The sequence below is a fragment of the Marinomonas rhizomae genome (genome assembly GCF_003315485.1).
GTDB lineage: Bacteria > Pseudomonadota > Gammaproteobacteria > Pseudomonadales > Marinomonadaceae > Marinomonas > Marinomonas rhizomae.
Genome location: NZ_QNSE01000004.1, coordinates 115344 through 346029, shown reverse-complemented (window position 1 = coordinate 346029; position 230686 = coordinate 115344). Strand labels below are relative to the sequence as shown.

Annotated in this window: 211 protein-coding genes, 3 tRNA genes and 1 other RNA gene; 65 read left to right on the top strand and 150 right to left on the bottom strand. The window is 42.5% G+C overall.

The annotated features are described in order from the left end of the window. Window positions 1-15 precede the first annotated feature (15 nt). The 9 genes from DFP80_RS06780 to thrS (DFP80_RS06740) form a co-directional block, all read right to left on the bottom strand. Window positions 16-91 (bottom strand) — tRNA-Thr (locus tag DFP80_RS06780). 13 nt (window positions 92-104) lie between these two features. Further along, window positions 105-181, bottom strand: a tRNA-Pro gene (locus DFP80_RS06775). A 288-nt stretch (window positions 182-469) separates the two neighbouring features. After that, window positions 470-766, bottom strand: coding sequence for an integration host factor subunit alpha (locus DFP80_RS06770; protein WP_113916040.1), 297 nt, complete (start codon window positions 764-766; stop codon window positions 470-472). A 4-nt stretch (window positions 767-770) separates the two neighbouring features. Beyond that, window positions 771-3155, bottom strand: a complete 2385-nt coding sequence (gene pheT / locus DFP80_RS06765) for a phenylalanine--tRNA ligase subunit beta (RefSeq protein WP_113916039.1) — start codon at window positions 3153-3155, stop codon at window positions 771-773. A gap of 22 nt (window positions 3156-3177) precedes the next feature. Then, window positions 3178-4173, bottom strand: coding sequence for a phenylalanine--tRNA ligase subunit alpha (gene pheS / locus DFP80_RS06760; RefSeq protein ID WP_113916038.1), 996 nt, complete (start codon window positions 4171-4173; stop codon window positions 3178-3180). Window positions 4174-4302: 129 nt separating this feature from the next. After that, window positions 4303-4659, bottom strand: coding sequence for a 50S ribosomal protein L20 (gene rplT / locus DFP80_RS06755; RefSeq protein ID WP_024023333.1), 357 nt, complete (start codon window positions 4657-4659; stop codon window positions 4303-4305). 47 nt (window positions 4660-4706) lie between these two features. Then, window positions 4707-4901, bottom strand: a complete 195-nt coding sequence (gene rpmI / locus DFP80_RS06750) for a 50S ribosomal protein L35 (RefSeq protein ID WP_067343164.1) — start codon at window positions 4899-4901, stop codon at window positions 4707-4709. Between the two features lie 93 nt (window positions 4902-4994). Next, window positions 4995-5528 carry a translation initiation factor IF-3 gene (gene infC / locus DFP80_RS06745; protein ID WP_113916037.1) on the bottom strand — a complete coding sequence of 178 codons (534 nt, stop codon included), beginning with the start codon at window positions 5526-5528 and terminating at the stop codon, window positions 4995-4997. Between the two features lie 8 nt (window positions 5529-5536). Beyond that, window positions 5537-7474 (bottom strand): threonine--tRNA ligase, encoded by a 1938-nt coding sequence (gene thrS, locus DFP80_RS06740; protein WP_113916036.1) that lies wholly within the window; start codon window positions 7472-7474, stop codon window positions 5537-5539. Between the two features lie 238 nt (window positions 7475-7712). Between thrS (DFP80_RS06740) and DFP80_RS06735 the strand changes: the two genes are divergently transcribed. Both DFP80_RS06735 and DFP80_RS06730 read left to right on the top strand, forming a co-directional pair. Continuing rightward, window positions 7713-8339: an O-methyltransferase gene (locus DFP80_RS06735; RefSeq protein WP_113916035.1), complete on the top strand. Its 627-nt coding sequence runs from the start codon at window positions 7713-7715 to the stop codon at window positions 8337-8339. 94 nt (window positions 8340-8433) lie between these two features. Then, window positions 8434-9132, top strand: coding sequence for a GIY-YIG nuclease family protein (locus tag DFP80_RS06730; protein ID WP_113916034.1), 699 nt, complete (start codon window positions 8434-8436; stop codon window positions 9130-9132). Between the two features lie 96 nt (window positions 9133-9228). On the opposite strand, the gene DFP80_RS06725 is transcribed toward DFP80_RS06730, so the two are convergent. From DFP80_RS06725 to DFP80_RS06710, 4 genes are read right to left on the bottom strand one after another with little or no spacing between them, the layout of a single operon-like run. Beyond that, a complete protein-coding gene (locus DFP80_RS06725) occupies window positions 9229-10575 on the bottom strand; it encodes a class II 3-deoxy-7-phosphoheptulonate synthase (RefSeq protein ID WP_113916033.1) in 1347 nt (448 codons plus the stop codon). 42 nt (window positions 10576-10617) lie between these two features. Further along, a complete protein-coding gene (locus tag DFP80_RS06720; RefSeq protein ID WP_113916032.1) occupies window positions 10618-11229 on the bottom strand; it encodes a helix-turn-helix domain-containing protein in 612 nt (203 codons plus the stop codon). Between the two features lie 42 nt (window positions 11230-11271). After that, window positions 11272-11700 carry a protein tyrosine phosphatase family protein gene (locus DFP80_RS06715; protein WP_113916031.1) on the bottom strand — a complete coding sequence of 143 codons (429 nt, stop codon included), beginning with the start codon at window positions 11698-11700 and terminating at the stop codon, window positions 11272-11274. A gap of 21 nt (window positions 11701-11721) precedes the next feature. Continuing rightward, complete coding sequence (locus DFP80_RS06710; protein ID WP_113916030.1) at window positions 11722-12000, bottom strand: peptidylprolyl isomerase; 279 nt, start codon at window positions 11998-12000, stop codon at window positions 11722-11724. A gap of 142 nt (window positions 12001-12142) precedes the next feature. Between DFP80_RS06710 and DFP80_RS06705 the strand changes: the two genes are divergently transcribed. Beyond that, window positions 12143-12940 (top strand): response regulator, encoded by a 798-nt coding sequence (locus DFP80_RS06705; RefSeq protein ID WP_113916029.1) that lies wholly within the window; start codon window positions 12143-12145, stop codon window positions 12938-12940. A 91-nt stretch (window positions 12941-13031) separates the two neighbouring features. On the opposite strand, the gene mutT is transcribed toward DFP80_RS06705, so the two are convergent. The 33 genes from mutT to tsaE form a co-directional block, all read right to left on the bottom strand. Then, window positions 13032-13418, bottom strand: coding sequence for an 8-oxo-dGTP diphosphatase MutT (gene mutT, locus DFP80_RS06700; protein WP_113916028.1), 387 nt, complete (start codon window positions 13416-13418; stop codon window positions 13032-13034). Then, window positions 13418-14638 carry a bifunctional glutamate N-acetyltransferase/amino-acid acetyltransferase ArgJ gene (gene argJ / locus DFP80_RS06695; protein WP_113916027.1) on the bottom strand — a complete coding sequence of 407 codons (1221 nt, stop codon included), beginning with the start codon at window positions 14636-14638 and terminating at the stop codon, window positions 13418-13420. Before argJ ends, mutT begins: the two co-directional genes overlap by 1 nt. 15 nt (window positions 14639-14653) lie before the next feature. Beyond that, window positions 14654-17356 carry a preprotein translocase subunit SecA gene (secA, locus tag DFP80_RS06690; RefSeq protein ID WP_113916026.1) on the bottom strand — a complete coding sequence of 901 codons (2703 nt, stop codon included), beginning with the start codon at window positions 17354-17356 and terminating at the stop codon, window positions 14654-14656. Window positions 17357-17498: 142 nt separating this feature from the next. Then, complete coding sequence (gene lpxC, locus DFP80_RS06685; RefSeq protein ID WP_113916025.1) at window positions 17499-18416, bottom strand: UDP-3-O-acyl-N-acetylglucosamine deacetylase; 918 nt, start codon at window positions 18414-18416, stop codon at window positions 17499-17501. Between the two features lie 106 nt (window positions 18417-18522). Beyond that, window positions 18523-19752, bottom strand: a complete 1230-nt coding sequence (gene ftsZ, locus DFP80_RS06680; RefSeq protein ID WP_113916024.1) for a cell division protein FtsZ — start codon at window positions 19750-19752, stop codon at window positions 18523-18525. Window positions 19753-19791: 39 nt separating this feature from the next. Beyond that, window positions 19792-21066, bottom strand: a complete 1275-nt coding sequence (ftsA, locus tag DFP80_RS06675) for a cell division protein FtsA (RefSeq protein ID WP_113916023.1) — start codon at window positions 21064-21066, stop codon at window positions 19792-19794. 78 nt (window positions 21067-21144) lie between these two features. Further along, complete coding sequence (locus tag DFP80_RS06670; RefSeq protein WP_241560203.1) at window positions 21145-21795, bottom strand: cell division protein FtsQ/DivIB; 651 nt, start codon at window positions 21793-21795, stop codon at window positions 21145-21147. 33 nt (window positions 21796-21828) lie between these two features. Beyond that, window positions 21829-22782 carry a D-alanine--D-alanine ligase gene (locus DFP80_RS06665; protein ID WP_113916021.1) on the bottom strand — a complete coding sequence of 318 codons (954 nt, stop codon included), beginning with the start codon at window positions 22780-22782 and terminating at the stop codon, window positions 21829-21831. A 1-nt stretch (window position 22783) separates the two neighbouring features. Beyond that, window positions 22784-24205, bottom strand: a complete 1422-nt coding sequence (gene murC / locus DFP80_RS06660; protein WP_113916020.1) for a UDP-N-acetylmuramate--L-alanine ligase — start codon at window positions 24203-24205, stop codon at window positions 22784-22786. Next, window positions 24202-25275 carry an undecaprenyldiphospho-muramoylpentapeptide beta-N-acetylglucosaminyltransferase gene (murG, locus tag DFP80_RS06655; protein WP_113916019.1) on the bottom strand — a complete coding sequence of 358 codons (1074 nt, stop codon included), beginning with the start codon at window positions 25273-25275 and terminating at the stop codon, window positions 24202-24204. The genes murC and murG overlap by 4 nt, the downstream gene beginning before the upstream one ends. After that, window positions 25272-26456: a putative lipid II flippase FtsW gene (gene ftsW, locus DFP80_RS06650; protein ID WP_113916018.1), complete on the bottom strand. Its 1185-nt coding sequence runs from the start codon at window positions 26454-26456 to the stop codon at window positions 25272-25274. Before ftsW ends, murG begins: the two co-directional genes overlap by 4 nt. Next, window positions 26453-27799, bottom strand: a complete 1347-nt coding sequence (gene murD / locus DFP80_RS06645) for a UDP-N-acetylmuramoyl-L-alanine--D-glutamate ligase (protein WP_113916017.1) — start codon at window positions 27797-27799, stop codon at window positions 26453-26455. The genes ftsW and murD overlap by 4 nt, the downstream gene beginning before the upstream one ends. A 9-nt stretch (window positions 27800-27808) precedes the next feature. After that, window positions 27809-28891, bottom strand: coding sequence for a phospho-N-acetylmuramoyl-pentapeptide-transferase (gene mraY / locus DFP80_RS06640; RefSeq protein ID WP_113916016.1), 1083 nt, complete (start codon window positions 28889-28891; stop codon window positions 27809-27811). Window positions 28892-28905: 14 nt separating this feature from the next. Next, window positions 28906-30252 carry a UDP-N-acetylmuramoyl-tripeptide--D-alanyl-D-alanine ligase gene (locus DFP80_RS06635; RefSeq protein WP_113916015.1) on the bottom strand — a complete coding sequence of 449 codons (1347 nt, stop codon included), beginning with the start codon at window positions 30250-30252 and terminating at the stop codon, window positions 28906-28908. Next, window positions 30242-31708, bottom strand: coding sequence for a UDP-N-acetylmuramoyl-L-alanyl-D-glutamate--2,6-diaminopimelate ligase (locus DFP80_RS06630; protein ID WP_113916014.1), 1467 nt, complete (start codon window positions 31706-31708; stop codon window positions 30242-30244). The genes DFP80_RS06635 and DFP80_RS06630 overlap by 11 nt, the downstream gene beginning before the upstream one ends. Then, window positions 31709-33472 (bottom strand): peptidoglycan D,D-transpeptidase FtsI family protein, encoded by a 1764-nt coding sequence (locus DFP80_RS06625; protein WP_113916013.1) that lies wholly within the window; start codon window positions 33470-33472, stop codon window positions 31709-31711. Next, entirely contained in the window at window positions 33469-33747 is a 279-nt protein-coding gene (gene ftsL, locus DFP80_RS06620; protein WP_113916012.1) for a cell division protein FtsL, read from the bottom strand. Before ftsL ends, DFP80_RS06625 begins: the two co-directional genes overlap by 4 nt. After that, entirely contained in the window at window positions 33740-34678 is a 939-nt protein-coding gene (gene rsmH / locus DFP80_RS06615; RefSeq protein ID WP_113916011.1) for a 16S rRNA (cytosine(1402)-N(4))-methyltransferase RsmH, read from the bottom strand. The genes ftsL and rsmH overlap by 8 nt, the downstream gene beginning before the upstream one ends. Beyond that, window positions 34675-35130 (bottom strand): division/cell wall cluster transcriptional repressor MraZ, encoded by a 456-nt coding sequence (gene mraZ / locus DFP80_RS06610; protein ID WP_031214612.1) that lies wholly within the window; start codon window positions 35128-35130, stop codon window positions 34675-34677. The genes rsmH and mraZ overlap by 4 nt, the downstream gene beginning before the upstream one ends. A 256-nt stretch (window positions 35131-35386) precedes the next feature. Beyond that, window positions 35387-35736, bottom strand: an RNA gene (gene rnpB / locus DFP80_RS06605) — RNase P RNA component class A. Window positions 35737-35830: 94 nt separating this feature from the next. Beyond that, window positions 35831-37138, bottom strand: coding sequence for a sensor histidine kinase (locus tag DFP80_RS06600; RefSeq protein WP_113916010.1), 1308 nt, complete (start codon window positions 37136-37138; stop codon window positions 35831-35833). Window positions 37139-37145: 7 nt separating this feature from the next. Further along, on the bottom strand, window positions 37146-37844 hold the full coding sequence (locus DFP80_RS06595) for a response regulator transcription factor (RefSeq protein ID WP_113916009.1): 699 nt from the start codon (window positions 37842-37844) through the stop codon (window positions 37146-37148). A gap of 208 nt (window positions 37845-38052) precedes the next feature. After that, entirely contained in the window at window positions 38053-39351 is a 1299-nt protein-coding gene (locus tag DFP80_RS06590) for an adenylosuccinate synthase (protein ID WP_113916056.1), read from the bottom strand. Window positions 39352-39389: 38 nt separating this feature from the next. Beyond that, on the bottom strand, window positions 39390-40568 hold the full coding sequence (locus DFP80_RS06585) for an ATP phosphoribosyltransferase regulatory subunit (protein ID WP_113916008.1): 1179 nt from the start codon (window positions 40566-40568) through the stop codon (window positions 39390-39392). Between the two features lie 12 nt (window positions 40569-40580). After that, the gene (locus DFP80_RS06580; protein WP_113916007.1) at window positions 40581-40778 is read right to left on the bottom strand and encodes a DUF2065 family protein; all 198 of its coding nucleotides are present in this window, start codon (window positions 40776-40778) and stop codon (window positions 40581-40583) included. Window positions 40779-40893: 115 nt separating this feature from the next. Then, window positions 40894-41775: a protease modulator HflC gene (hflC, locus tag DFP80_RS06575; RefSeq protein ID WP_113916006.1), complete on the bottom strand. Its 882-nt coding sequence runs from the start codon at window positions 41773-41775 to the stop codon at window positions 40894-40896. Next, complete coding sequence (gene hflK, locus DFP80_RS06570; protein WP_113916005.1) at window positions 41775-43019, bottom strand: FtsH protease activity modulator HflK; 1245 nt, start codon at window positions 43017-43019, stop codon at window positions 41775-41777. The genes hflC and hflK overlap by 1 nt, the downstream gene beginning before the upstream one ends. 40 nt (window positions 43020-43059) lie before the next feature. Then, window positions 43060-44349, bottom strand: coding sequence for a ribosome rescue GTPase HflX (gene hflX, locus DFP80_RS06565; protein ID WP_113916004.1), 1290 nt, complete (start codon window positions 44347-44349; stop codon window positions 43060-43062). Between the two features lie 35 nt (window positions 44350-44384). Then, window positions 44385-44630 (bottom strand): RNA chaperone Hfq, encoded by a 246-nt coding sequence (hfq, locus tag DFP80_RS06560; RefSeq protein WP_012070321.1) that lies wholly within the window; start codon window positions 44628-44630, stop codon window positions 44385-44387. 89 nt (window positions 44631-44719) lie between these two features. Next, window positions 44720-45652: a tRNA (adenosine(37)-N6)-dimethylallyltransferase MiaA gene (gene miaA, locus DFP80_RS06555; protein ID WP_113916003.1), complete on the bottom strand. Its 933-nt coding sequence runs from the start codon at window positions 45650-45652 to the stop codon at window positions 44720-44722. A 1-nt stretch (window position 45653) separates the two neighbouring features. Further along, window positions 45654-47579, bottom strand: coding sequence for a DNA mismatch repair endonuclease MutL (gene mutL / locus DFP80_RS06550; RefSeq protein WP_113916002.1), 1926 nt, complete (start codon window positions 47577-47579; stop codon window positions 45654-45656). Between the two features lie 60 nt (window positions 47580-47639). Continuing rightward, window positions 47640-48968: an N-acetylmuramoyl-L-alanine amidase gene (locus DFP80_RS06545; RefSeq protein WP_113916001.1), complete on the bottom strand. Its 1329-nt coding sequence runs from the start codon at window positions 48966-48968 to the stop codon at window positions 47640-47642. Window positions 48969-49062: 94 nt separating this feature from the next. Continuing rightward, window positions 49063-49524: a tRNA (adenosine(37)-N6)-threonylcarbamoyltransferase complex ATPase subunit type 1 TsaE gene (tsaE, locus tag DFP80_RS06540; RefSeq protein ID WP_113916000.1), complete on the bottom strand. Its 462-nt coding sequence runs from the start codon at window positions 49522-49524 to the stop codon at window positions 49063-49065. Between the two features lie 167 nt (window positions 49525-49691). On the opposite strand from tsaE, the gene DFP80_RS06535 reads away from it, so the two are divergent. Beyond that, window positions 49692-50441 carry a sulfite exporter TauE/SafE family protein gene (locus DFP80_RS06535; protein ID WP_113915999.1) on the top strand — a complete coding sequence of 250 codons (750 nt, stop codon included), beginning with the start codon at window positions 49692-49694 and terminating at the stop codon, window positions 50439-50441. An 84-nt stretch (window positions 50442-50525) separates the two neighbouring features. Here the strand turns inward: DFP80_RS06535 and orn are convergent, their stop codons facing one another. Then, window positions 50526-51083 (bottom strand): oligoribonuclease, encoded by a 558-nt coding sequence (orn, locus tag DFP80_RS06530; protein WP_113915998.1) that lies wholly within the window; start codon window positions 51081-51083, stop codon window positions 50526-50528. 74 nt (window positions 51084-51157) lie between these two features. On the opposite strand from orn, the gene rsgA reads away from it, so the two are divergent. Beyond that, entirely contained in the window at window positions 51158-52192 is a 1035-nt protein-coding gene (gene rsgA / locus DFP80_RS06525; RefSeq protein ID WP_113915997.1) for a small ribosomal subunit biogenesis GTPase RsgA, read from the top strand. On the opposite strand, the gene DFP80_RS06520 is transcribed toward rsgA, so the two are convergent. Together DFP80_RS06520 and motA are read right to left on the bottom strand one after the other, a co-directional pair. After that, a complete protein-coding gene (locus tag DFP80_RS06520; protein ID WP_113915996.1) occupies window positions 52189-53097 on the bottom strand; it encodes a flagellar motor protein MotB in 909 nt (302 codons plus the stop codon). The two genes, rsgA and DFP80_RS06520, sit on opposite strands and share 4 nt — an antisense overlap. A gap of 36 nt (window positions 53098-53133) precedes the next feature. Further along, window positions 53134-53988 (bottom strand): flagellar motor stator protein MotA, encoded by an 855-nt coding sequence (gene motA / locus DFP80_RS06515; protein WP_113915995.1) that lies wholly within the window; start codon window positions 53986-53988, stop codon window positions 53134-53136. A gap of 118 nt (window positions 53989-54106) precedes the next feature. Here motA and DFP80_RS06510 point away from each other — a divergent pair, with 118 nt between their 5' ends. Further along, window positions 54107-55585 carry an HDOD domain-containing protein gene (locus DFP80_RS06510; protein WP_113915994.1) on the top strand — a complete coding sequence of 493 codons (1479 nt, stop codon included), beginning with the start codon at window positions 54107-54109 and terminating at the stop codon, window positions 55583-55585. A 25-nt stretch (window positions 55586-55610) separates the two neighbouring features. Continuing rightward, window positions 55611-56471 (top strand): archaetidylserine decarboxylase, encoded by an 861-nt coding sequence (gene asd / locus DFP80_RS06505; RefSeq protein WP_113915993.1) that lies wholly within the window; start codon window positions 55611-55613, stop codon window positions 56469-56471. A 79-nt stretch (window positions 56472-56550) separates the two neighbouring features. Here the strand turns inward: asd and DFP80_RS06500 are convergent, their stop codons facing one another. From DFP80_RS06500 to queA, 6 genes are all read right to left on the bottom strand, one after another. After that, window positions 56551-57540, bottom strand: a complete 990-nt coding sequence (locus DFP80_RS06500; protein WP_113915992.1) for a serine hydrolase domain-containing protein — start codon at window positions 57538-57540, stop codon at window positions 56551-56553. Between the two features lie 148 nt (window positions 57541-57688). After that, a complete protein-coding gene (secF, locus tag DFP80_RS06495; protein WP_113915991.1) occupies window positions 57689-58603 on the bottom strand; it encodes a protein translocase subunit SecF in 915 nt (304 codons plus the stop codon). 9 nt (window positions 58604-58612) lie between these two features. Continuing rightward, complete coding sequence (gene secD / locus DFP80_RS06490; protein WP_113915990.1) at window positions 58613-60463, bottom strand: protein translocase subunit SecD; 1851 nt, start codon at window positions 60461-60463, stop codon at window positions 58613-58615. A gap of 78 nt (window positions 60464-60541) precedes the next feature. Then, window positions 60542-60868: a preprotein translocase subunit YajC gene (gene yajC, locus DFP80_RS06485; protein ID WP_012070335.1), complete on the bottom strand. Its 327-nt coding sequence runs from the start codon at window positions 60866-60868 to the stop codon at window positions 60542-60544. Between the two features lie 72 nt (window positions 60869-60940). Further along, entirely contained in the window at window positions 60941-62059 is a 1119-nt protein-coding gene (tgt, locus tag DFP80_RS06480; RefSeq protein WP_194073856.1) for a tRNA guanosine(34) transglycosylase Tgt, read from the bottom strand. Between the two features lie 32 nt (window positions 62060-62091). Next, on the bottom strand, window positions 62092-63153 hold the full coding sequence (gene queA / locus DFP80_RS06475) for a tRNA preQ1(34) S-adenosylmethionine ribosyltransferase-isomerase QueA (RefSeq protein WP_113915988.1): 1062 nt from the start codon (window positions 63151-63153) through the stop codon (window positions 62092-62094). Between the two features lie 158 nt (window positions 63154-63311). Here queA and DFP80_RS06470 point away from each other — a divergent pair. Continuing rightward, window positions 63312-63396: transfer RNA gene (locus DFP80_RS06470), tRNA-Leu, on the top strand. A gap of 266 nt (window positions 63397-63662) precedes the next feature. Beyond that, window positions 63663-64571, top strand: a complete 909-nt coding sequence (locus tag DFP80_RS06465) for a DMT family transporter (RefSeq protein ID WP_113915987.1) — start codon at window positions 63663-63665, stop codon at window positions 64569-64571. 49 nt (window positions 64572-64620) lie between these two features. Here DFP80_RS06465 and DFP80_RS06460 read toward each other — a convergent pair whose 3' ends face one another. Further along, window positions 64621-65493: a LysR substrate-binding domain-containing protein gene (locus DFP80_RS06460; RefSeq protein ID WP_206610567.1), complete on the bottom strand. Its 873-nt coding sequence runs from the start codon at window positions 65491-65493 to the stop codon at window positions 64621-64623. Window positions 65494-65715: 222 nt separating this feature from the next. Between DFP80_RS06460 and DFP80_RS06455 the strand changes: the two genes are divergently transcribed. Next, window positions 65716-65901 (top strand): DUF2986 domain-containing protein, encoded by a 186-nt coding sequence (locus DFP80_RS06455; RefSeq protein ID WP_113915985.1) that lies wholly within the window; start codon window positions 65716-65718, stop codon window positions 65899-65901. Here the strand turns inward: DFP80_RS06455 and DFP80_RS06450 are convergent. Beyond that, window positions 65898-66713, bottom strand: coding sequence for a helix-turn-helix domain-containing protein (locus tag DFP80_RS06450; protein ID WP_113915984.1), 816 nt, complete (start codon window positions 66711-66713; stop codon window positions 65898-65900). The genes DFP80_RS06455 and DFP80_RS06450 overlap by 4 nt on opposite strands. Window positions 66714-66936: 223 nt before the next feature. On the opposite strand from DFP80_RS06450, the gene DFP80_RS06445 reads away from it, so the two are divergent. The 3 genes from DFP80_RS06445 to DFP80_RS06435 are packed head-to-tail and all read left to right on the top strand — an operon-like array spanning window position 66937 to window position 70864. Continuing rightward, the gene (locus tag DFP80_RS06445; protein WP_113915983.1) at window positions 66937-68379 is read left to right on the top strand and encodes an alanine/glycine:cation symporter family protein; all 1443 of its coding nucleotides are present in this window, start codon (window positions 66937-66939) and stop codon (window positions 68377-68379) included. A gap of 53 nt (window positions 68380-68432) precedes the next feature. Next, a complete protein-coding gene (locus tag DFP80_RS06440; RefSeq protein ID WP_113915982.1) occupies window positions 68433-69836 on the top strand; it encodes an aspartate ammonia-lyase in 1404 nt (467 codons plus the stop codon). Beyond that, window positions 69833-70864, top strand: a complete 1032-nt coding sequence (locus DFP80_RS06435) for an asparaginase (RefSeq protein WP_113915981.1) — start codon at window positions 69833-69835, stop codon at window positions 70862-70864. The genes DFP80_RS06440 and DFP80_RS06435 overlap by 4 nt, the downstream gene beginning before the upstream one ends. An 82-nt stretch (window positions 70865-70946) precedes the next feature. Here DFP80_RS06435 and DFP80_RS06430 read toward each other — a convergent pair whose 3' ends face one another. The 4 genes from DFP80_RS06430 to DFP80_RS06415 all read right to left on the bottom strand — a co-directional run bounded on the left by DFP80_RS06430 (window position 70947) and on the right by DFP80_RS06415 (window position 73913). Further along, window positions 70947-71300 carry a VOC family protein gene (locus DFP80_RS06430; protein WP_113915980.1) on the bottom strand — a complete coding sequence of 118 codons (354 nt, stop codon included), beginning with the start codon at window positions 71298-71300 and terminating at the stop codon, window positions 70947-70949. A 7-nt stretch (window positions 71301-71307) separates the two neighbouring features. Then, window positions 71308-72195, bottom strand: coding sequence for an EamA family transporter (locus DFP80_RS06425; RefSeq protein ID WP_113915979.1), 888 nt, complete (start codon window positions 72193-72195; stop codon window positions 71308-71310). A 101-nt stretch (window positions 72196-72296) separates the two neighbouring features. Further along, on the bottom strand, window positions 72297-73355 hold the full coding sequence (locus DFP80_RS06420; RefSeq protein WP_113915978.1) for an NAD(P)H-dependent flavin oxidoreductase: 1059 nt from the start codon (window positions 73353-73355) through the stop codon (window positions 72297-72299). Window positions 73356-73397: 42 nt separating this feature from the next. Then, a complete protein-coding gene (locus DFP80_RS06415; protein ID WP_113915977.1) occupies window positions 73398-73913 on the bottom strand; it encodes an NADPH-dependent FMN reductase in 516 nt (171 codons plus the stop codon). 88 nt (window positions 73914-74001) lie between these two features. Here DFP80_RS06415 and DFP80_RS06410 point away from each other — a divergent pair, with 88 nt between their 5' ends. Further along, entirely contained in the window at window positions 74002-74436 is a 435-nt protein-coding gene (locus DFP80_RS06410; RefSeq protein WP_113915976.1) for a GtrA family protein, read from the top strand. Between the two features lie 28 nt (window positions 74437-74464). Here DFP80_RS06410 and DFP80_RS06405 read toward each other — a convergent pair whose 3' ends face one another. The 3 genes from DFP80_RS06405 to DFP80_RS06395 all read right to left on the bottom strand — a co-directional run bounded on the left by DFP80_RS06405 (window position 74465) and on the right by DFP80_RS06395 (window position 77554). After that, window positions 74465-75469 carry a pirin family protein gene (locus DFP80_RS06405; RefSeq protein ID WP_113915975.1) on the bottom strand — a complete coding sequence of 335 codons (1005 nt, stop codon included), beginning with the start codon at window positions 75467-75469 and terminating at the stop codon, window positions 74465-74467. Between the two features lie 145 nt (window positions 75470-75614). Continuing rightward, a complete protein-coding gene (locus DFP80_RS06400) occupies window positions 75615-76877 on the bottom strand; it encodes a histidine kinase dimerization/phospho-acceptor domain-containing protein (protein ID WP_113915974.1) in 1263 nt (420 codons plus the stop codon). After that, the gene (locus DFP80_RS06395) at window positions 76874-77554 is read right to left on the bottom strand and encodes a response regulator transcription factor (RefSeq protein WP_113915973.1); all 681 of its coding nucleotides are present in this window, start codon (window positions 77552-77554) and stop codon (window positions 76874-76876) included. Before DFP80_RS06395 ends, DFP80_RS06400 begins: the two co-directional genes overlap by 4 nt. Before the next feature lie 151 nt (window positions 77555-77705). Between DFP80_RS06395 and DFP80_RS06390 the strand changes: the two genes are divergently transcribed. Beyond that, window positions 77706-78746, top strand: a complete 1041-nt coding sequence (locus DFP80_RS06390) for a glycosyltransferase family 2 protein (protein ID WP_113915972.1) — start codon at window positions 77706-77708, stop codon at window positions 78744-78746. After that, complete coding sequence (locus DFP80_RS06385) at window positions 78746-80176, top strand: ArnT family glycosyltransferase (RefSeq protein WP_113915971.1); 1431 nt, start codon at window positions 78746-78748, stop codon at window positions 80174-80176. The genes DFP80_RS06390 and DFP80_RS06385 overlap by 1 nt, the downstream gene beginning before the upstream one ends. A 105-nt stretch (window positions 80177-80281) precedes the next feature. Here the strand turns inward: DFP80_RS06385 and gbdR are convergent, their stop codons facing one another. Then, window positions 80282-81388: a choline metabolism transcriptional regulator GbdR gene (gbdR, locus tag DFP80_RS06380; protein ID WP_113915970.1), complete on the bottom strand. Its 1107-nt coding sequence runs from the start codon at window positions 81386-81388 to the stop codon at window positions 80282-80284. 254 nt (window positions 81389-81642) lie between these two features. Further along, entirely contained in the window at window positions 81643-82773 is a 1131-nt protein-coding gene (gene gbcB, locus DFP80_RS06375) for a glycine betaine monooxygenase reductase subunit (protein ID WP_277749237.1), read from the bottom strand. A 280-nt stretch (window positions 82774-83053) separates the two neighbouring features. Between gbcB and gbca the strand changes: the two genes are divergently transcribed. Next, window positions 83054-84328, top strand: a complete 1275-nt coding sequence (gene gbca / locus DFP80_RS06370; RefSeq protein ID WP_113915969.1) for a glycine betaine monooxygenase oxygenase subunit — start codon at window positions 83054-83056, stop codon at window positions 84326-84328. Between the two features lie 81 nt (window positions 84329-84409). Here gbca and DFP80_RS06365 read toward each other — a convergent pair whose 3' ends face one another. After that, window positions 84410-85315, bottom strand: a complete 906-nt coding sequence (locus DFP80_RS06365) for a LysR family transcriptional regulator (RefSeq protein ID WP_113916054.1) — start codon at window positions 85313-85315, stop codon at window positions 84410-84412. Between the two features lie 130 nt (window positions 85316-85445). Here DFP80_RS06365 and DFP80_RS06360 point away from each other — a divergent pair, with 130 nt between their 5' ends. The 9 genes from DFP80_RS06360 (at window position 85446) to DFP80_RS06320 (ending at window position 94128) form a co-directional block, all read left to right on the top strand. Next, a complete protein-coding gene (locus DFP80_RS06360; protein ID WP_113915968.1) occupies window positions 85446-86432 on the top strand; it encodes a 2Fe-2S iron-sulfur cluster-binding protein in 987 nt (328 codons plus the stop codon). Window positions 86433-86525: 93 nt separating this feature from the next. Next, window positions 86526-87782 (top strand): aromatic ring-hydroxylating dioxygenase subunit alpha, encoded by a 1257-nt coding sequence (locus tag DFP80_RS06355; protein WP_113915967.1) that lies wholly within the window; start codon window positions 86526-86528, stop codon window positions 87780-87782. A 2-nt stretch (window positions 87783-87784) separates the two neighbouring features. Then, window positions 87785-88258: an aromatic-ring-hydroxylating dioxygenase subunit beta gene (locus DFP80_RS06350; protein ID WP_113916053.1), complete on the top strand. Its 474-nt coding sequence runs from the start codon at window positions 87785-87787 to the stop codon at window positions 88256-88258. A gap of 33 nt (window positions 88259-88291) precedes the next feature. Beyond that, on the top strand, window positions 88292-88606 hold the full coding sequence (locus DFP80_RS06345) for a non-heme iron oxygenase ferredoxin subunit (RefSeq protein WP_113915966.1): 315 nt from the start codon (window positions 88292-88294) through the stop codon (window positions 88604-88606). Between the two features lie 90 nt (window positions 88607-88696). Then, window positions 88697-89659, top strand: coding sequence for a TAXI family TRAP transporter solute-binding subunit (locus DFP80_RS06340; protein WP_113915965.1), 963 nt, complete (start codon window positions 88697-88699; stop codon window positions 89657-89659). 53 nt (window positions 89660-89712) lie between these two features. After that, window positions 89713-91656 (top strand): TRAP transporter permease, encoded by a 1944-nt coding sequence (locus DFP80_RS06335; RefSeq protein ID WP_113915964.1) that lies wholly within the window; start codon window positions 89713-89715, stop codon window positions 91654-91656. Between the two features lie 10 nt (window positions 91657-91666). Beyond that, on the top strand, window positions 91667-92308 hold the full coding sequence (gene maiA, locus DFP80_RS06330; RefSeq protein ID WP_113915963.1) for a maleylacetoacetate isomerase: 642 nt from the start codon (window positions 91667-91669) through the stop codon (window positions 92306-92308). A gap of 38 nt (window positions 92309-92346) precedes the next feature. Then, on the top strand, window positions 92347-93378 hold the full coding sequence (locus DFP80_RS06325; RefSeq protein ID WP_113915962.1) for a cupin domain-containing protein: 1032 nt from the start codon (window positions 92347-92349) through the stop codon (window positions 93376-93378). Window positions 93379-93423: 45 nt separating this feature from the next. Further along, on the top strand, window positions 93424-94128 hold the full coding sequence (locus DFP80_RS06320; RefSeq protein WP_113915961.1) for a fumarylacetoacetate hydrolase family protein: 705 nt from the start codon (window positions 93424-93426) through the stop codon (window positions 94126-94128). Between the two features lie 65 nt (window positions 94129-94193). On the opposite strand, the gene pssA is transcribed toward DFP80_RS06320, so the two are convergent. Together pssA and DFP80_RS06310 are read right to left on the bottom strand one after the other, a co-directional pair. Further along, window positions 94194-95531 (bottom strand): CDP-diacylglycerol--serine O-phosphatidyltransferase, encoded by a 1338-nt coding sequence (gene pssA, locus DFP80_RS06315; RefSeq protein WP_113915960.1) that lies wholly within the window; start codon window positions 95529-95531, stop codon window positions 94194-94196. 151 nt (window positions 95532-95682) lie between these two features. Then, window positions 95683-96636 carry a LysR substrate-binding domain-containing protein gene (locus DFP80_RS06310; RefSeq protein ID WP_113915959.1) on the bottom strand — a complete coding sequence of 318 codons (954 nt, stop codon included), beginning with the start codon at window positions 96634-96636 and terminating at the stop codon, window positions 95683-95685. A gap of 128 nt (window positions 96637-96764) precedes the next feature. Here DFP80_RS06310 and DFP80_RS06305 point away from each other — a divergent pair, with 128 nt between their 5' ends. Further along, entirely contained in the window at window positions 96765-97007 is a 243-nt protein-coding gene (locus tag DFP80_RS06305; protein ID WP_113915958.1) for a DUF1127 domain-containing protein, read from the top strand. Window positions 97008-97261: 254 nt separating this feature from the next. Here DFP80_RS06305 and DFP80_RS06300 read toward each other — a convergent pair whose 3' ends face one another. The 10 genes from DFP80_RS06300 to xdhA form a co-directional block, all read right to left on the bottom strand. Then, window positions 97262-99316 (bottom strand): AAA family ATPase, encoded by a 2055-nt coding sequence (locus tag DFP80_RS06300; protein WP_113915957.1) that lies wholly within the window; start codon window positions 99314-99316, stop codon window positions 97262-97264. Between the two features lie 4 nt (window positions 99317-99320). Then, window positions 99321-99758, bottom strand: a complete 438-nt coding sequence (locus DFP80_RS06295) for a hypothetical protein (RefSeq protein WP_113915956.1) — start codon at window positions 99756-99758, stop codon at window positions 99321-99323. Further along, window positions 99755-100870, bottom strand: coding sequence for a S1 family serine peptidase (locus tag DFP80_RS06290; protein ID WP_113915955.1), 1116 nt, complete (start codon window positions 100868-100870; stop codon window positions 99755-99757). The genes DFP80_RS06295 and DFP80_RS06290 overlap by 4 nt, the downstream gene beginning before the upstream one ends. After that, window positions 100867-101868 carry a ComEC/Rec2 family competence protein gene (locus tag DFP80_RS06285; RefSeq protein WP_113915954.1) on the bottom strand — a complete coding sequence of 334 codons (1002 nt, stop codon included), beginning with the start codon at window positions 101866-101868 and terminating at the stop codon, window positions 100867-100869. Before DFP80_RS06285 ends, DFP80_RS06290 begins: the two co-directional genes overlap by 4 nt. A 741-nt stretch (window positions 101869-102609) precedes the next feature. After that, window positions 102610-102873 carry a type II toxin-antitoxin system RelE family toxin gene (locus DFP80_RS06280; protein WP_113915953.1) on the bottom strand — a complete coding sequence of 88 codons (264 nt, stop codon included), beginning with the start codon at window positions 102871-102873 and terminating at the stop codon, window positions 102610-102612. Beyond that, window positions 102860-103093, bottom strand: a complete 234-nt coding sequence (locus DFP80_RS06275; RefSeq protein WP_110571844.1) for an RH3 domain-containing protein — start codon at window positions 103091-103093, stop codon at window positions 102860-102862. Before DFP80_RS06275 ends, DFP80_RS06280 begins: the two co-directional genes overlap by 14 nt. 274 nt (window positions 103094-103367) lie before the next feature. Beyond that, a complete protein-coding gene (locus tag DFP80_RS06270; protein WP_113915952.1) occupies window positions 103368-103601 on the bottom strand; it encodes a ribbon-helix-helix domain-containing protein in 234 nt (77 codons plus the stop codon). Between the two features lie 207 nt (window positions 103602-103808). Continuing rightward, a complete protein-coding gene (gene xdhC / locus DFP80_RS06265) occupies window positions 103809-104675 on the bottom strand; it encodes a xanthine dehydrogenase accessory protein XdhC (RefSeq protein WP_113915951.1) in 867 nt (288 codons plus the stop codon). Next, window positions 104672-107017 (bottom strand): xanthine dehydrogenase molybdopterin binding subunit, encoded by a 2346-nt coding sequence (xdhB, locus tag DFP80_RS06260; protein ID WP_113915950.1) that lies wholly within the window; start codon window positions 107015-107017, stop codon window positions 104672-104674. The genes xdhC and xdhB overlap by 4 nt, the downstream gene beginning before the upstream one ends. After that, on the bottom strand, window positions 107010-108533 hold the full coding sequence (gene xdhA, locus DFP80_RS06255; protein WP_113915949.1) for a xanthine dehydrogenase small subunit: 1524 nt from the start codon (window positions 108531-108533) through the stop codon (window positions 107010-107012). Before xdhA ends, xdhB begins: the two co-directional genes overlap by 8 nt. Window positions 108534-108762: 229 nt before the next feature. Between xdhA and DFP80_RS06250 the strand changes: the two genes are divergently transcribed. The 6 genes from DFP80_RS06250 (at window position 108763) to DFP80_RS06225 (ending at window position 113379) form a co-directional block, all read left to right on the top strand. After that, window positions 108763-109059: a type II toxin-antitoxin system RelE family toxin gene (locus DFP80_RS06250; protein ID WP_113915948.1), complete on the top strand. Its 297-nt coding sequence runs from the start codon at window positions 108763-108765 to the stop codon at window positions 109057-109059. A gap of 132 nt (window positions 109060-109191) precedes the next feature. Next, a complete protein-coding gene (locus tag DFP80_RS06245; RefSeq protein WP_113915947.1) occupies window positions 109192-110187 on the top strand; it encodes an ABC transporter substrate-binding protein in 996 nt (331 codons plus the stop codon). A gap of 4 nt (window positions 110188-110191) precedes the next feature. Continuing rightward, window positions 110192-110980, top strand: a complete 789-nt coding sequence (locus DFP80_RS06240; RefSeq protein ID WP_113915946.1) for an ABC transporter ATP-binding protein — start codon at window positions 110192-110194, stop codon at window positions 110978-110980. Beyond that, on the top strand, window positions 110958-111749 hold the full coding sequence (locus DFP80_RS06235) for an ABC transporter permease (RefSeq protein WP_113915945.1): 792 nt from the start codon (window positions 110958-110960) through the stop codon (window positions 111747-111749). Before DFP80_RS06240 ends, DFP80_RS06235 begins: the two co-directional genes overlap by 23 nt. Window positions 111750-111799: 50 nt before the next feature. Then, on the top strand, window positions 111800-112276 hold the full coding sequence (locus DFP80_RS06230; RefSeq protein WP_113915944.1) for a nucleoside deaminase: 477 nt from the start codon (window positions 111800-111802) through the stop codon (window positions 112274-112276). A gap of 116 nt (window positions 112277-112392) precedes the next feature. After that, on the top strand, window positions 112393-113379 hold the full coding sequence (locus DFP80_RS06225) for an isopenicillin N synthase family dioxygenase (protein WP_113915943.1): 987 nt from the start codon (window positions 112393-112395) through the stop codon (window positions 113377-113379). An 82-nt stretch (window positions 113380-113461) separates the two neighbouring features. On the opposite strand, the gene uraD is transcribed toward DFP80_RS06225, so the two are convergent. After that, on the bottom strand, window positions 113462-113983 hold the full coding sequence (gene uraD / locus DFP80_RS06220; RefSeq protein ID WP_113915942.1) for a 2-oxo-4-hydroxy-4-carboxy-5-ureidoimidazoline decarboxylase: 522 nt from the start codon (window positions 113981-113983) through the stop codon (window positions 113462-113464). 195 nt (window positions 113984-114178) lie between these two features. On the opposite strand from uraD, the gene uraH reads away from it, so the two are divergent. Beyond that, window positions 114179-114550, top strand: a complete 372-nt coding sequence (gene uraH / locus DFP80_RS06215) for a hydroxyisourate hydrolase (protein ID WP_113915941.1) — start codon at window positions 114179-114181, stop codon at window positions 114548-114550. A gap of 292 nt (window positions 114551-114842) precedes the next feature. After that, entirely contained in the window at window positions 114843-116021 is a 1179-nt protein-coding gene (hpxO, locus tag DFP80_RS06210; protein WP_113915940.1) for an FAD-dependent urate hydroxylase HpxO, read from the top strand. 162 nt (window positions 116022-116183) lie between these two features. Here hpxO and DFP80_RS06205 read toward each other — a convergent pair whose 3' ends face one another. From DFP80_RS06205 to DFP80_RS06135, 15 genes are all read right to left on the bottom strand, one after another. Beyond that, window positions 116184-117266 (bottom strand): ABC transporter substrate-binding protein, encoded by a 1083-nt coding sequence (locus tag DFP80_RS06205; RefSeq protein WP_113915939.1) that lies wholly within the window; start codon window positions 117264-117266, stop codon window positions 116184-116186. 147 nt (window positions 117267-117413) lie between these two features. Then, window positions 117414-119381, bottom strand: coding sequence for a methyl-accepting chemotaxis protein (locus tag DFP80_RS06200; RefSeq protein ID WP_113915938.1), 1968 nt, complete (start codon window positions 119379-119381; stop codon window positions 117414-117416). 319 nt (window positions 119382-119700) lie between these two features. After that, window positions 119701-120477 carry an IclR family transcriptional regulator domain-containing protein gene (locus DFP80_RS06195; RefSeq protein WP_158601345.1) on the bottom strand — a complete coding sequence of 259 codons (777 nt, stop codon included), beginning with the start codon at window positions 120475-120477 and terminating at the stop codon, window positions 119701-119703. A 272-nt stretch (window positions 120478-120749) separates the two neighbouring features. Next, the gene (locus DFP80_RS06190; protein ID WP_113915936.1) at window positions 120750-121751 is read right to left on the bottom strand and encodes a porin; all 1002 of its coding nucleotides are present in this window, start codon (window positions 121749-121751) and stop codon (window positions 120750-120752) included. Window positions 121752-122059: 308 nt separating this feature from the next. Next, complete coding sequence (locus DFP80_RS06185) at window positions 122060-122290, bottom strand: hypothetical protein (RefSeq protein ID WP_113915935.1); 231 nt, start codon at window positions 122288-122290, stop codon at window positions 122060-122062. A 74-nt stretch (window positions 122291-122364) separates the two neighbouring features. Next, a complete protein-coding gene (gene etfB / locus DFP80_RS06180; protein WP_113915934.1) occupies window positions 122365-123141 on the bottom strand; it encodes an electron transfer flavoprotein subunit beta in 777 nt (258 codons plus the stop codon). After that, window positions 123131-124441, bottom strand: coding sequence for an electron transfer flavoprotein subunit alpha (gene etfA / locus DFP80_RS06175; RefSeq protein WP_113915933.1), 1311 nt, complete (start codon window positions 124439-124441; stop codon window positions 123131-123133). Before etfA ends, etfB begins: the two co-directional genes overlap by 11 nt. Then, window positions 124441-126381 carry a (Fe-S)-binding protein gene (locus DFP80_RS06170; RefSeq protein ID WP_277749236.1) on the bottom strand — a complete coding sequence of 647 codons (1941 nt, stop codon included), beginning with the start codon at window positions 126379-126381 and terminating at the stop codon, window positions 124441-124443. Before DFP80_RS06170 ends, etfA begins: the two co-directional genes overlap by 1 nt. Before the next feature lie 12 nt (window positions 126382-126393). Continuing rightward, window positions 126394-128460, bottom strand: a complete 2067-nt coding sequence (gene dgcA, locus DFP80_RS06165) for a dimethylglycine demethylation protein DgcA (RefSeq protein WP_113915932.1) — start codon at window positions 128458-128460, stop codon at window positions 126394-126396. 80 nt (window positions 128461-128540) lie between these two features. Continuing rightward, window positions 128541-129086 carry a DUF5943 domain-containing protein gene (locus tag DFP80_RS06160; protein WP_113915931.1) on the bottom strand — a complete coding sequence of 182 codons (546 nt, stop codon included), beginning with the start codon at window positions 129084-129086 and terminating at the stop codon, window positions 128541-128543. 2 nt (window positions 129087-129088) lie between these two features. Continuing rightward, complete coding sequence (locus tag DFP80_RS06155) at window positions 129089-130066, bottom strand: dipeptidase (protein WP_113915930.1); 978 nt, start codon at window positions 130064-130066, stop codon at window positions 129089-129091. 265 nt (window positions 130067-130331) lie between these two features. Then, window positions 130332-131909, bottom strand: coding sequence for a transposase (locus DFP80_RS06150; RefSeq protein WP_113915929.1), 1578 nt, complete (start codon window positions 131907-131909; stop codon window positions 130332-130334). A gap of 1190 nt (window positions 131910-133099) precedes the next feature. Next, window positions 133100-133795 (bottom strand): VC0807 family protein, encoded by a 696-nt coding sequence (locus tag DFP80_RS06145; RefSeq protein ID WP_113915928.1) that lies wholly within the window; start codon window positions 133793-133795, stop codon window positions 133100-133102. A 357-nt stretch (window positions 133796-134152) separates the two neighbouring features. After that, window positions 134153-135340 (bottom strand): threonine--tRNA ligase, encoded by a 1188-nt coding sequence (gene thrS, locus DFP80_RS06140; RefSeq protein WP_113915927.1) that lies wholly within the window; start codon window positions 135338-135340, stop codon window positions 134153-134155. A gap of 235 nt (window positions 135341-135575) precedes the next feature. Further along, window positions 135576-137780, bottom strand: coding sequence for a GGDEF domain-containing protein (locus tag DFP80_RS06135; protein ID WP_147243841.1), 2205 nt, complete (start codon window positions 137778-137780; stop codon window positions 135576-135578). 372 nt (window positions 137781-138152) lie between these two features. Here DFP80_RS06135 and DFP80_RS06130 point away from each other — a divergent pair, with 372 nt between their 5' ends. Beyond that, on the top strand, window positions 138153-138959 hold the full coding sequence (locus DFP80_RS06130) for a M48 family metallopeptidase (RefSeq protein ID WP_113915925.1): 807 nt from the start codon (window positions 138153-138155) through the stop codon (window positions 138957-138959). 394 nt (window positions 138960-139353) lie between these two features. Beyond that, the gene (locus tag DFP80_RS06125; RefSeq protein WP_113915924.1) at window positions 139354-142242 is read left to right on the top strand and encodes a ligand-binding sensor domain-containing diguanylate cyclase; all 2889 of its coding nucleotides are present in this window, start codon (window positions 139354-139356) and stop codon (window positions 142240-142242) included. A gap of 144 nt (window positions 142243-142386) precedes the next feature. Here DFP80_RS06125 and fahA read toward each other — a convergent pair whose 3' ends face one another. The 3 genes from fahA to hmgA all read right to left on the bottom strand — a co-directional run bounded on the left by fahA (window position 142387) and on the right by hmgA (window position 146509). Further along, window positions 142387-143679 (bottom strand): fumarylacetoacetase, encoded by a 1293-nt coding sequence (gene fahA, locus DFP80_RS06120; protein ID WP_113915923.1) that lies wholly within the window; start codon window positions 143677-143679, stop codon window positions 142387-142389. Window positions 143680-143958: 279 nt separating this feature from the next. Continuing rightward, the gene (gene hppD, locus DFP80_RS06115) at window positions 143959-145035 is read right to left on the bottom strand and encodes a 4-hydroxyphenylpyruvate dioxygenase (RefSeq protein WP_113915922.1); all 1077 of its coding nucleotides are present in this window, start codon (window positions 145033-145035) and stop codon (window positions 143959-143961) included. A gap of 154 nt (window positions 145036-145189) precedes the next feature. Then, window positions 145190-146509: a homogentisate 1,2-dioxygenase gene (gene hmgA, locus DFP80_RS06110; protein WP_113916051.1), complete on the bottom strand. Its 1320-nt coding sequence runs from the start codon at window positions 146507-146509 to the stop codon at window positions 145190-145192. Window positions 146510-146713: 204 nt separating this feature from the next. On the opposite strand from hmgA, the gene DFP80_RS06105 reads away from it, so the two are divergent. The 3 genes from DFP80_RS06105 to DFP80_RS06095 all read left to right on the top strand — a co-directional run bounded on the left by DFP80_RS06105 (window position 146714) and on the right by DFP80_RS06095 (window position 150207). Continuing rightward, window positions 146714-147148 (top strand): MarR family winged helix-turn-helix transcriptional regulator, encoded by a 435-nt coding sequence (locus DFP80_RS06105; RefSeq protein WP_113915921.1) that lies wholly within the window; start codon window positions 146714-146716, stop codon window positions 147146-147148. 411 nt (window positions 147149-147559) lie between these two features. Further along, window positions 147560-148783 (top strand): metallochaperone AztD, encoded by a 1224-nt coding sequence (locus tag DFP80_RS06100; RefSeq protein WP_113915920.1) that lies wholly within the window; start codon window positions 147560-147562, stop codon window positions 148781-148783. A 548-nt stretch (window positions 148784-149331) separates the two neighbouring features. Continuing rightward, window positions 149332-150207, top strand: coding sequence for an MYG1 family protein (locus tag DFP80_RS06095; RefSeq protein ID WP_113915919.1), 876 nt, complete (start codon window positions 149332-149334; stop codon window positions 150205-150207). A 188-nt stretch (window positions 150208-150395) separates the two neighbouring features. Here DFP80_RS06095 and DFP80_RS06090 read toward each other — a convergent pair whose 3' ends face one another. From DFP80_RS06090 to DFP80_RS06065, 7 genes are all read right to left on the bottom strand, one after another. Beyond that, on the bottom strand, window positions 150396-150872 hold the full coding sequence (locus DFP80_RS06090) for a hypothetical protein (RefSeq protein WP_113915918.1): 477 nt from the start codon (window positions 150870-150872) through the stop codon (window positions 150396-150398). A gap of 285 nt (window positions 150873-151157) precedes the next feature. Then, window positions 151158-152486 carry a methyl-accepting chemotaxis protein gene (locus DFP80_RS06085; protein WP_113915917.1) on the bottom strand — a complete coding sequence of 443 codons (1329 nt, stop codon included), beginning with the start codon at window positions 152484-152486 and terminating at the stop codon, window positions 151158-151160. 171 nt (window positions 152487-152657) lie between these two features. After that, complete coding sequence (locus tag DFP80_RS06080; protein ID WP_113915916.1) at window positions 152658-153737, bottom strand: DUF418 domain-containing protein; 1080 nt, start codon at window positions 153735-153737, stop codon at window positions 152658-152660. 125 nt (window positions 153738-153862) lie between these two features. Beyond that, window positions 153863-154015 (bottom strand): hypothetical protein, encoded by a 153-nt coding sequence (locus tag DFP80_RS20625; protein ID WP_169458506.1) that lies wholly within the window; start codon window positions 154013-154015, stop codon window positions 153863-153865. An 81-nt stretch (window positions 154016-154096) separates the two neighbouring features. Further along, window positions 154097-154642, bottom strand: coding sequence for a nucleotidyltransferase family protein (locus tag DFP80_RS06075; protein WP_012070433.1), 546 nt, complete (start codon window positions 154640-154642; stop codon window positions 154097-154099). Beyond that, the gene (locus DFP80_RS06070; protein WP_113915915.1) at window positions 154639-155127 is read right to left on the bottom strand and encodes a 2-thiouracil desulfurase family protein; all 489 of its coding nucleotides are present in this window, start codon (window positions 155125-155127) and stop codon (window positions 154639-154641) included. Before DFP80_RS06070 ends, DFP80_RS06075 begins: the two co-directional genes overlap by 4 nt. A 160-nt stretch (window positions 155128-155287) precedes the next feature. Next, window positions 155288-156172 (bottom strand): LysR family transcriptional regulator, encoded by an 885-nt coding sequence (locus DFP80_RS06065; protein ID WP_113915914.1) that lies wholly within the window; start codon window positions 156170-156172, stop codon window positions 155288-155290. Between the two features lie 278 nt (window positions 156173-156450). Between DFP80_RS06065 and DFP80_RS06060 the strand changes: the two genes are divergently transcribed. The 4 genes from DFP80_RS06060 (at window position 156451) to DFP80_RS06045 (ending at window position 161480) form a co-directional block, all read left to right on the top strand. After that, window positions 156451-157872 (top strand): bifunctional 2-methylcitrate dehydratase/aconitate hydratase, encoded by a 1422-nt coding sequence (locus DFP80_RS06060; protein ID WP_113915913.1) that lies wholly within the window; start codon window positions 156451-156453, stop codon window positions 157870-157872. A 45-nt stretch (window positions 157873-157917) separates the two neighbouring features. Then, window positions 157918-159054, top strand: a complete 1137-nt coding sequence (locus DFP80_RS06055; protein ID WP_113915912.1) for a hypothetical protein — start codon at window positions 157918-157920, stop codon at window positions 159052-159054. A 1-nt stretch (window position 159055) separates the two neighbouring features. Beyond that, a complete protein-coding gene (locus DFP80_RS06050) occupies window positions 159056-160027 on the top strand; it encodes a hypothetical protein (protein ID WP_113915911.1) in 972 nt (323 codons plus the stop codon). 79 nt (window positions 160028-160106) lie between these two features. Next, the gene (locus tag DFP80_RS06045; protein ID WP_113915910.1) at window positions 160107-161480 is read left to right on the top strand and encodes an MFS transporter; all 1374 of its coding nucleotides are present in this window, start codon (window positions 160107-160109) and stop codon (window positions 161478-161480) included. Between the two features lie 120 nt (window positions 161481-161600). On the opposite strand, the gene DFP80_RS06040 is transcribed toward DFP80_RS06045, so the two are convergent. From DFP80_RS06040 to DFP80_RS06020, 5 genes are all read right to left on the bottom strand, one after another. Next, window positions 161601-162206 (bottom strand): pyridoxamine 5'-phosphate oxidase family protein, encoded by a 606-nt coding sequence (locus DFP80_RS06040; protein WP_113915909.1) that lies wholly within the window; start codon window positions 162204-162206, stop codon window positions 161601-161603. A gap of 241 nt (window positions 162207-162447) precedes the next feature. Next, on the bottom strand, window positions 162448-162720 hold the full coding sequence (gene brnA, locus DFP80_RS06035) for a type II toxin-antitoxin system BrnA family antitoxin (RefSeq protein WP_113915908.1): 273 nt from the start codon (window positions 162718-162720) through the stop codon (window positions 162448-162450). Then, window positions 162710-162865, bottom strand: a complete 156-nt coding sequence (locus DFP80_RS06030; protein ID WP_258546973.1) for a BrnT family toxin — start codon at window positions 162863-162865, stop codon at window positions 162710-162712. Before DFP80_RS06030 ends, brnA begins: the two co-directional genes overlap by 11 nt. A gap of 59 nt (window positions 162866-162924) precedes the next feature. Then, window positions 162925-164481, bottom strand: coding sequence for an SIR2 family protein (locus DFP80_RS06025; RefSeq protein WP_113915906.1), 1557 nt, complete (start codon window positions 164479-164481; stop codon window positions 162925-162927). A gap of 43 nt (window positions 164482-164524) precedes the next feature. Then, a complete protein-coding gene (locus tag DFP80_RS06020; protein WP_175020599.1) occupies window positions 164525-165232 on the bottom strand; it encodes a hypothetical protein in 708 nt (235 codons plus the stop codon). Between the two features lie 750 nt (window positions 165233-165982). Between DFP80_RS06020 and DFP80_RS06015 the strand changes: the two genes are divergently transcribed. After that, the gene (locus tag DFP80_RS06015; RefSeq protein ID WP_113915905.1) at window positions 165983-166939 is read left to right on the top strand and encodes a ribonuclease Z; all 957 of its coding nucleotides are present in this window, start codon (window positions 165983-165985) and stop codon (window positions 166937-166939) included. A gap of 312 nt (window positions 166940-167251) precedes the next feature. Here the strand turns inward: DFP80_RS06015 and DFP80_RS06010 are convergent, their stop codons facing one another. Continuing rightward, window positions 167252-168142, bottom strand: a complete 891-nt coding sequence (locus DFP80_RS06010; protein WP_113915904.1) for a LysR family transcriptional regulator — start codon at window positions 168140-168142, stop codon at window positions 167252-167254. A gap of 100 nt (window positions 168143-168242) precedes the next feature. Between DFP80_RS06010 and DFP80_RS06005 the strand changes: the two genes are divergently transcribed. Further along, window positions 168243-169070, top strand: a complete 828-nt coding sequence (locus DFP80_RS06005) for an SDR family oxidoreductase (RefSeq protein ID WP_113915903.1) — start codon at window positions 168243-168245, stop codon at window positions 169068-169070. Between the two features lie 139 nt (window positions 169071-169209). Here DFP80_RS06005 and DFP80_RS06000 read toward each other — a convergent pair whose 3' ends face one another. Further along, entirely contained in the window at window positions 169210-169434 is a 225-nt protein-coding gene (locus tag DFP80_RS06000; RefSeq protein WP_241560202.1) for a hypothetical protein, read from the bottom strand. On the opposite strand from DFP80_RS06000, the gene DFP80_RS20855 reads away from it, so the two are divergent. After that, a complete protein-coding gene (locus DFP80_RS20855; RefSeq protein WP_258546975.1) occupies window positions 169372-169506 on the top strand; it encodes a hypothetical protein in 135 nt (44 codons plus the stop codon). The genes DFP80_RS06000 and DFP80_RS20855 overlap by 63 nt on opposite strands. A 31-nt stretch (window positions 169507-169537) precedes the next feature. Further along, a complete protein-coding gene (locus DFP80_RS05995) occupies window positions 169538-171166 on the top strand; it encodes a recombinase family protein (protein ID WP_113915902.1) in 1629 nt (542 codons plus the stop codon). A gap of 219 nt (window positions 171167-171385) precedes the next feature. Here the strand turns inward: DFP80_RS05995 and DFP80_RS05990 are convergent, their stop codons facing one another. The 9 genes from DFP80_RS05990 to DFP80_RS05950 all read right to left on the bottom strand — a co-directional run bounded on the left by DFP80_RS05990 (window position 171386) and on the right by DFP80_RS05950 (window position 181280). After that, window positions 171386-171760 (bottom strand): hypothetical protein, encoded by a 375-nt coding sequence (locus tag DFP80_RS05990; protein WP_113915901.1) that lies wholly within the window; start codon window positions 171758-171760, stop codon window positions 171386-171388. Beyond that, window positions 171757-172647 carry a plasmid recombination protein gene (locus DFP80_RS05985; protein WP_113915900.1) on the bottom strand — a complete coding sequence of 297 codons (891 nt, stop codon included), beginning with the start codon at window positions 172645-172647 and terminating at the stop codon, window positions 171757-171759. Before DFP80_RS05985 ends, DFP80_RS05990 begins: the two co-directional genes overlap by 4 nt. Window positions 172648-174840: 2193 nt before the next feature. Continuing rightward, window positions 174841-175716, bottom strand: a complete 876-nt coding sequence (locus DFP80_RS05980) for a hypothetical protein (protein ID WP_113915899.1) — start codon at window positions 175714-175716, stop codon at window positions 174841-174843. 80 nt (window positions 175717-175796) lie between these two features. Continuing rightward, complete coding sequence (locus DFP80_RS05975) at window positions 175797-176432, bottom strand: hypothetical protein (RefSeq protein WP_148039905.1); 636 nt, start codon at window positions 176430-176432, stop codon at window positions 175797-175799. Window positions 176433-176589: 157 nt separating this feature from the next. Further along, window positions 176590-176820, bottom strand: a complete 231-nt coding sequence (locus DFP80_RS05970) for a hypothetical protein (RefSeq protein WP_113915897.1) — start codon at window positions 176818-176820, stop codon at window positions 176590-176592. A 104-nt stretch (window positions 176821-176924) separates the two neighbouring features. Continuing rightward, entirely contained in the window at window positions 176925-177353 is a 429-nt protein-coding gene (locus DFP80_RS05965; protein WP_113915896.1) for a hypothetical protein, read from the bottom strand. 486 nt (window positions 177354-177839) lie between these two features. Further along, complete coding sequence (locus tag DFP80_RS05960) at window positions 177840-178442, bottom strand: hypothetical protein (protein WP_113915895.1); 603 nt, start codon at window positions 178440-178442, stop codon at window positions 177840-177842. Between the two features lie 544 nt (window positions 178443-178986). After that, complete coding sequence (locus tag DFP80_RS05955) at window positions 178987-179448, bottom strand: hypothetical protein (protein WP_113915894.1); 462 nt, start codon at window positions 179446-179448, stop codon at window positions 178987-178989. Window positions 179449-179732: 284 nt separating this feature from the next. Beyond that, window positions 179733-181280 carry a carboxypeptidase M32 gene (locus DFP80_RS05950; RefSeq protein ID WP_113915893.1) on the bottom strand — a complete coding sequence of 516 codons (1548 nt, stop codon included), beginning with the start codon at window positions 181278-181280 and terminating at the stop codon, window positions 179733-179735. 141 nt (window positions 181281-181421) lie between these two features. On the opposite strand from DFP80_RS05950, the gene DFP80_RS05945 reads away from it, so the two are divergent. Beyond that, the gene (locus DFP80_RS05945) at window positions 181422-181622 is read left to right on the top strand and encodes an addiction module protein (protein ID WP_220150914.1); all 201 of its coding nucleotides are present in this window, start codon (window positions 181422-181424) and stop codon (window positions 181620-181622) included. A 390-nt stretch (window positions 181623-182012) separates the two neighbouring features. Here the strand turns inward: DFP80_RS05945 and dld are convergent, their stop codons facing one another. The 5 genes from dld to DFP80_RS05915 form a co-directional block, all read right to left on the bottom strand. Then, on the bottom strand, window positions 182013-183752 hold the full coding sequence (gene dld / locus DFP80_RS05935; protein WP_113916050.1) for a D-lactate dehydrogenase: 1740 nt from the start codon (window positions 183750-183752) through the stop codon (window positions 182013-182015). Window positions 183753-183926: 174 nt separating this feature from the next. After that, complete coding sequence (locus DFP80_RS05930; protein WP_113915890.1) at window positions 183927-184355, bottom strand: BLUF domain-containing protein; 429 nt, start codon at window positions 184353-184355, stop codon at window positions 183927-183929. 90 nt (window positions 184356-184445) lie between these two features. Beyond that, window positions 184446-185324, bottom strand: a complete 879-nt coding sequence (locus tag DFP80_RS05925) for an alpha/beta hydrolase (protein WP_241560201.1) — start codon at window positions 185322-185324, stop codon at window positions 184446-184448. A 217-nt stretch (window positions 185325-185541) separates the two neighbouring features. Beyond that, a complete protein-coding gene (locus DFP80_RS05920; RefSeq protein ID WP_113915889.1) occupies window positions 185542-186168 on the bottom strand; it encodes a LysE family translocator in 627 nt (208 codons plus the stop codon). Further along, window positions 186165-186938: a YqcI/YcgG family protein gene (locus DFP80_RS05915; protein ID WP_206610566.1), complete on the bottom strand. Its 774-nt coding sequence runs from the start codon at window positions 186936-186938 to the stop codon at window positions 186165-186167. The genes DFP80_RS05920 and DFP80_RS05915 overlap by 4 nt, the downstream gene beginning before the upstream one ends. Before the next feature lie 118 nt (window positions 186939-187056). On the opposite strand from DFP80_RS05915, the gene DFP80_RS05910 reads away from it, so the two are divergent. Next, complete coding sequence (locus DFP80_RS05910; RefSeq protein WP_113915887.1) at window positions 187057-187962, top strand: LysR family transcriptional regulator; 906 nt, start codon at window positions 187057-187059, stop codon at window positions 187960-187962. A gap of 120 nt (window positions 187963-188082) precedes the next feature. Here the strand turns inward: DFP80_RS05910 and purU are convergent, their stop codons facing one another. The 7 genes from purU to DFP80_RS05875 form a co-directional block, all read right to left on the bottom strand. Further along, window positions 188083-188949, bottom strand: coding sequence for a formyltetrahydrofolate deformylase (gene purU, locus DFP80_RS05905; protein ID WP_113915886.1), 867 nt, complete (start codon window positions 188947-188949; stop codon window positions 188083-188085). A 104-nt stretch (window positions 188950-189053) separates the two neighbouring features. Continuing rightward, entirely contained in the window at window positions 189054-189734 is a 681-nt protein-coding gene (locus tag DFP80_RS05900) for a sarcosine oxidase subunit gamma (RefSeq protein WP_113915885.1), read from the bottom strand. Beyond that, a complete protein-coding gene (locus DFP80_RS05895) occupies window positions 189727-192759 on the bottom strand; it encodes a sarcosine oxidase subunit alpha (RefSeq protein WP_113915884.1) in 3033 nt (1010 codons plus the stop codon). The genes DFP80_RS05900 and DFP80_RS05895 overlap by 8 nt, the downstream gene beginning before the upstream one ends. A gap of 12 nt (window positions 192760-192771) precedes the next feature. After that, window positions 192772-193065: a sarcosine oxidase subunit delta gene (locus DFP80_RS05890; RefSeq protein ID WP_113915883.1), complete on the bottom strand. Its 294-nt coding sequence runs from the start codon at window positions 193063-193065 to the stop codon at window positions 192772-192774. A 32-nt stretch (window positions 193066-193097) separates the two neighbouring features. Then, the gene (locus tag DFP80_RS05885) at window positions 193098-194351 is read right to left on the bottom strand and encodes a sarcosine oxidase subunit beta family protein (protein ID WP_113915882.1); all 1254 of its coding nucleotides are present in this window, start codon (window positions 194349-194351) and stop codon (window positions 193098-193100) included. Window positions 194352-194810: 459 nt separating this feature from the next. Beyond that, window positions 194811-195230, bottom strand: coding sequence for a gamma-glutamylcyclotransferase family protein (locus DFP80_RS05880; RefSeq protein ID WP_113915881.1), 420 nt, complete (start codon window positions 195228-195230; stop codon window positions 194811-194813). Between the two features lie 73 nt (window positions 195231-195303). Continuing rightward, window positions 195304-196197 (bottom strand): LysR substrate-binding domain-containing protein, encoded by an 894-nt coding sequence (locus DFP80_RS05875; RefSeq protein WP_113916048.1) that lies wholly within the window; start codon window positions 196195-196197, stop codon window positions 195304-195306. Between the two features lie 81 nt (window positions 196198-196278). Here DFP80_RS05875 and DFP80_RS05870 point away from each other — a divergent pair, with 81 nt between their 5' ends. The 11 genes from DFP80_RS05870 (at window position 196279) to DFP80_RS05830 (ending at window position 206571) form a co-directional block, all read left to right on the top strand. Continuing rightward, the gene (locus DFP80_RS05870; RefSeq protein ID WP_113915880.1) at window positions 196279-196944 is read left to right on the top strand and encodes a LysE family translocator; all 666 of its coding nucleotides are present in this window, start codon (window positions 196279-196281) and stop codon (window positions 196942-196944) included. Between the two features lie 115 nt (window positions 196945-197059). Further along, on the top strand, window positions 197060-198124 hold the full coding sequence (locus DFP80_RS05865) for an FAD:protein FMN transferase (RefSeq protein WP_113915879.1): 1065 nt from the start codon (window positions 197060-197062) through the stop codon (window positions 198122-198124). Window positions 198125-198523: 399 nt separating this feature from the next. Then, window positions 198524-199561 carry a PAS domain S-box protein gene (locus tag DFP80_RS05860; RefSeq protein ID WP_220150913.1) on the top strand — a complete coding sequence of 346 codons (1038 nt, stop codon included), beginning with the start codon at window positions 198524-198526 and terminating at the stop codon, window positions 199559-199561. Further along, a complete protein-coding gene (locus tag DFP80_RS20975; protein ID WP_220150912.1) occupies window positions 199530-199823 on the top strand; it encodes an ATP-binding protein in 294 nt (97 codons plus the stop codon). The genes DFP80_RS05860 and DFP80_RS20975 overlap by 32 nt, the downstream gene beginning before the upstream one ends. Further along, window positions 199814-200023, top strand: a complete 210-nt coding sequence (locus DFP80_RS20970; protein WP_206610568.1) for an ATP-binding protein — start codon at window positions 199814-199816, stop codon at window positions 200021-200023. The genes DFP80_RS20975 and DFP80_RS20970 overlap by 10 nt, the downstream gene beginning before the upstream one ends. A 14-nt stretch (window positions 200024-200037) precedes the next feature. Continuing rightward, window positions 200038-200463: a response regulator gene (locus DFP80_RS05855; RefSeq protein WP_113915878.1), complete on the top strand. Its 426-nt coding sequence runs from the start codon at window positions 200038-200040 to the stop codon at window positions 200461-200463. Between the two features lie 13 nt (window positions 200464-200476). Further along, entirely contained in the window at window positions 200477-202195 is a 1719-nt protein-coding gene (locus tag DFP80_RS05850; RefSeq protein ID WP_113916047.1) for an EAL domain-containing response regulator, read from the top strand. 260 nt (window positions 202196-202455) lie between these two features. Then, window positions 202456-203739 (top strand): 2-hydroxycarboxylate transporter family protein, encoded by a 1284-nt coding sequence (locus tag DFP80_RS05845; protein WP_113915877.1) that lies wholly within the window; start codon window positions 202456-202458, stop codon window positions 203737-203739. Between the two features lie 139 nt (window positions 203740-203878). Then, window positions 203879-205477, top strand: a complete 1599-nt coding sequence (locus DFP80_RS05840; protein ID WP_241560200.1) for an ATP-binding protein — start codon at window positions 203879-203881, stop codon at window positions 205475-205477. Then, window positions 205474-206157 (top strand): response regulator, encoded by a 684-nt coding sequence (locus tag DFP80_RS05835; RefSeq protein WP_113915876.1) that lies wholly within the window; start codon window positions 205474-205476, stop codon window positions 206155-206157. Before DFP80_RS05840 ends, DFP80_RS05835 begins: the two co-directional genes overlap by 4 nt. Before the next feature lie 6 nt (window positions 206158-206163). Next, entirely contained in the window at window positions 206164-206571 is a 408-nt protein-coding gene (locus DFP80_RS05830; RefSeq protein WP_113915875.1) for a nucleoside-diphosphate sugar epimerase/dehydratase, read from the top strand. A gap of 52 nt (window positions 206572-206623) precedes the next feature. On the opposite strand, the gene DFP80_RS20775 is transcribed toward DFP80_RS05830, so the two are convergent. From DFP80_RS20775 to sdhC, 12 genes are all read right to left on the bottom strand, one after another. Next, entirely contained in the window at window positions 206624-207094 is a 471-nt protein-coding gene (locus DFP80_RS20775) for a polyribonucleotide nucleotidyltransferase (RefSeq protein WP_206610564.1), read from the bottom strand. 96 nt (window positions 207095-207190) lie between these two features. Then, a complete protein-coding gene (gene lhgD / locus DFP80_RS05820; protein ID WP_113915874.1) occupies window positions 207191-208414 on the bottom strand; it encodes an L-2-hydroxyglutarate dehydrogenase in 1224 nt (407 codons plus the stop codon). Between the two features lie 81 nt (window positions 208415-208495). Beyond that, the gene (locus tag DFP80_RS21045; protein WP_113915873.1) at window positions 208496-208699 is read right to left on the bottom strand and encodes a cysteine-rich CWC family protein; all 204 of its coding nucleotides are present in this window, start codon (window positions 208697-208699) and stop codon (window positions 208496-208498) included. Window positions 208700-208788: 89 nt separating this feature from the next. After that, window positions 208789-209661: a succinate--CoA ligase subunit alpha gene (sucD, locus tag DFP80_RS05810; protein WP_113915872.1), complete on the bottom strand. Its 873-nt coding sequence runs from the start codon at window positions 209659-209661 to the stop codon at window positions 208789-208791. A 2-nt stretch (window positions 209662-209663) separates the two neighbouring features. Then, window positions 209664-210830: an ADP-forming succinate--CoA ligase subunit beta gene (gene sucC, locus DFP80_RS05805; RefSeq protein ID WP_113915871.1), complete on the bottom strand. Its 1167-nt coding sequence runs from the start codon at window positions 210828-210830 to the stop codon at window positions 209664-209666. A gap of 87 nt (window positions 210831-210917) precedes the next feature. After that, a complete protein-coding gene (gene lpdA, locus DFP80_RS05800; protein WP_113915870.1) occupies window positions 210918-212357 on the bottom strand; it encodes a dihydrolipoyl dehydrogenase in 1440 nt (479 codons plus the stop codon). An 84-nt stretch (window positions 212358-212441) separates the two neighbouring features. Continuing rightward, entirely contained in the window at window positions 212442-213980 is a 1539-nt protein-coding gene (gene odhB / locus DFP80_RS05795; protein WP_113915869.1) for a 2-oxoglutarate dehydrogenase complex dihydrolipoyllysine-residue succinyltransferase, read from the bottom strand. A gap of 33 nt (window positions 213981-214013) precedes the next feature. Next, the gene (locus DFP80_RS05790) at window positions 214014-216851 is read right to left on the bottom strand and encodes a 2-oxoglutarate dehydrogenase E1 component (RefSeq protein WP_113915868.1); all 2838 of its coding nucleotides are present in this window, start codon (window positions 216849-216851) and stop codon (window positions 214014-214016) included. 376 nt (window positions 216852-217227) lie between these two features. Then, the gene (locus tag DFP80_RS05785; protein WP_113915867.1) at window positions 217228-217932 is read right to left on the bottom strand and encodes a succinate dehydrogenase iron-sulfur subunit; all 705 of its coding nucleotides are present in this window, start codon (window positions 217930-217932) and stop codon (window positions 217228-217230) included. A 12-nt stretch (window positions 217933-217944) separates the two neighbouring features. Next, complete coding sequence (gene sdhA / locus DFP80_RS05780; RefSeq protein WP_113915866.1) at window positions 217945-219717, bottom strand: succinate dehydrogenase flavoprotein subunit; 1773 nt, start codon at window positions 219715-219717, stop codon at window positions 217945-217947. Between the two features lie 3 nt (window positions 219718-219720). Then, complete coding sequence (gene sdhD / locus DFP80_RS05775; RefSeq protein WP_072839974.1) at window positions 219721-220068, bottom strand: succinate dehydrogenase, hydrophobic membrane anchor protein; 348 nt, start codon at window positions 220066-220068, stop codon at window positions 219721-219723. Continuing rightward, the gene (gene sdhC, locus DFP80_RS05770) at window positions 220062-220439 is read right to left on the bottom strand and encodes a succinate dehydrogenase, cytochrome b556 subunit (RefSeq protein WP_113915865.1); all 378 of its coding nucleotides are present in this window, start codon (window positions 220437-220439) and stop codon (window positions 220062-220064) included. Before sdhC ends, sdhD begins: the two co-directional genes overlap by 7 nt. 570 nt (window positions 220440-221009) lie before the next feature. On the opposite strand from sdhC, the gene gltA reads away from it, so the two are divergent. Further along, window positions 221010-222293 (top strand): citrate synthase, encoded by a 1284-nt coding sequence (gltA, locus tag DFP80_RS05765; RefSeq protein WP_113915864.1) that lies wholly within the window; start codon window positions 221010-221012, stop codon window positions 222291-222293. An 80-nt stretch (window positions 222294-222373) separates the two neighbouring features. Here gltA and DFP80_RS05760 read toward each other — a convergent pair whose 3' ends face one another. Together DFP80_RS05760 and DFP80_RS05755 are read right to left on the bottom strand one after the other, a co-directional pair. Continuing rightward, window positions 222374-222604 carry a hypothetical protein gene (locus DFP80_RS05760; protein WP_113915863.1) on the bottom strand — a complete coding sequence of 77 codons (231 nt, stop codon included), beginning with the start codon at window positions 222602-222604 and terminating at the stop codon, window positions 222374-222376. Then, entirely contained in the window at window positions 222605-223690 is a 1086-nt protein-coding gene (locus tag DFP80_RS05755; protein WP_113915862.1) for a DUF2066 domain-containing protein, read from the bottom strand. Window positions 223691-223806: 116 nt separating this feature from the next. On the opposite strand from DFP80_RS05755, the gene purM reads away from it, so the two are divergent. The 3 genes from purM to DFP80_RS05740 are packed head-to-tail and all read left to right on the top strand — an operon-like array spanning window position 223807 to window position 226269. After that, on the top strand, window positions 223807-224865 hold the full coding sequence (gene purM, locus DFP80_RS05750) for a phosphoribosylformylglycinamidine cyclo-ligase (protein WP_113915861.1): 1059 nt from the start codon (window positions 223807-223809) through the stop codon (window positions 224863-224865). Further along, window positions 224862-225515, top strand: coding sequence for a phosphoribosylglycinamide formyltransferase (gene purN / locus DFP80_RS05745; protein ID WP_113915860.1), 654 nt, complete (start codon window positions 224862-224864; stop codon window positions 225513-225515). The genes purM and purN overlap by 4 nt, the downstream gene beginning before the upstream one ends. 13 nt (window positions 225516-225528) lie before the next feature. Then, complete coding sequence (locus DFP80_RS05740) at window positions 225529-226269, top strand: DUF3108 domain-containing protein (protein WP_113915859.1); 741 nt, start codon at window positions 225529-225531, stop codon at window positions 226267-226269. 27 nt (window positions 226270-226296) lie between these two features. Here DFP80_RS05740 and DFP80_RS05735 read toward each other — a convergent pair whose 3' ends face one another. Genes DFP80_RS05735 through DFP80_RS05725 form a run of 3 tightly spaced genes read right to left on the bottom strand, consistent with a single transcriptional unit; the run spans window position 226297 to window position 230617 of the window. Next, on the bottom strand, window positions 226297-226872 hold the full coding sequence (locus DFP80_RS05735) for a molybdenum cofactor guanylyltransferase (protein WP_113915858.1): 576 nt from the start codon (window positions 226870-226872) through the stop codon (window positions 226297-226299). A 14-nt stretch (window positions 226873-226886) separates the two neighbouring features. Continuing rightward, a complete protein-coding gene (locus tag DFP80_RS05730; RefSeq protein ID WP_113916045.1) occupies window positions 226887-227903 on the bottom strand; it encodes a glycosyl transferase family protein in 1017 nt (338 codons plus the stop codon). Window positions 227904-227917: 14 nt separating this feature from the next. Continuing rightward, window positions 227918-230617: a nitrate reductase gene (locus tag DFP80_RS05725; protein WP_113915857.1), complete on the bottom strand. Its 2700-nt coding sequence runs from the start codon at window positions 230615-230617 to the stop codon at window positions 227918-227920. Window positions 230618-230686 lie beyond the last annotated feature (69 nt).

Here is a 230686-nt window from a genome sequence, read left to right as displayed (position 1 = left end):
ACTTTGACCAAATTATGGTGCCGCCACCAAGAGTCGAACTCGGGACCCTCTGATTACAAGTCAGATGCTCTACCAACTGAGCTATAGCGGCATTTCTCAAATTTTGGTCGGGACGGCAGGATTTGAACCTGCGACCACTAGCACCCCATGCTAGTGCGCTACCAGGCTGCGCTACGCCCCGAAACTAACAGCAGAAGAGTTAAACTCTGTCCGTGTCAGCGGGTGCGTATATTACTATAACAAACTAAAAAGGGAAGACTTTTATAAACTTTTTTTCAATTTAATCATGTAACTAGAATTTTAAGAGTTGCTAGCTTAAACATTGATCTAAATAAAATTCTGCTTTTCACATTAGCCCCACATCGCAAAGGCCTACCTACATAAGGCTCAACACTTGATAAATAGGCATAGCAAACGGCCAGATACTAAAAAGCCACCCCAAAGGATGGCTTTTTAGAAACACGGAAAACTATTCTTGCATATAGTCTTCTACTTTCGACTTAAGCTTTTGCCCAGGCCGGAAAGTAACAACAGTTCGCGCAGTAATCGGGATTTCTTCTCCCGTTTTAGGGTTTCGACCAGGGCGCTGACTCTTCTCGCGCACTTCAAAGTTACCAAAGCCCGACAACTTAACTTGCTGCCTGTCTATTAGTGAGCTTCGCACTACATCAAAAAAACCCTCCACAAGATCTTTAGCGTCTTTTTTACTTAGGCCAACTGAATCCACTAAATTTTCAGCAAGGTCCGCTTTTGTCAACGATCCCATAAATCTACCCCCTTACAACGGCTCCCAACTGTTCAGACAAGGCCATAACAGTTCGCTCAACTGAGCTGTTCACTTCTTCATCACTAAGAGTGTGTGAAGGATGCTGCCACGTCAAGCCCAAAGCGACACTTTTTTTCGTATCATCAATACCTTGACCCTGATAAACATCAAAAACCAATACACTTTTGAATGCGTCACCCGCTACCTCAGAAATCACTCTCTCCAACTCACTAACAGGCACAGAACGATCAACGAGTAAGGCTAGATCACGACGGACTTCAGGAAAACGAGAAACAGCCTCATATTCAGGTAGTTTTGCATTCAATACTGCATTTAGAGCAACATCAAATATATAGATGGGCTGATTTGCACCCAAATCTTTAGATAATTGAGGGTGCAACTCTCCCATCAAACCAACAAACTCACCATCTAAAAAGATGTCAGCTGAGCGACCCGGGTGCAAAAATTCGCAATTAGAACGCTCATAAGTTGGCTTACCACCATCATTTAATGCAAACAACGCCTCTATATGCGCCTTCAGGTCGTAGAAATCAACCTTCTCACTGCCGTGATACCAAGCTTCAGCATGGCGAGCACCTGCAATTAGGCCCGCAACTTGCTGCTGCTGATCCAACTCAGCCAAAGCTTCAACAGAACCAATAAAACGACGACCCGTTTCAAACAAACGAACACGCGGTTGTTGACGATTCTGATTGTAAAGATACGCTTTAACCAACCCCGGCACCAAACTTGGACGCATTACACCCATATCTGCTGAAATAGGATTCGCCAATGGCACAGGCTCGATATTAGGTAGAAATTGCTTACTCAAAACAGGATCAATAAAGCTATAAGTTACTGCTTCTTGATAGCCCTGCGACACCAAGATAGAGCGCATCACCTGGATCTGAGTTTTTGTTTCAGATAATGGCGTAAAGTTCACTGCCGCCTGAGGCATTGAAGACGGAAGATTGTCATAACCGTAAATACGAGCAACCTCTTCGATCAAATCCGCTTCTATTGCGATATCAAAACGATGTGATGGCACTCTTGTCGTCCAAACCTCATCCGTCACTTCAATCATCTCTAGACCAAGACGAGTTAAAATATCCGTCACTAAGTCTTTATCGATAGACATCGCCAAATACTGATCAAGCTTTTTACGGCGCAAAGTCACTAATGCCACCTCAGGCAGAGAAGCTTCATTTACCACACTCGTAACTGGACCTACTTGGCCACCTGCTATTTCTACAACTAATGCCGTCGCTCGCTCAAGCGCTCGCTCCTGCAAAGTTGCATCTACACCACGCTCAAAACGATGAGAAGAATCGGTATGCAAACCATAAGAACGAGCTTTACCCGCCAAAGACAAAGGCGCAAAGAAGGCACTTTCAAGGAAAATATCTTTTGTCCCTTCATTAACACCAGACCCTTCGCCCCCCATTACACCAGCAATCGCCAGCGGCGTTTTTTCATCAGCGATGACCAAAGTATCATCACGAAGCGCCACTTCCTGCCCATCAAGCAAGACAATTTTTTCATCCTTATTGGCCATCCGCACAACAATCGAACCAGACAAGTTGGCCAAGTCAAATGCATGCATAGGCTGACCCAATTCAAGCATCACATAATTGGTGATATCTACAATTGGATCAATGGAACGAATGCCACTGCGACGTAACTTTTCAACCATCCATAGAGGAGTCTGAGCCTTTACATCAACACCACGAACAACACGCCCCAAATAACGAGGACAAGCATCCTCTGCATCAATTCGAACAGGGAAAGTGTCATTGCTAGCAACGTCAACCGGAGCAATAGCAACAGGCGTCACGTCAACTTTATTCAAAACTCCAACTTCGCGAGCCAAACCAGCAACACTTAAACAGTCACTTCGGTTAGGCGTTAGATCCACGTCAATGATCTGATCATCAAGATTTAAGAAAGCACGGAAGTCTTCACCCGCTTTGGCAGCGGCAGGCAACTCCATAATACCGTCATGATCATCACTTAAACCCAACTCAGAAGCAGAGCACAACATACCAAAAGACTCTACTTGACGAAGTTTGGCTTTTTTAATTTTAAAATCCGCACCTAGAACAGCGCCGATTTTGGCAAAAGGAATTTTAATACCTGGGCGCGCATTGGGCGCGCCACAAACCACCTGAAAGGTCTCTATACCATCAGACACCTGACACACTTGCAATTTATCTGCGTTTGGATGAGGCTCAGCTCCGATAATCTCACCCACTACCACACCTGAAAACTCAGAGGCAACCGGTAAAACTTCATCTACCTCAAGGCCAGCCAACGTAATCTGAGCAACCAAATCATCGCTACTGATGTCTGGATTGACCCACTCTCTTAGCCAATTCTCACTAATTTTCATAAAAACATCCTAGATCGACTGGTTACTTGAATTGTTTAAGGAAGCGCAAATCGTTTTCGAAAAACATACGAAGGTCATCTACTTTGTAGCGAAGCATAGCAAAACGCTCAACGCCCATACCAAAAGCAAACCCCGTGTATTTCTCAGAATCAATTCCTGACATCTCAAGCACTTTCGGGTGCACCATGCCGCAACCTAACACTTCCAGCCAAGACTCTTCGCCTTTGCTATTGGTTCGCATGATATCCACTTCTATTGAAGGCTCAGTAAATGGAAAGTAACTTGGACGGAAGCGAACTTTCAAATCATCTTCAAAAAAGACGTTCAAGAATTGCTGTAGAATACCTTTCAGATCGGCAAAAGAGATATTCTCGTCAATTAACAAACCCTCCACTTGATGAAACATAGGCGTATGAGTCTGATCAGAGTCGCAACGATAAACTCGACCAGGACAAATAATCCGAATCGGCGGTTGGGTCGTTTCCATTGTCCGTACCTGAACAGGAGATGTATGCGTTCTAAGTACGGTTGACGGATTAAAATAGAAGGTATCCTGCATTGCTCGTGCAGGATGATGCGCTGGAATATTTAGCGCTTCAAAATTATGGTAATCATCTTCAATTTCCGGGCCTGCAGCCACATCGAAGCCGATACCACGAAAAAAAGTTTCAATACGTTCCATAGTACGAGTCACTGGGTGAAGACCACCCACCTCTTGACCCTTACCTGACAAGGAAATATCAATCGTCTCAGTTGCAAGCTTGGCATCTAATGCTGCTTTAGCAAGTGACGCTTTACGTTCAGTAATTTTTTCCTGAACTTGACCTTTTGCCTCATTGACCAATTGACCAAACTTTGGTCTATCCTCTGCAGAAACATTACCAAGCTGTTTCAGCAAAGCAGTTAGAGCGCCCTTCTTACCCAAATAATGTACACGTACATCATCCAGTGCGGACTCACTCTCAGACGTAGCCACTGCGCTTAACGCATCAGCAAGAATCTGCTTTAGGTTCTCCATTTACACACTCCAAAAAATAAAATAGGGGAAGAACCAATGGCCCTTCCCCTATCAAAGACTGCATTGAGTAATTCGCTCTATTAAGATTATATCCATCAAGATCGAATCACCCTAAGGCTACGTCAGAAATTAAGCCAAGCTTGCTTTCGCTTTTTCAACGATAGCAGCAAAAACTTCTTTCTCGTACACAGCTAGGTCAGCCAAAACCTTACGGTCAATTTCAATGGCAGCTTTCTTCAAGCCTGCAATGAAACGGCTGTAAGATAGACCATTGATACGTGCAGCAGCGTTGATACGAGCAATCCACAATGCGCGGAATTGACGTTTACGCTGACGACGGTCACGGTACTGATACTGACCAGCTTTGATAACAGCTTGTTTTGCTACACGAAATACACGACTACGTGCACCGTAGTAACCTTTAGCTTGCTTTAAAATCTTTTTGTGACGGCGACGAGCCTGAACACCACGTTTTACGCGAGGCATAATATAAACCTTATACTAATAAATTAATGAACTAAAAAAATCTAGACTTAGATGTATGGCAACATGCGTACAATTAACGCTTTGTCGCTTTGCGCAATCTGGTTCATAGAACGAAGATGACGCTTACGCTTAGTCGATTTCTTAGTCAAAATGTGACTAGTATGAGACTGCTTATGCTTAAAACCATTCGCGGTACGTTTGAAGCGCTTAGATGCGCCACTGTGTGACTTAATTTTGGACATGATAAAACCACTCTCGCATTCGTTAATGTTAGTGTAATTTCTTAATAATTTAGCCTTTAAGAGCCGAAGCCCTTAAAGCCAACTTATTTAAAATCACTTCTTCTTTTTGGGGCCTAGCACCATCGTCAATTGACGACCTTCCATTTTCGCGGCTTGCTCTACTGCACCATATTCCTCTAAGTCTGCTGCGACTCGATTCATAAGTTGCATGCCAAGCTCCTGATGGGCCATTTCACGACCACGGTATCGCAGTGACACCTTGGCCTTATCCCCGCCTTCAAGGAAACGTATCAGGTTGCGGAGTTTTACCTGATAATCCCCTTCCTCCGTCCCTGGACGGAATTTCATTTCTTTTACTTGGATCTGCTTCGCATTTTTCTTTTGAGCAGCTTTCGCTTTTTTCGCTTCAAAAATATGCTTACCGTAGTCCATGATTTTGCAAACAATCGGATCTGAATCAGCAATTTGCACTAAGTCTAAAGTAGCTTCTTGAGCTGCTTTTAGTGCCTCTTCTAGAGAGACAACGCCAACTTGTTCACCATCAGCAGCGATTAAACGCACTTCGGTAGCTCGAATGTTTTCGTTGATTAGAGGACGCTGCTTACTAGCGGCACGCCCACGATTCATATTACCTTTTATAGTACTATCTCCATTTCTTGTTTACGGCTACGGCGAGCAACTTCTTTTTGAAGCAATACTTCAAAATCAGAAATACTCATCACTCCAAGGTCATCGCCGGTGCGAGTACGAACAGCAACTTGCTGTTGCTCAACTTCTTTATCACCAACGACGATCATGTACGGCACTCGTTGTAGAGTATGCTCGCGGATTTTAAACCCGATCTTCTCGTTTCTCAAGTCAAGTTTTGCTCTAAAGCCATTTGAATTCAATCTTTTTTCCAAATCAGAGCAATAGTCTGCTTGGCGATCTGTAATGTTCATGATAACAACTTGTTCAGGTGCAAGCCAGACCGGAAAGGCACCTTCTGTATCTTCAATCAAAATACCGATAAAACGCTCAAGCGATCCAACGATCGCACGATGCAACATAACCGGCGTTTGACGAGAGCCATCTTCCGATACGTACTGCGCCCCTAAACGTGTAGGCATCGAGAAATCAACCTGAATTGTACCACACTGCCACACTCGGCCAATGGCATCTTTCAGTGAAAACTCTATTTTAGGCCCATAAAAGGCACCCTCACCTGGTAACTCTTCCCAATCCAGCCCTGCAGAATCCAGCGCATCAGACAAGGCTTTTTCAGCTTTATCCCATACCTCATCTGAACCCACTCGCTGCTCAGGACGAGTCGACAAGCGATATACGATATTATCAAAACCGAAATCAGCATAAACCTCATGCAACAAATCAATAAACTCAGACACTTCCGACTGAATTTGCCCCTCTGTCACAAAGATATGTCCATCGTCTTGAACAAAGTTACGTACACGCATAATGCCATGCAATGCACCTGATGGCTCATTGCGGTGGCACGAACCAAACTCAGCCATACGAAACGGCAGATCACGATAACTTTTAAGACCTTGATTATAAACCTGAATATGACACGGGCAGTTCATCGGCTTAACAGCATAATCACGATTTTCAGAATGCGTAGTAAACATATTCTCGTGATATTTACCCCAATGCCCCGATTTCTCCCAAAGCACACGATCAACAATCTGAGGCGTTTTCACCTCTTGATAATTGTTATCTATCTGTTTCTGACGCATGTACTGCTCAACAGCCTGATACAATCTCCAACCTTTAGGATGCCAGAAAACCATACCTGGCGCTTCTTCTTGCACATGAAAAAGATCCAGTTTCTTACCTAACTTACGATGATCACGCTTTTCAGCCTCTTCGATACGAGTAAGGTAAGCTTTCAATTCTTTTTTATCATTCCAAGCCGTACCATAAATACGCTGCAGCATTTCATTATTCGAATCGCCACGCCAATATGCACCGGCCAACTTCATCAATTTAAAATGGCGTAACACACGAGTATTAGGCACATGAGGACCACGACACATATCCATATATTCTTCGTGATGGTACAAACCAACTTCTTTTGTTGACTCGTCCATCTCGTCAATCAAAGCAACCTTATAGGTTTCACCTCGATCGACAAATTGCTGACGAGCATCAGCTATCGGTGTCATTTTCTTAACAACATCGTAATCTGTCTTAACCAGTTCAGCGATGCGTTTCTCAATGGCCGTCAAATCTTCAGGCGTAAAAGGACGCTCGTAAGCAATATCGTAGTAAAAGCCTTCATCGATAACAGGACCGATTGCCATTTCAGCCGTCGGATACAACTGTTTAACCGCATGTCCAACAAGGTGAGCAAAAGAGTGTCGAATAATTTCCACACCTTCAGGGTCTTTACCCGTAATAATGCTCAATTTGGCGTCATCAGAAATAAGTTCGCACGCATCAACAAGTTGACCATCTATGCGACCCGCCACTGTTGCTTTTGCTAAACCAGGACCAATATCCTCGGCGACTTGCATAACAGTTACTGGGGTTGAGAAAGAACGTTGGCTGCCATCAGGCAAAGTAATTACAGGCATTTTATTCCCCTATCGGAGTCAGTGGTGCTCCATACCAAAGAGCACATGTAAATTTCAGCGCATAAATTATCATTTTTCGATTATTCATGCGAATCTAATTTAAACAACCCTTTTTCCTGCATGTAACGGCCATCGACAAAAATCAAGCCCTTTTTCTATCATTAAGCCATGGACATTCTCTGTATGCAGAGTAAAATTAGCATCCGTTTCACACAGACTTTACTTATTAAAAGGCAATATGGATCTCAATAATCTTGACGACTACTGCATTGAGACGACTCAAGCAGAACCAGACCTATTAATTGAGTTGGTTGAAAAAACCTACTCTGATATGGGCTACCCAAATAAGTTATCAGGAAAAACCATCGGCCGTACGCTAAAGCTTCTGGCAAAAATCGCACGACCAAAGCGTGCCTTAGAAATTGGTATGTTTACTGGGTATTCAGCCTTGTCTATCGCAGAAGGCATGCCTACAGATAGTGAGCTTATTTGCTGTGAAACCAACCCAAGAGCAATTGAATTTGCTCAGTCTTTTTTTGATCGTAGTGAGCATGGCAAGAAGATAAAAGCAATTTTTGGCCCCGCCCTTGATACGATCGACTCCCTTGAAGGGGAATTCGACTTTGTCTTTATTGATGCAGATAAACGCAACTACCTAAATTACTACGAAGCGGTAGTACCGCTGGTCAGATCAGGCGGCCTTATCATTATCGATAACTCCCTATGGCAAGGAAGAGTCTTAGACCCGAAAGAAAACAGCGATATTGCTGTCAACCAAGTCAACCGTCTTATCGCGCAAGACAAACGAGTTGAAAATGTTCATTTGAACGTTCGTGACGGTCTTAATATCGTCGTAAAACACTAACCCTATTTCTTATAACCCCCATTCACCTTTGGGTCACCTCAGGTGAATGGGGTTTATGTGCTATTAAAAAGATATTACGTAAGAGGCAGCGATTTTGGTCGTTTTTAAAATCACAAACAATATTTCCGGCAAACACTACATTGGAACATCTTTCAATAGTGGCTTTCAGCGCTTTGAACAATATGTAGAAGCAACCAGTGAAGGCTTGGACTTTCCGTTATACAACGACATTAGGGAGAATGGCGTTGATGCTTTCACAGTTGAAGAGCTATTCGAAACAAGCGACAAAGAAGAGCTTTATGAACTAGAAACGGACTACATCTCTATTTATAACGGCGAAAGCTTACGCGGCTATAAAATTGCCCAAACTGCCGAAAAAGCGACAAACCTAAACCTCGGCAAAAAAGCACTTTTTGATGCAAATGGCGTTTCTACAGCAGAACAACCCAAGAAAACAAGAAAAGTAGCTGCAAAAAAGACTGTTGAGTTACCCAAAAAAACAACTGAGCCAGCACCTACAGCCAAATCATTCTTTGGTGAATTAATTGGCGAAGATCGAGTAAGCGCCCCACTCACAACAACTGCAGAAAAGAAGAAAGCCCCTGCCCGCACCAAGAGCAAGGCAAGCATTCAAAAAATGCTAAGTGAAGCGGAAAAAGCCTCAAAAAAAGAACGTGAAGAAAAACTAAAGTCACAACAGCAAGCAGAAGCAGAAGAAATGGCCCTAATCATGGCTAAAATTGATGTTACATCAAAGTCTGCAACGTCTGCATTCCGCCGCCGTAAAAACTAACACTAAAATCAGACACAAAAAAAGCTCAGTTACTAACCCAACTGAGCTTTTTTATTAACTAAATACTATTCAATAAAGCAAAATCAAACCCAAAAACTAAGACCCTGCCTTCTTAAGCGTTTCTGAAATCATAAACGCCAACTCTAGAGACTGATCTGCATTTAAACGCGGATCACAATGCGTATGGTATCGATCAGCCAAATCCGCCTCGGTAACTTCAAAGGAACCACCAACACACTCAGTGACATTTTGACCCGTCATCTCAAAGTGAACACCACCTGCATAACTACCCTCTGCATTATGAACCTGAAAAAACTGCTGCACTTCTTTCAGAACATCATCAACACGTCGGGTTTTATAGCCTGTCGAAGCCTTGACAGTATTACCATGCATCGGATCACTACTCCAAACCACCTGCTTACCTTCACGCTGAATTGCTTGAATAAGCTTAGGCATACCCTCTTCAACTTTATCGGCTCCCATGCGCACAATGATATTCAAGCGACCCGCTTCATTATTCGGATTCAATACATCACACAATCTCAACAAGTCTTCAGGATCCATCGAAGGGCCGGCTTTTACACCAATAGGATTTTGCACACCACGTAAAAACTCAACGTGAGCACCATCTAATTGACGAGTCCGATCACCGATCCATAACATATGTGCAGAGCAATCATACCATTCACCAGTCAAACTATCTTTGCGAGTCAAAGCTTGCTCATAAGGTAGCAATAACGCCTCATGGGACGTATAAAAATCTGTCTCTTTTAACTGAGCCAAACCCGGACCAATGCCACACGCTTCCATAAACTGCAAAGCATCATCAATTTTATCAGCCACACCCTGGAATCGCCCACCTGCTGGGCTAGCGTTCAAAAAATCCAAATTCCACTGATGCACCTGATGCAAATCAGCAAAGCCACCTTGAGCAAAAGCCCGAAGTAAATTCATTGTTGAAGCACTTTGATTATAAACCTGAACCAAACGCTCAGGATCTGGAACCCTTGCCTGCTCAGTAAAATCAATACCATTAATAATATCACCACGATAACTGGGCAGCTCAACACCCTCAATTACCTCAATCCCTGCCGATCTCGGCTTAGCAAATTGACCTGCCATACGCCCTACTTTTACGACAGGACATTTGCCTGCGTAAGTCAGCACAACCGCCATCTGCAACATAACCTTGAAAGTATCGCGGATATTATTAGCATGGAACTCAGCAAAACTTTCAGCACAATCACCGCCTTGCAGCAAAAATGATTGCCGATTGGCAACTTGCGCCAATGCCTTTTTAAGCTGACGGGCCTCACCAGCAAAAACAAGAGGAGGCATTTTCTCCAATGTATTTTCAACTTGCGCCAAATGCCCTGCATCAGGGTAAACAGGCTGCTGCAGCGCCGTTTTCTCTCTCCAACTTGTTAAGTTCCACTGTGACATAATTTTCTACAACCTTTTCTCTTTCATTATTTTTTAACTAGATTAACGAGCAACAACCCAAAGTATTTCTGCATCTTTAACGGATAAGGAAACAACCGCATGCCCCATTGTTGCATCATAATACACACTATCACCTTCTTTTAATTCAATTGGCTCATAGAGCTCAGAGAAAAAATTAATTTTGCCCTGCAAGACTAACAAAAACTCCTCCCCGTCATGCCTCACCCACTCTTTAAACTCTGTGAAAGATCTGGCTCTCACCGTTGTTTTAAAAGGAACCATTTTTTTTCGGCTAATAGAGTAATTTAGCAACTCATGCTCATAAGTAGCAGTTGGATGTGGCTCCCCCTTTCCTTTACGAGTGATATCTCTACGACCAGCAATAGAGTGCTCACTAGCCTCAACAAAAAGCTGCGGCAGATCCATTTCCAAACCACTTATTAACTTTTGGACAATAGTAAAGCTCGGCGAAACTTGGTCATTTTCGATTTTCGATAATGTTGACCTAGCAATCCCCGTTCTTTTGCCAACCTCTTCAAGCGTCCAGCCTTTTGCCAAACGGATTTCTTTCACGCGCTTACCAAGCTCTAGCGGCTCGACAAACCGATCAGGCTCTGACGCGGTTGCAGTTTCTAATGATGGACGACTAACCATAATTTACCAATACTACTTTTTATATAAGAAACCAATTCATTTCTATACCTTTAGCAAAGGCGCCATTGCTGTAGCGCAACGAGAGAGATCAATCCCCTTCCCCGATACATAAGATATCAAGTCACTTGAATCACCAGCCGTGACATTTTTTAACAACACCCACAACACAGAAGATCGAGTGCCCGTGCGACAAAAAGCCAGTGTCTTCTTAGTTTCGAGCAAAGCGCTCTTTTGGAAATCCACTTGCTCTTGCGATAACTTAGACAAGTCAACCGGGTTACTAACATACTCCATGCCTAGCAACTCAACCGCCACACGAATACTTTCCCCAGATGGCTGACCATCAACCTCTGCATCAGGGCGATTATTGATAATCCGCTCAAAGCCTTGAGACTTAAATAAAACAAGATCCGCCTCAGTTAACTGAGGAGCCACAAAATAAGAGCCATCAAGCTGAATAATATTATCCATAAACCTTTCCCTCAAATAAACTCAAGAACGATATAACACTTTTATAAGGTGAAAACCAAATTGCGTTTTAATTGGCCCCTGTATTTTGTATAAAGGACCACCAAAAACAGCCTTATCAAAAGCTGGCACCATATCCCCCTTCCTAAACTCACCAAGATCTCCTCCTTTTTTCCCCGAGGGGCAGGTAGAGAATTGCTTTGCCAATTTATGAAAGTCAGCCCCTTTGTCCAACTTTAACTTTAAAGCCTCAGCCTCAGCTTTCGTCTTAACTAAAATATGACACGCACTCGCCGTCGACATTCACACCCCAACCGTACAAATAAACTAGATAAAACATGTTAACCTATTTAGTATAATGAAATTAACCATATGCAATCATTAACCTTAAAATATTCTCAGTAAAAAGCAGTATAAACATATAAAATACAGGCGGTTCTACGACATGAATACTTATGCAGCAATAGGCGATCTTTCTTTTTTACTGGTAGAGCCATCAGACATGCAAAAGAAAGTCATCACCAAAGCGCTTGAAGATGCCGGCATCAAACAAATTGAGTATGCCAACAATATCGAAGAAACCATACAGTCGCTTGCCGCCTTCCCACCTGATCTTGTCATTTCCTCAATGTACCTTCCTGACGGCTCAGCAAATGACCTTATTGATCGTATCAGAACGAATACCGACACCGAAAATCAATGCTTCATGTTAATTTCAAGCGAAAGAAACAGAGACCACCTAGAGCATTTAAGACAATCCGGTGTCTTAGCCATTCTCCCCAAACCCTTTAATCAAAAAGACCTGACTCGCGCCATTCACGCAACATTAGACCTCATCGTTGAAGAAGAAATCGATTTAGAAATGTTTGACCCAAAAACATTGCGCGTACTGGTTACAGATGACAGCCGCATGGCACGAAAACATGTCAGCAAGACACTCAACACGATGGGAATTGAAGATATACAATTTGCAGAGAACGGCAAAGAAGCAATTTCACTTCTTAACGAAATGGAATTTGACCTTATTGTCACTGATTACAACATGCCTGAAATGGACGGCAAAGAATTGACAGATGCTGTTCGAAAAGACCCAGCCATAGCACACATACCAATTCTCATGGTAAGTTCGAATTCAGAAGACAGCCAACTATCAAATATAGCTCAAGAAGGTGTTGATGCGATCTGCGGAAAACCCTTTGAACCAAGCGTAGTCAGACAACTTTTGGCAAAAATACTAAACTAGCGATTACCTTAACAAACCACAACATAAACACTTAAACAAAAAAGAGCTTCAACTACGAAGCTCTTTTCCAAAATAAAACAGATCATCTAAGCTAGGGCATAGCCATTAAATCCAAAACAATTTCCTGATTAGCCTCAGGGAATCGATAAGCCGATAAGCTAGAAATAGCAACCCAACTTACCTCCTGCCCTTCACTCCCTTCGGGCTCACCATCAAACTCCGTCACCTTATAGAAACAAAGCTCTACCTGCTTATCGCCATAATCATGAGCTATTGTTTTATAGAAAGAACACTTGGTAACCACAATACCGCATTCTTCTTTCAACTCCCTCATTAAAGCAGCTTCAGCAGACTCGAAAGGCTCACACTTACCACCAGGAAATTCCCATAAACCACCTTGATGCTGATTTGATTTCCGAAGAGCGATAAATACAGCACCATCACGAAGAATTACACCAACAGCAACCCTGACCAACATTAGGTACGATACTCTGCATTAATAGTAACATAATCATGAGAGAAATCAGTCGTCCAGACAGTGTCAGATTCAGACCCCATTCCTAAATCAACAACGATGTGAATTTCTTGAGGCGCCATAGCTTGCTTACCGTGTTCTTCCAGATAATCCGGAGAGCGACCACCATCACGGGCAACTTCAAAACCATTAATATGAAGCTGCACACGATCTACATCTAAACTCTCAACACCTGAGCGACCAACAACAGCCAAAATTCGCCCCCAATTCGGATCAGAAGCAAACAACGCCGTCTTAACTAAAGGCGAGTGCGCAATTTCAAAAGCAACCTTAGTCGCATCAGACTCAATAGCCGCACCAACCACTTCAACAGCAACAAACTTAGTTGCACCCTCACCATCACGCACAATTGCATGAGCAAGTTCTTGCATAACCTCAGTAAAGGCAGCGATAAAGGCTTGCGCCAATGGCTCACTTACAGAAGTAACTTTAGCATTTCCAGCCATACCCGTTGCAACTGCTATACAAGAGTCATTGGTAGAAGTGTCGCTATCAACAGTGATACGGTTAAAGCTTTTATTAACCACGTCCTTCAATATCGCGTGAAGAACATCAACCTCCATTGCAATATCACTGCAAACATAGCCCAACATTGTCGCCATGTTAGGGCGAATCATGCCTGCACCTTTGGAAATACCCGCAACGCTATAAGTAACACCATCAAATTCGAAGGTACGAACAGAACCTTTAGGCAAAGTATCAGTTGTCATAATACCTATACCTGCAGAGTGCCAATTATCACCAGATAAATTATCAAGCGCTTTAGGAATAGCCGCAACGATTTTTGCTACTGGCAACGGCTCACCAATAACACCTGTTGAAAAAGGCAAAATAGACTCAACACTAACCTCAGCCTGATGGGCTAAAACCTCACAAGTCTTAAGCGCAGCATCAAGCCCAGATTTTCCCGTTCCAGCATTGGCATTTCCCGTATTAATTAACAGATAACGACTACCCGCTAAGCCCAAATGCTTCTGACAAATACGAACAGGAGCCGCACAAAAAGCATTTTGAGTAAAAACACCAACAACAGAGGCACCTTCACACAACTCAAAAAGCACGACATCTTTTTTGTTGGGCTTTTTAATTCCAGCTTCCGCAACACCAATTCTTATTCCTTTTATCTCCGGAATAAGAGGAAAATCATGCAACCCTACAGCCATTTAAACTTTCTCCAGTTAAACAAGACTACCATGACACTGTTTATATTTTTTACCAGAACCACATGGACACGGTTCATTACGCCCTACTTTAGGATACTCCTGAGCATCGACAGAGCCCGGCGCCTCTTCAGCTAAAGAGTTTAGAGAATCATGAACCATATTAACGGTCGTCTTCTCTTCTTGCTTTTTACGAGCCTCTTCTATCTTCTCAGCCTCTTCAGCAGACTGAACTTTCACACGAGTAATAATTTGAATCACTTCATATTTAATTTGCTCCAACAACCCCTGGAACAACTCAAAAGATTCACGTTTATACTCTTGTTTAGGGTTTTTCTGAGCATAACCACGTAAGTGGATACCCTGTCTAAGCATATCCATAGTCTGAAGATGCTCTTTCCATAAAGTATCAAGAACCTGCAACAGAACTTGCTTTTCAAAAGATCTAAAAGGCTGCTCACCCGCAATCTGCTCTTTAGCCTGATAGTCATTAACAAATGCATCTAATATCTTCTGACGCAAAGGCTCTTCATATAGCTTTTTGTCTTCTTCAACCCATTTTGCCACTGGCAGCTCTAAACCGAATTCATTACGCGCTTTCTCTTCCAACCCTTCAAGATCCCACATGTCGAAGATACTTTGTGGCGGAATAAATTCGTCTATCAAACCTGTAACGACTTCTTCTCGCATTGCAGAAATAGCCTCAGAAAGATCTTCAGACACCATCATGTCAAAACGCTGACGATAAATAACTTGGCGCTGATCGTTTGCCACATCATCGTATTCAAGCAACTGCTTACGAATATCAAAGTTACGGCCTTCCACTTTACGCTGAGCCTTTTCAATCGCATTAGAAACCATCTTATGTTCAATGGCCTCACCTTTTTCCATCCCAAGCGCCATCATCATTTTCTTGATACGATCAGACATAAAGATGCGCATTAAATTGTCTTCTAGAGACAAGTAAAAACGTGAAGAACCCACATCACCTTGGCGACCTGCACGGCCACGCAACTGATTATCAATACGGCGTGACTCATGACGCTCAGTACCAATAATATGCAAACCACCCGCAGCCAATACAGACTCATTACGAGACTTCCAGTCCGCCTTCAGCGCATCAATACTTTCTTGGCTAGCATTTTCACCCAATTGATCCAGCTCAACTTGCAGGTTGCCACCCAATACGATATCTGTACCACGACCAGCCATGTTAGTGGCAATAGTTACAGCACCTGGACGACCCGCATCAGCAACAATCTCAGCTTCTCGCTCGTGCTGCTTAGCATTAAGAACATTATGCTTAACACTTTTCTTTAATAGATAGTTTGATAAAAGCTCAGAGTACTCAATAGATGCTGTACCAACCAGTACTGGACGCCCTTGCTTAACAATTTCTTCAATATCTAACACAATGGCTTCGAATTTGTCTTCAGTAGACATATAAATCAAATCATTGAAATCTATACGTTGAACCTGTCGGTTTGTAGGAATAACAATGACTGATAGGCCATAAATTTGCTGAAATTCAAATGCTTCAGTATCCGCTGTACCTGTCATACCAGACAGCTTGTCATACAACCGGAAATAATTTTGGAAGGTTGTTGAAGCCAAAGTCTGACTTTCGGCCTGAATTGTCACACCTTCTTTCGCTTCTACCGCCTGATGAATACCCTCAGACCAACGACGACCAGCCATAGTTCGACCAGTATGCTCATCGACAATAACAATTTGATCGCCCTGAACTACATAGTCAACATTCTTTTTGAAAATAACATGAGCTTTCAAACAAGCATGAACATGATGTAGTAAAGAGAGATTTCCTGCAGCATAAAGACTTTCACCTTCACCCAACAACTCTTGCTCAACTAGCCAGCTCTCAACAAAAGAATGACCCTCTTCCGTCAATTCAATACTACGTTGCGACTCATCAAAAACGTAGTGACCGTTTGCCTCTTCACCTTCAACTTCTTCTTGCCTCACCAATAAAGGAGCAAGTTTATTAATCTTGCGATACTGCTCCGAACTATCTTCAACTGCACCCGAAATAATAAGTGGTGTTCTAGCTTCATCTATTAAGATGGAATCCACCTCATCGACCACAGAGAAGTTTAAATCTCGCTGAACACGATCTTCCAAACGGAACACCATATTGTCACGAAGATAGTCAAAACCAAATTCGTTGTTGGTACCATAAGTAATGTCACATAAGTATGCCGCCTTCTTCTCGTCACGATCTTGACCAGAAAAAACCACACCAACACTCATGTCTAAAAACTCATATAGAGGTCTCATCCAGTTAGCGTCACGCTTAGCCAGATAATCATTCACCGTAACAACATGAACACCTTTAGAAGATAAGGCGTTTAAGTAAACCGCTAGCGTCGCTACAAGTGTTTTACCTTCACCTGTGCGCATTTCGGCAATCTTACCCTCATTTAGAACCATGCCACCGATAAGCTGCACATCAAAATGACGCATCCCCATTACACGGCTACTACCCTCTCGCACCACGGCAAAAGCCTCGGGCAAAATAGCTTCCAGCGACTCTCCTTTTGCAAGGCGATCACGAAACTCACCTGTTTTTCCTGACAAATCATCATCTGACAACTTGTGAAAAGATTCTTCAAATTGATTTATTTTCGCAACGATTTTTCTATATCGTTTGACTTCTCGGTCATTCTTTGTGCCGACAATTTTTTTAATTACAGTTCCTAACATCTTGAACTCATCGTAGCCAATTAGTAATAAAGACAGTCTATCATGGTAATGTGTGACAAAACATGAAATATCAAGGACCTAAATACAAAAAAACCAGACATATAGTCTGGTTTTTTAAATACGATCAAGAATTAATCAGTTACTAAGCACCAACAAAAGCAGGCTCTACATAAGAGATTGGTGTCGTTTGCGCTTCATCTTCGAAAACAACATATTCCCATGCATCTTGATGCTCAAGCAAAGCGAGCAAGAGCTTATTATTCAAAGCATGCCCAGATTTGTAAGCTTTATACTCACCTATCAAGCTATGACCAAGAAGGTACAGATCACCGATTGCATCCAATACTTTGTGGCGCACCAACTCATCTCGATAGCGCAAGCCCTCATCATTTAGCACACGGTAGTCATCAAGCACGATGGCGTTTTCCATGTTTGCACCACGAGCCAGGTTATTATTCTTAAAGTATTCAAGATCTTTCATAAAACCAAATGTTCTTGCACGACTAATTTCTTTAACGAAAGTAGTCGTTGAAAAATCAAATGATGTACTTTGAACATCTTCACCAATAGCTGGATGCTGAAAGTCAATAGTGAAAGACAAACGAAAACCTGAATGAGGCTCAAGAGAAGCAAATTTATCTCCCTCATCCACTCGGATTGGTTTTTTAACTCGAATAAATCTTTTTGGCGCACTCTGCGCCTCTAAACCAGCTGACTGCAGAAGAAAAACAAAAGGACTAGCACTTCCATCCATAAGAGGGATCTCACTAGCACTCACTTCTACATAGGCATTATCTACACCCAAGCCAGCCATTGCTGATAACAAATGTTCTACAGTACTTACCTTCACATCACCTTGACATAAAGCCGTAGCAAAATTTGTTGATCCGACTGCTCGAGCATTACCATGAATCTCTACAACCGGATCCAAGTCTGTACGAACAAATACAATACCTGTATTTACAGGCGCAGGCTTTAGTGTCAAATACACCTTCTCGCCAGAGTGCAAACCCACTCCAGTTGCTCGAATAATGTTCTTAAGTGTGTGTTGGCGTACCATTATATTCCTACAATTTTATGACTGGATACTACTCTTTACAAAATAGTATCAATAACACATTTTTTATACAATCCAGCACCGTAACATTGCACTGATTTTGCTTAAATCAATCAGCTTGACGACGCAAAAATGCTGGAATGTCCAAATACGATAATTTATCGCCACTTGAAATAGAGGCCGAATCAACAGACTCTTTCTTTTCATCCAAGCTTTTCTCTACCACTTCCGCCTTCACATGTTGTTCAGGCTTCGGCACAGGCTGAGCTACAGTTGTGTTAGCACTTTCGCTTTCAACAACTCGCTCAACCTTCGCCATAACTGGTTGAGAGACAACAGATTCACCAACAGCAGACTTAATCTCAACTGCAGAGTGACCCTCTAAACCAGTTGCAACCACCGTGACTCGCATTTCATCACCTACACTAGGATCAATTGCACAACCAATCACGACAGTAGCATCTTCCGATGCATATTCTTCAATAATGCCACCGACCTCAGTAAATTCAGACAAACCAACTTCTTCGTTTGCTGTAATATTGACAAGCACGCCACGCGCGCCCCTAAGGTTAATGTCTTCAAGCAATGGATTATGTATTGCAGCCTCAGCAGCTACTCTAGCTCTATCCTCGCCAGATGCGGACCCAGTTCCCATCATCGCCATCCCCATTTCAGACATAACCGTTCTTACATCTGCAAAATCGACGTTGATTAAGCCAGGTCGCATAATCAAATCTGTAATACCCTGAACTGCATTAAACAAAACATTATTTGCTTCGCCAAATGCCTTCAATAAAGAAATATTTTTACCCAATACAGGCAAAAGACGTTCATTTGGAACTGTTATCAAGGAGTCAACATTTTCACGTAACTCCCTAACACCCTCTTCAGCAACCTTTGCTCGGCGACGACCTTCAAAAGGAAAAGGTTTAGTAACAACAGCCACCGTTAAAATACCCAACTCACGCGCAACCTTGGCAATAACTGGCGCAGCGCCAGTACCTGTACCACCGCCCATACCAGCAGTAATGAATACCATATCCGCACCCGTTAACAACTGGGTGATTTTCTCTTGATCTTCTAAGGCTGAATCTCTACCCACTTCTGGATTTGCCCCAGCGCCCAACCCTTTAGTAATGGTTGAACCTAACTGCAAAGAAACTCCTGTTTCAAAACCTATCAGCGCTTTAGAGTCAGTGTTGGCACAAATAAACTCAACACCCTCCAATCGATTCTCCAGCATGTGGCGCACAGCATTGCCGCCACCACCACCAACACCGATCACTTTAATCACAGCATTATCTGATAAATTATCTTCGGCTAAATCAAAGACATTCATGGGCTTATCGCTCCTCAATAAATTCACAATCAATTCTGACTAAATATAACTTTGAAACCAGTGCTTTAATTTCTGCCACACCTTCGTTGCACTGAAGGATGGCCCGATTTCTTTTTTTGGAGCCAGAACTGATGTTTCTCGTTTAGTTTGCGTCTTAGACATCATCCGTTTCGAGATCTCGGTTACTTCAGCCTCTTTACTACCATAAGCCAATAATCCAACACTTGTTGAATATATAGGGTTATCGACAATGTCAGACATTCCTTTAGTACAATCTGGTAAAGATAATCGAATTGGCATCTGAAAAACCTTCTCAGCCAATTCCGCCGCACCTTCCATTAGCGACGTACCACCAGTAATTACAATACCTGCAGGGATACGCTCGGCATAACCACTGCGTCTTAATTCATCCAGAATTAAATTATAAATTTCTTCATATCTAGCCTCAACAACCTCCGTCAGAGCATGACGAGTGATTGATCTTGGCTGACGATCACCAACGCTTGGCACTTGAAGAACCTGCTCCGCAGATGCCATAGAAGACATGGCACACGCATACTTCACTTTGATTTCTTCCGCATGCTGAGTTGGCGTGCGTAAAGCCATCGAAATATCATTTGTAACCTGATCCCCAGCAACCGGAACCACCGCAGTATGATGTAATGCACCATCAATCCAAACTGCAATATCAGATGTTCCAGCACCAATATCAATCAGGCAAACACCTAATTCCTTTTCATCCTCACTAAGAGATGACTCACTAGAAGCAAGCTGAGACAGGATAACACCGTCCACACCTAGACCACATCGCTTAATGCATTTCTCTACATTCATCACAGCGTTGAGAGCGCCAGAAATCAAATGCACATTAGCCTCAAGTCGAACACCAGACATACCAAGAGGGTCTTTAATCCCCTCTTGAGAGTCAATGTGATACTCCTGAGGTAAAATATGAAGCACTCGTTGATCTGAAGAAATTGGTACGGCTTGAGCTGCATCAATCACTCGATCTATATCTTCTTTCTGTACCTCGCCATTTTTCACAGCGACAATACCATGAGAGTTCAAACTGCGGATGTGACTACCAGCAACACTTACGTAAACAGAATGAATATTACACCCTGCCATCAATTCAGCCTCTTCAACAGCACGCTGAATTGATTGAACCGTTGACTCAATGTTGATCACAACACCACGCTTCATACCTTTTGAACTATGAGAGCCAATCCCGACAATTTCCAAACTACCGTCAGCTAGAACTTCGCCAACCAAACAGATAACTTTCGATGTGCCTACATCCAAACCGACTATCATTTCACCTTCCCGGCATTACGTGCTGTTTTGACAAGACCTGAGTCACTATTGTTTAAAAAAGCAACAAACAGGCCAATATCATTTATTTTTTTTCCAACCTACAGCTACCCCGTGAGGGTAGCGAGCGTCGACTGACGTGATTTGATCTATTCTACCCGATAAATCACTTTTATACACCGCAATAAAGCGCTGCAATCGTTCTAAAATCTCATCTCTACCAAGCTTTACAGCTACCCCATTGGTAAAAATAATGCTCCATGCTCCTCTTGGCTCCAAAGTCAGTGTAGAAACACGGAGAGAAGTTGAAGCAAGCACCTGACTAACCAAACCAAATTGCTCGAGCACAACATCACTTGAGTCATCAGGGCCATACAATTTAGTAAGCGGCAAATCCGGCACCTTAGAAGGAGCAATGATTACCGCAGAGGTGGATATCAGTTGCCCATCACCCCAGTATGCTAGAGGCGTATGTTCATGAACAAGCACCTGCAATGTATTTGGCCAAACTTTACGAATCTCTGCACTTGCTACCCATTGAGATGATAAAACCGTAGCGAGAGCATCTGACAAAGAAACACTTAAAAGACTACGCCCCAACAAAGAAGAATAATCAGACTGCAACTCCTGCTCAGTGGCATACTTCAAGTCACCTCTAATTTCGATTTTTTGAATTGCAAACCAAGTATCAGGAGAATCATTCCCCTGAAAAACAGCCACCAATATCAACAAGATTGCCCCGATTAGCGCCGCCATCCTCATAAATCAATTACGCTCTACTCGATCCCAAGCATTTTGGGCAATTTTTTCCACAAGTGAGGCATAATCAATACCGACATACTTCGCCGCCATTGGCACCAAGCTATGAGAGGTCATACCTGGCGCCGTGTTTACTTCCAGCACCCAAAACACACCAGCCTGATCTCGCATTATGTCAACACGCCCCCAACCCGAGCACCCCAACGAACGATAAGCATCAAGCGCCAGCATTTGCAGCTCATTCTCATCATCTTCACTTAAGCCACAGGGCAACATATACTCAGTATCATCCGCTATATACTTTGCCTCGTAATCATAAAGCTTATGATCTGGAGCAGGTTTTAAGCCTATTGCAGGATAGGCCACATCATCAATTACTGTAATGGTATATTCAGGGCCATCGACAAACTCTTCAATTAAAATGTCCGAATCATATTCAAGCGCCTTCAAAAGGGCACTATCAAGCTCAACCCTGTTCATTGCCTTATTGATACCAATCGTAGAACCCTCTCTCGAAGGCTTTACTATCATTGGATAAGACATTTGATCCTCAATCACATCAGCATCAGCGTGCCCAACGAAAGATAAATATGCTGGTGTCGATATCCCAACTCCCTTCCAAAAACGCTTAGTTAAAACCTTATCCATCGCTAAACCACAAGCTAAAGGTGAGCTACCGGTATAAGGCTTATCAAGCATTTCAAGCAAAGCCTGAACTCGACCATCCTCACCTTCTCCACCATGCAGCGCGATAAACGCAAGATCAAACTCTATAGACTGTAATTGAACAATAGGATCCAATTCTGCATCTGGACCATAAAGATCAAGTTCGACCACCTGATTACCCTTTGCACGCAACCCCTCAGCAACTAGAGGCCCACTCTGCATAGAGACTTCACGCTCAGCGGAACGACCGCCATAGATTACGGCAATTACAGATTCTTTAAGTGTTGTCGACATATTAAATTCCGCTCACTGATAAATTCTTCGAAACCATACCGATGTCACCCGCACCTTGTGTAATTAACAAATCCCCCTCACGCAGGACATTGTTCAAAATTGAACGTAAATCCGCTTCACTCCCAACATGAATAGGGTCAACATTACCACGCTGACGAATACTGCCACACAAAGAACGACTGTCAGCACCGTTGACTGGCGCTTCACCAGCCGAGTAAACATCCAATAACAACAACACATCTACTTGAGACAGAACTCGAACAAAATCTTCATAAAGATCACGAGTACGAGTATAACGGTGCGGCTGATAAACCATCACCAAACGCTTCTCAGGCCAACCTGCCCGAATTGCTTTGATCGTAGCTAAGACTTCACTTGGATGGTGACCATAATCGTCTACAAACATCACATTAGAGCCTCCAGGAAGCGCCAATGGTTTCTGCTCTTGGAAACGGCGCCCCACCCCTTCGAACCCCATTAACCCTGCCTGAATCGCAGTCGCCTCGACACCCAAGTCACTAGCAACAGCAATTGTAGCAAGCGCATTCAGTACATTATGACGACCAGGCATCGGCAACCGGATTTTCAATGGCTCACCTTCGGGACGATGAGCCGAAAACTCACAGTAGCGCCCAGTCTGCACTATGTCGGTTGCGTAAAAATCCGCTTCTTCATCAATAGCGTAAGTTAAAACTGGCCGACTTAAAGATGGCAAAATTTCGCGGACATTTGCATCATCCACACACAAAACAGCCAAACCATAAAAAGGTAAGTTGTGAACAAACTCAATAAAGGTATGTTTCACCTTCTCAAAATCACCACCATAAGTATCCATATGATCTTCATCGATATTGGTTACTATCACAGTTTGCGGTTGCAAATGCAGGAACGACGCATCACTTTCATCCGCTTCAGCAACCAGGTAAGCGCTACTACCTAATTGGGCATTTGCTCCAGCACTAGTCAAACGACCACCAATCACAAATGTCGGCGCTTCACCAGTCGCCGCCAAAATTGATGCCATCAAGCTCGTCGTCGTTGTTTTCCCATGAGTACCAGCAACAGCAATACCATGACGATAACGCATCAACTCAGCCAACATTTCAGCCCTACGCACAATCGGAACTCTATGCTCTTTACCCCAAATAATTTCAGGGTTTTGCTCATTTACTGCAGTAGACACCACGATAACGTGAGCGTCATAGACATTCTCTTCTAAATGGCCAAGATATATTTTGATCCCAAGCTCTTCAAGACGTTCAGTAGTCGATGACACCTTAAGATCAGAACCAGATACCTTATAACCTTGATTATGCAACACCTCTGCGATGCCACACATACCAACACCACCAATCCCAATGAAATGGATATTTTGAATACGACGCATCGTAGGAATATCGTACTGAGCTTTCATATCAATCATGATTTTATTAACCTTAAACAATGTGCAACAACATCTTGCGTTGCATTTGGATGAGCAACCAATTTGGCCCGCTCCCCCATGTCCAACAATGCCTCTTCACTTTCTACAAACCCAGAAAGCAAAGAAATGATTTTTTCACAGCTTAATTGTGGCTGTGGCAATAAATAAGCCGCCCCAACTTTTTCTAAATAACGCGCATTTGCTACTTGATGATCATCTATAGCATATGGATAAGGCACTAAAATAGAAGGTAGACCCGCAACAGCCAGCTCACTTACCGTCATAGCACCAGCTCGACACAAAACAACATCAGCCCAGTAATATGCCTGATCCATATTATCTAAGTAGGGCTCAACACGGGCATCCACACCAGCCGCTTTATAAAGCCCCGACACTTCCTCAAAATTTCGAACACCCGTTTGATGCCAAACATCTAAACGTTGAGAAAAAGGCCATTTCGCCAGAACCTGCGGAAGAACATCATTAATTGCTTTTGCCCCTAAACTTCCACCAACAACAAGCAACTTCAATGGCCTTGCAACACCATTTCTTGATACTCGAACACGCTGCGCCAAAATATCACTTCGAATGGGGTTTCCCACACTAATCGCATGAGGAAGCGCGCCATCAAAAGCCTGTAGCTTTAAGTTCGCGACCTTAGACAGCAGTTTATTCGTCGTTCCTGCAATGGCATTTTGTTCATGAACAACCAATGGGATACCTAAAATTTTTGCCGCCACGCCACCAGGACCTGCAACAAATCCCCCCATACCCAAAACAACATCAGGCTTAATTTTTTGCAAAGCTGCCACTGCCTGACCAATCGCATGCAAAATTCTAAAAGGAGCCGCTAACAAACCTAGCGCACCCTTACCTCTCACCCCTTTAATAGATAAAGAATGCAATGCGATATCATGCTTAGTTACAAGAGACTCTTCCATTCCACCTTTCGAGCCAAGCCACTCAACATCAACACCTTTATCTTTAAAACTCTGAGCGCAAGCCAAGGCGGGATAAATATGTCCCCCCGTTCCCCCAGCCATAATAACAATCCTTTTCACCTCGCTCATTTCGCACTCTCTTTCACTATCACTGACTCACCACTACGCTCTGCTCGTCTATTCTCAACATCAACACGCGCCACAACAAACAAGCTCCCCAAGGTAATTATCAGGCTACTACCGCCATAACTAATTAATGGCAAAGTCAGCCCCTTGGTTGGTAAAAAACCGGTATTAACACCTATATTGATAATAACTTGAGCCAGAATTAGGATTGAAAAGCCAAAACACATATAAGCAGCAAATGGACGAGACAAAGCCATTGCTTGACGGCCAATTTTAAAAGCGCGAGCGACCATAAGTGCAAACAAACATATCAATAACAGGCCACCAAACATGCCAGTTTCTTCAACCCATATTGAAAACACAAAGTCAGTATGCGCCTCAGGCAAATAAGACAGTTTCTGAACACTGTTCCCCAACCCCAGACCAAACCACTCGCCACGACCGTAAGCGATTAAAGCCTGACTAAGCTGATAGCCTTCATTAAAAGGATCTGCCCACGGGTCTATAAAATTCATCAAACGCTTTAGACGATAACTTTCAGAAATAGCAACAACACCCAACATGGAAACAGCGCCAACCATTAGCAGCAAAAACTGATACAAGGGGGCGCCACCCAAAAACAACAACACCATAACCGTGCCCAACAACACAACAGAAGCACCAAAGTCAGGTTCAAAAAGCAAAAACAAAAGAAAAATACTGCAAAGGCAAAGTGGAAGTACGAACCCCACCCACCCCTCTCGCACTCGGTCAGCCCTTCGTACTAGATAGCCAGAGACATAAACAACCATGCAGACTTTCGCCACTTCTGAGGCCTGGAGATTAAACACTATCAAATTGATCCAACGACGACTGCCGTTAACACTTTTCCCAATGCCCGGCATTAACACAAGTATGAGCAAAATTAAGGACAACCCCATCATCAAAATACCCCATTTTTGAAGCTGATGAGTTGGCAGAGACAGTAAAACCCAACCAAATAGCAAACCGATAGCAAGATATACCCCCTGCCTTCCCATAAAAAAATAGGGGTGACCATGAATGGTCTCGGAAATAGAAATAGACGCACTAGAGACCATGACCATCCCTAGCGCCAAAATAGAAACAACGGCAGCAACAAAAACGTTATCAATCTGAGCAAATTCACGCAGAGAAACTCGATCAAATACTTTTAACCATTTCATAACTCTGCAACCAATTGAGCAAAGTGTGCGCCGCGTATTTCGTAGTTTTTATACATATCCAAACTTGCACAAGCTGGTGAAAATAAAACAATCTCTCCATTCTTACTTTCCTGCGCAATATCAGCCACGATTTGATCCAGAGTTTCAAAGCGCTTCACCTCTGCACCAGGTAAAACCTCAGCGACTCGATCGGCATCCTTCCCAAACACATAAACAGAACGTACAAAATCTCTAACAGGCTTTGCAAGAGCGCGAAAGTCAGCCCCCTTTCCTTCACCGCCAGCAATCAACAAAATATTCTTATTAGCCGCCGATCCAAGCCCCTGAAGTGCAGCCAACGTCGCGCCGACATTGGTACCTTTTGAATCATTAATATAAGTCACACCATTTAGCGTGCGAACCGTTTCGCAACGATGAGGCAACCCACCAAACTCTTTCAAGGTTTTTCTAACCGCCTCGGATACGACATCCACACCGAGCAACTCCAACATCGCCAAAGCCGCTAAAACGTTGGCGTGATTATGGGAACCCTTCAATGCTATTTCAGAGGTATGGTAAAGTCGCTCAACCCCCTTACATAGCCAAGCCCCATCACCATCCTTAAGCATGCCATATTCTTTTAAATCAGGGCTTTTCGTCGTGAAAGCTCGTACAGGAACACCTTCAGCCAATAATGGCGCCGTTAAGATGTCCTGCTTGTTACAAACAGCAGCCTTACAACCTCGGTAAACCTTTTGCTTAGCACGTTGATATTCATAAAGATCCTTGTAACGATCCATATGATCTTCGGAGACATTGAGAAGACAAGCCAAGTCGGCCTGTAGTGCATGTGTCGTTTCAAGCTGAAAGCTAGATAACTCAAGCACATAAAAATCGGTATTTGGAGCAAGAAGGTCCAATGCAGGCAAACCCAAATTACCACCCGCCTTGGCATTTTTTCCACTCGCTTGCAGTAATAAGGACACTAACGTCGTAACCGTACTTTTCGCATTGGAACCAGTAATTGCAACAAAGGGCGCATCGACATAATCACAAAACAGATCAATGTCGCCACGCATAGCAACTCCACGCTCGGCCAAACGAGCCAACACCGGTGTGCGCAGCGCAACACCAGGGCTCACAAACAACTCTGTTACCCCCAGAGTCTCAAGCACTTCAAGGCTGCCTGTAAAAATTCTCTCTTCAGAGCAAAACGCTTTCGCCTGCTCCAATCCTGGTGGATCCTCACGAGAGTCAACCACATAAAATTCAATGCCCTTGCTAGCTAAAAAGCGCACACAAGACAAGCCTGTCGCCCCCAAGCCGACAACGGCTCTTACCCGATCTGACCCGATCAACGACATGCAAAACTCCTAACGTACTTTTAAGGTGGCAAAACCTACTAAAACAAGACAAACAGTGATGATCCAAAAACGTACAATCACTTTAGGTTCAGCCCAACCTTTTAACTCGAAATGATGATGAATCGGCGCCATTCTAAATATTCTTCGCTTGGTTAACTTATAAGAAGCAACCTGCAAAATAACTGACACCGTCTCCATTACAAAAACACCACCCATAATAAACAACACTAATTCTTGGCGAACAATAACGGCAATGGTTCCCAATGCCGCACCCAATGCCAAAGAACCAACATCACCCATAAAAATTTGCGCAGGATAAGTATTAAACCACAGAAAGCCCAAGCCAGCCCCAGCAAGAGCCGCACAAAACACCAGCAACTCTCCTGAACCATGCACATAAGGAATAAGCAAATAATCCGCAAACCGTATATTCCCAGTTAGGTAAGCAAACACACCAAGCGCGCCCCCTACCAACACGGTTGGCAAAATCGCTAAGCCATCCAAACCATCCGTCAAGTTCACCGCATTACTCGTGCCGACAATAACGAAATACGTCAGTACAATAAAAAACATCCCCAGAGGGATAGCCACATCCTTAAAGAGGGGAACAATTAAGGCCGTTTCAGCAGGCGTACTAGCGGTATAGTACAAATAAAACGCAGCGGCCAAACCAAAAATACTTTGCCAAAAATACTTCCACCTACCCGGAAGGCCTCGTGGGTTTCTCTCTACTACTTTTCGATAGTCATCTACCCAACCAACAACACCAAACGCCAACATTACCAACAAAACAACCCAAACATATTGGTTACGTAAATCTCCCCACAAAAGGGTACTAACAGAAATTGAAAAAATAATAAGCGCACCACCCATCGTTGGCGTGCCAGCTTTTGCTAAATGCGTTTGAGGTCCATCGCTGCGAACTGCCTGCCCTATTTGCAGGCGTTGCAACAAGACAATTACCTTGTTGCCAATCAATAGAGAAATAGCCAGCGCAGTAAGCACGCCTAGGATTGCGCGCAGAGACAAGTAGTTAAATACCGTAAAAAAAGTATGGTATTTACTTAAATAAGCCGTGAGTAGAAGTAACATTGGTAAGGAATATCCTAATTAATTAACGCTTCAATAACATTTTCCATTTTAGCTGATCGAGAACCTTTCACTAAAATGGCGTGTTTTTTATCTAGCGAGCGAACTATCGTCGCCGCCTCCTCATGGGTATTACAAAAAATAGCGCTACCACCCTTGTCCTTAAAAGCGGCACCCGCGATACCCGCTACAGGGCCGACACAAATCAAACACGAAACCCCTTTGTTTTTAGCATATATCCCTAAATCGTGATGAATCTCATCTCGCTGATTACCCAACTCTCCCAATGCACCCAAAATCAACCAAGTTTTCTCAACTGACTGCATAACAAGCACATCAATAGCCACTTCAACTGATTTGGGGCTCGCATTGTAACAATCATTGATTAATAGCGCGCCATTTTTTGCGCTTAGCCGCTCTAACCGCCCTGAGACATTTACTGGCACAGCTAATTTACTAACCGCTTCTTTAAAATCAATCCCCATCACCAGCATAGCTAAAACAATCGCCATACCGTTTGCAATTTGATGCTGCCCAGCACCAGCAACAGTGACTGACTGAGCCGCCCCTTCATAATGAAATACTGCCGAACTAGACTCCGCCTCTAGTTTAATATCCGAGGCATATAATGAAGCCGACGCAGTAAAGCCAAAAGAATAAACCTTACGCTCCCCTATCAAACTACACCAATAGTCAAAATACATGTCATCAGCATTAAGTATGACACTAGCACCAGGTGAAGCTCCAGAAATCAAGGCCCCTTTTTCTTTGGCAATATCCTCAAGACCACCCAGTCCTTCAAAATGGCTTCCGCTAGCATTTGTTAATATCACCATGTCAGGAAAGACAATATTCGCCAGCAACGGGATTTCTCCCGTAAAACTGGTCCCAGCCTCTATCACCGCGACATCATGACCGCTATCTAATTCAAGCAGAGTTTGCGGCACACCGATTTGATTGTTCAAATTAGCGCGTGTTTTTAACACATTTTTCTCAGCGAGAGACTGCGTCAACCAATCCTTTACGGTTGTTTTACCATTACTGCCGGTAATACATACAACAGTCCCCTTAAAAGCATCTCTAATAAAGCGAGCTATAGCACCATAAGCCAATGTAGTATTAACCACTTTGATATAGCTCACCCCTTCAACAGCTCGATCAGAGACAACACCAACAGCACCGTCTTGTATGGCATGATTAATATAGTCATGACCATCAAAACGCTCACCTTTTAAGGCAACAAACACGCAACCTGAAATTATGTTTCTCGTATCAGTCACAACAGCGCTTAATCTGTAATCTTCACCTACAAGCTCTCCATCACACGCCTGAGCAATATCTGAAAGGGTTAGGTCAATTAACATAAACCTCTAACGCTCTTAGCGCCTCTTCTTTATCGTTAAAATGATGCTTAACACCCTGAATATCCTGATAAGTTTCATGCCCTTTTCCAGCAATCAGAACCACATCACTAGGACCTGCCGATAAAATCGCTTGGCGAATAGCCACGCGACGATCAGGTTCAAAGCTAAACGACGCACCTTCATCTGTGTGTGCCAAAACATCAGAAAATATTTGATCTATAGACTCTGTACGAGGGTTGTCAGATGTCAACCACACATAATCAGCGTTATTCATAGCTGCAGCCATCATCAACGGCCGCTTACCTCTGTCTCTATCACCGCCACAGCCAAACACACAAATCAAACGGCCATCCGTATGCTCTTTCACCGCCTGCAACGCCACTTCCAAAGCCTCCGAAGTATGTGCAAAATCAACAACAACAAGCGGAGTATTTGGTAATTGAACTTTATCCATCCGGCCTGGCGCACCACTTAACGTAGATATTCCGCGGATTAAAGCGACCTTATCATCCACCTCATACCAAAGGCTTGCTAACGCCGCCAAAGCATTTTGCACATTAAAGCGCCCTAAAAGCGGTAAAAAGACAGGCGACTCACCTTTAGGGTGACACAAAATAAATCGATAGCCAGTCGGCTCAAGCGTCAACTGTTTCACATAAAAATCAGCTTGCTCGTTTTGCTCACTGTAATAATGACAACATGATTCTGACGCAGCTTCTGCCATAAAATTCGCATAACGATCATCAAGACAAAATATAGAATGAGCCAAACCATCAAAGGCAAACAAACGCTGCTTTGCCGAAGCATAGGCATTCATATCGCCATGATAATCCAAGTGATCGCGAGAAAGATTTGAAAACACAGCCGTTTGAAAAGGAACACCTTCGATTCGCCCCTGATCCAAAGCATGAGACGACGCTTCAAAAGCGACAAAATCTAAACCAAGCTCAGCCATTTGCATCAAAGTAAGGTGCATCGAAAGAAGGTCTGGCGTGGTTTGCTTAGCTGCAGACAAGCGATCTAACGGGCCAACACCAAAAGTCCCGACTAAACCACTTGAAAAACCGATATATTCAGCAAGCTGAGCAATATAAAAACAAATAGAAGATTTACCATTGGTCCCCGTCACCGCCACCATATGCCGAGGCATACGACCAAAGAAACTATGCAGACACTCAACCAACATCTTCGCTGGATCAGCAACACAAACAAGCTCAATGTCGTCACGTTCCAAGCCCAGCCGAGAAGGAACAACAGCAACTTTACCACCTAATGCGACCACCTTATCCAAATAGTCCCAGCCATTGGAGGCCACACCCGGCAAAGCAAAGAACACACAATTTGAATCGACTTTCCGACTATCCGTTTCTAGACGAGTATATAAAGCAGAATGCGGATTACCCTCCAGAGAGTAACCCGCTAAATCAAGTAGTTGAGCATGCGTTAATTGCCCCATCTAACCACCCTGTACAACTTGATAAGGCGCTTTTTTAGGCTCTAAACGAACCTCCCTTAGCCCTTCAGGCAAATCCGGGTAAATATTCAAAGTCGTCAGCGCCCCTTCCATCACTCGAGAAAATACTGGTGCCGCAACCTCGCCACCATAATATTCCCTCCCTTTTGGATCATTAATCATCACCACCATTGCCAGCCTAGGATTTGAAGCGGGTGCAACACCTGCAAACAAAGCAATATACTGATCGTACTCATAACCTTTAGAACCAACTTTATGCACAGTACCCGTTTTACCAGCAACACGATAACCAGGAATTTTTGCGGCTTTACCAGAACCACGCTGTACAACAGACTCCATCATTTTCACAACATCATGAGCCACTTTTGTCGGAATAACCTGTTTACCATCGGCAGGCACATCTTGTTTAAAAATAGTAACAGGAACTCGATAGCCCCCATTCGCCAATGTCATATAAGCCTGAGCTAACTGCAAAGTCGACACAGACAAACCGTAACCATATGACAAAGTCGCAATTTCGGACGGGTGCCATTTAGGGTGCGAAGGCAGCACTCCCGAAGCCTCTCCTGGGAAACCTATTCCAACAGGTGAACCGATACCTAGCTCATAATCCATATTCCATACTGCATCCTGAGGAAGCGACAAGGCAATTTTTGACGCCCCTACATTACTAGACTTTATTAATAGTTTTTCAAAATCTATCACACCGTAATTGGCTGCATCACGAATAGTAAAACGACCAAAACGCAAATAACCTGGGGAAGTATCAATGGTTGTTTCCGTTGTATATTGGCCAGACATCAACGCAGCTGAAATAGTGAACGGTTTCATGGTTGATCCAGGCTCAAACAAATCGATCACCGCGCGATTTCGCAATTCTTCATATTCCAACTTAGAACGATCATTTGGATTATAGGATGGCTGATTTACCATTGCCAAAATCTCACCTGTCTTAACATCTAGAATTACCGCCGATGCAGAAGTCGCTCGATGCTCTGTTACTGCAGCCTTAAGCTCTCGGTAAGCTAAATACTGCAACCTAAGATCAATACTAAGTTCAATACTTTCTCCCGGATGTTCAGCCTCTTCAACACCAACACCACGAATTATATTGCCAGACAAATCCTTCACGTAACTGCGACGACCCGGTTGCCCTTCCAACGCCTGATCATAGGCCAGCTCAATACCTTCTTGGCCTTTATCATCGATATTAGTAAAACCGACAACATGAGAAGCCACTTCACCAGCAGGATAAAAACGTTTGTATTCTTTGGTTTTACTAACACCAACAACATGAGCCGCCATAATAGCATCAGCCTCATGGGGCGGAATTTGACGACGTAAATACATAAAAGAACGAGTTTTATTTGCCTCAAACCTCTCTTGCAACCAAGCTCGACCAACCCCCATCACCTCAGCAAGGCGCTTAATTTCTTGCTCTGGGCCAATATTCAAAGAAGGATCACGAGGAATTTTCCACAAAGCTTTTGGATTGGCGACAATCGTCCAAGTTGGCGTACTAACAGCCAAAGGCTCGCCTCGACGGTCTAAAATCATACCTCGTGTGGCAGGTATAGCCTCAGTCCGAACAGCTCGAATCTCTCCCTGATTTTGCAAAAAGTCTTTATCAACTACCGTCAAATAAAAGAGCCTACCGCCGGCAATAAGAAACAGCAGCAAGGCGACGCCATATACAAACCTAAAGCGCCATTTTCCTGAGATGTGAACACTGTCATCAATATTCATGGTTTCACTATTATCAATTCACCCTGAGAAGGTGCATGCATGTTTAAGTCTTTAATCGCCGCCTGCTCTAAACGACTAGGCTGAGTCAGCGCGCTTTGCTCTAGAAGCAACTGCCCCCATTTCACTTCATAATCCACTTCGTCCTGCTTCAAGGTCTGAAGATAAGAGAAGTCTTTCCTAAAATCGTAAACTTGAATAACAACAGCAATGGAAATAATTGCTAAAAACACAACACCAGCAGCAAATACTAACGGCGCTAAATGTGTCTTAATCACTGACCCGCTCCAAAACGCGCAAAACAGCACTACGAGAGCGGACATTTTCACTCACCTCAGATTGAGATGGCTTAATCGCCTTACCCACCGTTTTAAACTTAATATCTAAATGTGCGTTCTGAATTGGTAAGTGCCGAGGCAACTCAGGCCCTTTCGCTTTTAACTTCATAAAGCGCTTAACAATTCGATCTTCGAGGGAATGGAAACTAATAACAGCCAGTCGGCCACCCACTTTTAGTGCCTCTGCCGCGGCATCAAGGCCAACTTCAAGGTCACCTAATTCATTATTAATATGAATTCTGATCCCCTGAAATGCACGAGTAGCTGGATTTTTGCCTTTTTCCCAAGCAGGATTGGCTTCTGCAACGATTTTTGACAACTGAAGTGTGGTTAAAATGGGCGTATGAGAACGATATTCACAAATAGCTTTAGCTATACGACGCGAAAACCTTTCCTCTCCATACTGGTACATCACATCCGCCAAATCCTTTTCACCAACCGTCGCAATCCACTGCGCAGCACTCAAACCTTTATCTGGATTCATCCGCATATCCAACGGACCATCATTCATAAAACTAAAGCCGCGCTCGGCATCATCAATCTGAGGAGATGACACACCCAAATCCATCATCACACCATCAACCCTATCAACACCAAACACAGCATTTATGTGTTCAGCCATATTGGCAAAGCTATCTTGCACAATAGAAAAGCGTGAATCTTCCTGTTCTAGCGACTCACCATACCCAATCGCCACAGGATCTTTGTCGAAACCAAGTAGACGACCTTGATCCAATCGATCCAAAACCAAACGAGTATGCCCGCCACGGCCAAATGTCCCGTCGACATACAGGCCATTGGTGTCAGTCACTAGCATATCGACGGACTCATTTAGCATGACGCTTATATGTTCTGCCATCGTCTTTGTCATAAAGAAATATCCATCATGGTTTCAGTTTGTAAGTCCTCAAGAGCATCTTGAGACAAATAATCTTCGCGTTGCGCTTCCCACTCTTCTTGGCTCCAAATCTCTAACTTTTTACCTTGCCCAAGAATCGTCAATTTTTTATCTAACCGCGCAAATTCACGCAGCGGCGCGGGCAACAAAATTCGACCCGCCTTATCCACCTCTAAATCAGTTGCGTGCCCAACTAAAAGCCGCTGAAGACGTCTAGCTTGTGGCTGAAATGTGGGCAGTTTGTCTAATTTCTGCTGAATCAGCTCCCATTCAGATAAGGGGTATAGCAACAAACATCGAGAAACAGGATCAATGGTCACAACCACACCATCCTCATCATATTGAGCAAGATCATCACGCAAGCGTGCAGGAAGTGACATTCGCCCCTTCACATCGACACTTACTTGATGAATCCCACGAAACATTGCCATATCCCACTTATCGACACTTTATCCCACAATTTAACACTATTTATGAAAAAGAGTAAAAAAAAACTAACCAAATAGATAAAAATTGATGCAATGATTTTGTAAAGACGTAAATAAAGAAAGAAACAGAGGGAGAAAAATATAAGAAAAACAACAAACAACACTTTTTAGGCAATAAAAAGTCGCTCAAAGAAATGAGCATAAGTAAGAAAGAGGAATAAGATAAAAAAAGGAAATAAAACACGAAGGAATAATTGCAAGTTGGCCGATAAGCCGGGTTCTGTCGTGGACAGTCATTCATCTAATACGTACATCACTGCACGTCTTTAGCAACCTACCCGAACTCAGCGCGGGTCACGCCAAAGAGTTCCTATTTGGTCTTGCTTCAAGTGGGGTTTACCTTGCCACGAACTGTTGCCAGTCGCGCGGTGCGCTCTTACCGCACCATTTCAACCTTACCGGCAGTAAACTGCTTAGGCGGTGTATTTTCTGCTGCACTTTCCGTAGGCTCACGCCCCCCAGGCGTTACCTGGCACTTTACCCTGCGAAGCCCGGACTTTCCTCCCCCCAATAAAATTGAGCGGCGACTGCCTAGCCAACTTGCGAGGCGCATATTACTTATCTATCGAGACAATAACAAGTGCTTTCTCGAAAGCCAGAAGATTACTTTACAACAAGAGAAAAAAAAGGCCAAATATCAAACAATTGGCAACTGAAAACACACCTCCAAACCGCCCTCTTCACGATTCTTAGCCGTAATCTGCCCTTTGTGAGCACTAATTATACGCTGAGATATAGTAAGCCCTACACCAAAGCCACCACTATTAGCTTCCCTTGCTTCAGAAGAGCGATAAAAAGCGTGAAAAATTTTCTCTAGCTTATCATCAGAAACACCGGGGCCATTATCACGCACATAAATGAAAGCAAAACCCGCCTTTTCCTGGGTCTCAACTTCGATAACTCCATTACAGCCGGCATAGAAACACGCATTGCGAAGAACATTTTCAATAGCATGCCGCAACTGAAGGGGGTCACCCAATATTGTTTTCGGTGCTCGACCGATCTTGGCCACCGAAATCCCTTTCAACTGACTTTCAAAACTCACATCTGCAACAATTTCACCCAACCACTCCTGAAGATCCATCTCTTCTTTTATTAGCGAGGCGGCCTCCAGGCGACTTAAAGTCAGCACCTGACCTATTAACTCATCAAGCTCATGCAGCTCAGTACGAATACGATTCAAATAGCCTTTTTGCGCCTCTGCTGCATACTTATCTTCTGCAATAGTAAGCGCGACTTCAATTCTGGCCAATGGCGTCCTTAGTTCGTGGGAAACATCACGCATAAGCCGCTCTTTCGATGACAACAAAGTATCTATTCTGACTGCCATCTCATTAAATTCACGTGCCAACTTACCAACAGCATCACTTCTTCGAGCCAATTTATTTTCAACTCGGGCAGTCATATCTCCCTGACCAAAAGAGCGAGCAACACGCTGAAGCTTGAGCAAAGGCCCCAACAACCAATAAGCCAACACCCCACTTGAAACAAGCAAACCCAACAGAGAAAACCCTACCACAGCCTCAGGCGCCAAGGAGTCAATTTCAGGATTAGGTTTAAAGATCAGTAAATACTGTACATTGTTACCACCAATCACTTGAATGAACTGACTATGGAGGAAGTCCGCAGCAGGGCGGCTTGCCACACTTGGTGTATTCTGCTCCCTAAAATTACGAGGCAATGACTTTAGAAGTGGCCGCCCATTTTCCTGATAAAGATAAATCGTTCCTGATAACCGCTTTTCAGCCTTTTCAGTCTCCTCCTGCAAAGAAGTAATACCAAACTTTTCATACCCAGCCACCAACTGAACGCCAACATCACCTAGCAAATCCGCCGACACCTGGTTACGTTTCTGGACAAACTGCACCATCCCCAAACCAATACTTACCACAACTATATTGGACAGTAACACCACCAGAAACACACGTAGAAAGGTATTTTTCATAAAAAGACTAAGCACCCTGCTCATTTGACACGAAAATATAACCTACACCACGAACAGTCTTAATTCGAGGATCACCATTTTCTAAATTACCAATTTTTTTGCGCAGATTACTTATATGCATATCCAGACTACGATCATACATGGTTAATTTGCGCCCCAAAGCCTTCTCAGAAAGCTCTTGCTTTGTTAACACCTGACCAGGAGCCATTAACATACACTCCAACAAAGTATATTCAGATGTTGTTAACTCAACCAATTCACCTTCCAAATAAACAGTACGATCTTTACGGCGCAACAATACACCAGAAAGGTCTATATCAGCAGTCGGATCATCCTCACGCTCTTGACTTGCTCGACGCAAAATCGCCTTAATTCGAGCCAACAATTCCCGCGGATTAAATGGCTTAGACAAATAATCATCCGCCCCCATCTCCAGACCAAGAATACGATCTATATCATCACCCTTTGCCGTTAACATAATGACAGGCACCGAACTTTTATTGCGAATCTGCTTTAAGGTTTCAAACCCATCTAACTCGGGCATCATAACATCGAGAATAACAATATCAGGCATATCCTCAGCCATGAGCTCTAATGCTTCACGACCATTCCAAGCATGCGCTACCTCATAACCCTCGCCATCAAAGTATTCTTTAATTAAATCCGATAAACGAGCATCATCATCAGCAAGCAATAACTTAACCATAAATATTCCCTCTCATTTTTTCATTATTTAGCAGGCACTTATATTGCCTTAAATTCAATTGTAAATATTACCTTAGCACTAGACAAACTCCTCCCCCTCTTTTCACTCTATTTACAAAGAATACTAATATGATGAACTTAACCACTTATAAAAACCTAAAAAGCCGCAACTAAGCGGCTTTTTCAACAACACATTCAAAAACTTAGACTTATTGCTTAAACGGATCGCGAATAACAATCGTCTCGTTACGATCAGGACCAGTGGAAATAATATCGATCGGCACACCAACCTGCTCTTCAAGGAAGCGAATATAATCTTGAGCATTTTTTGGTAGCGCTTCGAAGTTTTCAGCACCAACAGTGGATTCACTCCAACCTGGCAACTCAACATAAGTTGGTTGAGCTTGCTCGTAGCCTTCACTATCAACTAAAGACCCAGCCACAGGATTGCCATCGACATCTGTGTAGCCGACACAGACCTTAACAGCATCAAAGCCATCAAGAACATCCAACTTCGTCAAACAAATACCAGACACCGAGTTAATCTGCACCGCATGACGCAACGCCACTGCATCGAACCAACCGCAGCGACGAGAACGCCCTGTTGTCGCACCAAATTCATGTCCACGCTCACCTAAACGCTGACCATTCTCACAGAACAATTCTGTTGGGAAAGGGCCTGATCCAACGCGAGTCGTGTAAGCTTTGGTGATACCCAAAACATAGTCAAGATACAAAGGGCCAAATCCCGTACCCGCTGGCGCACCACCAGCCGTCGTATTAGACGAGGTAACATATGGGTAAGTACCGTGATCCACATCCAACAAAGAGCCTTGCGCACCCTCAAACATAATGTTCGCACCCGCTTTACGCAGATCATGTAACAAAGTAATAGTATCTGCCACCATTGGGCGCAAGAATTCAGCCATCTCCAAGCCAGCAGCATACACTTCATCAAAAGAGATAGGTTCAACTTTATGGTATTGGGTTAGAACAAAATTGTAGTACTCAAGCACTTCTTTAAGCTTAGACGCGAAGCGCTCAGAATCCAATAAATCACCAACGCGAATGGCACGTCGTGCTACTTTATCTTCATAGGCTGGCCCAATACCACGACCCGTTGTACCAATTTTTTTCTCGCCTTTAGCAAGCTCACGAGCCTGATCAATCGCAATATGATAAGGAAGAATAAGTGGGCAAGCCGCACTGATTTTCAAGCGATCAACCGCTGGAACACCTTGCTCTAGCAACTCAAGCACTTCAGCCTTCAGTGCTGCTGGCGATAGCACAACACCATTACCAATAATACACTGAACACCTTCACGCAAAATACCAGAAGGAATTAAGTGCAAAACGGTTTTCTTACCATCGATAACCAAGGTATGGCCCGCATTATGACCACCTTGAAAACGTACAACCGCAGCAACATCTTCAGTAAGTAAGTCTACAACCTTACCTTTACCTTCATCACCCCATTGAGTGCCTAGAATAACAACATTTTTACCCATAATTTCAGGTCTCATTTAGATAGTTCTTAAAGAAAAGTCTAGTTCTGAACTGGCATCAACTGCCAAGCCTCATCAACAAATTCCAGCTTAAAATCAGCGTCTTCAGGATAAATATCATCCAAAATTTCTACCACTCGATATCCCTCAGCACGCAAGGAATTCGTTTTCTGCCAAAGCTCACCACTTGAGCAAATTGGCGACAAAACAGTTTTTGGCTTATTGACCACAATATCAGTCAAAGCAACCAAGGCCTTCACATCCGTACTAAAACCTGTCGCTGGACGAGATCGACCAAATACTTGCCCGATATTGTTATAACGCCCGCCACGAGCAATAGCATTACCATGCCCTGGAACATAAGCAGCAAAAACCACTCCAGTATGATAGCTATAAGAAACCAAATCACTCAGATCGAAATGTAAGCCCACGTTAGGAAAACGCAGAGAAATTGAGTCACTCACCTTCTGCAACAATACAATAGCATCGTTGATTGATTCATTTACATCACCAAGTAAATCGGCCGCATGCTTCAATACTTCTTTACCACCACATAAGCGCGGCAACCCAACCAACCATTGCCTCTGAACGTCACTCAGACATTCAAGCTCTTCAACATATCGATCAAGCTCTGGCAAATCTTTTGCTTTATAAAGCTCAACCAACTTACCTTCCTGATCCGCAGTTAAATCACAAGCTGCAAGCACACCACTTACAACATCAACATGCCCAAGATCAAGCACAAGATTAGACAAACCGGCCGTAGACAATGTTTGCAACATCAAAGACAAAACTTCAACATCACTTTCTACGCCGCCATGACCATAAATTTCAGCCCCCAATTGTATAGGGCTACGAGTACCATCTAAGCCAGCAGGCATTGTTCGTAAAACACTGCCACAATAACTCAAACGTTGCACACCATCATCTTTAAGGCAATGAGCATCAATACGAGCAACTTGGGATGTAAAATCGGCACGAATACCTAAAAGGCGACCTGACAATTGATCGATCACTTTAAATGTTTCAATTTCTAGGTCTGAGCCAGCACCCGTAAGAAGGGAATCTAGATACTCTAAAAGAGGAGGTATTACTAAGTGATATCCCCAACTTTCATGGAGATTAAGCAGAGTTCTTCTGAGGTGCTCGATCTTAGCGGCCTGTTCAGGCAGCGCCTCATCAACGCCCTCTGGAAGTAACCAGCGATCTGCTAATGTCATTAAATTATCCTCTTAGCTTCGAGTCAGCAAAAGAAGTATTAATCCAAGAAACATACTAACCGCGCCCAGAATACGCAAATTCCAATCTGAGCTCGCGATAGCTTTTACCATTATTTCCCTCCACACATTAGGAGCGAGAAACGGCAAAACCCCCTCGGCGATCAATAAAAGGCTGACGCCGACCAGCAGCGACTGCAACAATTCCTGCATAGATTCTCTTTATTTTGACCATTAAAAAACCGGGCTTTGCCCGGTTTGTGTAATAGTACCATGTTTCCCATTTTAACAAATAGGTCTCACGTACGATTATTGATGAATATCTACTCTATTTAGCGCTGCTGCGGGTAGAGCTATTCAGATACTTAAAGAATTCGCTATCCGGCTCAAGCACAAACAAATCATTGCTACCATTAAAGCTATCACGGTACGCTTGAAGACTACGATAAAACTCGTAAAATTCAGGATCTTGTTTGTACACTTTAGAGTAAATAGCCGCCGCTTTAGCATCACCATCACCACGAATCATCTCAGCATCACGCTGAGCTTCCGCTTCTAGCACCACTTGCTGACGATCAGCATCAGCACGAATACCTTCAGCCAACTCCAAACCTTTCGATCTATGCTCACGAGCTTCACGCTCACGCTCAGTCCTCATACGTGAATACACAGATTCACTTACATCAGGCGGAAGGTCTATTCGCTTAACCCGAATATCCACAATAGAGATACCCAACTCACTCTGGGCAACCTTATTCAAGTCGTCACGCAGCTCAGTCATTAACTGATCACGCTCCCCTGAAACCACCTCATGCATAGTGCGCTCACCAAACTTATTTCGAAGCCCAGTATCGACACGAGAAGACAATACGCGATTCGCAACAAACTCATCACCAGAAGTAGCCTGATAAAATTTAGCAACAGAATCTATTTTCCACTTGACGTAAGAATCAACAACAACAGCCTTTTTCTCCAACGTTAAATAACGCTGAGGACGAGAATCCATCGTCAAAATCCGAGCATCAAACACCTTGACCTCATTCATAATCGGAAGCTTAAAGTGAATGCCAGGCTTAACATCATCCTGAACAATTTCACCAAACTTAAGCACCACAGCGCGCTCTGTTTCGTTAACAACAAAAAGCGTCTGAGAGGCAATCAGCACACCAAGAAGAACAACAAATAAAACTGAAAAAGAAAAGCCTTTCATTAGTTTCTGCCCTCTCTACGAACCGTTGCACTTTGGCGCTTACGTATCTCATCAAGAACTTGATCTGTTAACGCCCCAATATTACCTGAATTCACAGATCCAGTTCCTTTAGATGATTCCGCACGCTGCTTCATTAGCTGATCTAAAGGCAAATACATCATATTATTCCCCCCCTTAGTATCAACAACAACCTTGTTCACATCTTTATAAACAGACTCCATCGTTTCAATATATAAACGACGACGAGTAACGTCAGGCGCCTTAGTGTACTCTCGATACAATCTATCAAATCGATCAGCCTGACCACTAGCTCGAGCCACTATCTCAGATCGGTAAGCCTCAGCCTCCTCTCTAATACGTTGCGCACGACCACGTGCTTCAGGAATAATACCATTCGCATAAGACTCTGCTTCGTTGCGAACACGCAATTCATCTTCTTTCGCCTTAATAACATCATCAAACGCCTCTTGCACTTGGTTCGGTGCCTGAGTATTTTCAACGTTAACTTTCGAAATCAATAAACCAGTGCCATAGGCATTACTGTAATCCTGGATACGCGCCTTAACTTCCGTCGCCAATAACTCACGACCTTCCGTCAATATTTGATCCATTTCAGAACTACCAACCACATGACGAAGCGCACTTTCTGTCACCTGAGCCAGAGACTCTTCAGGATTACGCACATTAAGCAAGAAGTCCTTTGGGTTCTGTACAGAATATTGAACAGAAACACCCACTTCAACAATGGCATCATCAACCGTCAACATAAGTGCCTTGTGATCATGAGAGCGAACTTTAGTCACATTCACCTTGCTAACAGAATCTATCATTGGTGGATTCCAATGAAGACCCGGCATAACAGTAGAGTGATACTTGCCCAAACGAAGCACAACACCTCGTTCTTGCTGATCCACCTGATAAACACCAGTAGCAGCCCATAAAGCCAGTAAAGCAATTAGAACGATAGCAATTAAGCCACCGCCAAATTTACCAGACATACCGGAATCACCACCATTAGAACCGTTGGATTTGCGAGTCTTTTTAACACCCAGCATCCCCATCAACTTCTGAAAAGCCTCATCCAAGTCCGGCGGCCCTTGTTCCTTGCCTCCAGGCTTACGACCCCAAGGGTCATTGTTAGTCTCTTTTTCACGATCTCCATCTGGGCGCCCAGCACCATTATTACGGTTTTTATCTGGATTCCATGGGTCATTGTCGTTATTACCCGGTTCATTCCAGGCCATACTACATCTCCACTTTATTTTAATGATAATCCTGTATAACTTACGCGGCCTCTATCTGATCCTCAGACATGCCAGCACGAGCCAAAATCTGCAAATAATCTTTTTTAGGCAACTTCACATCAAGAACAAAGCGGCCCGCTTCATCAAAGTGCTCCGACTTTACTGCTCCATGATCAAACAACATAGCTCGAAAACGCCCATACTTGCTCGGCAAATAAAGCGTTTCATCAAAAACATCTTCTGCCAATAGCTCAGCGATAGCTTGCTTAAGCAAATCAACACCTTGACCATCACGAGCAGACAACCAAACTCGCGAAGGGTTCCCGTTAGCATCCCTATCAATTCTAGGTTCTGCCGTCGGCAACGCATCTATCTTGTTAAATACTGTCAAAGTTGGTACTTCATTAGCACCAATTTCTTCTAACACAGAGTCAACATGCTTCATATTTTCATCACGAGAAACATCTGCCGCATCAACCACGTGCAACAATAAATCCGCCTCAGACGACTCTTTTAATGTTGCTTGGAATGCCTTTATCAATCGATGAGGTAGTTGACGAATAAACCCGACTGTATCAGCTAACACGATAGAACCAATTTGCTCTATATCTAGACGCCTCAACGTTGGGTCAAGCGTCGCAAACAATTGATCAGCCGCAAAAACTTCAGCACCTGTCGCTCTATTGAATAGAGTAGATTTGCCTGCGTTTGTATAACCAACAAGCGACACCGTAGGCACAGACGATCGATCACGAGAACGACGATTTTGATCTCGCTGAGAACCCACTTTTGCCAATCGTTTCTGAATGGCCTTTATGCGCTCCCTAAGCAATCGACGGTCAGTTTCAAGCTGCGTTTCACCTGGTCCACGCATACCTATACCGCCTTTTTGGCGCTCTAGGTGTGTCCAACCACGAATAAGACGAGTTGACATGTGCTGTAACTGGGCCAACTCTACTTGTAATTTACCCTCATGGGTACGCGCTCTTTGAGCAAAAATATCAAGAATAAGCCCCGTACGATCAAGCACACGACACTGTAAAATACTTTCTAAGTTACGCTCTTGGGAGGGAGATAATGCATGATCGAAAAGAACAACTTGCGCCTCTTCCCGCTCAACAATATCTTTAACTTCTGCTAGCTTGCCAGTACCAATAAAGTATCTGGCATCTGGACGCTGGCGAGTCCCTGAAACTACTGCAACAGGGTCAGCACCAGCCGAAATAGCAAGCTCAACAAACTCTTCGGGGCCATAAGATTCACTTTGATCGTGAAAATCTATATGGACCAATACAGCTATTTCACCACTATCTGGACGTTCAAAAAACAATCTAGTATTCCTCTGCTTGTCTTATTACAGACAAACTATTCAGCGTCATCTTCCGGCTGATCAGGAGACGGGATGCGAATTGTACGGGAAGGCACAACTGTAGAAATGGCATGTTTGTAAACCATTTGGCTAACAGTATTTTTCAATAGAATCACAAACTGATCGAATGATTCAATTTGACCTTGAAGCTTAATTCCATTTACAAGAAAGATAGATACTGGCACTCTTTCTTTACGTAGAATATTTAGATAAGGGTCTTGTAATGATTGCCCTTTTGACATTGTAATCTCCTTAAACAAGCAAAAAATATTAAATTAATTATTGATAAAACAATACTGTAGATACTACACCAAATCTTTATCTATTTCCCCTATATAATCCTGCTTTCTATGTAATTCAAGGCTTCAGGCACAAGATCTTTCGACAAACTATCAAAAATCATCAAATTCTCCCACCCTCTCAACCAAGTAAGCTGCCTTTTTGCCAATTGGCGAGAAGCAACCACACCTTTAAAGATAGCATCATCTAGCAAATCAACACCGTCTAAATATTGCCAGAGCTGGCGATAACCAACGCAACGCATAGAAGGCATATCAATGGTTAGGTCACCACGATGATAAAAATGCTCAACTTCGGATAAAAAACCCTGATCCATCATGTCATAAAAGCGCTGCTCAATACGCTCGTGCAACACACTACGCTCTTTAGGCATTACCGCCATATTGATCATACTAAACGGCAAGGATACCGTTTCCTGCTGCGCCCAAAACTGCGTCATTGTTTTACCAGTCAACCGATACACCTCTATAGCTCGCTGCAAACGCTGAGGATCATTAGGGTGAATGCGGGACGCTGCCTCCGGGTCGATTTTTTGCAACTCTTCATGCAAGGCAAGCCAACCTTTTTCAGCCGCCTCAGACTCAATTAACGCCCGTAATTCCGCGTCAGCTTGCGGCATCTCCGCCAAACCTTTTTGCAAAGCATTGAAGTACATCATGGTACCCCCCACCAAAAGCGGCGTCTTTCCTTTAGCAATAATCTCTTTAGAATGCTCAACCGCGTCCAAAACAAAATCAGCAGCAGAGTAAGATTCAAGCGGATCAATAATATCGATCAACCGGTGGGGAGCTCTCGCAAGCAACCCCGCATCCGGCTTTGCCGTACCAATATCCATACCCTTATACACAAGCGCAGAATCAACACTGATAATTTCGAAATTGTGATGCTCAGCCAGCTCTACCGCCAACCCAGTCTTACCTGAAGCCGTCGGCCCCATCAGACAAACTACATGTGGTTTTGTCATATCAACGCCCCCTCAAAAAGAGTTTATCTAAATCAGACATACTCAAATGCGCCCAAGTCGGTCGGCCATGATTACACTGCCCACTACGCTCAGTCACTTCCATATCACGAAGAAGACTATTCATCTCCGCAATAGTCAGTTTGCGATTTGCACGAACAGCACCATGACACGCCATTGACGCCATCAATTCATTCGCCCGCGACTCCATCAGGTCTGATACACCATTGGCCGACAAATCACTAATCACATCACGCACCAAACCTTCCACATCCCCTCGAATAAGTATAACGGGGACTTCACGAACCATTGCACTTTCTAGCCCAGTTCTCTCTACACGAAAACCAAAAGCCCCAAAAACATCACCACTTTCTTCAACAAGATCAGCCTCACTTTGCGATACCGCAATATTAATCGGCACCAACAAAGGTTGAGAGGAAATATTTTTCTGATAAAACGCCGTCTTCATGCGCTCATAAACAATACGTTCATGGGCCGCGTGCATATCCACAAGGATCAATCCTTGCTCACTCTCTGAAAGGATATAAACGCCGTGCAGCTGAGCCACAGCAAAACCCAAAGGAGGAACCGCCTGATACCCTTCTTCAGATCGTTCAAACGGGCTCTCACTTCCACCTACACCAACAAAAGGAGAAACTTCTCTAACTTCACCCGTCTCAGTGTTTACCTCTTCTGTTTTAGAAACATATTCTTGCGCATAGTCGGACAGACGCCCCATACCATCGAGCTGTCCCCGAACCTCTGACGCCGCCAACGGACTTGATGCAGTGCGCATCCAATCCATAGAAGTAGACGCGGCACGATTAGATAATGGCAAAGCAGATTGCTCCGTCATATTTACATCATAATTAACCGCTCCATTACTAGCCGACTCACTCATCCCAGTCGGAGCCACATCAGATTCAGGCCGGACATCTGCAATAGCCTTATGGATGCGACTAAATAAAAAATCATGGACTAAACGCCCATCACGGAAGCGCACTTCATGCTTGGTTGGGTGGACATTTACATCAACGGTCGATGGATCCAACTCAAGATACAAAACAAATGTAGGGTGACGTCCATTGTACAAAACATCACGATAAGCCTGACGCACAGCATGAGCAACCAGTTTATCTTTTACCACCCGACCGTTTACAAAGAAATACTGCAGATCCGCTTGAGAACGAGAAAACGTCGGTAAGCCAATCCACCCCCACAAACGCAAACCAGCCGCCTCGACATCTAGCGTTAATGAATTTTCAATGAATTTTTTACCCAGCAAAGTCGCCAATCGATGCTCAGCATGAAGTTGATCAGTAACAGGGCGAAGATCATAAACCTGCTTGCCGTTATGACTTAGACGAAAGCCGGTCTCATAGCGACTTAAAGCCAACCGCTTAACCACCTCTTCCAAATGAGCAAACTCTGTCTTTTCAGTACGAAGAAACTTTCGGCGGGCAGGCGTATTAAAAAACAAGTCTCGTACTTCGATCGTGGTACCTTGCGGATGAGATGCTGGACGAATAGCCGTTGCCATATCCTTTCCCTCAGCTTCAACTCGCCAAGCTTCCACTTCATTTTCAGCCTGCGAAGTAAGATGCATTCGTGAAACTGAACTAATACTGGCCAATGCCTCACCACGAAAACCAAGCGAGCACACAGCCTCCAAATCATCCAATGTAATAATTTTGCTTGTCGCATGACGACTTAACGCTAACGACAAGTCATCCTTCATGATCCCAGTACCATTATCACGAATTTTTATGCGTCTCACACCACCTTGCTCCACATCGATATCAAGCTGCGAAGCTCCCGCATCAAGGCTGTTCTCAAGTAACTCTTTAACAACGGAGGCTGGGCGTTCGACCACCTCCCCAGCGGCAATTTGGTTGGCTAGACGTGGAGATAAAAGATTAATTCTTTGCATGAACGACCTTCAATATGAAAACAGCTTCTTTGAGAGATGAAAGAAGCTTTAATAAGACTTTTACCCTGCAGGAATAACAAGCTTTTGACCAATCCAAATAACATCATTATTTAACTTGTTCGCTTGACGCAAAATAGACAAAGACACCTGATTTCGACGAGCAATTTCGGACAAAGTGTCTCCCTTACTCACTGTATAAACATAATCAGAATGCTGCTTCTGCTTCCATGCAACCAAGGTTCCATCAGGAGCATTTTTAGTAAAGTATTCAATCACTCCCTTTGAAATTGAACCTGCTAACTTGACACGATATGTCCTACTGGACAAATTTTTGGCTTCCGTTTTATTTGAAACAAAGCCAGTCTCAACCAATATAGAAGGAATATCAGGTGATTTCAGTACAACAAAGCCAGCTTGCTGAACAGTGTTTTTATGCAAAACAGCAACCCCCTTCATCTCACCCAAAACACTCTTACCAATATTAAGGCTCATTTGAATAGTAGAGTTCATCGACATATCCAACAAAACCTCTGCAAGCAGCTGGTCTTTATCATCCAGTGAAATCCCCCCCACTAAATCGGCAGAGTTTTCTTGCTGAGCCAACCAACGCCCCATCTCGGAACTTTTGCCACTTAATGACAAAGCCCAAACAGAAGCTCCTCGGGCGCTGGATTTCGTAAACGCATCCGCGTGGATGGATATCATCAAATCTGCATTAGCCTCACGAGCCACTCGGGAACGATCCCTCAGCTGAAGGTATTTGTCTGTTGAACGAGTTAACACCGCTTTAAAGCCGTCAACCGCATTGATGCGGCGAGCCAACTCTTTACCAATAGAAAGCACTATGTCTTTTTCTCGCACGTTGTATTTCCCCAAGGCTCCGGGATCTTTACCTCCGTGACCTGGGTCAATTGCAATCACTATATCGCGCTTCTCTTTTGAAAGGCTTGCTAAGCTCTTAACAATAGTGGCAGGCTTTCTTGCTCCATACTCCAGCTCAACCAGTATCCTAGGGCCATAAGTACCATTTGCAGCTAAAACAGTACTTTTTGCCTTAGCCGCCTGACCTAAATCAAGCACAAAACGAACACCAGAATCCCGACGCGCATAACGCACCCGCATTAGCACATCAGAAGATAATGCAGATAACCCATTAACAACGGAGGCATTTAAATCAACACCGCTAATATCTAAAACAATGCGATCAGGGTTTGAAAGAGGGAAAATACGGTGCTCCGCAGTGTCAGAAAGTTCAAACACCAAGCGCGTCACACCCTCTTGTTGAGCAACACGAATATCTCGAACTTCGGCAGCCAACGCACTACACGCTGCCAAAGACAGGATTAAATTAATAAAAATAAAAAGGTAAGTACGAAATTTAGTATGCATATCAGACAGCTAGCTAGTATATCTGACACACTATAACTGCTGATTAAATGGATCTCAATCTTACTTATAGTAAAGTCTTCTATACATCAAGAAGTTATCCCCCTCTTAAAGCACTTAAAGCCATATCACCCTTTTCTGTATTGGCCCTTAAAGACACATGGCGCCCTTGACGAATCAAGCTTAGCGACACAACTAAATCCGCTTCAGGCAGCACGCCTTGCCCCATTTCAGCCCACTCAATCAAGCACACCCCAGCATCGGTGAAATAGTCGCGAACGCCTATGAATTCAAGCTCTTCAGCATCCGCCACGCGATACAAATCAAAATGAAACACCTCAAAACCAGCCAACTCATAAGGCTCAACAATAGTATAAGTAGGGCTTTTTACCGGTCCTTGATACCCCAAACCTCGCAAAACCCCCCTTACTAGGGTTGTTTTACCCATACCGAGATCACCCTCCAAATACACAACCGCGCCTGATTTCAGCACAGACGAGAAAGTTGCACCAAAATTCTCCATCGCCTCTTCGCCATACACTTCTTTTTCTATTTGCATTAACTTTTAACCCTTTTTTTCAACTCGACATAGAGCAAACACAAGCTTATAGACATACTATTTATAACAATTCTAATACAGAAGCCTTTTGAAACAAGCACCAATAACTCATAATAGATCAACCAACCTTCCTACCCACAAAAATAATCACTCAGTAAAGGATCTATATGGACTGGCTTTTCCTCTCACTCATTGCCATTGCCGTTTTTATCACTGGCATATCTAAAGGTGGCTTTTCAGGAGCATTTGGCATTCTCGCCGTTCCGCTTATCTCCCTACAAACCTCGCCAACACTTGCCGCCGCTATCATGCTCCCAATCCTCTGCACCATGGACCTATTTACCGTGCAAAAGTTCTGGAACAAGTGGAACTCAAAACAACTTATAAAATGCATTCCAGCCGCAATTATTGGCGTAATTATTGGCGGACTCACTGCTTCATGGTTTTCTGCAGAATGGTTAAAGGTAATGGTCGGGGTTATTGCTGTAGGCTTCACATTGAACTCATGGCCAAAAAAAAGCCAAACATCGCCACAAAAACCACTTAGCTCCCTTGCCGGGAAGCTTTGGTGCGCACTTGGCGGCTTCACAAGCTTTATCGCCCACGCCGGCGGACCACCAATGAGCGTTTATTTAATAAGAGCAAACCTAGACAAAACTCAATATGTTGCGACGGCGGCTGTTATTTTTACGGCCATCAATTATGTAAAACTCATTCCATACGGAATGCTTGGACAACTAAACAGTTCGAACATACTTCTGTCGCTTTGCTTTACACCTGTTGCCTTTTTAGGTGTTCAACTCGGCGCATGGCTACACTACAAAATATCTACTGGACTGTTTTTCAAAGTCATGTACAGCTTTCTTTTCCTAACAGGATTAAAGCTGATATGGGATGGCGTGACAGGGCTAAGCTAGCTAGCAAAAGAACGACTTAAAAAATGAATTGGCGAACAGCAATCAGACTGCAACTCGCCCATTCATAAAAATAACGTCAACAATTTAAGCGCTATCACTCAAACCAAACATAGTCTTACGATAATGCTTCAACTCGCCAATAGACTCTAAAATATCATCCATTGCCAGATGCGAACCCGCTTTAGAAAAACCCTCTAACGCCTCTGGCTTCCAACGCCTTGCCAGCTCTTTAACCGTACTAACATCTAGGTAGCGATAGTGAAAAAAAGCCTCCAACGTAGGCATGTAGCGATATAAAAAACGGCGATCTTGCCCAACACTGTTACCACATATGGGCGACTTACCTGGCGGAACATACTGAGCCAAAAACTTAACTGTCTCTTCTTCCGCTTGCACCATACTGATAGTCGAAGACAAGACTCTTGCCGTCAACCCAGAATCACCATGATGCCGAGTACACCATTCATCCATCGCATCCATCACGGCTTTTTCTTGGTGAATAGCAAGACTCGGCCCTTTAGCCAACACATTCAAATGTTTGTCTGTAACAACAGTAGCAATTTCAATAATAGTGTCGGTTTCTGGATCTAATCCTGTCATTTCAAGATCGATCCACACTAAATTCTCTTCATTTAAGCTCATAATCTTCCAAGTCCTTTATTATCAATGCCAAGCATTATACTCTATGCGCCTTACTTTATGACCAGACGAATCAAATGTCGAAGCGAAAACTTACTAAACAACAAACTTGGCGAATCGAAAGAATTCACAAAGAGCGCGTTGAACGCACTCAAAAACGAGGCGATGCCGCCGAAGAACTCCTTCAGTCATCTGATCTCGGACCTGAAACTGAAGGCATTATTATTTCCCACTTCGGCACACAGGTCGAAGTGGAAGGCACTCAAGAGCCTTTTATTGGCATATCCACGCGCTGTAATTTGCGCGCCAACCTAGGCCAACTTGTGACGGGCGACAAAGTTGTCTGGCGCCCAAAACAAAATGAAGGCGGTGTCGTCGTTGCAACCACACCAAGACACACCTCACTGTCTCGCCCAGACATGCACGGCAGAATAAAGCCAGTTGCCGCAAACATAGACCACATTATCGTTGTTATTGCTGCAGAGCCAGTTGCTCACGCTAACCTTATAGATCGTTACCTAGTCGCTGCCGAAACTGTAGGCATACCGCCAGTCATCTTACTTAACAAATGCGACCTCATTGACGACAGTAATAAAGCGGACCTAGATCAGCTATTAAAAACTTATGAAGACCTAAATTACAAAATCATCAAAACTTCCATAAAAAACCAAGCTGGCATGGAGTCGCTGTATGACTTCTTACAAGACAAAACAAGTGTCTTTGTTGGGCAGTCAGGTGTGGGGAAATCCTCTCTTATTGGCACCTTACTACCTGACATAGACATTAGCGTGGGCGAGCTTTCACAGAAACGCAAAAAAGGCGTGCACACCACCACGACAGCTCGACTATTCCACATGCCTAAAGGCGGAGACCTTATCGACTCTCCAGGGATCCGTGAGTTTGGCTTGTGGCATATTTCAGAGGATGAGTTACTAAATGGCTTTGTCGAGTTTCGACCACATATTGGCTACTGTAGATTCCGCGACTGTGCTCATGAAAAAGAACCAGGGTGCGCCATCCTAGAAGCTCTAGAAAAGGGTGAAATTACCGAGCACCGCTTCCAAAGCTTCTTAAGGATCAAACACTCAATACGTGAAAACCAAGCCTTCTAGAACACCGTTTCTGGTGTTATTTTTAAGTCAGATTGCTGACCAGGATTACCAAAACTTCTACGATTCTGGTCAAGCAATTTTTTATAGGCATCATCGGTTAATAATGTAATGCTGATGCGTCTATTTTCCGCACTCTCGGTATCAAAACGGTTATAAGGAATTGTGTCAGCTAACCCTATCACCTGAGCAATTCGCCTATCCTCAACACCACCTTCTTCCAATATGTGTCGTGCAGCATTAGCTCTTAGAGCAGATAAATCCCAATTATCAACTCGACCAGCGCCACCAAACTTAGATGAGTCCGTGTGTCCAGTAATCACAATAGGGTTAGTCACTTTATTAAATATTGGCGACATACTCAGCAAAGTATTTTCGATATCAGGCATCATTCGCGCACTACCGCGCTCAAACATAGGCTTATCAGGGTCATCCAATAGAGTAATGCGCACACCCAGTGGCGTAATCTCAATACGCATATTCTTTTGTTGCGAAAGCAAAGTATTCATCTTACTCATTTCTTCCTGCAGCATATTGCTAATACTCTTTGATTCTGCCGAATCAGGACCATTTCCTAATTGAGTCTCTCGTGCCTGTATATCCGTACTACCTGGCTCTGGTAGCTGCAGATCCAATTTTTTTTCGTCACTCTTTGCCGGACTCCCTCCCAAATCGATGGGGTTCGCACTATAACCAGCGGTAGAAGCCCCCATCGGGTCTTGAAAGTACCCTTCTATACTTCTCAGCTCTTCAGGAGAAGCCACGCTCAAGATCCACAAAACCATAAAAAGCGCCATCATAGCCAAGGCAAAATCCGCCAGCGCTATTTTCCAAGCACCACCATGATGACCACTTTTTTTAACCTTTTTAACTCGGCGAATTACCAACCCATTTGAACCTAGGGCCATCCAACACTCTCCTTAATCTGGCACGATGCCCCCGCATTAACGGTATTGCTTAAGACCATCTGACAATTCAATAAAGCTCGGGCGCATTTCTGGAGGAAGTAGCTTGCGGCCAGTCTCTACAGCCACAGGAGGCGCATAACCAGACACGATAGAATTCAAACATGCTTTAATACACAAATACGCTTTTAGTTCATGGTTACCTAAGCTTTCTAAATGCGACGCCGCAGGCCCAACAAAGCCATAACCAAAAAAGATCCCCAAAAACGTCCCTACCAAAGCAGCAGCCACATGCGCGCCAATTTCTTCGATCGGCCCACCAATAGACCCCATCGTAATAACAATTCCCAAAACCGCCGCAACAATACCGAAACCAGGCAACCCCTCAGCCACACGAATTAAGGCATGACTTGGTGCAACCAACTCTTCCTGTATTTGCTCAATTTCATTATCCATAATGGCTTCTATTTCATAAGCTGGCAGCCCCGTCAAAGTGAAAATTCGATAATTATCTGTTAAAAAATTTACCACTTCATGATCTCGAACCACATCAGGAAAACGGTTAAATAATTCACTAGTAAAAGGAGATTCAATATCGTCTTCAATGGATAAAAAACCTTCCTGACGACTTTTTTGAAACAAGCAATACATTAATCCCAGTAATTGCAGATAGAACTTTTTATTATGCCGACTACCCGAAATAACTTGAGGCAGCATGGTCAAAACTTTCTTTTGCACGACAAAAGGGTTCGCCACCATAAAAGCCCCTAAAGCAGCACCACAAATAATAACCACCTCGAAAGGCTGCCATAATGCCAACATATTCCCATGTGATGCTAAATAGCCAGACACGACACTAACAATAACCACTAGCAAGCCAGCTAATGCAAACATATTCACTTCCTTAATACCGACAAAGTATGCTCCGATCTCAATATACAGTATGATTAATGAGATCTAAAATATAAGAGCATTTAAAAACTCAACAACCGGGCCACTAATGTAACCAGCTATGAAAGACAAGTCACCTTCTGGCCTAAATGAATGGCTACATTTTCTTAAAAATAAAAAGTTTCCTGTTAGAGCAGTTAATTTAGCTCGCCTAAAAACCCAAATCAAAAGACCAGATGACACTCTTGATGGCATGCAAGCGAATATTGCTTCAGATCCATTATTGGCTTTTGCGATTTTAAACGAAGCCAATCGCATCGTACCGAATAAGAACAGCGAAATAAAAACACCTTTTCACGCTGCGGCCATGGTGGGCATGAATGGCATCGCCAAGTTATTCCCACACTTTATCTCCTATGAAACCAAAGACAGACAAAAACAACCTCATTTGATGGCATTCTTAAGAGAACTACAAACCAGTTACGAAGCCGCAACCATAGCTAGACACTGGTCAATAGAAAAACTAACCAGCCGTGAAGATGACTTATTCTGGATAACTTTATTTAGAGATGCTGCAAGATGGCTATTGTGGTATTACGCCTACCCAGCTATGCAAGCCATTAATCAAAAAGTCCAACAAGGTGAGAAATCCAGCCAAGCTGAATTAAATATTTTAGGTTGCCGCATAGATGAGTTAACTGTCCATTTGTGTAATCACTGGAACACGCCAAACAAAGTCATTGAATCTTTTTTAACCAAACACATACCAAATACAAAAGAACTACAAGCACTGGCTCATCTAGCACACCACCCAGACGAACTACCGCGCTTTGCAGAAGATAAACGACTAACTATTCTAGTAAACAATCCACTTATTTTTTCGTATTGTGCAAACAAGGTTGCCCATGAAGCAAACTTAATGCGATGGGATTCCAAAAACCTACCTTTCTTCTACCGCGTCGTTGCGACTGTAATGCATCGCCGAATTGGAGAAATAATCCAAACCACCCACCTCGCAAGCACCGAAGCTGCCAAACTCTATAACACTGGAGGGAAACCCCCTCTAGCACTACAACTACTTGATCCAGATTTATACACTAAAAACGCGAAAGCAAACCCCAAGACAGCTCTACCGCCTCTTGCAGAGTTAAAAAAAATACTCAGTCAAAGCAAAAAATATGATGTGAAGCAAAAAGCAGGATTGGCACTAAAAACCATCAAGCAAGCCATACCCAACGCACAGCACAGCATCATTTTTAAGCATGCAAGCGACAAAACTTCTCCAATATTTCAATTTGGCTACAACATAGACGTCATTAAATCGATTCGATGGAGCTCGCCATCAAGTGTATTTAAAAAGTTATGCTACAAACGCTCAGCCACTCACATATATGGACAAAAGCTTGATAATCTACTGAAAGATTTCCCACACACATCAGACCAAATAATAGACAAAGACAGCCACCTCATTTTGGCATCTACACAAATATCAAGCCAAGAAACCCTTATATTCTGGCTAGAAACTCGTACAGAATTTAATGAGAAAGATTATAAAAACCTAAAACAAATCGTGTCTTTAATCAGCCACAGCACACTATAAACTCACTTACATCAGGACAATTAACGTGACTAAAGATCAACTTTTTGCCTTTGCACAACATATTACCCCGCAAAAAACATTATCTCGCGCTATCGGCAAAATAGCAGAGTGCGAAAACAAATGGGTAAAAAACACCTTTATCAGCCAATTCGTCAAAAAATACCAAGTAGACATGTCTGAGGCGGTCAATAGCGACGAATTGTCTTACCGCAATTTTAACGACTTTTTCACTCGCGCAATCCGCCCAGAACTTCGCCCTATCTGCAATGACGACAAAGGTATCGCCTGCCCAGCCGATGGCGCAGTCAGTCAGCTAGGCAACATAGAGCATGGCACACTATTTCAAGCCAAAGGCCATCACTACAGTCTAACGACCCTTTTAGGTGGTGACGCCTCTCTATCCAACCAATTCCTTGGCGGCTCTTTCGCTACGGTTTACCTATCCCCAAAAGACTATCATCGCGTTCATATGCCACTGACAGGCAAACTAACTAAAATGATACATATTCCAGGCAAATTGTTCTCGGTAAACAAAGTAACAGCAGAGCAAATTCCTAATGTCTTCGCTCGTAACGAGCGTACTGTCTGCCTATTCGAGACAGAAGCAGGCCCAATGGCCATTATTTTAGTTGGCGCCATGATTGTTGCTAGCATCGAAACCGTGTGGGCAGGACAAGTAACCCCTTTCAACAAAAATGTTGTCACCTGGGATTACAAAGAGCTCAACGATATTGAGATCAAAAAAGGCGAAGAAATGGGACGCTTCAAACTGGGATCGACCGCAATCCTTTTATTTGGCAAAGATGCAGTCAATTGGGAAGAATCTCTACAAGCAGAAACCCCTACGAAAATGGGCATGCATTTCGGCAAAGTTGCTGACCAGTAACGACAACCAGGCTGCCATACCGAAAAAGCCTACTAAAATTAGGCTTTTTCGCGCAACAGCACACACCCAAGAACGCGAACTACATCTCTGATTGAATGGCAGGAACAATATTTTGGCTCACCATATCATGCAACAAATCACGATAACCCGTCTTACCAGAAGGCAAGTATTCATTAGATGTAATCGCGACAGTCAAGTCTAGCTCAGGTAAAACATAAATCATCTGCCCACCGTACCCCCAACCATAGTAACCTTGAACACCAGCAAAGGTTTGAATAAACCACCCATAACCATATTTCCCGCGATGAAACCGAGATTGCGTCTTTGGTTGCCAGCTTTTCTCTATCCAGTCTTTAGAAAATATACGGCGACCTTTTTCAGTTACCCCACCACGACGGTACAATTCGCCAAAAGCCAACAATGAAGCTGGAGTCATGCCAACTTGATTCCCTCCCATCGGAATACCCTGCGGATCGACCTCCCAGCTCTGTATACGAACACCAGATCCTTTAAACCACCGATTTGCTAGCTGATAAGTATGCTGCCCACTCTGGCGCATGATAATGGCTGACAAAATATGCGTACTACCTGTTGAATACTGCATATTGCCGCCAACAGCCTCTACAAAGGGCCTTGATAACGCCTCTTTAACCCAATTATCACTTGATACCCAGCGCCCATAATATCTACCAGAGGTTCGCTCCAGCCCTGCCTGCATGGAAAGCAAATGCCCAATAGTAATATCGCTTAAACGAGGGTCCGGATCTCCAGGAAATTGGTCAGCCAATATAGAAACGACAGACTGCTCAACTCCCTTAATAACACCTCGCTCAATTGCCATACCAACAATAGCCGACATGAGTGACTTAGAGGCTGACTTGATATTCGCAACAGCATCAATATTTGCTTTGTTATAAGCCTTCGACCACACAAGCTTACCCTTGTGAGCAACTTGAACCGTTTTAATATTGGAAAAGCCTCGCGCTGTTTTATCCATTGCCGTTAAATCCACCGCATCAGCTTGAACACTAACAAATAAAAACAATGAACTAAGCAATAAAGTACGCATATTCAATGACTCACCTTAATTTCAAATTAACGACCCAAATCTGACTAACACAATACGCCCCACAACAACTATAAATACCAACTCAAATAGAGCAAACAAAAAAGCCTGCACGAAGCAGGCTCTTTTATTGAAAACATTAACTTAACCGTTAAGGCAAGTCGTCTTCCAACTCTTCTTTCGGCGTTGGAATTAAATCTTCTCTTGTAACCTTCATAGCCAACAGTAAATTTGCCGCCACAAAAATAGAAGAATAAGTACCAATCACAATACCTACCAACAAAGCCATAGAGAAATTATGAATTGCCTCACCGCCAGCAACAAACAATACAACCAATACAAATAAGGTTGTTAATGAAGTAATTAATGTACGGCCAAGCGTTTGGTTAATAGACTCATTAACCAAATCATACGGCGTTGTATCACGCATAATACGAAAATTCTCACGAATTCGGTCACATACAACTATCGTATCGTTCAAGGAATAACCAACCACCGCCAGCAATGCCGCGAGAACAGTCAGGTCAAACTCCACTTCAAAGATAGAAAAGAAGCCTAACGTAATAATTACGTCGTGAACCAAAGCCGCAACAGACGCAACAGAGAATTTAAATTGGAAGCGCACCGCCACATAAATCATCACGATTGCCAAGGCAAGCAACATACCCAAGCCGCCCTGCTCACGTAACTCTTCACCAACTTGTGCACCAACAAATTCAGATCGCTGAAGAGTAACATCAGTCGCACCGTGATTTTGAAGCGTAACCAATACCTCATCACCCAGTGTCGCCGTATAAGAATTCGCCATACGAACTACAACATCAGTAGGCGAACCAAAGTTCTGCACAACAACATCATCATAGCCATTTTCACCCAACAGCGTACGAACATCGTCTAACTGTGGAGCTTCTTTATATTCCACCTCAATCAATGTCCCACCGGTGAAATCTAAGCCGAACTGCAACCCTTTTGTAGCCAAAGAGCCCAGAGAAATCAGTATCAGCGCAAGCGAAAAGACAGCTACGATTTTACGCATTGCCATAAACGGAATATTTGTCACTTTCATGGCATTCTCCTAAATGTACAGTTTCTTATTTTTACGACCACCATACACAAGATTAACCTGTGCACGAGTTACAACAATTGCCGTAAACATAGAAGTCAGAATACCCAGCGACAACGTCACTGCGAAACCTTTAACAGGGCCCGTTCCTACCGCAAACAAAATCACAGCCACCAATAAGGTCGTGATGTTAGCGTCAAAAATAGTTGTAAACGCGCGATTAAAGCCTGAATGAATCGCCTGCTGACTCGGCACACCACTCGCCAACTCCTCTTTTATTCGAGAGAAAATCAACACATTGGCATCCACCGCCATCCCCATCGTCAAAACAATACCAGCAATACCTGGCAAGGTTAACGTGGCCGAAAGCAAGGACATACACGCCATCAGCAAGATGATATTAAGCGCCAAGGAGACATTGGCAAAAATCCCAAACACCTTGTAATAAACCAGCATAAACAACATAACAACCAGCAAACCAATTTGTGCAGAGCTGACACCTAATTTAATGTTTTCAGCCCCTAAACTAGGCCCTATAGTGCGCTCTTCAACAAAGTAGATCGGCGCAGCCAAAGCCCCAGCACGAAGCAACAAAGCCAACTCAGAAGACTCACGAGGACTGTCTAGACCTGTTATACGAAATGAGTTACCAAGCGTTGTCTGAATCGTCGCCAAAGAAATAATGCCTTTCTCGCTGTAGCTGCGACGCACTTCTTCCATTTTTCCGTCTTTTTCGACAAAACGACTGCGAGACTTATGCTCAATGAAAACAACTGCCATGTTACGGCCAACAGCAGAACGAGTAACCTTACTCATTTGCTTGCCACCCTTGGCATCTAAATTAATATTTACCTGCGGACGGCCGTTCTCATCAAAAGAAGAACTAGCATCAGAAACACTGTCACCAGTAATGATAAGGTCTCGCTCTAAGCGAGCCGTACGGCCACTGCCATCACGGAAAGATAAGGTCTCAATATCCGCACCCTTATCATCCAAACCTGCTTCCAAATGGAACTCAAGGTTAGCAGTTGCACCGATAATACGTTTCGCTGCAGCGGTATCCTGTACACCAGGCAATTCAACAACAATTCGATTGCTACCCTGACGCTGCACCAAAGGTTCAGCAACACCAAGCTCATTTACACGATTTCGTAGTGTTGTTAAGTTTTGCTGCAATGCATAAGATTCAATTTCTTTCTTAGCTGCCTCAGTAAAACTCACATCTAAAAAGAAATCACCATCCTCCTCATGAGTAGCGTAACGATACTCAGAAAAGTCTTTCTCCAGCAAGGCCTCAGCCAAAGCTAAATCGGCTTGCTGCAGAAAACGGATGGAAAGTACACCATCTTCAATATCAACACTGCGGTAACGCACTCGATCCGATCGCAACGCCGCCTTCATTTCACTTGAACTCACTTCAAGCTTTTGCTTCAACGCAGCTGGGGTATCCACTTCCAATAAAAAATGCACACCACCACGTAAATCAAGGCCCAACTTAGCAGGACCAGCCCCTAAAGAAGACAACCACTCTGGCGTCGTAGGCACTAGGTTAAGCGCGGTTACATAGTCATCACCCAATGCTGCAGCCACAACTGGCTTAGCAGCAAGTTGGTCCTCACCGCTGTTAAAGCGCAAGGTACCGCCAGCAGAGGTAAGCTCTGCTTCTTTTAAATCTATATTCGCTTTTGAAAGCGCATTTTTCGCTTTTTGCAGAGCCTGCTCGTCAACAACAGCAGTCGCTTTTTGGGTAGATAGTTGTAGCGCTGGATCATCCGGATAAAGGTTTGGGAAGGCATACAGTAGCCCCAAAGCCAAAACAAGAAGAATTAGCAAATACTTCCACAAGGGATACTTGTTAAGCATGAAAATTCCTTTACACCTAAAAAATTAAATGGATCGATAAAGAAGAAAAGCGCCTATCTAGGCGCTTTTCATAGAAGGTTAAATTGACTTTAACGTTCCCTTAGGCAAAACAGCAGCAACTGAAGATTTTTGAAATTTCATTTCAATGCCTTCAGATACTTCAAGTACTACATAGTTATCGTCTACTTTAGACACTTTACCCAGTACACCACCGCCAGTAACCACCTCAGTGCCTTTCGCTAGAGATGCAATCAAGTTTTTATGCTCTTTTGCACGTTTCGCTTGCGGGCGCCACATAAGGAAGTAAAAAATGACAACGAAGCCAGCAAGAAGTACTAGGTTAAAGATACCTGCATCTGCTGGTGCGCCGCCTTCAGCATAAGCTGGTGAGATCAATGCGATCATGGTGTTAACTCTCCAATGGTTTATGAAACTGTTGCCAACCCTTTTGTAAAGGAATTCGCATAATTTTGTTTATTATTCACTCAAAGCTGGCGTTTCTAGGCCTCGCTTTGCATAAAACTCATCAACAAAGGCGTCAAATCTACCTTCATCGAGCGCCTTACGCAATCCCGCCATGAGTGTTTGGTAATATCGTAGGTTATGAATCGTATTTAATTGCGCCCCTACCATTTCTTGACACTTATCCAAGTGATGTAGATAAGACCGAGAAAAGTTTTTACAAGTGTAACAATCACATTCTTTATCTAATGGACCAACATCATGACGATACTGAGCATTACGAATACGAACCACACCATCAGATGTAAACAAATGACCGTTACGAGCATTACGTGTTGGCATCACACAATCGAACATATCAACACCACGACGAACACCTTCAACCAAATCTTCTGGTTTACCAACTCCCATCAAGTAACGTGGCTTGTCTTCAGGCATCTTCGGTGTTGTGTGATCCAGCACCTTCATCATTTCGTCTTTAGGCTCACCCACAGACAATCCGCCAATCGCATAGCCATCAAAACCAATATCCACCAGACCTTCTAGAGACTCGTCTCGAAGGTTTTCGTACATACTACCTTGAATAATACCAAACAAAGCCGACGGACTATCACCGTGCTCGTCCTTGGAGCGCTGCGCCCAACGCAAACTCATGCGCATGGATTTAGCAGCCACTTCAGGCGTCGCCGGGTATGGTGTACATTCGTCAAAAATCATCACAATATCAGAACCAAGGTCTCGCTGAACCTGCATAGATATTTCAGGACTCAAAAAGACTTTAGAACCATTAATTGGCGATCGAAAACTCACTCCCTCTTCAGTGATCTTGCGCATCTCGCCAAGAGAAAACACTTGAAAACCACCCGAGTCGGTCAAAATAGGTTTTTTCCACTGAGTAAAGTCATGCAAATCGCCATGAGCCTTCACCACATCAGTCCCTGGGCGCAACCAAAGGTGGAAGGTATTACCCAAGATGATATCCGCGCCGATTTCTTCGATATCTTTGGTTAACATCCCTTTCACTGTACCGTAAGTACCAACGGGCATAAAAGCGGGCGTTTCAACCTTCCCACGTGGAAACGTCAGAGTCGCACGACGTGCCTTTCCTGACGTAGTGTGAAGTTCAAAATCCATAAAACATTCTGGACGTTTATCAGACATACGTCTTATTCCTCACCTTGCGGGCCTTTAGCCTGCGAATTTCGTGTAATAAACATGGCATCACCATAACTAAAAAATCTGTACTGTTGCTCAACGGCAGCTTTATAGGCGGCCATCACATGGTCATAACCGGCAAAAGCACTAATAAGCATAATCAATGTAGACTCTGGCAAATGGAAATTTGTCACCAAAGCATCTACTGTTTTAAATTCATAACCTGGATAAATAAAAATACTGGTGTCATCCTGCATCGGCGCTATTTCACCGCTTTGACTTGCAGACTCAAGACTACGCACACTGGTTGTACCAACCGCAATCACTCGTCCACCACGCGCTTTTGTCGCTTTTACTTGCTCAACCACACTAGGCTCAACTTCTACATATTCGGCATGCATAATGTGGTCTTTGACATTTTCGACTTTCATCGGCTGAAAGGTTCCAGCACCAACGTGCAAGGTAACAAATGCAGTTTCAACACCTTTTATTTTTAGCTTTTCCAGCAAAGCCTCATCAAAATGCAAACCCGCTGTTGGCGCTGCCACCGCGCCCGGCTTCTCGTTATAAACCGTCTGATAACGCTCTTGATCGCTGTCTTCATCTGGGCGCTCAATATAAGGCGGCAACGGCATATGCCCTACTCGCGTTAACACATCCAAAACAGGCTCATTAAAAACAAGGTGGAATAATGCACCAGAGCGGCCAATCATAGTCGCTTCAATTGACTCCCCTTTATCTTGCCCTAGAATCAATCTACTGTTTTCTTTTGGCGACTTACTCGCACGAACATGAGCCATCGCTTCATTCGCATTAATAACCCGCTCAACCAGTATCTCAACCTTCCCGCCAGATTCTTTTTGCCCAAACACACGAGCAGGAATCACTCGAGTGTTGTTAAACACCATCAAGTCACCTGGCTGAACCAAGTCCAACACATCAGGAAATTGACGATGAACGACTTCACCACTAGGACCATCAAGATGCAGCAAGCGACTGGCAGTTCTATCTGGCATAGGGTAATTGGCGATCAATGAATCAGGTAAATCAAAGTGATAATCAGAAACGAGCATGAAAAGAAAGCTACCTAGAAAAAACGACCCAGTATTCTAGCGAAAATCCACTCAAAAAGGTACTTCCAAGCCACCAGTTGTTAAAAAGATAAAAAATAATCTGCACTGCCGTTGACATATCTTATAAATACCCTAGAATACGCCTCACCTTTTTCAAGGCCAGTGTGGTGGAATTGGTAGACACGACGGATTCAAAATCCGTTGCCTTCGGGTGTGGCGGTTCGAGTCCGCCTACTGGTACCATTTAGATGAAGCCCTAGCTATTTTTAGCTAGGGCTTTGTTGTTTCTAGAGCACTGCAAACCACTCCTTCAAAGTTCAACCCATTAAGCATGGGTAAAATACCAGACAACATTACCCAATAGCATTACCCCAAATTTAACGCATTTTAAGTCATCCGAAGACTGTAGAAAAACTACATCCTTAACGATTTTTAATCACGCGCAAAACCTTTTCGCAATGACTACAATACAAAACCGTACTAGCCGCTTTCTAAATTGGAGAAAATTTATGCTGAAAAGCTACGCCGCCTTACTCGCTTTGGGTGTCATTTGGGGGTCGAATTTTATTTTCATGAAATGGTCTACTTTACTCATCACACCAGCCCAAACCGTTTTACTACGAGTTCTATGCGGCTTCATTCCTCTGTTTTTGATTGCACTGTATACAAAGGCCCTACGCAGGGATCAATTTAAGCATCTTCTGCATTTCGCCGTTATGTCGGTACTGGCCACCACATTTTATTATTACGGTTTTGTAGCCGGCACAGCCTTACTTCCCACCAGTGTCGCTGGTCTTTTAAGCGGCTCTATTCCAATCTTTACCTTTATATGCGCTTTCCTTTTTTTAAGAAAAGACCGCCCAACAAAGCAAATGTTAATCGGGGTTATTCTTGGATTTTTAGGCATCATCGTCAGCGCTCGTCCATGGGAAAATGTTGCAGGGGTGAATTTGATGGGAGTGATCTGGATGATAGCGGGGACAACCAGTTTAGGCGTGTCATTTGTCTATGCTCAGCGCCTTTTATCCCCTCATAAAATTCCACCCCTAGCCTTAGCTACATGGCAAACAGGTTTCGCCTCATTAACCTTATTGACTCTCACTGACTTTACAGGCATTTCTGAGATAATGTCGAACACACAAACGGTCTTGGGTGTGGTGATCGGTCTTGGATTACTCGGTACTGGAGGGGCTTTTTTTCTCTATTACTATGCGATAGAAAAACTGGGATCTGTGAAAGCGTCTGGCGCAACCTATATCGCACCTGTCGTTGCGGTAATTATTGGCGCCATTGTAGGAGAGGAAATACACCCATTGCTATTCATCGCATTGGCCTTAATCCTAACGGGTGTGATCCTTATCCAGACAGGAGCAAAGAAGCCAACCAGCTTATCAACCAAAGAACAACCAACCAACTAATACAAAGCGGTTAATCAATCTTTGATTAACCGCAACAGGGTATTCTGACCTATTTCGACGCAAACTCATCCAGACACCATTGCCAAACTGAGCTTACGGCAACAGATGCCTGCAAACCTTTCTTTTTCACCAAAAAGTAATCTGGCTTAATGGAAAATGAGTGATCCAATAAGGGCACCAATCGACCCAGTTCAAGCTCTTGAGCAACAAAGGCTCGACATGCCAACGCGACACCTTGACCTGCTAAGGCGGCATCAATGACTAACGAGGTTTGATTAAACTTAGCGCCCGCAAGCTTTTCGGTAGACTGAAGCACAGCAGGCCAATGATTATGTGCATCATGCAACAATGGGAATTGTTGCAACGCCTCTAGCGAGAGTGGCGTGCTCTGCCCTTTTAATAAAAGCGGACTTGCTACCACAACAAGCTCCTGAGGAAATAAAGGCTCCGCCTGCAAACTGGAGGGAAAAGGCGCACAACTTAACCGAACAGCAATATCAATTTGATCCACATCAAAATCCGAAATGGACTCAGTCGCCACGGTTTTTAGTTCAATATCAGGAAACAATGCATTCAATGCCCCAAGACGAGGGATGAGTAATTTTGCCGCGAACGTTGGCGTGACGCTGATAGTCACTGTATTAGAATGCTCGACCATCAAAGACGTCGCTTCTCCCATGACATCAAACGCTCTCGTCATACTTGCAAGATAAACAATGCCCTTTGGAGTAAGCGCCAAACCACGCGGCAAACGTTGAAACAGCAAAACACCCAAATGCTCTTCAAGAGAGCGCACTTGCTGAGCAACAGCCCCCTGTGTCACACCGAGCTCTTCTGCCGCGCGACGAAAACTTAGGCAACGCCCAGCCACCTCAAATGCTCGAAGTGAATTCAATGTAGGAAGCTTTCTACGTGGCAACATAATGTCTTAACCTTAGCGTTTTTATCTATCATAGCGTTATATTGACAGACTAAACATTCTCAAACGATTCTAATGAAATCAAAATCATGTTTTATGGATCGAAAATACCGCCATGGTCTTTCGAACGATAAGCAAGACTGGTATAGTCCCCTCGATATTTTCGGTGAGGTTTTGAAGTATTTCGCTGAAGTTCTACTATAAAATCATTTCGAGCACAGCAATATGAATCGCCGTAAAAAAATCAAAGACATATATGACAAACGCATGAAGCAGGCCAACTTAAAGGTGAACCCTAAAAAAGCCAAGCCTAAATACATTTCCAAAGCTGAGCGCGCAAAAATGGAAGCAGAAGCGGCGGCAAACGCAGAGGTTGACGCAACAGACACAAGTGAAAAAACAGACGCTTAAAACCGCGCCCTAAAATGCCAGTCTCCGTCTTTCATATCATTACTGATCGACTGGCAAATATCTCCATCTATCAAATCACTGTCCGTATCATACAATCCACACCTACTTACAGCTTGCTTTTTATTAATATTCAAGCCTAAATATTCATAGACGACTCGCGCACAACATGGCGCTCTTTCACCACTTCCTGACACCCCTAAACGCAAACCAGTTAATCTTTCGACACGATTCTGAAAGGAAGGGTAAAGAATCGTCTGCGTCATCTCCACATGAGTTTGGCTTTCATAGTCAATCAAGAACAAACGATCCGACAACAACTGCACCACGCCATTATAAACACCATGAAAAGATTTTTTCGTGCTGCGAGGGTTAAGCCGCTCAGTACGCTGGTAGTAAGTTTTGTCACCTTGAGACTCTATATGCACCAGGGTGCGTAAAATCTTCCCAGGACAAGTCATTGACAAATAATATTCAAAATAATAACCACAGTACTTCGCCAAACCATGCTGACCAGATTGGTTCAGTTGATTAAACTGCTGTTGTTCAGGCGTAAGCCTTTTCACATCCTCACTCTGACGAATCGGGCGCGCCTGCACTAACTTAACAAATTGTTCGTGTGGTAACGTCATTTCGGTCGGCTCAACACCAAAAAATTCACCAATGCGCCGCTGGGTGCTACTACTCGGTACTGTTGTCCCATTGAGATAACGATTAAATTGCGCACGATTGATATTTAATCGTCGACAAACATCTGCTACCGATTTGTAGTAGCTACATAATAACTGTAAGTTATCTGCAAAATCTTGAGCCACAATTCCCCCCACCTAACGAACCAAAGTTACACACCTGAAGTGTAATAAATCCACCTTACAAAAACACGCAAAAAATGATGCCAGTTGATGCTAGTTAAGCACCAACTAGCATCATAAAGCACCTTTTTACGAACTGCCTTTTCTAGCATTTTTTCGTTCCAATTAGCCTCTTAGTCCTTCAACGAAACTAAATAATAAATCTAAAAATTAGGAGTTTATATAAATGCTATCTCTTCTCACCGATTTACTTTGGAGTAAGATTCTTATCGCGGTATTAATCGGTATCGGGATCTGGTTTACCCTTGCAACCCGTTTTGTACAATTTCGATATTTTGGCAACATGTTTGGCATCCTTACTGCAAAACACCATGAAGCTGATGGAAAACATTTAAGCTCATTCCAAGCCTTGATCTTATCTGTGGCGGGTCGTGTTGGCGGAGGTAACATTGCCGGCGTTGCCGTTGCTATTACGATTGGTGGTCCTGGCGCAATTTTCTGGATGTGGGTTGTTGGCCTAATGGGCATGGCAACCAGTTTTGTCGAATGCATGCTTGCGCAAACCTACAAAGCAGCAGAAAAAGATGGCACTTTCCGCGGTGGCCCAGCATTTTATATTGAGCGAGGTCTTGGCAAAAACTGGAAGTGGCTATCTGTACTCTACTCCATCTTGCTATTAGCAACCTTTGGTATCGCCTTCACAACCTTGCAATCTTATTCTGTTGCTACGTCATTAGAAGACGCATTTGGCATCCAGCCTTACTACAGTGGTATTGGCATGGCACTCATTGTTGGCTTGATTATTTTTGGTGGCGTCAAACGTATCGCACAAGTCGCTGAAGTGCTGGTTCCTGTTATGGCTGGCGGTTATTTGCTAATCGCCCTTATCGTTCTTGCAATGAATTTAGAAGCGATTCCAGACACACTGCTGATGATAGTAAAAAGTGCGTTCGGTTTAGAGCCTGCGTTTGGTGGTGGTATTGGTGCCGCTATATTGATGGGGGTAAAACGTGGTCTATTTTCTAACGAAGCAGGGCTTGGTAGTGCGCCAAATGTAGCTGCGGTTGCCTACATTCCCCACCCAGCAAACCAAGGTATTGTTCAAGCTTTCTCTGTATTTATCGATACCATCGTATTGTGTACCTGTACGGCCCTAATCATTCTTCTTGGCAGCGCTTATGACCCTAGCAGCACAGACACGGTTCAAGGCGTCGCTCTAACTCAAGCATCATTAGCCACTCACATGGGTGACTATGGTCGCATGTTCGTCAGTATTGCTCTGCTGCTATTTGGTTTCAGTACTATTTTGTACAACTACTACTTAGGTGAAAACAGCGTTAGTTATCTAACTAAATCAGACAATCATGGTTTTTACATGAATGCCTTCCGCGTCATCATCATCTGCCTATGCTGTACGGGCGCTATTCTTGATCTGGGCACCGTATTCGCCTTTGCGGATTTGAGCATGGGCTTATTGGCATTGGTTAACTTATTTGCTCTTGCCCTACTTTTCAAAGTCGCCAAGCGTGTCATGACGGATTTTGATGATCAACGCAAGCAAGGCAAAAAAATGCCAACGTTTGAAGCAAACCGCTTCGTCGATTTGAATCTAGACCAAGAGTCTTGGCCTAATAATGAACAGCCCAACAACGAAAAAAACTACCAATAACCTAACTTAGATAACACCTCACCGTGATCCGGTGAGGTGTCAGGAAGAATATAATGAATACTCGCTCTGAATACGATTTACTTGGCAATATGGACGTCCCTGCTGATGCACTTTACGGCATACAGACATTACGTGCGGCTCAGAACTTTTCAATTACTGGCGTTCCGATTTCACATTTTCCTGAATTGATCAAAGCCTTGGCAATGGTAAAAGCGGCTGCCGCTCGAACCAACCAAGAAATGAAACTACTAACAACTGAAAAAGCCGACGCCATTGTCTATGCCTGCCAAGATTTGATCCAAGGTCAATATCATGATCAATTCATTGTCGATGTTATTCAAGGTGGCGCCGGCACTTCAACGAATATGAACGCTAACGAAGTTATTGCCAATATTGCTCTAACAAAATTGGGGCATGAGAAAGGCGACTACAAACGCCTTCACCCAAATGACGACGTAAACCGTTCACAATCCACTAACGACGCTTATCCAACAGCCGCATGCCTAGGTATTCAGTTTGCAGCGGATAGCTTTATTCCAAGCCTCACATCCTTAAAAGAAGCGCTAGAAACAAAAGCGCACGAATTTTCACACATCGTAAAAATGGGCCGCACACAGCTTCAAGACGCCGTACCAATGACATTAGGCCAAGAATTTGACGCATTTGCCGTTACCCTTGGCGAAGACATTGATCGCATCCATGAGGCTTGTGCACTACTTTGCGAGGTTAACCTTGGTGGTACCGCAATCGGGACAGGCATCAACACGCCTGAAGGTTACGCCAAATTGGTTGTAGAAAAGCTAGCAACCATCTCGACGAAACCACTTGTACCCGCTAGCAACTTAGTCGAAGCGACCTCTGACATGGGCGCATTCGTGTTTTTCTCAGGAATATTGAAACGCCTTGCAATTAAGCTAAGCAAGATGAGCAACGACTTGCGCCTACTATCAAGTGGACCGCGTACCGGTTTAGGTGAAATCAACCTCCCACCCATGCAGCCAGGCTCGTCCATTATGCCAGGCAAGGTAAACCCGGTAATTCCAGAAGCAATGAACCAAACGGCTTATCAAGTCATCGCCTCAGACCTTGCAGTAACATTAGCGGCTGAAGCCGGTCAATTACAATTAAACGCCATGGAACCTATGATCATTTATAACGTGCTAAATTCGTTAAAAATGCTCAAAGAAGCCTGCCAAATGCTAGAAACTCGCTGCATACGTGGCATCACTGCAAATGAAGATATATGTGCAGGCCATGTTGAAAACAGCATAGGCATTATTACCGCACTGGTTCCACATATTGGCTATGCAAATGCCTCACGTATTGCCAACGCAGCATTACACACAGGAAACACAGTAAAAGCCATCGTCATAGCAGAAAACTTACTGACAGAAGAACAGGTGAATATATTGCTAAGCCCACAATCCATGCTTTCTCCTAGTAAGGTTACACTATGAGCGCACAAGTACTCATCTTATACACGGGTGGCACCATAGGTATGGTTCAAACAGAGCAGGGCTTAGCTCCTGCTTCTGGTTTACAAGAACGCATAGAAATGGCGTTAGGGGCGAGTATCAATACCCTTCCTTCTTTTGAAGTGTTGGAAATTTCACCGTTAATAGACAGTGCTAATATCACGCCAAAACACTGGACTAAGCTTGTTTCCATTCTCAATGTTCATTGGCAAGATTATGATGGTTTTGTGATTCTCCATGGTACCGACACCATGGCGTATACAGCGTCTGCCTTATCTTTTATGCTCGGAGCTTGCGCTAAAAACATCATTCTGACTGGCTCGCAAATTCCGTTAGGAATGAGTCGTAGCGATGCGACCTCCAACTTACAAGCCGCATTATCACTAGCAACTACCCATAGAATAACCGATGTAAGTCTGGTTTTTGATGGCAAACTGATGCGCGGAAATCGCATCCAAAAAATCAGCAGTGGTCGGTTTGAAGCTTTTCACACACCGAATGATGATTTGCTGGGTGAGCTGGCTATTGGTCTGCAACTTTACCCAAATCGCATGATTAAAAGCGATGATGAAACCGCAACAATCTTACTTGAAAAGCACATAGCTTGCTTTAAAACAGGTGCGGTTGGTGTCATAACTCTACATCCAGGTCAGCCTGCCACAATTTACCAAAGCCTTCTGGACGATGATGATTGTAAAGCAATTGTACTGCTTACCTATGGTGCAGGTAATGTGCCCGATCAAAACCCTGCATTTTTATCCTTTTTAACAGAGGCCATGTTACGCAAAAAAAACATCGTTAATTTGACACAATGTCTGCACGGTGGCGTGTCTCAAGGCGCATACGCGGCAGGCTCTATCTTATCATCAATGAATGTATTGAGCGGAAGAGATATGACATTAGAAGCCGCGTTCTGCAAGCTCCATTGGCTGATTGCCACGGGGGAAAACTATTACGGTATTCTTGAAAAATGGAATACGAATTATTGTGGTGAATTCACTCTTCAATAATACGTTACGCCTGCATAGAACCAGAATGGACTCAGCTCTGAATTCATTCTGGTTAATCCAGTCACCTATTTTACGTGAGAAACTAGGTGGGGTCACTCCACACTGCCCATTCATTACCACACGGATCGAGGAAGTGAAAACGCCGACCACCAGGAAAGTCAAAAATCACTTGTTCAATCGTTCCTCCCGCCTCTTTCACTTTCTCAAATACGGCTTCGAGTTCATTACTATACAAAACGATCAAGGCTGCGCCATTTTGTGGTCTTGAACAGAAGTTCGCTTGAAAAAAACCGCCGTCTAAGCCTGCATTTTCAAAAGCTGAATATTCTGGGCCATAATCTTTAAACCCCCAACCAAACACCTGACTGAAAAAGGTTTTATTTAACGCCAAATCACGTGCAGGCAATTCAACATAATTAATCTTATTAGATTCCATATCTCTCTCACTTAATTGTCGATGTCACGACCAACATAACGCTAATCAGGATCATGACGCCACCAACCCACTGTTGCTTTGTCATTTTTTCTGCAAAGCGTACTTTTGAATAATACAAGGTTCCGATTATTTCAATTTGCCCTAGGGTTTTTACCAAGGCAGGATTGACCAAAGCAAACCCCGTAAACCAACCGATTGACCCCATAGAGCTCAAAATCCCTACTTTGAAACTGAGAGCAAATTCATGCTTAAAAGGCGCCAGAATATCTTTGCTTTTATAAATTTGAAGACCACACAAAATAATAGACTGCAGCGCCAAAACATACCAAAGTGTAACCCCTGCACTGGTAATAATAGAGCCCGATAAAGAGTGACTGGCTATCGATGCCATAACAGAAGCGATAGCAAAACATAAACCGCTAGCTAACCCAAGCACAAGAGAAATATCTTTATGAGCCTGTCGAATGTTTTGCCATTTAACGCTCATCACAATAGCTCCCAGCACCCCAAAAGCAATGCCAATCCATGCTCCCACCGTCAAAGTATAATGCAGCAAAGGCAAACCAATTAGGGCAACTAAAACCGCCTCTGTTTTAGATAACAAGATACCCAATGCAAAACTGCCTGATTGAAATGTACGCAACATAAAATACGTCGCCATGATCTGAGCAATCGCACACACACTCGCAGCGACAACAAAGACTAATTTTTTTTCGAAAGATACCCAACCAAATATTTGCCAACACATAACAAGGTACACACTAACCAATGGCAAACCGTATAGTGAACGTGACATAGTGGCATGCAATAGCCCTGTTTCATGGGCCAGAGTATTTTGATACGCCGTTCGAGCCGACTGACACGCTGCAGCGAACAAAGTAATAAAGATCCACATACCAACGCCTTATATTGCAATTTGAAAGCGCTAGCATGAGGTTAAGAAATGTATTTGTAAAAGGAATAAATCTTATATTTAGGATTCCATAAAGGAATGACTTATGACACAGCGTCACAGGCTTCAGCAAACTGCCTAGTTAGCTCAAAAGCCGATATTTCTTTGCAACCTGACACATTCTGACCACTCCACAAGGAAGAAAAATCATCCGAACCATGCTGCTCTGCTAAGGCTTTCAATTGCGCCATTTCCATTGATGCATAAGGAAACTCGGGGACATTTTCATTCATGTAACCAAGATCTTTCATAATACGATTAGCGATACCTCTTGCAGGTCGCCCAGTAAAAACATTAGTTAAAGCGGTATGACTCGCCCTCTGGCTTTTCAAAGCTGCGCGATGCAGAGCCGATGTTTTCACTTCATCACACAATAAATAAGATGTGCCTATTTGTACCGCCGACGCCCCAAGAGCCAAAGCACTATTAATGCTACGGGCATCACTTATGCCACCAGCAGCAATAACAGGAACATCAACCCGATCAACAATTTGAGGCAAGAGTGAAACTAGCCCAACTTGCGTAGAAATATTTTTCGAAAGAAACATTCCTCGATGCCCACCTGCCTCAAGACCCTGCGCGATAACACCATCCACGCCGTTTTCTTCTAGCCAAAGGGCCTCTTCTACGGTTGTCGCAGAAGACAGCACCTTAGTTCCCCAGCGCTTGATACGCGCAAGCAACTCAGCATCTGGTAAACCAAAATGAAAACTAATCACCGGTGGAACAAAACCTTCTATCGCATCCGCGACATCATGACTGAAAGGCATACGGGAAGAAGCTTTTATGGTCGCATCATAATGACCGGAAAACTCATCAAAATATGGCTTTAATAACTCTCGCCATTGATGATGCTTTACTTCATTGTATTCTGTCGTGTCATGACAAAAGAAATTTAAGTTATAAGGTTTACTCGTCGAGCCTTTAATCAGAGAAACCTGATTAGCGATATCATTCACACTCAACATCGCACAAGGCAAAGAACCCAAGCCGCCCGCTTCCGACACAGCAATAGCCAAAGCGCTGTCTTGAACACCTGCCATTGGCGCTTGAATAATTGGGTAATCTACACCCAACCAACTACATACACGAGATTGCTTCATACGGCCTCCTTATCCTCTAAAGCCAAGCATTTAAGCCAAGTACTAAAACTTAGCAACAATATCCGACAACGCTTGTTTAACAGCGGCATCTTGAACAACACCATCTTTCATAACATCATAGAAGTTAGGCACACTCAAACTACCAACAACATTGCCTTTGAAAAACGGCATACTATTAACCGCTTGAGCCAGCACACTGCTCGCACCACCAGGGCCAGGCGATGTAGAAAGCACAGCAATTGGTTTATCTTGATAGACGGCTTTTTCAATACGAGATGCCCAATCAAAAATATTTTTATAGGCAGCAGAATAAGAACCATTATGCTCAGCAAATGAAGCAACAATCACATCCGCTTGAGCAATGGCATCAACAAAAGCTTGCGCTTGAGTTGGAACACCAGACTCTTTCTCAATGTCTTCACTAAAAAGCGGCATTTCAAAATCATTAAGATCAAGCAGCGTTACTTCCGCACCTTCAACAAGGTTAGCAGTGTATCCAGCCAATGCTTTATTAATCGACTGACGACTTGAACTAGCACCAAATGCAAGTATTTTCATTTTCGACCCTTTATTTCGTTAATGTTAAAAACGCTACCATAAAGACAGTTTCATATTTTTTTGATACTCCACTGCCTAGAATGACAGCATGAGCATTATTTTTAAACATACTTTTGTACGCTTTGCCATAGTAGGTGGTGTTGGTTTTCTCATCGACCTTACCTGCATGGCGCTACTTTCTATCTGGTTACCACATTTTACCGCTAGAGGCATCGCCTTCTGGGTAGCCGCTAGTTCTAACTGGTGGTGGAATCGCACTATTACATTTAATAAAGCCAATCGGAGCGACACAGACCTAAAAACCGCCACACGCCAATGGATGCAATTTCTCGGCGGTTCAATTGTTGCTTTCATACCTAACTGGGGCTGCTACCTAATACTCATTTCTCAGTCACCAGCAACATCAGACACGATACTGGCTCTTTTATGGCCTTATATAGCAATGGTGCCCGGTATTTTAATTGGCATGATGATCAACTATGTTTTCTCACGTTTTTGGGTGTTTTCTCCCGCCAAGCTATAGGCTGTTTTTATTACTTCATTAAATCAGCCTAGACATTGCCTCCACCATGCTCCGCAAAACGCCCCTTCGACTTATCGTGCACTTGATCATGCCGTGGCCAAGGCCAACCGCCAAATTGTGTTCGCTGATAATCGTGAAATGCTTGCTGCAATTCAGCTCTCGTATTCATTACAAAAGGGCCATGCTGTTCAACATGCTCGCCAATTGGACGACCTTGCAACAACAAGAATCGGGCTTTTTTACCCTGATTCCGCAAAGCCAAAGCAGAATCACTTTTCAAGACGAACGCTTCATTAATAGAAGCACTTTCTTCATCTAACGTAACCTTCTCACCTTCAAAAAAGTACAAAGTACGGCTCAAACCAGCCGCGGCAGCAGGGAGTGTCCATTCCCCCTTTTCAGGTAAATCGATCAACCAGATAGCAACATCGTTGTTGCTATCTGCCGCCCATGAATTAGGTGGACAAGGTGAAGGCTCAGCATTTTGAAGCCCCCCAGCAACCACTTTCACTTGAGTTTCCAGACCCTTATTATCTAAGGCTTTCACCACAGGCGTATCTTCATTCCACAGCATGGCAAAATACGGTGGCACCATTTTATTTTTGCTTGGCAAGTTCAACCAGATCTGAAAAAGCTCTAATGGATTAACATCTTCTTCGTTCAGCAAAGGGAACATTTCGGAGTGTTGAACACCGGAGCCCGCTGTCATCCACTGAGTATCACCTTCACCATAACGACCTGCTGCACCAATTGAATCCGCATGGTCAACAAACCCTTTGTTTACGACCGTTACCGTTTCAAACCCACGATGCGGGTGCGCAGGAAAGCCAGGAATACTTTTACCATGATACATACGCCAGCCATCGATCCCGTCAAAGTCTTGCCCCAATGGTCGCTTGTTTAAGGGTGCATCAGGCCCCATTAGGTTATTAGCCTTAGGATAAACATCATTGTGAAAAGCGCAAAATAAAAAGGGGTCAAATGTTGGCCAGAACATTTGCAGAGGAATTCGTTTTAAAATTGATGAGCTCATTATGCTTCTCCACCAAGAAATAGTGTAACTAATACACTTAGCATAACATCTATAATGTTGATTTTTTTATGCTGTTATTTGCTCCAAAATATCGATTTTTTAGATATGTTGTTTGACGTATTAATAGCATAAACAATGCAAAACATTAGCCTCTTGGAAAAATGACCTTAGCTGTGCAACCTACTGAATCAGTATTATCTTCAAGTGAGAATAAACAATGATACTTGGCGCAAATATCACGTACTATCATCAAACCTAAGCCATAACCTTCACCGCCAGGCTTACCACTCAAACCACAACCAGTATCAACAATAGACAACTGATTTTCTGATATCACCAGGTTCACACAACCCTCTTCAGTACAAGCCATGGCATTTTTTAATAAGTTTCCTACTAAAATATGAAAGGTAGGAATAGGCAACTTAGTAATAATTTGACCATTGTCCACAATATCAACCGCAACAGACTTCCCAGTAAGGTACCCCAAATGCGTTTGACGAATGTCTTCAAATTCACTCGCCTGCACAACACGTGAAGCAACAGCAGACAAATCCTCATCTCGGGTGAGAGACAACAGCGTTGTAATATAGTCTTCCATTTCTTGGCAAGCTTGAACCATACGTACTCGCTGCCGCTCTAAAAATACTTTTGAATCAGACTTGCCAATTAACGTCACAGCCCCCTTCATAACCATTAAGGGTGTCCGTAATTCATGGCTCGCATAACGATTAAATGCGCGTTCTCGCTCTATTAGTTCTCGAATTTGGTTTTGATAACTGTTTAACCGATCAACCAACTGCCGAATTTCTCGTGTCGCCGCACCTTCTGGTAATTCAATGGCTGACAAAGAAGAGGGGCTTCGCTCTTCCAAGCTTTTAGAAAGTTGAGCAAGCGGCTTGGTAAGGCGACCTGAAATTCGCATGACCACCCACAAACTGACAATCAATAACAACAAAGACAATACCAGTTGCGTACTTTGCGTCTCAAACATTTGCTCTTCTGAGGTTTCGTAAATTTCATCGTAATGAATAATATAAAGATCTTTCAACTCACCATTCAACATCACCTTAGAATGCATGGAAAACATTTCTAGCGTCGTATCTGATGCTTGATCCAGCTCGTAAGGTTTATCCACTTCTGTGTTTGAAGCAAGAACAACACCTGAAGGTAAGTTTTCTTTGCCAACATAGGCCTCGGAAAACGGCGGAACCGAAACATGTGTTAATTGCGTGCCGTTCAATAAAGATTCGGCCGTACTTTTATCTTTTAACATGCGATTTTCAGCATAGATCATTTCTATATTCTCGATCATCGAAGTAAACATAGAAAAATGAAAGGCAATAATGGCAAACGCAACGATGGAGAAATAGGTAAAGGTTAGCTGCTTCGCGCTTTTAATTTGTTTCATTCGTCACCTTCAGCAACAAGACGGTAACCCACTTTAGAGACGGTTCTTAAATACGCATGCTCAAATGGTCGATCAATCAAACTACGCAATTGATAAATATGACTTCTTAATACTTTACTATCAGGTTCATCATCGCCCCATAGAGCATCACAAATCTCATCTTTAGACACCACATCTGGGGCTTTTTGAATAAGGCATTTTAAAATAGTGTACTGAGAAGGATTTAAGGAATAACGTCCACCCTCACGCTCTAACACTCGCGTATTCATATCCAAAGATAAATTACCGTAAGTTAACGTGCGATTCGCGACACTGCCCTTTCGTCTTCTGACCAATGCTTGCAAGCGAGAATCAAGAATTTCCAAATCAAAAGGCTTCACCAAATAATCATCCGCTAAATGATCAAATCCCGTCAAAATATCATCCTTGGTATCGCGAGCTGTCAGCATAAGAATGGGCGTATCAATACCCGATTCTCGCAAGGATTTACATACTGTTAAGCCGTCCATTTTAGGCAGCATAATATCTAAAATAATGGCATCGTAATGTTCCGTTTTAGCCAACTCATATCCTTGTAGACCGTTGTTTGCGTAATCTAATACGTAATCTTTGATTTCAAAGTAATCAAAGATTACGCCCGCAATATCTTTATGGTCTTCCACTAAGAGTAATTTCATATTTGTCTCAATTATCAAAAACGCTGTAAAAAAAAGTGGGGTAACAAAGCTGAATTGTCACATAAACGCATGAAAAAAAAGTGAATCATCTTTTTACGACACCGCTATTATTAGGATGCATTCATAATATTTTCCATACTAGGAGATTCCAATGAGTGCCATTCCATACAGACAATACGCGAACGTTGAATCCGCGGTAAAAGAAACAAGCGCAAAAACAAGTGTAGCAAAGGCTCTACCACTGGTGTCAGTGATTATTCCTTTCCTAAATGAAGCGGATGTATTGGCTGCTTGCCACCTTAGAGTCTGTGAAGCACTTTCTAAACTCAAACAACATTGTGAAGTTATCTACATTGACGATGGCAGTAATGACAACAGCTGGGAGTTAGTCAGTCATTTCAAACACCCTCTACACCAAATACGCAGCTTACGATTAAGCCGAAACTTTGGCAAAGAAGCAGCAATGAGCGCAGGCATGAAAGTCGCAACAGGCCGCTGCACCATCTTACTTGATGCCGACCTGCAAGACCCACCGGAATACATTCCCGACATGGTACAAGCATGGCAAGATGGCGCTCAAGTTGTCGAAATGCAACGTCGCGAACGTCACGGTGAAAGCTGGGCAAAACGCACCACGGCACATTGTTTTTATCGTTTTATGTCCAAAATTAGCGATCACCCCATTACCGAAAACGTCGGTGACTTCCGCCTCATGGACCGAAAAGTCGTCAATGTTATTAACACCTTGCCAGAAAGAACTCGCTTTATGAAAGGTTTACTGGCTTGGCCTGGTTTTACCCGCAAAATACTAACCTTTGACCGAGACCCTAGGCTCGCAGGCAATACCAAATGGAACTACCCAAAACTTATTCATTTGGCATTGGAAGGCATTACTTCATTCAGCACCAAACCACTGCGATGGGCGACTATGGCAGGCCTAATCACATCGGCTATCGCCTTCATTATGGCACTGGTTATATTTACCAAAACCCTTGTATGGGGAAACCCTGTGGCAGGTTACCCATCAACCATACTCATCGTATTGTTTTTAGGCGGCATTCAACTTCTATCTATTGGTGTACTAGGCGAATACGTTGGCCGACTATTCATTGAATCCAAACAACGACCATTATATGTGCTAATGGAAGACACCATGACAAAACCCACCTTTAAATACTCGGATTCTGAATAATGCAAACGCCGAACACACCATTACCCACGACAAAATTCCTACTGATGCTACTAATCAGCTGCTTAATAATCCGCTTTGTTTCCCTATCACTTTATCCATTAATGGATACCACAGAAGCTCGCTATGGTGAAATGGCACGCATCATGTTCGAGACGGGAAACTGGGTCACTCCCATGTTTGACTACAAGGTACCATTTTGGGGAAAACCGCCCATTTTCACCTGGTTAAGTAGCCTTGGATTTAGTCTATTTGGCATCAGTGAATTCGCCGCACGCGTGCCCCATCTTATCGTTGGACTAGGCGTGATTTGGCTGGTTTATAGGCTAGCAAAAGATCACTTCCAGTCTTCCGCAATGGGCCTTTTTTCTGCAAGCATATTGGCTTCTACCATCTCATTCATTATCTTGAGTGGCGCAGTCATGACAGACACGGCACTTACCTTTTCAATTACCCTAAGCATGATCAGCTTTTGGCAAGCTTGGAACAATAAAGGCGATATTTGGGGCTACTTATTCTTTATCGGTTTAGCGTTAGGTATGCTATCAAAAGGTCCATTAGCAATCGTATTGATTGGTATAAGCTTAACCATTTGGCTGCTTCCAAACTCGCGCTGGAGAAAATTATGGCGCATTCTACCTTGGGGCTATGGCACATTACTTTTCCTCGTTATTTCTGTGCCTTGGTACGCTCTTGCCGAATACAAAACACCAGGCTTTTTAGACTACTTCATCGTTGGTGAACATATTAAGCGTTTTATCGTCAGTGGTTGGCAAGGTGACCTATATGGAACAGCCCACGAACGAACTCGCGGCACGATTTGGGTATATGCCCTAACCTCCATGTTACCGTGGAGTCCACTCCTCCTATGGCAATGGATTCGTGCGATTAAAAACGATAAAGACGTTGAAGAAAGCCCCGATGGGTTTGGTTCCTTCTTATTATTCTGGATGCTATCACCAATGATTCTCTTCAGCTTTTCCGGAAATATTTTGGCAAGCTATGTCATGCCAGCTCTGCCTGCCATGGCCCTATTATTAGCTTATCTTCACAGCCAAAGACCTTTGCCGAACTGGCTCTATAAAACGGGATTAATAACGCCATTTTTGCTTATCGTGCTGGTCAGTGTGCTGCATTACGATTTAATACCAAAGCGTTCCGAAGACAAGATTCTCGCAATTTGGAAACAACAACCAGAAGCGACGCAAAGCGATTTATTTTATCTACATAAACGCCCATTTTCCGGTCAATACTATTCAGCGGGCAAAGCAAAACAACGCTCAACCGACGTGAAATCTTGGCTACCATCACAACACAAAGCATTTTTCATCGTACAATCGAAGAGCGATCATACTGTGTACCCTAATTGGGCCTGTGATAATAGAAACTCTACGGGAAAAGAAAACCTTATGTACTGTGAGAGTAAACTATAAACTTTAATTTCTAGGTCAAAAGCAAAAAAGAGCCTTGGTAAAACGCCCCAATAATGGAAGGTTTCATAGCAAGGCTCTTTTTTTATAATTTTCTAAAACAATAATTTAAACAGCAACCGACCCATAACTCGGCTCAGTATGCGAATGATTTAACGCATCATGAGCATGAGGAATATAGACAATGGCATCTTTACCATCCGCTTTCAAAGACTCAGGCACCTCACCTTTCCAAGCAATTTTTCGCTCATCACGAGGTGATACACCAATGTGTTTGCGGTAGCAGCGACTAAAATGTGGTGTCGAGATAAAGCCACACGCCATGGATATTTCCACAATCGACATATTCGATTGCTTCAACAACTTACGCGCTCGTTCAAGTCGCAAGCGTAAATAAAAACGTGACGGAGAACAGTCTAAATGACGATGAAACATACGTTCAATTTGTCGACGAGATACATCCACAAAGGTTGCTAATTCATCAAGTTCAATGGGTTCTTCCAAGTTATTTTCCATTAACTCGATCACGTCCACCAGCTTCGGAGTGCAAACACCAGCACTGTTAAACTGACGCATTGGCATACGCTGCTGATCGGATTCGTTTCGAATACGATCACAAATAAACATATCGGAAACCGCATTGGATAATTTAGGTCCATGCTGCTTAGTCATCATGTTTAAGAACATGTCCATTGGCGCACTGCCACCTGAAGATGTCAGGCGATCTTTATCGATAGAAAACAGCTTGTTATTACAATTCACTTTCGGAAAGGTTTCTTGCAAAGCGGTTAAGCATTCCCAATGCACACTACATTGATAACCATTTAATAAACCCGCATAAGCAAGTACATAAGCACCAGTACAAATACCACCAAGCTGAACTCCCTTACGGGACTGCTTCATCAACCAAGAAACCTGCTTCGCGGTAAAAGTACGCGTGATATCAACGCCGCCGGCGACAATAATCAAGTCAAACTCACCGCTGCTTTCCATAGACAAATCAGGCGTTAAAACTAAGCCATCACTGGCGGTAACAGGCTGACCGTTTTCAGAAATCAAGTTCCAGCTATACAACTCTTCTGCTGACAGCTGATTCGCCATACGGAGTGGTTCGATCGAAGAGGCAAGCGCAATCATTGTAAAATGATCAAGCAATAAAAAACCAACTTTCGTTGTGCTTCTTGCATCAAAAGCGAGCGTAGCGTTATTTGCCATATTAGTGTCCTCATATGTGTGCTTCATTTAGACAGGCAAAATCCAGACCATGTTTAAACGAGCACTTTTTTATTTTTAAAGGAAATACAAAAACCAAGGTGCCATATTGTATATTCACGCAATGCCTGTCGATTATAGAGAGTAAACCATCCTAAACCTCAATATAGTTAACCTATAGAACATAACACCATGCACTAATATAGAACAAGATTGCGCTTTTATTGAACGCTTATTTAATAAAAATTCGCCAATACCTAAAACTCTACCACCACGTTTGATTTTGGCACCGTACAGCAAGACAACACATAGCCAGCTTCAACATCATCATCGGTAATCCCGCCATTATGATCCATCTGAGTTTCGCCCTCTTTCACCAAGACCTTACAAGTCCCACAAATTCCCATACCACAAGCTTTAGGGATCATTAAATCCAGTTTTGCCGCAGCGTTATGCAATGTTTCTCCAGCCAGTATCTGAATGCTCTTACCACTGCCAATAAACTCGACACGCAATAAGTCTTCTTGATTCACCGCATCCGCTTCGGCCTGAGCTACTTCGGCTTGCTCTATTGCATCTTCCACCACACTAGCCGGTGTCGCACCAAAAGATTCCTCATGGTAGTGACTCATATCAAAACCACGCGATTGCAACAAGGCACGAATCGCTTTCATATAAGGTGCTGGCCCACAGCAGTATATTTCTCGTTCCATAAAATCAGGAGAAATCATGTCGAGTTTGGAAGCGTCCAAATAGCCTCGATAACCCTGCCAAGGCAAACCGTTTTCCATACGTTCGACAATCAAATACAAACCAAAGTTATCTAATCGCGCCGCCATGTGATCCAACTCACGAGTATAAATAACATCGCGCGGAGAACGAGCACTGTGAATAAAGGTCATATCAACGTCGGCATTGGTATCAAACCACCAACGCGCCATCGACATCACGGGCGTAATGCCAACACCACCCGATAACAACAAGACTTTTTCTGCGGGAAAGTCGATACAGTTAAACTGACCAACAGGACCATGCACCGCCAACTCAGTGCCAACCGACATATTGTCATGTAACCAGTTCGATACTTCACCGCCCGGCACACGTTTTACCGTAATCGAAAAACTATAAGGCACAGAAGGCGAACTCGAAATCGTGTACGAGCGCATCACCTGCTTACCTTCAATCTCTAACTCTAACGTGACAAATTGTCCTGGCTTAAAAAAGAACATGACCGGTTGCTGCGCCATAAAGCAAAACGTACGCACATCCCACGTTTCATGAATTACCTTCACACAACGAACATTGTGACGTCCATTCACCCAAGTCTGAGTATTTACCGGTGCTAAATAATCAGCATTCACTATAGAGCTAGAAGAGGAGTCGGTCATATTGAAATCTCTTAGTTAAAATTGTCTTACACCTACTCTTAATGAAAAAGAGTGACACCGTTTCGAGCCATTCTGGATCCTGTTGATCAACGCAAGTTAACTCTGCGCGACAATTAGTTGCTCATGGCAGTCAGAGCTAGAAAACACCAGCGATCACGAGTCGATTTATGTATCAACTCCTGTCGTTAATGGTCATTTCTTTCCCCATTGATTAAGCGACTATAGCCTCGTAGTCAAAAGACGCATTCCAACACTCTTTTTGTCATTAAGGCCCAGAAAGATGAATCAACACGACCTCCTGAATGTACGCCATGCTTCCTTAAACGAAGCGAAAACAGCCATGACAAACATGCTAGAAAAACGTCCTAGCAACTACTCACTCGACGCCCAACTTTACAACGACCCACACATGTTCAGAATCGACATGGAAGAAGTCTTTCAAAAAGAGTGGCTATTTGTGGGTATGACCAGTGAAATTCCGAAAAAAGGCGACTATATCACCGTCGAGATAGGGCAAAATCCGGTACTGATTCTGCGTGACGGCGAAGGTAACGTGAACGCCTTTCACAACACTTGTCGACACCGCGGCTCAATACTGTGTACGGAACACAGGGGCAAGGTTGCCAATCTAGTATGTCCTTATCACCAATGGACTTACGACCTGAAAGGCAACTTATTGTTTGCCGGCACAGAAATGAACAAAGACTTTGACATGAAGCAACATGGCCTAAAATCGGCGTTTTGCAAAACAGGCGGCGGCTTCATCTTTGTTTGCTTAGGTGAAACAGAACCAACCGATGAATTTGACGACTTCTTAGTCACGCTAGACGAATACATGGAACCCTACGACGTGGAAAACACCAAACTGGCCGTTGAATCCACCATGTACGAACGTGCTAATTGGAAACTGGTATTAGAAAACAATCGCGAATGCTATCACTGCTCAGGCAGCCATCCAGAATTACTCCATACCTTATTAGAGTGGGACGATACGGAGGACCCTCGCGCCACACAAGACTTCTTAGAGCATTACGCACAGCAATCAAATCAGTGGGATGCAGAAGGTATTCCTCATAAGCTAAAAAGCTTTGGTGAAGTACAGCGTAATCGCATCGTACGCATGCCTTTAAAGAAAAGTACCAAAGTAATGACGATCGATGGCACAGCCGCCAGCACAAAAATGCTCGGCCGTATAAAAAACCCCGAACTTGGCTCCATGCGAATTCTGCATTTACCCAACTCGTGGAATCATATGCAATCAGACCATTTCATCGCTTTTCGGGTGCTGCCTGTATCGGCTCAAGAAACCATAGTGACAACCAAATGGTTTGTTCACAAAGACGCTGTAGAAGGTATCGATTACGAGACAGATACCTTACGCAAAGTGTGGGACGCTACCAACGAACAAGACAAAGTCCTCGGCGAACGCAACCAACTAGGCATTAACTCCATCGGTTACCAACCTGGTCCTTACTCAGAAACCTACGAATTTGGTGTTATCAATTTTTTAGACTGGTATTCCTCGACAGTACAAAAAAATCTAAACACCAAATAACGCACATCCCTGAATGTTTTTCTAGTCCCTCTAGAAAAACAAAAAGCGAATCATTTGATTCGCTTTTTGTTTTTATAAATATTATTCTGAAAACAATTCAAAAATCAGATTCCGAAACCAAATATTACCCGTATCTTGATGATAACGTCGATGCCAAAACATATTGATTTGAGCCGGAGGAATATCGACAGGATGAGGCTTGACGATCAGCTTTAGATTCTCCGCAGTTTGCAGTGCCAATTTTTCAGTCACTGTGGCAATTAGATCCGTTTTCGACACAATATATGGAGCAGAAATAAAGTGCGGCAACTTCAATTTACTCACTCGTAAAATACCACTTTTAGCTAATAATTTTTCTACACGACCATGTCCAGTGTCCTGAGCCTCTATCACAATATGCTCCGACTCAGAGAAGCTTTCTAAGGTAATGACCCCTTTCGCATGAGGATGACCCTCACGCATCAAACAGACATAATCTTGCTCGAACAACCTTCGCTGATAAAACCCCGCCTCTAACTGAGGTAACAACCCAATAGCAAGATCCACACTTCCTGTTTCCAACTCTTCTTTCAAAGACTGACCTTGGTCTCTCACCGTACTAACTGAAATATTAGGAGCATGTTCAGCAAGGTATGCCATTAGCCGAGGCAACATATAGATCTCGCCTAAGTCCGTCATATTAATGCAGAAAGATCGATCACTCAAAAGTGGATCAAAACGCTCCTGATAATTTAAACCGTCTTGCAATGTACTTAACGCATAGCCAACAGACTCCGCAATACTGTCTGCAAATGGCGTCGGTCTCATACCTCGAGCCGTTCGTTCAAACAGTTCATCATGCAGCGCTAACCTCAATCTTGCTAAGGCATTACTGACTGCCGGTTGAGTCAACCCTAGCTGCTCAGCCACCAACCCAGTTTTGCGCTCTCGGTACATTAGTTGGAAAACGACCAACAGATTTAAATCAATGTCTTGTAGGCGAATCATGTTAGAGATCTCACTATCGTGAATATACATTATAAGAGTTATTTTATATCTGAATATCTCAACAACTTCTATAGTCAGCTTCATACAAGAGCATCGCACATAAATCAAACAATAATAAGCAAGAGCGACCATGGATATACTCATTAAACCTACCAACAAAACAATCAGAGCATCACAAGGCAGCACCTTACTAGAGGCATTTTTGGAAAATGGCATCGACATTTCTTATAGCTGCTTATCCGGTCGCTGTGGAACCTGCCGCTGCAAAATCATAGAAGGTTCGGTGAGTGGACCATCCGCAGCAGAAGGGCGTTTAGCACAGCATGGCCAATTCGTTTTAGCGTGCCAAAGCCGTATAGAAACTGATTCAGTCATTGAAATTCCTGAGCCTGATGAAATCATCACACACCCAACAAAAACCCTAAAAGCAGAAGTAGTCTCTTACGACGAACTATCTAAAGATGTTCGCAGACTGAGACTTAAAACCAACAAAGCGTTTGACTATTCTCCCGGACAATTCTCGAATCTCAGCTTCTGGCGAGAAGATGGCACCCGTTCCTATTCCATGGCAGGAGTAACAGAGGACGACACTCTAGAATTTCATATTCGTCTAGTCCCAAATGGACGCGTAACGTCAAAACTGGATGAACAGATGAAAGTCGGTGCATCCATCAAACTAAATGGTCCACTGGGCGCGTCTTACCTAAGACGTAAAAATACCGACCCCATGCTTTGCATCGCCACAGGCACAGGGCTCGCCCCTATTATTTCAATTGTTCGCGGTGCCTTAGAATCCGGCATGCAGAACGATATTCATTTGATCTTTGGAGCTCGAACAGAAGAAGATTTATACGGTTTAGACTATCTGGATCGTTTAGCTTCAGGACACAGCAACTTCCAATATTTAATCGCCTTGGACCATACAAAACCGAATAGCCCACACTTCAGAGGTTTGGTCACTGACGCCATCGCAGAAAATTTCCCCGACCTTAAAAGCTGGCGAATTTATTTAGCTGGTGCACCAGCAATGGTGGAAGCCGCTTCTCTAGCCTGCACCAAACGCCGCGCGAACATCGAACGAATATACGCCGACGCCTTCTACCCGAGCGGAGTATAAGTTTTTAACTAAAAACAATGCCTTTATAGGAAACCAGTCATTTCTTAAAAGGACAACATTCAACCCACAATAAAGATAAAAAGGGTGAACAAAATGAGTCATGAAAATCGCATTCCCATGACCCACGTATGGGAACATGAAGACACCAGCCGAATTCCTTTTTGGGCCTATACGGATGAAGACATTCATAAACAGGAACTAGAAAGACTTTTCTATCGTAATCATTGGTGCTATGTCGGGTTGGAAGCCGAGATACCTCAACCAGGCGACTTCAAACGTACCGTCATCGGCGAACGCTCTGTCATTATGGTTCGCCATGAAGACAATAGCATTTATGTTGTAGAAAACGTCTGCGCCCACCGTGGCATGCGCTTTTGTCGTGAAAAACATGGCAATACAAAAAGCTTTACTTGCCCTTATCACCAGTGGAATTACGATTTAGAAGGCAATTTACAAGGTGTTCCTTTCCGGCGAGGCGTAAAACAAGAGGGTAAAGCTAAAGGCGGAATGCCCAAAGATTTTAAAACGTCAGACCATGGCTTAACCAAGCTATTAGTCGCGGAACGTGGTGGCGTGGTTTTTGCCAGCTTCGATCATGACATAGAGTCGCTTGAAGACTTTCTGGGACCAACCATGTTGTCCTATTTCGATCGCATGTTTAATGGTCGAAAACTCACCTTATTGGGTTATAACAAGCAACGCATTCCGGGCAATTGGAAACTAATGCAGGAAAACATCAAAGACCCTTATCACCCTGGCTTATTGCACACCTGGTTTGTTACGTTTGGCTTATGGCGCGCAGATAACCGGTCAGAATTAAAAATGGATCAGCATTTTCGCCATGCCGCGATGATCTCGACTCGTGGTTCCGGTGGTAAGGACACACAAACTACCAATGTCTCTAGTTTTAAAGAATCCATGCAACTCAATGACCCTAGTTTCTTGGATGTAGAAGTAGAGCCATGGTGGGACGGCCCTACTGCCGTCATGATGACGCTTTTCCCAAGTGTTATTTTGCAACAACAGGTTAATAGCGTCAGTACTCGTCATATTCAGCCAAACGGCCATGGTTCCTTCGACTTTGTCTGGACACACTTTGGTTACGAAGACGACACGCCTGAAATGACAGAACGGCGTTTACGCCAGGCTAACCTCTTTGGTCCAGCAGGTTTTGTTTCCGCAGATGATGGTGAAGTCATTGAATTCTCCCAGCAAGGTTTCGAGCAGAAACCTTTCCATCGATCATTAGCAGAACTGGGTGGAAAAGAGATAGAAGACACCGATCATATGGTGTCTGAAACCTTGATCCGCGGCATGTACGCCTACTGGCGCAAAGTGATGGGAGTATGACCATGAAAACAGAAAACTATCTAAGATTAACTCAGTTCTACCAAAACTACGCAACCGTCGTTGACCAAGCTAATTGGAGCGCATGGCTCGATATGTTCACTGACGACTGTATTTACAAGGTTCAGGCGCGTGAAAATTACGACAGAAACTTACCCATGGCCGCTTTATCACTCACCAGTAAAGGCATGCTGCAAGACCGTATTTACGGTATCACTGAAACCATTTTTCACGACCCTTACCACCAGCTCCATATGGTCTCATCCCCCCTGATCCTTAGCGAATCGGATACCGGCATTATTGAGTCGCAAGCCAATTACACCGTCTTACGTACCAAAAATGACGGCATTGCCGAAGTGTTTAATGTTGGCCGTTACCTTGACCGCATTCGAATCACTCAAGACAGCATAAAGTTAGAATCTCGTCTTTGTATTTTCGACAATGAGATGATTCTAAATTCACTTATTTATCCAATTTAGGCCATTAAAAACAACGATAGGAGGCATTCCCATATGAGTGATAACTGGATCAGCACCATTCAAATGGATGATATCCCTGAAGACGACGTCATTGGCATTCATGTTAATGGTCATCAGGTCGCTCTTTATAAGGTCGAAGATGAAGTCTTTGCCACAGACAACGTCTGTACGCACGGACACGCTCTGTTAAGTGACGGATTCTTAGAGGATGGTGAAATCGAATGCCCTCTTCATCAAGGGCGATTTTGTATAAAGAGTGGCAAAGCCATGAGCGAGCCACTTACCCAAGATATCAAGACTTATGCAACTCGAATGGAAAACGGGCAGGTTTTCCTAAAATTTAGTTAAAGCATATTTTTGGCTCTGCATGGTGACGTAAAAAACCATCAAGAGCGTGTTAGCCAGCAAACAATAAATATAAATGATCTGGAGAGAACAATGAAGAAATCCCTATTACCACTCATCACAGCATGCTCTATTGCGCTCATATCCGCCAGCGCCTCGGCTCAAATCTTGTCTATCGCCTCGCCGCCGCAAGGGTCTGTGTGGAATACCATGAGCAATGGTATTGCTAATGTAGGTCGCTCCAAAGCAAACATTAATCTAGTCGTTCAGCCTTACAGTGGAAATCGAGCCATGATGGATGCGGTTAACCAAGGCCTAGCTGAATTCGCCATTAATGATGTCAACGACGCCATTGTCGCAGTTCAGGGGAAAGGCGATTACCAAGGCCGAGAACGCAGCCATTTAAACATTGCTCTGCGCATTAGCCCCCAACCTATTGGCATTTTTGTGCGTAAAGATTCAGGTATCAATAAAATCGAAGACCTAAGAGGCAAACGCGTTGCCTCTGGCTGGAATGCCTTTCCAATTGGCCGCCCCCATATGGAAGCCATGCTAGCCACGGGTGGATTAGTTTGGAATGACGTTAAAAAAGTCCCTGTCCCTGACTTAATTCGCGCTGCCGATAATCTATCATCAGGGCGCCTTGACGCCACCTACTTTGCCATAGGCGGACCAAAGGTTGCAGAAGTAGACGCCTCCGTCGGCGGTGTGAAATTTTTACCAGTTAACACCGATCAAGCTGCGCAAGACGCCATCTTAAAAATACGTCCAGCGTTTTATTTTTCCGAAGCCAAACCTACACCGCACCTTGTCGGCTTAGAAAAAGCAATGAAGATGCTAACTTGGGATAACGTGCTAGTGGTCAACGATAAAGTATCAGACGAACAAGTTTACCAAATGGTGAAAGCGATTTTGGAACACAAAGACGCCTTGATACAGCTTTATCCTGGCTTCAAAACCCTAGCTGTGAATACGCCAAATAAAAACTACCCAGGTATTCAATATCATCCTGGAGCCATTCGTTACTTCAAAGAAAAAGGTCTGTGGCAGGAATAAACCACCATTTTTTACTTTTATTTCAATTTCTGTTCCAGTGAAAGGTGCTTTAAATGAACACAGAATCTTCAGCTCAAGAAGTGGTTATTCACGAGCCTGCAATGATGTCGGCAATAAGAAATGGTTTGGGGGTGTTAATCGCCCTCGCTGCCATTGCTTTCGCTGCTGACTTATTCAGCCGCCTGGGGATAGCAATTTATACCGAGCAATATCTGGCCGTCGTTTTAGGAATCAGCCTCGCGTTGGTTTTTTTAAAACCTCAAGACAGTTTAGTGAAGTGCAGTCTCAATGGATTGATTGCTCTACTAGGCTTAATCACCAGCCTATATCTGGCCGTACAATACCCTGACCTTGTCGAACGACAATTAGATCTTCCTATCGATGCCCTAGTCGTGTCAGCCATTCTTTTTGGCCTGGTATTAGAAGGATTAAGACGAGTCGTGGGCGTTACTCTAGTTATTGTGGTTTTGCTATTTATGGGTTTTGCCCTACTGGGCAGCCACCTTTCCGGTCCTTTGCAAACTCGTGAAATCACTCTCGACAGACTGTTCGTTTATCTAGGTGTCGACACAAACGGTATGCTGGGTTTAACCCTAAATGTCGCTGCGACTATAGTAATTGGTTTCATTTTATTTGGACAACTCTTGCTACGCTCTGGCGGAGCCGATTTTTTTAACGATATAGCCTTAGCTCTGATGGGACGAAGAAAGGGTGGCTCAGGCAAAATCGCCACCATTGCTTCAGCACTCTTTGGCTCCATTTCTGGTGTAGTAGTGTCGAACATTGTTGCTACGGGAGTAGTGACCATTCGCATGATGAAGAAAGGCGGCTTTAAACCTCATACGGCCGCTGCAATAGAAACCGTGGCATCAACAGGTGGGCAGATAATGCCTCCAGTCATGGGCGCTGTTGCATTTCTCATGGCAGAATTTTTACAAATTGGCTACAGCGCAGTCGTTATTGCCGCCTTAGTACCTGCCATTCTGTATTATGCCGCACTGTATATTCAGGTCGACCTAGAAGCAGCAAAAGAGCAAATCAACCCCATTGATCCAGCCCTCATCCCCTCCAAAAGAAGAGTTCTAAAACAAGGTTGGATTTTCATTGTCCCTTTCGCTGCCGTGATTTTGGCTTTATTTACCTTTAACCAACGTCCAGAAACAGCGGCTCTTTGGGGAGCACTTGGTGCACTGATTGTCGGCCTTGTGAAAGGCTACAAAGGCAAACGAATGAACGCCAAAGACATTTGGGGGAGCCTAGAGGAAACAGGACATTCCATCGTCGATATCATCATGATTGGCGCCGCTGCTGGATTCATTATTGGCATTCTAAACATCACAGGTTTGGGCTTCGGTTTAACCTACTTCTTAGTGGAATTGGGCCAAGGTAACCTATTCCTTCTGTTAGTGATATCTGCGGTAGTCTGTATTGTGCTTGGCATGGGGATGCCAACCGTCGGAGTGTATTTATTACTGGCTGTTTTAGTTGCCCCTTCTCTGATTCAAGTAGGTGTAGAACCGATTGCGGCACATCTGTTTATCTTCTATCTGGGAATGATGTCTATGGTTACTCCACCCATCGCCATTGGCGCTTTCTTTGCCGCCAGTATCGCCAAGGCGAATCCGATGAAAACGGCACTCACCTCAATGAGACTGGGCTGGACGGCTTATATTATACCGTTCTTATTTGTCACCACGCCCTCCCTTCTACTGATCGGTGAAATATCACAAATCGTCATCACGGTAACAAGTGCATTGGTCGGTGTTTGGGCCGTATCTGTTGGCTTTGCGGGTTATTTCAAAAGCAAGCTTAGCCTCATCTTTCGGATCAATTTTGTTATTACTGGAAGCTTATTTTTGCTCCCTAATTTACAAGGTGGCGATACACCAACCCTGCCTAAAATAGCGGGATTTGGATTATTAGTGGTGTTGCTCTTAGTAACGTCTTTTATGAAAAAAACAAACTCACAACCTTCACCTGAAACCACTCAATCATAGGAAAAGTATCATGCAGCTATACCATTTCTTTAACAGTTCAACCTCCTATCGAGTGCGTATTGCTCTCGCTTTAAAAGGGGTTGATTACCAACACCACGGCGTCAATATTCGCATTGACGAGCAAGCTTCCGAGGAGCATATCAAACTCAACCCTGCTAAGGGGGTGCCGGTTCTCGTTACAGATGATGGCCAAACGCTGACTCAATCAATGGCAATCCTAGATTACTTGGAATGTTCGTATCCCGAAACGCCTTTACTGCCAGACAATACGTTAGCAAAAGCCAGAATACTAGAAGTCGCCCACATAATTGCCAGTGACATGCACCCAGTCAATAACTTGCGCATTTTAAGTTATTTAAAAAATGAACTGGGCATCAGCGAGGAACAAAAAGTTACGTGGTATCAACACTGGATCAATGAAGGCTTTACTTCAGTAGAAGCACTACTAACAAGACATGGCCACGGCTCTTATTGTTTTGGTGATAAAGCGACATTGGCAGATTGCTGTTTGATTCCACAAGTCGCTAATGCTTTGCGCTTTGGTTGTAATTTATCCGCTTTTCCTAAGGTATTAGCTGTTTATGATCACTGCCAACTGCAGCCTGCTTTCCAGCGAGCGGCTCCCAATCAGCAACCCGATTTTATCGCCTAACCACTATTAGACCCAAAACGAAATATGAGGAGAAGCACATGCACTCATTAGGAACCCTAGAGGATTTACCTCAATCCTATCGTGACAGATTAACCGAGTTAAATTTAGTACCACTGTGGCCCAACATGCGCGCAGTACTACCCCACAAAGTCCCAAGTCGTAAAACCCAAACATTAAATTGGCACTTTGATGACCTTCGTCCTTTGCTGATCGAAGCGGGCGATTTAACACCAATGGAAAAAGCCGAGCGCCGTGTTTTAGTCTTGGCCAACCCGGGCCATGGCTTAACAAACATGCAAGCAACACCTAGTATCTATATGGGTTTACAGTTAATTTTGCCGGGGGAAACCGCCCCAAATCATCGCCATACGCCCAATGCTGTACGCATCATTATTGAAGGCGAAGGAGCTACCACTATTGTCGATGGCGAGCCTTGTATAATGGAGCGTGGTGACTTGATATTAACGCCTTCAGGAAAATGGCACGAACACCAACATGATGGCAACGGCCCTATCATCTGGCTAGACATCTTAGATTTGCCATTGATCTATCAACTAGAAGGTTCTTGGGCAATAGAGGGCACAACACAAATCAATACTCTTAATCGTGACAAGTCATTTGCAGAATACAGTGCCGCTGGCGTGGTTCCTGAATTAGACTTCCAAAGAGAAAACACACATTCGCCCATGCTGCGTTACCCATGGACAAAAACTCGTGCTTGTCTTGTTGAAATGGCTGAACACTACAACAAACATCCTATCCGCATTGCTTATGTAAACCCTGAGACAGGGGCAAGTTTATTCCCGAGTATCGGCTTCGGTGCCATGATGTTACGCCCCAGCGAAACCCTATCTCTTCCCAAACGTACGACGGCTTGCGTATTCCATATCGTTGAAGGAAACGGTTCGATCAAAGTCGACTCCAATAGCGCGATTCAATGGGCAGAAAAAGACACCCTCAGCGCCCCAGGTTACACAGACATCACCCTTAACAACACTTCGGCAACCAAGCCAGCTTTCATCATTACCGCCGATGAAGCGCCGCTGCATCGCTATCTCGGCATTTTTTGATCCCTAATCGCTTTATACATTCATCGCTAATAAAAGGACAGAACCATGACAAACAAACTCGCATTCCCAGCCAAAGACGCCGTTCTAGCTAACATAGTCGGCACTGACGAGGTATTTCCAATTCATCGTATTTTTTGCGTAGGACGAAATTACCATGCTCACGCCGCTGAAATGGGTGTTGCAGTGGATAAAACCACACAAGAACCCTTTTACTTCATCAAGGACGCCAGCACGTATGTACCCAGTGGTATTAACATTGACTATCCACCGCAAACCACCAACTATCATTATGAAATGGAGTTTGTGGTTGCCATTGGCAAAGAAGGATTTAACGTCACTGAAGAACAAGCGGAAGATATTATCTTCGGTTACGCCTGCGGCCTAGACATGACACGTCGAGACCTACAGCTAAAAGCTCGTGAAACTGGACGCCCATGGGATTTAGGGAAAGACTTTGAAGAATCTGCGATTCTAGCACCGATCGTCCCAATCGCTAAAACCGGAGTGTTAACAGAAGGAAAAATCGAATTAGCAGTAAATGGTAAGACAAAACAAGCTTCAAATCTGAACCTTTTAATCTGGAACGTTCGTGAAATCATAGCGCACTTGTCTAAGTTCTATCACTTACAACCGGGCGATCTTATCTACACCGGCACACCAGACGGCGTTGGCCCTGTTCTGCCAGGTGATAGAATTATTGGTGCTATCGAGGGGGTTGGCTCTATACAACTGGATATTAATCAGAACTAGATCATATAAAAAAGGGTTGAAGCAGACACCTTCAACCCATTCATTAAAAAGAAGGCATTCAAAACCTACAAAATTCGCTTAAGCAACCTATCCGCCCGCGTGCGAATAACCTTCTTCAACAGCCTTTGAATTTTCACAGGGTAATCATGAATAGTTTCAAGCTGTTTATAAGAGGAAATTTGCTGCGTATGCTGATGAATATTGTCAAATTCCGCCGTAAACTTCGCAAGCAAATGCTGCTTTGGGTCTTCAATCAATAAACCATTTTCTAAATCAAGCGCCCAGGCTCTTGGGTTCACATTATTGCCCGTTAGCAACATGGTACAAGCATCTACCCAAAGCCCTTTTAGGTGATAACTATTGCTGTCGTGCTTCCATAAGTGAATCGACAAACCGCCCGACGCGATATAACCTTCATTAGCGTATGCAAACTTACGCAGATTCATCTCGTACAAATAGGGCAAACCACCAATGGCTTTAAAAGGCTTATCTGGTGCAATATAAAAATCGCTGGCCGTTTTATCCCCCACGACAAAATGAACCTTCACACCACGCTTAATAGCGCGCTTCACTTCTCTCAACACCACTTTGGGGAGATTAAAATACGGCGTACAAAGAACAATCTCCCGTTTTGCATCCGCCAAGAGCACGGTGATTTTTTGATTAAGCACATTGTTACGCTTACCCACGCCCACCATAGGCGTCACCGCCACCTGATGATCACCTACAGCCTGTTTTTCACCACTATAAAATGACTTGCTCAACGACATTCTAAACTGTCGAATCACCGATTTTAGCTCTTTCGTTGAAGGTAAATCCGCTTCAGCAAGATTATTCACCGCAGGGTGCTGAATCATCTCGTAACGAATAAATCTCGCCATACTATCTGCCAGCGATGAATTCTGAATAACATGGTAACGATCAAACCGATAACGATCTTGTCGGTGAAGATAGACATTATTGATACTGGCACCGCTGTAAATCACCGTATCGTCGATTACAAATCCTTTTAAATGCAATACACCAAACACTTCACGATTACGAACTGGCACACCATAAACAGGAATCGCATACTCATATTTATCCGCAAACGCCTGATACATAGCGGCGTTGCCTTTGGCTTTTTCTGCACCGATCAAACCGCGCTGCGCACGATGCCAATCCACACAAATAACAATGTCTAACTCAGGATTACGCTGCTTAGCTTCATAAGCCGCCGTCAAAACGTCCCTACCTGCTTCATCATTTTCAAGATAAAGCGCAACAAGATAAATTCTCGACGTCGCGTTATGGATCGCTTCTAACAAATATTCTCGAAAACTAAGGGCAGATTGCAGAACATGGAATTGGTCAGGTCCAACCGCAAACGTAGGCAATGAACCGAATAAATTTCTAATGGGCATAATACAGAGGTACTACCTTATTTTTAACTAACGACAGACTGTAACAAATTTGCCGATTTTTTTCCTAAAAATAATCGTCTATGTTCGAACGCCCTGAGTTGACAAATATCATCCACACCACATACCAAGCACCATGCACAATAAATATAACTTAAACCCTAACTTCTTCCATATCAGGCTGACTCTTCAAATACGCTTTCCAAGACAAATCAATCACCTTCACCTCATCTTCAATCCAATGCTTAAATGCCATCACCTTCTGATACTTAAAATGCGGCGCCGGCGCGACAAAGTAAAAGTCATATTGCGATTTCATGTAAATAGGCAGCGGGCAAATCAACTGCCCCTTCTCTATCTGCTCGTACACCAAACCGTAACGCATCATCGCCAGCCCCTGACAAGACAACAACGCCTCCACCAAAGAAGTCGAATCCGCCACATGCAAATGCGACTTCATCGGCATATCGTATAGATCTAAAAATCGCTGCAACACAGGCCAAACATGCCGAACGTCTGGCCCAGTATCAGTAATAACCGGAATATTGATCAACTGTTCTTTAATCGGTTCATCCATATGAATCATCGACGGATGACACACCAACACCAAATGCTCTTTGAATAAAAGCTGTGATTTTAGCCCAGCGTACTCGCCACGACCTAAACGAATACACAAATCCAAATCGCTATCCGCAAACGTCGATAACTCAATACTTGGGCTCAAGCGAAGATTAATCTCCGGCTCTTGCGCTTGAAACCCACCCAAACGCGACACCAACCAACGGCTCGAAAACGACGGTACCGAACTGATCACCAAAGTATTGGGATTCGGATCTTCCGTAATACCTTTTACACCCTCTTCTAATAAACCAAACGCCTTCTCAACATAATCAAACAAATACTGCCCTTCCGACGTCAGCACCACTTGGCGAGTGTGCCGTTCAAACAACTCAACGCTTAGCGCCTGCTCCAAAGTTTTGATCTGCTGACTCACCGCCGCCTGCGTCACAAAAAGCGACTCCGCCGCCTTCTTAAAACTCAACGACTGCGCCGCATAACGAAACGCCTGCAAGGATTTAAGCGGCGGCAAAGCTCGACTGGAAGACATGAAACACACCTTTTATAAGTAAGATTTTCTTAACTATAAAACACTTTTTCTCGTTTGTCGTAGTGCAATTAATAAACGATTATTTATCTACAGAGTATCAAAAACAGACAAACACAAGGAGCAACATCATGAAAAATGGCACACCAGAAACACTCAGCAACAACCCATCTCACCAGATAGACATAAGCCAATGCTGCAAAGCGACATTAGAAAACCTGAAAGAAAAACCATGGAAAGCAGCCATCAAAAAAATCGCCCATAACTGGCGTACTAGAAACCGACTTAGCCGTTTAAACGAAGCACAACTGAAAGACCTCGGCCTCACCGCTGCCGACGTGGATCACGAAGTAAGAAAACCGGTTTGGAAGTGAGTTTTTTGGTTAGGAAAGGAACAAGGGTGCTTGGTAGAGAGCCCTTGTTGTAGGGCTATGATTTCTTTATACCAAGTTGAGTTGTATTTTAACGTTTACATTTGCGGCTGATTACGATCACAGCGGAAAACCAAACCAGTCCGGAAAGATGTACTTATTCTCTGTACCAACACATTTTTGATCCGAAAGTACACAGGGCTCGTGCCCTAATAATATAATTGAGTCTTGGCAGAAATATTGACCATGCGAAAGACTTACAACCCAGAATCGTTAGTAGGGATTTCAGTTGGGGAAATACAATAAGTTTTATCCTCGATATGAAGCATATGAATCTTACTGGGCTCAATACCTTCGATTAAGGCCGAAATATTTACATCTTTTTTGTCGTAGTCTCTATCTTGTGAGATTGCCAGAATAACTTGCTTTCCTAGTTTCGAGCTATGGGATAATAGCTCTTTCATACTATCTACTCGCATCTGATGCTGACCAGGTTCATCCATTAACAGGAACCCAGGATGTAAAGACCCCATCTCCAGTAGGCAAAGATAATAAGACCAAATTGATCTTACGAAATCACTGGCAGATGAAACATATCGAATATATTGAGGCTCTTGCCCCTCAATAAAGACAATTGGCATGAGCCTGTGAGGAGCCTGATCACGGATAGTTATATTTTTTACGCCATTACTTTTATAGCCGAAGGAGTCTAGTAGTGAGATAAATGATCGTTTGAACTTAAGAATTGTTTCTTCATCAGTTGAGACTAAACCTTTAAGCCTCTTTTCTTCCCCGTCTAAAATGAAGTACTGTTTACTCAAATTTTTCATTCTACTCTTTGCGTATTTAAGGTAAGAGTTAAATTGCTTGATATCATTAAGCCGATGTTTTAGTTCTGCTTGGATCTCAAGTTCGCCTCTGACTGATTGTGAGCTTGGTGAATTTAAGTCTTTATGAATACTATCAAGCTGCGTCCGCTTTAATGCGATACTCTTATCATAATAAGCTAAAGCTGATACATACCGCTCTAGCACCGATTCAGAAGCTTCAATGTACTTTTCATATGTGGACTTTTGAGATTTAAGAAATGCAATACTCTTTTCAATAGTCTCTTTCGATAGCTCAGCATCTTTTTTATTTTCAACACTATTTTCACAAACAGGGCACTTAGATGTTGATAGACTTTCCCAATTTCTGCTAATGGATAACTTCTTAACATCTTGAAACCCCTGAATGTCATTTATCGTAGAAGATAATGAACTCTTGAAGCTGGCTAACTTTACCTTTTCCTCGTCATATAACCCTGAAGCATCATTCCTTTCCGATATGAATGTGGATAACGATTCTTTTATCTTTTCCCTCGTGCTAATTAAGTCTTTGGAAATATCTTTAGAAGTGTCCGTGAGTTCAATGCGTTTATCAGAATCATCAATTTCCTTTTGTATAATTTTAGTTATCTGACTAATCTTAATTTCTTTTCCATCATTGTTTAGTTCAGCTGCATATATTCCTTCGATTTTGTCATCTGTAATTGGCTTGTTCTTATCAAAAATCGACAAGTAGAGTTGAGTCGCTTGAGCTCGATATATTAGATCGTTATCAATTCGCTTCCATTCACCCTTAATCTGATTTTTATCAGCTTTAATTTGATCAAGCTTCATATTTAACTCTAAAGAATTAAGCCCAAGAGAATACTCAACAACCTTTTGTCTAGGGTCTTTAATACCGAAGCTAGGCATCATTGAGAATATATCTGACCACCCTTTTGTCTGCTCAATGAAAGCCAGTGAAAATACATTCTGCATATAAAGTGGCTTGGTCGATTCACCGTTAAAGGATTCGACATTAAAGATTTCTAACTCATTTACTTCTGCGAGCCATTGATAGAACCCTTGGTCACCGTGATCTCTTGCTGAATGAACAAACTTAGGCGTAGTTGTGATTCCATCGAATATTAGTATTTCATTGATAGTTATCTCATCGGATGAGACTATACGACGTGTAAGCGTGTATTGCTTACCGTTATTTGCAGTGATGATTAGTGAGCAGCTTGATTCATAAACATTGCAAGGGTGGCCTTCAAAATTAAGCACTTGATGCAAAGCAGGACTTAGTGCATTAATTCCCTTACTCCCCATTAGTTGTTCCATTCCTAGACAGTAATACATACAGCTAAGAATAGTGGACTTACCACTGGAGTTGTCACCTGTCAGAATATTTAGTCCGGGATTAAAACCATATTCAAAACCAAATGGCTTTAGCCCATCTTCTGTGCCTGCAAGAATTTTCGCTGATACTGAGTTGATGTGCATTTTATTAACTTCTAATAATTAGGTTATTAAATCTATTCTCAGGAATTTTAATTTCCTTCAAATATTCTAAATAGTTCACAAACGCTTGATGAGTTTCAACTGAGCTAAGGTATATATCGCCTTTATCGGTCGGTGAAATTCTAATTTCCTTAGATGCTTTATCTGTTAGCAACTCTATAAAGCCATTAGATTCAGCCATTATGAGCGATTTTTTAAAATCATTATCAATATTCCAAGAAGATAAAGTTATCTTTGAAGAAAATGCATTAGCTTCTAAATTTAAGGTTTTATCAAATATGTAGGTAAGCTTGATAAATGACATTGTCTTTGCGCTTCCAAGACAATATTTCAGTGCACCACAAATAATAGCAAGATGAGTTAGCGTGCTATTGTCAGGTGCGCTATCGAGGAATTGAGGTTTCAGCTGGATATCTATACTCATTCTTTAAAATCCAAAGTGCAATTTGCTAATAGTCGGGCAATTTCTCCAGCGGCTATAACAGAGCTACTAGATTTAATTGAGGTTCCATCTAGCTCATCTTTTAGGAGATCAGTAAGTTCATCTAGGATTTTATGGAAGCGCTCGTTACCTTGCTGAATGCTACTCACTTGGTATTTTTTGTTTCCAGATGCCCATATCGCTTTCGCATTCTCAATGAGATCACGATATGAACTGTGATTTCTGATTTTTGAATGTTCAATATCTTCCCAAACCAAAATGTCGTTTATAAATCCATCTAGGTCTTCAGGTGTCCAATCTTTCATAAACGAATTCATCTTTCTAGTGAGGTTTTCAACATCTCCATAGTCATTAGATTTTTTTCTTTCATCTATCATGCCTTGAGTAACATTTCTTCGAATATCAGCAATATTTAACTTCAATTGAGCATTGCCACCATGAAAATCTGCGATATTAATATTCGGTAGAAATGAATCTTTAATGACTTTAATGGATCGGCAATTTACGCCTGTAAAGTCATCCTTATCTATATTTTGAGCTATGCCAACCAAATAATTGTTGTCGGCTTCTTTTATGAAAATCCCGCTGCCTGAATATCCCCCAAGTACTTCTGCCCCTACGCTCCCTTTCATGTCGGCGTAAGCTTCCAGCGGAACCTTGAGGCAAAATGAACCTTCTTCATTGATAGAAGTGTCCAGATGGCAGGGAGTTACAGTATGGGCTCTTAAGGCTGGTGACTTTTGAGTTCCTCTGAAAGTATAGGAGTTTTCAGGAAAACTAATGTCTTCACAAAAGCTTATTTTAGGAAAATCTGGGAAATTGTGCGTCTTGTCTATGGCTATAACAGCAATGTCATACTCCTGAGTCGCTTTGTGTTCTCCTATTAAATTATCAAATTCAATCTTTCCATATTTTTCTGATATGCCATAAAACCCATCAAGTATTAAAGGTTTATTTAAATCTTGACATATAACATGAGCAGCACTAAAAACATAGAATACGCCATCAGCTTCAACCAATACACCTGACCCATGATAATTAACGGACTGATAGATCTTTACGCTAGTTTTTGGTAGTACATCTAATTCATTCATATTATATCGAAGCTACTTTGTTCAATTAGTTTTATATTGTATTTATTTTTTTCTTCTGAGCTAATTAATAGGCCGTTTCTAGCAGTAATTTCTTCAACTGGATAGTTGAAGAAAAAATTAATGGCATCATTACCGTTTCTGTCAACACTTAATGCTAATTTTGCTAGTGTTTCTCTGCTAGGGTGAAGACTTCGAGCCTTCCCACCATTGGTGCTCAATATATAGTTAGAACAACTAACAATTGCAACAAACTTATTAGATATGCTTGTTATACTTCCATGGTGTGAAAGCTTGATATAATCAAAAGTGTATTTTTTATCTTTTGAAAAACCTTTGGCTTCTAGGTAGTCAGTAACAACTGTAGGGTGTGCATCTCCTAGAAAAAGCAGATTTCTATCCTTGTATTTAAGTATGAAGGCTATTGATGCAACATTAGTGAAGTCAGATTTTTTGGACTTATACGCATCTTGATGATTTGCCAGAGTCTCAAGCGGAATGATAGTACCGGCCTTTGATATTGGGTCTGGAGTAGAAGATTCCCTAACGTCATTATATTTCCCGATAAAATATTCTAAATCTTCCTTGGAGGGCGAGATTATTTCTAAGCTAATATTCTCTGAAATTTTAACTGTCTCTCCTGCTAGGAGACTTTGATAAGGTAGCTCTTTCTCTTTAAGTAAGTTTTCCAGTGTAATTGCTTGATGAATAGATATGTCGCCACTCTCAGCCCTGACCTCATACGAGCTCGGTACATTTACGAACACTTTCCCAACAGTAAACCTGTGAGGAGTGTCTTCAATTAGAGGAATCGCACCATGAATATGGTCTTCATCTGAGTGTGTCAAAATTAGATAGTCAACACTTGAGGTCAATTGCTTAATGTTATTAAGGTAGGTAAGTTTGAAGCCACAGTCTAGTAATAATTTTCTTTGATCATCCATATCTTCAATTAAGAAGCTATCTCCACATTTTGCCGGTATGTTTGTAATTTTCAGCATAATATCGATGTACTATTACCATAAGAACAGATGAGTTTGCATTTGGTAACAATACTACGCACGGAGTATTCCTTTGGTTTCTTCGTTTTCATGTGGTCTCATCCATTTTGAAACTGCCGCTGTAGATCAATCATTTTACCAACATATTTGTGTTTCTTCACCAGAAAAACATATCTGGAAAAGGCCATCAGTTGATGCATTCACCCATTTGAATCCCATATAGGCCCAAGTGCTACATTCTTCACCCTTAGGACACACAGAACAATTAAGGGTTATACGGCAGCGTAGCTGCGGCTATAACCCACTGTTGAACGGCTGCGTTGTCTATATAGGGGATTTGCTTTTTTCATGGTGGGACTTCCCTGTTAAATAACTCGCTAAACTTCAGAGTCTGTTTGGACTATGCCGCTTCAGATCATCTTTGATCGCCGCTATGTTGGTTCTTCATTTGCTCTTTTGTAGCTCGATTTGACCCGCGAAGCAAGCAATTCCCTCGGGTCTTTTGACCTGATCCTTCTTAAATACTGATCTCACCGTGTGCTAACGCTAACTGCCATTGTTCCATGCCTGTATGATGCGAAGCCGTTTTGTTACTTTACTCTCAGAGACATCGCCAAGATAAACAAAAGAAAGCTTCGCTTTCGAGGCAGATCACGCTGCGCTCATCGTGCCCTACGTGTAAGTTTGTACGCGAGGTATTTTGGTGATTGATGTGGGACAAGGCGAACACCAAGAGCAAAGCTAATTGTTTTTATACACAGAGGATCTGTGTGCGACTTTGATCACGTTTATGATCAATACGTCATCTCTTATCTCATAGATGATCCGATATAAACCTTGCCTTACACGATAATTTTCTAAACCCGATAGCTTGATGCAACCTTCTGCTCTTGGGTTATCAGCTAGACTTTCAATTTTTTGAAGTATTTTGGGTACATCTTTTTTAGGAATACTCTTAAAATCTTTGCCAACTGACTTTTTGAAAGAAATCTTATATTTTGCCATTCGCTTTCAGCTCGTTTAGAAAAACTTCATAAGTCACTTCTGGCTCATTGACTCGTTCTGAAATGGCAGCAAGGTCTTCTTGATCTTCTCTCATAAGCAAACGAACCGCTTCATCAATTAGTTCTGAAATAGAAACATCTGATGATGCCGCTCGCATTTTTAACGCTTGATGGATAGCGGGTTCAAAGTAGACTGTTGACCGTTTTGATAAATTACTCATGTTACACCTCGACGATTCTTTTGGGGTTTTAACATTGTAGCATTATAACGTTAAAACATCAGAAAGCTAATTTATAAGAGCAAGACGAACGTCAAGAGCGAGGCCAAACGGCAATTAATAACAGTAACGTCGAGCGGTGGTGTTTGGTTTGCTCGCATCTCTGGTGAAGTCAGGGTCAAAGCCCTTTTCCATGAAGGCTTGTTGTTTTAAATAGTACGATGGAGGAAAAGGAGTTCGGACCCTTTAGGTTATTGAAGTACTTTCGATGCAAGTTTTATATTTTGCCATTAATTTTTAATTCACTCTGAAAGTCTTCATAAGTCATTTCAGGCTCATTTACTCGTTCTGATATATCAGCAAGATCTTCTTGATCTTCTCTCTGCAGCAAACGAACCGCTTCATCAATTAACTCAGAAACAGACACATCTGATGATGCCGCTCGCATTTTTAGCGCTTTGAGGGTATCTGGTTCAAAGTAGACAGTTGAACGCTTTGATAAATTGTTCATTTTACCTCTCAACGATTGTTATTAAGTCATAACATTGTAGCGCTATAACGTAAAAGCACCAAAGTAATAACCCCTCCCTCGCCCTCCCCTTGGAAGACATAAGGGGAGGGAATAATTACGTTGATGCGGAGCAAGGCGAACACCGAGAGCGAGGTCAAACGACAGTGTCGAGCGGTGGTGTTTGCCTTGCTCCTGCTACCAAACGACCTAGATGTGAGCCTTCTCTTCACTTAAAGCGTTATTGATTTCTTTCCAAGTAAGCCCACTACCTTTTTTCGCTTCGGTTTTGGTTTGAGTCACTTGGATGATTTGCCCAGCGATGGAGATGGCAATTTCGAAGGGTTTCTTGCCGGCGATTTCGTTTAGTCCCACGGGGCAGTGGACGGAGTCGATTTCCGCTTGGCTGAATGAAGCGCTGACGAGGCGTTTTTTGAAACGTAGGGCTTTGGTTTTCGAGCCGATTAAGCCGATGAATCGACAGTCTTTTCGATCCAATAAGGCTTCCACCAGTTGGTAATCCAAGGCGTGGTCGTGGGTCATGACTAAGGCGATTTCGTTATGACTCATGTGGTCAATGTGTTCCAACATGGATTCATACAAAAACGGAGTGACGTTGCTTGGTAGGCCTTTGATGTTATGGTCTTGAGCGAGGTTTTCGCGGCTGTCGATCCATGAGATTTTCGCCTGCATGTTGCCCAATACATTGACCAACGTAGTCGCCACGTGCCCCATGCCAAAGATGGTGATTTTGTTGGCGGGTTCTGGGAAATACTCCAGCAACACGCTGACAGTGCCGCCGCAACATTGGTTGGTCTTGGCGGCGAGGGGAAAGTTCTCCAGCACATGAGAAGGCGAAGACGCATCTTGCAACATGGCACGGGCTTTTTGGCAGACAGCGTATTCCAGCTGTCCGCCGCCGATGGTGTCGAAGCTGTGTTCCTCGGTGATAATCATCTTGCTGGATGATTCCCGCGGCGCAGAACCTTGGGTGCCGATCACGGTGGCGATCACCCAAGCTTGCCCTGCTTTTTCCACTTCCTGTAACGCCTGAACCCAGCTCATAGAAGACATCATAGGCTGGCTTCCTCACCTGCTTGATGATTTTGCGCCGCTTGCATGGCGTAAAACACCGCTTCTGGCGTGGCTGGCACGGCCAATGGTGGCGAGATTTTATGATCTGCCACGGCAGCGCAGGCGTCTTTTAGCGCACACCAAACGGAAATGCCCAGCATGAGTGGCGGTTCGCCTACGGCTTTAGAACGATAGACGGATTCTTCGCTATTGGGTCGATCAAACAATTTAACGTTGAATTTCTCGGGGATGTCCGCCGAAGTTGGAATCTTGTAATTCGCAGGGCTGTTGGTGGTGATGCGGCCTTTGTCATCCCAGCTTAATTCTTCTGAGGTGAGCCAGCCCATGCCTTGTACAAACGCGCCTTCGATCTGCCCGATGTCGATGTCGGCGTTTATCGAATCGCCCACGTCGTGCAGGATATCTACCTGAGTGACTTTGTACTCACCAGTGAAGGTATCGACGATCACTTCAGACACGGCCGCGCCATTGGCAAAGTACAAGAAAGGTCGGCCTTTGGCGGCTTTGCGGTCATAGCCGATTTTCGGGGTTTTATAAAACCCTGTAGAAGACAACGACACGCGGTTCATGTAGGCCAGTTTGATGAATTCAGGAAAGCTCATGGTCTCGCTGCCTAGAATCACTTGATCGTCTTCAATGGCGAAGGCGTCGGCGGCGATAGAAAAGTGCTCCATGGCGAATTCTTGCAAGCGGCTTTTGATCGTCAGTGCGGCGTCTAGCGCCGCCATTCCGTTCAAATCCGTACCTGCTGATGCGGCGGTTGGTGACGCGTTTGGCACTTTATCAGTTCTTGTAGAACCGACATTGACGCGCTGGTAATCAATGCCAAAGGCTTTGGCAACGATCTGAGCTACCTTGGTATAAAGCCCCTGCCCCATTTCCGTCCCGCCGTGACTCACATGCACACTGCCATCTGTGTAGATATGCAGCAAAGCGCCACCTTGGTTTAGGTGTTTCGAGGTAAAAGAAATACCGAACTTAACAGGCGTGAGCGCGAGTCCTTTTTTAAGGAAAGGGTTTTGCTTGTTAAAGGCGTTAATCGCTTCACGGCGAGCGCGATAATTGGAGCTGGTTTCCAGTTCTTCAATCAAGGTTAGCAAGACATCGTCGTCCACTTTTTGCCCATATGGCGTGGTGTCTTTATTCGCTTGATAGCAATTTAGTTTACGAATATCTAGCGAGTCTTTACCTACTGCGCAGGCAATTTCTTCAATGACGTTTTCCGCTAAGATCACGCCTTTTGGACCACCAAAGCCACGAAACGCGGTATTGGAAACCGTGTGGGTTTTACCACGATACCCACTGATACGAGCATTCGGTAGAAAGTAAGCATTGTCCGCGTGGAACATGGCGCGATCGACAACGCCGTCGGATAAGTCGGCTGTACAACCACATTTACCTACCATGTCATATTCTGCCGCGATAATTTCGCCCTCATTGGAAAAGCCAACTTCGTAGCTGTTCCAGAAGTCATGGCGTTTACCAGTTTGCACCATGTCATCTTGGCGCGGCATGCGATATTTCACCGGACGACGATTGCGCACGGCGAGTACCGCCGCCATACAACCAAGTACAGCGGCTTGGGATTCTTTTCCGCCAAAGCCACCGCCCATGCGTCGCACTTCAACAAGCACTTGCGCTACGGGTAAACCCAGCACACGAGACACCAGCTTTTGTACTTCGGCAGGATGCTGAGAGGATGCAAATACTTGCACGCCACCATCTTCATTTGGCGTCGCCACACTGATCTGCCCTTCTAAATAGAAGTGCTCTTGGCCCTTGATGTACAAATCGGATTTAAGCTTATTCGGTGCAGTTTCTAGTGCGCCTTTGGCATCGCCGCAGCTAATCGTGTGAGTCGGTAAAACGAACTCTTGGCGCTCTAAGGATTGGCGAGGATGCAAGGTCGCTTCTCGCGGTTTGTACTCTATCTCAGCCAAAGCAACGGCTTGTTTCGCCGCACGTAAACTGGTCGCCGCGACAGCAAAAATCGATTGCCCAATAAAATGCACAAAATCGCCAGCCAACAATAAGTCGCCGCTCAATACAGGCGAGACATCCACTTCGCCGGGGATATCAGCCTGAACAATTACATCGACCACGCCAGGGTAGGCGCGAACCTTGTCTAAATTAATCGACACAATATCCGCATGAGCTTCCGTCGATAATCCCGCCGCTACATGCAGTTCATTCGGCCATTCTGGCATGTCATCGATATAAACGGCTTGGCCGGTTACGTGCTTAATAGCGGATTCATGAACGGGCAAAAGTCCCTTTTTAAAGGCTTTTGTGTCGAGAGTAAAATCCTGTGGAAGCTTACGCATGAGTGCAGCCCTCCAAACCGGCCGATAAAATGGAATCACTAACAGCATGACCTGAAAAAGTCACCACGTCGCTGCCGTTTAGTTCTAACCATGCTTTGCGGATCAGGTTACAGGCCATATCCAAACGGTATTTCGCGCTGGCTCGCATGTCACTCATGGGCGTTAACTCACTGCGTAATGCTTCGATGGCTTGGTTTAAGGCTTGTTCGTCATTGATGAGTTTATCCGTCAAGGCTGCTTCTGCTTTTAAGCCGCGAATCGGTGTGGCCGCCATGCCACCAAACGCTAAACGCACATCGCTTAATATGCCATTATCTACGTCGAATCGAACCGCCAACATGACGCTGGAAATGTCGTCTTCCATGCGTTTCGAAACTTTATAGAAACGATGAAATTGCGCCAGTTTGTCGAGAGACACATCAAAAGATGCAATCATCTCATCCTTCGCTAGTTGCGTTTGTTTGTAGCCTTGGTAAAAGTCCGCGATATTCACGGCTCTTGTGCTGCCATCGTTTTTCAACAATTGAATGTCTGCGTCAAACGCCAATAATAGTGGCGGTAAATCAGCAATCGGTGAGGCGTTCGCCACGTTTCCACCAATCGTGCCGCGATTACGAATTTGTCGAGATGCGATGCGACTTAGCAAGGCATTAATCTGCGGATAAAGCGTCTTGCTGAAATTTTCTAATTCGCTGTAAGTGACCGATGCACCGATGGTCAACGACGCTTCTCCGGTGTGTAGATGTTTAAGCTCGGCTACACGAGACACATCGATTAAAGTCTCAAAATCACGATAGCGCTGCGTGTTTTCTAGCATCAAGTCGGTTCCACCAGCGATCAAAACGGCTGCTGGATTGAGTTTCAACGCGTAAGCGAGTTGCTCTAAATCTGTGGGCTGTAAATAGTTACTGCTGTCATGACGTTCTGTTTGTAGGCTTTCAAGCTGAGTTTTTATGCTGTCGTTTTTACTCATCAACTCCACATAAGGCGGTTCGTCGGACTCTTTCATGATTTCTTTTCTAGCCATGGACCCTTTAACCATGGACATTCCCGCATCAATAATCGGGCGATAACCCGTGCAACGACATAAGTTACCAGAAATCGCATCGCAAACCGCTTCACGGTCAATTGGCTGCTCACAGCCTTGTTTGTTTTCATAAAGTCCGGCCAAGGACAAAACAAAACCCGGAGTACAAAAACCGCACTGAGAACCATGAGATGCCACCATGGCTTGCTGCGCTGGGTGCAATTCACCAGTCTTGGACAAATACTCAACCGAGACAACATGTTTACCAGTCAAAGACTGCATCGGCGTAATGCACGAGTTTAGCGTCGAATACGTCAGTTCACCGTCTTCCAGCGCACCAACAAGAAGCGTACATGCACCACAATCGCCAGATGCACAGCCTTCTTTTGTCCCCGTTAAGCCACGCTTCTCTCTTAGGTAACGCAAAGCGGTAAAGTCGCTAGGGAGCGTGTTATCGTCGATGAGCTCATCGTTTAGTATAAATTTCAAAGCGCTCTCCTTATTTTAAATTGTGTCTATGATGGCTGTAATGATAGTTGAAATGCAAAAAACTGACCAATCGTACAGATTTTTAATTAGAAACTAATAATACAGGCCGAACAAGCGATCTAGCGCTTTTATAAGTATTCTTTTACCGTAAACGTTTTTTTAGGCTAACACTCAAAACCCTCTCCCTACTAAAGCAGCACGAAAAGAGTGACGCAAATTACCACCACAGATCCAAACACAGTTCAAAAAGAAGTTAGCAGAGCAACCAGACAGCCCGCATTTTCCTGCCTCAAGACTACGTGGTTATGATTGCGCCTACAAAATAAAACTAAGAACCTCAGGCTACCGCCTAGCTTATGAAGTCATAGACGATGAAGTAGTCGTCTGTGTGCTGACAATTGGAAAACAAGACAATGACGCGGTATATAAATCTCGTCTCTCGAGTGAGTTGATCTCGCACCATTTTATGTCATTTCTTTCTACCCTACCTTCTCTCAACCTTATTCCCTCAAGCTTTAAATTTTAATTTTAACTTTTAAATTCAACAAGTTAAAAAAATATATGCACACCTGCAAAAAACATGGAACAAATGTTGCTAAATTATATTTATGTGAAACAAGCGGGTCTTTAGCCCCTATTAATTGTATGGAGCATGTTTATGAAAGCGGCAAACAAAACAGCAATTCGATTAACTCTTTTAGCCAGTCTCATCTCAAGCACTTCAGCCATGGCGGCAGATCAAGTGACCTTTCAATTAGATTGGTTACCAGGTGGCGATAAAGCGCCCGTTTATGTAGGCATCCAACAAGGCTTCTTTGCTGACGAAGATTTGGAAGTCAAGATCGCCAGTGGTCGCGGCTCCACCGATGCGTTGACTAAGATGGCAACAGGCCAATCCGATATTGGCAGTTCGGATATTGGCGCGTTGATGGCCGCAAAAGCACAAGCGGATGTGCCTGTCGTTGCGGTTTACCCTTACTTTACGCAAGCGCCTCATGCTTTCTTTGTACTAAAAAGCAGCGGTATTACTTCCATTAAAGATTTGAAAGGTAAAAAAGTCGCCACCTCGCCTTTCACTTCGTCAAATGCCTTCTTACCTTTGGTTTTGAAACAAAACGGTTTGAGCGAAAGCGATATTAAATTAGTGAAATCGGATCCGGGTGCGCTCGCGCCTATGATGATTACAGGCAGTACCGACGCCATTATTGCTTGGGTGACCAACACAGCACTTTATGAAGCACAAGCAAAAGGCGCTGGCAAAGAACTGATCGAAATACCTTGGTCAAATTCTGGCTTATCACTTTATAGCTCATCGGTTTTAGCGTCGGAAAAATTTTTAGAAGAACGTCCAGATGTGGTAAAACGCTTTATAAAAGCCTTTTCCAAGTCCATTAAATTCACTTACGCGAACCCAGACCAAGCCGGTGCCGACCTACACAAAATGGTGCCTGAAGTGGATGCCGACATTGTTTCCGCACAAATTAAGAGCATTCACAATTTGGTCTATAACGATGTGACGACAAAAGACGGCTTAGGGAATTTCACCGACCAACGCATCCAAAAAACATGGGAATACGTGGCGGAAGCAAACGGTTTAACAATGGATGCTATCGATCCAAAAACTGCAGTAAACAGCCGTTTTAAACCGGAGTAACCTGATGGATAACAACACTAAAGCCGCTTATGTCAGTATGAAGAGCGTGGGTCATAAATATGACCCACGCCCAGAAACACCAATGGTTGTACAAGATATAGACTTAGATATTCATCGCCACGAATTCGTGGCGGTGGTTGGACCTTCTGGTTGTGGTAAGTCAACATTATTACGCATGGTAGCAGGTTTATTGATTCCGTCTCATGGTGAAGTCTCGGTATTCAATCGACCCGTCACCGAACCTCGTGATGACGTGGGCATCGTTTTTCAAAAAGCCAATTTATTACCTTGGTTAACTGTGCGTAAAAACGTCTTATTTCCGCTCAAACACAAATATGGCAGTTATTCCGCCAGTGATGAAAAACGCGCAAACGAGCTATTAGAAATGGCTGGATTGACCCAGTTTGCTGACAAGATGCCAGACGAGTTGTCAGGCGGCATGCAACAACGCGTGGGTATTGTACGCGCACTCTTGCTCAATCCAGATATTTTATTAATGGACGAACCTTTCTCGGCGCTAGACGCATTAACACGTGAGCAAATCGGTTTTGATCTACTGGATATTTGGAAGAAGAACCCAAAAACCGTGTTGTTTATCACTCATTCCATTAGTGAAGCCGTGCTGTTATCTGATCGTATTTTAGTGATGAGCAAACGTCCCGGCACAGTTCTGGATTTGATTGAGGTGGATTTACCTCGCCCACGTTCGTCAAAAACCATTAACTCTCCTCGTTTTGCTGAGCTAACCGATTTAATTAGAGGCTATATCTATGAACCCAACGTACCAGCCTAAATCTTGGCTTGCGCAGCAGGCAAACCGCTTCGCGCCTGGCTTATTCTTTATCGGTCTTGTGGCGATATGGGAATTGATTTGTCGTTTCGGCAATGTACCAAACTACATTCTGCCCTCACCATCAGCGATTTTTACCGCCTTTTTTGATGTGGAGTTTTCTCGCTGGTTAACGCATCTTTGGGCAACGTTACGCGTGGCTTTAATGGGTTTTGCCTTGTCTATCATCATCGCGATTCCTTTGTCGATTGGCATGATGCGTTCTGAGCTGATGAACCGTGTTCTGTATCCAGCTTTGATCGTGATTCAGTCTACGCCTGTGGTCGCGGTTGCGCCTTTGATCATCGTCTTGCTTGGTACAGACGACCCGTCTCGCGTGCTGATCACTTGCTTGATCACCTTCTTCCCTCTAGTCGTATCAACGACAACGGGCATGTTGGAAACACCGCCAGAAATGATCGAACTCAGCCAATCTTTGCGTGCTCCGCGTTATCGTGAAACTTGGCAGATTCGCATACCTTATGCGATTCCACACATTTTTAGCGGCCTTAGAGTGTCCATCACGTTGGCGATTATCGGTGCTGTCGTGGCAGAGTTTGTCGCTGCAGAAGAAGGGTTGGGGTATTTCATCCAGTTCTCCACCTCTTTCTTTAAAATCCCCCAAGCCTTTGCTGGGCTGATCTTCTTGTCGGTTATTAGTTTGTTGTTATTTAAATCGATACAGTGGATTCAGGCGTGGTGGTTTCCGTGGAGCCTTCCTAAGAAGAAGTAATTTGAAGCAATTGTGCTCATGACATCGCAGACATATAAGTAGAGACAAATATGACATTAAACACAAAAGACACAAACTTTTTACGCCAAAGCTTTGCCCTTGCAGATGAAGCCAAGCAGCAAGGTATTCATCCTTTTGCGGCAATCTTAGTTGACGATGAAGACAATGTGCTGTTGACGCAGGTGAATGGCTACCTGCCCGATTTCGATATGACAGGCCATGCCGAGCGCAAGTTAATGACGCGCGCTAGCAAAGCGTATCGTCCTGACTTTCTAGCAAAATGCACCATGTATGTCTCTGCTGAACCTTGCGCCATGTGTGCAGGCTCTGCTTATTGGGCGGGACTCGGACGTCTTGTGTATGGATTAAGCGAAGACAGCCTGAAACAAATCACGGGGAATCACCCAGAAAACCCGACCTTAGCTTTGCCTTGTCGCACCGTATTTGCATCGGGACAACGAAAAGTCGAAGTGCTTGGGCCTTGTCTGGAAGAAGAGGCCGCGAAATTGCATGAGGGTGTTTGGTAACTAAAAATCGATAAAAGATCAGAGCAATAGAAAACAACCGGAGTAGAAGCAGTCAGATGTATTTCTTTTGAGGTACATCAGGTCATTGCTCCATTTTCCACTAGGAGGAGACCATAATGACTGACTCATATTCACTTGAAGAACTGCAACGCGAAACCACCTTTGGCGGTGCAGGCGAAGACACCAACGATCGGGAAATTCGCATCATCGACATGAGCGATTTTGAGAATCGCCGTGAAGAAATCCGCGAACAGCTTTGGCTTGCTGCCACCGAGATTGGCTTTTTCCAATTAAGTAACCACGGTATCGATCCTGAAGAAATAAAAGCAGCTTTTAAAGAATCCGAGCGTTTCTTTAACCTTCCAGAAAGCATTAAAAGTAAATACCCAAGACCAAAAAGCGTCAACGCTGGCTGGGAAAGTCGCAGCCAAATTCGCCCTTCTACTGGCACCAAAGACCAAAAAGAATCCTATCAAATCACTCAATACCACATGGATAATTTGTGGCCAACTGAAGAAGAGCTGCCAGACTTTCAGGCCAATACGTTGCGCTTTGAAAAACAATGCTGGGAAGTCGGCATGAAGGTGTTGTCTTGCTTTGCCGACAAGCTCGGTTTTGATCGAGACTTCTTTAGCAAAGCACACGACCCACTTCAACCGGACTATCAAAGCACTTTGCGCTTATTACATTATTACGCCACTGAAGGTGTCACTGAACAGGGTAATATGTGGCGAGCTGGCGCTCATACGGATTTCGATTGTTTGACTTTGTTATTCCAACACGAAGGACACGGCGGCTTACAAGTTTGCCCCGGCGCAGAAGCAGACACCCAACGTTGGACCAGCATTCCGCCCCTTGGTGGCGTGATCACCTGCAACATCGGTGATATGCTCATGCGCTGGAGCGACGACCAACTTAAATCCAACCTGCATCGAGTACGCCAGCCAAAAGTCGACGAATACTGCGGCAGCCGTCACTCCATTGCATTTTTCTGCCAAGCCAACAAAACACAGATCATCCAAGGCCCAGCAAAACGCTACCAACCCATCAGCGCTGCGGATTTTCTGACACAACGTATACAGGCTAACTTTGTAGATAAGTAAATTTTCATATGACACAAGAATAACCGCCATTGATTTTCACAAAACAATAGCGGTTTTTTTATATCAATAACTTAGAACAATGTTATAGATCCGCCAATCTAAACCCTGCGATCTTATGCACCTCGCTCATGGCGCGGTCAAACTCTGTTTGCCAGTCATTGGGCGTTCTGGCTTCAAAGCCTGCAAGTATTTGATCTTTAGTTGCGCCCTTCACGGCCATAATGAAGGGAAAACCAAACTTCTCTCGGTAGGTATCGTTCAGCTGTAAGAAATGCGCTAGCTCTTCTTCTGAACATTGATCCAGTCCAGCTCCTGATTGTTCTGACGTCGACGCCTGAGTAAGCTCGCCAGCTAAAGCCGCTTTGCCTGCTAAATCTGGGTGAGCCCTTAGCAGTATGAGTTTTTGTTCGTCTGTACTTTGTTCTACGATATCTGCCATGGTAGCTTTGATTTTGTCGATACTGTTGAAATACTCACTTGGATGCTCGACTTTTTGTCGCCATAACTCTTCTGCTACCCAAGTGGAATGTTCATAGATATTGCTAAATATCGCGATAAAATCCGCTTTTTCCATTTGGCTAATCGCAGCTAACGGGTCGTGCATAATAGGACTCCAAATTCTGACGGCGCTAAAAAATTCTTACAAAAAAGATCTCTATAAACAACAAAAAATCGTATTACAGAAACACATGGCACAAATATTGATCTCTATGAAACAATATTTTCAGATACATTTCACTTATAAAGACACTTACCTGCAAAAATCAGGCAAGCTTTCACATTAGATTGAGGTAAAACAATGGGATACTTAACCACTCACATTTTAGATACTACAAAAGGCGTGGCGGCAGCTGGCGTAAAAATACACCTTTACCAGCATTCTGCAGAAGGCCAACGACAGCTTATTCATAGCACGGTGTCCAATAACGATGGCCGCTGTGATCAACCCTTGCTACAAGCTGATAACTTCTCAGTGGGCGTGTACGAACTGGAGTTTGCCATTGACGAGTACTTTGCTAACACTACCGAAGGCTCCGAGAATAAACAGCCTGAAGCTCCTAGCTTTTTAAACACCGTGGTTATTCGTTTTGGTATCAATGATGAAAACGCGCATTATCACATTCCATTACTTGTCTCGCCTTATTCTTACAGCACTTATCGTGGCAGCTAGTCAAATACAATTAGCGTTAGCGCAAGGTTTAATGAGCCAGAATAAAGCAAAACCCACTTGATACGCACCAAGATAAATCATTCCCTGTCCTATCGGTCAAAGAAGAAAGTAAGCCTTTTTCTTCTTTGATTTATCACCATTGATTGCGCATCGCCCTAAAACAAAGGTTTCACAGATTAAAATATAGGTTCATTTGTTTCATGGCATATTTATTGCCATTTACTCCTTTAATAAAAGATTAAACATTCGCTAAGACAACGCGAAAACAAGCGAAAGATTAAAGGGGAATCATATGAAAGCACTTATTATCGGCGCTGGTATCGGTGGCATGTCAGCGGCAGCAGCATTAAAACAACAAGGTATCGAATGCGATATTTTTGAAGCGGTAAAAGAAATCAAACCTGTCGGTGCGGCGCTTTCAATTTGGTCTAACGGCGTAAAATGTATGAACCATTTAGGTATGGGCAGCATTATAGATGAGCTCGGCGGCCCGATGCACAACATGGCGTATCACGATGGCATTACAGGCAGCGTAATGACACAGTTCAGTCTTGCCCCATTAGTTGACGCTGTTGGCGAGCGCCCTTGCCCCGTATCACGTGCCGATTTACAAAGCCAAATGGTCGATTGGTGGGGACGCGATAAAATACAGTTCGGCAAACGCATCGAAAAAGTCGAGCAAAGTGACATAGGCGTAACCGCGTATTTTACCGATGGCAGCAGCGCTACGGGTGATTTTATGATTGCAGCCGATGGTACACATTCTGCTGTCCGTGCTGATGTGATTGGCTATCAAACAGAACGCCGCTATGCCGATTATGTAAACTGGAATGGCTTGGTAGAAATAGACGAAAGTATTGCTCCTGCCGATCAATGGACCACCTTTGTTGGCGAAGGCAAACGCGTTTCCATTATGCCGATTGCCGCTGGTCGCTTTTACTTCTTCTTTGATGTGCCGTTGCCAAAAGGTCTAGCAGAAGACAGAAGCACTGTGGTGGCTGATCTAACAGGTTACTTTACTGGCTGGGCTGAACCCGTTCAAAAATTGATTGCTGCCATTAATCCAGAAACCACCAACCGCATTGAGATTCATGATATCGAACCCTTCGATACCTTGGTAAAAGGCAATATCGCCTTACTCGGCGATGCGGCCCACAGCACAACACCAGACATTGGCCAAGGTGGCTGCTCTGCACTGGAAGATGCCGTCGTGCTTGGTCAGTGTTTCGCGGATCAATTCAAAGAGAAAGGCAAAACGGTTTCTGGTGTGCTAGCCGCTTTGAAGCAATACGAAGAAGAACGCCGCTTCCGTGTCAAAGATCTGGTCTTAAAAGCTCGTAAACGTTGCGATGTTACTCATGGTAAAGACATGCAAGAAACCCAAGCTTGGTACGACGAACTAAGACACGAAACGGGCGAAAACATTATTGCAGGACTGCGCGCCACCATTGTGAGTGGGCCGTTGGCGTAAATCCCGCAACAGACTCCTAAGTGGCCACGAACATTCTTTAGTTTTAGCCTCATTAAAGCTGACTGACGAGTAATGGATAGAAAACATAAAGCTTAATGAAAATAAAAAGGGCGTTCTACCTACTAAGTAGAACGCCCTTTTTTTACCTATTGAAAAATACTCTTATAGCGCTAAAGTAAAGGTTCCTTGCGGCTTAACAGGAAGATACTTTTTATAGAAATCTAAATAGGCTTGTTCTGGGTTCAGGTCTGCGAACAAATCTGGGTACATAGCTTTTGCGTAAAATTCGATCATTGCACTGTCTAAAATAGTACGGCATGCACCATGATAGGCACCGTATAAACGGTTGTTTTTTACAGCTGAGATAGAAGACCAGCCCACACGATTTTTATAACCTTCTAGACGCTTACGAGCTTCAGCTTTGTCAACGCCCTGCCCCATTATCATAGAATCAGAGCCCTTGCCTGTTTCATAACCTGTAATGACAATCACATCAGGATTGGAAGCAATCACTTGCTCAGGATTCAATTTCCCCCACCACTCCACAAAGGGGGCAGAAATATTGTCGCCACCTGCCATAGTCGAAATTGCACCCCACATATTTTTACCAAAGGTAAAACCAAGCTCTTGCACACCGGAAGCGCCAAACTCGGTATAAACTTTTGGAGCAGGTAGATTCGCATCCGCAAGACGCTTACTGATGCTTTCAACGGTTTTTTTATACTCGGCAGCAATAGTCGCGGCACGTTTTTCCTGGCCTGTAATAACACCGATTAACTCAGTGCTTTTTAGATGGCGCTCCAATGTTTGGGCGTTGTAATCCACAACAATGACTTTGATACCCGTATTTTCAATACGCTCAATATCAGTACCTAAGCCCTTGAATTGCCAATCCGCCAACATCAAAACATCTGGGTTCAAGCTAATAACTTTTTCTACAGAAAAAGTTTGCGTATCAACACGTCCAATACCAGGAATATGCTCTAAAGATGGGCGATGTTTGACATACATGTCCCAATTAGCAGGACGCGCTTGCCAAATGTATTTAGACATACCAACCACCTTGTCGTAAGCGGCTTCCGTGCCAATAGCCATATAATCTTCAGGGTAGAAACCGACAATGACACGTTGAGCTGGCGCATTAAATGTGACATTACGACCAAGGACATCCTTCACCGTAACTTGACCAGCCCAAGTTGCACTCACAACAAGAGTGAACAGAAACATTAAAAACGACTTAACCATGCTTATACCTTAATAAAGAAATTGATTGGTTATGATAATCGTTATCACATCATATTAGAAAGGACTTTTAAGAATATCTAAAACAAAAAAGCTCCTCTCCATACAAGGAGAGAAGCTTTCGTATATTACCCAAAAAAAGCGTCGAATTTATTCAGTACGGAAGCGAACAACCATAGAATGTAATTCTTTGCTCAATTGATCTTGCTTCTTACAAAGGCCTGCTACATCACCAGATATATTTGAAACACGATGCGCAGCTTCGCTTATCGCACTGATATTTTCATTCACACCTTCCGTCACTGCACGTTGCTCTTCCGCTGAAGCCGCTGTCTGCATTGTCATATCACGCATTTGCTTCACTACATCTTCTATTTGTTCGAAGGATTGCAGCGCCTGATCAGACAAGCTAATAGCACTTTCAGATTCCGCCAAGCTCGTTACCATGGACTCTGAAGCTTGCTTGGTTCTATTCGCCAAAAGCCCCAAGATATTACTAATTTGTTCAGTCGACTCTTGTGTGCGTCCCGCAAGAGTCCGTACTTCGTCAGCCACTACAGCAAAACCTCGACCTTGCTCTCCTGCTCGCGCCGCCTCAATCGCTGCGTTCAATGCCAACAAGTTGGTTTGCTCTGCAATCGCCTGTATTGTCGATAAAATCTGGTTGATATTCGTGGTTTCTTTTTGCAGCTCAGTAATAATTTGATTGGAATCTTTTAGTCGAGCCCCTAAACGATTTACCCCTTCTGCGCTGTTCTTAAGAAGATTTTTACCCGCAATAGTGGTTTCCAACCCTTTCTCAGAAAACTGAGCAGAGTTAGCGCAACTCTCGGCAGCTTCATTCGATGCAATCAGCATTTGCTGTCCAGCTTCTGAAATCAATTCAATGGACTGCAATTGATCCGTAGCAGACTGAGCCACTTCGCTTGCTTTTGCAGAGGTTTCCGCAGCCGCTTTATCTATTTGTATACTTGAGTCTTTAATACCAAGCATAAGCTTGCGAGTCGATTCAATAAACTGGTTAAACCAATTAGACAAAACGCTTGTTTCATCATTGGTATTAATTTCAATTTTAGATGTTAAATCCCCTTCGCCTTCAGCAAGTATACGTAAGTGATTCGAAACAGATTCGATCGGAGTAATTAAGCTTCTCGCCATAAAATAAGCGACAAGGCCAAATACAATTAATAGCAAGACACAAACAATGGCTGTCGTTTTTACTAGCTCAGCGGTGCCAGCATAAATTTCAGCGGCTGGCATTAAAGCAACAAACTTCCATTTTAAATTAGGCGAGGTATAAACATCAGCATAATACTCTTCACCATCCAGTTTAAAACTAATTAAACCGGACGAAGTCTGCGCAATTTTTCCATACGCATCTCCCTCTATTTCACTGATTTTTTTGAAGTTATTATCAGCATGAAGCGCATCAACTAGGACAGTACCAGTATTTTCAATCACCATGATGCTACCGGAATCCCCCAGTTTCGTATTATTCGCCATCTCTGTTAGTGTTTTAATCGAAACGTCTACAGCAACGACACCACCAATGGCACTCCCTTTTTTATATGTCCGTACCGCAGACACATAAACCGCATCATCAGCAGCCCAATAATAAGCATCACGTAAGATAACTTTGCCAGGAGCCTCCATAGCTTTTGTGTACCAAGGACGCTGCTTAGGGTGCCATTCAGCGTATTCATAGGTTCCCGGCCATTCTGCATAACCGCCCTTTTCATCCCCCATGTAGACGTATACGTAATTTGAGTTATTTTTACCAATCGCCTCAAACATAGTAAACACATCCGCTTCATAGCCACCATTCTGTGCGGCAATTTGACTTGGTGCTTTACCTTTAGGCTCAAAATAAGTCGTCAATAGTGTTGCATCGGGATTAGTCACAGTGGCACTGTCCGCAATAAAACCAACAACTGATTTTATATCACTCATAAATTGGTCGAAAGATTGCTCGACTGTACCTAGAGTTTGTTCACTATTCTGTGAAAAACTCTTTATTGCTTGATTTGAAGCGAGATAGGCAGTAATTGAACTTACTACTAAAACGGGCAATAAAGTCGCAACTGAAAAGGCTATAAGTAATTTCGTTTTGATTTTCATAACGGCATATCCAAAAGATATTTTAGGTGACATCAATAAATTCAAACGTTAGTATATGATAAGCTAGCTAACGTTCTAACTGATTGATAATTTAACAAAAAAGCGCATTCAATATCATTTAATTGCTAACGCTTTTTTTAAGCCTCCCTTTATCGTTCTTTTTGTTTATCCTTAATCCTAAAATACTGTATTAACAGAATACAAACCACACTTTAATTACAAAAATTAACGAATATAAACACAGACTACTCTCTATTAAAAAGAGACTACATAGGGTTGTCTCTTCGCACTAAAAATATTTTTTAGTTTAAAAGCTCATCTAAGGCATGTTATCAACAATACGAATAGCTGCATCCCTTAAGATTGGAAGGATATTTTTTTCTAACTGAGAGGTCTCGATACCGCCCTGCGGCCAAGTCAAAGAAAGACAACCGAGAAGTGCCCCCTCTCTCTGCCTTATAGGGACAGCAATAGACTCTAAAGGCAAACCATTCACACTTCGATGATTGTAATACGATACCTGACGGACACCGTAGCCTAATGCTTTAGTCTGCTCAATCATTTGGCTCAACCAAATACTATCATGAGCTAATTTTCCTTCTTTATTTGGTAATTTTCTGAGGGAGTGAATGATATCTGACCGTTCATCACTTTCACAAAAAGCCAGGAAACAACGCCCAACGCCCGAATAAAGAAACTCGGGGCGACATAATAATGATCGATTAATAAGGAAAGAAGTACGATTACGTGTGGTTTCAATCAGCCTCATTCTCTCCCCATCTCGGATAGCAATATCTGATGGCCAATCGAGCGTTTGATAAAGTTCGTTCAAAATGGGAGCACCAGCTTCGGCCAAACGCGCTTCTTGAGATTTAGGCTGAGTATCTTCAAGAACAGAAGAGGATAAGCTGTATTTACTATCACTGAGAGACCTAACCACCCAGCCACTCAAGCTCAGTGTTTTTAGAATCCTCAATAATGTTGCTTTGTTTATACCTGTGCAGCGTTGCAACTCAGAAAGAGAAAGTGGAGAAGTTTTTTGCAGTTTCTCCAACACATGCATCGCTCGTGTAACAGAATCAATTGCTTTTACCATAGGTCTAGCCATCTATGTATCAGGAGAGATTATTATAAGAACCATCAAATGACCGATAAAAATAACGGTCGCGGTCTTAAAAATATCTCATCTATTATTCTTATTTGGCTTAATTCTAATCGTTAAGTGGGAATTAAGGTTATTCAAAAAACAGAATACCGTCATTTTTTTTGAGATAAGAAAAAACCGCTCAAGCAAAAGGGGAGTAATACTTGAGCGGCTTCTTTTCATTAACTTAAGAGTATTTTTTTAAAAGCTAGTCGCTTAATAAATTAATAGCTTAAGTTAACACCTAGCGCAACATTGTCTGAGGTGATATCGTAATTACCCGTTTCAGCCCAGAACGCAATATTCTTTCCTACTTGCTTTTTAACTTGTAAAACAGTGCCATAATTATCGTTGGCATCTACATCAGAGTTTTTATCATAGTAAGCCGCTGCAATAGAATAGCCATTATCAAGATAGTAACGAGCAGCAACCCCTAAAGTATCGTAATCACCAGCAGAGCCAAATGTGTCCGTATTCATCTCATAAGTCGCACCAAGATCAAGATTATCGAACTTATAACCAGCGGTTAGCGCGGAACGAGTGTAGTTTTTAGATGCATTAGCCATACCTTTACTTACAATGACCTGACCCGCACCTAAATTCAAATTATCCTTGTCATAAACTAATCGATAGGCTGTTGCGTCAATGTCATCGCCATTATTTTCATTTAAAGATAGCGTCGCAAGCACCAGTTTGACCCCCATGAATTTAGGAGACGACCAAGCCATAACATCATCGCCTTCAGAAGGTTGACCATAAAGAGTATTGCCTGTTGTTGCAGCACCTCCGGAATGGGCTTCATTGTATTCAAACATGTCAACATTCGAATAAAGCTCACGATTCTGTCCACTAGTAATACGTGGCGCTAGGACAAAAGCACCGTATGCCGTTGGAAAAACAACACTAGCTTCTTTAATATGGATGTCAGCTTCACCCTCAGTGCCGTTAGTATCTCTACTATTAATAGCATCTGATACGTCAGCTTTAAGGTTATACACCATAGTAAACTCTTTCGCTTTAACAACACCATTCACACCAACTTCAGCTTCAAAAGCTTCTGGGTCAAAGTCTTTATCTTCGACCTCTAAAACCCCAAGGCTAGTAAGGAAAGTAAAGTTTGGTTTATTAACAACCACTTCTGACTCATCCGCTGCCAATGCCATTTGAGACAATAAAAATGGTGCTGACAAAGTCATTGCTAATAAATTGCGTGATTTTTTCATCATGAAACGCCCTTTTTTAATAATTGTTTTATAGAACGTTTGCAGGCTAACAAAATAATGTAAGATCAAAACGACATGTTTCACCTAGTGAAACATGTCGTTGATTTTAAGAATACCGGACAAAGCTCGAAACAAAAAAACAGACAAAAAAGAGCGTTCAACTCAGGTGTACTAAAGGAATAGAGTAAAAATAAGATGACACAATTCCCTAGTCTATAAAAAGCCTAGGTGTGATAAGTGCTAAATTAAATGGAGGTTCAACCGAGACCAGACATTATTAAGACTGGAAAAAATAAATAGGAATGGAAAAATTAAACGAAAGTTGCCACAACACAAGAGACTTCAGGCAGGACAGTTGTCTCATTTTTTTGCATATCAAGACAAAGATCTTTTATAAAAGGCGTTTGCTCTGGATATTCTTGCAACCAAGATAAGACAGCAGCCTGCACTTGCGCCAGACTTTGCTCTTGGGTTACAGGAGCGCCAAGCGCGATGAGTCTTTCTTTAAAATCGACTTCGTCGATCAAATCTACAATCATCATATTGCCTACCTATAAACAAAAAAATTGTTCAATCATTAACCAATGGGACATATAGCTTATACCTAAACGAGCACTTAGCGAACCACTTTTTCTTCTAATAAAAGATCAAAAATTGCTTGCGCTTTCTCTGCCGCTGTTTCGTCCTTCATTATCTTGCCACCACTCCCCATAGGCTTTGCTGTTGCAGCCTTCATTCGGTCTGCCGCGGTTTTGGCTTTCACCACTTTTAAGCGCTTAGGGCGAGGCTTAGCCGCGTTGATTTGCCACCGACTAGCTGACTCATCTACCACACTTTCTACCGTTAAAACATTAAACTGCGCTCTTAATCCTGGACCAAACGCCGTTTGTCGCGCTTCTTGAGCGGCATTATCAACGCTAGCAATAATTGGCAATTTCACCTTTACCGCGCGCCGCTGCCCACGTGGCAAAGCCAAAAGCAGCTCCACTTCATCTCCTTGAACACCAATGATATCAGCCACTCTTGGTACTAGGGACCAGCCCAACTGTTCTGCCAATAAATAGGGCAGCATTCCGGAGGACTCTCCACTTTCTGCGCGAACACCAGTTAATACCACATCAATAGGCTTGTCCTTTAAAAAAGAAACCAACACAGGAAGAGCGTCGCAATTACTTTCTTGTGCCAATACAGTTAACGAAGGCAATCCCATACCTGCGTATTGTCGTAAAACAGGCTCTTGAGCATTTCCCGCATGCACCACAGTTAATGCTTTACCCGCCAGCTTTAAGCCTAGCTCAACAGCCTGTCCATCTTGTTCGGCACGACGAGCACGACCCGATTGAGGATGACGACCGACCGAAACCAAAGAAACCACATTGATATTAGGCTGCATCGCTTTTCTCCTCTTGGTTCTTAGTCTCTTCATTAATAGACAAACGTTTTTTAGGCGATGAGTATTCTTCAGCCAGTCTAGATAACTCAGCCAATACCTCTTCACTATCGGCAATCACAGCCAAATCGGCACGCTTCACCATGTCACAACCAACATCGGTATTAATAGCAACCACCTTGTCACACTGCCCGATTCCTTGCATATGTTGGATCGCGCCCGAAATACCAACGGCAAGGTAAACACGAGCAGTCACCCAAGTGCCCGATGCCCCAACCTGACGAGCACGCGGCATGAAACCATCATCAACCGCCACACGACTTGCGCCTTCGGTAGCGCCCAGCGCTAAAGCCGTTGCATGAAATTGATCCCAATTATGGATACCATTGCCTGCTGACAAAATGAATTCAGCTTCCGCCAGTGGTACCGCATTGGCATCAACAGCAATTAGCCCTTGATCAACCAAGTTAGGAGGTGTTTGTTCAATACCATCGACGAACATTGGTAATACCTGATGACGAGTCTCTTCAATCGCATTAGCACACTCTTCCATCAGCATCAAAATACGTGGCGTTTCTCGCAGAATATCCTGACTGCTCGATGCTCCACGACTCACCGTAGTCGATGCTGTCACTTGCCAAGCTTGAGCAACTGGTCGTTCGCCTAATTTAGCCGCCAAGCGACACGCCAAATCCGTTCCGCCATGCACACTGTCAGGAAACAACCAACGCTCTGGCTGATATTGCACTTCGACCTGCATTAAAGCAGCTACCCTCGCTTCTGGTGCGAAGCCTTCAAATTCGTCAGCGGTTAAATGAATCAAACGATCCACACCCGCTAAATCAAACTGCGTTTCTTTGCTCTCACCAAAACACACCAAGACGACCACTGTGTTCCTGTTACTTTCAGCCACCAGCTGATGGGCCAGACCAAGAATATCTTTGTCGTGACTGGTCAAACGCCCACCAATCATATCCGCCACCACCATGATGTAACCATCCGGATTCTCGACGATCTGCAAAGGTAGCTGTGTTTGTTTCGCTTCGTCAGTACGCTTTTTACTGTTGAGTCCTGCAGAAGACAGGTTCTCCCTATCAATACGTTTAATACCATTCGGGCCAATAAAACCAATAACATGAGGATTCCTACGCAACAACCCCGACGGGCCGCGTACTTCACCTTGTCCGGTGGAAGCCACAGCACTATGCAAAGGGTGCAGGCGATTTCGAGCAATCCACTCCGTTCTTGGATCTCTGCGTAACAGGCTATCTAAAGAGCTGTCTTCTGAAGAAAAATGACTCATCAGTGTTTCTCCTCAATAAGCTGACCCGCCAAAATCTCAGCGATATCTTTGACAACAGGTCGTGGCTCTACCACCCCTTCCAACATGGCCGTACATTGCTGACAACCTACCGCGACCAGTTCTGCGCCTGTACTGACCACATCTTCCATACGCATATCAGCAATACGACGCTCACCCGGGATATCCGTAATTGGAGCGCCACCGCCACCGCCACAACAGCGTGAGCGATAACCAGAGCGTTCCATTTCCGCCACATCAATTCCCAAGGTCGCCAATAGTTCACGAGGCGCTTCGTACTCGCCGTTATAACGTCCCAAATAACATGGATCGTGATAGGTTACCTTGCCACCTTTAAAGGTATCCAGCTGCAAACGGCCATCTTTCACTAACTGATTCAAAAAAGTCGTATGATGCAAAACGACCACACTTTCCCCAGAAATGGATAACAAACCATCAGAGCCAAAATCACCGTATTCATTTTTCAAACAATGAAAGGCATGTGGGTCAGTCGTCACAATCTTGTTGAACTGATATTTCGACAAAGTCGCTAAGTTGCGTTTTGCCAAGCTTTGGAAAGTCGCATCATCGCCCAAACGGCGGGCAACATCGCCACTGTCTAATTCTTCATCACCCAAAATAGCGACATCGACATTAGCAGCTTTCATCAATTTGACGAAAGCCCGAAGAATCCGCTGGCTGCGCATATCAAAAGCACCATCAGACACCCAAAACAATACATCCGCTTGTCTCACATCTTTCATCAGATTCAAGTTTTGATCCGCCGCCCAATGGGTTCGGCTCGCTGGTGCATAACCATTCGGATTATCCGTAGCGATTATGTTTTCGAGGACTTGCGCGCCTTTGTTCGGCGTATCGCCTTTTTCCAGTGTCAAGAAACGACGCATATCAACGATGGCATCCACATGCTCAATCATCATTGGGCATTCTTCGACACAAGCTCGACAAGTAGTGCACGACCAAAGCGTATCTGGATGGATCAAACCGTCAGTAATGATTTGATTCGGCGCGCCTTTAGCGTTGCCTACTTCAATATTTGGGTAAGGACTGCCAGCGTACTTTTCGTCTGTGCCACCAGCAAAGCCCACCACCATATCTTGAATCAGCTTTTTAGGGTTCAATGGCTGACCCGCAGCGAACGCAGGACACACAGCTTCGCAACGACCGCACTGCACACAAGCATCAAAACCTAATAACTGATTCCATTTAAAATCGATTGGTTTCGCCACGCCGTGTGATGCTTCACCTAAAACCGCAGGTTTTAACCCCGTAGAACGTCCACCATCAAAGCGCTCAGGACGACGATGAAAGGCAAGATGCAATGCTCCAGCGAAAGCATGTTTCATCGGCCCGCCCCATGTCATGCCAAACAGCATTTCACTAAGACTCATTAAGATCAAAACTGACAAGACTAATGTAAGCAGCCAGCCACCAAAGCCCTCTGGCAGCTTTCCAACAATAGGTAATCCAGCAGCAGGCAAGGTCAATACGAAAAAAGTAATCGAAAACGTCAGCAAGCTTTTAGGCAAGCGCATCCACGGCCCTTTAGAAAGGCGCGAAGGCGGATTCATACGACGCTTATAAACGAAAAGCGCACCGCAAAACATCATCACCAAAGCCGCTAATAACGCCCAAGCGAGAACCTTGCTGTCGATGCCAAACAGGTGAACAAACACCACTAGCACCATCGCCAATACAAAACCGCCCCCCGTCGCCACGTGAGTACGAGACATATACTTATCCCGCTCCACCACGTGATGAAGATCATGCAAATAGCGTTTCGGCATGGCTAGTAACCCCGCCAGCGCATCGACTTTTTCAGCCTGCCCTGCACGCCACAAATTCATACGGCGAACCGCGCCAATTGCGGCAATCACAAGTAAAACACCAATCAAAGTTGGAGGTAACCAATCAAGCATCATGATCTATTACTCCTACAAATCCTTGCATAAGCGCAAAGCATCATACATCGCCGCATGAACATTACGCTGCGATACACCATCCCCCAAACGCCACAAGATCATGCCTTCACCATTCTGATCGTTAAGAACAGGTTGAGGTTTCACATCAAACAGCGCTTCGTTATCAATCTGACCTTTGTTACACGAACTGGCTTTCAAGGCATAATATAAGTCTTCATTTGGGCGAGTGCCGTTCTCGACCACAACTTGATCCACGACACGCTCTTCTTTTTTCGCCGTATATTCGTTCTCTAACACGGCGATCAACTTGCCGTCTTCACGGTAAACTTTGTCGAGCAACATATCCGAGGTCATGATGACTTCTTTCTCGTACAAAGAACGGTAATAGGTCGGGAAGGTCGTGCCACCAATGCCGACACCGGGTTTAATATCATCTGTTACCAATTCCACCAATGAGCCTTTAGAAGCCAAGTAATCCGCTGCCGACATGCCAGAGAATTCGCAAATCGTGTCATAAACCAAAACGTTTTTGCCCGGCTCGACCTTACCGCTGAGAATATCCCAAGTGGACACCACCAAACCTTCTGCTGCTCCCCATTCTGGATTTTGCTCTAAGAATGGACGACCACCCATGGCCAAAATACACACGTCTGGATTGAGCTCTTTAATCAGTTCTTCGCTGGCAGCGGTCTCTAAACGCACCTCTACGCCCAAACGCTCAATTTCCATGACCAACCAACGCGTAATACCGGCAATTTGATCACGTTGTGGCGCTTTAGCCGCCAACACCAATTGCCCGCCAAGCTCGTCTGATTTGTCAATCAAGGTCACTTTATGGCCTCGTTCTGCGGCAACACGAGCGGCTTCTAATCCTCCTGGACCACCACCAACGACGACGACATTGCGAACTGCACCTGTGGTTTTTTCGATAATATGAGGCAATCCCATATATTCACGAGAAGTCGCGGCATTTTGGATACATAACACATCCAAGCCCTGATACTGGCGGTCGATACAATAATTCGCGCCAACGCACTGACGGATTTGATCCACCTGATCCATTTTAATCTTGGCGATAAAGTGCGGATCGGCAATATGCGCTCTCGTCATACCGACAAAGTCCACATAACCCGCTTCAATAATGCGTTTCGCCTGATTCGGATCTTTGATGTTTTGCGCGTGAATGACAGGTACTTTCACCACTTCTTTTATGCCTGCTGCCAAATACAGAAAAGGCTCTGGCGGATAGCTCATGTTCGGAATCACGTTTGCCAACGTATTGTGGGTGTCGCAACCCGAACCCACGACGCCAAAATAATCCACCATATCTGTCGCATCGTAGTATTGCGCAATTTTCTTCATTTCTTCATGGCCTAAACCATCAGGATGAAATTCATCGCCCGTGATACGCATACCGACCACAAAATCTGGCCCCACTTCAGCACGCACGGCTTTTAATACTTCCATGCCAAATTTCATGCGGCCTTCAAAAGTGCCACCCCACTCATCGGTACGTTTATTGACTCGTGGCGACCAAAACTGATCTATCATATGTTGGTGAACCGCAGACAGCTCCACGCCATCTAAACCGCCTTCTTTGGCACGACGCGCTGCTTGGGCGAAATCACCAATGATGCGCCACATTTCTTCTACTTCAATGGTTTTACAGGTCGCACGATGCACAGGCTCACGAATACCAGAAGGCGACATTAGATTTGGCCAGTTTTCACCATCCCAACGAGAACGGCGACCCATATGACTAATTTGAATCATGATCTTGCCGCCATGCTTATGCACCGCATCGGCAAGGTTTTGAAAATGAGGAATAATACGATCGGTCGATAAATTAACTGAGCTCCACCAGCTTTGTGGGCTATCAATCGACACCACGCTAGAGCCACCACAAATAGCCAAACCACAGCCACCTTTGGCCTTCTCTTCGTAATACTTTACATAACGATCTGTCGTCATGCCCCCATCGGTAGCATACACCTCGGCGTGTGCCGTACTCACAATACGATTGCGGATGGTTAATTTATTGATCTTGAGTGGTTCGAACAACACATCATATTGGGACATAACAAAACCCCGCCTAACTGGCAAAACGTAAAAAAATGGATCATAAAAAGAAAGAGCACCTGCCCGCGCTCTTTTCTCAATTAGAGTGGAGATATATCAAAATAACCGACGCTAAACCCTTCCTCCGCTGCACTCTGGGTTTGTACTGCTTTGGTTCGAATTGGCATTCCTTTACTTTCTAAAATTTGATCCAGTGCGCCTGAAAACCACCCCGTAAACATATAATCCACCTTGCGGTGGACCTTTTTACCGTGGATCTTTTCGTAGTGATAAACAAAAGCCGAGTTTTCCAGGCGTACTTTTGCTGTGCCTTTTTCTACATCTAATTCTTCGGTAATAAAGAAGCCCCAACCGCGCTGAGATAAACGCTGCAAATAATGGTGCCAAATCTCCTCGCCATAAATACCGTGGCACGCTGACTCTTGCTCACACCAAAAATAGGCTGACTTGTAACCCGCTTTATAAAGGATCTCGGCATAACGTTCAGCTCCAATTTCGTCTTCAATCCCCATATGATTATTGACAAAAAAGTGACGCGGCACATACAACATCGGTAGTGCATCCGTCGTCCAAACGCCCGTTTCATCGTCTACTACTATTGGCATTTCTGGCGCATGAGTTCCCATAATTATTCTCCCCAAACATTTTTTAACAATGAGACCCAATTCTCACCCATAATTTTGACAACCTGACGCTCGCTAAAACCATGCTTCAGCAAGGCTTCAGTCAAGTTTGGGAAGTCACCAACGGTGCGCATACCAAGCGGATTAATAATCTCGCCAAAGCGCGTCAAGCGGCGGGCATAACCTTTGTCATGCGTTAGGTATTCAAAGAAGTCATAACCGTGGCCTTGAGTAAAGTCAGTACCAATACCGATCGCGTCTTCACCAACGATGTTGTAGATGTATTGAATCGCCTCCACATAATCGTCAATGGTGGCGTTAATACCGGCTTTTAAGAATGGCGCAAACATGGTGACACCGACAAAACCGCCATTGTCAGCAATAAACTTAAGCTCTTCGTCTGTGCGATTACGTGGGTGTTCTTTTAGCCCAGCGGGCAAACAATGAGAGTACGCCACAGGTTTTTTCGATTCGATGATGACTTCCTTGGCGGTATTTGGCCCAACGTGAGATAAATCACACAACATACCGACACGGTTCATCTCCGCCACAATCTCGCGGCCATAGCCAGACAAACCGCCGTCGCGTTCATAACAACCCGTGCCAACCAAATTTTGTGTGTTGTAGCACATCTGTACAATGCCCACGCCAAGGTCTTTAAAAATCTGTACATACCCAATTTGATCTTCAAACGCATGCGCATTTTGAAAACCCATCATCACACCCGTTTTACCTTCGGCTTTGGCGCGTTGAATGTCTTTCGTGGTGTAAACCTTAGTCAGCAGGTCGCTATTGGCTTCAATCAACTGATTCATCTCAACCACATTGCGAACCGTACCTTCGAAGTTTTCCCAAAACGACACGGTGCAATTTGCTGCCGTCAGCTTGCCCTTTGCCATGTCTTCGAATAACTCACGATTCCACTTCGCACAAATCAAACCGTCAATAATAATGGACTTGTCGTGTAGCTCTGCTGCGTTCATTGTTTTTCCTTACCTACTGGGTAAAACTTCAATGAACTCAGTGTAATTTTTCGCTACAGGTGGCAGGTGGCTGGAAACGACTAGAGGTAGACTAAAAGCGACGAATTGCGACAGGCATGTCGCGGATGCTGACGAAGACACTTTCGCCGAATTGTTAGCGCAGAAGGTAACGATTACTAATGACTAAGTCCCTTCCCCTTTTGTCTTCAAGAGGGTGTCGCAGAAGGGGATTTTTAATGGATTATCACTTTACTAACCGGCCTATTTAGCCAGTAAATTGATAATTCCATAGTTTTATTTGGTAATGATCTTTTCTTACTAAAACCTCATACATGAGGATTAGTATGAGACAAAAACTCGATAAAATGGCCAGAAGCGCGATTAAACGGCTTAGATTATAGGCCAGTATATGCAGTGCGAACTCTAGTTTAACCGCTTTTAGCCCATTCCTCTTAAAACGGGTCAACCCATGAACACCTCGCAAAACCGAGAAGACAGGTTCCACCATCGCCTTTCGATATTTAAAGCGCTGCTGTGCTTTGGGCTGTAGCATGACTTGCCTAAGCGCGTCCTTCATTTCATCACTAGGATAACGCTTTACTTGTCTTCCATTCTGGCTTTTCGTGCATTTTTCTTTCAGCGGGCAGGTTTTACAGTTGGGCGTTCCATATAGAACATAACCTTTGTACTTATCCGTCCCTTTGTAAAACGAGATAGGCCGCATTTCATGGCCTGCAGGACAGAGATAATGGTTTTCTAGTTCGTTATAGATAAATTGGCTTTTGGGATAGCGTCGGTACTGTTTGGGTCTGCCACCATCATTTCCTTCTGGGCAGAGTAAACTGATTTCTCGCTCAAGAGACTCTTTAACGATCTGATCACAAAAGTATCCTGCGTCTAACATCAGTTCATTAGGTGTTTCTCCTGATAACGACACACATTGATCCAATAACTCAGGGATGACCGAGACTTCGGCGGAAGGGTGAATCGTTTGAGCCACAACAATTCGATACTCATTTGCTAAGACAGACGGCTTATAGGAAGCAGAATAACCACTGTGCTTTTGTGGTTGGACAACCGCTTCTGGTTCTAATGGGTTGATGCTAATGCCATTAGAACTCCTTCCTTTCGCTTCTCTTGCTTCAATCCGTGTTTTCAATAGATTGTTGGCTTCATTCGCCTGCTCTGATTTACGCTGCTTTTTTAAGTTCTCCGAGTTGGCTTTTGCCGCTTTTTCTAATGATAAAGCACGCTCTGCCATCGCCTCCTTCTTAAGCAATCGATAACGTGAGCACGCGGCCTCTATGACGGTTCCGTCTCCTGCAACAGAATGAGTTTTAGAACCTGTTTTTTCCAAAATAGACCGTGTTACGGCTTCAAAAAATTCAACACTTAATCGTTCTTGATGCACTAAAATAAAACGTCCTATCGTTGCATGGTCTGGATAGATACCACCGCTTACCCACATTCCACCAAGATCAAGGCGAGCCAAATTTTCTAATTGCCTAAGCGAAGATTGCCCATTCATTAGTCCATATAAAATAAGCCCTAGCATAGACCATGGAGCATAAGGCGGTGCGCCTCCAGGCTTGTATGATTCAATAAAAGACGACCAATCCAACTCAGACAAAAAAGACCTAATAATAAGAGGAGAGGTTTGCTTTAGTTCTTTGAGATGGTCTTTAAGAGTCGTCATTCCAAGGTATAAATCATTTGGGTCGGGATCGACAAAAACAACGCGATTCTGCAAACGTGTTGTTTTTTTCTGCTTGGCGTTACTGCGCTCACTGAATAAGTCGAATTGCTTTTCCCTGTGAGCTTTGAGGCGAGAATTTGAAGTCATAGTCGTCTATGTAGTTTTGTATGATTGCCAATAATTATAAAGTCACTTACCCCTTCTGCGACACCCCCTTCAAGGGGAAGGCGGAGGATGGGGTTAATCTTTGATTCCATTCAAACGCTTTGTATTCCCGACCTTTATTCCGCCCCGCTGGGCGTGTAACTTTTGCCCAGAGCCGCAAAAGTAACCAAAAGGTCTCTTTATCGGGCTTTCGCCCAAACGTCTCACTCATCTTATTTAAAGTTATGTTTTGCAAGACGATTTATATCGTAAGGCATAGATTGTTTTTGGGGTTTTTAGGAAGGATATTTTTAACTGACTCTGAAACGCCATAAAGTCGCGCAACTCTGTTGCGTCGAACTAACTTCATCGGGATTTCAAGCGCATAAGGTAACGTTTACAAATCACTAAGTTCCTTCCCCTTTTGTCTTCAAGGGGAAGGCGGAGGATGGGGTTAATCTCTTTTGATCGTTTGAGCCTGTATTGACCGGATGCTCGAAATACTAAGGGATCGAACCCCTTTTTGATCACAGCCCAACAAGACGTAATTTGTTGTGTTTAAATTTTTTGTCGGCATAAATGCCGACCTACAAGTGATTGGTTTTTGTAGGTCGCGGCTTTAGCCCGACAACGTAGACTAAGAGACCAAGGATGGTTGGGGTCAGATCAAGAAATAGTTTAAGAAATAGTTTTCTTTGATGAACTAAAAGAACCAAAAACACCTAGGATGGTTGGGGTCAGATCAAGAAATAGTTTAAGAAATAGTTTTCTTTGATGAACTAAAAGAACCAAAAACACCTATAGATCAGCGAAAGTTGCCGATAATGTTTAGCCTATTTTTGCTCTGACCCCAACCTTAATCGTTTGAGCCTGTATTGACCGGATGCTCGAAATACTAAGGGATCGAATCCCTTTTTGATCACAGCCCAACAAGACGTAATTTGTTGTGCTAAAGTTTTTTGTCGGCATAAATGCCGACCTACAAGTGATTGGTTTGTATTGGTTTTTGTAGGTCGCGGCTTTAGCCCGACAACGTAGACTAAGAGACCAAGAATGGTCGAAGAATGGTCGGGGTCAGATCAAGAAATAGTTTTCTTTGATGAGCTAAAGATACCAAAAACACTTATTGATCTGCAAAAGTTGCCGATCATGTTTAGCCTATTTTTGCTCTGACCCCGACCTTAGGGACGGTGCTATTTCTTAACGATTAAGTCTTCTAGTTTCAATCCGGTGGCTTTTTGGATACTGCGCCATAGATAGTAAAATATTGCCATTAGCATGATCATCGATGGAATGGCGATCATTGGATAGCTGTATAAGGTCATTTGCCCTAGTTCTTCATTAAAGGCTTCGGTTCCCGCTGGGCTAGTGACGATCCATTTAGCCAAGACGTAATTCATTGTCGCGGAGAAAGCAAAAGAACCCGCAATAAAGTACGTGGCTTTAATTAGACGATTTTCAAACATAGCCGTGCTGTTGTTCTCTTCTAATTTCTGCTTAATAGTATCAACATCCATGATCGCCGCATTGAAAAACATAGCTCGCACCAAAGGATAAGGCGTGAACGTCGATACTAAAACGCCAACCCCGATAATCGCAGGTATGGCTGCTTCCTTGATAGCCAGCCATTTATTGTCCAATTCAAACAAACCAATGCTGCCCGTCAGTAATACACTCACCAACCCTAACAAAGCGATGAAGTTGAATTTTCGATACCTGACTAACTCAAAAAGCCCCCAACCAAGAGGAAGCGCCAGCGCTGCAATCAAACCTCCGCTAGTACCTAACTTATCTTCACCACTTAACTTCATTAAAATTAACGACGGTAAGATGACACTAACAATAAGATCAACCATCGGGCGTGGCTTGTGTTCAGGAGTGTTATTCATAATTTCGGGTTCCAACTTCGATTCAAATGCTAATTGGTGACTATCATAAAGGAAAAATGCTCATGTGAGTGAATAGACAATTATTTTTCGCTGAAGTGCCAGAGGTTTTGAGGATTTCATCCTTCTACCTTTTCTTGGGTTCCATTCGAATGCTTTGTATTCCCGACCTTTATTCCGCCCCGCTGGGCGTGTAACTTTTTGCTAGCGCCCAAAAAGCAACCAAAAATTCGCTTTTAGATCGTATGCGACCACAGCAAACATTTCGATACCACTCCACTGTTTAACAAACCCAATAACGAAAAAGGCCGCCAATTACTTGGCAGCCTATCTGGTTTCACTGGTCATAATTTGCTCCTTTTATCTTAGGTTTTGCTTGGCTTTTAGAAAGGAAACCAGTTCTTCCTTGTTGATCATGTCAATATGTTTCCCTCTGCGGATTGTTAGTTTTCCTGCTTGGGCTTCTTGCTCTCCTATTATGACGATGTTGGGAATTTTGAGTTCAAAGCTGCGCTTTATTTTGCGGCCAACGGAATGATCGCCAAATTCACACAAGACGTTTATGCCTTGTTGTTCTAGATCTGCTCGTATGTGTTTGGCGTAGTCTAAAACGGAATCGTTAACTGTGACTATTGCCACGGGCTGCGGATGTATCCATTCGGGCAGTACGCCTTGCGAAACTTCGAGCAATATACCGATCCAGCGCTCTATCGAGCCATAAACCGCTTGATGTAAGATAATTGGCTGCTCTCCTTCGCCCTGTTCATTATCGAATTCCAGTTCGAAACGATCTGGTAAGTTGAAGTCCAGTTGTATTGTTCCGCATTGCCAAATCCGGCCCATGGCGTCTTGTAATGCCAGTTCAATTTTTGGCCCATAAAACGCGCCTTCACCTATTTGAATATCAAAAGGGACTCTTTCTGCCTGACAAGCTTCTTTAAGTATCTCTTCCGCACGTCGCCACGATGCATCGTCGCCTAACGCTTGCTCTGGTTGTGTAGAGATTTTTACTTCTAGAGCTTGATAGCCGTAGTCGCTATAAATTTGTTTTGCCCGTTGAAGAAACTGACCAACTTCCTGCTTCACCTGAGACCACGCGCAAAAAACATGAGCATCATCTTGAGTAAACTGCCTTAACCTTAAACAACCATTTAATGAGCCGGACGATTCGTTACGATGCACTAAACCAAATTCAAATAGCTTCAGCGGTAAGTCTCGGTAGCTGTGTACGCCGCGCTTATACATGAGTATATGGGCAGGACAAGACATCGGCTTTAGGGCGTATTCTTGATCGCCATTTTGCTCGCCACCAAAGAACATGTCTTGAGCATACATATCCATATGACCGGAGATATGCCACAACTCTTTTTTCATTAACTGAGGTGTACGCACTTCTTTGAAGCCATATTGACGATAACAGCGTCGCATATGTTCTTGTATATTTTGAAACAAATACCAGCCATTGGGATGCCAAAATAACATCCCAGGTGCTTGTTGTTCTGAATGGAATAAGTCGAGCTGTTCCGCGAGTTCGCGATGAGTTTTCATATCCTTCTCCTAATGAAAGATTTTTAGTGAAAATACTCTGAGCGAACAACAAGAAATAGACATAAAAAAAAACCCCTGGCGATTCGCTCAGAGGGCTTTTTTTATCTAATAGCAGTTACCCTCCAAACAACCTTGTGGTGGTCGTGGTGGTAGAGGCGCTGTATTGAAAAAAATCAAATAAAGAGTTCATGAGAATATTTTTATCACTTAAAACCTTTCCTGACAATAGCCAGCTCTACTTTTCTGCCAAGCGAATGCAGTTGCGGCCATTTTCTTTGGCTTGATACAAGGCCGAGTCTGTTTGTTGAAATAGTTGTCGCGGATCTGGCGTTAGCTCTGGCCAGCTTGAGATACCAATAGAGATAGTAATATTTTCGAGCAAATACCCTTCATATTGTATTTGTGTTTTTTCAACGGCACCCCTTAGTTGCTCGGCTTTTTGTAGGCAGTCTTCACCTTTTACTTTAGGAATAACCACGACAAATTCTTCCCCTCCCAACCGACAAACAATATTCCCATCATGGAAAAATTGCTCTAACAGAGCGGCTAGTGTTTTCAGTGCTGCATCACCAGCAGGATGGCCATAAGTATCGTTGAAGGTTTTAAAGTAGTCGATATCACAAATCAGTAGAGACAAGGGCGATTGATTTTGTTCCGCTACTGCAATTTCATGCTCCATCACCTCGGAGAAAAAACGTCGATTTTTTAACCCTGTAAGTTCATCTTCATAAGAAAAGCGCTGTAATTCTTCACGTAACGCAATATTTGCTAAGGTAATATTTATTTTTTCTACTGCTCGTTTTAAGAGTTTCATGAAGTGCTCTATGGGGTAACCATTAAGCATCTCTGTTGCATGAACTTGCAGTAACGCAACATAACGAACAGTACCTTGCTGATTCATAATTCTAAATGGAAAAATGCCTTGTTCATTATTAAACTTTGCCTTGGTCAGCGCGGTATTATCAAACGACGGCGAATCAATTTCATACCCCCAACAATGCACCCTTTTCCATCCATCAGGAACCGCCATACTAAACACGCCAGAGAAAGGTACACAAAGTGCCTCAATCCTATTAGCTATCTTTTCAATTCCCACTTCTAGTGTATGGCAACTTTCTAGATCAAAAATGACATCACTAACCATTTCAAGCTTTTCCTGCTGAAATAACAAACCATTGGCACGCAATGCTTCTTGCTTTGCGATAGCGCTAAGTTGCTCGGTACGTTCAATAACTTCCGATTCTAGAGATATATTCAGCTTCGCTAATCGTCTTTGGGTCGACAAATAGTGGTTAAAAGACAAACCAATTATCGCTACTGAAAATAGCAGCGCACCACTAGAAACAGGGATAGAACTCCACGATATCCAATTATGGGCAACGGCCATATCGAGCATCATGACAGCGCAAAAACCAAAGTAAGCTAGGATAAGTAATTTTTGCTCCAAACGAACACGCTTGAACACCAATAAAACCGATACTACAAGCAGGAATAAGCTAACAATAAACATCCCATCAAATGCTGGGTAAAGCTGAGTAAGGTGAAGAACACCAAAAACACTCCCGATTGCTGCGACTAACAAAAACACAAGATGGGCACGCCATAGCCATTGAAAATGACGGACCTCTAACCCCGCATCTGATAACCACTCAGCCAACAGCATAAACATTGGAATCGGCAGTAAAAAATACGCATAGGCTCCGATATAGTTCCAAAGTAAGGGCTGATCCCAAACAAGCTTCATTGCTGGGATGTCTCCCAACACCAAGCCGGCTGCCGCAAGAGAAAATAGACATACATTCATAAATTGCCGGCGTTGACCCTTAAGCATGGCAAAAATAGCCGCCATCAGCGCAATAAAAATGGTCACCCCTGCGACAATCAATCCCTGCAATGATTCTTTAGTAATTTGTTTTAGTACATCAACTCGTTCAGCGAGCTTTCGCTCTCCCCAAAAGCCAATATTTATGTAGTTTGAATACACGCGGAAATACAACGTTTGACCAGCAAAGTTTTCAGGTAAAATGACCATATGCCAAGGCCAACCCGCAAATATACCAGCGCCATCTTGATCTAACTGACCATGTTTATAAATAAGCTTCCCATCCAAATACGCTTCCGCTAATAAATCGATGCTGGAGGTGTAAAATACGGGATCTCTATAAACATGTTGCGGGAGAGTTATGCGAAACCAAACATTGTGGTGAGCGCCACGCGCTGGTGGATCAGACGGAAAAGCAATGGGCTGCCAATCAACTAATTGATCGTTTTTAGTCCATAAGGGCACGCCGTCAGAGTCAAACGGAGAATCTCCCCATGCGTATTCCCAACCGTCATCTAAATTCACATCTTGCGCAAATACGTTGGCCGACAAGCACAATAATGCCGTCGCAAAAAGCAACAAGATAAGATGAAGAAATTCAGTTTGTAATGACCTCAAGGTATTACTCAACCAAAGCTTGTATTGCGGAAACAAAATCCATTATGTACCTCTCACTTTCGATACTTTAATTTCTTTCCTTAGAATTAAACGACGTAATCTTAGTCCAGAGCATTACAGAAGCCTAACTCAAAGCAAAGATTAGTATTGTAAAGAATCGTTTACTCTTTTTAGCAAGTCATGAATAACATAATAAAACGATTAATAATGCATTTTAGAACCTCATACTTAACTTACCTAATACTGACCGATATCTATCCCAGCCCTGACAACGCCTAACAAATGATTAAGCAGCATTTGCTTCTCGCAAAATCCCTTCTTTATAATGACAGCCTATTTAATAGTCCATGCAGTTTTCTAGGCGGTTTTACGATGTTCTTTACAAAGATTTTTTTCAAGGTAGCACTGGCAGCGACGTTAGTTGTGATGGTTGGCTGTAGCTCTTCGCCTACGGGTCGCAAGCAGTTTACCGTGCTACCGGACAGTCAGATGAATGAAATGGGGGTTCAATCCTTTACCGAGATGAAGAAAGAAACGCCGTCGTCGTCGAATACGAAGTTACGTGAGCAAGTGCAATGTGTGGCGGATTCATTGATTGCAGTATTACCTGAAAAATACCGCAAACAAGACTGGGAAGTCGTATTATTTGACGACGAACAGATAAATGCCTTTGCATTGCCGGGTTATAAGGTCGGTGTTTATACTGGTCTATTAAAAGTGGCTGACAATCAATCCCAGTTAGCAGCGGTAGTCGGCCATGAATTGGCACATGTCATTGCGCGACACGGTAATGAGCGTGTTTCTACTCAATTAGCGACGAGTCAAGCTTTGGCGTTGGGTTACCAGTTGAGCGGAGAGGAATCACCAGAAAAAATTGCTATCTTCCAAGCTCTCGGGCTTGGAGCACAGGTCGGAATTATTTTACCTTTTAGCCGTTCTCATGAATCTGAAGCTGACCTATTGGGTTTAGAATACATGGCAAAAGCCGGCTTCGACCCAAGAGAAAGCGTTCAGTTATGGCGCAATATGAGTGCACGCGGTGAAAGTAAAACACCTGAACTGATGTCAACTCACCCATCTAACGCTAATCGCATTAAAGATTTGACGGCTAATTTGCCAAACAACCTGCCCACTTATAAAGCCTTGATCGCTCAGAATAAAGGCGCTAAGTGCTACTAATCCTCCCTCCCAGATAATGTAGGGACAGGGCAAATATTACTCCCTGTCTCTTACTTTCCATATATAACTCGCTTGCTTTTCTTGCTCATTCATTTTCTATGTGAGGTAAATCTCCCTCTATTAGTGCCTCACTTATTAGGTAAACCTATAAGTATTATTTATAGCAAAAGAAAACTATCACAGTCGTTCTGCAACAATTCTTGAATTCGACTTAAAAAGCATCATTTTCAAGAACAATCCGTGCTTTTCAGTAACATTTGGAAACAATTCATTAAAATTCTTTATGGTAAAATAATGCCTATTTACTAAGGTACGTTATTACCTGCCCTTAGAATGAATTCATAATAAAAACATCAACGATCGATGTTGCTAATCTGTTAAATATGAGGGAAAAATGACGCTTATTCATTCGTCAAAAATAATCATTGGAGTAGTGCTGTTATACGCGTTTACTCTAGCTCATGCGAGCACGACCATTCCCCTCACCGACTATTTCAAAGACACTTGGTCTACTCATGAAGGACTTCCACACAATAGTATCAATGCCATAGCTCAAACTTCTGACGGTTATTTATGGTTCGCTACTTGGGAAGGTGTCGCTCGTTACAATGGTCGTGAATTTCGCTTTTATGAGCGTTCGTCAAAAACAGGGATTCTTGATTCAGGAACCCGCACACTCGTATCTGATACCAACAACGGCCTGTGGATTGCTGGTGTTCGTGGCGGAATAACGTACCGCCAAGGAAATAACTGGCAGCCACAACTGACCGCTCCTAGTATGGTGAATAACATACTTAAAGACAGTTCTGGCGACCTTTGGATAGCCGTAGAAGGATTAGGAGTGCTCCACCGACCTAAATCGAGTCTTGAAAATAGTGTTAGCAAAGAAAATTGGGCCTTGCAGAATATAAGTGCTAATCGATTGCTAGAAGACAGTAAAGGCAGAATCTGGGCAACAACGAACAAAGGCTTATTCCAGCTTAATGGCAACAACAAACAAGAAGTGTTAGCACGCTACAACCTTCCTGAACTGCATGTTTACGCCATTCTAGAAACACATAATGGACAAATGTTGGTGGCGACCGAAAGAGGTGCCTACATTATTGGCGATAAACGAGCCACGTTATTGCACCCTAGTCTAGCAGGAGAAGCGATTACGACTTTGATGGAAGACGATGAACATAACCTGTGGTTAGGCACAATAAAAAATGGTGTGGTTAGATTCAGTAACAATCAAATAGAAAGGTTAGATACTCAATCTGGTTTGCCGAATAATCGAGTGTTGTCGATATTAGAAGATTTAGAAGGCAGTATTTGGATTGGCACTAATGGCGGTTTAATGCGTCTGCGCAAGGCTCCTTTTACAACTTGGACAAAAAAACGCAGGCTCGTTGGTAATTACGTCCGCAGTGTTATTAATATTGATAATAAGTCCGTATTGGTGGGGTCAAGCGAAGGACTCAGCCTTATAGATCAAGGGATTGCCCAGAATGCTCAAGCGAATAATAGCAGCCCAGTGTCGGTTCTTAGTTTTGCTAAGCGACATGACGGCGGGGTTTGGGTAGGCACTTACTTAAAAGGTCTCATGCTTTGGAAAGACCAACAGCTCATCCCTATACTCGACCATAAAAAAGGATTACCCACTGATGAAGTGAGAGCTATTTTAGACGATAGCCACGGTAATTTATGGATCGGTACTACGAACGGTCTTGTTCAAAAAAATGCTTCTGGTCAACAGAAAATTTTTACCCGCAACGATGGCCTGCCTGACAATTATATTATGGCATTAGCAGAAGATGACTTAGGCCAGGTTTGGGTAGGAACCGGAGTTGGGGTTGCTAAATTAACGGCAAACGGTTTTGAATTGGTTCCTATCCACAATATTGAAAACGCAGAATACGCCTTTGGTTTCTGGATGGAAAAAGGTTATGTATGGATTGCTACCGATCGCGGACTAATTCGTTATGACCAAAAAAATGCTCAGTTAGGCTTAGTTGGTCGACGCTCTGGATTGCCGATTGATAAACTATTCCAAGTAATTTTCGATGGTACCAATGGTCTCTGGCTGACCAGTAATCGCGGCATTTGGCGAATAGATTATAATGCTGCTCATGCGGTGGCTGATGGTCGCCAGAACACAATAGCATTTGAGCATTTTACTGAAAGCGATGGCTTAGCTAGTGCGCAAGCAAATGGAGGCTCCAATCCTGCCGCCGTGGCCATGGACAATGGCAAGCTATGGTTTGCTACCGCGAAAGGCGTTGCCATGATAGACAGCTCAACTATCTCGCAGAAAAATACGGCACGTCTACCTATCTCTATAGAATCCATAGTGGTCGATGGCGTCGAGCTTTCAAACACTCAACAAAACATATTACCTGCTGGTACAAATCGGGTGATATTTAACTATGCGGGCTTGGGATATATTTTGTCATCCCGCATTGAATATAGAACAAAGCTAGTCGGCTTTGAAGAAAATTGGGCTTCGAGAGGCAAAAATACGATTGCTGAATACACCAATTTAGAACCAGGAAGCTACCAATTTCTTGTTAGTGCTCGTTATCCGTATAGCGATTGGAATAACGCGGATCAGATTTATAAATTCACTATTTTACCTCACTTCTGGCAACGTCTAGAAGTACAGATAGGCTTAGTAGTCTTCGTTCTAATCCTGTTATTTGGCATTATAAAATGGCGCTTACAACGACTACAAAAAAGTGAACTAAAGCTCAAAGCATTGGTTGAAAAACAAACCTATGAATTACGCCAGCAATCAAAAGACTTCCAGCGTCAAGCTAATGAAGATGAGTTAACTCATCTACCAAATAGACGAGCTTTCGATAAATGGCTTAGTGAAGCCTTTATTAAAGCCAAGGAAAATAACATCACTCTCGCTTTAGTTATTATGGACATTGACCACTTTAAAAAAATCAATGATCACTACTCCCACCTAATTGGAGATAAAGCCATTAAATCTCTCGCTGCCAAGTTACGTAGCCTTGCAGGTAAAAAAGTGCACACAGCTCGTTGGGGTGGTGAAGAGTTTACCTTAATGATTAAAGAAATGAGTGAAGGCGATGTGACCGCTTATTGCGAAAATCTACGTCATAGCATTGAAACTTGTGACTACAATGATATAGCACCCGACTTAACCATGACTGTCAGTATGGGTGTTGCGTTTTCTCATCAAGTTGACAATTATTCCGATTTACTTCGACTTGCCGACCAGGCTTTATATAAAGCAAAAGAACAAGGGCGTAATAGAGTTGAAATTTGGCAGTAAGAGCTTTTTTTTACAATAACCATTTTCACTGATTTTAAAGTGAAACGGCATGTATAAGAGCACAAAAAAATAGCTCGGGGTCGTTGGAACCGGAGCTATTTTTAAAACAACAATAAATAAAAAAGAGTACTAAGAAAGGTCTGCTTATTCTGGCTTACTTCCAGACAGAACAAGGTTATCCACCTGCCCTAGCCCAATTTTTAATTGATCATCGCCACAATAACCTTTGAGAATAATTCGGTCACCATCTTCAACAAAAGAACGTTGTTCACCATTGCTTAACGTAATGGGGGCTTTTCCGCCAGCAGTAAGTTCAAGAAGGGAGCCGGACTCTTCATGATTTGGACCTGATTGGGTTCCACTTCCCAGCAAATCGCCCGGTTTTAAATCACAGCCATTTACCGTGTGGTGAGTTACCATTTGTGCAATTGTCCAATAGGATTCTTTGAAGTTACTTTTTGACAAACGTTCTGCAGGTTGATTATCCGCTCGCATTTTTGCCGTTTCTATCCAAACCTCTAGCTTGATATCAATTGCCCCTTTATCACGATTCACTTTGGAATCTAAATAGTCGAGAGGCTGAGGGTCGGCGGAATCTCGCGTCCAATCACAGCGATAAGGCGCTAAAGCTTCCATTGGAACGATCCAAGGGCTTAGACTAGAAAAGAAGTTTTTCGATAAGAATGGCCCTAAAGGTTGGTATTCCCATGCTTGAATATCACGAGCAGACCAATCGTTAAACATAGACACGCCGAAAACATGTTGCTCAGCATCGACCATGCTGACAGGGGTTCCCAACTGGCTACCTTTGCCAATAAAAATACCTAACTCTAATTCATAATCAAGACGTTTACAGAGCCCCAATTCTGGACACTCTGCATCAGGGGCTTTTAATTGCCCTACAGGACGCTTAAAGGCTTCACCTGATATACGTATTGATGAGGAACGACCATGATAACCAATCGGAATCCATTTGTAGTTTGGCAGTAGAGGGTTATCTGGTCGGAATAAGGACCCGACTCGAGTAGCATGGTGCACTGACGTATAGAAATCCGTGTAGTCACCGATTTGACAAGGTAGATGAAAAGACACATCTACCTGAGGAATCAAACACGGCTCCACCTGGTTTTGATAAGTATTCTTACTTAGCAACTCTACCAGACGCAGACGCAACGCGGTCCAGTGTGAATGACCTAACCCCATCAATTGATTAAGAGCCTGTTGTTTGACTGCGTCACGCAAACACAGATCTAACTCGTCAAACAATCCTGCTTCTTCTAAAGCACAGAGGTTAACAATACTGTCTCCAATACCCACACCAATATAGTGTTTTTCATTCCCGCAGGAAAAGACCGCGTAAGGCAAGTTCGCTAAGGGGAATTCACAACCCGCAATATTAGCACTCGGCAACCAGCTGTTAATGCGATTGGTATTCACAGAACATCTCCTTAAGGTAGTTTTTACTATTCATCATATTTAATTTAGTTACGGCTGTTTATCAGATTGAACTTCTGACACAGCGTGCTGAAACGCTTCTAGATGAAGACAATTGACTTGGATCCGACACAATCAGGCTCGTACGCAGGTATTGAAGGTCTCGCAAGTTGTTAATTGGATAAACACCACAGGCTATCGCGTACGCCATCATTCATACTTTGGCGCACGCGAAAGGTACATCAGGAATACAAGGTACCAACTTCGCCCATTTTTTAGCTTTTACACATTGGTTTCGATAACGCCGCGAGACACCTGATCACGTTCGATGGATTCAAACAACGCCTTGAAATTTCCTTCACCAAAACCGTCATCACCTTTGCGCTGGATAAACTCAAAAAACACTGGGCCTAACTGATTGGTAGAGAAAATTTGTAATAATAAGCGTGGAGCACCATCGGTGGTTCCATCAAGCAATATTCCACGAGTTTTCAGCTCATCGACCTTTTCACCATGCCCAGGAAGACGCTCTTCCAACATATCGTAATAGGTACTCGGCGGAGCCGTCATCAGTTCAATACCACTGGCACGCAAGGAATCAACACTGGCCAGCAAATTGTCTGTACGTAAGGCTATGTGCTGAATGCCTTCACCATTAAATGACATCAGGAACTCTTCAATTTGACCGGTTCCACTTGACGCCTCTTCGTTTAACGGGATACGGATTTTTCCATCAGGAGCCGTCATCGCTCGTGACGTTAGACCGGTATATTCCCCCTTGATATCAAAGTAACGAATCTCACGGAAGTTAAATAAGGTTTCGTAGAAGCGCCCCCAATAGGCCATACGACCTCTGTAGACATTGTGTGTCAGATGGTCAATCTCATAAAAGCCATGACCAACTGGTTTTTTATCTACGCCAGGTAAGAACTCGAAATCAATATCATAGATAGATAAACCATCTTCATAACGGTCAATCAAATAAATTGGTGCGCCACCAATACCTTTGATTGCAGGCAACCTAAGCTCCATAGGACCAGTAGGAATATCCATTGGCTTAGCGCCTTTAGAGAGAACGTATTGGTAAGCTTTTTGAGCATTTTTGACACGAAACCCCATGCCAGCCGCGGCATTACCGTGCTCCTGACCAAAGTAATAAGCTTCACTGCCTTGTTCTTTATTTAAGATGAAGTTAATGCCGCCTTGTCGATAAAGTTCAACATCTTTCGAGCGATGCTTAGCGACTAATTCAAACCCCATAAGCTGAAAAATTTGTGCTATTTGTTCGGGATTTGGACCTGAAAACTCTACAAATTCAAATCCATCTAGTCCAACTGGGTTTTCAAATAAATCTGCCATTTTCTGTATTCCTATTTATATTTATAATTTGGTAGTAATGTATTTTGAGGCATTTATTTGGTTTCAAAAGGTGGTGGAATTGCAATTCCACGCACACTTCGCGACCAGTGGAGCGCTATAGATATTTGTAGACGAGAACATGAGCGATTACCCATTAGGCTTGTCCATTACTTTTTTTGTTTGGTTCTTTGGAGCCCGTAATAATAAAGCTGGCAGGCTGGATATCTTTCCAACAGTCGACATAATCATTTTGACGTTCATCAGCGTTCGCTGCAAAGCTTGTAATTCGCTGTGGCACACTGGTTTCAAACATAAACGCCAATGTTCCAGATAACTTATGGGGAGACAACTCTGACACAGATGCTGTTGAAAACGCATCATAGTCAGGGCCATGTGGTGAACCTGCATTATGAAGACTCGCGCCACCAGGCAAAAAACCATTTGGTTTGGCATCGTATGTGCCGTAAATTAACCCCATAAATTCAGCCATAACATTACGGTGATACCAAGGTGGCCGGAACGTATTTTCCGCTACTAACCAACGATCACCAAATACCACCACATCAATATTTGCCACGCCAGCAGTTTGGCTTGGTGATGTGAGTACTGTAAAAATGGACGGATCAGGGTGGTCATAACTGATTGACCCCAGAGTATTAAAGCGTCTCAAATCGTATCGATAAGGGGCATGATTGCCGTGCCAACCTAAGACATCAAATGGAGAGTGTTCAAGCGTGAATTCACGAAACCTCCCTTCTCTCTTTTCAATAACCCAAGTCGCTGTTTGTTGTTCTATATAGCTCGCCGTTGGGTATTCAAAGTCACGCTCATTTGCCAAGCCATTAGCTCCTATTGCGCCACGACTAGGCAATTCAAAAGGTGCGCCATAATTTTCTAACAAATAAATTTGAGTCATCTTTTCAGTGCTTAACGCCACAAATGCAGAACGCGGAATAACCCCCAGCGAACCTACAGCAACGTCCAACACACCATATTCAGTTCGCAATGTAATAGGAGCACTAATAGGCATCACTAACATTTCAGCATCATGGTTTTGTAACACAGGCTGTTGTTGCGGATGAAGCGTCGCCATGCTCGCAGACATACCAGTTTGCGAACTTGCAGACCCTGCGATAGTCAAGGTACGAACAGATTCGATCCAATGCCCTTCTATATTTTCTAATGGATTCCATCGAAGAGGATCAAAGGCTATGTGGGTTTTACTATCATCTGATTGAGAGACCCAGTGATCGAACTCAACACTTTCTCCATCACCTCGATGAGCAACACTAGGTCGAATACGATACATCCAACTGCGTAGATTATGGCCATTAGGAGCGGTAAATGCAGAGCCGCTTATCTGTTCTGCGTACAAACCAAACTGACACTGCTGAGGACTATTTTGACCAATAGGCAGAACACCAGCATACGCCTCGGTCGAATGGTAGTTTCTAAAGCCGTTAAGATATGACATGACTAAAGCCGAAAATAATAAGTGGAAAACCATATAATCATTTCATTTGAAATGAGTCAACTCATTTCAAATGAAACAATCTCATTATTTCAACATTCAAAGTTTTTGTAGGTTGCTTGCCAGTAAGGCTTTAAACTACTGCTCAGCACTCCTCCTCTATTAACCTGTGTTGTATTAATCTTATGTGTTTAAGGGCAGCAAAAAATGTTTGATCTTAATAACTTCGTCCCATATCGCCTTAATCAGGCAGCTCAACAAACATCCGAAGCCCTGGCTCGTAAATATAGAAACCAATATGGGTTAACTGTTCCTGAATGGCGCGTGCTGGCTCACTTAGGAAAATATGATAAGCTCTCAGTAAGAGATTTAGAAAAAGCCATAGGCCTAGATAGAGTCGCTGCGTCCCGCGCGGGAACAAGCCTGTGTAGTAAAAGATGGGTACAAAAAATCGTTAATGAGCAAGATCGTCGCTTAGTAGAGTTCTCCCTGACAGACCTTGGTCGAGAGCATTACGGCAAAGTTGTCGTGCTAGCTACCTCAACCGAGGAATTGCTTCTAAAAGCATTAAGTCAATCCGATCAGAAAAAACTATTAGAGCTGCTGTGTAAAGTAGAAGAAACTGCACGAAAAATCAGCTAACGGTTTCTAGGTATTATTTATAACTTTCGTAGTACTGCCTACTTATTCGCCATCCTTCTAATATGGCTGTCGCCTCATTTAGAGCACTGCTATTAAGGGTGTGTGTTTGATCAGCGTACTTAGCCGATCCATTCCAAATGATGTTTATCCATTTAACTGGTTGCCAATACTAAACAGAACATAGCTTAATGGGCCAACAATAACACCCAGCATTACTGCAGTGGGAAAATCATAGTCAGCATATCAAAACGCCGCTTCATTATGGAAAGCCTTTGTGGCGAGATTATAGAAAAGAATTATTTCATTGCACTCTACAAAAGTTATGTTATAACATATTTTTAGTCGATTTATTTCATTCTAATTTCAATAATGAAACCTCAGCAAAACATCACTTTTAATGGAGAAAACCAAATGATCACATTTCTTGGCAGGGTTAGCCTTTTAACAATAAGCGTGGCCCTTACTGCATGCGCAAACTACGGCCACCATGATGATAGTAATCTAACAAGCTATCGTGTCTTTGTTGCCGATCATGATGCTGCTCGTGTAACGGCATTCAACTTAAACGCGCCTCAAGAACGCTGGACGTTTGACACATCAGGTCAAAGCAAGCTTTATTCTGTCGCTGATAACAGCGTTATTGTTGCTGTTCAATCTGATGACGACCAAGTGAATTTCATCCAGTCTGGAATTCATTTTCACCATCATGGTGATCATAACGACATTGAAATCCAAGACCCCAAAGCAATACAAAAAGTCATACAAGGTCCACGCCCCTTTCATGTCATTGAACATAATGGCAGTGTGTCGATAAACTTTGACAAAGGGGGTTATGCCACTATTTTAGACAGCCATGAATTAACCGAAGGACACATAGAAGAAACGCGTGTTCTGCAAAAACACGCACACCACGGAGTAGTCGTCCCTTGGGGTAAAGAGTGGTTGTCCAGTATTGCCGCAGATAAAGCGGAAGAAGGAAAGGCTCCACCGCGCATAGGCTTACAAGCAGTCAACCAAGAAGGCATTTCTAGTGGAGAATTACACACTTGTACTGGGCTTCATGGTGAAGCATTTTCAGGCCATTACTTAGCGGTGGGCTGTAAAGAAGGCGTTTTAGTAGCTAAAAAGAATTATAACGGCACTCAATATACCATGTTGCCCTACCCTTCAAACTTCCCAAAAGGGGAAATGGCGGGTACTTTTCATGGCGCAAAATCCTTTCAAGTTTTCCTTTCTAGTTATGGTTCAAACAGTTTAGCCATTATAGATCCAACAGAATCACCTTACATGCAACTTGTGGAACTGCCATTCCGTAAAGTGGATTTCATTCTTGATCCAGTAAAAATTCAAAATGGTTATGTTCTAACAGAGAATGGACAAATCCACCGAGTAAACTTACTCACGGGTAAAATCGAAGCCAGTGCAAGTGTCACCCAACCATATAGCATGGATGGACATTGGAATGACCCACGCCCTAGACTGGCGATGGCCGGAGATGAAATCATCATGACTGACCCTAATGCAGGTTTAATACGCCGCATCAGCACGAAGGACTTTTCAGAAGTAGGCACCATTGATATTGGAGGCTCTCCATACAACATCACAGTTGCTGGCGGCAGTGGAATCAGCCACTAAATGACGCCAAGATCCGATTCCTTTGTCACTTTTATCAACCAACATAGAATAGTTTGACGATCAGAATCCCCAATATTTAAACTGTACAAGTATTGGGGATTTTTTACATACAGCTTGCACTGTTATTGTTTAGCCTCCAACCGCATTAATTCTATATATTTAGAAATATAGTTGACAATGATCTGATATGGCTTATTACTTCCATAAATCTAGAACTATGAATTATTGGTAGGATATCATTATGAACCCAGAATACCTCTCTATGGCCAAAGAACCGCTTTCGTACGATAACCTTGCACTTGCCAAACACGCATCAATATTTAAACGGCATCAGGTTTGTTATGTAATATCATTACTATACAAGTTTAAAGCATTCAAGACAGATATCAACTGACGCAACATTCTAGTAACGCTTGGGAAGTCTAAAGACACTTGTTTTGTTTTTTCTAAAATGAACGGTGTCACCCTGCCTTAAAACCCAGTAAAATTCCGCTTTTTACGACGTGTGTGCTGTTAAGTGACATGATATCAACCAAAGAGACCATAGAATGACCGAACAAGTTCAAGTAATCGCAACACACAATGGCAACTTTCACGCAGACGACGTCTTTGCCGTCGCGGCACTTAAACACCTTTTCCCTGCGGCTAACATCGTACGCACACGTGACCTAGACGTTATGGCCAAAGCCGACATTGTACTGGACGTCGGCGGTCTATATGACGCAGAAAAAGGTCGCTTTGATCATCACCAAAAAGGCGGCGCTGGCGCGCGTGAAAACGGCATTCCGTTTTCCTCCTTTGGGTTGATTTGGCAAAAATACGGTCTACAAATATGCGCGGGGGATCAAGAGGTCGCCAACTCATTGGATAAAAATCTAGTGTCTACCATCGACGCAATCGATTGCGGACACGTAGAAGGTGTACAGACAGGCATTAGCTTGAGCCAAACCATCTCAATGTTTAACCCGACCTGGCAAGAAGAAGGCGATTTTGATGCCTGTTTTGACGAAGCCGTTGCCTTTGCATCACGTCTATTAACTCGATTCATTGCTGCTGCAAGCGGCGGCGTAAACGCAAAAACCATCGTCGCCAACGCCATCGAAAAAGCCGAAGACCCTAGAGTCATCGTGTTAGAGCAATACACCCCATGGAAAACCACCGTACTTAGGTTATCGAAAGAAGCCTTATTCATGGTTTACCCATCTCAGACTGGACAATGGCGTATTCAAACTGTTCCTGTTGAGCTTGGTTCCTTTGAAGACCGCAAAAAACTCCCTGCGCCTTGGGCCGGATTGTCTGACAAAGAACTTCAAGACGTGACAGGTTTAGACGACGCTATGTTCTGTCATAACGGCTTGTTTATCGCAGGTTGTGCGTCATTTGAAAACACCATGAAAATGGCTGAAATGGCGTTGGATAATTAGATAAATAAAAAAGACCGATGTGTGAAACATCGGTCTTTTTTGAAGTGATGGATTTTTACTAAATAATATAACGAGGTACACTTATTTAATAAGCAAACCACTGAAGTGGGATCTGTATATTTTAGCCCTCTACTACCCATAATAAAAACTAAACGTCTACCTATTCCTCTTTAAAATATATTACTGCATCAGCCATCCAAACCCAATAAACTAGCAATACAACGATGTGATGCTTTGTATTCAGTATTTAGAGCACAAAACTTAATCCTATTCATTTCACTAACTTTATCATCATTAAAGCTAATATCTAGAAAATCTAAATAGTTGGAGTGAGTATCATAAACTAAGAACAACCCATCACTTGGACTTATTTGATTTATAGAATCCCATGAAATTGGGACAGAGTTATTTCCCTCTTTATAATAATGCAAAGTAGCGTTTGGATATTTTTCTGGTACTTTTTTTAAGACATTAATAACGTCACTGAAAGTACTACCAATTGACAAACCATAACCACTACCCTCAGTTATTCTTTGGTCAATTTCTTCATACTTACATTTACCTATAATTATTAAAACTATAAATATACATATAAATAAGAGAATCAAAAAAAACTTAAATATTTTTAATAAATCCTTTTTCTTCAAGATAGCAGCTCCTTTCATAACTATTTCCATTCCTAATAATTAAGGTATTCTATCAGTAGAGACATATAAAAATAACTATTAACAGACAACTGTTATTTCACCTCGCAGTAATGAAGCACCTATAGTCATCCAATTTATTGTCTCAATCCCCCTAACTCGATTCATTACCATGGCGAGTGGTGGCGTAAATGCAAAAGCCATTATTGCTGATGTGATAGAAATTGTGCGGTATGTGGTTTCTTGGTTTGCGTTCCACTTAGCAAAGTAAGGGAAGCACATTCCGTGTGCTTTCTAGGAGGGAATCTAGCTGTTCGTCACGTCTTTAATTTCAATTAGCTTATCGGCTTTCTTGACAGTATCGACGATTAATCCATCTATTTTTCTTATGTTTGCGAGCTGAACTTGAAGTTTCAACGACAGCTCATTCACTTCATTAGCAGAAATAGACGTCTCTTCTGCAGATGCTGCAGTAGAATGAATCACTTCATCAACTTCAGCCATGCCCTGGTTAATCTGACTCAATCCAATTGCTTGGCTTTGTGACGCATTATCTATTTCTCCAATGGTTTCTGAGATAGTCGACACGTGCTTAACAATCTCATTTAATGCACTCACGCATTTTTGTGATATAGCATTACCTTTCTTAACATTTTCTACAGACGATTGAATATACTGAGATGATTCGCTTGCGGCTTTTGTACTACGTTCAGCTAACGCTCTTACTTCATCGGCAACAACAGCAAAACCACGCCCCATTTCCCCTGCTCTAGCCGCTTCAATAGAAGCATTCAATGCAAGTAAGTTGGTTTGAGACGCGATATCATCAATAACGTTAATAATTTCACTAATGGCTTCGCTTGAACGATTGATCTCATGCATGGCCAGTTCTAGATCTCGTATTTCATCTGTAGCCATACGGGCTGCACGCTCAGCTTCAGACGACACTAAACTGCCTCTAGCTGCACGATCAGCATTTTCATTAGCTTGATTAAGGATAGCATTCACGGCATTGCCAATTTGAGTGATAGAAGCTGCTTGACGATGAGATCCCTCTGTCAAAGCTTGACTGGCAACATTGAGTTCATTCGCACCTGTTGTTAAGCTTGCACTGATGTTATCGACATCACTGTATACTGATTTAAGCGCCACTTTTTCAGACACTTCTTGCACGTATTCAACATGACCTATATCTTTGCCGTTTAGTCCCTGAATATAAAAAGTATCTACACGGAAGTCTTTACCCCACTGATTAAAGAAAGTAGTCGGCTTGTCTTTTCTTAAACAGTTCACACCACATCCATCAGTGTTACAAATATTTGCTCCCCAGTTTGAACAATGCATTCCGAGCACATCTGCACGCTTTACTCCTAACGGATCGGTTGCAGCGCGATTAACAAAGGTCCACTTCATATCCAGGTCAGTAACAGAAAGTGGATTTGGAATGGTATCGAGAATCTGCTCATAAAAATTGAATTGCTCTTTTGCTAAATTCTCTATCTTTATCAGACAACCTAACAAAACTACCAATGCGACAACTAAAACCAGCATATATAAGTTTTCTTTCGCAAACAGCGAAGCAACGAGTATTGAAGCAATAACGATACCTAGTGCCAAACGGTAATACTTTTTCATAGTCTTTCCTCTATGGCCTACTCTAATGGTTATAGACTTAGTATTAATCTACATTTTAATTGCCAACTAATAAGCTGTATTTTGGATGCTAATTAGTAAGAAAGAGTAACGATCATCACTGCTTAAGTGAGTTAAGTAACCTTTCGATACATTTGTAGCAACAAAGCTTAGCTAGCTTGCTATCTTACGAAAGATCCATTCTAGTGGCCCAGTTTTAAAAAGCTTCAGCCATACAAGACTAAAAACAATCCCGCCAACACAAAATATCAGCGCACTAAATAGAGAGAAATCTATGGTCTGGTGTTCTAAGCGGCCAATCGCTTCAAGAAGCCCCATACCGATAATGACGTGAGCCACATACAAGGTCAAAGACAATTGCCCCGTTTGGCACAGCCATTTATTGATACGGCTTTCAGAAAATATCTCTGAACAATATAAACAAGCCACCAGCACAACAACGGCCGAGCTGCCAGCAGAGAGAATGTATTGTGGTAACGGAGGGATAATCGAAGTGGAAAACAGAAATGTCACTTCATCCGGTGTCATTTCCAGAACACTACCGTCACCCACAATGCTTCTTAACCAATAAAAGCCACATTCGGTTACAAGGAAAGTGATGAGCGACCAAACAAGCAACCTATTTCTTACTAACCTGTCTGATAAATTCTGCCGCCCCAACCACATGCCAAACACCAGAAAAGCCGCCCAAGGAAAAATCGGATGGAAACCATTAAATACGATATGCCGAATCATTCCATCGAAGGACCAAAAGCTTGCATAAGCTAATGTCGACCAATCCCAGTTTTGCTCATAATTAAAAAACAACATTAAAACGGGGAATATCAGCATGATGACCGCTGATATCAATAACAAGGCACGGTCTTTCATCCCAAATATGACAGCGGCGATTAGAAAGTAAAAACCATAAAAATGCAGAATGTCAGCTTCCCATATTGGCGTAAATATGAGGCCGATTGTAATAAGTAAGAGTCCGCGTTTTATCAGCAAGACGCGTTTTTTATATAGCTGTATTCTGTCCCTAGATCCTCTTACTTCTTTAGTAAGAAATGTCACGCCCACACCTGCCAGCACGACAAATAAGGCCGATGCCCTTCCCTCAAAAAGCCCAGCAAACTTCATCAACCACACATTGCCCGTTTCAGCATTCATTGCAATTTTGAAGTTCACAATAACCATGCCGAATATCGCCAACGCTCTTGCAAGGTCGAATCCATTCACTCTTTGCTTCATAAAATATCTCTAGGAAAACTGACGTGGTCAAAAACGACCAATAGAATATGGCCGCTTTTGGGGCATGGTTCATGACGGTAATTGGCGTACAGGTGATCATAACAATGATCACGTACAGATTGTTTCTACCCCTTGTTCACACTGCCTTTATTGGATCTTTCATTTCGCTTCTGTTTCTTGCGGTTGTTTTTCTCAGTGACGATCTTGATGGCTTCATCCTTGGTTAAATGGGGATGCTTAGCGATCAACTCTTCCACTTTGGTATCAAATGCGGTCATTTATAAATCTCTTGTATTGAAGTACGAACAGGGTCGGTATTTTAACTCAGGAAGGATAGAGAAGATAACAATTCTTAGCAGTTAGGAAACCACTTTGAGGTTCGGCCACAAATCACACCACTCTTTTTCTAATACTCTTTCCTTAAAGTCGTTAGGTTTCGGGCGTTTGCTGTTTAACGTAATCGTATGATTAAAATTTGCTTCTAAACCAAAAGGAGCAACCAGCCTCACCCCTTTTCCCTTAACAAAAGTAGCACCGACGGCTGTCTCTACTTCCACCCAATAGCTCATGGAATCCGCAGTCGACACATAAGGCTGATCATTGTTACGAACATGCATCCTTGCTTGATTTTTAACTGACCAAGGAAAACGACTTACGGCCTTAAGCCTTGCTTCATAATCAAGATCGGCATTTTCATCCATGACAGCAGAATCAAAGTAAATGAGATCGATGTCGTTTAATGGCGTTAAAACCTCTTTGTTATGAAGCTTATCCCAGATCAAGTTCCTAACAAATCCAGCGGCCAAGCACCAATCATTCAGACCAAGTGTTGAAGCAAGTTCAAGTGCTTGCATTCGATCTCTATCAGATTCAATCCATTCAATCACTTGATCACTAAACTTCATGTATCTGTCTCTAATAGGCTTCGCAGTTCCGCTATCGTATGCTGGCTATATACTTTGATGCCATTACGCTCTAACAAGGTAGCGGTTACACCTGCACCATCGATTTTATTTCCTTTAAATGTGCCATCGTATATTTTTGAACTGCCACATGAAGGGCTACCTTCTGCAAGCACGGCATAGTCTATGTGTTGCTTTTGGCAAAGTTCCAAAGCCTTCTTGGCGCCACTCACAAATTGAGCCGTTACATCAACGCCATCGTTCCCAACAACCTTCGCAGAGCCATCGAGTACATCAATACCTTTTCCTTTGATTATTTCAGCGGATGCTCTTGGAGTCGGTAGACCAGCAGACACTTCAGGGCAAAAAACCACCAGTTCTGCATTCGACCTAAGCCAAGAAAAATCAGACTCAGGGATAGATAAACAACTCGCGTTGTATCTCACCTTATTGCCGACCAAACACGAACTAACCAGAACTTTTACCACTAGAACTCCTGTAAAAAACTAAAGCGCCACATAGAATAATACACAGGACTAAATATAAAAATCAGTTATCCTTTCTACTATTAGCGAACTTATCTGTCTATAGCGTATTGATTTTACTTTAGCCTTAATTATCGCAATCATACCGCCTATTAATAATTCATTAGAACCATGGTTTTTTCAAACTATGACTTTTAAATAACTCACAAATCATTCTGCGGAGCTCAAGTGTATTTGTTCCTATAATATCACTCCGAAATATCATTTCGATCTGCATCTTAAAATATTTACCTGACAATTCGTTAATTCTTATTTTATCACTATAAACTTTACTTAAGGCGCTTCTGAGAACCAACGAAATACCTTTCCCCGCAGCGACCTGAGAAAACAGTATAGGATATGAGCCACATTCAACTATTTTTTTAGGGAGTATACCTTTATCACGCATTAAATAGTTAATATTTCTTCTAGATGCCGCTTTCTCACTACTTAATAAAAATATTTGATCTTGTAATTCATAAAAATCAGTTATTGGAGGTGAAAAAATTGAATTTATAACCACTAATTGATCCTGAAAAACAGGCGTTCGCATAACATTAGATGAAGCGAATCCGGCACCAATAATTATGATATCAAAATCCCCCTTTTCAAAATAATCTAGAAGATTATGTGAACTTCCGATAGAGACACTAATGTTAAAATTACCGTTATAATTAAAATCCAATAAATTATCAACGATATAAGCAGGAAGACATTCAACAACCCCCACCCGTATTATTTTATTATCGTAGTTGCAGCACTCTATTTTTTCCTGACATTCACGCATAGTATCAACAATCTTAACTGCATATTCGTAAACCATTATCCCCTGTAAAGTAGGTTTCACACCATCAGCCTGTCGCTCAAGTAAAGTTACATTTAACTTCCTCTCGAGATTTTGTATACGCTGTGAAATGCTGGACTGAACTCGATTTAACCGAAGTGCGGCTTGAGTGAGACTTCCTAATTGTACTACGGCAATAAAAGCCTTCAATTCATTTATATTCATAAATAACCCTCACAGTCTTTCCTTGACATAGGTATCGATTTTTCCGATTTACTCATCGATATTACTCGCTAGAGTCGCTTTGCGTAAAGACATATATTCCAAGTACAGACTACGACCGACCGCGATTATTGCCTTTAGATTGGAAATTTTTTTTCAACCTAAAAGCAATAAAAACAGTCAATTTTCAGACTAAATCACATTATCAATATAGTAGTCAGTGTTTCTGAAAAGTTACCAGAATATAAAAAAGGTCTATCATTTTATGGAAGGAAGTACTTATGGATTTAGATAAATTCGACAATGTAATGAAAACACTTGTTGACTATGCTTTTGATGAAACAATGTTTGATGATGATGCATACAATATAGCAAGACTCTGTTTAATGGACTCGCTCGGATGCGCTATAGCTGCATCGCAGGACAAAGACTGTATCAACTTATTGAATAGTTATCGTTTCAGTAAAAATACTAATGGTATTAAAATTATTGGTAGTGACGAGCAACTTGGACCAATAGAAGCGGCTTTCCATATAGGCTCTATGATCCGATGGCTCGAATTCAATGACACATGGCTTGCTCAGGAATGGGGACACCCCTCAGACAATCTAGGCGCAATTTTAGCAGCTGCAGCATGGAAAAGCCAACAAGATGCATCTCCAATTAGAATGAAAGACGTATTAACCTTAATGATACGTACATACGAAATCCACGGTATCCTATGCCTTACTAACTGCTTTAACACTCTCGGAATTGATCATGTTGTTCTTGTAAAAGTTGCCTCGTCAATTGCTGCATCAAAATTACTCGGACTTTCAAAAGAACAAACCTTAAATGCACTATCAAACTCTTTAATCGACGGACACCCTCTCAGAACTTACAGACATGCACCTAATGCTGGAACCCGAAAATCTTGGGCAGCAGGTGATGCAACCTCTCGTGGACTGCAATTTGCTATCTTTGCACAAACAGGTGAAATGGGTTACCCAACAGCATTAACTGCTAAAAAATGGGGGGTCAATGATTCCTTACTACAAGGCTCAGATTTTAATATCTCCCGCCCTTTATCTGATTTCGTTATAAAAAACATATTGTTCAAAGTTCCAAATCCAGCCGAGTACCATGCTCAAACGGCGATTGAAGCAGCTCTTCGAATCAGGGATAGAATGATTCAAGCTGGCCTATCAGAAAAAGATATTGAATATGTTAGGGTCGAAACACAGCGTCCAGCAATGCAAATAATCGACAAAGTCGGCCCTCTTAGAAATCCAGCAGATCGTGATCATTGTATGCAATATATGGTTGCAGTGGCACTCTACTCTGGAAACCTGACCATTCAGGATTTCCATGAGCCAATGGCTTCTAATGTAGACGTACAACTTCTTCGAGAAAAAATAACATGCCATGAAAGAACCCAATTCACGGAAAGCTATTACGACCCAGATAAGATGGCCATTCCTAATGCCTTATCCATAAAATGTATCAATGGAAAGGGTGAATTCTATGAGCAAATAGAGTTTCCACTAGGTCATATCAATCGGCGCACCGAATGCTTACCAGCATTAAAACAGAAGTTCTGTCTAAACTTATCAGAGAGTCACTTAACCAACAAAGCAGATATTCTTACAGAGGTAATCACTTCATCTTCAAAACTTGACAATATGACAATTAACGAATTCCTAAGCCTATTCGCTGTTATTTAATCCACCTAACAGAAATATATTTAAGCATATCAAGGAGAGAAATGTATGAAAAATGCAATACTTATCGGTGCAGGTGCCGAAATAGGATCAAACCTTCTACTACAAAATAATCCTCAAGCCGATGGGTTTATTATTACATCAGTAATTACTAACCCCCCTCCAACTGACAAGCATTATCCACACCTTAGGCCAATTGATGGCATCTTTGCAAAGCTAGCCTTAGCCTATCCAGGAGTACACTCTAATATTAAAATATTGAGTGACAACGAACTAAGCATCGATGAACGTACTATAAATTTTTACTTTGGAGATTTTAAAGTTGATAAAATCGAAATACCTGATGTATTTGACATTGCTTTTTTAGCTACTAGCAAAAATGATATATCTGCGACAAGCGATATTACGAATAAACTAAAGAGTTTTTGCAGCATTATTCTTGGCGTTGCTGAAGCAGACAACTTACCAAGTATCTACAGTTGCCTTGTCGACCTCACCCCATCGGACATTCCAACAATAAAATGTCGCACACTCACCGAAGGGGTATTCTGCCTTGGATCTTGTCAGACCAATGGGATGCATGCATCATTGCGCGTCATAATTGAGGCAATACGCCCACTGAATCTAAATGCACAAAGTATTATCTCTGTAGCAACAGATATCGTACATCCAGACACTCCCAATGGAGTTTTGGGTACACGGTCTTTCGAGGGGCGAATGCAAGATGCGAGAGATAACTTGCGACCCAGTTTTTCACAAATTGCCCAAAGTCAAGGAAAGGTAATGCCATGGGCACCACTAATAAATACTGTTTCACTTCGAGCACCAGTACACGCCCCAGGCTATCAAATAAACCGTTTCATTATTGAAGACCATGGAGCTTTAACACTCGATCATATTAATTCTGCAATCAACTCTATTTACAACCAATCACCTCATATTGTAAAGCGAGCAGATACACCACTTGGTAGTAGAGCCTATTCAAATGATAAACGATGTGCCACGATTTTAACTGATTCTCATCATCTGATTATTTCAAGGCCAGAATATCTTTCTAAACAAAATCTAAGCGAAATAATTATGCAATCATTTGTTAGCAACACCGTTGGTTATGCTTCTTTAGTAATTAATATCGCTCGCAATATTTCAAATAACATTCCTGTAGCTGTTTTCAAAGGGTTTTAAAATGACAAAATCTCATAGCGTTGACATCCTTAATTCTGGTTTCGTAATAAAGACTGCCAAAACTTCTGAATTTAACGAGAAGTTACATTGTGAAATTGAAAAAATTAAAGTTCTTTGCCAAATTTATCCAAATCTAATCGTTCCAATATTACACGATGGTTCTGCTGATGGCCGCCGATTCTACATTTTAGAAAAGAAACATGGATCTTCATTATCAAAAATTGTTTTTGATAATGATTACCCGATAAAGAGACGCAGAAAAATAATATGTCAGGCACTAGATCAAATAAAATCAGCCATAGAAATTGAATGCTCTAAAAAAAACGATGTTTTTGACAATATTAATTTACGTTTATTAGAAGAGTGGGATAAACTAAGTTCAATTCACGAATTATTCGATACTCCTATCATGTTTGAGGGTAGAAAAGCATTTATAACAGGTCGTTCGATTGTCGAAAAGGCTCTACATCTCTCAAATACAGAAAAATTTATTTCTATTGAAAATGCACATTGTAACTTCCATTTTGGTAACGTTATATTTAATGAAATAAAGAATGCAATCAGCTTTATAGATCCTGATTGCACCATGAATGGAGTAGATCCTTATTTTGGTTATTCAAGATTTGTTTTTTCATTCTGGCACGAACTAGCGAATGAAATACAAGATGCTGTCAAAATCATTCCTGTAGAAAATAATATGTTATTTACCATTCAAAATGATGATCACAGAAATATTGTTCAATCAATTACTGAGCTCCAATACATTTCTGGAATATCAAGGTGGATTGATAAAAGTGATTACAAACGCTTCTATACATTAACTGTTCTTTGCTTTTTACGAAGCATCCGAATCAATGGTGACTTAAAAGAATGGAAGGCACCACAACACCCTAGAACAGCCACGCCTTCAGAAATATTATTTTTGGGCCTTCATTACTACCTAGAAAGCCTTCCAGCCAACACATATCAATAGCTATAACGTAAAACTACTCTGTAGGGTCTCCACTACTATTAGGGAGACCTTTACCAACAACGGCTAAAGGATATAAGAAATGTCGTCCGCAGAAAAAGAACAAGGTTACCCCACTCCACAAAGATATTACGCAGCGGCAGCTATATTAATAGGCGTTGTCATGGCTGCATTGGATAGTTCTATTGTTAACATCGCATTACCAAATATTGCCGACTCACTGGAGATAAATGCTGCGACTGTAATATGGGTTGCAAATGGCTATCAAACAGCAAGTGCGGCAACTATGCTTATTTGTGCATCTCTAGGTTCTCGAATAGGTGAGCGGCGCTTCTATAAAATTGGCATAATATTTTTTACATTGTCATCAATCGGATGCGCACTCTCGCCAACATTTTCAATTCTTTTAACAATGAGAATAATTCAGGGTATAAGCTATGCCGTGATGATAAGTGTAGGCCTTAGTTTATATCGGGTAATTTTCCCTCCCCAATCTCTTGGTTCAATATTTGGCCTCAATGCCTTGGCTTTCGCAATTGGGACTGCATCAGGCCCAGTTTTTGGCGGATTGATTATGTCTTATCTATCTTGGCCATGGTTATTTTATATAAATATTCCTCTAGGAGGGATTGCCATTTATTTCGCTATCATGGCTCTTGGAAAAGACACTACGACCAAAAGCGGATTTGACTTTATAGGAGCGGTGACATCCGCTCTCGCTTTCGGATTACTCACAATTTCAGTAGATCAAATAGGGAGATGGAATGACATACTTGTATGTTTTTTAATCTCACTTTCGGCAGCGTTAATAGTGTTTTTTGTTTTATGGCAAAAGCAAGCAAAACACCCACTTATGCCGCTTGATATATTTAATTCTAAAAGATATTCATTTGCCGTTCTATCGTCCATTCTGATGTTTATAGCACAAGGTATCGGATTAATTTCCATCCCTTTTGTATTACAATACACCTATTCATATAGTGTACTAGAGTCAGCACTTATCTTTACCCCCTGGCCAGTTGCAGTAGCAATTTGCGCGCCTTTATCAGGAAAACTCTCAAACAAAGTAAGTGCGACTCAAATTTCAACTATGGGGATAATAATCTTTTGCGTTGGGCTGGGATCTTTAGCTCTGATTCCTAATAATACTTCCTATCTCGATTTTATATGGCGCGTAGCTATTTGTGGCATTGGATATGGTCTATTCCTCCCACCAAACAACAAAGAAATGTTTTCAAATGTCGAAGAAAAACATACAGTGACTGCGTCCGGTATTCTATCGACGGCTCGTACTGCCGGCCAATCATTAGGTGCCGCGCTAGTTGCAGTTATGATTGTAGTACTATCGAAATTTTATGGAAACTTTGGCGATTATTTCTCCGACTATGCTTTTGGTTTAGCATGCCTAATCGCAGGGGGAGCTTCTGTAGCAAGCCTTCTTCGTATCAGTAAATAAAATAGTAAATTAGAAGGCATAATAAGATATTAGGGGCAGATGAAAAATGTTATTTTTCATCTGCCCCTAATATCTAACCGCTTGTTTATCATAAGCAGCAATTCTCGCCACACTGAAAAATCATAAATCTCGTTTGTATCGAGCAATCATATCTTCTTGTGCTTCGGGATCATCCTTTATTGATAGCTGATCATTAATCATCGCTCCCATCGTAGGAAAATCTGCCCTATCTATTTGCGCCTTTAAAGACCAAAGTTCAGAGCGCATTAACGCTTTGGCGCAATGTAAAAACACTTCTTTGATGGTGATCTCAATACAGGTTTTAGGTGGGTTTCTGTCGTCAGAAAACAGGTTTAAATATTCAGGTGAGGTTGAAATACGAGCAAGCCCGTTAATTCGAAGCGTTTCATCAACACCAGGAATCAAAAACAAACACCCAATTTGCCCCGTTTCAATGATATTAACAAGGCTATCAAGCCGATTATTCCCTTTCCCATCGGGCAAAATAATGCAGCTGTCATTGACTATTTTTACGAACCCCGGATTTCCTCCACGAGGAGAACAATCAACAGAGCCGGATTTTGCGTAGGTCGAAATTGTCACGAACGGAGAATGCGCGAGAAAGTTACTGGAGTGACGCTCTAAGAAAGGCAACTGCTTATCTTTGGCGCGCCCTTTTGCATAACCATAGAGTTCTCTAAGCTGCTCTTCGGAATCAAGATACATAAAACCTCCTTATACTTAGCGCTTAACTTCCGGAAAGAAATCAGAGTATAACGAAAAAATGGTTCTGTTCTTACTCGGTATTTTTTGCGGTGTTGTGTTTCTTTGAGTTTACTCTGGGCTTGAGGTACCGAAAAACAAAGCCGAGACATAAGAATACATGTCTCGGCTTCTTCGTGGTAACAGTACCTTCTTCACTAAAAAGCCAACCCCTTGGAATAACTGGCTTACGAAGATGGGCTTGTTAATTCTGTGCGTTGCTTGCGTTGTCACTATTAAGCAGCTTGTTAGCAGATTCTGCCTGAAGACGCTCCACAAGCCATACTTTGATGATAGATTGACGGGTAACGCCAATACGCGCAGCCTCACGATCCAATGATTCCACAACCCAAGCTGGGAAGTCGACATTGATTCGCTTCTGTTCCTGATTAACGCGACGAGCAGAGGACAGATCCAGATCATCAACTATATCTTCCTGACCTTCCTCAAATTTTTTATCGAAGTCTTTAGCTTTCATAGAGCTCAATCTCCTTCTTGCGGGAACGCCTGACTGAAATCAGACGAATACGAGCATCCCTGTAGGTGACAACAGCCGACCAGTGCTTTTCACCAATCTTGCCTACCAGCAAAAATCTCTGCTCACCCTCTGAATTTAGGGTCAAATAAAAAAACCTAAATATCTTAATTTTTCATCTGCCCCCAATTCATTCCTTGTTATACGTCACCAGCCCCATTTTAACCTGTCGTAAAGGGCAGCCAACTTCTTGAAGCTACTAGCATAGTTAGATACGGAATAATCAAATTTCGACTCATTTTCTAGTAGGAAATTACGAAGCAGATCAAGGTCAATTTTCTCAGCGGCTAAAAACGGAATGTAGGCAGCAGCGTTTTCCGGAGTACAAGCCTCAAGAATATCTCTCATTGACATGTGGCGGTATGTTCTGAAAAACGGCTTACTATAGGATTCGCTACGAAATGCCTTCAGCTCTCTCCTCACCACTTTATCTAGCTCGTAAGTGGTTGCTTGATACTGTTCAAGGTTATCAACACCAAGCTTCCTCAGATAGTAAAATACAGGCACGTTTTGCGAACCCTTACAGGCCCTAGGCGCAACATGTGTTAATACTTGATCGCTATCATAATCTTGATTCTCATGTAGCAGGTCGCCGAACAGCTCTGAAACTCCAATTGACGCATAACCGACCGAAGAAGGGCCTGCTTGTTCTTGGTGCGCCACTCCGACGCCAACAAGAAATTCCACATCTTCTTTGGATTCGATTTCATCTATATCAACTACGCAAATTTTCTTTTCTGGCTCGGATGATTGAACCAACTCGTAAAGCTGCTCTTTACAATAACGAAGCACTCTAGCTGGGATTTTCCTTTTTGTAGACTCTATAGCTCGGTAGACAGGCAGGTAATCGTTGGTCTTCACCAAAACGAGCGGTATCTGAATACCATCGATTGTAAGATACGTATCTGAGATATTTGGTCCTTCACCTTCCGCAAGTCTTTGTATAAAGATCAAGTTGCGACGCAATTTCTCAATATTTTCTCTTCCAATACAAGAGGATATAGCTTTAAGAAGACTGCTAATATTCTCGTCTGAGATTGAATAGCCTATAAAAACTACGGGGTGTTCCACAAAAACAGTTATTAGCTTTGATGCTAAGTAGGCGTTTTTTTCATTGAATTTTTCGTAGTCGGAGTCAGTTAGAACTAATGAGTTAGGCTCGGTCGAACAACCATGTATCTTATATATTTCCCCAATTTCTTGAGGATTCTGAAATAGCAGTTCTTTTTGACCAATGTAGGTCTTATATTCAGGGAAGAGCTGTTCAACGAACATATCCCAGTTCGTAGTTATTACGCCATCAACATTCAATTTTGCTAGGAGGGCGACCTCTTCAGAATATTCAGATTCCTTTGCTTTGGATTGATCCAGTGTAGTTAGATAATTTGATATTTCGATTCTAAGAGCAGATGTTTCATCTTCTATTTTTGATTTATAGCGTTCTACGCTGGCCGAATATTCATCAGCCGACCACCAGTGTTCGTTGAAATCTTTCGCTAATAGCGATGCAACTTTAGGGTAATCACCGTTGGCTGAAGACAGGTAATATTCAAAGGGTCTCCCCGCTACGCAAAATTTAGAAAGCAGACCTTTCCAATCCTCTAAACCAAGATATCTTCGAGAGAACCCCGATCCCAAAAAAAGGAATGGCCCAGCGGCAGACTCACGAAAAATGTCTACAAGTTTATCTTCCATCTTTACCATTGATGCCGGCTCCCCTGACTAGATAATTGTGACGTATAACGCCTCAAACACCGGCGCCGTTTACGGCGTCCGAGTGCTTTGACTTATTAGCTGTATTTTGCACGAGATTGGTAAGCATTGAGATTACTTTAAACTTACCGAAAAAAACATGTACTAGAGTAATGCTTGAACCAAAATTTGGAATACCAAAAACATCTACCGTGTAAATCCTTTCATTGTTAGTGTTTGGTTTACCGAACTCCATAAACTCCATAGGTTTTCCGGAGTAGAATTCCTCAATCTCGATTTCAATTTGACTCATTATTGGGTCTTGATCGCCAATTAAACTGCAATACACATGTTTTATTGAATAGTTATTCGGTAATGTAGCGCCACAAGACTTGAAAACAATCCCACATGATAAGGCATCAAAAAAGCCATTTAATCTATTCGTATCCACTGGATACTTGACAGCTCCATCAGGTAATTGAACTGACCCAGCAGCCAGCTTTTTTCTTAGTGCTCCATTATTGAAATCTAGTTGAGGCTTTACTTTTTTTAAGAAAATCTCCCTAGCTCTATTGCTCGGCGAAGCATTCATGCAGATTTGCGCGAGAACATAAATATCATCTTTTGACTTGGCGTTGTTGTGAGCGACGCATGATTTTACTGTTAATAGCTGATCTTTCTCTCCCTTAGGGAAAAATGCTTTTGGTGGGATATGTTCCTTTGTTACACCCTTTTGGGAACATCCTTGAAAGTAGCAACTCAACCTGATTCTCCTAGTACAGCTAACATCTATGGACACCCCTATTTTTGCAAGCAAAATCAAGATCTAACAAGAAGCGTTTTGCAGCCATCTATTCGGATTTTTTTATAAAGCAATCGATGCTTTTATCCCTGATGCTATTCCACGAAAAAACAGCGCTGACTTGGTTCTAATCATTTTGGCGTTTTCAACGAAACGATGTTAGTCCCAGAATTTCCAAGTCACGGTCTTACCTATCTTGTCATCACTCTTTTTTACTAAGCAAAACTTGGTGTATCACTCTTTAAAATTTAGATCGTTTGAGCCTGATATTTTTGATCTCAGGCAAGTACTGCCCAAACAACTCTTACCAATTTGGTATCTAATCTCATAATGACTTCGTTTTTATGCATTGTCTTGAATATCAAGGAGCGCACTCATTAAACCTTTCATTACACTAAACTGACAATACTATGAAAACCTCAGTAAAACCACAGCGTTTTTAGGGAATTAAAGTATCGGGCTTGTGGTTCCCGCCTGCGCGGATGAAGCTGATCAGGTTGGATGCCCACAGCACATTATTCTGGCCGTTATGTTTTTACTAATTGATCCTAGTACACTTTTTATAAAATACTATGAACAATCAACAAATTGAGTGATGCTCAGGTCAGAATAACAAGCATTTTATCTGCCAAGGTGAAAATAGACTGTATTTTTACGTGGCTTTTCAGGTATCTCGGCACATGTACTGGTAGCGATTAAGGTAGGTTTTAAATGAATATCATTTTTCTTGGAACATCGTCTGGCGTTCCAACTAAAACAAGGAATGTGACGGGCATTGCCGTTCGTGAAGAAAAAGGAAGTGGCTGGTATCTTGTCGATTGTGGGGAAGGAACACAGCATCAGATTCTTCATACAAATTTGTCGGTCAGTTCATTACAAGCCATCTTTATAACGCATATTCATGGTGATCACTGTTATGGCCTGCCGGGCATCCTGGCAAGTGCGGGAATGAGTGGGCGGAAAGAGCCTTTGAAGATTATTGCGCCAAATGGTGTTAAAGAATGGGTTGAGGCCACCCAACAGCATACGCAATTATATTTGCCGTTTGAGCTAGAGTTTATATGCTCTGATGATTTACCGTCTGTCGATTTCAAAAAGGTGCGAGTAGAGACTGGGGCTATTTCCCATAGAGTGCCTTCTTATGCCTATAGCTTTACTGAAAAAGATATCAACCCTAGTTTGGATATTGAGAAGTTGGCTTTACATGGCATCACTAGAGGCCCGATTTGGGGACAATTAAAAAAGGGGCAGGATGTTGAGCATAATGGCAAGTTGATCAATAGTGACGACTATCTGTTATACGATAAGAACCCGCGAAAAATCATTGTTGCAGGAGATAATGATCAGCCTGAACTCATGTCGCAACTCAGCCGTGGGGCAAATGTGCTTGTTCATGAAGCCACTTATACAAAGGAGATCGTTGAGAAGACAGGAAATAGCTATGGTCATAGTTATGCCGAACTTGTGGCGGAATTTGCTCAGCGAGCTAATATTCCTAATTTAGTGCTGACACATTTTAGCCCTCGCTATCAATCGAATCCAAACGCATCACCCTCCATAGAGGATATTTACCAAGAAGCGAAAACTTGTTATTCAGGTACGCTGTATCTCGCCAATGACCTTGACGAATATCAGCTGAACAAAGCCGGTGAATTGAAAAAGCTTTAGGGATAACCTCAAAAGTCCATTTAGCAGCCATCGGGACTAAAACCTAAGCGAAAACGCCTTACCAATCGATTTCCGCCTTCGCGGAAATGACGAGTTCATCTGTGGTGTGAAGCGAGGCTTGTGACCAGATGTTGTCGCTTAGCCATTGTGAATTTAGGGCCGAGCTAGTGCATTTCATCGGCCCCTAATTATCCTTCTAATATCCCATTAACCTAGATTGCATCACCTTAATATGATTACACAACATCGTGTTAAGACAATACACGCCTTGGAAAACTACCGCACTTAGATTATCGCAAGACGCCTCTTTAACTAATTATGTTCTTTTATTACGTCGATAAACGCTCTGAGACTTTTAGACATGTGACGGTAGCGAGGAAAATAAATGTGAAATCCAGACTCTTCAGGACACCAGTCTTCTAAAACTTTAATTAAGTTGCCTGAGGCTATTTGCTCCTTAGCATAATTTTCAGGAACAAATGCGACTCCCATTCCCTGTGTAGCCGCACTGACAATCAAATTGTTATTGTCTAATGAAATATAACCTGGAACATCAACCGATACAGATTGCTCATCTTTAAAGAACTCCCAGTGATAACGTTTACCACTTGGTAACCGCTGGCGAATACAATGGTGCTTATTAAGCTCAATAGGTGTTATTGGTGCAGGGTATTGATTTAAATATTGAGGAGATGCGACAGCAATAAACCTTATTTTAGGGCCAAGAGGAATAGCAATCATGTCCTTAAGAAGAGACTCTCCAAGCCGGATACCGGCATCAAATCCGTCCTGAGTAATATCACTTAACTCACCATCACAAACGAGGTCTAGCTTGATGCTGGGGTAATGCTCTCGAAATGTAGGGACAATTTTTTCCAATAAATAAGCTATCGCCGACTCGCTACCATTAATTCGAATTTCTCCGAACAGGTGCTCTTTGTCGTGACCAGTTTCAAACAGCAATTTATCCAAATCACTAAGTATTGGCGATAAGCCTGAGAATAAATGTTCACCAGCTGGTGTTAAGGAAACACTGCGAGTAGTACGTCTCAGCAATTGAGAGCCTAGATATGCCTCTAATCCTTTTATAACATGGCTCAAAGCTGAACGACTTACCCCAAGATGATCTGCCGCTTTGCTAAAACTACGCTGATGCGCAACCTCTCGAAAAGCCTCCAAATCATTGAGTGATGGTTTTTTCATTGTTGAATAATCCTAAACAAGTCATTCGAATTATTGATCATTAAACTACTAATAACAATCTTCTATAGTGAATCCTCATCAATTAGAAGGAATAAGTATTATGCTCAACAAAACATGGTTTATCACTGGAGCCTCTTCAGGCTTAGGTTTAAAGCTCACAAAACAAGCGCTTTCGCGTGGAGATAAGGTATTCGCAACCGTTCGGAAAATATCAACATTGGATGAGCTAAAAGCGAGCTTCCCTGAAAGTTTACAAGTGTTGCAATTAGATCTCACCGACCTAGGCTCAGTGCGGAGTGCGGTTGATACTGCATTCATGGCCGGCCCAATAGATTTTGTAGTGAGTAATGCCGGTTACGGCTTATTTGGTGTGGCTGAGGCTTTGACTGATCGGCAAATTGACCGTCAGATTACCACGAACCTAACTGGGTCTATTCAGCTTATACGAGCCGCGCTACCACATTTACGCAAACAAGATAAAGGCCGTATTGTTCAAATCTCATCTGAAGGAGGACAAGTCGCCTATCCGAATTTCAGCCTATATCATGCTAGTAAATGGGGAATTGAAGGCTTTATAGAATCGGTATCTCAAGAGGTGAATGAATATGGTATTGATTGTGTCATTATAGAACCTGGCCCAACAGAAACTAACTTTGCAAAGGGATTGGACTTAGCTGACTCCCTAGAGAGCTATCAAAATAGCGCGGCAGAAAAAATGCGACATGCATTGTTTAATGGTGATTTCCCAATTAAGGGAGACGCTGATAATACGGTTACGGCAATGCTTAAAGTGATTGATATGCCTAAAGCGCCATTTCGCGTGGCGCTAGGAAGTATCGCCTTTGACAACATCCACCGTGCTTTAACATCTCGTTTGGCTGAACTTGAAAAACAAAAAAACCTAGCTTATTCAGCAGATAAAAACTGATATATTCACTCTAATCTACATAAACTTTACTAAGATAGTATTGCTAAAACACGGCTATCCAAAAAGATAAGTTCAAGCCATTATGATTAAAAGGCTAGACAGTGGTCTGTCTAGCCTTGACCCACTCATCTAAATGATTTTACCTCTTTTGCAAGTACCGCCCTTCTAGGTGTTTTCTAAAATGTGTGGCGTTTAGGGTTTCGCCTGTGGCGCGTTTGACGAGTTCATCTGTGGTGTGAAGCGAGGCTTGTGTCCAGATGTTGTCGCTGAGCCATTGGAAGATGGGGCTTAGGTCGCCGCTTTGAATTGCGGCGTCGAAGTCGACGTTTTGTATCATGGTGGCTTTGTATTGGGCGGCGTACATGGCGCCGAGAGTGTAGCTTGGAAAGTAGCCGAAAGCGCCATCGGTCTTGTGCTAAAAGTAACCTGCATATAATATATTCTTTATCATAGAGTTAGGTATTCACATGAACGCTCAAGTTTATTCATATCAAAGATTTTCTAGCCCTCTCCAAGAAAAGGGAACGTCTTTAAAAAGACAAACAGACTATGCAATCGAAGTCGCAGACAGACATGGATTAAGATTGAATAAAGATTTGGTCATGACAGACAAAGGGCTCTCAGCATTTCATGCTGAACATGTAGCCAAAGGCGCACTGGGCATATTCATAAAAGCAGTAGAAAAAGGAATAGTTAAAGCCGGTTCGATTCTCATAGTTGAATCATTAGACAGATTAAGCAGACAAACGCCTTGGCAGGCACAGACACAATTTAATGAATTGATAGGGAAAGGCATCACTATCATCACAGCAAATGATGATCAAGTTTATAACATGAAGACTTTATCTAAAGACCCTTCTAAAATGTTTATTTCTATAGGCGTAATGATGAGAGCTCATGAAGAATCATTATCCAAGCAAAAAAGATCTGTGAAATATATTCATAAAAAAATAGATGATTTTGAAAAAAATGGCAAAGGTGATATAGCTGGATCTGTACCCTTTTGGATTACAAGAACCAAATCTGGTTTTGAATTAAATAAGTCATCTAACACAGTGAAAAAAATCATAGAAATGTATTTGAATAATACAGGTCTAAATCTTATTGCTAGAGACCTCACCTTATCGAAAGTAAAAACTCCAACTGAAAAAAACAACTCATGGGGCGTAACAACAATACGAAAAATATTAGATAGTAAAGCTCTATATGGCTGTAACAGTTTTAAATTGAGTTACCTGATAGATGGTAGTAAAATAAGTGAAAATCACGAATTAAAAAACTATTATCCGCCTATAATATCTGAAGAATATTATAATTTAATTCAAGAGCGCAAGAAAAAAAAGGCAAGTAGTAGAGAGTCATATAAAAACAGTGTTTATCTACTGACTTCATATGGTAAAGGTCGTTCGATCTGTGCAGTTTGCGGTCAAGCACTTGGTAGTCAATTACAAAAACAAATGAATCGAAAAAAAGAATATACTAAAAGTGTATTAAGGCTACATTGTACGAAAAACAAAGAAACTTCTGATTGTTGTAGTAGTGTAAAATCAGATGAATTAGAACTACACTTCATTCATGCAGTCATGACTAATGTTGAAAATCAACTTTTCGAATCTCCAAGAGATAATAAAGATTCGATTGAAGCAGTACAAGCTACTATAGATAAACAAGAAGAAAAGATTTCTGCCTTGATGAGTGAATTTGGAGAAAGCAATATTTCTAGCATACGAAAAATAGCTCAAAAGCAAATCATTGAAGCTAGTAAAATTTTAGAAATAAAAGAAAAAGAGCTTGAGAACTTAAAAAGAAAAAATTCTCATGAAAAAATAGACGAAGAACAACAAAAAAAAATTCAGTCTTTAGCAATGAAAGCACAAGATTTTAAAAACACAAACGAAAGATCAAAACTAAAACAAATATTAATGCAATCTATAAAAAGAATACGAATAGATCTTAAAACTTTAGAATTAGAAGCCATATTTTTTAATGGAAGAGTCTTATCTATTCTCAGAAAAGATGGTAAATTCATCAGCAATGTATATATTAATGACAAAAATGATAACAATATATATAGAAAATTAAACAATATAGAATGATTTTTCACTGATTTTTAACCGTTCTCATAAGTGCGTAGCACCTTATGCCGCGCTTATGAAATAAGCATAGTCGGTCACTATGTGTATCTCTAAATCTATAATAAATCATACACTATTTTATTTTGTCCTCTTCCAGATAAACATCGAGAATGATTATTTAATACTCACCTGTTCATAAAAATAGGATTCTAAATAGAATCCTATTTTTGGCATTTATAGTTAGAATTCGAATAAATCTAATTCATTTAAAGCTTGTTCAATACTACAGCTTTCTTCTTCATCAGTAGAATCAGACTGTTTTTTATCATCTACTTTAACAAATGATGATTTTATTGAATCAACGAAAGCAACAGTAGAAGCATCTGATGAAAATAACACATACATTAAATTAGTCATTCTCTTCTGAAAAGCAATCATTTCATCAGCTCTATGAATAGTTTTTTCTTTTATCATATGTTTTATCATTAATTCAATAAAAAGCACATGCTCTTTTTGAAGCTCTTTAATAAAATCGCTATCAACATTTATCTTTTTAATTTGGTCAATATACTTATAATGACTATTTAGTAGTATTCTTATTTCAGCAGGTTTCATATCGCTCTCTCCATTTTATTATTGTTGTTATCAGAGTCATTTAATTTTTTAGTTATCTTCTCTATAAATTGATCTGAAATTCCAATTTTCTTGAGAAGAAAAACTAATTTTTTTTCATATTTTTCAAGTCTTATTCTCTTCTTATCTAATTCAGAAGAGATGAATTTTATCTTTTGCTTTATAGAATCAGATCGATTTAAAGTATTCGCTAAACGTTTAGAAGCTTCTTGTTCAACTTTCCATTCTTTTCGAGTTAATCTCCGCCTCCTCGGACCATCTCTTGTAAGGCCGCAAGGTATACCAACATTTGTATAATATGCATCTTGAAATGCTCTCATAGCATCGCTGTATGCTCTTAGTTTTATCTTCGCGCTCTGAGAGCTAACTGTATTACGAGCAGCAATACCGTCGTGCACTAGCCCAATATCCAAGCTGTTATTTACATCTAATTTTGGAACAAGATAAAAATGACAGTGCCAAAATGGCTCATCTGAATGAACAACAACTGATTTTAATTGCTCTCCATATTTTTTTGATAAAAATTCTATTGTTAGTTTTAGCCAATGTTGAAGATTTTCATTTTCAAATGAAATTTCATCTGTTCTAGCAGGATATGAAGCAACTCCGGCCACCATTACTAAACCATCTTTTCTGAGTTTTCTACCAATGCTATCTTTTGCTATTACAGCCTGACTCTCTGATAACTCAAGAGTTTTTTCAGGGCTTTGACCAAAAACTAAAATTGGAGGCTTTATATTAGATATATGACTGCTAGCTTCAGGAGCTCTTATCGCTTCATTAATAACGTTTCTTGCACTTTGACGTTTATTATTTTTACTTGATACTCTAGAGTAAGCTTCGACATGAATAAATTGATATCCTTCCATAATATATTCTCATTTTTATAACGTGCTTAAATAATATCAATTTAAAGAAAAAAATGAAAATACAAGACTTTATATATATATCATAACTTATATTAAAAACAAAAAATAACAACAAAACAAAGAGTATGATTTAAAAATGTTTTTTGGAATATTTTATATTAAAATAGAAATAAAAATTATTTTTTTATATTTTTAAAGATTAATTTTATGAGAAATAATACAATTATTTTTGCAAAAAACATTTACTTTTTAATAAAAATATGCTACCCTAAAGAAACTAATTAAGTTATTAAAAAGCTAAATTTCTACAAACAATTCTTATATATACATTCAACCATCTCTCATCAAATATATATTTATTCCATAAAAAACAACAATAAAGAGGAGGCATATACTGGATTATATCGCGCAGCGGTATAAAAAAACGATCTTCAATCGATTTCAGCGAAACAGACAAGATTTTTTGAAAACAAACAAAACAGCCCCTATTTTTTTAAAAATTTTCCTTAAAAATCAAAGCGTTATAAACCAATCACTAGCTAAGAAGAAAGCAATATCGTAGATACACAACACGGCAACGAAAGCTACTTAGAGCGCGTAAGAGCCATAGAATTATTCTACGGCTTCTTATCGGTTTCTGCTTAAAAGCTCTCACAAGAGAGCTCCTATTTAAATCCCACCCTCCGGTGCCTCTTGATCAAGATTTCATCCATTTCTGCCTAAGCCTTTAACGTCTTTAACGTCTTTAACTTTCTCTCTAAAAACTTCGAACTCTTTTTAGTTTATTTTCATCTATCTATTTATATTGTGATGATCAGTTATATTTAAAATTTTATTTTCATTCCCCATTACTCTTTAATACTAAAAAAATAGTTTTCTTCCTCTGTATTTCATACTAGTACAAGTATATTTCTGCTTCTGTGTGCTTCATACTAAAACAAGTATATTTCTATCTCTGTGTTTCATACTAAAATAGGTATATTTCTGCTTCTATATTTCATACTAAAACAGGTATATTTCTGCTTCTATATTTCATACTAAAACAGGTATATTTCTGCTTCTATATTTCATACTAAAACAGGTATATTTCTGCTTCTGTATTTCATACTAGTACAAGTATATTTCTGCCTCTGTGCTTCATACTAAAACAAGTATATTTCTGCCTCTGTGTTTCACACTAAAAAAGGTATATTTCTGCTTCTATATTTCATACTAGTACAAGTATACTTCTGCCTCTGTATTTCATACAAAAAAAGGTATATTTCTGCTTCTGTATTTCGTACTAAAAAAATATATTTCTTTATCTATGTTTCATACTAAAACAAATATATTTCTATCGCTGTATTTCATACTAAAATAAGTATACTTCTATCTCTGTGTTTCATACTAAAACAAGTATATTTCTGTCTCTGTGTTTCATACTAAAACAAGTATATTTCTGTCTCTGTGTTTCATACTAAAACAAGTATATTTCTGTCTCTGTGTTTCATACTAAAATAAGTATATTTACAAATAAAATATCATTTAAAAATTTTCTTTATCCAATGAAATAAAAAATATTTTTAGTTAATAGCAACCAATTATTCAACATATATTTTTCCAATAAATTAAAAAAATAGAAATGACTTCTAAACTAGAATTGAAAAGTCATATCAAAAATTTAATTTTGATTGATTTTTATTTCGGGAAGGAGAGTACTTATTAAATATATGCAAAGTGACTAAGTTTTATAAAAAAGCATTAAAACACTGCTATTACGATGTTTTAAAGTATGTTACTGATTTTTTTGCCTACTCACATAAAATATTATTATGTAGTAAACAATCGTATGCAGAAATATCTTCTAAATTACCGTTAAAATACCACGACGTGAAGTTAGCGCTTCTATTTTTTGAATCGCTACTAATACATACTTTCTTACCACTATTGTTTTGAAATATCCAATTAGAGATTTTTTGAAATCATGATCATTACGTGCTGACTGAGATCATACCTCTAACTGTGTCTGTGTTTCAGACTAAAATATGTATATTTTTATTCCTGTATTTAATGCTAAAAAGTATATTTTTTATATTAAAAAATTTTATGGCCACATACATTTTTAGGATATAAGTCAATTCAATTACTACCTAAAAAAAATAAAAACTTTTATTTTTTATTCTTCGGAAAGTAACTGACCTACACATTGCCTTGTTAGGTGATTTCTTTCCACTGTACCCCTCTACTTTCATAAAGACTAAAACAACCTTTATATCCTATAAGCCTTAGAATATATTCTGTGATTACATCTCTACATGTTGCGTAAATTGAATATTGATTGGCATATGATAAATGACTTAAACCCGAATGTATGATTTCGTTTCGTAAATTTTTTATATCCTTAAGATTAACATCCATATCAACTGAATTGAACATTTCCTTAAGCAGGGATTGAAAAGTATATTTTTTTTCATCTGACGAAAAATAATTTCCTTGATTATATTTTAGACCTTTTACTTTCGCATAAGAAGATTTTAGATTTTCTAATAGAATAAATAGGGTAGCTAACTTTAATTCTAACTGAAAATTGTTTATTTCAGGTGTATTCAGGAGATCGACTACAACATTCAAATCTCTTTCCCTATAAACATTGAAGTAAATATCAAAACAAGACTCAATTAAATGTTTAATATCAGAGGTATCAACACAAGATAATGGAGGCCGGAAGTAATGATACTTCCCCCTAACATTTAAAGTGCGAGCTCTGTTATTTCCCTCAATATTCCATGCATAAAAACTGACTTCAGAACATATTGCAAATGAAAGTAAAACACTAATTCTATCTACAACACCTAAGGCGCGTTCACGATCGTCTTCTTCTATATTCTTAACTACTAGTTTTGTTGATTTAACAAACTGACCTTTTAGGTCACTTTTTTTTGCATTTATAAATTCTGGTGCTTGATAAATTTCGATAGATAGACCAGCGACAGAGAATGAGATTTTATTTCTCACATAACCTCCAGTCTTTGTCTCAGTGATTTCAATACCAGAGACTACAAAATTTGAAAGATAACAGACTAAATTCAATTTAACTCCTCAATGCCTAACACTGCCAACAGGGCTTTAAGCACGGAACACTAAGTTCTCACAGACTACTTTGTTAAGCTTCATTCTGCATAGCTAAGAATCTTCTGTTCTAGATTTCCGCGAGCAACACATGTAACACCACCAGGATTAGAAAACTCTGACTTTGTTGAAAAATCAAATGTAAAATTCTCATTGCCAGCAAACTGATTATTTACAATGTTGTAATATTTAACATCCACATCGACAACATATTTTGTATTGACACTAATTACAGTACCCTCACCCTCAGGCGCAAGGTAAACATTTGTTCTACCATTTAGCCTAGAAGTACGAATCGCATTGAAAGCATGACCCTGAAGGTTTGTAAATGTATAGCTTGCGCTATCAGACGGGTCATATGTATATAAGCTTTTCCCACGAGCATTATTAAACTCACGAACAGTGTTACCGCAGTCAACATAATCTGAAGGTTTTCCAGTGGAAAATGATACGTTTATTATTCTTGAACTCTTTTCTATATTGTTAATGATAAAAAAGTCAGACGCTAAATTTTTTACTAACCGATCCCAGATTGTATCAAATTTTTCATTTATAACTATTTGATTTATAATGGTTTGTGAACTTGGCTTTGTATAATTCATGTTAGATGTCGCGCAGCCTGTCAATAGCATAGTAGCTGCAATACTTAATTTTTTTATCATTTTAATTTTATCCATTTTATTCAATTGATTTAAAATTTAATATTAACATTTTTATATATCTATACTTACGCTTAATGAATTTAAAATTCGATGGATATATTGTACACATAATCATATAAAAACTATAAATATATTTATACGAGTTTATTTCAAAATAAAATAAACAACCTCTTCATTCATCATAGAAATCACCCTCGATTATTTTACTTTCATGCAAGTAAGCTATTCCTTTTGGAAGAATTTCGATTTCATAGTAAGCTAAATCTGGATAGTGTGGACTAACTTCATTTGACATAAGTCCGGTGCAATATCCTTGCTCTATTAGATATTTAAAATCTCTGCTCTCCTGACCAGCTTCGATAAATTCTTTACCATTATATAAATCTAAAAGTAGTTTTTTCATTAGGTATCTCTATTTTGAAGTAATTCAAATAACGCCCACCCTCATACGTGACAGGTGAGCGGATTAAAATTTATATCATTTAAATAAATCTGGAAAAAACTATATCAGGCACCGTCAAGCTTTTTAAGCTGACACAGACCACCATCAGACAACATAATTTTGAAAGAGTCTTGTGAAAGCACCCCTAGAAGCTCAGAGACGCCTCTATCATTAATTATAAAAAGTTGGTCATGATCGTCTTTGTATCCAACGCAGTCTAGCTGATACCCGTACAGATAAGATACTGAGTCGCCCGCTATAGGCTTTGTTGCATAAATATAGTTATTGATTAAAAATGCTATTGGGGGTTCGTCAGGGCTATTTTTTGAGTCAAAAAAATGATCATTACTCAAAAATACCACTGATCTGTCGTCGTGTGTGGCTCTTGATATAGAATATATCGAGACCTCATCAGACGTGATCCCATTAAGAATAAATTCGTAGAGGTGTGATAGGTTTTTTAGATTAGCAGTGAATAAATTTAAGGTTTTCATAGAGCTAGTACCTCTTAAAAGGGTTATATATTGCCAAAATGGCGTGTTAGCTCGGCTCTATTAGCTAAATGTCAGAGCTTCACTGGGGTCATATATTTTTCCTTTTAAGATGAATGAAGCTTAGCCTCAGCACCTATGAAAATATGATACATAAAAAAAAAGAGAAGTCAACCAAAATCATCCTGAAACTTTATCTAAGGCTGAAAGTATACCGGGGGTTGAAGCCGCTACAAGACTCTTATCTGAAATAAGAAATCCGTGATAATTAAATTTTTTTAAAATCAATACTATGTTTTTTTAGGAGCCATTTGATATATCCCTCTATAAAATCAGTATTTTCATAGCTTTTATTATGCCTCTAGATAAATAGCGGGCTGATAAGAACATAGCCTAAAAGGGCAGCTCTAGTCAGTGTAGTATCTAACTGCACTGACTTTTGTGCATATATGCGTCCTATTTTATGTTGTAGCTAACGAACACACAGCACTACAGCGATTTGTCAATAAAATTGCGCTGTATATCACCCAACACATCTGCTCTATACTTTGCAATAAGTTGTTGATATGACTCTGCTATTGCACTAGAAGTCGTGGCCTTCCCTATAATTTTCACTTCATGATTTACTGAGTAGCTATCAACAATGGCTCCGCCTTTCCTGACTTCAAGGGATAAAGCAACAAACATAACAAATTCTGTATCACGTCCAGCGATCACTAAACTTACGAATGGGATTCTATCTGCCGTATCAGTTACCCGATAAACATCCGCCTTCCTGATTGTAACTATTAACGACTTGTCAGCATCACCTTTAACAATCAATGTTTCTGCTAATAAAAGATTAATATCTGACTCAACTGTTAATTGCGGTGAAACTGTAGTTTTTATTGGAATAAATGAATTTCCAAGTAAATGATTTTTTATCTCGGCATCGGATGCACGATTTATAACTGTTATATTATTAACATGCTTTGGCTCAGTGGCCATATATAAAGCCGATTGATATTCAGATTCAGATAAATCAACACTTAATGGTGCGCAGCCCACTAAAAAAAATGCACACATTAACAATAGCGTAACCACATTTCTCATATCTCATCCTTAATTTCACATCTAAAACGGTTTCTAATTTTTTAGTACCGAAGTAAATTTTATGCAAGCACTCAAATTTTTTTAAATATTTTTTTAATTTAGCTGAAGCATATCTATTTTCTATTCGTGTTCTTTTTTATAAACCAACTTAGTTACTTAGCCATTATTCTATTGAATGTAATTATTTTTAGAAATTTACAAAAAACAATTTTAAAACTATATATACACGACTATTTTTAAAAAGTTTTTTATAAAAATATAACCAAATCAATCTCTCCCTACCTACCAAAACTCATCATTTATAGCACCATTTTTCAATCTTATAAAAAATCTCAAACTAAAAAAGCAAAACCCATTTAAAAACGATAAAAAAGGTTTAATTATTTTATTTAGTAGTAGGAAAGTGATAAAACAGCCACATTACTAACTATCATTGGGCTTTTCAGAATACTAAATCGACCAGTTTTTTGACCTGATCACATACTCCCTAGTCAAATATCTACGATCTATTAAGATCTCCATAGAAAAACCAAGAAAATATTATTTAAAATGACGCATTTAATTTGAGATCTTTCCGTGCCGAATCAACAATAGAAGCGAGACATCTTTCTGCTCCAACATAGTAACTATCAAGATGCTCAAAATAACTATCATACTTTTTATTCTTCATTTTCATGAATTCGACAAGTGCTTGATTTGCTTCGATAGAAAAAAAAAGAGTTCCACTATCAGCATACTTGCGAATTTTATGGTAGCTATTACCCCAAAACTTTTGCACTTCTACTTTTCGATCATTGCTAATTTCTCGCTGCTCGATTTCAGCACTGTAATGTATATCGAAGTAATAAACGATATCTGACAGAGCTTCAATTACATTTTTGTAAGCTTCTACTTTTAACTCCCACCATTTACGATTACGATGACTAAAACTACCAAGCCATGCGGAAAATAAACCTGCTGTTAAACCAACAGCCCCAAGTTTTAATATTTCAAAAAATATGTCCATAGATTTAAAATTACAGCTAGTAAGCAGTTATAATATGACGAAGCCATAACTACAACTGCTTGTGAAACGGCCACGCTATCTATAAGGGATGTGTTTTTCAAGATTAGGACGTCCCTGTTGATATCGCAGTACTACTTATCTCTTGCTAATGAATATTCCCAAACATTTGGTTGTATTTTACTTTTTTAATAACTGAAGGCTCTTTTTTACACAAGTCTTCAGCAGTTAGCAACAATCGAATTTTAACAGATGTGACCTAATTTGTATCTCTTCCCTTATGCAAACTATAAATACCGTTCTTCTAGATGCTTTTTAAAGTGCGTGGCATTAAGCGTTTCACCAGTAGCGCGTTTTACTAGCTCATCCGTGGTGTGAAGCGAAGCTTGTGACCAGATGTTGTCGCTGAGCCATTGAAATATTGGCGACAAATCACCGCTTTGAATAGCCGCTTCTACATTCACTGTTTTATTCATCGTTGACATAAATTGTGCTGCGTACATGGCACCTAATGTGTAGCTAGGAAAGTACCCGAAACTCCCATCAGACCAATGTACGTCTTGCATACAGCCGTTTTTATAATTGTGAGTTATTTTATTGCTTTTGGGGTCTGTCCAATGTATGTCTTGCATGCAGCCGTTTTTGAAGTTGTCTTTGGTGGAGATGCCAAGGGCGGCTTGCATTTTTTCGTCCCATAATGCGGGTACGTCTGTATGTTCTATTACGCCGTTGATGAGGTCGCGTTCGATTTCGTAACGTAAGATGACGTGCGCTGGGTAGGTTAGCTCGTCGGCGTCGACACGAATGAAACCTTTTTCTACTTGGGTGTAAATTTTATACAGGTTGTCTTCAGCAAAGACAGGGTCATTGTGTGCGTTAAAGGCTTCCGCTGATAGTCGTGATAAATGCGAGATAAAGGGTTTGCTGCGCCCTATTTGCATTTCGAAGAACAAGGACTGTGATTCGTGAATACCCATGGAGCGGGCTTCGCCGACTGGCAATCCTGCAAAGGCTTTGGGTAAGCCCTGCTCATAACGAGCATGGCCTGTCTCGTGTACGATGCCCATTAGAGCTTGTACAAAATCTTGTTCATCGTAACGTGTGGTAATGCGCACATCGGTTGGTACGCCACCACAAAATGGGTGTACGCTCTGGTCGAGTCGGCCACGGTCAAAATCGAAGTTCAGTAACTTCATGACTTCTAAGCCAAGGGCTTTTTGAGTTGCAGTCGAAAACGTTCCAGATGGCAGAGTGATGGATTCGGATTTCTGCTTTTCCAGTACGTTTTCAATCAGTTCTGGCAACCAGATTTTCACGTCGGTAAACAAGGTATTAAGCGATGCGGTTGTGGTGCCCGGTTCGTATTTGTCTAGCATGGCGTCATAAGGCGTAAGGCCTAATGCAGCACCACGGATTTTGGCTTCTTCACGAGACAAAGCAACCACGTCTTTCCAGTTTTTTTCGAAGCCTGTCCAATCGTTTTCTTGGCGTTGCGAGCGCCACGCGTGCTCGCATTTAGAACCTGCGATAGATTGGGCTTGCACTAAGTCTTCTGGAACCATGGTCGCTTGTTGCCATTGGCGTTTCATCTCACGAAGACTGGCTGTTTGCTCAGTGTTTAAGGATTCTTGCTCAGCGTTACCAAACCATTCCTCTAACTGTGGTTGCGTTGATAAACGGTGAATGTGAACCGATAACTCGGCCATGGCATTGGAACGCGCTTCGCTACCGCCCGATGGCATGTTCGCTGCAGCATCCCAGCCAAGCATGGCTTGAGCATGGTTAAAGTGGCTGAGTGTTTGGTAGTGTGACGTTAACTTGTCGTAGTTGGACATTGTCGTTTTCATCCTATGTAAAAGTTGTTCTGCTTGTCGGATCGATATAAATGAGTGATAGCAGGGTAAAAATTGTCATCAGTTACATTTAGTCTAAATCGTTTTATACTTCTAGACATGAAATATTGCTAGGTGACCATGATGAAACTAAATGATTTAACAGCGAGAGAAAAAGTGACACTAGCTCAGCAGCTTTGGGACTCTGTCGCAAATGATCAAGATGCTATAAAGCTCACTACAGCCCAAAAAAATGAATTAGACAATAGACTGGCACAATTCGAATCCGATCAAAATGTCGGCTCAGATTGGAACACAATAAAATCTAAAATATTAGGCTCATAATGCTATATAAAGTAAGGATACGCCCAGAGGTCGAGGACGACCTGAAAGAAGCTTACTCATATTTCGAACATTGCAGAGCAGGACTTGGCACTGAATTTATGCTTTGTGTTGAGGATACGTTGTTAAAAATTTCAACTCATCCAAAACAATACCCGATTGCTCACAAGACACTTCACAGGGCTTTAATAAATAAATTTCCATACGGTATTTTCTAGACTATTCAGCAAAATATGGTTGTTATTTTTGCTGTCATGCATTGTGCTCGTGACCCCAAAAAATGGATATTGAGAAGCTAAATTAAAGATATAAACTCACAACCTATCAACCAAAAAGCCGAGACATCTTTAAAAGAAACGTCTCGGCTTTTTGCATTCTCTGTTGTTCTAACGCTTATTTACCACAGCCACAACCGGAATGATCGCCACTCGCGTCTTGCCAATGCTTGAGCTTACTGGTGCCGCCGATACCTGAGTTGAAGCTGTTGGTTGGGTCAGTTTTTTGGTAAAACTCTCGCAGCGCTGGTTTCGCAACATATTCATGGCCCACGTTATGCTCGGCTGGGTATTCTGCGCCGCGAGCGTCGTAGCTGGATAGAATTTGCTTCTTCACCGCTTTGGCGTCAACGCCTTTTTTCATGATGTAGTTTTGGTGCATGACGTGACAGAAGAAATGCCCGTAGTACATTTTTACCGCGACTTTTTCTTCGATGTCTTTTGGTAGTTCTTCAAACCAATCGCGCTCATTTCGTGGGAAGGCCACGTCGATGGTCATGATGGAGCCCAGTTTTTTCTTATTCATTATATGAAGGCGAGTCAATGCTCCGCCAGTCACAAAGCGATGCAAGATGGCTTGGTCAGCTTCACGTTTGGTACAAGCAAAGAAGTCACCTTCGTTGTCTTTAAAGAAGTTTTCTAAATAGGCTTGCGCTTCCGCCACACCATCGTTGCTGGTTTCCACTATCCAATGATGTTCGTACTTTTCACGAAAATCTTCCATGCGCTTTGGCAAATGATTTGGGAACAGCTGACTCGCGTATTGCATCATGATGTCAGAGAATTTGGACGGCATGAATTTCAGTTTTCCAGCCCATCTGTCCACTGTACGTTTTAGCGCAAACATTTTGGGGATGTATTTAGTGCCCAATTTATCGATCACCAAATAACTGTCTTTGCCGTATTTTTTACTGATGTCATAGCTGCTGCTGTGCATGTATTCACCAGACACAGGCAGGTTTTTAAAGGTAGACAACATATCACGGCGCATTTGTTCCATCACCGCAGGATCATTGGTGCCAATGTAGAAGACTTGGTACTTTTCTGGAATCGGGAAGGTATCAATACGCACAGCAAAGACCGCCAATTTACCCGCACAACCAGATGCTTCGTACAAGCGACGAGGATCGTTATTGAAACGTGATGGCGTGTCTGCGTCTACGTCACGAATACGCTCGTGGTATTCGTTGTCAGAACCGCGTTTTTCGGGGAACTGTACGTCTTTTTCTTGGTAGGTTTTGTTTTGCAGATTGGTCAGAATTTCTTCTGGATCCGTTCCCAACTCAATGCCTAAATTGTTCACCAATTGCAGTTCGCCATCTTGTGTAACTTGGGCAAACAAGGACATTTCTGTGTACGCAGGGCCACGTTGCACCAAGGCACCACCAGAGTTGTTACAAACACCACCAACAATAGACGCACCAATACAAGAAGAACCAATAACCGAATGAGGCTCACGGCCGTAAGGTTTCAGCGTGTCTTCTAAGCCAAACAAGGTACTCCCTGCAAAACCCACAATCTGTTTACCTTGATCAAGCAACTGAATGTCGTCAATACGCATGGTGCTGATGATCACGATAGGACGATCATAGTCCGCGCCATTAGGTGTTGAACCACCCGTTAAGCCAGTATTAGCCGCTTGCATAATAACGATAACATCCGCTTTTACGCAGGCTTGCAGACATTTCCAGATTTCAACCAAGCTACCAGGACGAACAACCGCATACGCCTTACCACCACCAAGGCGAAAACCTTGGCTGTAAGGTTTGGTCTTGTCTTCGTCAGTCAAGGTATATTGGTTTCCCACTATGGCCTTTAATTCAGCGGCCAAGTCTAAGTTGAAACTGGTGTCCGTCATACTGCTTTCTGTCATAGCGGCTACTTCACATCGTGTTGGTAAAAGAGGCGAGTATACTAAACTGATCAATCAGTAAAAAAAACTCCAGCAAAACAATTAGGAATCATGTCCATAAGGAATGCTTATGCAGGGAAAGGTTTACATAAACATTAAACAGTGACTTTTCATTCAATATCACTGCGCTTCTGCCCTTTTTATCTCATCTCTTATGTCCAGTAAGAGTGACTTAGCGCTCTCTTCGTTCATCTTATATGGGTCGAAGTTTATACTTCTTGTATGCTGATAAAACAGTTCGCGAAGGCTTTCCGTATTTTGTAGATAGCCCATATTCCAGCTATCAAACTCTCTTTTGGAAATAGCTTGATAAGCGATTATTTCAGGCCTTTTATGGCGCGGATCCGTAGCGATTTTATGATAGATCTGGTTCACATTTTGACGCGTCCCTTCTAGGCATTGAAGAAAAAACTGCCGATTAAAAGACAGCAAGCCAGTTACATTGAGCGTTTTATTATTAAGCCGCGCCACTTTAAGAATACGAGCGATGTCTTCAATATCAAATTGCTCGGTTATGGTACTGGTATAAATAAGTCGAACTAAATCCACATTGAGCCCTTTTCGATAAAATGTATTTAATGCATCGTTGCTTGTAAAAAATTATATCTGCAAACATATCACACAAAATGTCAGTATCTTTCACTCTTCCAATACAACGGCATTCGCGCCATGACGCTGAAAAAAGTCGTTCACGTCATCTAATATCGGCGCTTTGCTCTTCAAAAACCAAACAAGGCTCGACACCATAGCCACATGATCAAGGTCGTCGTAAACTTTGCTTTCAACTAGGCCCTGTACGACATTAATTTTCTTAATCAGTTTATCCATATTACTTTTACCAACTAGAGTATCGTCAGCACCCCAGAGTAATAACATTGGTGGTTCGTCGCCTTCTATAAAAGTCGTCACCTGCATATTTGGATAGTTTTCTGGCGGACCAAATATAGCTATATAATCGTCTTCATAGGGCACAAAATCATACGGACCAGATAAACCTGCAAAGGCGTTTAAGATGGAGGGTGTTAAACCTTCAGCTCGCAAATAGTGTTTATCCGCCGTCAGCAATGCTCCGATATGCGCACCAGCAGAATGCCCTGAAATAAACAAGCGTTTAGGGTCGCCTTGGTATGCTGCAATATGTCGGTATGTCCAAGCGACCGCCTTGGCTCCATCTTCAACAAAGGTCGGAAATTTTACCTGTGGATATTTGCTGTAATCGGCAATGACCGTGATATAACCCTGTTTTGCAAAGGCTTCGCCTACAAAGGGATACATGTCTTTTGAACCATCCTTCCAGCTGCCACCATAGAAGAAGACAACAACAGGAAGAGATTGACCCGAAGAATGAGGCGGGACATAAACATCTAACTTCTGCCAAGGCTCAGTGCCATAAGCGATATCTTTTGTCGTTTCAGTATTACTGAATGCATTAGGCAAATTGGCAACGCCTAACCCTACTTTGGTACAGGCAACGAGCAATAAAGAACTCAGCGCCACACACACTTTTGCTATCCTCAAAATTGACCTCTTGCTGCTTTTAAAATGAACTTAATTTAAATGATACGCAGAGGATAGGAAAATAGACCAATATTTGCTCTAGGACGGCTCAACTCGTTCATAAGTGATGAGTTTATGCTTGAACTCAGGGACTACTTCAATAAATAACCCAACACACGTTTCTGCCCCCAACCTGACCCCTTAGAAGAAACACTAACAGACATTCCATCCATCTAAATCAATCAAGCCCCACCATTTCATAGATATTATATATCACCCCTAAAACTGCTATAACTAAAAGAAATAAAGACGACAAGATCTCCATCCCCTTATTATGCTTATTCGGAAGCCACCGTTTCACAATAAGAATATAAAGAGAGAGCACCGTAATATCAAAAATCATCCAGACAATAGAAAGAGTAAAAATACTTGTACTAAAGTCATTTGTAATGGCAATGAATTGGGGAAATAGCGAAACGAAAAACAGAATATCTTTAGGGTTCGATATACCTGTTATGAAGCCTTGAAGCATTCCACTCTTACTTGAACCCGCATTTTTTTCGTCATTTTTAGCTACAGTGGATATGGTTTGTAAGCTTTGAATAGCCATATAACCAATAAAACATGAGCCTATGACTCCCAATACTCGCAGATAAAAAATATCTAATGAGACTACGCCAATCAACATCAGTGCTGCAAAAAAAATCAACACGAATGAGGCTAAGTTCGTGCCTACCACAGTAGCAAAGGCTCTTCGGTATCCAAAACGAATTGCCGTACCCGTAACAAGAGCAACAACCGGACCGGGTGTTAGAAGCAATATTAGAATTGCAAATATGTATGTCATTAACAGTGCTAAGTTCATAAGCTATTTTCTTTTTTTTGAATATGAAGAGGACAGCGAGATCTGGAATTAGAATCATGCTCATTTAGAATATATTGCTTCCATTCTAAGTTATCAGAGTCTCCATAAAACCCTAGTTCTGCAGGAACAATTCCTCCATTATAACTATCAACTCGATGACGTATTTTTTCTCTGATATTTCTTCCTTTAGGTGTTTTATGACTTGCTAAAACATCAAAATGCTCCCGAGGGTTAATAACGAATACTACATGCCTCCCAAGATTCCTGCTTTTCAGTTGAGTATGACTTGGGCAACTCACATTAATAAATAGTTCGACTCCACCAAAGCAAAAAGACCATTCAGAATTATCAGTTTCTGTCGGAATCGTTTTTGGCCATGGGGAGATATCATGATCATGCATTTCTTGTATTCGATTCCATGCGAAATCATGTTCATCAGTTAACTTTTTAAATTCGTTTTCTTTGAATACAATCAATAATGGGCTATACAACCGATCTTCTAGTTCAGTATTAGCGATACTTTGCGTAAACTCAGTTAAAGCTCCAACCATCTCAACAATCGTTTTTTTTTCCCCAATAAAGGCAAAACGAAGGGAATTTTTTCTACAAGCATTTCGACCAAAAAAGCAGGGAAAAGCGTTATCTTCAAGACATGTCATAATGTTTCTGAATGCTTCAACTCGCCAATCTTCACTTATAGATAAAAACTTCTGATCCTGTATTATTTTTTTTAAATCTGACTGAATTACTATTTTTCCATTACTTAACATTTTTTTCCCTGCATCCATTCATTTAAACGAGCATATTATTCAATACTTAAAACGCTGTTGAAAAACGGAAAAAAATAAAGCTAAATGTGAATAAAACTCAACATTGGATAAATCCCCTATGTCACTACCACCACTATATGCACTTCGCGCCTTCGAAGCCGCGGCTCGATATGGCTCATTTACTAGGGCTGCGGACCACCTAAATCTAACAACGGGAGCCATTAGCAAGCACATTCGCACGCTAGAAGTATGGTTTGGATGTGAACTATTTAAACGGAAAGGCCCTAAAGTTGAAGTAACAAGTGCTGGTAGCTCACTCGCTGGGCAGATTAGTGAAGGATTCAATTATCTAGAAAGAGCGTGCTCAGAATTTCGCAGTAGCCATAATGAAATTCGACTAAAAGCACCTTCTACTATTACGATGCGCTGGTTGCTAGATAACTTACATACCTTTCATGAAGATAATTCAACACATAAGATCGAAACCACCAGCGTTTGGATGAATATTGATACCGTTAATTTTAGTAAAGAACCCTACGACTGTGCGATCCTTTTAGGGAATGGGGTGTTTGGTCAGGACACAGAATGCGCACTGCTTTTTCTAGAATGGCTAATACCAATATGCGCTCCAAACATGAAAGAGATTGCTCACAACAATCTAGAGAACTGCTCTCTGATTCACCCATCACCAGATAAGAGAGATTGGAGACGATGGCTCAAAGGCACTCAAAAACACCCCGATTTACATCTTGCACAAGGCAAAATATTTGACACCTTAGAACAAGGCAATATGGCTGCTATGTGTGGACATGGTGTTTCAATAGGAGACTTACTGTTAAGCGCTGATACGATTAATAATGGATTATTAGCCACACCGTTTAATGAAGCTATCGCAACCGGAGATGGCTACTATTTAGTTTGGCCAAAAGGAACAACTAAGAAAAAGCTGATCGATCAATTATTTATTTACCTAAAGCAGCGAACACCAAATACCCCTTCTGGCGACATTGTTTTTCTTATATAACAAACCATCCTAAGCAACATGCCACACTAAAGAACAATTTTGAATACTGAATTTTAAACAAAAAAAGCCGCTCCCCCGAACGGCTTTTTACTTTAGTCAATCTGCTTCTAGAAAAACAGATTATCCACCAAAGACAACAGTGCGCTTACCATTCAAAAAAACACGTTTTTCTACGTGACATTTCACCGCGTTAAATAAGGTAACACGCTCAATATCTTGGCCTTTGGCAATAAGGTCTTCAGCATAGTGCGCATGGTTAACCACTTGGATACCTTGCGAGATAATCGGACCTTCATCCAAGTCATTGTTCACATAGTGAGCCGTCGCGCCGACCATTTTTACGCCTTTTTCCCATGCTTGATGATAAGGTCGAGCACCTTTAAAGCCAGGCAATAAAGAGTGATGGATATTAATCGCGCGGCCATCAAGGTATTCACACATGCTTGGAGAAAGCACTTGCATGTAACGCGCTAGCACGACTAACTCGGTATCGTATTGCTCGATTAATTCTCGCACCTGCGCTTCTTGCTCAAGCTTGGTGTCGGCAGTAATTGGCAAGTGGTAATACGGAATGCCGTGCCATTTCGCCAGATTCTCTAAATCAGGGTGATTGGAGATAATAACCCTGACATCAATATTCAATTGCCCAGTACGAAAACGATACAACAAGTCATTCAAACAATGATCGTATTTCGACACCATGATCGCCACTTTTGGCTTATGGTTTGGAGCGGTTAATGACCAATCCATCGAAAACTCGGCAGCACGTTCTGCAAATTGTTCCGCAAACACCGTTTCGTTAAAATCAGCATTTTGTGGCAAAAATTCTATGCGGATAAAAAAACGACCTGATTCTCGGTCATCAAAGGAGTGAATTTCATCGACATAGTTACCGGCTTGCGCCATGTATCGAGTCACTACATCGACTGTTCCTATGATACTTGGGCAACTAGCAGTAAAAATCCAAGGCGCGGTTTTTGATTTCATAAAATAGTCTCTTATTGTCTTAAGCTTTTTATGTCACGAAAAAGGCTGACCACCAAAAAGTGGCCAACCAAAACAGTGAAATAACACAAGTAACTGAGAAGAAATTAGGCCTTTACGACCAAACCGTATTCTCGACTGGCGTCTTGAATCCATAACCAGAGATAATCCGCAAAGCTACGTCGCACGACTAGTTCGAATTTATCATCCGCCAAGCGACAAATCATCGCGCCACTTTTAGCAAAGACCGTAGACACAACCTTACCGACAGGGAATTCACTCGCATGCAAATCCACCGGTGTCGATTTTTTCAGCATCTCGACCACATCATCGCCAGACACGTCGAAAATGGTTGTGCCACCACTGATATTCACCAATGAAAAATGCCCCATCAGCTTGTCATGAAAGTGACTTTCTATGCCGCACGCCTTATCAGCTTCAACAATAATGAGCCATTCATCAGGCGATACCCAACGTACAGAAACGTTGCCCATCGAAGATTCGTTTGTGGTGACAGAAGTAAGCGGCTGCATTGGCAATGCCACGCCCAATAAGGACTTAATCATTTCTTGCTGCTCTAATGATGGGAGGCAACGCAAGGTTAATAACCCCATCAGCTTACGTTCATGGAAATGCACACCGCCTTCTTTCGGACCATGTTCAGCAATACTGGCCAGATCCGCATGATGAAGCGGACTTTCGCCCATAATATCGGCAGCTGGCAACTGCTTAGTCACCAATTTAGTATCCCTTGCTACTACTGTTACATCAGATGTTACATCAGACATTTTGACGCTCCCCTTTTGGATCTAAGAATACTGCGCTACAAATTTCCGCTTCGATAACACGACCATCCGCCAAGGGATAAAAGATTTTTTCGCCCATTTTATCCAACCCACCTTTGACAAAACCCATTGCCACAGAACGCTTCAAATTCGCACTCCAATAGCTTGAGGTTACATGCCCAACCATTGGGACTGGAATTGGCGCTTTCGGGTCCAGCACGCCCTGTGCGCCTTCTGGCAAGACCACATTAGGATCAATGGTTTTCAACCCCACTAGCTGCTTACGATCCGCTCTAACACAGTCCTCACGTTGCATGCCGCGTTTACCAATAAAGCTAAATGGCTTCTTCATGGCGACCGCCCAAGACATACCTAAATCAAAAGGATGTACAGAACCATCGGTGTCTTGGCCCGCGATAATAAAGCCTTTTTCCGCACGCAATATGTGCATGGTTTCCGTGCCGTATGGCGTTAAGTTAAATTCAGCGCCTTTTTCGAACAATTCTTTCCATACATGCAGTCCATAGTTAGCTTGTACGTTGATCTCGAACGACAACTCCCCCGTGAAAGAGATACGGAAGACACGAGCGGGCACACCAGCCACCGTCATAGGTTTCCAATCCATAAAGGCCATGCTTTCTTTTGAAACATCATAATCAGTCAGCTTTTCCAACAACTTACGGCTATTCGGGCCAGAAATTGTCATCGTTGACCAATGATCAGTTACCGAGGTGAAATAGACCTCCAGCTCTGGCCATTCTGTTTGATGGTAAATCTCTAGCCAAGACAGTACGTGAGCCGCGCCGCCTGTGGTGGTGGTCATCAGGAAATGATTTTCCGCCAAACAAGAGGTCACGCCATCATCAAACACCATGCCATCTTCACCGCACATTAGACCGTAGCGACATTTGCCAACAGGCAATTTCGCCCATGCGTTGCTGTAAACTCTACCTAAAAATTCGCGCGCATCTTTGCCTTGAATATCAATTTTACCCAGAGTCGATGCATCCAAAATACCAACCGATTCACGAGTCGCTAAACACTCACGGTTTAGCGCATCCTGCATGCTTTCATTGGATTGTGGGTAATACCAAGCACGTTTCCACTGACCGACATCTTCAAATTTCGCGCCATGTTCCACATGCCAAGCATGCATTGCTGTGTAGCGTTTGGGGTCGAATAGTTCACCACAATCACGTCCAGCAATCGCTCCAAACGTCACCGGCGTGTAGTTCGGACGGAAAATCGTTGTGCCAGTTTCCGGGATGGTTTGCTTAAGCATTTTTGCCGCAATCGCCATGCCGTTAATGTTACCTAGCTTGCCTTGGTCAGTACCAAAGCCCATCGCGGTGTAACGTTTAACGTGTTCAATAGATTCAAAGCCTTCACGACACGCCAGCTCTATGCCTGCTGCGGTGACATCATTTTGATAATCAACAAACTGTTTAGGCGCTTTTGATGTCGGTTTAGTGTGTGGGATATGGAACAGGGCCATGGCCTTGCCCTCTTCAATGTCATCCGCTTCTGGCAAGGCAGCGTCAGGCTTATCTAAGCCTAAATGAGCCAAGGCATCGCAAGCCGCACTCAAACCTTCTTCTAGCACTTGTACTGTGCTGAACGTACCATTAATCGCGCCAGCAGTAAGTTGTTTCTGAGCTGTTGCGCCCGGAGTGAAACCAAGAATGTCGTCATTCCAAACAGGACGAGCGCCAGTATGACAAGACAAGTGAATAACCGGACTCCAGCCACCAGACGTGGCAAGGGTATCCGCTGCCATTTTCACAACAGAGCCAACAATCACATCGCCAGTTTCGTTTAATGGCGCAATGGAAACACTGGAGACACGTTTACTACCATGAGCTTCAATCACACCTGACCCAACAAGAATACTGATTCCGCGTTCTCGAGCGGCTTCAACAAAGGTGCCTTGTGGGTTCTTACGGGAATCGACAATCGCGACCACATTACGTCCGGCATCGTGCCAATCAAGCGCGGTGCGATAGGCATTGTCGTTCGAGGTCATCAATACTAAATCTTTACCCGGCGCAACGCCGTAACGGTTGAGATAAGTTGAGACTGCATTGGCAACCATACAACCAGGTAAATCGTTATTGCCATAAACCAGAGGGCGCTCATGAGCACCTGTTGCCAAAATCACCCATTTGGCACGCACACGATGCAAGCGTTGGGCAATTTGGCCATTGGGCGCACGATCCGCAAATTGATCGGTACAGTGTTGCTGAATAGTTAGGAAGTTATGATCATGATAGCCGTTTACCTGAGAATTCGGCAGCATCAAGACATCGTCAAAGCCCGACAATTCTTCCACGACTTCAGCAATCCATTCGGCGGCTGGTTTGCTATTTAACGTTTCTGTACTGCTTAACAAACTCCCGCCAAACTCGTTTTGCTCATCGGCAATAATCACTCGTGCACCAGCACGTGCAGCGGTTAATCCTGCCATTAAGCCAGCCGGACCTGCGCCAACAATCATCACGTCGCAATGTTGATTCATCTTGTCGTAGATATCTGGATCACTTTCTTTTGGCGCGCGACCAAGACCTGCGGCTTTGCGAATGTAAGATTCGTAGGTTTCCCACATGGATTTTGGGTACATGAAGGTTTTGTAGTAAAAGCCCGGAGGCATCATTTTCCCACCGACTTTGCCGACCCAGCTCATTAAGTCTGTATCGACATTCGGCCAACCGTTTGTCGTGCTAGCAACCAAACCATTATAAAGAGACTGCTGAGTCGCACGTACGTTAGGAATTTGTGTCGCTTCAGTAGAGCCAACCTGCATGATGGCATTTGGTTCTTCAGCGCCCGCAGCAACGATGCCGCGCGGACGGCTATATTTGAAACTCCGGCCAACAATATCAACACCATTCGCCAACAAAGCAGAGGCCAAAGTATCACCTTCGAACCCTTTATATTGTTTGCCGTTATAGGTAAAAGTCAGCGGTTTAGAGCGATCAATCCGTCCACCATCTTGGAGACGATTAGACTGTTTACTCAAATCTTGTGTCATGGTATCGCTCCTCTATTTCGCTTCGTTGGCCACAATAGATGGCTTTTCGCCAACTTTATAGACTTCTAGGATTTCGTACGTTTGAGTATGACGCGTGATGTTAAAATACTTACGACAGCCCGCCCCATGAACCCAAAGTTCGTGGTGTATTCCGCGAGGGTTGGCACGAAAATACATAAATTCGCCCCACTCTTTATCTGTGCAAGCATCTGGGTCTAATGGCCGCGAAATATGCGCCTGACCAGACGCATGAAACTCTTCTTCCTCGCGATATTCACAACAATGCGGGCAATAAATATGAAACATGGTATTTCTCTCCTTAATCGGTCTTCGCCCGCTTAATGTGCTACGCCAGCTGCGCCGTGTTCGTCCACCAGCGCACCGTTATGGAAACGGAACATAGAAAAAGGTTTCGCCAATGGATGCATTTCGCCCTTCGCCAAAGACGCGGCAAACACATGACCTGAACCTGGTGTCGCTTTAAAACCGCCCGTTCCCCAACCACAGTTGAAAAACAGGTTTTTCACTGGCGTTTCACTGATAATCGGACAAGCGTCTGGACAAGTATCAACAATACCGCCCCACTGACGATTCATACGTACACGACTAAACACTGGAAACATTTCGACAATCGCTTGAATCGTATGCTCAATAGTGGAATAAGAACCCCGCTGACCATAGCCTGTGTAGCCATCAATCCCGGCACCAATAACCAAATCCCCTTTGTCCGATTGCGATGCGTAACCGTGTACTTGGTTAGACATGACCACCGTATCCAAAATCGGCTTAATAGGTTCAGACACTAAGGCTTGTAAAGGATGAGATTCTAACGGTAATTCGAAGCCGCCCATCTTCGCCAATACACTGGAATTACCAGCAACCACACAACCCACTTTGTCAGCACGAATTTCACCATAACGAGCAGTTCGTACACCGACAACAGTACCGTCTTCGATGATTAGATCTTCCACTTCGGTTTGTTGAATCAGGTCCACGCCATGAGCATCGGCTCCACGAGCAAAGCCCCACGCCACCGCATCGTGACGAGCAACACCCGCACGAGGCTGCCAAGACGCCCCCATCACGGGATAACGCGCGCGGTCAGAACAATCCAACACAGGCACAATTTCTTGCACTTGCTGAGCATCCAGCACTTCGCCGTCAATACCATTTAAACGGTTGGCATTTACACGACGTTCAATGTCACGCATATCTTGTAAGGTGTGGCCAAGGTTCAAACAGCCACGTTGAGAAAACATGACGTTGTAATTTAAATCTTGAGACAGACCTTCCCACAATTTCATCGCATGCTCATAAAGGTGAGCCGCTTCATCCCACAAATAATTGGAACGAACAATGGTCGTATTTCGCGCTGTATTACCGCCCCCCAAAAAACCTTTTTCAATCACAGCAACATTGGTAACACCAAATTCTTTCGCCAAATAATAGGCCGTCGCCAAACCATGACCACCACCACCGACAATAATCACATCGTATTTTTTTTTCGGGGTTGGATTACGCCATACCCGCTGCCAATTCTCGTGATGGCTAAAACTGTGCTTTAACAATCCAAAGCCTGAATAATGCTGCATCAGATCAGCTCCTTAGATAAATAATCGTTTCAACGATCATAGTGACATGGTTAAAAAAGGTTGCAGCGTCTTAGTCAGCTAAGATGTCCACCAAGACGCCATAGACTAAGCGTTCACCGTGATAATAGAGATAAAGATTTCTATCCTAATGCTTGGAAGCGTCCAGCGAATGACAATTTACGACAGAGAGGGTGACGGCTTTGGATATGGCCATTAACTAGGTGAATTTATGCTTGGATGGTTCATTATTATTAAAGGTCGAAGACCCTCATTTGACGAGCAACCCAACCTAGAAAGAACTGGATCAAGGCCAAGGAAATAAGTCCGAATCCGTCAACAGCATGTTTGAGGAATTAACGGAGGTAAGGTAGCTAAATGACATAATACCAAGTCAGATTACCAAGCCATTTTCAGCAGATAGTACAATAGAGTGGCATTAACTAAATCTAGGTTTTACCATCACGCTGAACGACTACGATAAAGCGCCGCATGCTCAAGGCCATACTCGCCTGCTAGTTCTTGCATGACTTGTACTTCTTCTAGCATTTCGGGTGGTTTGCCATAGGCTAAGACGTCTACCTCATCGCCTGACTCAAGACAGATAACTGGAATACTGACTTTACGATAACCGTCTATGGCGGTGATTCTTTCCAGCGCATCCATTTCTGCTAAAACATCGTCTGACACTTCAAACACCTGCCCTTTCACTGGATGACCTTCGCCTGACTGTAAAACAAGCCAAGGTGAAAACCGTTCACCAATAAGGTATAGCGGATAACGATCTTTAGTTTCAAAGTCACCACGATAACGAATACCTTTGTTTGTTTTAAAGTTCGGGAATCCTTCTTTCAGCGTCCCAAAGACAAAAACTTTATGCACGAAATATGCTCCTATAAAAAGGCTGCGACTGATGTGAAATCATTTAGAATATACACCAAGGTTCCCATTCATTCTAACGGGTAATTTGCTCCATTAACCAATTAGTAAATACTGCAATTCTTGGGTCTAAATTCGGCTCTTCCAATGTTAATAAAACATAGTCATGTCCTGAAGATTGCATGCCTAATGGTGAAATAAGGCGTTGTGCTTTCAAATCATCAGACACTAAAGGAATAGACCCTATAGCAATGCCAAGCTGATTTTGGGCAGCCTGTAAAGTGTAAAAGAAATGATCAAAGTGCTGCTCACTTTTAGGAATGATTTTTTCTATCCCATAAGCGTTTCTCCAGTCATCCCATGCATTTGGCCTAGTCCGACTATGTAACCAATTAGCTTTATTTAAATCTTGGCTAATATGTTTTTCCCAATAGTCTTTTGTGCATACAGGTCCAGCCAGTTCAGAACAGAGTGTGGTTATTTGATAATCCTCGTGGGCACCAAAGTCCATGCGGCGAATGGCAATATCACAATTTTCCGACAATAGATCAATCGGGCCACCCGCCATTCTGAGATCGACATTTAACTCCGGACACAAAGTTCGAAACTCACCTAATCTTGGCATTAACCAACGCATTGCCAAGCTAGGTTCACATGACACTGCCAGAAATGGTGACGCGCCATCATGGCGATGAATTTCCTCTACGGTATAACTTAATGCATCGAGACTTTCTGTGGTCGTTTGTAATAATCGTTGCCCTGCGGCGGTTAGATAAACCCGACGATTACGGCGCACAAATAAATCAACGCCAATACGCTCTTCAACCTGTGCGACTGCTCGACTAATTGCTCCGTGCGTTAAATGAAGCTCTTGCGCCGCCCTGGAAAAGCTTTGATGCCGCGCTGCTGCTTCGAACGCAGTCAATGCTCCCAAGGGAGGAAGTCGTCTTTTTATGTGACTATTACTCACAATATTCACCATTAATTATCGATTTTATTTACTTTCCCATCTATTCATACTCTTATTATTCACAGATGAGAGTATCTTGCCATGTTAAATATCGATCAATTTGAGTTATATTCCGTTGCCATTATCACGTTATTGGCCGTAATTAGTCCGGGGCCAGATTTTGCGATGGTGTCGAAAGTCTCGCTATTAAAAGGACGACAAGAGGGAATTTTGTGCGCTCTCGGAATAAGCACCGCTATCAGTGTGCATTTGACTTATACGCTCCTAGGATTAGGAATTGTCTTTGTAAATAATATTTGGGTGCTGAATACATTGCGCTATCTTGGCGCCATGTACCTTATTTGGTTGGGGGCTTCCGCCTTGTGGCCGGATATAAAAGCGCTCTTTGGTAGAACAAAACCTAAGCAAGAAAATGAACCATTAAAAAGTGAAAACACATCTCAAAACAAACTAACAAGAAATAGCTCAGCTTTTTGGTCTGGGCTTGCTTGTAATGTACTCAATCCGAAAACTATGTTGTTTATCATGTCTTTGTTTAGCCAAGTCATTTCAACAGATACCTCTTTATTGATGGAGCTTGGCTATGGTGCTTATATTGCTTTGGCACATTTTGTTTGGTTTGCTCTAGTCGCTTGTTTGCTTACGTCAGCAAGAATTCAACAAAAAGTACTGGTCTTTAAAATATGGATCGAACGCGTTACCGGCTTGCTAATGACATCTCTCGGTTTGCGGTTATTAATAAACTGACTCTAAGCAGCTAAATGAAAAATGCACATTAGTGTGGATGATAAATGGTTTGATAGAGTTGATTATAAACGGCTGGTAGACTTACTGAATTTACTATCCATAAGGCTTAAATGACATGTCTACCTCAATAAAATCTGGCTTTAATGTAACCAAAATCACAGGCCTGAGCGCTCTTCTAATGACAACTTTTTTAGTAGGTTGCAGTGAGCCGCCAAAACTTGAAACGGTTGAAGGTTACGCCCAAGGCACGACGTATCAAATTAGTTTTTGGTCTGAAGATGCGGTTCCAGTGACAGAGATACAAACGGCGTTCAACGATACGCTTGCTCAAATAGACAAAGAGCTTTCCACTTATCGTCCAGACTCTTTCATTTCTAAGTTTAACCGCAGCCCTTCCGTGGCTTGGCAACCTGTATCAGAAGACTTTGTTGATCTGGTCAAAATAGCCCAAGACATACATATAAAGTCAGAAGGTTGTTACGATCCGACTATTGGGCCTTTGTTCGATTTATGGGGCTTTAAAACCGACCAACTTCACGTACCCACACGAGAAGAATTAACCGCCCTAAAATCTGAGCTTGGGATAGATAAAATAGAAGTGAACGAAGAAAATTTACGTGTACGCAAAACACGTCCTTTCCTTCAGCTTGATTTTTCTTCCATGGGCGAAGGCTACACTATTGGCAAGTTAAGTCATGTATTAGAATCCAAAGGCTACGATAATTACATGGTGCAATTTGGTGGCGATATGAAAATCAAAGGTCACAAGCCAGATGGCGAAAAATGGCGAGTGGCTATTCAGAGTCCCATCCCTTCCGCTGACGGCGCACCAAAAGTCTATAAGGTCATCACTGTCAAAAACGAAGAAGGCGTCACGCTTGATACATCAGGCACTTATAACCGTCACTTCGACGATAATGGCGTGGAGTATTCGCACATAATCAACCCAAGCACAGGCAAACCAATCACTCACGATCTTGTCTCGGCGTCGGTATTTGGTACTGACCCTAGAATAAGCGACGCATGGGCAACCACCATGTTGTGCCTTGGTCCAGTTGAAGGTGCAAATATCGCCAAAGAGGAAAATCTAAACGTCTTCTTTATCGAAAGAAAGAACGACAAACTAGTGAACTCCAGCAGCGCTGCCTTACTTAAAACCGATAAAGTGAAATTTGATTAAATCGGTCACTTTATTGAAATTAAAAAGATCGAGAAATGAAGTGATCCCATCAAATTGGACGCTTTGTTAATCGGTCTTTTTATTATCGAATTTGGATAATTTGCTTAATGAATGTCTAGTCAGGCTTTTGAACCTTCCCCACGTACCCTCTCTTTTTCTGACCCTCGTATTGCAATGGATACTATTTTTAACAAATCTAATCAATCGGTTAATTGCCGTATTTAGATTCCTAGTCTATCTATAAATAAAGTCTCCTTTACAATTGGAATGCATGATGGATCATAGTGAAACCAACAAAAATAAAAAAAACAGACAAAACAATGAGTTGGTAAAAAACACTTTTTTTCAGCAAGATAACTTTTTTTTCAGCAATTGGTCACTTGTTTGCCTATGGGCGCGATGGTAGTCAATACTGATGCTCGCATCCTCTTTGTTAATGATTCCCTTTCAGAGGCCCTAGGTTATACAAAAGAAGAGCTTATTGGGGAAGACACTGATTTCCTGCTTCCAAGCCAATTTCAGGCTAATCACAAAAAGCTCATGTCGCAATTCTTCAAACACCCCCGTAAACGTCAAATGGGAGCTGGGCAGTCTCTCTATGCTCGTAAAAAAGACGGTAAACATATCCCTATTGAAATTGGCTTAAACCCAATAGAGCAAGAAGGAAAAACCTTTGTTCTGGCAACCTTAATTGATCTCACGACAAGGCAACGAGCCAACAATATGTTCCAACGTTCGATTCAAGATGCACCTCATGGTGTATTAGTAGTCGATTCTAAAGGCATTATTCGCTTAACAAATAAGGTGCTTTGCCAATCTTTTGGCTATACGCCTGAAGAACTAATCAACCAACCAATGGACATGCTTTTACCCCTTCGCTACCGAAAACACCATGATCATTTACGTCATACTTTTCATCAAAACCCCACACCAAGGATGATGGGAATTGGTCGAGACCTTACCGCTTTGCACATGGATGGAAGTGAGTTTCCTGTAGAAGTAGGGCTTAGCCCGTTTGAAGATGAAGAAAGTAATCAAATGGTGCTTGTTTCTTTACTGGATATTACTAAACGCAAACGTTTGGAGCAGGAGCTACGTGAAACCAACACAAATCTAGAAGAGTTTACTTACGTTGCGTCCCATGATTTACGATCACCATTACGAGGTATTGCTGATTTATTAGAATGGGTGAAAGAAGACCTTGGCCAAAATACACAAGTAGATGTAAGTCGAAACCTTGAACGTATTGGCATTCGCATCCAGCGTATGGAGCAGCTAATAGACAATCTACTCACTTATGCCCGAGCTGGCAAAATAGAAGCGAATACTCAAGATGTTAACGTCAATTCACTATTCGATAATATTTTTGAGTTATTGGAAGTCCCCGAAGGAGTCACCATTACTCGTGATATTCGAAGCGAATACTCAAGATGTTAACGTCAATTCACTATTCGATAATATTTTTGAGTTATTGGAAGTCCCCGAAGGAGTCACCATTACTCGTGATATTCGGTTGGAGCATTTTACTGCAGTATGGACTCCGCTCGAAACCGTGATGCGCAACCTTATTAGCAATGCAATTAAGCATCATGATCAAAGCACAGGCTCTATTGTCATTGGCTGCGCAGCCGATAACAATTTTTGTCACTTCACGATCTGTGATGATGGTCCAGGTATGATGGTCCAGGTATTCCAGTAGCGGCATTCACTCGTATCTTTCGGTTATTTCAGACCCTTACATCGAGTGAATGCAGCGGCACTGGCATTGGGTTATCGGTTAGTCGACGCTTAGTAGAAACTCATGGTGGCCGCATCAGTGTTGAAGCAAATGAGCATCAACGAGGTGTTACCTTCCACGTTTGGTGGCCTAGGTTTGTAAGGAAAGACACCCATAACTAAAAGGAAAACTACTAATGATGAAAGAGTTAAATGTGCTCATCGTTGAAGATGATGATGTAGCCGCTGAGTCGATAACGCGAAGCCTAAACAAAGTATCGCCAAATATTAATCTGGTCTATGCCGAGCATGGCAGAGTGGCTATTGAAATTCTGGAAAACAGGCATCCAACTAGAAAGCTAACCAGGCCTTATGTGGTTTTATTAGATTTAAATATGCCAGTAATGAATGGCTTTGAATTCTTAGCGTATGTTCGTGACAGTTCAAGCCTACAAGATACGGTAATTTTCATCCTTACTACGTCAAATGATGATAATGACCGTTCACGAGCTTACGATAATAATGTCGCTGGCTATATGGTCAAATCTTCTGTTGGCCCTCAGTTTGCCAAACTCGCTGCCTTAATGGACGCTTACCGAAATGCCGTTGAACCAAATAGATAAACCTGGAGATACCATGGAAGTATTAGAAACCAATGAAGGTCACGCTCTAAAATTATTAATTGTCGACGATGATGATGTTGATCGTGAACGCCTTCGCCGAATGCTTTCTAAATCTAATATAGAGACCAACATTTCAGAAGCATCTTCTGTTGAAGACTCTATGGACTTTCTCAGTTATGAAGATTACGACTGTGTCATCGTTGATTATCGACTAGGTCTAAACTCAGGGCTTACTTTGCTCAATAATATTCGCCAACGTATGAACAACCATTGTGCCGTGATCATGGTGACAGGGTTAGGAGATGAAGAAGTTGCTGCGGAAGCGATGCGACTTGGTGCGAGTGACTATTTACTTAAAAACCAGTTGCAAAGCCCTCAGCTTATACGTGCCATTATCAGTTCTATTCATCGAGCAGACTTAGAAAAAAAACTCCACAACATGGCCCACTACGATAATTTAACAGGCTTGGCCAGTCGCCCCTTACTACTCGACAACTTACAGCAAATAATCACCAACCAAGACGCCGCTGCAGTTGCGTTTCTTGATTTGGATAATTTCAAACCTGTAAACGACAATTATGGCCACGATACAGGTGATTATGTACTGGTGACGGTCGCAAATAGGCTAAAAGAGATCATTCGAAAAAGTGATACTCTCGCTCGAATTGGCGGTGATGAGTTTGTTTTATTGCTACGTGATGTTTCCTGTAAAGAAGAGTGTGATGGTTTTCTCAATCGTCTTATTAACCTGATTAACACGCCAATAGAATTGCTCGAATTTGAATGCCAAGTTCAAGTTTCAGCAAGCATTGGAGTTGCCTTGGTTTCCAATGACAGTTTAGATGCTGACACAATTTTGCGCAGAGCAGATCAAACCATGTATCAAGCAAAAAATATGGGAAGAAATAACATCATATTTTTTGACCCTGAAGAAGAGCATCGCCAATATGCTCGGCGCGCCTTGCTGCAAGCAGCTGAACGGGGTATTGCTCTGGACGAATTCGAGCTTTACTACCAACCTCAAGTTAATATGGTGAACCATAAAATAATTGGTGTAGAAGCACTTATTCGTTGGAACCACCCTACTATGGGTTTTCTTTATCCTGAAGATTTTACTGAAGTGCTGGAACACCCAGCAACAGGCATTTTAATTGGTGAATGGGTATTACAAGAAGCACTACGCCAGCATAGCCGCTGGCAAAAAGATGATTTAGTTATCAGCGTCAACATCGCCCCTGCACACCTATTAAGTAAAAATTTTGTTCAGCGTTTGGGCGAATTGCTCACAAGCACACCTCACTTTAATCCCAACTTACTAGAGATTGAAATATTAGAAACTGTCTCTATTGACGCTATTCCCTGTGCGGTTGAGGTTGTGGAAGCCTGTTGTGATCTAGGTATTCATATTGCTCTTGACGATTTTGGCAGTGGCTACTCTTCCCTAAATTATTTGAAGCAATTACCCTTAAATACTTTAAAAATTGATAGCTGCTCTATCCAAAACATTTTATCCAACCCAAAAGATCGCGCTATTGTCGCCTGCGCTGTCGCACTCAGTAATGCGTTTAACTTCAAACTTATTGCTGAGGGGGTTGAATCACTAGAACACAAACAAGCACTGATTGATATTGGCTGCCTACAGGGACAAGGGTACTTCATTGCCAAGCCTATGGCAGCGAAAAAAATGATAAATTGGATACAGTCCTACAATCAACAACACCAAACCCATTAAACCTCCAGCCTCCTCAACTCCCATTCTTTGTCCTTTTAGCACCGCTTTTTCGTGATGAAATTACGGTGCTTAAAAAAACGACCGTTAAACCAAATCATGACAAAACAATCTAGCAATTGTGCAAAAAACCACCAAATGTGGAGTTACAAAAGATCCAAAACTATTTTTTAGTTTCATTAAAAGAAAAGTAACTTCCGCTTAGATCGAAGGTTGGTAGACTGCGGCGAATAATCAAAACAAGCAAAAAAAGAGAGTCTAAAATGATCACTAATGATGTCATGACACCGCACGATCAACGCACCAGTAAAGTCATATTGGCCATTGCTGCTATTACCATTTTATTAGCGACCTTTGCCGGCATGATGCCTGGCGGAATGATAGGTGCTTTAGGCATTATGGTGATTGTTGGGTTCATCCTTAATTACATTGGAGACAGAACTCCGATTATCAATCAATTCTTCGGTGGTGGTGCCATCGTAGTTATTTTTGGCTCTGCTTATCTTTTCCATAGTGGTCTATTTCCTTCCAGTGCAGAAAGTAATGTCACGACTTTCATGAAAAGTGGCGGCTTCTTATCTTTTTATGTGGCCAGTTTAGTCACTGGCTCTATATTCGGTATGGATACCCAAACACTTAAAAAAGCCGCCTTGAAGTACATCCCAGTTATCCTTGGTTCCGCATTTTTTGCTTGTATCTTTACTGGCCTAGTAGGCATGTTAGTAAGCAAAAGCTTTTACGATTCTGTCATGCTAATTGCTCTGCCTATTATGGGTGGCGGTATGGGAGCTGGTGCCGTACCTCTAGTCGAAATCATGTCTGGTAAAACAGGCATGAGTGCTGAATCCTTAATGTCTCAAATGGTTCCTGCGCTCGCTATTGGTAACGCTATTGCCATTGTTATTGCTGGCCTACTGCATAAACTGGGGCAAATAGCACCAGGTCTTACCGGCAATGGGCAGCTCATTCGTGGCCAAAAAGCCATAGAGGAAGAAGATCAAAAAGCATCATCTCTTAATATTACCACATTAGGTATCGGTGCTTTGCTGGCGGTCAGCATGTATTTTCTGGGTACTTTATTATCTAACTACATTAGCATGCACACCTATGCTCTCATGATCCTATCTATTGCGATCATCAAGGTATCTGGCGTTATGCCAAAAGGCTTAGAGCAAGCCGCATACTCTTGGTATAGATTTGTTGTAGGTAACCTAACACCAGCACTATTAGTTGGTATCGGTGTGGCTTATACCGATCTAAACCAAATTCTAGAAGCCTTGTCTCCTATGTACTTCTTACTTGTTTTAATAACGGTACTTGGTGCGGTATTTGGTGCGGGGTTGATTGGCTGGTTAATGGGCTTCTACCCTATCGAAGCGGCTATTACTGGCGGTCTTTGCATGGCTAATATGGGCGGTACAGGTGACGTAGCGGTTCTTGCTGCCAGCAAACGCATGGAATTAATGCCATTTGCGCAAATATCTTCTCGCATCGGTGGCGCTTTCATGCTGATTCTTGCGACTCTAGTGGTTCAAGCTATCGCTTAGCTGTCTAAATGACTTCTTAGCAGACTATAAACTTTCAAACAAAAGGGAAAGCTCATGATGACTTTCCCCTTTTGTTTAGCCCTTGTGATGTATGCTGTATAATCGCCTCTCTTATTTTTTCATTAATAATGAAGCGCAAATGACACTCAAGTCTTATCTCGCCTTAATCACAATATCTACCATTACCATTATTGTATTGGCAGTTGCTGTGGTGTTGGGTTATTCCCTACAAAAAACCTATCTAGATAGCATCAGTCAACGAGGCATAGAATTGGGTCGTGTCATCGCACACAATGAAAAAATCATTCAAGCCGTAGAATTAAGTAACCAAGGCAAAACAAGCAATATTCAATCCTATGTAGAAACACTCCGTGCTCAAACCGATGCTTCATATATTGTCGTGGTGAATAAAAATGCGATTCGCTTAAGTCACCCAAAACCAGACAGAGTCGGCAAACACTTTGTCGGTGATGACATTTATCAAGCGTTAAGACAAGGTAACGATTACACCAAGGTCGCCGTAGGTACGTTAGGGAAAGCCATTCGAAATTCAGTCACCATACGAAAAGATGGCCAGATCATTGGCGCTATTAGCATTGGTTATTTATCCCAACCTACCAGCAAGCTGATTTTCAAGCATCTACAAGAGGCAGGATTACTAGTCGGATTCGTTTACCTTCTTGGCGTTATTATTGCGGGCTTCTTGATACTAAAATTAAAGCGGACTTTTTTAAGTTTAGAGCCGGAAGAGATTGTTCAAAAATTTAAAGAACACGAATTAATTTTAGACAGCATTCGTGACGGCATTGTTGCGATAGATCATGAACAAAACATTACCGCTATCAACAGCATGGCAATTGAATGGTTAACCATGAATGTGCTCAGTGCCTCACAGGTTGTAGGTAAACCATTAAGCTCCCAGTCCCAAAGTCTTTCTCATTTCGCCCTAGAGGCTCAGGGGCAAATTACGCAAAACCCTTTCAATTTAGGCTCATTAGAATTTATTGCTACTTTATACCCAATTAGGGGAAAAAAAGGTGAAGTTGGTTACGTCATGGTCTTTTTTCCAGATCACGGGGAGAAATCGCTAGAACAAGAGCTCACTGCTACAAAAAACTACGCCGACTTGTTGCGCGCTAAAACTCATGAATATTCTAATCATCTCAATGTTCTATCTGGCATGCTACAAGCTGAGCGTTATGAGGATGCCATCGAGTTTCTTCAACAAGAAAGTGATGGCGACCAAATCGTGCTAAGACGAATCATTAAAACTATTGAAAATAGCGCGGTGGCTGGGCTCATTTTCGCTAAGCATAATAAAGCGAAGGACCTTAAGGTCGACATGCTGATTGAAAGTGACTGCCAGCTTGGACGATATCCCGCCAAAACCAATGAAGCATTAGTCACATTAATGGGAAACCTCATAGACAACGCCCTACTGGCCGCTTGGTCAAACAGATTGCTTACTTCGCCTTTTGTTAAGCTGTATATTAGTGACCGTAATGCTCATATCATGATTCAAATTGAAGACAGTGGCGCTGGCGTAGATGAAAAATTAGAAAGTCGAATATTGGACTTTGGCGTCAGCAGCAAACACAACACAGAACAACATGGTATTGGGCTTTATTTGGTCAAGAAAGTTGTCGATCAGTATCATGGCAGCCTTGATTGGGAGCGCAGTGAAATAAATACCACTGTTTTTAGTATTTACTTAGACAAACGAGCACTAACAAGATGAATCGAATTCCGGTCATGATAGTAGAAGATGATCTACGTGCTAGCTATGTATTAGAAAGTACCATCAACCAACACTCAGGTTTTCATGTAGTAGCAGCCTGTGAAAGTTTGCTAGAAGCAGAGTTAAAAGCAGAAGCTTTTGACCCTGAACTTATTATGGTAGATATCTCCCTACCCGACGGAAATGGCATTGACCTAGTAAAGTCCTTAAAAAGCAAAGGTATCAATGCAGTTTTTATGATGACTACTGCAGAAAGAGAAACCGCCACCATAGAAAAGGCTATACAACTAGGCGTAATGGATTACCTAGTAAAACCAATTCGTATGTCCCGTGTATTGCAAGCCCTTGATGATTATTTGGATTTTAAAAAACGCCTGACAAAAAATGACAAGATTGATCAACAAGACATAGATGCCCTATTTAGAAAGAACGCATCGCTAGATAACACTCGAAAAACCCCAAAAGGTATTGATGAGAACACGCTAGATAAGCTGACTCAGCATCTTGATTCTATGACGAATATCTCGTTCACAGCGGAAGAAATAGGCGCAGCCATCAACCTTAGCCGCATTACAGCTAGACGCTACCTTGAATATTTAGAAGCGCAAGGGCAAGTGAGTATGGCGTTGGATTACAAAACCGGTGGCAGACCGAAACAACGCTACACCAAGACAGTCTGAGTAGAAATGTTTCAACCAACGCAGCTATTAAGAAATATTTTCGGACATAGAACCACATCCAAAAAAGTTATTTTTATTGGTATAGATTATCTATGTTTTTCTTTGTCGAAGTCTCTACTCGACAACAATAGACATGCAAAACACCCTATTGAAATTACTGCATTTATTGATGATGAACCGTGGAATAATCGCACCCAAGTTCATGGCGCAACGGTTTTTTCACCAAGCGAAATATCCGCACTCGTTCGAAAGCACGGCGTTACTCTGATAATACAAATACAGGGGGAATCGATCAGCATCGCTGATAATATTTGGGAAGATATTGTTAAAACCAAAGTGAAAATAATAACACTAGACGCTCACCAAGACATCGCAACCATGCAAAATTCGGTGTACCAAGCCTGCATAAAATAAGGCTCACTTTTCAACTAAAGAGTCCTTTCTTTATTATAAAAAATAACCCCAATTAATACGCTTGAGCAGTCGCAACACGCTGATTAGACATACTCATTGCCGTTTTAAGAGACTGGGTAGATGACATAGCTATCACATTCAATTGATCGGTGTAAGCGTCTTTTGGCAGCTTAATATCATCGCGCTGAGCCATAATAGCTTTAAACTTTTCAACATCTATTGAATCAGGTCCATTCTTGATCGAATTTAATTCATCCTCACTCAAGCTTGCCAAACCACCGCCCGGTAAATAAATAGCACCAGTAATAAAATCCACACCAAATGCAACCACACCAGGAACAAAGAAAAATAACAGGCCAATCGCATCTAAGGCAGCAACACCTACATCGATTTGGCCATTCGTTTGACCACGACGCTCGGGGTAAAGCAAAGTACCACACGCAGTCACTTGAGTAATAAGCAACGCTGCGGCAATACCTCGTGCTAAATGAGTGAAGCCTAGATTTTTCTTTAAACCTGTCATACTTATTCCTTATCAGTGATTATTACGAGTACCACTCTATATCGAAATGCTCGCAAAGCACAAACCCAGCCATCTTTATTTCACAATGCTTTCGTACTAAACAGACGTCATCTGTTCATCAAGCTTATCAATAATATATGCACCTATAGGAAATGCACTGGTAGCAGCAGGGGAAGGAGCATTACAAACATGTAAGGTTCGAGCGCTTTGGCTAAATAAAAAATCATGCACCAGACTACCATCATTCATGACGGCTTGAGCCCGAATACCAGCAGGATAGGCTTGCAAGTCATCTAAAGAGACTAGATCGCAATACTTCCGCACTTGAGCTAAATAGCCAGGCTTATACCAAGAGTTTTTTGTCTCCATAAGCCCCGTACGCCAATGATTCATTAGCAACTTCCAAAAGCCTGGAAAGCGCACCATATCAAAAACATCGCGCAAATCGATATTAATTCGACCATACCCTTCTCGTTTCCATCCTTGCACCGCATTCGGACCAACCGTCACAGAACCATCAATCATGCGTGTTAAATGCACACCTAAAAATGGTAAATCTGGATCAGGAATCGGATAAATTAGATGATTTACAAGATGATTATGTTTCGCTGGCAATTGGTAATACTCACCGCGAAACGGAATAATTTGGAAATCCGTTGGAATATTCAGCATTTTAGTTAACCGGTCAGCCATAAGACCACCACAGCTAACAAGATAAGAAGTATGAACTACATCATTATTTAACGTGATTGCAACGCGCTCATGGCTTTCATCAAGATTCTGGACTTCGGTATTTAAACGTAACTCACCACCTTTTTGCACAAAAAGTTCTGCCAGTTTTTGGCATATTTTCTGGTAGCTTACTATGCCCGTTGACGGAACAAACAATGCAGCAACACCTTTCACATTCGGCTCTCGTTCCTTCAACTGGTTTTGATCTAACTGATGTACTTCCAAGCCATTTTCCTGACAGCGCAGGTATAAGGCTTCCATGCGCTCTTTTTCAAGCGCATTTGTAGCAACTAATAACTTTCCGCACTGATTAAACTCAATACCATGCTGAAGACAAAATGCCTTCGTCGCTTTCGCTCCACGCTGACAAAAGTCCGCCTTAAGACTCCCCGGCGCGTAATATACGCCAGCGTGTATTACACCAGAATTGTGCCCCGTTTGATGCATCCCTACTTCCAGCTCTTTTTCCACCAATAGAATACGATATTTAGGATAGCGCTGAAGCAACTGCCATGCCGTGGAAAGCCCAACAATACCCGCACCAATCACAACAATGTCATAAATAGAGCTTTTTAATGCTTCACTCATTTTCGCCATTCCTTTTATTGTTGTTAAAACACATAACAAAATCACACTACTCTGCATAAGACAGAATTAAAAATTAGGCTCTCAAACAAAACCGAATGTTTTTAAAAAACCTAGTTTATCAGTACGATAAAATTCAATGCACCGCTGACAAACACAAACACGGCCTTTTTGTTCCGATGGAATAAACGCCAACATATCACCAGGTACTATGATATTAAAACACCAACAAGACTGATTAGCCCCGAGTGCACATGCATTATCACTCTGACAAAAAGGACACTTCATTTTTCATACCTATTTATGTATCAATAGCGCAAAAAAAAATCCCCGCCGAAGCGAGGATTTTATCATCAGTAAGACTTTAAAATACTAGCTTACCAGCCAGTGATTTCTTTAAGTGCAGAACCGATATCCGCTAAAGAGCGAACAGTTTTAACACCAGCGTCTTGTAGCGCTGCGAATTTCTCGTCAGCTGTACCTTTACCGCCAGAAATAATCGCGCCAGCGTGACCCATACGCTTACCAGCTGGTGCAGTAACACCTGCAATGTAAGATACGACAGGCTTAGTAACGTTTGCCTTGATATAAGCGGCCGCTTCTTCTTCTGCTGTACCACCAATTTCACCGATCATAACGATCGCTTCAGTTTGTGGATCGTTTTGGAACATTTCCAATACGTCGATGAAGTTAGTGCCTGGGATTGGGTCACCACCGATACCTACACAAGTAGATTGACCGAAGCCAGCATCAGTCGTTTGCTTAACAGCTTCATAAGTCAATGTACCAGAACGAGATACAATACCCACTTTACCTGGCATATGAATGTGACCAGGCATGATACCGATCTTACATTCGCCTGGAGTGATAACACCTGGGCAGTTAGGACCGATTAGACGCACACCTAACTCGTCACATTTAACTTTACAGTCAAGCATGTCAAGAGTTGGAACGCCTTCAGTGATACAAACGATCAGTTTGATACCAGCATTAGCCGCTTCAAGAATGGAATCTTTGCAGAAAGGAGCTGGTACGTAGATAACAGATGCTTCTGCACCAGTTTGCTCTACGGCTTCTTTAACTGTGTTGAAAACTGGTAGACCTAGGTGAGTTTGACCACCTTTACCAGGAGTCACACCGCCAACCATTTTCGTTCCATAAGCAATTGCTTGCTCGGAGTGGAACGTGCCTTGTCCGCCAGTGAAACCCTGACAGATTACTTTAGTATCTTTATTAATTAAAACAGACATTATTATTTGCCCTCCGCAGCTTTAACAACTTGTTCAGCTGCGTCTTTTAGACTTGTTGCAGCGATGATGTCTAGACCAGAGTTTGCTAGAACCTCACGGCCTTTCTCTGCGTTAGTACCTTCAAGACGAACAACAACAGGCACTTCAACACCAACTTGCTCTACAGCACCGATAATGCCTTCAGCGATCATATCGCAACGAACGATACCACCAAAAATGTTAACCAATACGGCTTTAACATTGCTGTCAGAAAGGATGATTTTGAATGCTTCAGCAACACGTTCTTTCGTTGCACCACCACCTACGTCTAGGAAGTTAGCAGGCTTGCCGCCGTGTAGGTTAACGATATCCATAGTACCCATTGCTAGGCCGGCACCGTTTACCATGCAGCCAACGTTTCCGTCTAGAGCAACATAGTTAAGTTCCCATTTAGCCGCATGTGCTTCACGCTCATCTTCTTGAGATGGATCGTGGAACTCTTGCATTTTCTTCTGACGATAAACAGCGTTGCTGTCGATACCGATTTTGCCATCTAGACAATGAAGGTTACCTTCGTCTGTGATAACAAGAGGGTTGATTTCAAGAAGTGCGAAATCATAGTCGTGGAACATTTGAGACAGACCAAGGAAAACTTTAGTGAATTGCTTGATTTGAGTTGGGTTTAGGCCCAATTTAAATGCTAATTCACGAGCTTGGTAAGGCTGAGCGCCTACTAAAGGATCAATGATCGCTTTATGGATAAGTTCTGGCGTTTCTTCAGCAACTTTCTCAATTTCAACACCGCCTTCTGTAGACGCCATGAAAACAACGCGACGAGTAGAACGGTCAACAACTGCACCTAGGTACAATTCGTTTGCAATGTCAGTGCATGATTCAACAAGAATCTTAGCAACAGGCTGGCCATTTGCATCAGTTTGGTAAGTAACTAGGTTTTTACCTAACCAATTTTGTGTAAAAGCTGCAACTTCTTCATAAGAATCAACAAGCTTTACGCCGCCCGCTTTACCGCGACCACCAGCGTGAACCTGAGCTTTAACAACCCACTTATCACCACCGATTTTTTTCGCTGCTTCAACTGCCGCTTCAGGCGTGTCTACTGCGTACCCTGTAGATACTGGCAGGCCGTATTCAGCAAAAAGCTGTTTAGCCTGATATTCATGTAAGTTCATTTGATTCTTCCGCTCATCTGAATGATTGACATAAGCTCTGCCCGTTAAGACAGAAATTGCCGGCTCGTGGCCGGCAAATCTAATTTATTAACGCTTTTTACGGTTTGCGATATGGATCGCGTGATTATCTACCGCTAGCGCTGCTTCATGAACTGCTTCACTTACTGTTGGGTGAGCAAATACAGTCAAAGCAATATCTTCTGCTGTAGAGCCGAACTCCATTGCAATAACCGCTTGCGCAATCAGATCAGCAGCATGACCACCAATGATATGGCAACCTAAAATACGATCAGTTTCTTCACAAGCAATTATTTTAACGAAGCCATCAGTGTCATTCGCCGCCATAGCACGACCAGACGCTGCAAATGGGAATTTACCCACTTTAAACTTAACACCTTCTGCTTTTAGCTCTTGCTCATTTTTACCAACCCAAGCTAATTCTGGATGGGTATAAATAACAGAAGGAATGCAGTCATAATTCATTTGTGCTTTGTGGCCTGCGATAATATCTGCCACCATAACACCTTCTTCTGACGCTTTGTGAGCCAGCATTGGACCACGGACGATGTCACCGATTGCGTATACACCTGGAACAGAAGTACGGCACTGCTCGTCTACGAATACAAAGCCACGCTCATCTAATTTCACACCAGAGTCTTCAGAGAAACAACCTTGAGTGAAAGGTTTACGACCAACAGCAACAATCAACTTGTCAAATGTTTGCTTTTGCTCTTCACCTTTTGCATCAAGGTAAGTCACTTCAACTTCTTCACCATTGATCTGGCTACCAGTAACGCGAGCGCCAAGACGAATATCCAGATCTTGTTTCTTGAAGATTTTAGCCGCTTCTTTCGCAAGGTCTTGGTCACAAAGGCTTAGGAAAGAGTCTTGCGCTTCAAGCACAACCACTTCAGAACCTAGACGAGCCCATACAGAACCAAGCTCTAGACCGATAACACCAGCACCGATAACGCCAAGACGTTTTGGCACAGCGCGGAAATCAAGAGCACCTTCGTTATCAACGATGATATCACCAGTACGTGGCGCAGGTGGAATATTTACTGGTACAGAACCTGTCGCTAAGATAACGTTTTCAGTTTCAATAACAGTTACTGTACCGTCATGTGCAGTGAATTCTACTTTTTTGTTCGCTAGTACTTTACCGAAACCTTCAAAGCTAGTTACGCCATTTGCTTTGAAAAGGCCAGTAATACCGCTTGTTAATTGATCTACGATTTTGTCTTTGCGATTAACCATCGCATCAACATCCATAGATACATCACCAACGTTGATGCCATGAATACCGTAAGACTCTTTTGCATCATGGTATTTATGAGAAGAATCTAATAGAGCTTTAGAAGGAATACAGCCAACGTTCAAACAAGTTCCGCCAAGGCGAGGCTTGCTATCTTTGTCTAACCATTTTTCGATACAGGCTGTTTTCAAGCCTAACTGAGCAGCTCGGATAGCGGCTACATAACCACCAGGGCCGCCACCAATTACAACAACATCAAATTTATCAGACATAAGAGGTCCCATTTTTCAGTCAAGCTAAGCAGCACTCACAGTGCCACTCAGCATTCAATTCATACAAATAGTTGGTACGAAAACTTAGATTTCAAGTAAAAGACGTGCTGGGTCTTCAAGCAAGTCTTTGATCGTTACCAAGAATTGTACGGCTTCTTTGCCGTCAATCATACGGTGATCATAAGACAAGGCCAAATACATCATTGGCTGAATTACAACTTGACCATTAACAGCCATTGGTCGTTCTTGAATTTTGTGCATACCCAAGATACCAGTTTGTGGCGGATTGATAATTGGCGTAGATAGCAAAGAACCGAAAGTTCCACCATTAGTAATAGTGAAAGTACCACCTTGCATATCATCCATACCTAGTTTGCCATCACGGCCACGAAGTGCGAAATCCATGATTGCAGACTCGATATCCGCTAGACCCATTGCTTCAGTGTTACGAAGAACAGGAACCATCAAACCACGATCAGTAGAAACAGCAACACCGATATCTTGGTAGCCATGGTAAACCATATCATTACCATCGATTGATGCGTTTACTGCTGGGAAGCGCTTAAGTGCTTCAGTTGCCGCTTTTACGAAGAAAGACATGAAACCAAGCTTAGTACCGTTATGAGCTTTGATAAACTCATCTTTGTATTTCTTACGAAGCTCCATGATTGGACCCATGTTAACTTCGTTGTAAGTCGTCAATAGAGCTGCTGTCTGCTGAGCTTCTACCAAGCGCTTAGCAATGGTCGCACGAAGGCGAGTCATAGGAACACGTTTTTCAATGCGACCTTCAGCACCTAATGCCGTCATTGGCGCTGCGGCAGCTTTAGGCGCTGGAGCAGAAGCGGCTTTGGCTGGAGCGGCAGCTGCTGGAGCAGATGATTTTGCTTTAACAGCAGCATCAACATCTTCTTTAGTGATACGACCGCCTTTACCTGTACCTTTAACTTGAGCGACCGTTAGGCCAGCTTCAGAAAGCGCTTTGCGAGCAGCAGGGCCAGCAACACCATCTTCATCACCTTCTGTGGCAGCAGTAGATGCCGCTTGTGCAGGTGCTGTTTCTGAACCTGAAGCGCCAACCAAGAAGTTTGCTAACACTTCGTCACTAAGAACGGTATCGCCTTCGTTTTTCAAGATTTCGCCAATCACACCATCTGCAGGTGCAACAACTTCTAGAACAACCTTATCAGTTTCGATATCAACGATATGATCATCACGAGTACAAGCTTCACCAGGTTGTTTGTACCAAGTAGCTACCGTACCGTCGGCAACAGATTCAGGGAAACTAGGTGTTTTAATCTGAACTGTTTCTTTTGCAGAAGCTGATGCTGTTGACGTTTCAGCTGGAGCGTCGGTTTTTTCAGCTGGAGCAGCGGAAGCGGCTGCACCAGATTCAAAGATAGCCAATACTTCATCACTTAATACAGTATCGCCTTCACCTTTTAGGATTTCTTTCAATACACCATCAGCAGGTGCAACAACTTCCAAGACAACTTTGTCTGTCTCAATATCAACAATGTGCTCATCACGTGCACAGGCTTCGCCTGGCTGCTTGTACCAAGTAGCAACGGTGCCGTCTGCTACAGATTCTGGAAAAGTAGGTGCTTTAATTTCAATGCTCATTTTATACCCTTATCTCTCTGACAGGCTATGGTACTAACCAACTAATGCGTCGTTGACCAGCGCTTCTTGTTCTTCAACATGGATAGACATGTAACCAGCCGCTGGGGCAGCAGACGAAATTCGACCTGCAAAGCGGATTTTTAATTCAGGATACAGTTTTTCCAATACTCGATTCATACGGTGGCGATTAGCATGCCAAGCACCTTGGTTCTTCGGCTCTTCTTGACACCAAACCAAGCTCTCAACATTTTTGTACTGCTCTAACTCAGACTCAAGGTCCGCGTATGGGAACGGATACAATTGCTCGACACGTATTACAGCAACATCATCTTTTTGCAGTTCTTCACGACGGTTAATCAAGTCGAAATAAACCTTACCGCTACATAGGACAATACGTTTTACTTTATCTGCAGTAACTGTTTCAGATGATTCTGGCAAGACCGTTTTAAAGCTTCCTTCCGCCAAGTCTTCTAGGGTCGAAATTGCTTGTTTATGACGAAGCAAACTCTTAGGAGACATTATGATCAGCGGACGACGCATTGGACGAATCGCTTGACGACGAATAATATGGAAGATTTGTGACGGTGTGGTCGGCACACAAACCTGAATATTATATTCAGCACAAAGCTGTAAGAAACGCTCTAGTCGTGCTGATGAATGCTCAGGACCTTGACCTTCGTAACCATGCGGCAACAACATAGTTAAACCACATAGGCGGCCCCACTTGTGCTCACCACTAGTGATAAATTGGTCAATAACTACCTGTGCACCATTGGCGAAGTCACCAAACTGCGCTTCCCAAATAACCAAACCTTTCGGTGATGTACTTGCGTAACCATATTCAAAAGCCAATACAGCCTCTTCCGAAAGATAAGAGTCATAAAGATCCAATGTAGGCTGATCTTCAGACAAATGTTTCAGTGGAATATAAGTACTGCCATCTTTTTGACTATGAATAACAGCATGGCGATGCGAAAAAGTACCACGACCAGAATCCTGACCAGTAATACGAATCGGATAGCCTTGCTCAAGCAAAGTAGCAAAAGATAATGTTTCTGCGTAACCCCAGTTTAGAGGCAAAGCACCAGCGGTCATTTTATCACGGTCTTGGTAAATTTTCTGAACTTGACGCTGAACAACTACACCATCAGGAATGCTCGTTAACTTCTTAGCGACTTCCTGTAATTTAGCTAATGGGTATGTTGTATCACCGGCATCTGTCCATTCAACACCAAGGTAAGGCTTCCAATCGACAAAGGAACCCGTTTGAGATTCAAGAACAAGGCTCTTCGCAACATGACGAGCATTATCAAGATCTTCACGGTTCTCACTGACCATTTGATTTGATTTTTCTTGGGATACTACAGACTCTGCAACCAGACGCTCTGAGTAAAGAGCACGTGTTGTTTTCAGATTACTAATCACGCTATACATAAGCGGTTGAGTACCAGAAGGCTCATCCGTTTCATTATGACCACGACGACGGTAACAAACCATATCGATCACAACGTCTCGACCGAATTCATAACGGTAATCTAACGCTAACTGAGTAACAAACAATACCGCTTCTGGATCATCACCATTAACGTGGAAAATAGGCGCTTGAATAATTTTAGCAACATCGGTTGCATATTCAGTGGAACGCGAATCTTCTTGGCGGTTAGTAGTAAAACCAACTTGGTTGTTGATAACAATATGCACCGTACCACCGGTACGATAAGCGCGAGTTTGAGACATCTGGAATGTCTCCATAACCACGCCTTGACCAGCAAAAGCGGCATCACCATGAATCGAAATAGGAACTACAGTTTTACCTGTTGTATCTTTACGACGGTCTTGACGAGCTCTTACTGAACCCTCAACAACAGGAGAAACAATTTCCAAATGCGATGGGTTAAAAGAAAGCGCAATATGAACTTCCCCACCTGCCGTCATCACATTAGAAGAGAAACCTTGGTGGTATTTAACATCACCTGAAGTATTAACCAGCTTCTTACCTTCAAACTCATCAAATAAGTCTTTCGGGTTCTTGCCTAGCGTATTAACTAATACGTTTAAACGACCACGGTGAGCCATACCAATCACAACTTCTTTCGCACCGAGTGCGCCAGAACGTTGAATCAGTTCATTCACCATAGGAATTAAGCTTTCGCCACCTTCAAGACCGAAACGTTTTGCGCCTGGGTAACGACTAGCAAGATACTTTTCTAAACCTTCAGCTGCAGTTAAACGCTCAAGCAAGCTTTCGCGAGTTTCTTGTGAGTATTTTGGACGAGAACGAACAGATTCTACACGCTGTTGAAGCCACGCTTTTTCTTGCGTATCAACAATGTGCATGAACTCATAACCTATACTTCCGCAGTAGGTTTTTTCAAGTTCAGATACAATTTCATTCAATTTCAAAGACTCTTTATTAAAGAACAAAGAACCTACATTGAATGTTGTATCTAAATCAGCACCTGTTAATTGGTGATAACCAATATCGAGGTCGGCAACCTTCTCACGTTTTTGCAACCCAAGTGGATCAAGTGTTGCATGCTGATGCCCGCGTACGCGATACGCATTAATCAATTGCAAAACATTGATTTGCTTCTGCTCATGTTCAGAACTAACCACCTTACCTGTAGCAACAGGCATAGAGCGGAACTTATTCTTACCAATTTGTAGAAACTGTTCTTGAATTACCGAATGAGGAAGATCGGTTGATTGCGCTTCACTTACGCGAGGCAATTGATCAAAACATTTACGCCATTCTTCCGACACAGAGTTCGGATCGACGAGGTAGCTTTCAAACAACCCTTCAACATATTCCAAGTTTCCACCTGAAAAATGAGAGGTGCTCCACAGCAACTCCATTAAACTTTCGTGCATTCTCGATCACCCTTATGTTCGAGCCAGCTACCGGGGTCCCGGTATCAATCTATTATTAAGATCGATCATTTTATCAGGCCCGTAAGGCTATTAAAGCCTCGATTTTTTGTTTATTTCCAGCTACTTTCGCCCTTTTACGTTCAATACTAAACCACTAAGATGATTTCATTTTAGTACAATAAAATCACCTGAATCCTTAATCACTAAGTTAGTGGTTTTTCTTTGCGCATCCTTGCTCGTAAAGATCGAATTTTAAATTCTTTTTATTGCATTCTCTATACTAGAATATGCAAAAATGGCGGCATTGAATCAATATTCAAGCCGCCTACTTTCGGTGGTCACATTAAAATATCACAATGAACCACTCGGTGCATTGTTAGGTCGCTCTCTGCAAAAGCATAGTACGAATATTACCAATGGCTTTAGTTGGGTTTAAGCCTTTCGGACAAACGTTTACACAGTTCATGATACCGTGGCAACGGAAGACACTAAACGGGTCATCCAAATCACTAAGGCGCTCTTGAGTTGCTGTATCGCGACTATCTGCCAAGAAACGATAAGCTTGCAACAGACCTGATGGCCCTACAAATTTATCTGGGTTCCACCAAAAAGAAGGACAAGCTGTTGAACAACAAGCACACAAGATACATTCATAAAGGCCATCTAGCTTTTCACGCTCTTCTGGGCTTTGCAAGCGTTCAATAGCTGGTGCCGGTGCGTCATTAATCAAGAACGGGCGAATTTTTTCGTACTGCTTATAGAATTGTCCCATATCTACAACAAGATCACGAACCACAGGCAAACCAGGAAGTGGGCGCAATACCAACTTACCTTTTTTAACAGCCTCAGAAACTGGCGTAATACAAGCTAGACCGTTTTTACCGGACATATTCATACCGTCTGAGCCACACACACCTTCACGGCATGAACGACGGTAAGAAATACTAGGATCTTGAGCCTTCAACAAGTTCAAAACATCAAGCACCATTAGATCCTTACCTGCTGGCAACTCAATATCATAATCCTGCATATAAGGAGCGTCGTCCTTCTCAGGATTGTAGCGATAAATACTAACTAACATTAATACAACTCCTTAGTATGAACGAATTTTAGGTGGGAAAGCTTCCATAGTTTTTGGCGCAAAGTTTACATCGCGCTTAGTCACTTTCTTATCTGCTGGGTGGAACAAAGAGTGTTTCAACCAGTTTTCATCGTCACGTTCAGTAAAGTCATTACGCGCATGCGCACCGCGACTTTCTTTACGGAACTCAGCAGGGATAGCAGTAGACTCCGCCACTTCCAATAAGTTTTCAAGTTCAAGCGCTTCAATACGAGCCGTGTTGAAAGCCTGACTTTTATCTTCAAGGTGTAAATTCTCAACGCGTGCACGAATTTCCTTAAGTTGAGCCAAACCTTTTTGCATTGCATCACCATCACGGAATACACCGAAGTAAAGCTGCATTACTCGCTGAAGGTCTGCACGAACTTCAGCAACACTCTCGCCGCCAGTTGTGTTATTTAGGCGATTCAAGCGAACCAATGCTTTTTCAACATTTGTATCGTCTGCATCCAATGAGTCAAAACCTTCATCCAAAGATTTCTTAACATGCAAACCTACTGCGCGACCAAATACAACCAAGTCTAGTAGCGAGTTACCGCCAAGACGGTTTGCACCGTGCACAGATACACAAGCGGCTTCACCACAAGCATACAAACCATCAACGATAATGTCTTCACCCGCTTCGTTTTGCTTAAGCGCTTGCCCACCAATGTTCGTTGGAATACCACCCATCATATAGTGACAAGTTGGAATAACAGGAATTGGTTCTTTGACAGGGTCAACATGCGCGAAAGTACGAGAAAGCTCTAGGATACCAGGAAGACGCTTATTCAACGTCTCTTCACCTAAGTGATCTAGTTTAAGCAATACGTGATCGCCATCCGGACCACAACCACGACCTTCCAAGATTTCCAGTACCATTGAACGAGCAACAACGTCACGACCAGCAAGGTCTTTGGCGTTAGGCGCGTAACGTTCCATAAAGCGTTCGCCGTCTTTATTGATCAGGTAACCACCTTCACCACGACAACCTTCGGTTACAAGCGTGCCTGCACCATAAATACCAGTCGGGTGAAACTGCCACATTTCCATGTCTTGCATAGGGAAACCAGCACGCAATGCCATACCAACACCATCACCTGTGTTGATGTGAGCATTGGTTGTTGATTGGAAAATACGGCCAGCACCACCAGTAGCAATAACTGTCGCTTTAGCTTTAAGGTAAACCGTTTCACCCGTCTCGATACAAATAGCAATAACACCAACAACCGCATCTTCGTTATTTTTCACTAGATCCGTTGCATACCACTCATTAAAGAATGTAGTGCCGCCTTTAAGGTTACCCTGATAAAGGGTATGAAGTAGAGCATGACCTGTACGGTCTGCAGCAGCACAAGTTCGCGCAGCCTGACCGCCTTTACCAAAGTCTTTAGACTGTCCACCAAATGGGCGCTGGTAAATACGACCTTGCTCTGTACGAGAGAATGGCAGCCCCATATGTTCAAGTTCAAATACAGCTTGAGGACCGACAGAACACATGTATTCAATGGCATCTTGATCGCCAATGTAATCTGACCCCTTTACGGTGTCATACATATGCCAGCGCCAATCATCATTTGGATCATCACTTGCAATCGCACAGGTAATACCACCTTGTGCCGATACTGTGTGAGAACGCGTTGGGAATACTTTAGTAACACAAGCAGTGTTTAAACCAGACTCTGTTAACTGAAGTGCTGCACGCATACCTGCGCCACCACCACCAATAACAATGGCATCAAAAGAAATAGTACGAATATTTGCCATTACTTATAGCCCCCAAAGAACCTGAACACCCCATACGATGTAAACAAACATTACAAGACCGCATAGAGATTGAAAGAAGAAACGAGCACCTGTTGCTTTAATATAGTCAGTCGAAATAGACCACAAGCCGATCCAAGAATGCATACCAATAGATAAAAGCACCATCAAACTGAAGATACGCATCCATGTTGCTTCAAATAAAGCGCTCCACTGATCGTATGTAAGATCAGGGTTCAACAACAAATAACCAATAATAAAAACAGTGTACAAAGACAGCACAACGGCAGATACACGCTGCATCATCCAGTCATAAAGGCCTGAACGACCAAAACTTGTTATTTGAGTTACCATATCCAAACTCCTGCTAACACAATAAGAACAGCAGCAATCACAAGGTTTGCGACAGCAGCACTACGTCCACTTTCTAATTCTTCAAAGTATCCCATATCCATAAACAAGTGTTTTACACCCGCTACGAAGTGGTACATCAATGCAGATACAACACCCCAAATCACAAATTTCACTAGGAAATTAGTTTGCAATGCATTCACTACCTGATCAAAACCTTCTTGAGATTCTAAAGAAAGGTCGAACGCATAAAACAAGAAAGCCAACCCTACAAAAAGGATGATTCCTGTTACACGGTGAAGGATAGACACGATTGCTGTGACGGGCATTGATATTGTTGAAATATCAAGGTTGACTGGTCTTTTTTTATTCACGACTTTTTACACCATTTTGTATTGATTGAATGGTCAATCACGACCCAATGTCTATACGTGCTATTCTTACAGTTAGATCATAGTATAGCGACGTCATAGGCCTGCTTTGAAAATCTCATCGATTTGCAAACAAATGCTTAAAAGCGACTCTCTTTTATCCATTAGCATTAGCAAATCAATGAAATCGTCTGAGGCGCAATTATAGACCAGCCAAAAATACTAAGACAAATAGACTGAACAAGAGGTTTTCAATGATCACCATTCAGCAAATGAATGTAACCATAAGCTGAAACAATAATGGTATAAAATTACATAACCAATTACACAAAAAAACCTATTAATCACTATATTTTTCAATAAGTTACATAAAAAACACCAACGCCTTGACTTTACCTCACATTTCAGTTTTGTCAGATAATTACAAAATTACGCAGCTTAATGTAAATAGAGTGCAAATGAACAAGATTGACTTTTATAGTCTAGAGACAGTATTTTTTCCGCACCTTCTGAGCTAGGTAGGGTCAAACAATAACTAAATAGCTCCGAATCAGAATACGAAGGAGACCATAAATGGCTGATAAAAAAGCGACACTCAACGTGGACGGAATCGATCAAACAATCGAACTTCCTGTTCTTTCAGGCACTCTAGGCACAGACGTTATCGACGTTCGAGGCCTAGGCGCCAACGGTGTATTCACCTACGATCCAGGCTTTATGTCTACCGGCTCTTGTGAATCCTCTATTACGTTTATAGATGGGGACGCTGGAATCCTTTTGCATCGTGGCTACCCTATAGCTCAACTTGCAGAACATTCAGACTATCTAGAGACATGCTACTTGTTACTTTATGGGGAACTTCCTGATAAAGACCAAAAGGCAGAATTTGAAAAAACGGTTGGAAAACACACCATGGTGAACCAATCGATGCACAAATTCATTGAAGGCTTTAGAAATGATGCTCACCCAATGGCAATTATGTGCGGACTAGTAGGAGCATTATCCGCTTTCTACCAAGACCACATGGATATCACCAATTCTAAGCATCGTGAAATCGCGGCTTTCCGCCTAATTTCTAAAATGCCGACCTTGGCAGCAATCTGCTACAAGTACTCAAAAGATCAGCCTGTTATGTATCCACGTAACGACCTATCTTATGCAGAAAACTTCTTGTACATGATGTTCGCTACACCATGTGAAGACTACAAAGTTAATCCTGTTTTTGCGAAAGCAATGGATAGAATTTTCATCCTTCACGCGGATCACGAGCAGAACGCATCGACGTCTACAGTGCGCTTAGCAGGTTCATCAGGTGCTAACCCATTTGCGTGTATTGCTGCTGGCATTGCAACTCTTTGGGGACCCGCTCATGGCGGCGCCAACGAAGCTGTACTGACCATGCTTGAAGAAATCGGTGACGTTGAAAATATCGATGAATACATAGCAAAAGCAAAAGACAAAAACGACCCATTTAGATTAATGGGCTTTGGTCATCGTGTTTACAAAAATTTTGACCCGCGCGCAAAAGTTATGCGCGAAACCTGTGATCAAGTCTTAGAAGAATTAGGTCAATCTAATGACCCATTACTAAAAATTGCAAAACGCCTTGAGCAAATTGCACTAGAAGATCCATATTTTGTAGAGCGTAAACTTTACCCTAACGTGGATTTCTACTCTGGCATCATAATGAAAGCCATTGGCATCCCTACGAGTATGTTTACCGTGATTTTCGCTATGTCTCGTACTATTGGTTGGATTTCTCACTGGAATGAAATGATCAGTGGGGCATATAAAATTGGTCGCCCTCGTCAATTGTATGTTGGTAAGCCAGAACGTGATTACCCAGCTAAAAAGTAATATATTATTAAAATGTATTATAAAAAAACGCGCCTTAAGGCGCGTTTTTTTTGGCCAAAGCCTGATGCAAAAACGAAGAGCTACTCTTCATCCTCTTCGACGATCTCTGTCACAGTCGAATTACCACACTTAATACAGTCGCCTTCTATCCAAACTCGATCATTACTTTCAAACTCCTTAGGATTAATCATACCTAAGTCCACTTCCATACAGTGATTACACCAAGTCTGTGCTAAAAAATCATTTTGCTCCTCCACTGGACGAGCAGAAAAATCTCGCTCTATAATTTTTTCATCCAATAGATCTACCATTTAATTTACTCCACTATATTGGTAAGACGCAACACGGTTTGCGTCAGGGTCTAAAGCATTTAACGGCGCATTAATCAGCAAACGACTGAGCGATATACTATTAAATAATTTCTGTTTATCGCCATCAATCTCAATAGAAAATTCAACTTTATTACCATTAACTTGAGCCAGCATGACATCTCGAACAACGCCGATGCTTTCAAAATAAGACTGTACTTTATTCATAATACTGTAGTTTGTCACACCCACGACCTGGATATTCACTTTACTAGCAGAACCACCGTTACGCACCGAAGCATAACGAGAAGAGAACACTTTTGCTAAATCTGAGCTTGCCTGACTAATTAAGTCATCGAGGCTTTCACCACGCAAAACAAATCGTTCTGTTGCACCATTTTTCAGCAGCACTAACAGATTCCCCCCCATTTGCCCTGCATAATTACTGACTCTCATAGCGGCAACAGAGTCGGTCTGATAACGTTTACTAGCATTCAAAATACTGTCTTCAAAGAACCCCCATACATCAGACACAGCAAGGCTTCGCTTATCCACATCATCAAGCAAAGGGGCATAAATAGGAACGCCTATTTCACTTGCAGATTGAGCCAATTTATTTAGCGCATCTGACGGTTCTTTTGTGCCAGATAATGCTCTAACACCATTATTTTCATTGACCAACCAAACTAAGACTGAAGGACGATTATCCCCCCAAACCGGCAAATTATTTTGTGACAAATAATCATCAATCGATTCTTGATAAAAGACCACTTTAATTTGTTTACCTGGCACCAACCCATCATCGAAAGGCAACAACTCACTAAGCGACGCAACAGAATGTTGCGCAACCCAAGTTGGCGCTTTCTTTTGAGCTTGCCCCAAAAGATCGCCGGTAATGGCGTTTTTATCGCCCGACACCTTTATCAACACGTCTTCAACAGCCAAACCAATGGCTTTATTTAGCATTTGCGCCTCAGATTGTGTTACTGGCAACTTAATTTCAGCACTATATAACCCCTGAACAGGGACCGCATAGGCTGACGAAATACAAAAAACACTGATTAGTAGTAAAAATATACGAGAATTCATAACCCTTCCTTCGTTTATTTGCCTATTCTACTGTCTTAATTGCAAAGAACCATAGCCCTAATGCGCCACTATGCTAAAATGCCTTTTTTTCCTCGTACCATGATAAGGCATAGGCAATGACCAAGTCGGATAAACCATCCATTAGTTATAAAGACGCAGGCGTTGATATCAACGCTGGTAATCAACTTGTTGAACGTATTAAAGGCGTAAGCAAAAAAACTCGTCGCCCTGAAGTAATGGGTGGTCTGGGTGGCTTTGGTGCTTTGACACGCCTTCCAACAAAATACAAAAACCCTATTCTTGTTTCTGGCACCGACGGTGTTGGCACTAAGCTTCGTCTTGCGATGGACCTTAACCAACATGACACTATTGGGATCGATCTGGTTGCCATGTGCGTTAACGATCTAGTCGTTGCCGGCGCTGAACCACTATTATTTCTAGATTACTACGCAACTGGCAAGCTAGATATTGATGTGGCTGCAAATGTTGTGACAGGTATTGGCGAAGGCTGCCTACAAGCAGGTTGTGCACTCGTTGGTGGTGAAACCGCTGAAATGCCTGGCATGTACCACGACGGTGATTACGATCTAGCTGGCTTTTGCGTTGGTGTGGTTGAAGAAGGGAATATCATTGACGGCAGCAATGTAAAAGCGGGCGACAAATTGATTGCTTTAGGCTCATCAGGCCCGCACTCAAACGGTTATTCACTAATTCGCAAAATTCTTGAAGTAAGCAAAGCGGATCTTAATCAAGATATCGAAGGGGTTACTTTAAAAGACGCGCTAATGGAGCCAACTCGTATTTACGTTAAATCCATTCTTAAATTAATGGAGTCCATTTCTGTGAACGCCCTAGCTCACATTACTGGTGGCGGCTTACTTGAAAACATTCCTCGCGTTCTCCCTGAAGATGCGGCGGCTCGTATCGATGCAGCAAGCTGGAAACGCCCTGCTGTGTTCGATTGGTTGCAAGAACAAGGAAATGTTGAGCAAGAAGAAATGTACCGTGTTTTAAACTGCGGTGTGGGCATGGTACTTTCTATCGATGCAGAAAAAGCAGATGAAGCACTTTCTATTTTGAAAGCAGAAGGTGAAAATGCTTGGATTATTGGTGACATCTGTCCTCGTAATGGTGGAGAAGAAGTTTTAATCTCTGATTTAGAGACGCAGGCATGAGTTTTCCGATCGTTGTCTTAATTTCTGGCAGCGGTAGTAACTTGCAAGCTTTGATTGATCAAAGCTTGCAAGGATTACTTAATATCAACATCTGCGCTGTTATTAGCAATAAGGCAGAAGCTTATGGTCTAGAACGTGCCAAGGTAGCAGGTATACCGACGCATACACTTAATCATAAGTCGTTTGATAGTCGAGAAGAATTCGATGCTGAGCTGCAAGCACTTATCGATCAATACCAACCAAAGTTGGTTGTTCTCGCTGGATTTATGCGTATTCTAACTGAAACCTTTGCGAAACATTTTGAAGGTAGAATGTTAAACATTCACCCCTCTTTGCTTCCAAAGTATAAAGGCTTGAACACACACCAGCGTGCAATTGATGCAAACGAAAAAGAGCATGGAGTATCGGTACACTTCGTTAGCCCAGAACTGGATGCAGGCGCGGTTATTCTTCAAGCAAGCACGGAAATCGCACAAGAAGAAACGGCCGAAACCTTAGCTAGCAAAGTTCATTCTTTAGAACATATTATCTATCCACTGACCGTTAAATGGTTTAGTGAAGGAAGATTAACATTCCATGACGGAACAGCTTTTTTTGATAAGGATGCACTACCTGAAAGTGGCATTCTATATAACGAAGCTCTAACATGATGTAGGAGAAAGCATGAGAACTCGTAAAACCCCAATATTTTTAATGGCCACTTTTATGAGTATTACCATGCTTTCTCTTTCTTCTATGAAGGCAAATGCTACCGAACCCACATCACAAAAAACCTTCCTCAAACCTTATTCTGCTGTTTATAGCACCATCTGGAAAAAAGGCATCAGCCTAAAAGTTGAAGGCAAACAAACCTTATCTAAAAAAGTGGATGATCTGTGGCACTTTGTGTTTACCGCAGACAGCATGATTGCATCACTTAATGAGTCATCAACTTTCTACGTTAAAGACCATCAAATCATTCCCCAAAAATACGAATACAAAAGCTCAGCGCTAGGGAAAAAAAGAAGTGCTGTGCTCACTTTTGACTGGGAAAATAACCTTGTTCGCAACGATATAAAGGATAAGCCTTGGAATCTTGCAATCAACCCAAACACATTGGATAAACTGTCTATTCAGCTACAAGTTAGACAAGATCTAAAAATGGGTAAAAATGAATTCGACTATCAGATTGCAGATGGAGGCTATATTAAAAACTGGCGTTTCAAACGTGAGAAAATGGAAACTATCGAAACCAAGCTTGGTCGAGTCTCTGCGATTAAAATCATCCGTACCGACAATCTAGAGAAAGGCAAAAAGACCTCATTTTGGTTTGTTCCAAAATTTGACTACCTATTGGTCAAATTAGAACATAAAGAAGATGGTGAGTCTTACCGCTTGGACATTGAATCTATGAGCCAATCCTAAAAAATTGCTTATACCCACCTTTCAAATTTAAACCAGCTCGTCAGGCGTATTCACATTCAGTAATTCCTCACCATTTTCCCAAACAACCGATTGACAACCAAACCACTCATAAAAGCTTAACACACTATAACGCTGCCCTTGGTCTAAAAAATACTTAAGAGCAGCCAGCCCATGCTCAACAGGTAATATGGCATGCAAGGGATGAGTTCCCGACACTCCACTTAAATAACAGATCTTTTCTGGATTCGATAAGGCCGCTTCTTTTAGCTCCTCAAACGCTTCTGCGCTAATGCGAGGCGTATCACAAGGAGAGATCAATAAGTGCGTTGTTTGCACAAAGGCCAAACAAGTCAATAAGCCAGACAACGGCCCTTTTCCTTGATAACCTTGATCATCAGCAACCACCTCAAAACCAAGCTTTGCATAAGCTTCGAGGTTTCGGTTGGCATTTATAAATACGCAATCAGACACTTGCTGCAAAGCTCGCCCTACCGACAAGGCCATAGGCTCATTTTGAAACAATAGCAAACCTTTGTCCTGACGCGACATTCGCTCTGCTTTTCCACCAGACAATACCGCCGCCGATAAGGAGATAAACGCCATACAACTTTCTCTTTCTACAAAACCGAATCAAAATACGTTTTATCTCGTCTGGTCCAAATGTCATCAGCCAATACAAGACACTCTTCATGGGAAGTCACACCATAAAGAAGTCCAGCAACTGACGCAATGGTTTGCCGTACCGCTTGCTCACCAAATTGATCGAGTTGCTCTCCACGCCAATGATCTGTCAATCGCGACAAATCCAAATTGTTTTTTAAGCGCTTATGTTCTTTTTCAGCTTTAGGCCACTCAGACCAAGTCGCCACATCATTTTGCCATTTTCCCAAAGTAACATCACGCTCTGGATTTACTTCTGCTTCACCATTTCCGCCACGAAACACCAACACGGATGCATCCCCCAATTGCTCACAGGCCGAAAGATGTAACTGATCATAGCCACGATGAAATACACCATGAACACTGTGATCAGAAAAAAATGGATTCATCATACGCACCACAGTATTCACTGGCGAACGCAAACCTAACACGTATTTTAGATCCATCATGTTGCCTAACGATTTGTCTATCGCAATCAGCGGCATATAAGCAAAGCAATTTGCCTCAAGCTCTTGTTTTAGCTGACCTCGAGAATGACAAACAGGCAAGCCTAATTGGCTAATGACGTGCTCCACATACATTCGATTTTCTCCTTCAAAAGTATGTCCGTGCATCACAATCCTTACACCAGTATTGGCGAGTGCTAGCGCCGCTAGTAAAAACCAAGGTAATTCATTGCGCTTACCAGCATAAGCAGGCCAATCCAAATCGACTTTAATTCCCAATACTTCTTTTTTCGATAAATAGTCTCTAGTCGCCTTGGTAAAGCCTACTGTTTCTTCTACTGTCTCTTCTCGTATCCGAATGAGCATCCAGAAAGCACCCGATTGCTCAGGCGCTATATTGCCAGACAACATCAAACTCATGGCATGCTCGGCTTCCTCCACCGTCAAACTGCGTGCGCCCTTTTTGCCTCGCCCTAAAATTTTTACGTATTGAGTAAAGTCATTGGCTGTTCTAATTACCGTTCTCATAGTTGCTCTGCCAGTCATACCGATAACTCCGCTACAGAGGGAATAAAACGTTTTAATTCAGGAAGACAAGAACCGCAATTAGTACCGCATTTTAGCTTATCCCCTAATTCATCGACGGAACAAATACCCGACTCAACCGCCTTTTCAATCTGCTTGCTACCAACTTGATAACAGGAACAGACAATCTCGCCTTTGTCTTCAATATTTGCAGGAATGCCTACCAAAATAGCCAAACGGTCTTTTACTGATAGCGGCGTATTTATTACTAATCTAGAGATTAACCAATCAGCCATGATGGCTTCAGGTTGCGGATGTAAATACACAAGCAAGGTAAGTTTCTGACTGACTAACTTTGCCAAACGCATCTGCTGTGTGACGGGGTTCAAGTATTCCAGCCATTCTATTTTTTCCGCTAGCTCTTGATTCTGTTCTACATCGATCGATTTAAGCGAAGCTTGCGTTTGTCCATTCGGCCAAACGACTTCATAATGACAACCTTGCTCTGAAGGCACTTGGCACCAATATAAGCAGTCCGATAATACAAGCGGCACTGCTGAGACAATCAGGCCATAACAAATATCCGACACAGCTTCCAGCTGTACCCGAGCATGTTTTGACTCTGGCTGCCCTGACAACGGATCAACCACTTGCGGGATAAGGTTAGATATCACAGATGCATTGGCAAATTGTTGTGTCCAGTGAATAGGCGCAAACACATTACCAGGTGCAACCGCTCGACTCACTTTAGCTTTTAACAGAGCCTCTCCGTACAGTGAAGTAAGACGCACTAACGCTTTGTCTTTGATGCCAAGACGTTTCGCATCTTTGGGATGAATTTCCACATAAGGTTGAGCTGTGTGCTTAGCCAAAGAAGTGGCATCCCCTGTTCTTGTCATCGTATGCCATTGATCGCGGACTCGCCCGGTATTTAACGTAAAAGGCCACTCTTGTGAAGCTTGGCTCTTCGGCAAAACCGGTGTAATCGCAATAAATCTTGCTCGACCATCAGGTGTGAAAAAGTGCCCATCCCCAAACATACGTTTAGTGCCTTCTGACTTGCCTTTAGGCACAGGCCATTGCACTGGCGCCAAAGCATCGTATTCCGCCTGAGTTATTTGACTAAAGTGACCAATATCGAAATCACGCTTACCATTATTCTCAAACGTCGATAAAGCAGCATGCTCCGCAAAGATCTCATGAACATCTTGATAAGAAAAAGCCTCTTGAAAACCCAAACTTTTTGCCACTTCACAGATCGCCCACCAATCGTGTTTAGCCTCGCCCGGTGCTGGTAACAAACCTCGTTGACGCGAAATACATCGCTCTGAATTCGTCACTGTACCGTCTTTTTCACTCCAGCCCGTCGCAGGAAATAGAACATCAGCCATGGCCGTTGTGTCGGTATGTGCTTTGCAATCACTGACAATAACTAGGTCGCATTTTTCCAGAGCGCGTCGAACCTGCGCAGTATCCGGCAAGCTCACCATAGGATTGGTCGACATAATCCACACGACTTTAACTTTACCTTCTTCCATAGCCTGAAATAAGTCGACGGCTTTCAAACCATTTTCAGTAGCCATATTTGGCGCTTGCCAAAAGCGTTGCACCAAACCCTGCGCGCCCGGTGTGGCAAAATCCATATGTGCAGCTAACTGATTCGCCAAGCCACCAACTTCTCGCCCACCCATCGCATTCGGCTGACCTGTAATCGAAAACGGTCCTGCGCCCTCTTTACCAATACGTCCTGTCGCCAAATGACAATTAATAATCGCGTTGCATTTATCAACACCAGACGAAGACTGATTCACTCCCTGAGAATAAAACGTGACAGTCTTTGCTGTGTTGCGCCACCAGCTGGCTAAACGTTCTAGATCCTGCGCACTAATTTCGCAAAAGCCCGCCGTAAAAGACAAATTCGGTGTTGACTCATTGGCTTGCGCCAAAGCGACATCAAATCCTGTAGTGTGGTTATCAATAAAGTCATGGTCCAAAATGCCTGCTTGAGCAGAATCACTTACTAAGAAAGAAAATATCGCCGCATCACTGCCAGGTTTAATCGCTAAATGCAAATCTGCGATATCGCAAGTCGCGGTTTCTCGCGGATCTATCACCACAACTTTCATGCTCGGCCGTTGTTTCTTCGCAGCAGCAATTCGTTGATATAAAATCGGATGCGTCCAAGCCGCGTTTGATCCCACCATAATCAGTAAATCGCAAAGCTCTAGATCTTCATAATTACAGGGCACAGTGTCCGAGCCAAAAGCACGTTTGTACCCAACCACTGCGGACGCCATACACAGGCGAGAATTGGTGTCCACGTTGGCCGTCCCGATAAAACCTTTGGCTAGCTTATTTGCTACGTAATAATCTTCAGTAAGAATTTGACCAGAAAGATAAAAAGCAAAAGCATCAGGGCCGTGATCTTTTATAACTTGAGCGATTTTTGCGCTCACTGTCTCAATCGCCAATTCCCAATCAACTGGCTGACCATCAACCATGGGGGTTAATAAGCGGTCATCTGACTGGATGGTTTCAGCAAGACTGCTACCTTTTACGCACAAACGGCCAAAATTCGCAGGATGATCCACATCGCCAGAAACAGGTGGAACCGCTTCGGTTGCCGAGCGTGGAAGTGTTAAGTTGACGCCGCATCCAACACCACAATATGGACAGGTCGTTTTTCCACTCGTCACCGTCTTGATTGCTGTCGTCATGGAGGTTCCTCGCAGTTTTTACTTTTTTAAAAACAAAAAAAGGCCCAATCACTTTCCTAAAAAAGTGAT

What these genes read in the sequence shown, in the direction of transcription:
- purM (WP_113915861.1), top strand. Translation starts at nt 223,807, where the DNA reads ATGACCAAGTCGGATAAACCATCCATTAGTTATAAAGACGCAGGCGTT.
- xdhC (WP_113915951.1), bottom strand. Translation starts at nt 104,675, where the DNA reads ATGATGTCTTCTATGAGCTGGGTTCAGGCGTTACAGGAAGTGGAAAAA.
- pheS (WP_113916038.1), bottom strand. Translation starts at nt 4,173, where the DNA reads ATGGAGAACCTAAAGCAGATTCTTGCTGATGCGTTAAGCGCAGTGGCT.
- DFP80_RS06340 (WP_113915965.1), top strand. Translation starts at nt 88,697, where the DNA reads ATGAAGAAATCCCTATTACCACTCATCACAGCATGCTCTATTGCGCTC.
- ftsZ (WP_113916024.1), bottom strand. Translation starts at nt 19,752, where the DNA reads ATGAATGTCTTTGATTTAGCCGAAGATAATTTATCAGATAATGCTGTG.
- DFP80_RS20775 (WP_206610564.1), bottom strand. Translation starts at nt 207,094, where the DNA reads ATGACAGGTTTAAAGAAAAATCTAGGCTTCACTCATTTAGCACGAGGT.
- DFP80_RS06355 (WP_113915967.1), top strand. Translation starts at nt 86,526, where the DNA reads ATGAGTCATGAAAATCGCATTCCCATGACCCACGTATGGGAACATGAA.
- DFP80_RS06600 (WP_113916010.1), bottom strand. Translation starts at nt 37,138, where the DNA reads ATGAAAAATACCTTTCTACGTGTGTTTCTGGTGGTGTTACTGTCCAAT.
- DFP80_RS05735 (WP_113915858.1), bottom strand. Translation starts at nt 226,872, where the DNA reads ATGGCGTTTATCTCCTTATCGGCGGCGGTATTGTCTGGTGGAAAAGCA.
- DFP80_RS06510 (WP_113915994.1), top strand. Translation starts at nt 54,107, where the DNA reads ATGAAAGACAAGTCACCTTCTGGCCTAAATGAATGGCTACATTTTCTT.
- DFP80_RS06420 (WP_113915978.1), bottom strand. Translation starts at nt 73,355, where the DNA reads ATGAAGCAATCTCGTGTATGTAGTTGGTTGGGTGTAGATTACCCAATT.
- DFP80_RS06160 (WP_113915931.1), bottom strand. Translation starts at nt 129,086, where the DNA reads ATGGGAACTCATGCGCCAGAAATGCCAATAGTAGTAGACGATGAAACG.
- DFP80_RS06385 (WP_113915971.1), top strand. Translation starts at nt 78,746, where the DNA reads ATGCAAACGCCGAACACACCATTACCCACGACAAAATTCCTACTGATG.
- DFP80_RS05760 (WP_113915863.1), bottom strand. Translation starts at nt 222,604, where the DNA reads ATGGTAGATCTATTGGATGAAAAAATTATAGAGCGAGATTTTTCTGCT.
- DFP80_RS06310 (WP_113915959.1), bottom strand. Translation starts at nt 96,636, where the DNA reads ATGTCTTCCAGTCGAGCTTTGCCGCCGCTTAAATCCTTGCAGGCGTTT.
- DFP80_RS06295 (WP_113915956.1), bottom strand. Translation starts at nt 99,758, where the DNA reads ATGAGTATAGATATCCAGCTGAAACCTCAATTCCTCGATAGCGCACCT.
- miaA (WP_113916003.1), bottom strand. Translation starts at nt 45,652, where the DNA reads ATGACAAAACCACATGTAGTTTGTCTGATGGGGCCGACGGCTTCAGGT.
- DFP80_RS06770 (WP_113916040.1), bottom strand. Translation starts at nt 766, where the DNA reads ATGGGATCGTTGACAAAAGCGGACCTTGCTGAAAATTTAGTGGATTCA.
- odhB (WP_113915869.1), bottom strand. Translation starts at nt 213,980, where the DNA reads ATGAGCATTGAAATTAAAGCACCTACTTTTCCAGAATCTGTAGCAGAC.
- DFP80_RS06145 (WP_113915928.1), bottom strand. Translation starts at nt 133,795, where the DNA reads ATGAATAACACTCCTGAACACAAGCCACGCCCGATGGTTGATCTTATT.
- DFP80_RS06455 (WP_113915985.1), top strand. Translation starts at nt 65,716, where the DNA reads ATGAATCGCCGTAAAAAAATCAAAGACATATATGACAAACGCATGAAG.
- DFP80_RS06230 (WP_113915944.1), top strand. Translation starts at nt 111,800, where the DNA reads ATGACATTAAACACAAAAGACACAAACTTTTTACGCCAAAGCTTTGCC.
- DFP80_RS06245 (WP_113915947.1), top strand. Translation starts at nt 109,192, where the DNA reads ATGAAAGCGGCAAACAAAACAGCAATTCGATTAACTCTTTTAGCCAGT.
- DFP80_RS05910 (WP_113915887.1), top strand. Translation starts at nt 187,057, where the DNA reads ATGTCACTACCACCACTATATGCACTTCGCGCCTTCGAAGCCGCGGCT.
- DFP80_RS05920 (WP_113915889.1), bottom strand. Translation starts at nt 186,168, where the DNA reads ATGAACTTAGCACTGTTAATGACATACATATTTGCAATTCTAATATTG.
- mraY (WP_113916016.1), bottom strand. Translation starts at nt 28,891, where the DNA reads ATGTTACTTCTACTCACGGCTTATTTAAGTAAATACCATACTTTTTTT.
- maiA (WP_113915963.1), top strand. Translation starts at nt 91,667, where the DNA reads ATGCAGCTATACCATTTCTTTAACAGTTCAACCTCCTATCGAGTGCGT.
- DFP80_RS05840 (WP_241560200.1), top strand. Translation starts at nt 203,879, where the DNA reads ATGACACTCAAGTCTTATCTCGCCTTAATCACAATATCTACCATTACC.
- DFP80_RS05790 (WP_113915868.1), bottom strand. Translation starts at nt 216,851, where the DNA reads ATGCACGAAAGTTTAATGGAGTTGCTGTGGAGCACCTCTCATTTTTCA.
- DFP80_RS06720 (WP_113916032.1), bottom strand. Translation starts at nt 11,229, where the DNA reads ATGGTTAGTCGTCCATCATTAGAAACTGCAACCGCGTCAGAGCCTGAT.
- DFP80_RS06270 (WP_113915952.1), bottom strand. Translation starts at nt 103,601, where the DNA reads ATGAACAATTTATCAAAGCGTTCAACTGTCTACTTTGAACCAGATACC.
- DFP80_RS06365 (WP_113916054.1), bottom strand. Translation starts at nt 85,315, where the DNA reads ATGATTCGCCTACAAGACATTGATTTAAATCTGTTGGTCGTTTTCCAA.
- argJ (WP_113916027.1), bottom strand. Translation starts at nt 14,638, where the DNA reads ATGGCTGTAGGGTTGCATGATTTTCCTCTTATTCCGGAGATAAAAGGA.
- DFP80_RS05725 (WP_113915857.1), bottom strand. Translation starts at nt 230,617, where the DNA reads ATGACGACAGCAATCAAGACGGTGACGAGTGGAAAAACGACCTGTCCA.
- DFP80_RS06425 (WP_113915979.1), bottom strand. Translation starts at nt 72,195, where the DNA reads ATGTGGATCTTTATTACTTTGTTCGCTGCAGCGTGTCAGTCGGCTCGA.
- DFP80_RS05740 (WP_113915859.1), top strand. Translation starts at nt 225,529, where the DNA reads ATGAGAACTCGTAAAACCCCAATATTTTTAATGGCCACTTTTATGAGT.
- DFP80_RS06335 (WP_113915964.1), top strand. Translation starts at nt 89,713, where the DNA reads ATGAACACAGAATCTTCAGCTCAAGAAGTGGTTATTCACGAGCCTGCA.
- murD (WP_113916017.1), bottom strand. Translation starts at nt 27,799, where the DNA reads ATGTCGTTGATCGGGTCAGATCGGGTAAGAGCCGTTGTCGGCTTGGGG.
- DFP80_RS06465 (WP_113915987.1), top strand. Translation starts at nt 63,663, where the DNA reads ATGCTGAAAAGCTACGCCGCCTTACTCGCTTTGGGTGTCATTTGGGGG.
- DFP80_RS06200 (WP_113915938.1), bottom strand. Translation starts at nt 119,381, where the DNA reads ATGAAAATCAAAACGAAATTACTTATAGCCTTTTCAGTTGCGACTTTA.
- DFP80_RS05985 (WP_113915900.1), bottom strand. Translation starts at nt 172,647, where the DNA reads ATGGAAGGATATCAATTTATTCATGTCGAAGCTTACTCTAGAGTATCA.
- DFP80_RS06000 (WP_241560202.1), bottom strand. Translation starts at nt 169,434, where the DNA reads ATGTACGCCGCCCAATACAAAGCCACCATGATACAAAACGTCGACTTC.
- DFP80_RS05915 (WP_206610566.1), bottom strand. Translation starts at nt 186,938, where the DNA reads ATGTTAAGTAATGGAAAAATAGTAATTCAGTCAGATTTAAAAAAAATA.
- DFP80_RS06105 (WP_113915921.1), top strand. Translation starts at nt 146,714, where the DNA reads ATGTTTGATCTTAATAACTTCGTCCCATATCGCCTTAATCAGGCAGCT.
- DFP80_RS06040 (WP_113915909.1), bottom strand. Translation starts at nt 162,206, where the DNA reads ATGTATCTTGATTCCGAAGAGCAGCTTAGAGAACTCTATGGTTATGCA.
- DFP80_RS05865 (WP_113915879.1), top strand. Translation starts at nt 197,060, where the DNA reads ATGTCTACCTCAATAAAATCTGGCTTTAATGTAACCAAAATCACAGGC.
- DFP80_RS06520 (WP_113915996.1), bottom strand. Translation starts at nt 53,097, where the DNA reads ATGGCCCTAGGTTCAAATGGGTTGGTAATTCGCCGAGTTAAAAAGGTT.
- infC (WP_113916037.1), bottom strand. Translation starts at nt 5,528, where the DNA reads ATGAATCGTGGGCGTGCCGCTAGTAAGCAGCGTCCTCTAATCAACGAA.
- DFP80_RS06150 (WP_113915929.1), bottom strand. Translation starts at nt 131,909, where the DNA reads ATGACTTCAAATTCTCGCCTCAAAGCTCACAGGGAAAAGCAATTCGAC.
- gbcB (WP_277749237.1), bottom strand. Translation starts at nt 82,773, where the DNA reads ATGACCGACTCCTCTTCTAGCTCTATAGTGAATGCTGATTATTTAGCA.
- etfA (WP_113915933.1), bottom strand. Translation starts at nt 124,441, where the DNA reads ATGAGTCATTTTTCTTCAGAAGACAGCTCTTTAGATAGCCTGTTACGC.
- rsmH (WP_113916011.1), bottom strand. Translation starts at nt 34,678, where the DNA reads ATGACAAAGACGATGGCAGAACATATAAGCGTCATGCTAAATGAGTCC.
- yajC (WP_012070335.1), bottom strand. Translation starts at nt 60,868, where the DNA reads ATGATCGCATTGATCTCACCAGCTTATGCTGAAGGCGGCGCACCAGCA.
- DFP80_RS05835 (WP_113915876.1), top strand. Translation starts at nt 205,474, where the DNA reads ATGAATCGAATTCCGGTCATGATAGTAGAAGATGATCTACGTGCTAGC.
- murG (WP_113916019.1), bottom strand. Translation starts at nt 25,275, where the DNA reads ATGAGCGAGGTGAAAAGGATTGTTATTATGGCTGGGGGAACGGGGGGA.
- uraD (WP_113915942.1), bottom strand. Translation starts at nt 113,983, where the DNA reads ATGCACGACCCGTTAGCTGCGATTAGCCAAATGGAAAAAGCGGATTTT.
- DFP80_RS06025 (WP_113915906.1), bottom strand. Translation starts at nt 164,481, where the DNA reads ATGGTAAAGATGGAAGATAAACTTGTAGACATTTTTCGTGAGTCTGCC.
- DFP80_RS05730 (WP_113916045.1), bottom strand. Translation starts at nt 227,903, where the DNA reads ATGAGAACGGTAATTAGAACAGCCAATGACTTTACTCAATACGTAAAA.
- uraH (WP_113915941.1), top strand. Translation starts at nt 114,179, where the DNA reads ATGGGATACTTAACCACTCACATTTTAGATACTACAAAAGGCGTGGCG.
- DFP80_RS06445 (WP_113915983.1), top strand. Translation starts at nt 66,937, where the DNA reads ATGCTATCTCTTCTCACCGATTTACTTTGGAGTAAGATTCTTATCGCG.
- DFP80_RS06435 (WP_113915981.1), top strand. Translation starts at nt 69,833, where the DNA reads ATGAGCGCACAAGTACTCATCTTATACACGGGTGGCACCATAGGTATG.
- DFP80_RS06080 (WP_113915916.1), bottom strand. Translation starts at nt 153,737, where the DNA reads ATGAAGCAAAGAGTGAATGGATTCGACCTTGCAAGAGCGTTGGCGATA.
- mutL (WP_113916002.1), bottom strand. Translation starts at nt 47,579, where the DNA reads ATGCAAAGAATTAATCTTTTATCTCCACGTCTAGCCAACCAAATTGCC.
- pssA (WP_113915960.1), bottom strand. Translation starts at nt 95,531, where the DNA reads ATGCCCATTAGAAATTTATTCGGTTCATTGCCTACGTTTGCGGTTGGA.
- hfq (WP_012070321.1), bottom strand. Translation starts at nt 44,630, where the DNA reads ATGTCAAAAGGGCAATCATTACAAGACCCTTATCTAAATATTCTACGT.
- DFP80_RS06410 (WP_113915976.1), top strand. Translation starts at nt 74,002, where the DNA reads ATGAGCATTATTTTTAAACATACTTTTGTACGCTTTGCCATAGTAGGT.
- dgcA (WP_113915932.1), bottom strand. Translation starts at nt 128,460, where the DNA reads ATGTCCCAATATGATGTGTTGTTCGAACCACTCAAGATCAATAAATTA.
- thrS (WP_113916036.1), bottom strand. Translation starts at nt 7,474, where the DNA reads ATGCCTGTAATTACTTTGCCTGATGGCAGCCAACGTTCTTTCTCAACC.
- DFP80_RS05945 (WP_220150914.1), top strand. Translation starts at nt 181,422, where the DNA reads ATGAAACTAAATGATTTAACAGCGAGAGAAAAAGTGACACTAGCTCAG.
- hflC (WP_113916006.1), bottom strand. Translation starts at nt 41,775, where the DNA reads ATGAAAGGCTTTTCTTTTTCAGTTTTATTTGTTGTTCTTCTTGGTGTG.
- DFP80_RS06430 (WP_113915980.1), bottom strand. Translation starts at nt 71,300, where the DNA reads ATGGAATCTAATAAGATTAATTATGTTGAATTGCCTGCACGTGATTTG.
- hppD (WP_113915922.1), bottom strand. Translation starts at nt 145,035, where the DNA reads ATGGCAGATTTATTTGAAAACCCAGTTGGACTAGATGGATTTGAATTT.
- DFP80_RS06280 (WP_113915953.1), bottom strand. Translation starts at nt 102,873, where the DNA reads ATGGCAAAATATAAGATTTCTTTCAAAAAGTCAGTTGGCAAAGATTTT.
- DFP80_RS05970 (WP_113915897.1), bottom strand. Translation starts at nt 176,820, where the DNA reads ATGAAAAAACTACTTTTAGATTTATATAATGGTAAAGAATTTATCGAA.
- DFP80_RS06405 (WP_113915975.1), bottom strand. Translation starts at nt 75,469, where the DNA reads ATGAGCTCATCAATTTTAAAACGAATTCCTCTGCAAATGTTCTGGCCA.
- DFP80_RS06065 (WP_113915914.1), bottom strand. Translation starts at nt 156,172, where the DNA reads ATGAATATAAATGAATTGAAGGCTTTTATTGCCGTAGTACAATTAGGA.
- DFP80_RS05860 (WP_220150913.1), top strand. Translation starts at nt 198,524, where the DNA reads ATGGTAGTCAATACTGATGCTCGCATCCTCTTTGTTAATGATTCCCTT.
- DFP80_RS06075 (WP_012070433.1), bottom strand. Translation starts at nt 154,642, where the DNA reads ATGAAGTTTAGTGATCAAGTGATTGAATGGATTGAATCTGATAGAGAT.
- DFP80_RS06625 (WP_113916013.1), bottom strand. Translation starts at nt 33,472, where the DNA reads ATGAATATTGATGACAGTGTTCACATCTCAGGAAAATGGCGCTTTAGG.
- pheT (WP_113916039.1), bottom strand. Translation starts at nt 3,155, where the DNA reads ATGAAAATTAGTGAGAATTGGCTAAGAGAGTGGGTCAATCCAGACATC.
- DFP80_RS06290 (WP_113915955.1), bottom strand. Translation starts at nt 100,870, where the DNA reads ATGAATGAATTAGATGTACTACCAAAAACTAGCGTAAAGATCTATCAG.
- DFP80_RS05885 (WP_113915882.1), bottom strand. Translation starts at nt 194,351, where the DNA reads ATGCAGCATTATTCAGGCTTTGGATTGTTAAAGCACAGTTTTAGCCAT.
- sdhA (WP_113915866.1), bottom strand. Translation starts at nt 219,717, where the DNA reads ATGGCAAATATTCGTACTATTTCTTTTGATGCCATTGTTATTGGTGGT.
- DFP80_RS06095 (WP_113915919.1), top strand. Translation starts at nt 149,332, where the DNA reads ATGACCGAACAAGTTCAAGTAATCGCAACACACAATGGCAACTTTCAC.
- DFP80_RS06240 (WP_113915946.1), top strand. Translation starts at nt 110,192, where the DNA reads ATGGATAACAACACTAAAGCCGCTTATGTCAGTATGAAGAGCGTGGGT.
- DFP80_RS06440 (WP_113915982.1), top strand. Translation starts at nt 68,433, where the DNA reads ATGAATACTCGCTCTGAATACGATTTACTTGGCAATATGGACGTCCCT.
- brnA (WP_113915908.1), bottom strand. Translation starts at nt 162,720, where the DNA reads ATGAAAGCTAAAGACTTCGATAAAAAATTTGAGGAAGGTCAGGAAGAT.
- DFP80_RS05855 (WP_113915878.1), top strand. Translation starts at nt 200,038, where the DNA reads ATGATGAAAGAGTTAAATGTGCTCATCGTTGAAGATGATGATGTAGCC.
- DFP80_RS05755 (WP_113915862.1), bottom strand. Translation starts at nt 223,690, where the DNA reads ATGAATTCTCGTATATTTTTACTACTAATCAGTGTTTTTTGTATTTCG.
- DFP80_RS06705 (WP_113916029.1), top strand. Translation starts at nt 12,143, where the DNA reads ATGAATACTTATGCAGCAATAGGCGATCTTTCTTTTTTACTGGTAGAG.
- DFP80_RS06665 (WP_113916021.1), bottom strand. Translation starts at nt 22,782, where the DNA reads ATGTCGACAACACTTAAAGAATCTGTAATTGCCGTAATCTATGGCGGT.
- sdhD (WP_072839974.1), bottom strand. Translation starts at nt 220,068, where the DNA reads ATGGTAACTCAAATAACAAGTTTTGGTCGTTCAGGCCTTTATGACTGG.
- DFP80_RS06045 (WP_113915910.1), top strand. Translation starts at nt 160,107, where the DNA reads ATGTCGTCCGCAGAAAAAGAACAAGGTTACCCCACTCCACAAAGATAT.
- secF (WP_113915991.1), bottom strand. Translation starts at nt 58,603, where the DNA reads ATGAAAGTGACAAATATTCCGTTTATGGCAATGCGTAAAATCGTAGCT.
- DFP80_RS05950 (WP_113915893.1), bottom strand. Translation starts at nt 181,280, where the DNA reads ATGTCCAACTACGACAAGTTAACGTCACACTACCAAACACTCAGCCAC.
- DFP80_RS06190 (WP_113915936.1), bottom strand. Translation starts at nt 121,751, where the DNA reads ATGATGAAAAAATCACGCAATTTATTAGCAATGACTTTGTCAGCACCA.
- DFP80_RS05845 (WP_113915877.1), top strand. Translation starts at nt 202,456, where the DNA reads ATGATCACTAATGATGTCATGACACCGCACGATCAACGCACCAGTAAA.
- DFP80_RS06130 (WP_113915925.1), top strand. Translation starts at nt 138,153, where the DNA reads ATGTTCTTTACAAAGATTTTTTTCAAGGTAGCACTGGCAGCGACGTTA.
- secA (WP_113916026.1), bottom strand. Translation starts at nt 17,356, where the DNA reads ATGTTAGGAACTGTAATTAAAAAAATTGTCGGCACAAAGAATGACCGA.
- DFP80_RS06185 (WP_113915935.1), bottom strand. Translation starts at nt 122,290, where the DNA reads ATGATGATTGTAGATTTGATCGACGAAGTCGATTTTAAAGAAAGACTC.
- DFP80_RS05895 (WP_113915884.1), bottom strand. Translation starts at nt 192,759, where the DNA reads ATGACACAAGATTTGAGTAAACAGTCTAATCGTCTCCAAGATGGTGGA.
- DFP80_RS06345 (WP_113915966.1), top strand. Translation starts at nt 88,292, where the DNA reads ATGAGTGATAACTGGATCAGCACCATTCAAATGGATGATATCCCTGAA.
- DFP80_RS06100 (WP_113915920.1), top strand. Translation starts at nt 147,560, where the DNA reads ATGATCACATTTCTTGGCAGGGTTAGCCTTTTAACAATAAGCGTGGCC.
- DFP80_RS06580 (WP_113916007.1), bottom strand. Translation starts at nt 40,778, where the DNA reads ATGCAGGAATTGTTGCAGTCGCTGCTGGTCGGCGTCAGCCTTTTATTG.
- xdhB (WP_113915950.1), bottom strand. Translation starts at nt 107,017, where the DNA reads ATGCGTAAGCTTCCACAGGATTTTACTCTCGACACAAAAGCCTTTAAA.
- DFP80_RS05870 (WP_113915880.1), top strand. Translation starts at nt 196,279, where the DNA reads ATGTTAAATATCGATCAATTTGAGTTATATTCCGTTGCCATTATCACG.
- DFP80_RS06635 (WP_113916015.1), bottom strand. Translation starts at nt 30,252, where the DNA reads ATGTTAATTGACCTAACCCTTTCAGATATTGCTCAGGCGTGTGATGGA.
- DFP80_RS06205 (WP_113915939.1), bottom strand. Translation starts at nt 117,266, where the DNA reads ATGGTTAAGTCGTTTTTAATGTTTCTGTTCACTCTTGTTGTGAGTGCA.
- DFP80_RS06155 (WP_113915930.1), bottom strand. Translation starts at nt 130,066, where the DNA reads ATGAACGCAGCAGAGCTACACGACAAGTCCATTATTATTGACGGTTTG.
- DFP80_RS06710 (WP_113916030.1), bottom strand. Translation starts at nt 12,000, where the DNA reads ATGTCGACGGCGAGTGCGTGTCATATTTTAGTTAAGACGAAAGCTGAG.
- gbca (WP_113915969.1), top strand. Translation starts at nt 83,054, where the DNA reads ATGAATCAACACGACCTCCTGAATGTACGCCATGCTTCCTTAAACGAA.
- DFP80_RS06125 (WP_113915924.1), top strand. Translation starts at nt 139,354, where the DNA reads ATGACGCTTATTCATTCGTCAAAAATAATCATTGGAGTAGTGCTGTTA.
- DFP80_RS05960 (WP_113915895.1), bottom strand. Translation starts at nt 178,442, where the DNA reads ATGAGAAATGTGGTTACGCTATTGTTAATGTGTGCATTTTTTTTAGTG.
- DFP80_RS06285 (WP_113915954.1), bottom strand. Translation starts at nt 101,868, where the DNA reads ATGCTGAAAATTACAAACATACCGGCAAAATGTGGAGATAGCTTCTTA.
- DFP80_RS06225 (WP_113915943.1), top strand. Translation starts at nt 112,393, where the DNA reads ATGACTGACTCATATTCACTTGAAGAACTGCAACGCGAAACCACCTTT.
- DFP80_RS05900 (WP_113915885.1), bottom strand. Translation starts at nt 189,734, where the DNA reads ATGTCTGATGTAACATCTGATGTAACAGTAGTAGCAAGGGATACTAAA.
- DFP80_RS05830 (WP_113915875.1), top strand. Translation starts at nt 206,164, where the DNA reads ATGTTTCAACCAACGCAGCTATTAAGAAATATTTTCGGACATAGAACC.
- DFP80_RS06005 (WP_113915903.1), top strand. Translation starts at nt 168,243, where the DNA reads ATGCTCAACAAAACATGGTTTATCACTGGAGCCTCTTCAGGCTTAGGT.
- orn (WP_113915998.1), bottom strand. Translation starts at nt 51,083, where the DNA reads ATGAGCTTAAATGAAGAGAATTTAGTGTGGATCGATCTTGAAATGACA.
- dld (WP_113916050.1), bottom strand. Translation starts at nt 183,752, where the DNA reads ATGACGGACACCAGTTTCAACTTAGACTTGGCCGCTGAATTAAAGGCC.
- purU (WP_113915886.1), bottom strand. Translation starts at nt 188,949, where the DNA reads ATGAAATCAAAAACCGCGCCTTGGATTTTTACTGCTAGTTGCCCAAGT.
- DFP80_RS05995 (WP_113915902.1), top strand. Translation starts at nt 169,538, where the DNA reads ATGAACGCTCAAGTTTATTCATATCAAAGATTTTCTAGCCCTCTCCAA.
- DFP80_RS06715 (WP_113916031.1), bottom strand. Translation starts at nt 11,700, where the DNA reads ATGGATAATATTATTCAGCTTGATGGCTCTTATTTTGTGGCTCCTCAG.
- rplT (WP_024023333.1), bottom strand. Translation starts at nt 4,659, where the DNA reads ATGCCTCGCGTAAAACGTGGTGTTCAGGCTCGTCGCCGTCACAAAAAG.
- DFP80_RS06585 (WP_113916008.1), bottom strand. Translation starts at nt 40,568, where the DNA reads ATGACATTAGCAGATCGCTGGTTACTTCCAGAGGGCGTTGATGAGGCG.
- DFP80_RS05965 (WP_113915896.1), bottom strand. Translation starts at nt 177,353, where the DNA reads ATGAAAACCTTAAATTTATTCACTGCTAATCTAAAAAACCTATCACAC.
- DFP80_RS06400 (WP_113915974.1), bottom strand. Translation starts at nt 76,877, where the DNA reads ATGAAACAAATTAAAAGCGCGAAGCAGCTAACCTTTACCTATTTCTCC.
- DFP80_RS06390 (WP_113915972.1), top strand. Translation starts at nt 77,706, where the DNA reads ATGAGTGCCATTCCATACAGACAATACGCGAACGTTGAATCCGCGGTA.
- DFP80_RS06305 (WP_113915958.1), top strand. Translation starts at nt 96,765, where the DNA reads ATGAAAAATGGCACACCAGAAACACTCAGCAACAACCCATCTCACCAG.
- DFP80_RS06590 (WP_113916056.1), bottom strand. Translation starts at nt 39,351, where the DNA reads ATGGGTAAAAATGTTGTTATTCTAGGCACTCAATGGGGTGATGAAGGT.
- DFP80_RS05785 (WP_113915867.1), bottom strand. Translation starts at nt 217,932, where the DNA reads ATGTTAGTTAGTATTTATCGCTACAATCCTGAGAAGGACGACGCTCCT.
- secD (WP_113915990.1), bottom strand. Translation starts at nt 60,463, where the DNA reads ATGCTTAACAAGTATCCCTTGTGGAAGTATTTGCTAATTCTTCTTGTT.
- murC (WP_113916020.1), bottom strand. Translation starts at nt 24,205, where the DNA reads ATGATTGATATGAAAGCTCAGTACGATATTCCTACGATGCGTCGTATT.
- rpmI (WP_067343164.1), bottom strand. Translation starts at nt 4,901, where the DNA reads ATGTCCAAAATTAAGTCACACAGTGGCGCATCTAAGCGCTTCAAACGT.
- hpxO (WP_113915940.1), top strand. Translation starts at nt 114,843, where the DNA reads ATGAAAGCACTTATTATCGGCGCTGGTATCGGTGGCATGTCAGCGGCA.
- lpdA (WP_113915870.1), bottom strand. Translation starts at nt 212,357, where the DNA reads ATGTCTGATAAATTTGATGTTGTTGTAATTGGTGGCGGCCCTGGTGGT.
- hflK (WP_113916005.1), bottom strand. Translation starts at nt 43,019, where the DNA reads ATGGCCTGGAATGAACCGGGTAATAACGACAATGACCCATGGAATCCA.
- DFP80_RS06015 (WP_113915905.1), top strand. Translation starts at nt 165,983, where the DNA reads ATGAATATCATTTTTCTTGGAACATCGTCTGGCGTTCCAACTAAAACA.
- sucC (WP_113915871.1), bottom strand. Translation starts at nt 210,830, where the DNA reads ATGAACTTACATGAATATCAGGCTAAACAGCTTTTTGCTGAATACGGC.
- DFP80_RS06725 (WP_113916033.1), bottom strand. Translation starts at nt 10,575, where the DNA reads ATGTCACAGTGGAACTTAACAAGTTGGAGAGAGAAAACGGCGCTGCAG.
- DFP80_RS06735 (WP_113916035.1), top strand. Translation starts at nt 7,713, where the DNA reads ATGGATCTCAATAATCTTGACGACTACTGCATTGAGACGACTCAAGCA.
- DFP80_RS06500 (WP_113915992.1), bottom strand. Translation starts at nt 57,540, where the DNA reads ATGCGTACTTTATTGCTTAGTTCATTGTTTTTATTTGTTAGTGTTCAA.
- DFP80_RS06630 (WP_113916014.1), bottom strand. Translation starts at nt 31,708, where the DNA reads ATGGGGCAATTAACGCATGCTCAACTACTTGATTTAGCGGGTTACTCT.
- DFP80_RS06275 (WP_110571844.1), bottom strand. Translation starts at nt 103,093, where the DNA reads ATGAGTAATTTATCAAAACGGTCAACAGTCTACTTTGAACCCGCTATC.
- thrS (WP_113915927.1), bottom strand. Translation starts at nt 135,340, where the DNA reads ATGAAAACTCATCGCGAACTCGCGGAACAGCTCGACTTATTCCATTCA.
- tsaE (WP_113916000.1), bottom strand. Translation starts at nt 49,524, where the DNA reads ATGCAAATAGAAAAAGAAGTGTATGGCGAAGAGGCGATGGAGAATTTT.
- rsgA (WP_113915997.1), top strand. Translation starts at nt 51,158, where the DNA reads ATGTCGAAGCGAAAACTTACTAAACAACAAACTTGGCGAATCGAAAGA.
- mutT (WP_113916028.1), bottom strand. Translation starts at nt 13,418, where the DNA reads ATGTTGGTCAGGGTTGCTGTTGGTGTAATTCTTCGTGATGGTGCTGTA.
- DFP80_RS06545 (WP_113916001.1), bottom strand. Translation starts at nt 48,968, where the DNA reads ATGCATACTAAATTTCGTACTTACCTTTTTATTTTTATTAATTTAATC.
- DFP80_RS05850 (WP_113916047.1), top strand. Translation starts at nt 200,477, where the DNA reads ATGGAAGTATTAGAAACCAATGAAGGTCACGCTCTAAAATTATTAATT.
- DFP80_RS06415 (WP_113915977.1), bottom strand. Translation starts at nt 73,913, where the DNA reads ATGAAAATACTTGCATTTGGTGCTAGTTCAAGTCGTCAGTCGATTAAT.
- ftsW (WP_113916018.1), bottom strand. Translation starts at nt 26,456, where the DNA reads ATGAAATGGTTAAAAGTATTTGATCGAGTTTCTCTGCGTGAATTTGCT.
- DFP80_RS21045 (WP_113915873.1), bottom strand. Translation starts at nt 208,699, where the DNA reads ATGAAGTGTCCTTTTTGTCAGAGTGATAATGCATGTGCACTCGGGGCT.
- etfB (WP_113915934.1), bottom strand. Translation starts at nt 123,141, where the DNA reads ATGCAGCCTAATATCAATGTGGTTTCTTTGGTTTCGGTCGGTCGTCAT.
- motA (WP_113915995.1), bottom strand. Translation starts at nt 53,988, where the DNA reads ATGTTTGCATTAGCTGGCTTGCTAGTGGTTATTGTTAGTGTCGTGTCT.
- gltA (WP_113915864.1), top strand. Translation starts at nt 221,010, where the DNA reads ATGGCTGATAAAAAAGCGACACTCAACGTGGACGGAATCGATCAAACA.
- DFP80_RS06060 (WP_113915913.1), top strand. Translation starts at nt 156,451, where the DNA reads ATGGATTTAGATAAATTCGACAATGTAATGAAAACACTTGTTGACTAT.
- DFP80_RS06300 (WP_113915957.1), bottom strand. Translation starts at nt 99,316, where the DNA reads ATGCACATCAACTCAGTATCAGCGAAAATTCTTGCAGGCACAGAAGAT.
- lhgD (WP_113915874.1), bottom strand. Translation starts at nt 208,414, where the DNA reads ATGAGTGAAGCATTAAAAAGCTCTATTTATGACATTGTTGTGATTGGT.
- DFP80_RS06235 (WP_113915945.1), top strand. Translation starts at nt 110,958, where the DNA reads ATGAACCCAACGTACCAGCCTAAATCTTGGCTTGCGCAGCAGGCAAAC.
- DFP80_RS06090 (WP_113915918.1), bottom strand. Translation starts at nt 150,872, where the DNA reads ATGAAAGGAGCTGCTATCTTGAAGAAAAAGGATTTATTAAAAATATTT.
- lpxC (WP_113916025.1), bottom strand. Translation starts at nt 18,416, where the DNA reads ATGGTACGCCAACACACACTTAAGAACATTATTCGAGCAACTGGAGTG.
- sucD (WP_113915872.1), bottom strand. Translation starts at nt 209,661, where the DNA reads ATGTCTGTTTTAATTAATAAAGATACTAAAGTAATCTGTCAGGGTTTC.
- mraZ (WP_031214612.1), bottom strand. Translation starts at nt 35,130, where the DNA reads ATGTTTCGTGGGATTCATCAAGTAAGTGTCGATGTGAAGGGGCGAATG.
- DFP80_RS06085 (WP_113915917.1), bottom strand. Translation starts at nt 152,486, where the DNA reads ATGAAAAAGTATTACCGTTTGGCACTAGGTATCGTTATTGCTTCAATA.
- tgt (WP_194073856.1), bottom strand. Translation starts at nt 62,059, where the DNA reads ATGGATTTTGAACTTCACACTACGTCAGGAAAGGCACGTCGTGCGACT.
- DFP80_RS06350 (WP_113916053.1), top strand. Translation starts at nt 87,785, where the DNA reads ATGAAAACAGAAAACTATCTAAGATTAACTCAGTTCTACCAAAACTAC.
- DFP80_RS06535 (WP_113915999.1), top strand. Translation starts at nt 49,692, where the DNA reads ATGGACTGGCTTTTCCTCTCACTCATTGCCATTGCCGTTTTTATCACT.
- DFP80_RS06360 (WP_113915968.1), top strand. Translation starts at nt 85,446, where the DNA reads ATGGATATACTCATTAAACCTACCAACAAAACAATCAGAGCATCACAA.
- DFP80_RS05990 (WP_113915901.1), bottom strand. Translation starts at nt 171,760, where the DNA reads ATGAAACCTGCTGAAATAAGAATACTACTAAATAGTCATTATAAGTAT.
- hmgA (WP_113916051.1), bottom strand. Translation starts at nt 146,509, where the DNA reads ATGTCATATCTTAACGGCTTTAGAAACTACCATTCGACCGAGGCGTAT.
- purN (WP_113915860.1), top strand. Translation starts at nt 224,862, where the DNA reads ATGAGTTTTCCGATCGTTGTCTTAATTTCTGGCAGCGGTAGTAACTTG.
- DFP80_RS06325 (WP_113915962.1), top strand. Translation starts at nt 92,347, where the DNA reads ATGCACTCATTAGGAACCCTAGAGGATTTACCTCAATCCTATCGTGAC.
- gbdR (WP_113915970.1), bottom strand. Translation starts at nt 81,388, where the DNA reads ATGGCAAATAACGCTACGCTCGCTTTTGATGCAAGAAGCACAACGAAA.
- queA (WP_113915988.1), bottom strand. Translation starts at nt 63,153, where the DNA reads ATGCTCGTTTCTGATTATCACTTTGATTTACCTGATTCATTGATCGCC.
- DFP80_RS06395 (WP_113915973.1), bottom strand. Translation starts at nt 77,554, where the DNA reads ATGAAATTACTCTTAGTGGAAGACCATAAAGATATTGCGGGCGTAATC.
- DFP80_RS06195 (WP_158601345.1), bottom strand. Translation starts at nt 120,477, where the DNA reads ATGGTAAAAGCAATTGATTCTGTTACACGAGCGATGCATGTGTTGGAG.
- ftsA (WP_113916023.1), bottom strand. Translation starts at nt 21,066, where the DNA reads ATGATAGTCGGTTTGGATGTAGGCACATCGAAAGTTATCTGTTTGGTT.
- DFP80_RS06595 (WP_113916009.1), bottom strand. Translation starts at nt 37,844, where the DNA reads ATGGTTAAGTTATTGCTTGCTGATGATGATGCTCGTTTATCGGATTTA.
- DFP80_RS06010 (WP_113915904.1), bottom strand. Translation starts at nt 168,142, where the DNA reads ATGAAAAAACCATCACTCAATGATTTGGAGGCTTTTCGAGAGGTTGCG.
- DFP80_RS05955 (WP_113915894.1), bottom strand. Translation starts at nt 179,448, where the DNA reads ATGGACATATTTTTTGAAATATTAAAACTTGGGGCTGTTGGTTTAACA.
- DFP80_RS06170 (WP_277749236.1), bottom strand. Translation starts at nt 126,381, where the DNA reads ATGATGCTTGATTGGTTACCTCCAACTTTGATTGGTGTTTTACTTGTG.
- DFP80_RS05890 (WP_113915883.1), bottom strand. Translation starts at nt 193,065, where the DNA reads ATGTTTCATATTTATTGCCCGCATTGTTGTGAATATCGCGAGGAAGAA.
- DFP80_RS05975 (WP_148039905.1), bottom strand. Translation starts at nt 176,432, where the DNA reads ATGGATAAAATTAAAATGATAAAAAAATTAAGTATTGCAGCTACTATG.
- DFP80_RS06460 (WP_206610567.1), bottom strand. Translation starts at nt 65,493, where the DNA reads ATGTTGCCACGTAGAAAGCTTCCTACATTGAATTCACTTCGAGCATTT.
- DFP80_RS20625 (WP_169458506.1), bottom strand. Translation starts at nt 154,015, where the DNA reads ATGACCGCATTTGATACCAAAGTGGAAGAGTTGATCGCTAAGCATCCC.
- DFP80_RS06055 (WP_113915912.1), top strand. Translation starts at nt 157,918, where the DNA reads ATGAAAAATGCAATACTTATCGGTGCAGGTGCCGAAATAGGATCAAAC.
- DFP80_RS06050 (WP_113915911.1), top strand. Translation starts at nt 159,056, where the DNA reads ATGACAAAATCTCATAGCGTTGACATCCTTAATTCTGGTTTCGTAATA.
- DFP80_RS06320 (WP_113915961.1), top strand. Translation starts at nt 93,424, where the DNA reads ATGACAAACAAACTCGCATTCCCAGCCAAAGACGCCGTTCTAGCTAAC.